154 protein-coding genes, 1 tRNA gene, 1 other RNA gene and 1 pseudogene (1 of these 157 only partly in view) are annotated in these 172,095 nt (G+C 70.7%); 59 read left to right on the plus strand and 98 right to left on the minus strand.

The features are described 5' to 3' along the window. Positions 1 to 420, plus strand: partial view of a hypothetical protein gene (locus tag IH26_RS0104935; protein ID WP_030434899.1) — the 3' portion only. 135 nt of this gene lie to the left of the window's left edge; only the last 420 of its 555 coding nucleotides appear in the window; its start codon lies beyond the left edge, outside the window; the stop codon is at positions 418 to 420. Here IH26_RS0104935 and IH26_RS0104940 read toward each other — a convergent pair. The 4 genes from IH26_RS0104940 to IH26_RS0104955 all read right to left on the minus strand — a co-directional run bounded on the left by IH26_RS0104940 (position 417) and on the right by IH26_RS0104955 (position 4,912). Next, positions 417 to 1,454, minus strand: a complete 1,038-nt coding sequence (locus tag IH26_RS0104940) for an LCP family protein (protein ID WP_245664917.1) — start codon at positions 1,452 to 1,454, stop codon at positions 417 to 419. The genes IH26_RS0104935 and IH26_RS0104940 overlap by 4 nt on opposite strands. Positions 1,455 to 1,497: 43 nt before the next feature. Then, the gene (locus IH26_RS0104945) at positions 1,498 to 2,676 is read right to left on the minus strand and encodes a glycosyltransferase 87 family protein (RefSeq protein ID WP_051807545.1); all 1,179 of its coding nucleotides are present in this window, start codon (positions 2,674 to 2,676) and stop codon (positions 1,498 to 1,500) included. Beyond that, positions 2,673 to 4,052 (minus strand): polyprenol phosphomannose-dependent alpha 1,6 mannosyltransferase MptB, encoded by a 1,380-nt coding sequence (mptB, locus tag IH26_RS0104950; RefSeq protein ID WP_030434902.1) that lies wholly within the window; start codon positions 4,050 to 4,052, stop codon positions 2,673 to 2,675. Before mptB ends, IH26_RS0104945 begins: the two co-directional genes overlap by 4 nt. A gap of 68 nt (positions 4,053 to 4,120) precedes the next feature. Beyond that, the gene (locus tag IH26_RS0104955) at positions 4,121 to 4,912 is read right to left on the minus strand and encodes an S-methyl-5'-thioadenosine phosphorylase (RefSeq protein WP_030434903.1); all 792 of its coding nucleotides are present in this window, start codon (positions 4,910 to 4,912) and stop codon (positions 4,121 to 4,123) included. A gap of 212 nt (positions 4,913 to 5,124) precedes the next feature. Here IH26_RS0104955 and IH26_RS0104960 point away from each other — a divergent pair, with 212 nt between their 5' ends. The 5 genes from IH26_RS0104960 (at position 5,125) to IH26_RS57595 (ending at position 9,340) form a co-directional block, all read left to right on the plus strand. Next, positions 5,125 to 5,682, plus strand: coding sequence for a YqgE/AlgH family protein (locus tag IH26_RS0104960; RefSeq protein WP_034213774.1), 558 nt, complete (start codon positions 5,125 to 5,127; stop codon positions 5,680 to 5,682). A 53-nt stretch (positions 5,683 to 5,735) separates the two neighbouring features. Continuing rightward, positions 5,736 to 5,808 (plus strand) — tRNA-Ala (locus tag IH26_RS0104965). A gap of 1,326 nt (positions 5,809 to 7,134) precedes the next feature. Then, positions 7,135 to 8,292 carry a hypothetical protein gene (locus tag IH26_RS57585; RefSeq protein WP_169789717.1) on the plus strand — a complete coding sequence of 386 codons (1,158 nt, stop codon included), beginning with the start codon at positions 7,135 to 7,137 and terminating at the stop codon, positions 8,290 to 8,292. Beyond that, positions 8,253 to 8,474: a hypothetical protein gene (locus IH26_RS64430; RefSeq protein ID WP_425394364.1), complete on the plus strand. Its 222-nt coding sequence runs from the start codon at positions 8,253 to 8,255 to the stop codon at positions 8,472 to 8,474. Before IH26_RS57585 ends, IH26_RS64430 begins: the two co-directional genes overlap by 40 nt. Beyond that, entirely contained in the window at positions 8,450 to 9,340 is an 891-nt protein-coding gene (locus IH26_RS57595) for a DNA primase family protein (protein WP_051807547.1), read from the plus strand. The genes IH26_RS64430 and IH26_RS57595 overlap by 25 nt, the downstream gene beginning before the upstream one ends. Positions 9,341 to 9,966: 626 nt before the next feature. On the opposite strand, the gene IH26_RS0104980 is transcribed toward IH26_RS57595, so the two are convergent. Further along, positions 9,967 to 11,598, minus strand: coding sequence for a glycoside hydrolase family 27 protein (locus IH26_RS0104980; RefSeq protein WP_030434905.1), 1,632 nt, complete (start codon positions 11,596 to 11,598; stop codon positions 9,967 to 9,969). 614 nt (positions 11,599 to 12,212) lie between these two features. On the opposite strand from IH26_RS0104980, the gene IH26_RS0104990 reads away from it, so the two are divergent. From IH26_RS0104990 to IH26_RS0105000, 3 genes are read left to right on the plus strand one after another with little or no spacing between them, the layout of a single operon-like run. Beyond that, complete coding sequence (locus IH26_RS0104990; RefSeq protein WP_030434906.1) at positions 12,213 to 13,040, plus strand: IS5 family transposase; 828 nt, start codon at positions 12,213 to 12,215, stop codon at positions 13,038 to 13,040. Next, the gene (locus tag IH26_RS0104995; protein WP_030434907.1) at positions 13,037 to 13,474 is read left to right on the plus strand and encodes a hypothetical protein; all 438 of its coding nucleotides are present in this window, start codon (positions 13,037 to 13,039) and stop codon (positions 13,472 to 13,474) included. Before IH26_RS0104990 ends, IH26_RS0104995 begins: the two co-directional genes overlap by 4 nt. Next, positions 13,458 to 13,817, plus strand: coding sequence for a hypothetical protein (locus IH26_RS0105000; protein ID WP_030434908.1), 360 nt, complete (start codon positions 13,458 to 13,460; stop codon positions 13,815 to 13,817). Before IH26_RS0104995 ends, IH26_RS0105000 begins: the two co-directional genes overlap by 17 nt. A 294-nt stretch (positions 13,818 to 14,111) precedes the next feature. Here IH26_RS0105000 and IH26_RS0105005 read toward each other — a convergent pair whose 3' ends face one another. The 4 genes from IH26_RS0105005 to IH26_RS0105020 all read right to left on the minus strand — a co-directional run bounded on the left by IH26_RS0105005 (position 14,112) and on the right by IH26_RS0105020 (position 16,998). Then, on the minus strand, positions 14,112 to 14,732 hold the full coding sequence (locus IH26_RS0105005; protein ID WP_030434909.1) for an NADPH-dependent F420 reductase: 621 nt from the start codon (positions 14,730 to 14,732) through the stop codon (positions 14,112 to 14,114). Positions 14,733 to 14,812: 80 nt separating this feature from the next. Further along, the gene (locus IH26_RS0105010) at positions 14,813 to 15,547 is read right to left on the minus strand and encodes an SDR family oxidoreductase (RefSeq protein ID WP_030434910.1); all 735 of its coding nucleotides are present in this window, start codon (positions 15,545 to 15,547) and stop codon (positions 14,813 to 14,815) included. A 219-nt stretch (positions 15,548 to 15,766) separates the two neighbouring features. After that, positions 15,767 to 16,348, minus strand: a complete 582-nt coding sequence (locus IH26_RS0105015; RefSeq protein ID WP_030434911.1) for a YceI family protein — start codon at positions 16,346 to 16,348, stop codon at positions 15,767 to 15,769. A gap of 35 nt (positions 16,349 to 16,383) precedes the next feature. Next, positions 16,384 to 16,998: an NADPH-dependent F420 reductase gene (locus tag IH26_RS0105020; RefSeq protein ID WP_030434912.1), complete on the minus strand. Its 615-nt coding sequence runs from the start codon at positions 16,996 to 16,998 to the stop codon at positions 16,384 to 16,386. Positions 16,999 to 17,078: 80 nt separating this feature from the next. On the opposite strand from IH26_RS0105020, the gene IH26_RS0105025 reads away from it, so the two are divergent. Next, positions 17,079 to 17,564, plus strand: coding sequence for a MarR family winged helix-turn-helix transcriptional regulator (locus IH26_RS0105025; protein WP_030434913.1), 486 nt, complete (start codon positions 17,079 to 17,081; stop codon positions 17,562 to 17,564). Positions 17,565 to 17,985: 421 nt separating this feature from the next. Here IH26_RS0105025 and IH26_RS0105030 read toward each other — a convergent pair whose 3' ends face one another. From IH26_RS0105030 to IH26_RS53170, 6 genes are all read right to left on the minus strand, one after another. Then, on the minus strand, positions 17,986 to 18,228 hold the full coding sequence (locus IH26_RS0105030) for a hypothetical protein (protein ID WP_051807548.1): 243 nt from the start codon (positions 18,226 to 18,228) through the stop codon (positions 17,986 to 17,988). Between the two features lie 149 nt (positions 18,229 to 18,377). Continuing rightward, positions 18,378 to 18,581, minus strand: coding sequence for a cold-shock protein (locus IH26_RS0105035; protein ID WP_030434915.1), 204 nt, complete (start codon positions 18,579 to 18,581; stop codon positions 18,378 to 18,380). A gap of 304 nt (positions 18,582 to 18,885) precedes the next feature. After that, the gene (locus tag IH26_RS0105040) at positions 18,886 to 19,269 is read right to left on the minus strand and encodes a hypothetical protein (RefSeq protein WP_030434916.1); all 384 of its coding nucleotides are present in this window, start codon (positions 19,267 to 19,269) and stop codon (positions 18,886 to 18,888) included. Between the two features lie 16 nt (positions 19,270 to 19,285). Then, entirely contained in the window at positions 19,286 to 20,101 is an 816-nt protein-coding gene (locus IH26_RS55520) for an FHA domain-containing protein (RefSeq protein ID WP_051807549.1), read from the minus strand. Positions 20,102 to 20,410: 309 nt separating this feature from the next. Further along, positions 20,411 to 20,776 carry a hypothetical protein gene (locus IH26_RS0105050; protein WP_030434918.1) on the minus strand — a complete coding sequence of 122 codons (366 nt, stop codon included), beginning with the start codon at positions 20,774 to 20,776 and terminating at the stop codon, positions 20,411 to 20,413. Between the two features lie 171 nt (positions 20,777 to 20,947). Continuing rightward, complete coding sequence (locus tag IH26_RS53170; RefSeq protein WP_034213781.1) at positions 20,948 to 24,718, minus strand: nSTAND1 domain-containing NTPase; 3,771 nt, start codon at positions 24,716 to 24,718, stop codon at positions 20,948 to 20,950. A 209-nt stretch (positions 24,719 to 24,927) separates the two neighbouring features. Between IH26_RS53170 and IH26_RS0105060 the strand changes: the two genes are divergently transcribed. Further along, positions 24,928 to 25,488 (plus strand): hypothetical protein, encoded by a 561-nt coding sequence (locus IH26_RS0105060; protein ID WP_051807559.1) that lies wholly within the window; start codon positions 24,928 to 24,930, stop codon positions 25,486 to 25,488. 319 nt (positions 25,489 to 25,807) lie between these two features. Here the strand turns inward: IH26_RS0105060 and IH26_RS0105065 are convergent, their stop codons facing one another. Next, positions 25,808 to 26,125, minus strand: coding sequence for a hypothetical protein (locus IH26_RS0105065; RefSeq protein WP_030434921.1), 318 nt, complete (start codon positions 26,123 to 26,125; stop codon positions 25,808 to 25,810). A gap of 1,002 nt (positions 26,126 to 27,127) precedes the next feature. Here IH26_RS0105065 and IH26_RS59540 point away from each other — a divergent pair. The 3 genes from IH26_RS59540 (at position 27,128) to IH26_RS0105090 (ending at position 28,975) form a co-directional block, all read left to right on the plus strand. After that, positions 27,128 to 27,775: a hypothetical protein gene (locus IH26_RS59540; protein ID WP_157437060.1), complete on the plus strand. Its 648-nt coding sequence runs from the start codon at positions 27,128 to 27,130 to the stop codon at positions 27,773 to 27,775. Between the two features lie 223 nt (positions 27,776 to 27,998). Next, a complete protein-coding gene (locus tag IH26_RS59545) occupies positions 27,999 to 28,175 on the plus strand; it encodes a hypothetical protein (RefSeq protein WP_157437061.1) in 177 nt (58 codons plus the stop codon). Between the two features lie 554 nt (positions 28,176 to 28,729). Then, complete coding sequence (locus IH26_RS0105090; protein ID WP_030434925.1) at positions 28,730 to 28,975, plus strand: response regulator transcription factor; 246 nt, start codon at positions 28,730 to 28,732, stop codon at positions 28,973 to 28,975. 9 nt (positions 28,976 to 28,984) lie between these two features. Here the strand turns inward: IH26_RS0105090 and IH26_RS0105095 are convergent, their stop codons facing one another. From IH26_RS0105095 to IH26_RS63810, 8 genes and pseudogenes are all read right to left on the minus strand, one after another. Continuing rightward, positions 28,985 to 29,974, minus strand: coding sequence for an ABC transporter substrate-binding protein (locus IH26_RS0105095; RefSeq protein ID WP_030434926.1), 990 nt, complete (start codon positions 29,972 to 29,974; stop codon positions 28,985 to 28,987). Beyond that, a complete protein-coding gene (locus IH26_RS0105100; protein ID WP_030434927.1) occupies positions 29,968 to 30,564 on the minus strand; it encodes a GTP-binding protein in 597 nt (198 codons plus the stop codon). Before IH26_RS0105100 ends, IH26_RS0105095 begins: the two co-directional genes overlap by 7 nt. Continuing rightward, positions 30,548 to 30,964 (minus strand): DUF742 domain-containing protein, encoded by a 417-nt coding sequence (locus IH26_RS0105105; protein ID WP_084598634.1) that lies wholly within the window; start codon positions 30,962 to 30,964, stop codon positions 30,548 to 30,550. The genes IH26_RS0105100 and IH26_RS0105105 overlap by 17 nt, the downstream gene beginning before the upstream one ends. Further along, the gene (locus IH26_RS0105110) at positions 30,961 to 31,386 is read right to left on the minus strand and encodes a roadblock/LC7 domain-containing protein (RefSeq protein WP_030434929.1); all 426 of its coding nucleotides are present in this window, start codon (positions 31,384 to 31,386) and stop codon (positions 30,961 to 30,963) included. The genes IH26_RS0105105 and IH26_RS0105110 overlap by 4 nt, the downstream gene beginning before the upstream one ends. A gap of 41 nt (positions 31,387 to 31,427) precedes the next feature. Next, positions 31,428 to 33,890 carry a sensor histidine kinase gene (locus tag IH26_RS0105115; protein ID WP_084598635.1) on the minus strand — a complete coding sequence of 821 codons (2,463 nt, stop codon included), beginning with the start codon at positions 33,888 to 33,890 and terminating at the stop codon, positions 31,428 to 31,430. A gap of 488 nt (positions 33,891 to 34,378) precedes the next feature. After that, positions 34,379 to 34,669, minus strand: coding sequence for an acetone carboxylase subunit gamma (locus IH26_RS63805; RefSeq protein WP_084598636.1), 291 nt, complete (start codon positions 34,667 to 34,669; stop codon positions 34,379 to 34,381). After that, complete coding sequence (locus tag IH26_RS0105125) at positions 34,659 to 36,386, minus strand: hydantoinase B/oxoprolinase family protein (RefSeq protein ID WP_030434931.1); 1,728 nt, start codon at positions 36,384 to 36,386, stop codon at positions 34,659 to 34,661. The genes IH26_RS63805 and IH26_RS0105125 overlap by 11 nt, the downstream gene beginning before the upstream one ends. 31 nt (positions 36,387 to 36,417) lie before the next feature. Beyond that, positions 36,418 to 36,708: pseudogene (locus IH26_RS63810) on the minus strand (hydantoinase B/oxoprolinase family protein); the annotation flags it as partial. A gap of 134 nt (positions 36,709 to 36,842) precedes the next feature. Between IH26_RS63810 and IH26_RS0105140 the strand changes: the two are divergent. Both IH26_RS0105140 and IH26_RS0105145 read left to right on the plus strand, forming a co-directional pair. Beyond that, positions 36,843 to 38,999: a hypothetical protein gene (locus tag IH26_RS0105140; RefSeq protein ID WP_030434932.1), complete on the plus strand. Its 2,157-nt coding sequence runs from the start codon at positions 36,843 to 36,845 to the stop codon at positions 38,997 to 38,999. 17 nt (positions 39,000 to 39,016) lie between these two features. After that, complete coding sequence (locus tag IH26_RS0105145; RefSeq protein ID WP_030434933.1) at positions 39,017 to 40,207, plus strand: S53 family peptidase; 1,191 nt, start codon at positions 39,017 to 39,019, stop codon at positions 40,205 to 40,207. Between the two features lie 120 nt (positions 40,208 to 40,327). On the opposite strand, the gene IH26_RS0105150 is transcribed toward IH26_RS0105145, so the two are convergent. Together IH26_RS0105150 and IH26_RS61170 are read right to left on the minus strand one after the other, a co-directional pair. Then, positions 40,328 to 45,208 (minus strand): diguanylate cyclase, encoded by a 4,881-nt coding sequence (locus IH26_RS0105150; protein WP_063763651.1) that lies wholly within the window; start codon positions 45,206 to 45,208, stop codon positions 40,328 to 40,330. Further along, the gene (locus tag IH26_RS61170) at positions 45,205 to 45,504 is read right to left on the minus strand and encodes a hypothetical protein (protein ID WP_030434935.1); all 300 of its coding nucleotides are present in this window, start codon (positions 45,502 to 45,504) and stop codon (positions 45,205 to 45,207) included. The genes IH26_RS0105150 and IH26_RS61170 overlap by 4 nt, the downstream gene beginning before the upstream one ends. Before the next feature lie 145 nt (positions 45,505 to 45,649). Between IH26_RS61170 and IH26_RS61175 the strand changes: the two genes are divergently transcribed. Both IH26_RS61175 and IH26_RS0105165 read left to right on the plus strand, forming a co-directional pair. Beyond that, complete coding sequence (locus tag IH26_RS61175) at positions 45,650 to 46,270, plus strand: helix-turn-helix transcriptional regulator (RefSeq protein WP_169789720.1); 621 nt, start codon at positions 45,650 to 45,652, stop codon at positions 46,268 to 46,270. Between the two features lie 58 nt (positions 46,271 to 46,328). Further along, positions 46,329 to 47,897 (plus strand): MFS transporter, encoded by a 1,569-nt coding sequence (locus IH26_RS0105165; RefSeq protein WP_169789721.1) that lies wholly within the window; start codon positions 46,329 to 46,331, stop codon positions 47,895 to 47,897. Between the two features lie 39 nt (positions 47,898 to 47,936). On the opposite strand, the gene IH26_RS0105170 is transcribed toward IH26_RS0105165, so the two are convergent. The 6 genes from IH26_RS0105170 to IH26_RS0105195 all read right to left on the minus strand — a co-directional run bounded on the left by IH26_RS0105170 (position 47,937) and on the right by IH26_RS0105195 (position 53,042). Next, positions 47,937 to 49,082: a ferritin-like domain-containing protein gene (locus IH26_RS0105170; protein WP_030434938.1), complete on the minus strand. Its 1,146-nt coding sequence runs from the start codon at positions 49,080 to 49,082 to the stop codon at positions 47,937 to 47,939. A 62-nt stretch (positions 49,083 to 49,144) separates the two neighbouring features. After that, the gene (locus tag IH26_RS55530; protein ID WP_030434939.1) at positions 49,145 to 49,921 is read right to left on the minus strand and encodes a VOC family protein; all 777 of its coding nucleotides are present in this window, start codon (positions 49,919 to 49,921) and stop codon (positions 49,145 to 49,147) included. Then, complete coding sequence (locus tag IH26_RS55535) at positions 49,918 to 50,652, minus strand: DJ-1/PfpI family protein (protein ID WP_030434940.1); 735 nt, start codon at positions 50,650 to 50,652, stop codon at positions 49,918 to 49,920. The genes IH26_RS55530 and IH26_RS55535 overlap by 4 nt, the downstream gene beginning before the upstream one ends. A gap of 114 nt (positions 50,653 to 50,766) precedes the next feature. After that, on the minus strand, positions 50,767 to 51,492 hold the full coding sequence (locus IH26_RS0105185; protein ID WP_084598639.1) for a TMEM175 family protein: 726 nt from the start codon (positions 51,490 to 51,492) through the stop codon (positions 50,767 to 50,769). Positions 51,493 to 51,494: 2 nt separating this feature from the next. Beyond that, positions 51,495 to 52,199: an SDR family oxidoreductase gene (locus IH26_RS0105190; RefSeq protein ID WP_030434942.1), complete on the minus strand. Its 705-nt coding sequence runs from the start codon at positions 52,197 to 52,199 to the stop codon at positions 51,495 to 51,497. A gap of 117 nt (positions 52,200 to 52,316) precedes the next feature. After that, positions 52,317 to 53,042, minus strand: a complete 726-nt coding sequence (locus tag IH26_RS0105195; RefSeq protein WP_157437063.1) for a type 1 glutamine amidotransferase domain-containing protein — start codon at positions 53,040 to 53,042, stop codon at positions 52,317 to 52,319. A 108-nt stretch (positions 53,043 to 53,150) separates the two neighbouring features. Here IH26_RS0105195 and IH26_RS0105200 point away from each other — a divergent pair, with 108 nt between their 5' ends. Continuing rightward, positions 53,151 to 54,077 (plus strand): LysR family transcriptional regulator, encoded by a 927-nt coding sequence (locus IH26_RS0105200; protein ID WP_030434944.1) that lies wholly within the window; start codon positions 53,151 to 53,153, stop codon positions 54,075 to 54,077. Between the two features lie 18 nt (positions 54,078 to 54,095). Here the strand turns inward: IH26_RS0105200 and IH26_RS0105205 are convergent, their stop codons facing one another. From IH26_RS0105205 to IH26_RS0105215, 3 genes are read right to left on the minus strand one after another with little or no spacing between them, the layout of a single operon-like run. Beyond that, positions 54,096 to 54,464 (minus strand): hypothetical protein, encoded by a 369-nt coding sequence (locus tag IH26_RS0105205; RefSeq protein WP_157437064.1) that lies wholly within the window; start codon positions 54,462 to 54,464, stop codon positions 54,096 to 54,098. A 46-nt stretch (positions 54,465 to 54,510) separates the two neighbouring features. Continuing rightward, positions 54,511 to 56,613 carry a glycogen debranching protein GlgX gene (glgX, locus tag IH26_RS0105210; RefSeq protein ID WP_030434946.1) on the minus strand — a complete coding sequence of 701 codons (2,103 nt, stop codon included), beginning with the start codon at positions 56,611 to 56,613 and terminating at the stop codon, positions 54,511 to 54,513. Further along, positions 56,610 to 58,763, minus strand: a complete 2,154-nt coding sequence (locus IH26_RS0105215) for an AGE family epimerase/isomerase (protein WP_063763652.1) — start codon at positions 58,761 to 58,763, stop codon at positions 56,610 to 56,612. Before IH26_RS0105215 ends, glgX begins: the two co-directional genes overlap by 4 nt. Positions 58,764 to 59,045: 282 nt before the next feature. Here IH26_RS0105215 and IH26_RS0105220 point away from each other — a divergent pair, with 282 nt between their 5' ends. Continuing rightward, the gene (locus IH26_RS0105220; protein WP_030434948.1) at positions 59,046 to 61,670 is read left to right on the plus strand and encodes an AAA family ATPase; all 2,625 of its coding nucleotides are present in this window, start codon (positions 59,046 to 59,048) and stop codon (positions 61,668 to 61,670) included. A gap of 101 nt (positions 61,671 to 61,771) precedes the next feature. Here IH26_RS0105220 and IH26_RS0105225 read toward each other — a convergent pair whose 3' ends face one another. Then, the gene (locus tag IH26_RS0105225; RefSeq protein ID WP_030434949.1) at positions 61,772 to 62,968 is read right to left on the minus strand and encodes a glucose-1-phosphate adenylyltransferase; all 1,197 of its coding nucleotides are present in this window, start codon (positions 62,966 to 62,968) and stop codon (positions 61,772 to 61,774) included. 162 nt (positions 62,969 to 63,130) lie between these two features. On the opposite strand from IH26_RS0105225, the gene IH26_RS0105230 reads away from it, so the two are divergent. Genes IH26_RS0105230 through IH26_RS0105250 form a run of 5 tightly spaced genes read left to right on the plus strand, consistent with a single transcriptional unit; the run spans position 63,131 to position 67,263 of the window. Continuing rightward, positions 63,131 to 64,636: a GMC family oxidoreductase gene (locus IH26_RS0105230; RefSeq protein WP_030434950.1), complete on the plus strand. Its 1,506-nt coding sequence runs from the start codon at positions 63,131 to 63,133 to the stop codon at positions 64,634 to 64,636. A 15-nt stretch (positions 64,637 to 64,651) separates the two neighbouring features. Then, entirely contained in the window at positions 64,652 to 65,068 is a 417-nt protein-coding gene (locus IH26_RS0105235; protein ID WP_030434951.1) for an ester cyclase, read from the plus strand. After that, entirely contained in the window at positions 65,065 to 65,664 is a 600-nt protein-coding gene (locus IH26_RS0105240) for a DJ-1/PfpI family protein (protein ID WP_030434952.1), read from the plus strand. Before IH26_RS0105235 ends, IH26_RS0105240 begins: the two co-directional genes overlap by 4 nt. A 14-nt stretch (positions 65,665 to 65,678) precedes the next feature. Next, complete coding sequence (locus IH26_RS0105245) at positions 65,679 to 66,059, plus strand: nuclear transport factor 2 family protein (protein WP_051807567.1); 381 nt, start codon at positions 65,679 to 65,681, stop codon at positions 66,057 to 66,059. 4 nt (positions 66,060 to 66,063) lie between these two features. Then, positions 66,064 to 67,263, plus strand: a complete 1,200-nt coding sequence (locus tag IH26_RS0105250; protein WP_063763653.1) for a low temperature requirement protein A — start codon at positions 66,064 to 66,066, stop codon at positions 67,261 to 67,263. On the opposite strand, the gene fdhA is transcribed toward IH26_RS0105250, so the two are convergent. After that, a complete protein-coding gene (gene fdhA, locus IH26_RS0105255; RefSeq protein WP_030434955.1) occupies positions 67,264 to 68,511 on the minus strand; it encodes a formaldehyde dehydrogenase, glutathione-independent in 1,248 nt (415 codons plus the stop codon). A gap of 193 nt (positions 68,512 to 68,704) precedes the next feature. Between fdhA and IH26_RS0105260 the strand changes: the two genes are divergently transcribed. Further along, on the plus strand, positions 68,705 to 69,634 hold the full coding sequence (locus IH26_RS0105260; RefSeq protein ID WP_030434956.1) for a daunorubicin resistance protein DrrA family ABC transporter ATP-binding protein: 930 nt from the start codon (positions 68,705 to 68,707) through the stop codon (positions 69,632 to 69,634). Further along, a complete protein-coding gene (locus tag IH26_RS0105265; RefSeq protein ID WP_030434957.1) occupies positions 69,631 to 70,389 on the plus strand; it encodes an ABC transporter permease in 759 nt (252 codons plus the stop codon). The genes IH26_RS0105260 and IH26_RS0105265 overlap by 4 nt, the downstream gene beginning before the upstream one ends. On the opposite strand, the gene IH26_RS0105270 is transcribed toward IH26_RS0105265, so the two are convergent. Beyond that, positions 70,344 to 73,340 (minus strand): ATP-binding protein, encoded by a 2,997-nt coding sequence (locus IH26_RS0105270; RefSeq protein WP_030434958.1) that lies wholly within the window; start codon positions 73,338 to 73,340, stop codon positions 70,344 to 70,346. The genes IH26_RS0105265 and IH26_RS0105270 overlap by 46 nt on opposite strands. A gap of 125 nt (positions 73,341 to 73,465) precedes the next feature. Further along, positions 73,466 to 73,933: a VOC family protein gene (locus IH26_RS0105275; RefSeq protein ID WP_030434959.1), complete on the minus strand. Its 468-nt coding sequence runs from the start codon at positions 73,931 to 73,933 to the stop codon at positions 73,466 to 73,468. An 89-nt stretch (positions 73,934 to 74,022) separates the two neighbouring features. Between IH26_RS0105275 and IH26_RS0105280 the strand changes: the two genes are divergently transcribed. Then, entirely contained in the window at positions 74,023 to 74,985 is a 963-nt protein-coding gene (locus tag IH26_RS0105280; RefSeq protein ID WP_030434960.1) for a helix-turn-helix transcriptional regulator, read from the plus strand. Between the two features lie 4 nt (positions 74,986 to 74,989). On the opposite strand, the gene IH26_RS0105285 is transcribed toward IH26_RS0105280, so the two are convergent. From IH26_RS0105285 to lspA, 5 genes are all read right to left on the minus strand, one after another. Further along, on the minus strand, positions 74,990 to 75,667 hold the full coding sequence (locus IH26_RS0105285; RefSeq protein ID WP_030434961.1) for an NADPH-dependent F420 reductase: 678 nt from the start codon (positions 75,665 to 75,667) through the stop codon (positions 74,990 to 74,992). Between the two features lie 77 nt (positions 75,668 to 75,744). Next, on the minus strand, positions 75,745 to 76,365 hold the full coding sequence (locus IH26_RS55540; RefSeq protein WP_051807570.1) for a LytR C-terminal domain-containing protein: 621 nt from the start codon (positions 76,363 to 76,365) through the stop codon (positions 75,745 to 75,747). After that, positions 76,346 to 76,858, minus strand: a complete 513-nt coding sequence (locus IH26_RS0105295; RefSeq protein ID WP_030434963.1) for an RNA polymerase sigma factor — start codon at positions 76,856 to 76,858, stop codon at positions 76,346 to 76,348. Before IH26_RS0105295 ends, IH26_RS55540 begins: the two co-directional genes overlap by 20 nt. 381 nt (positions 76,859 to 77,239) lie before the next feature. Beyond that, on the minus strand, positions 77,240 to 77,959 hold the full coding sequence (locus IH26_RS0105300) for a DinB family protein (RefSeq protein ID WP_051807588.1): 720 nt from the start codon (positions 77,957 to 77,959) through the stop codon (positions 77,240 to 77,242). A gap of 322 nt (positions 77,960 to 78,281) precedes the next feature. Continuing rightward, positions 78,282 to 78,857, minus strand: a complete 576-nt coding sequence (lspA, locus tag IH26_RS0105305; protein WP_051807589.1) for a signal peptidase II — start codon at positions 78,855 to 78,857, stop codon at positions 78,282 to 78,284. A 278-nt stretch (positions 78,858 to 79,135) separates the two neighbouring features. On the opposite strand from lspA, the gene IH26_RS0105310 reads away from it, so the two are divergent. Together IH26_RS0105310 and IH26_RS55545 are read left to right on the plus strand one after the other, a co-directional pair. Continuing rightward, positions 79,136 to 80,179, plus strand: coding sequence for a type IV toxin-antitoxin system AbiEi family antitoxin (locus tag IH26_RS0105310; RefSeq protein WP_245664921.1), 1,044 nt, complete (start codon positions 79,136 to 79,138; stop codon positions 80,177 to 80,179). Further along, positions 80,157 to 80,990 carry a hypothetical protein gene (locus IH26_RS55545; RefSeq protein WP_157437065.1) on the plus strand — a complete coding sequence of 278 codons (834 nt, stop codon included), beginning with the start codon at positions 80,157 to 80,159 and terminating at the stop codon, positions 80,988 to 80,990. Before IH26_RS0105310 ends, IH26_RS55545 begins: the two co-directional genes overlap by 23 nt. Positions 80,991 to 81,243: 253 nt before the next feature. On the opposite strand, the gene ssrA is transcribed toward IH26_RS55545, so the two are convergent. Continuing rightward, positions 81,244 to 81,619, minus strand: a transfer-messenger RNA (tmRNA) gene (gene ssrA / locus IH26_RS57020). 23 nt (positions 81,620 to 81,642) lie between these two features. After that, positions 81,643 to 81,936, minus strand: coding sequence for a cellulose binding domain-containing protein (locus IH26_RS61180; protein WP_169789722.1), 294 nt, complete (start codon positions 81,934 to 81,936; stop codon positions 81,643 to 81,645). Positions 81,937 to 81,943: 7 nt separating this feature from the next. Here IH26_RS61180 and IH26_RS61185 point away from each other — a divergent pair, with 7 nt between their 5' ends. Further along, complete coding sequence (locus IH26_RS61185; protein WP_030434969.1) at positions 81,944 to 82,303, plus strand: hypothetical protein; 360 nt, start codon at positions 81,944 to 81,946, stop codon at positions 82,301 to 82,303. 22 nt (positions 82,304 to 82,325) lie between these two features. Here the strand turns inward: IH26_RS61185 and smpB are convergent, their stop codons facing one another. The 7 genes from smpB to pruA all read right to left on the minus strand — a co-directional run bounded on the left by smpB (position 82,326) and on the right by pruA (position 89,534). Next, entirely contained in the window at positions 82,326 to 82,802 is a 477-nt protein-coding gene (smpB, locus tag IH26_RS0105330) for an SsrA-binding protein SmpB (RefSeq protein WP_030434970.1), read from the minus strand. A gap of 43 nt (positions 82,803 to 82,845) precedes the next feature. After that, on the minus strand, positions 82,846 to 84,021 hold the full coding sequence (locus tag IH26_RS0105335) for a peptidoglycan DD-metalloendopeptidase family protein (RefSeq protein ID WP_051807572.1): 1,176 nt from the start codon (positions 84,019 to 84,021) through the stop codon (positions 82,846 to 82,848). Between the two features lie 161 nt (positions 84,022 to 84,182). Then, positions 84,183 to 85,058, minus strand: coding sequence for a permease-like cell division protein FtsX (gene ftsX, locus IH26_RS0105340; protein ID WP_030434972.1), 876 nt, complete (start codon positions 85,056 to 85,058; stop codon positions 84,183 to 84,185). A gap of 78 nt (positions 85,059 to 85,136) precedes the next feature. Beyond that, entirely contained in the window at positions 85,137 to 85,817 is a 681-nt protein-coding gene (gene ftsE, locus IH26_RS0105345) for a cell division ATP-binding protein FtsE (protein ID WP_030434973.1), read from the minus strand. A gap of 142 nt (positions 85,818 to 85,959) precedes the next feature. After that, positions 85,960 to 87,072 carry a peptide chain release factor 2 gene (prfB, locus tag IH26_RS0105350; RefSeq protein WP_030434974.1) on the minus strand — a complete coding sequence of 371 codons (1,113 nt, stop codon included), beginning with the start codon at positions 87,070 to 87,072 and terminating at the stop codon, positions 85,960 to 85,962. Positions 87,073 to 87,129: 57 nt separating this feature from the next. Further along, positions 87,130 to 87,645, minus strand: a complete 516-nt coding sequence (locus IH26_RS0105355; protein WP_030434975.1) for a PadR family transcriptional regulator — start codon at positions 87,643 to 87,645, stop codon at positions 87,130 to 87,132. 257 nt (positions 87,646 to 87,902) lie between these two features. After that, positions 87,903 to 89,534, minus strand: a complete 1,632-nt coding sequence (pruA, locus tag IH26_RS0105360; RefSeq protein ID WP_030434976.1) for an L-glutamate gamma-semialdehyde dehydrogenase — start codon at positions 89,532 to 89,534, stop codon at positions 87,903 to 87,905. 120 nt (positions 89,535 to 89,654) lie between these two features. On the opposite strand from pruA, the gene IH26_RS0105365 reads away from it, so the two are divergent. Next, entirely contained in the window at positions 89,655 to 90,665 is a 1,011-nt protein-coding gene (locus tag IH26_RS0105365) for a hypothetical protein (protein ID WP_051807573.1), read from the plus strand. Between the two features lie 9 nt (positions 90,666 to 90,674). On the opposite strand, the gene IH26_RS0105370 is transcribed toward IH26_RS0105365, so the two are convergent. After that, the gene (locus IH26_RS0105370; RefSeq protein ID WP_030434978.1) at positions 90,675 to 91,184 is read right to left on the minus strand and encodes a DUF6912 family protein; all 510 of its coding nucleotides are present in this window, start codon (positions 91,182 to 91,184) and stop codon (positions 90,675 to 90,677) included. Positions 91,185 to 91,284: 100 nt separating this feature from the next. Continuing rightward, positions 91,285 to 91,740: a rhodanese-like domain-containing protein gene (locus tag IH26_RS0105375; protein ID WP_051807577.1), complete on the minus strand. Its 456-nt coding sequence runs from the start codon at positions 91,738 to 91,740 to the stop codon at positions 91,285 to 91,287. A gap of 93 nt (positions 91,741 to 91,833) precedes the next feature. Between IH26_RS0105375 and IH26_RS0105380 the strand changes: the two genes are divergently transcribed. Further along, on the plus strand, positions 91,834 to 92,301 hold the full coding sequence (locus tag IH26_RS0105380; RefSeq protein WP_030434980.1) for an Lrp/AsnC family transcriptional regulator: 468 nt from the start codon (positions 91,834 to 91,836) through the stop codon (positions 92,299 to 92,301). Between the two features lie 597 nt (positions 92,302 to 92,898). Here the strand turns inward: IH26_RS0105380 and IH26_RS0105385 are convergent. The 3 genes from IH26_RS0105385 to secA form a co-directional block, all read right to left on the minus strand. Then, on the minus strand, positions 92,899 to 93,486 hold the full coding sequence (locus tag IH26_RS0105385; protein WP_051807578.1) for an Rv3235 family protein: 588 nt from the start codon (positions 93,484 to 93,486) through the stop codon (positions 92,899 to 92,901). A gap of 147 nt (positions 93,487 to 93,633) precedes the next feature. Beyond that, positions 93,634 to 93,870 (minus strand): helix-turn-helix transcriptional regulator, encoded by a 237-nt coding sequence (locus IH26_RS0105390; protein WP_030434982.1) that lies wholly within the window; start codon positions 93,868 to 93,870, stop codon positions 93,634 to 93,636. Between the two features lie 133 nt (positions 93,871 to 94,003). After that, complete coding sequence (gene secA / locus IH26_RS0105395; RefSeq protein WP_030434983.1) at positions 94,004 to 96,916, minus strand: preprotein translocase subunit SecA; 2,913 nt, start codon at positions 96,914 to 96,916, stop codon at positions 94,004 to 94,006. Between the two features lie 174 nt (positions 96,917 to 97,090). On the opposite strand from secA, the gene IH26_RS0105400 reads away from it, so the two are divergent. Beyond that, positions 97,091 to 98,224: a GNAT family N-acetyltransferase gene (locus tag IH26_RS0105400; RefSeq protein ID WP_030434984.1), complete on the plus strand. Its 1,134-nt coding sequence runs from the start codon at positions 97,091 to 97,093 to the stop codon at positions 98,222 to 98,224. Between the two features lie 47 nt (positions 98,225 to 98,271). Here the strand turns inward: IH26_RS0105400 and hpf are convergent, their stop codons facing one another. The 15 genes from hpf to IH26_RS0105470 form a co-directional block, all read right to left on the minus strand. Continuing rightward, entirely contained in the window at positions 98,272 to 98,889 is a 618-nt protein-coding gene (hpf, locus tag IH26_RS0105405) for a ribosome hibernation-promoting factor, HPF/YfiA family (RefSeq protein WP_030434985.1), read from the minus strand. Between the two features lie 186 nt (positions 98,890 to 99,075). Then, positions 99,076 to 99,876, minus strand: coding sequence for a phosphoribosyltransferase family protein (locus IH26_RS64185; protein ID WP_084598645.1), 801 nt, complete (start codon positions 99,874 to 99,876; stop codon positions 99,076 to 99,078). Positions 99,877 to 99,890: 14 nt separating this feature from the next. Further along, entirely contained in the window at positions 99,891 to 101,711 is a 1,821-nt protein-coding gene (locus IH26_RS0105410; protein ID WP_030434986.1) for an LpqB family beta-propeller domain-containing protein, read from the minus strand. Continuing rightward, on the minus strand, positions 101,711 to 103,414 hold the full coding sequence (gene mtrB, locus IH26_RS0105415) for an MtrAB system histidine kinase MtrB (protein ID WP_245664922.1): 1,704 nt from the start codon (positions 103,412 to 103,414) through the stop codon (positions 101,711 to 101,713). Before mtrB ends, IH26_RS0105410 begins: the two co-directional genes overlap by 1 nt. A gap of 26 nt (positions 103,415 to 103,440) precedes the next feature. Beyond that, positions 103,441 to 104,130, minus strand: coding sequence for an MtrAB system response regulator MtrA (gene mtrA, locus IH26_RS0105420; protein WP_030434988.1), 690 nt, complete (start codon positions 104,128 to 104,130; stop codon positions 103,441 to 103,443). A 69-nt stretch (positions 104,131 to 104,199) separates the two neighbouring features. Then, the gene (gene efeB / locus IH26_RS0105425; RefSeq protein WP_030434989.1) at positions 104,200 to 105,474 is read right to left on the minus strand and encodes an iron uptake transporter deferrochelatase/peroxidase subunit; all 1,275 of its coding nucleotides are present in this window, start codon (positions 105,472 to 105,474) and stop codon (positions 104,200 to 104,202) included. Positions 105,475 to 105,476: 2 nt separating this feature from the next. Continuing rightward, a complete protein-coding gene (gene efeO, locus IH26_RS0105430; RefSeq protein WP_034213789.1) occupies positions 105,477 to 106,604 on the minus strand; it encodes an iron uptake system protein EfeO in 1,128 nt (375 codons plus the stop codon). A gap of 8 nt (positions 106,605 to 106,612) precedes the next feature. Further along, the gene (efeU, locus tag IH26_RS0105435; RefSeq protein ID WP_030434991.1) at positions 106,613 to 107,452 is read right to left on the minus strand and encodes an iron uptake transporter permease EfeU; all 840 of its coding nucleotides are present in this window, start codon (positions 107,450 to 107,452) and stop codon (positions 106,613 to 106,615) included. Positions 107,453 to 107,612: 160 nt separating this feature from the next. Further along, positions 107,613 to 107,816 (minus strand): DUF397 domain-containing protein, encoded by a 204-nt coding sequence (locus IH26_RS0105440; protein WP_030434992.1) that lies wholly within the window; start codon positions 107,814 to 107,816, stop codon positions 107,613 to 107,615. Positions 107,817 to 107,855: 39 nt separating this feature from the next. Next, the gene (locus IH26_RS0105445) at positions 107,856 to 108,716 is read right to left on the minus strand and encodes a helix-turn-helix domain-containing protein (RefSeq protein ID WP_030434993.1); all 861 of its coding nucleotides are present in this window, start codon (positions 108,714 to 108,716) and stop codon (positions 107,856 to 107,858) included. Between the two features lie 778 nt (positions 108,717 to 109,494). Beyond that, positions 109,495 to 110,670, minus strand: a complete 1,176-nt coding sequence (gene manA / locus IH26_RS0105450; protein ID WP_030434994.1) for a mannose-6-phosphate isomerase, class I — start codon at positions 110,668 to 110,670, stop codon at positions 109,495 to 109,497. Between the two features lie 23 nt (positions 110,671 to 110,693). Continuing rightward, positions 110,694 to 111,653, minus strand: a complete 960-nt coding sequence (locus tag IH26_RS0105455; RefSeq protein ID WP_030434995.1) for a cation diffusion facilitator family transporter — start codon at positions 111,651 to 111,653, stop codon at positions 110,694 to 110,696. Beyond that, positions 111,650 to 112,855 (minus strand): SIS domain-containing protein, encoded by a 1,206-nt coding sequence (locus IH26_RS0105460; RefSeq protein WP_030434996.1) that lies wholly within the window; start codon positions 112,853 to 112,855, stop codon positions 111,650 to 111,652. The genes IH26_RS0105455 and IH26_RS0105460 overlap by 4 nt, the downstream gene beginning before the upstream one ends. Then, a complete protein-coding gene (locus IH26_RS0105465; protein ID WP_030434997.1) occupies positions 112,855 to 113,034 on the minus strand; it encodes a Trm112 family protein in 180 nt (59 codons plus the stop codon). Before IH26_RS0105465 ends, IH26_RS0105460 begins: the two co-directional genes overlap by 1 nt. 43 nt (positions 113,035 to 113,077) lie before the next feature. After that, positions 113,078 to 114,457, minus strand: a complete 1,380-nt coding sequence (locus tag IH26_RS0105470) for a phosphomannomutase/phosphoglucomutase (protein WP_030434998.1) — start codon at positions 114,455 to 114,457, stop codon at positions 113,078 to 113,080. A gap of 143 nt (positions 114,458 to 114,600) precedes the next feature. Here IH26_RS0105470 and IH26_RS0105475 point away from each other — a divergent pair, with 143 nt between their 5' ends. From IH26_RS0105475 to IH26_RS0105490, 4 genes are all read left to right on the plus strand, one after another. Beyond that, positions 114,601 to 115,896: a GAF domain-containing protein gene (locus IH26_RS0105475; RefSeq protein WP_030434999.1), complete on the plus strand. Its 1,296-nt coding sequence runs from the start codon at positions 114,601 to 114,603 to the stop codon at positions 115,894 to 115,896. 149 nt (positions 115,897 to 116,045) lie between these two features. Next, complete coding sequence (gene adh, locus IH26_RS0105480) at positions 116,046 to 117,569, plus strand: aldehyde dehydrogenase (protein ID WP_030435000.1); 1,524 nt, start codon at positions 116,046 to 116,048, stop codon at positions 117,567 to 117,569. Between the two features lie 3 nt (positions 117,570 to 117,572). Then, entirely contained in the window at positions 117,573 to 117,950 is a 378-nt protein-coding gene (locus IH26_RS0105485) for a DUF779 domain-containing protein (RefSeq protein WP_030435001.1), read from the plus strand. 237 nt (positions 117,951 to 118,187) lie between these two features. Then, entirely contained in the window at positions 118,188 to 119,018 is an 831-nt protein-coding gene (locus IH26_RS0105490; protein WP_030435002.1) for a polysaccharide deacetylase family protein, read from the plus strand. A 6-nt stretch (positions 119,019 to 119,024) separates the two neighbouring features. Here the strand turns inward: IH26_RS0105490 and IH26_RS0105495 are convergent, their stop codons facing one another. Then, on the minus strand, positions 119,025 to 119,390 hold the full coding sequence (locus IH26_RS0105495) for a DUF3499 domain-containing protein (protein ID WP_030435003.1): 366 nt from the start codon (positions 119,388 to 119,390) through the stop codon (positions 119,025 to 119,027). A 207-nt stretch (positions 119,391 to 119,597) separates the two neighbouring features. On the opposite strand from IH26_RS0105495, the gene IH26_RS0105500 reads away from it, so the two are divergent. Next, the gene (locus IH26_RS0105500; protein WP_030435004.1) at positions 119,598 to 120,071 is read left to right on the plus strand and encodes a metallopeptidase family protein; all 474 of its coding nucleotides are present in this window, start codon (positions 119,598 to 119,600) and stop codon (positions 120,069 to 120,071) included. 13 nt (positions 120,072 to 120,084) lie between these two features. Here the strand turns inward: IH26_RS0105500 and IH26_RS0105505 are convergent, their stop codons facing one another. The 3 genes from IH26_RS0105505 to IH26_RS0105515 form a co-directional block, all read right to left on the minus strand. Then, entirely contained in the window at positions 120,085 to 120,342 is a 258-nt protein-coding gene (locus tag IH26_RS0105505) for a WhiB family transcriptional regulator (RefSeq protein ID WP_014688021.1), read from the minus strand. A 281-nt stretch (positions 120,343 to 120,623) separates the two neighbouring features. Continuing rightward, a complete protein-coding gene (locus tag IH26_RS0105510; RefSeq protein ID WP_030435005.1) occupies positions 120,624 to 123,125 on the minus strand; it encodes a bifunctional FO biosynthesis protein CofGH in 2,502 nt (833 codons plus the stop codon). A gap of 87 nt (positions 123,126 to 123,212) precedes the next feature. Next, the gene (locus IH26_RS0105515; RefSeq protein ID WP_051807580.1) at positions 123,213 to 124,130 is read right to left on the minus strand and encodes a hypothetical protein; all 918 of its coding nucleotides are present in this window, start codon (positions 124,128 to 124,130) and stop codon (positions 123,213 to 123,215) included. A 113-nt stretch (positions 124,131 to 124,243) separates the two neighbouring features. Here IH26_RS0105515 and cofD point away from each other — a divergent pair, with 113 nt between their 5' ends. The 3 genes from cofD to IH26_RS0105530 are packed head-to-tail and all read left to right on the plus strand — an operon-like array spanning position 124,244 to position 126,830. Further along, the gene (cofD, locus tag IH26_RS0105520; protein ID WP_030435007.1) at positions 124,244 to 125,200 is read left to right on the plus strand and encodes a 2-phospho-L-lactate transferase; all 957 of its coding nucleotides are present in this window, start codon (positions 124,244 to 124,246) and stop codon (positions 125,198 to 125,200) included. Then, on the plus strand, positions 125,197 to 126,273 hold the full coding sequence (locus IH26_RS0105525) for a coenzyme F420-0:L-glutamate ligase (RefSeq protein ID WP_034213803.1): 1,077 nt from the start codon (positions 125,197 to 125,199) through the stop codon (positions 126,271 to 126,273). The genes cofD and IH26_RS0105525 overlap by 4 nt, the downstream gene beginning before the upstream one ends. Next, positions 126,270 to 126,830, plus strand: a complete 561-nt coding sequence (locus IH26_RS0105530; RefSeq protein WP_030435009.1) for an NUDIX hydrolase — start codon at positions 126,270 to 126,272, stop codon at positions 126,828 to 126,830. The genes IH26_RS0105525 and IH26_RS0105530 overlap by 4 nt, the downstream gene beginning before the upstream one ends. Before the next feature lie 8 nt (positions 126,831 to 126,838). Here the strand turns inward: IH26_RS0105530 and IH26_RS0105535 are convergent, their stop codons facing one another. Further along, entirely contained in the window at positions 126,839 to 129,154 is a 2,316-nt protein-coding gene (locus IH26_RS0105535; RefSeq protein ID WP_030435010.1) for a hypothetical protein, read from the minus strand. Between the two features lie 230 nt (positions 129,155 to 129,384). Here IH26_RS0105535 and IH26_RS0105540 point away from each other — a divergent pair, with 230 nt between their 5' ends. Beyond that, on the plus strand, positions 129,385 to 131,322 hold the full coding sequence (locus tag IH26_RS0105540) for an acetoacetate--CoA ligase (protein ID WP_030435011.1): 1,938 nt from the start codon (positions 129,385 to 129,387) through the stop codon (positions 131,320 to 131,322). Here IH26_RS0105540 and IH26_RS0105545 read toward each other — a convergent pair. Beyond that, positions 131,300 to 132,028 carry a TIGR03089 family protein gene (locus IH26_RS0105545; protein WP_030435012.1) on the minus strand — a complete coding sequence of 243 codons (729 nt, stop codon included), beginning with the start codon at positions 132,026 to 132,028 and terminating at the stop codon, positions 131,300 to 131,302. The genes IH26_RS0105540 and IH26_RS0105545 overlap by 23 nt on opposite strands. Before the next feature lie 160 nt (positions 132,029 to 132,188). On the opposite strand from IH26_RS0105545, the gene IH26_RS0105550 reads away from it, so the two are divergent. Together IH26_RS0105550 and IH26_RS0105555 are read left to right on the plus strand one after the other, a co-directional pair. Next, entirely contained in the window at positions 132,189 to 133,337 is a 1,149-nt protein-coding gene (locus IH26_RS0105550) for a glycosyltransferase family 4 protein (protein ID WP_030435013.1), read from the plus strand. Between the two features lie 19 nt (positions 133,338 to 133,356). Next, the gene (locus IH26_RS0105555) at positions 133,357 to 134,472 is read left to right on the plus strand and encodes a mannose-1-phosphate guanylyltransferase (RefSeq protein WP_030435014.1); all 1,116 of its coding nucleotides are present in this window, start codon (positions 133,357 to 133,359) and stop codon (positions 134,470 to 134,472) included. Here IH26_RS0105555 and IH26_RS0105560 read toward each other — a convergent pair. Both IH26_RS0105560 and IH26_RS0105565 read right to left on the minus strand, forming a co-directional pair. After that, positions 134,441 to 134,653 (minus strand): hypothetical protein, encoded by a 213-nt coding sequence (locus IH26_RS0105560; RefSeq protein WP_030435015.1) that lies wholly within the window; start codon positions 134,651 to 134,653, stop codon positions 134,441 to 134,443. The two genes, IH26_RS0105555 and IH26_RS0105560, sit on opposite strands and share 32 nt — an antisense overlap. A 138-nt stretch (positions 134,654 to 134,791) precedes the next feature. Beyond that, positions 134,792 to 135,745 carry a sigma-70 family RNA polymerase sigma factor gene (locus IH26_RS0105565; protein WP_030435016.1) on the minus strand — a complete coding sequence of 318 codons (954 nt, stop codon included), beginning with the start codon at positions 135,743 to 135,745 and terminating at the stop codon, positions 134,792 to 134,794. Between the two features lie 81 nt (positions 135,746 to 135,826). Between IH26_RS0105565 and IH26_RS0105570 the strand changes: the two genes are divergently transcribed. After that, positions 135,827 to 137,248, plus strand: coding sequence for a DHA2 family efflux MFS transporter permease subunit (locus IH26_RS0105570; RefSeq protein WP_030435017.1), 1,422 nt, complete (start codon positions 135,827 to 135,829; stop codon positions 137,246 to 137,248). Between the two features lie 130 nt (positions 137,249 to 137,378). On the opposite strand, the gene IH26_RS62650 is transcribed toward IH26_RS0105570, so the two are convergent. From IH26_RS62650 to lexA, 3 genes are all read right to left on the minus strand, one after another. Next, positions 137,379 to 137,564, minus strand: coding sequence for a hypothetical protein (locus IH26_RS62650; protein ID WP_245664924.1), 186 nt, complete (start codon positions 137,562 to 137,564; stop codon positions 137,379 to 137,381). Between the two features lie 138 nt (positions 137,565 to 137,702). Then, positions 137,703 to 139,196 carry a PstS family phosphate ABC transporter substrate-binding protein gene (locus IH26_RS0105580; protein WP_030435018.1) on the minus strand — a complete coding sequence of 498 codons (1,494 nt, stop codon included), beginning with the start codon at positions 139,194 to 139,196 and terminating at the stop codon, positions 137,703 to 137,705. Between the two features lie 108 nt (positions 139,197 to 139,304). Continuing rightward, positions 139,305 to 139,928 carry a transcriptional repressor LexA gene (lexA, locus tag IH26_RS0105585; RefSeq protein ID WP_030435019.1) on the minus strand — a complete coding sequence of 208 codons (624 nt, stop codon included), beginning with the start codon at positions 139,926 to 139,928 and terminating at the stop codon, positions 139,305 to 139,307. 86 nt (positions 139,929 to 140,014) lie between these two features. Here lexA and IH26_RS0105590 point away from each other — a divergent pair, with 86 nt between their 5' ends. Then, complete coding sequence (locus IH26_RS0105590) at positions 140,015 to 140,674, plus strand: HAD family hydrolase (protein WP_030435020.1); 660 nt, start codon at positions 140,015 to 140,017, stop codon at positions 140,672 to 140,674. A 26-nt stretch (positions 140,675 to 140,700) separates the two neighbouring features. Here the strand turns inward: IH26_RS0105590 and IH26_RS0105595 are convergent, their stop codons facing one another. After that, on the minus strand, positions 140,701 to 141,240 hold the full coding sequence (locus IH26_RS0105595; protein ID WP_030435021.1) for a histidine phosphatase family protein: 540 nt from the start codon (positions 141,238 to 141,240) through the stop codon (positions 140,701 to 140,703). 73 nt (positions 141,241 to 141,313) lie between these two features. Between IH26_RS0105595 and IH26_RS0105600 the strand changes: the two genes are divergently transcribed. Continuing rightward, on the plus strand, positions 141,314 to 141,652 hold the full coding sequence (locus IH26_RS0105600) for an NUDIX hydrolase (protein WP_169789723.1): 339 nt from the start codon (positions 141,314 to 141,316) through the stop codon (positions 141,650 to 141,652). A 56-nt stretch (positions 141,653 to 141,708) separates the two neighbouring features. On the opposite strand, the gene IH26_RS0105605 is transcribed toward IH26_RS0105600, so the two are convergent. From IH26_RS0105605 to IH26_RS0105630, 6 genes are all read right to left on the minus strand, one after another. Continuing rightward, on the minus strand, positions 141,709 to 142,110 hold the full coding sequence (locus IH26_RS0105605; RefSeq protein WP_030435023.1) for a type II toxin-antitoxin system VapC family toxin: 402 nt from the start codon (positions 142,108 to 142,110) through the stop codon (positions 141,709 to 141,711). Continuing rightward, positions 142,107 to 142,379, minus strand: a complete 273-nt coding sequence (locus tag IH26_RS0105610; RefSeq protein WP_030435024.1) for a type II toxin-antitoxin system Phd/YefM family antitoxin — start codon at positions 142,377 to 142,379, stop codon at positions 142,107 to 142,109. Before IH26_RS0105610 ends, IH26_RS0105605 begins: the two co-directional genes overlap by 4 nt. A 247-nt stretch (positions 142,380 to 142,626) precedes the next feature. Next, positions 142,627 to 142,902: a hypothetical protein gene (locus IH26_RS0105615; protein WP_084598647.1), complete on the minus strand. Its 276-nt coding sequence runs from the start codon at positions 142,900 to 142,902 to the stop codon at positions 142,627 to 142,629. Beyond that, a complete protein-coding gene (locus IH26_RS57625) occupies positions 142,874 to 143,422 on the minus strand; it encodes an EAL domain-containing protein (RefSeq protein WP_084598648.1) in 549 nt (182 codons plus the stop codon). The genes IH26_RS0105615 and IH26_RS57625 overlap by 29 nt, the downstream gene beginning before the upstream one ends. Then, positions 143,423 to 144,121: a hypothetical protein gene (locus tag IH26_RS0105625; RefSeq protein ID WP_157437066.1), complete on the minus strand. Its 699-nt coding sequence runs from the start codon at positions 144,119 to 144,121 to the stop codon at positions 143,423 to 143,425. It lies immediately after the preceding gene. A 556-nt stretch (positions 144,122 to 144,677) separates the two neighbouring features. After that, positions 144,678 to 145,340 (minus strand): Bax inhibitor-1/YccA family protein, encoded by a 663-nt coding sequence (locus IH26_RS0105630; protein ID WP_030435028.1) that lies wholly within the window; start codon positions 145,338 to 145,340, stop codon positions 144,678 to 144,680. Between the two features lie 142 nt (positions 145,341 to 145,482). Here IH26_RS0105630 and IH26_RS0105635 point away from each other — a divergent pair, with 142 nt between their 5' ends. The 4 genes from IH26_RS0105635 (at position 145,483) to IH26_RS0105650 (ending at position 150,829) form a co-directional block, all read left to right on the plus strand. Next, positions 145,483 to 146,295 (plus strand): SAM-dependent methyltransferase, encoded by an 813-nt coding sequence (locus IH26_RS0105635; protein ID WP_051807582.1) that lies wholly within the window; start codon positions 145,483 to 145,485, stop codon positions 146,293 to 146,295. Between the two features lie 202 nt (positions 146,296 to 146,497). Beyond that, entirely contained in the window at positions 146,498 to 148,123 is a 1,626-nt protein-coding gene (locus IH26_RS0105640) for a putative bifunctional diguanylate cyclase/phosphodiesterase (RefSeq protein WP_030435030.1), read from the plus strand. 69 nt (positions 148,124 to 148,192) lie between these two features. Continuing rightward, positions 148,193 to 149,572, plus strand: coding sequence for a peroxidase family protein (locus IH26_RS0105645; RefSeq protein ID WP_030435031.1), 1,380 nt, complete (start codon positions 148,193 to 148,195; stop codon positions 149,570 to 149,572). Positions 149,573 to 149,581: 9 nt separating this feature from the next. Next, positions 149,582 to 150,829 (plus strand): hypothetical protein, encoded by a 1,248-nt coding sequence (locus IH26_RS0105650; RefSeq protein WP_030435032.1) that lies wholly within the window; start codon positions 149,582 to 149,584, stop codon positions 150,827 to 150,829. Here the strand turns inward: IH26_RS0105650 and IH26_RS0105655 are convergent. Both IH26_RS0105655 and IH26_RS0105660 read right to left on the minus strand, forming a co-directional pair. After that, the gene (locus IH26_RS0105655) at positions 150,826 to 151,614 is read right to left on the minus strand and encodes a maleylpyruvate isomerase N-terminal domain-containing protein (RefSeq protein ID WP_030435033.1); all 789 of its coding nucleotides are present in this window, start codon (positions 151,612 to 151,614) and stop codon (positions 150,826 to 150,828) included. The two genes, IH26_RS0105650 and IH26_RS0105655, sit on opposite strands and share 4 nt — an antisense overlap. Beyond that, positions 151,611 to 154,436 carry a tetratricopeptide repeat protein gene (locus tag IH26_RS0105660; protein WP_157437067.1) on the minus strand — a complete coding sequence of 942 codons (2,826 nt, stop codon included), beginning with the start codon at positions 154,434 to 154,436 and terminating at the stop codon, positions 151,611 to 151,613. Before IH26_RS0105660 ends, IH26_RS0105655 begins: the two co-directional genes overlap by 4 nt. Positions 154,437 to 154,541: 105 nt before the next feature. Between IH26_RS0105660 and IH26_RS0105665 the strand changes: the two genes are divergently transcribed. Further along, entirely contained in the window at positions 154,542 to 156,773 is a 2,232-nt protein-coding gene (locus IH26_RS0105665) for a molybdopterin oxidoreductase family protein (RefSeq protein ID WP_034213814.1), read from the plus strand. Here IH26_RS0105665 and IH26_RS0105670 read toward each other — a convergent pair whose 3' ends face one another. Both IH26_RS0105670 and IH26_RS0105675 read right to left on the minus strand, forming a co-directional pair. Continuing rightward, positions 156,774 to 157,601 (minus strand): hypothetical protein, encoded by an 828-nt coding sequence (locus IH26_RS0105670; protein WP_030435036.1) that lies wholly within the window; start codon positions 157,599 to 157,601, stop codon positions 156,774 to 156,776. After that, complete coding sequence (locus tag IH26_RS0105675) at positions 157,585 to 158,199, minus strand: SigE family RNA polymerase sigma factor (protein WP_084598653.1); 615 nt, start codon at positions 158,197 to 158,199, stop codon at positions 157,585 to 157,587. Before IH26_RS0105675 ends, IH26_RS0105670 begins: the two co-directional genes overlap by 17 nt. Positions 158,200 to 158,439: 240 nt before the next feature. Between IH26_RS0105675 and IH26_RS0105680 the strand changes: the two genes are divergently transcribed. Further along, the gene (locus IH26_RS0105680; RefSeq protein WP_051807583.1) at positions 158,440 to 158,841 is read left to right on the plus strand and encodes a hypothetical protein; all 402 of its coding nucleotides are present in this window, start codon (positions 158,440 to 158,442) and stop codon (positions 158,839 to 158,841) included. Between the two features lie 10 nt (positions 158,842 to 158,851). After that, positions 158,852 to 159,052, plus strand: coding sequence for a helix-turn-helix transcriptional regulator (locus IH26_RS0105685; RefSeq protein WP_030435039.1), 201 nt, complete (start codon positions 158,852 to 158,854; stop codon positions 159,050 to 159,052). 122 nt (positions 159,053 to 159,174) lie between these two features. On the opposite strand, the gene IH26_RS0105690 is transcribed toward IH26_RS0105685, so the two are convergent. After that, the gene (locus IH26_RS0105690; protein ID WP_245664928.1) at positions 159,175 to 159,969 is read right to left on the minus strand and encodes an SAM-dependent methyltransferase; all 795 of its coding nucleotides are present in this window, start codon (positions 159,967 to 159,969) and stop codon (positions 159,175 to 159,177) included. 239 nt (positions 159,970 to 160,208) lie between these two features. On the opposite strand from IH26_RS0105690, the gene IH26_RS55550 reads away from it, so the two are divergent. Both IH26_RS55550 and IH26_RS0105700 read left to right on the plus strand, forming a co-directional pair. Continuing rightward, the gene (locus tag IH26_RS55550) at positions 160,209 to 161,879 is read left to right on the plus strand and encodes a ricin-type beta-trefoil lectin domain protein (RefSeq protein ID WP_157437068.1); all 1,671 of its coding nucleotides are present in this window, start codon (positions 160,209 to 160,211) and stop codon (positions 161,877 to 161,879) included. Positions 161,880 to 162,000: 121 nt separating this feature from the next. Further along, positions 162,001 to 163,578, plus strand: a complete 1,578-nt coding sequence (locus tag IH26_RS0105700; protein ID WP_030435042.1) for a hypothetical protein — start codon at positions 162,001 to 162,003, stop codon at positions 163,576 to 163,578. 24 nt (positions 163,579 to 163,602) lie between these two features. On the opposite strand, the gene IH26_RS0105705 is transcribed toward IH26_RS0105700, so the two are convergent. Next, a complete protein-coding gene (locus IH26_RS0105705) occupies positions 163,603 to 164,757 on the minus strand; it encodes an acyl-CoA dehydrogenase family protein (protein ID WP_030435043.1) in 1,155 nt (384 codons plus the stop codon). Between the two features lie 96 nt (positions 164,758 to 164,853). On the opposite strand from IH26_RS0105705, the gene IH26_RS0105710 reads away from it, so the two are divergent. Then, complete coding sequence (locus tag IH26_RS0105710; protein WP_245664930.1) at positions 164,854 to 166,221, plus strand: UDP-glucose dehydrogenase family protein; 1,368 nt, start codon at positions 164,854 to 164,856, stop codon at positions 166,219 to 166,221. A 145-nt stretch (positions 166,222 to 166,366) separates the two neighbouring features. Beyond that, the gene (locus tag IH26_RS0105715) at positions 166,367 to 171,682 is read left to right on the plus strand and encodes an SCO7613 C-terminal domain-containing membrane protein (RefSeq protein WP_030435045.1); all 5,316 of its coding nucleotides are present in this window, start codon (positions 166,367 to 166,369) and stop codon (positions 171,680 to 171,682) included. A gap of 72 nt (positions 171,683 to 171,754) precedes the next feature. Here the strand turns inward: IH26_RS0105715 and IH26_RS61995 are convergent. After that, a partial coding sequence (locus tag IH26_RS61995) for a hypothetical protein (protein ID WP_211268588.1) occupies positions 171,755 to 172,095 on the minus strand: 341 nt, incomplete at its 5' end.

The raw sequence follows: 172,095 nt of genomic DNA on the forward strand, positions 1-172,095 counted from the left end.
ATGCCGTCCGGCCAGACCCCCGCCCCGGGGCCGAACGGGTTGCCCCCGCCGCCGCCCAACCTGCGTCCGCTGGCCGTCGTCTCGATCGTGACCGGCTTCTTCGTGCTGGCTTGGCTGGCCGTGCTCGTGGTGTTCGCCCGCGACCAGATCCTGCGTCAGCTGCGGCAGCAGGCCGGGCCGACGCCGACGGGCATCTCCGGCGACGACCTGAACGCGCTGCTCGGCGATCTCCGGGCGGAGATCGCCAGCGATCGCGAGCGCGACCTGCAGAACCTCGCCGAGAGCATGGCCGAGCTGACCGGCGAGTACGGCGAGAGACGCGAGACCGACGGCTACCTCAGCGGCATGCGGGCCGCGACCGGCGGCGAGCCCCCGCCCGACGCCAACGTCCGAGCCCTGCGCCGCTCGCCCAAACGCTAAGCGCCGGTGACCGCCCGGTAGCTCGGGTGGCCGCGGAAGTAGTCGGCCATCGTGTCGTCGCGCAGGGCCAGGAAGAGGGCGCGGCAGCCGGCCGTGTCCAGGCGGTTCGCGGTGCCGGCGGCGCTGTGCACGAAGCCGGTCGACGGGACGGTCGCAAAATCCAGGTCTTGCGTACGCAGGGCGGACAGCTCCCGCGCGGTCGCGGTGAGGTCCAGCCCCGCGTCCACGACCAGCGACTTCGCCACCGCGGTGAGCAGCGAGTTGAGCCGCAGCGGATTGGCCACCACGCCCATCGAGAGGATCTTGTCGCCGAGCGCGTGCAGGTACTGCTGCTGCCGCTTGACCCGGTCGAAGTCTCCCTCGGCGAGCCCGTACCGCTGGCGTACGTAGATCTCGGCGTGCTTGCCGTCGAGGTGGTTCACGCCGGCGTGGAAGCGGTACCCGGTGCGGCCGTCGGTGACCGCCTTGCGGATGGTGACGTCCACGCCGCCGACGATGTCGGTGATCCGCCGGACCGCGGCGAAGTCGACCCGCACCACGTGGTCGATGGTCAGACCGGTCAGGTGGCTCACCACCTGCACGACCAGCGGCGCTCCGCCCCAGGCGTACGCAGCATTGATCTTGGTTTTGCCGCCGGACCAGCGGCCGGGCACGAGCGGAACGTAGACGTAGGAATCCCGCGGGATCGAGACGACGCTGGCGTGGCCGTGGTTGGCGTCCACATGCACCAGCATGATCGTGTCGCTGCGCGAGGGCTGGCTCGGCGTCCAGGTCGCCCGGGTGTCGACGCCGAGGATCAGGAAGTTCTCGGCGCCGGCCGCGGCCGGTGGCGGCGTGGTCGCGCCGCCGTTGACGATCACGTACTCCGGCGCCTCGGTGATCTTCGGCAGCGCGGACGCCTGACCGAGGATGTCGTCGCGGCCCACCTCGCCCTCGACGTGGTGGGCGTACCGGACGGCCGCCCCGAAACCCGCCCCGGCCAGCCCGATCACGACGGCGAGGGTCACCAGGGCCACTTTCGCCCACCGCTTCACGGCGCCACCTTCGTCCCGGGCTCCGCCACCCGAGGCGGGGCTCTCAAGACCTATCGGCCTCCGCGCGGATCCCGTGAGCGAGGACCGGCGCCGGCAGCCAGGACTCCTGGGTGAGCGCCGCAAGAACGGCAAGACTGAGCCAGACGTACGCGTTGCTGCCCGGGAACGCCCCCCAGCCGATCGGATGCGCCCACCAGATCCAGACGAGGCTGCTGCTCATGATCACGAAGCCGCCGCCGAGCAGGGCCAGGCGACGCCGCCGCGGCTCGGCCCCGGGGATCCGCAACGCGCGATCGAGCAGCAGGAACACGCCCGGGATCAGCCACACCAGGTGATGTACCCAGGTGATCGGGCTGACCAGGCAGGCGATCACGCCGGTCACCGCGAAGCCGAGCACGCCGTCCGGTTTGCGGCTGCGAACCCACCAGCACCAGTACGTGACGACCAGGGCCACGCCGGCCAGCCACAGCGTGGGCGGCGCGTCCAGCCGGGCCACCACGCCGCGCAACGACTGGTTGGAGACCTGGTAGAGCTTCCCGATCCGGCCGGTGTCCCAGACCGCGTCGGTCCAGAACTCCGTCGACGCGTCCGGCGCGATCAGCAGCGCGAGCACCGTGGCCGTGGCCGCCGCGGCGACCGCCGTGGCGGCCTGACGGTACTGCCGGGACAGGATCAGGTAGCCGATGAACACCACCGGGGTCAGCTTGATCGCCGCGGCGAGGCCGATGCCCACCCCGGCGAACTTCTTGTTCCGCAGGTCGCTGCAGACCAGCACCAGCAGCAACAGGTTGACCTGGCCGTAGCTGAAGGTGTCCCGGGACGGCTCGAACACCAGGAAGCCCAGGAACATCAGCGCGCACGGCGTCCACAGCGGCCACCCGTGGCGGCGCAGGATCGGCACGAAGTACCAGCGGATCAGCACCGCCACCGCGGCCGCGTTCAGCAGCGCGGCAACCGCGACCGCCACCGGCCAGGAGGTGATCGCGAGCGGGCTCAGCATCAGCGCCGCGAACGGCGGATAGGTGAAGCCGTACTCGGTGTCCTGGTAGCGGTAGTCGTACAGCCCGTTCCCGTCGATCAGCCAGGAACGCACCGCGCCCCGGTAGACGCCCAGGTCGAAGAAGTGGCGGAAGGTCGGAATGGTGGCCAGGAAGACGGCGACCGCGACGGCGGTCATGGCGACCAGCGCGACCTGCGCCGGCGGTCGGCGGAGCGCCTTCATCGGCGGGCCAAGATCGGCCGCAGGATCGCGGGCGGCGCCACGACCATTCGGACGAGCAGGAACGCCGCGATCCCGATCAGCGCGCCGAGGACCGCCAGCAGCACCCGCTCCCCGTCGGCGGCGAACCCGTCCGGCAGCACCACCAGCACCAGCGCCGCGCAGAAGCCGGCCAGCAGGCCGCGCACCCGGCGGTGCACGGCCACGGCGGCGAGCGGGGCCAGCCCCCAGACCACGTACCAGGGGCGGATGGCCGGGCCGAAGACCACCACGGCGACCAGCACGATGCCCAGGCCGTAGACCGGGCCGAGCCGGGCGCGGTAGGTCCAGACCACCCCGGCGACGATCACCACGGCGAGCATCCCGAACCAGCGCCACACGTCGGCGGCGGCCGAGGTGCCCAGCAGGCCGGCCGTCCAGCGGCCGAGCAGCCCGGTCAGCGACCAGTTCTGCGTCGAGATCGGGGTGCCCAGGGCGCCGATCCAGCCGTACCCGGTCCCGGCGACCGCGGTGATCACCGCGGTGGCCGCGACCGCGGTCGCGCTCACCGCACCGGCCGCCCGCAGCCAGGGCCAGCGGCCGGGCAGCTGGGTGGCCCAGATCGCCGCCACCGCGATCAGCCCGAGCGCGGCCGGCACCTTCACCAGCGCGGCCGCCGCCACCAGCAGGGTCGCCACCACCGGGCGGTGCCGCACCGCGGCGGCCAGGCCGGCCGCGAGCAGGCCGACCATCAGGGCGTCGTTGTGGGCGCCGCCGACCAGGTGGATCAGCACCAGCGGGTTGAGCACGGCCAGCCAGGTCGCCGCCGCCGGATGCACGCCCGCCGACTGGGCCAGCACCCGCACCGCGCCGGCCAGCAGCGCCAGCCCGGCGAGCGCGACCAGGCGCATCGCCACGATCCCGAGCATCAGGTGGGCGTTGAGCAGGGCGGCGATCGTCTTGGCGACGATCAGGAAGACCGGGCCGTACGGGCTCGGCGTCTGCTGCCAGATGGCCGGCACCTGATCAGCGATCATGCCGCCGAGCAGCGCCGGGCCGTGCCGGTAGACATCCATCCCGGCGTGGATCATCAGACCCTGGGCGAGGTAGCTGTACACGTCCCGGCTGAACATCGGCGGGGCGAGCAGCAGCGGCGCCACCCACAGCGCCAGCGTCGTGCCCGTTTTGTCGGGCGCCCGCTTCACCAGCCGGCCGTACCACCACCAGGCGAGCAGCAGCAGCGCCAGTCCGCTGTAGACACAGACGAGGCCGAGCCGGGCATGGCTGCCGCCGAACATCGGATTGCCGATGGGTAAGGCGCCCGCCCCCAGCCCGCCCACGGCGATCAGGGCGGAGCCGGCAAAACCGACAGCGCGCGACCAGGCATGATCCTTGAGCACGGCTGCACCTTCTCAATAGACGGTGTCGCGCCGGAGGCCGGTCAGTGACCGCTCGATGTCTCCCGTTTTTACGGCAGGTCGAATGGCAGCTTGATGCCATCGAGAGCGGTCGCACAAACGCAGTCACGCACGGTGGGAAGTCTGGTCACCGCATCCATCAGGACGCCCCGCAGCCGGGCGGTGTTCGCCGCGAAGACGCGGAACACTTCCTCCTGCGTGACGCCATGATCACCGGCAACGCCGGCATCGAGATCGGTCACCAGCGCGATGGTCGAGTAACAGAGCGCGAGCTCCCGGGCGAGGACCGCTTCCGGGTGCCCAGTCATATTCACGACAGTGCCGCCGATCGAGGCGAACCAGCGCGACTCGGCCCGGGTCGAGAAGCGCGGCCCCTCGACGACCACCATCGTGCCGCCGTCGACCGGCTCCACCTCCGTCCGCAGCAGAACGGCCCGACCATTGGGGCAGTACGGGTCGGCGAACGAGAGGTGCACCGCGCCCGCGTCGTAGAAGGTGTGCACCCGGCCGCTCGTCCGGTCGATCAACTGATCCGGGACCACGAAAGTGCCCGGCCCCAGCTCCGGACGCAGGCCGCCGACCGCGCAGGGAGCGAGGATCTGCCGTACGCCCAAAGCGCGGAGCGCCCAGAGATTCGCCCGATAGGGGATCTTGTGCGGCGGGTACCGATGATCACGCCCGTGCCGCGGCAGGAACGCCACCCGCCGCCCTCCGACCTCGGCCACCGTGATCGGATCCGACGGCGCACCGTAGGGGGTGGACACGTCGAACTCCTCGGCATCCTCGAGGAGCGCGTACAGCCCCGACCCGCCGATCACACCGATCTCCGCCGCTGCGTTCATGCGCAGACCTTATCGAGGCCCGGAATCACGGGCTAATGTGCTGAGCATGGCGTTGGTGGAACACGACTCTCAGGCGCTTTGGGCAGCCCGCGCGGCTGAGGCGCTTTTGGCGGCCCGCGCGCTCGGGGCGGCCCGTGTCGCGCTCGGGGCGGCCCGTGTCGCGCTCGGGGCAGCCTGTGTATAGCGAGGGTCAGCGGATCGGAGGCCGGTCGATGGAATCGATGACCGGCCGGTTGCTGGTGGCAACCCCGACCCTCAAAGATCCGAACTTCGACCGTACGGTCGTGCTGCTCGTCGCCCACGAGGCGGGCGGCGCCCTGGGCGTGGTGCTCAACCGGGCGACCGAGGTGCCGGTCTCGGACGTCCTGGGCAGCTGGGGCGAGCTGGCCGGCGACCCGGCGGTCCTCTTCGAGGGCGGCCCGGTCCAGCCCGAGTCGGCGATCTGCCTGGCCCGCACCCGCCCCGACGTGAAAAAGCGGATCACCGGCTTCCACCAGGTCTCCGGCGCCCTGGGCACGGTCGACCTCTCGGCCGACCCCGACCGCATCCGGGACAGCGTGGCCGGCATCCGGGTCTTCGCGGGCTACTCCGGCTGGTCCGCCGGCCAGCTCGAGGAGGAGATAGCCGCCGGCTCCTGGTTCCTGCTGGACGCCCTCCCCGGCGACCCGTTCATCAACCGCCCCGACGACCTGTGGGCCATGGTCTTACGCCGCCAGGGCGACATCCTGGCGGCCGTGGCCCACTTCCCACCCGACCCCCTGCTGAACTGATCCCGTCCGGGTGTGTAGTATTTCCCCCGTGCCCGGGCGACCGGGGACGGTAAGGGGCTGTGGCGCAGCTGGTAGCGCACCACACTGGCAGTGTGGGGGTCAGGGGTTCGAGTCCCCTCAGCTCCACCCTTCTGAGCAGGCAAAACGCACCGTCTCTCTATCCATTGAGGACGGTGCGATTTTTTCCGCACACATGCGGACACATGACGATCTTGGCGAGGCTGCCGTAGAGGTCCTCGGCAACCGCTTTCCAGGCTCCCGATTTGCCGCCTGACCTGCGAAAACGCATCGTCGCGCCGACTTCGCGGCCGTTGCTGTCACCGGCCCTCACGGTGCCCAGGCAGTGGTATCTCGTGACCGAGATCACAACTCGGTCGTGTCGTGGGATGCGATGCCTAACCGCCCGAACCCTCCCGCCGCACCCCGGGGACTGGGAGGCGTCACCGGACGAAGACGGGCGGGCCCGCAGTCGCGTCTTGGTCGCCAGGCGGACAGGGGCGGACAGGATCAGCCAGGGGCTTCAGACCTCACGGAAACCGCTTCCTCGGACCAACCTGAACAGGGACAACGGGAAGCTGCATGACGGCTCCCTTTGACACCCGCCGACGCCTAGCAGGCAGCACGGTCTGTCCGGGGGCCTCTCGCTAGAGCATCGCCGGCGCAAATGATCGCAAATGATGGAGGGAGGTAGCTGATGCCAGCCAGGGTGCCCCGCGGCCGCGCACAACGGAAACCGCCGAGGAGGAGCTTTACTTCTCCGTGGAGCAGGTCGCGAAACGCTTGAAGGTCTCAGCGCTTTGGCTCGCCGATCAGTGCCGCGACGGCCGCGTTGAGCACGTCCATCTCGCGAGGAAGCGAAAGTTCACGCCGGAACAGGTTCAGAAGCTGCTCGATAGCCACACCGTTCAGCCGGCCAAGGTCGCGGAACGTGAACGTGGCTACGAACGTGCGTTACGACGCGTCCGACGCGAACGAGCCAGGAACGGCCGGTAACCCGCTCGGGTGCACTAAAAATCCGGGGAATTATGGTGCGTGACTCCCACAAGGATTTCTGTGGGGGTCACGTCCTTCCGTGCGCCATTCAGGGCGGGTCTGAGGCCCGAGGCGCTTAGGTCAGGGTATCTCGCAGGGACGACCGCCCGCCACCGTTCGCCGTGGCGGTGGATACTCATGGGGACTGAGTGGAATACATGCCTGACACGTTGGCGGCCGCATACGCCTGGCATGACGCCGGCTGTGCCGTCATTCCTATACGAGCAGACGGAAGCAAAGCACCATTGGTGGCCTGGAAGGCTTACCAGTCTTCGCGCCCAAGCCGAGCGCAGGTGGAGCTGGTTCACCGGTGGCCCGCCTGGGATCGGCGTGATTTGCGGTGCCGTATCTGCGAACCTCGAAATGCCGGAGCTTGACGGGCGCGCGGTTACAGAAGGGCTTGGGCAAACCCTCGTCGACTTGCTGGAGAAGGCCAGACTGTCTGACCTATGGAATCGGATCACGGCGACCGGCTATTGGGAACGGACACCGGCGCGCGGGGTACACATTCTTCACCGGGTCGACGGCACTCCGGTCGACCGCAATCTCAAACTTGCCCGCCGCCCCGCAACCGAGGAAGAACTGCTGCGGGACCCTGCCGACAAAGTCAAGACGCTGGCCGAGACGCGCGGCGAAGGCGGATACACCATCGTCGCGCCTTCGCACGGCACCGTACATGAAAGCCGACAGCCCTGGGTCGCGCTGAGCGACTCGACCCCAGCGCGGATCCCGACCATTTCCGCCGAAGAACGCGCCGCGCTTCTGGACGCTGTCCGAGCACTCGACCAGATGCCAGCGCCTTCACCGCCATCGACGCCTCGACGAATGGCCACGAAATCCGCGGGCCCAGGCGTGACGCCTGGCGATGACTTCGAGCGTCTTACCGACTGGAGTGAGATTCTTGTACCGGCTGGGTGGACTCTGGTGCACGCGTCCGGCCGCACCCGCTACTGGCGCCGGCCAGGAAAGACGTACGGGATTTCCGCGACGACGGGTCGAGCCGACGATCGAGACCGGCTCTTCGTCTTCAGCACCAGCACACTACTGGAATCCGAAACGCCACTCACCAAGTTTCACGTCTTCGCTGTACTGCACCACGGCGGCGACCATGGTGCCGCCGCCCGTGCCTTGCGGCAGGCCGGATATGGCACCGAAGTGCATCCGAACCCGGGCGACAACGAACGAAACGGCGTAACCGACGGCTCCCCCCAACATCAACCGGCAAAGGGACCGGTCACCGTGAGCATGCAGTCCTTGTCACCGCCTGCTGCGTGGGGCCCGACGGAGGATGGGCTCGCTCGCGCGCTGGTTGCCCACCACGGCCATGAACTTCGGTACTGCCCGCAGCGCGGACAGTGGCTGCTGTGGCAGGGCCACCGGTGGGTGTGGGATGACGCCGAGCGGCACCGTGAGTTCGTCCGTGCGCTGGCTCGGCAGTTGCCGACCGCGGGAGGGTGGCGACGGTTCCGGGCGCAGGCGCTGTCCGCCGGCGGTGTGTCGGGCGTCGTAGGCTGGCACGGTCGGACCCTGCTGTGGCTGTGCCGTTCGCGGCGCTGGACGCCCGGCCGTACGAGTTGAATACCCCGGCGGGCGTGGTGGATCTGCGTACCGGCGCCCTTCGCCCGGCGGACCCGGGTCTGCTGCATACCCGGTCCACGGCGGCGGCGCCGGACTTTGAACGCCGCTCCGAGGCTTTGATCAATTCCTGCGCGACACCTTCGGTTACGACACCGACTTGGCGGGTTACGTGCAGCGGCTGATCGGCGTGTCGGCGATCGGCAGCGTGCTGGAGCAGCTGCTGCCGTTCGCGGTGGGGCCGGGCGCGAACGGCAAGTCCACGCTGCTGGAGGCGGCGATGCATGCCCGTGGTCGGGGCGAGGACGGCTACGCGCGGGCCGGGTCATCGGAGATGCTCATGGTCCGCAAACATGCCGAGCACCCCGCCGAGTTAGCCCAGTTGTCCGGCGCGCGCCTGGTGGTATGCGCCGAGTTGGACGACGGCCAGCGGTTCGCGGAGGCCCGGGTGAAGCAGCTGACCGGCCGGGACTCGCTGTCGGCGCGGTTCATGCGCCGAGACTGGTTCACGTTCGAGCCCAGCCACACGCTCTGGCTGCTCGGCAATCACCTTCCCGTTGCCCGAGCTGGTGGGCCGGCGTTCTGGCGACGGCTGCGCGTGCTGCCGTTCAGCCGGATAGTGCCGCCCGAGCGGCAGGACAAGAAGCTTGGCGAACGCCTCGCGCAGGACGCGCCGGCCGTGCTGGCGTGGATCGTCGCCGGCGCGGCCGCCTATCACGAGGGCGGTCTTCGCGAGCCGGCATCGGTCACGGCGGCGACCGCGGCGTACGCCTGGGACCAGGACACCGTAGGGCGTTTCGTCGAGGAGCAATGCCGCCTTGACCCCGGCAATGCGTATGTCCGCACGGCGGTGGGCGTGCTGCGAGAGTCGTATGAGCCGTGGTGCGAGCAGGTTGGCGAGCGGCCGGTGTCGGCGAAGCGGCTGACGCAAGAGCTGCAGGGCCGCTTTGGGGTGGCAGACGCCCGCGGCAGCAAGGGGCAGCGGTTCTACACCGGTATCGCGCTCCTGGAGGGCCAGGACATGCAAGGCACTCTGCCGGTGGAGCCGTGATCACTTGCGCTCGACAGACGAGTGGCTGGGGTGACGGGTGACAGATGTTCCGGGTTTCTCCGGTTGACGGCTATACCCGCGCGGGCGCGTACACGTGGTGCGCGCGCGTGGTCAGTGAACTTCAGATTGAAGGACGAACTGTCACCTGTCACCCGGTGAACTGTCGCCGGTCGCGCGGTGAATTGGCGCGTATCCGACACAATAGGCTTGATGGCCCTCAAAGTAGGCGGTTTCACCTCCAGGATCTTGATCACGATGGTCGCCGTAGGGGCTTTCGCGTACGTCCGGGGTGACATGCGTTGGGATCCGACGATCGAGGGCTGATTGGCGACACGCAGTTCACCGTGGCGGTGACGCCCGAGTTAGTCGCCGGGATCGAGCAGCGGCAGCCCTTGCTTCGGATTGAGCCGGTTGTGACGACTCATGCCAACGGAGATCGCTGCTGGGCAATCAGCTACTGCCGACCGCGGAGATCATCGGTTCGGCAGAGAGTTGGCGCACGGCCGGCGTCTGTACCGAGATCGAGCTGTTGCATTGGCGCTCGGCGGGCTGTCGCTGTTCAGGTGGCGCGTGATCATCGAGCACCGAGTTAGTGGTTCGGCGGTGTGACATGGGTCGGGCGAGGGTCAGCCGATCGTCCACTGCTGGTTGGATCCGCCGTTGCAGGTCCACAGCTCGACCAGCGCACCGTCGGCCGTCGAGGCCCCGGCGACGTCCAGGCAAAGCCCGGACTGCGCGCCAGTCACGGTGCCGTTCGAGTTGAACAGCCACTGCTGGTTCGTCTGCCCGTTACAGGACCAGATGATCACCTTGGTCCCGGCGGTCGTGCCCTTTCCGTTGGCGTCCAGGCACATCTGGCTGCCGCCGGAGTAGACCGACAGCTGATTGCCGGTGGTGTGGGTGAAGGTCTGGTTCGCGGCGCCGGAGCAGGCGTGGATGTCCAGCTGCGTGCCGCCGGTGGTCGAGCTGTTCGGCACATCCAGACACTTGCCCGCGCCGACCGAATGCACGGCGCCGGTGGCGGAGCCGCCGCCTCCGGTGGTGCCGCCGGCGACCCGGAGCATGACTGTGCCGTGGCCGGGAACTGAGGCGCTGATGGTGTTCGTGGTGGTGGAGGTGGCGCCGGACCACAGGTCGGTCAGGGTGTAGCTGCTCGCGCCGGACTTGCCGATCGCGCCGACGGTGGTGGTGATGGTGGCGGTGCCGCTGTTCTCGTTGAACAGCGCGACCGAGACGTCGCCGTTGGCCAGGGGCTTGGCCAGCACGTCCAGGCCGCCGGAGGAGGAGACCTCGGTGCCCTGCTTGCCCAGGGAGTCCTGGTCGACCGCGATGACGTTCTTGTTGGTCAGGATGCTCAACGTGGTGCCGCTCGCGTTGGCGATGTTCGTTCCGGCGATCAGCGGGGCGGCCATCTCCGACCAGAGGGAGAACTCGCTCTGCTGCTCGGTGGTGGTCATACCGTTGCCGATCTCCAGCATGTCCGGGTCGTTCCAGGCGCCGGGGCCGGCGTAGGAGGCCAGGCCCACATTGGAATGGAAGATCGAGAGCATGCTGCCGAAGCTGGCGTTGATGTCGCCGGTGGTGCGCCAGGAGTTCCCGACGGCCGCGCCCCAGGTCCACGGGCTCTGGAAGCCCCAGTCGCACAGGCTGAACAGGATCGGCCGGCCGGTGGCGGCCAGTGCGTCGCGCATCGTGGTGTAGCGGCTCTGGGCGCTGGGGCCGCCGTTACTGGTCTGATTGACGCCGTCGGAGTAGCAGTTGTCGTACTTGAGGTAGTCCACGCCCCAGGAGGCGAAGGAGTTCGCGTCGGTGGTCTCATGCCCCAGGCTGCCGGGATAGCCGGCGCAGGTCATGGTGCCGGCATCCTCGTAGATTCCCAGCTTCAGGCCGAGGGAGTGCACGTAGGCGGCGGTGCCGGAGATCCCGTCGGGGAACTTGGCGGGATCCGGGACCAGGTGCCCGGAGGAGTCCCGGCTGTGGGTGAGCCAGCAGTCGTCGATGTTCACGTACTGGTACCCGGCGGCCTGCATCCCGTTGTTGTGCATCGCCAGCGCTGTGGCCTTGATCAACGACTCCGAGACATTGCAGCCGTACGCATTCCAGTCGTTGAAGCCCATCTGCGGGGTCAGGGCGAGTGAGTTGTTGAGCGCATGTGCAGGCTGCGCGAGTGCCAACGCGAACAGCGGCGCGCTGGCCACGCCGACGGCAAGGGCCAGCGCCGCGCGCCACGGGCGGACGAGGAGGTTTCCCCGGATCATGCAGGTCTCCGATGATCGACTCGGTAGCGGAAGAGCGGTGAGACGACACACTCCGCGCGGAGATCGGGCCGGGCATCGGTGTTCGTCGATGTAGGAAACTCCGTGTTGGAACGGCTGTCAAGAAGTGGTGGAAATTTTCGAAGCGTGATGGAAAATGTTCTGCTACGTCGGCGCGTCAGAGTCGCCGCCATCCTCGCCCGCATGCTTGGGATCCACATCAAGGTCGCCGTCGCCCGGCAGGAAGCATCCGCCGGAGACTGGATGACCTACGCCGCCGACGTCGCCCATCGAGGAACCACTCCGGAGCTCTGAGCCCTGCCCCAACAATCGCCCCACCGGCGAGCAGGCACGTACAGTGACTGCCGCGCTGGCCAGCGAGCGATGACAGCGGCAAATACGGATGTCGACCCATCGACTCCTTGACATGCGGCACGCCTTGCTCTTCGGCATGCTCTTACCATGCCGAGCGCTCAGAGGGTTATAAGCACGCCTATGACCGCTTCGGGGACTGAGTAGGTTATTGCGGTATTTCGGGGCAGTACGTCATCGCTCGATGTCGTGAACGTTGCGGACGGGGCTGATACGCGGGTCCGGGTGGTGCGTAGGGCCTGGTCATGGAGCGTAGGGCGTACTCGACTGATCTCACCGATCCGCAGTGGGCGTTGATCGATCCGGTCTTGCGGGCGTGGAAGGCGCGGCGTCCGTCCCCGTCGGGGCATGAGGGCCGGTACGAGATGCGGGAGATCGTCAACGCGCTGTTCTACCAGAACCGGACCGGTTGTCAGTGGCAGTTGCTGCCGCATGACCTGCCGCCGTGGTCGGCGGTCTGTTACTACTTCCGCCTGTGGCGCGACGACGGCACCGACCAGGTGATCCATGATCTGCTGCGGTGCCGGGTCCGGGAGAAGGCCGGCCGGGCCGAGGATCCGTCCGCGGTCGCGCTGGACACCCAGTCGGTCCGGGCGGCGAACCACGTCCCGGCCGCCACAACGGGAAAAGAAGCCGCGAAACGGGTGCCTGGGCGCAAGCGGGGCCTGGCGGTGGACGCGCTCGGGCTGATCATCGCGGTGGTGGTGATGGCTGCCTCGGCGACCGACAACCAGATCGGTGTCCGCCTGATCGACCGGGTCCTGGCGCACACCCCGACGGTGACCAAAGCCTGGGTGGATGCGGGGTTCAAGGACCACGTCGCGATCCACGGCGCGATCAACGGGATCGACGTCGAGCAGGTCCTGCGCTCCGAGGGCGCGGCGGGGTTCGTGCCGGTCGCGAAACGGTGGATCGTGGAGCAGGTCAACGGCACGCTGATGCTGCACCGCCGACTCGTGCGTGAGTACGAGATCCGCGAAACGTCCAGCGAGTCACGCACATGGTGGGCGGGCACCGCGAACCTGGTCCGCCGGCTGACCGGCACCACCACGCCGAGCTGGCGTTCGACGTGAACCCGGCACCGATCCTGGACGTGATCACCGCCCGCGAGGCCGTCGCGGGCGTCGCCGCCGACCAGCTCCGCGAGCAGATCAGCACACTCGCCGAGCAGTTGACCGCGCTGGAGACCGAACTGGCCGAGCTGGCGACCACCCGCACCACCCTGCTGCGGCTGACCGGTCACCCCGGCTGCGACGGTCCGAGCGCCGACACCACGCCGGGCAACCCCACCTACCAGCAGATCCTCGCCGTGTTCGCCGCCGGGCAGCCGCTGCGCTCCAAGGACATCTGCCGCGCTCTCGGCGTCGAGGTCACCGCCAACCACACCGAAAGCCTGCGCGCCAAGCTCAAGCGCCTGGTCAACCGCGGCGTGCTCACCGAGGACCAACCCGGCCTGTTCACGCTCGCCCCGAGCACAGCCGGCCCCGCCGATGCCGCCGTCGCGTAACGACATCCGTAACGACATCCCCGCGGCGCGGGCGGCGACCTGCCCCACCTGCCGGCAACCGTTCACCCCGATCCGCCGCCAGCGGTACTGCACTCCCGCCTGCCGGCAGGCCGCCTGGCGCGCCCGCCACCCGCCACCGGCGCCCGAGCCTGCCGTCGCTGCGCCGGTCACCAGCCGGCGGGCGATCACCGTCTACCAATGCCCGCACTGCGACACCCGCTACCTCGCCCAGCAGTGGTGCCACGACTGCACCACCCCGTGCACCCGCCTCGACCTCGGCGGCCTCTGCCCCCACTGCGACGAACCCGTCGCGATCAGCGACATCATCGGGCAACCTCGATAACTTCCCGCGGCACCGAAAGCCTCCGAAACTATCTCAATCTACGGAAAGGGCATAAGCGCACTTATAGCCCTCTCATTCAGTCGTGTGGCCAGCCACGACGAGATGGCGTCGCCGATCTGCTCGACGACGCCTTGGCCGATGCCGGAAGTGAGCAGTCCGTGGCAGTCGAAGTTGATTGCCTGCACGTCGGATGACGCGGGGGCTGCCCGGCATCTCGGGCAGGCGGGTCCGGCCTGCCCGAGATGGTCGCCGGTTGCCAGTGCGCGGCGCTGACGCTGCAAGCCGGGGGTGTTCTCAGCCCGAGACGTTGATGCCGATGCTGATGTTGAATCCTGCGCCATGGTTGGCCACGCCCATCAGCAGTGGACCTGCGGACTCCAGCCAGTGCGCCATCGCGAGGTCGCCGGCATCCAGCGGGCGTAGTCCGAGGCTCTCGATGAATGTCGATACGCTCGCCTTGGCGTTGGCGTCGTCGCCGGCGATGAACACGTCCAGCGGTCCGCCCTGGGCCAGGACGTGGCCGAAGACGGTGTTGAACGCCTTCACGACGTGCGCGCTTGCCGGAACGGCCTTGGCGATCTCCTGTGCCCCGGAGGTGCCTTCCGGGGTGATCAGCGCGGTGGCGTCGGCGTTGAAGGTGTTCGAGATGTCGATGACGACTTTACTGGCCAGGGCGTCCCCGTACTGGGTGACGACCTGCGTGGCACTGGCGTAAGGCACGGCGAGGATGACGAGGTCGCCGGCCGGGGCCGTTCCGAATGTCCCGGCCGTTGCGCCGCCGCCGAGCGCGGCGGCCAGGTCCTTGGCCTTGGCCGCGTCGCGGCCGATGACCTCGACGGCGTTGCCGCCCTCGACCGCGCGGGTGGCTATGGCGCGGGCCATGCCTCCGAGTCCGATCAAGCTGACGTTACTCATGGAAGTCCTCACTTTCGGTGGTCTGGGTTGAACCTTTCCGTTGTCGAGGCAGGCGGGGTCGATTGCCCAGCCGCTGAGCGTCAGATGTGACTGAATCCGCCGTCGACGACCAGGTTTGCGCCGGTGATGAAGCTGGCGTCCGGGGAGGCGAAGAACAGCGCGGCGGCCGCGATCTCCTCGCTGGTGCCCAGCCGTCCCAGGGGGATGAGGGAGGTGATCTGCTCCCGGAATTCGGGCGTGACGGTGCTGAAGAGCGCGGTGTCGATCGAGCCGGGGCTGATGACGTTCACCCGGATGCCGCGGTCCTTCAGCTCCGCCGTCCAGGTGCGCGCGAGTGAGCGAACGGCCGCCTTGCTGGCCGAGTACACCCCGGCGCCGGGGATGCCCTTGGTCGCGCTGGTCGTGCCGTTCAGGATGATCGACGCACCGTCGCTCATCAATGGCAGCAGGCCCTGAACAGTGAACACGGTGCCTCGAAAGTTGACTCCGACGATCGCGTCGAACGAATCCGGGGTGATGCTGCCCAGTGGGTCGGACACCGAGCCGAGGCCGGCACTGGCGAACAGAACGTCAACGCGTCCGCGCTGCTCCCGCACGGTCTCGGCTAGACGGGCGAGGTCGTCCAGATTTCCTGAGTCCGCCTGCACGCCCGTTACATCGTGGCCGATGGCGGCGACTGCCTCGTCCAGTTTTTCTTTGTGCCGTCCGGTGATGAACACATGGGCGCCTTCGGCCACGAACAGCTTGGCCGTTGCTAGCGCCATCCCGGACGTGGCTCCGGTGATCACTGCGATCTTGCCATCCAGTTTGGGCATGGTGATCTCGCCTTTTTGCCGGCCCCACGGCCGATCGGTATGCGGCTCCGTCCGTGAGAACACCTCAGGCCGAAGCAGATGACCCGCTCTCGACGAAGCGGACCTCCGGGGTATGCGCGGCCAGCGGGCAGCGCTGAACGGGGTCCTGAGTTGCCACGGGCGCCTGGTACGGCTTACCGCTGGATAGGAAACGTTCGCGCTGTTCAGGACGACGTCCGGTCATGGCTGGCGGATGGCTTCGCCCTCGATCTCGATCTTGATCTTCTTGCTGACTCCGAGGCCACCCGTCTCGAGGATCATGTTCCAGGTCAGGCCCCACTCTTCACGGTCGACCTCGGCGGTGGCGCTGAACCCGAACACGTCCTGGCCGTACGGGCTCACGGTGGCGCCCTCGAATTCGACCTTGAGCTCGACCGGCTTGGTGACGTCCTTGATGGTCAGCTCGCCGTCCAGGACGAACTCGCCGTTGTCCCACGACCTCAAGCTGGTGCTGCGGAAATTCATCTCGGGATACTTCTCGGACTCGAAGAAGTCACCGCTTCGCAGGTGATTGTCGCGGTCGGTGGAGCTGGTGTTGACGGTCGCGGTCTGGATCGACGCGGTGACCGACGACTGCAGGGGGTCCTCTCCAACTACGATCGTGGCCTCGGCGGTCTCGAAGTGCCCCCGCACCTTGGCGACCATCATGTGTCGCGCTACGAAGCCGACGCGCTTGTGGTGGGCGTCGAGTGTGTAGGTGCCGGCGGCCGGGATCTGCAGACCCTGGTACTCACGAGGCCCCAGGGCAACGGAATCGGTCATGAGGATTCTCCTAAGCAACTTGGATTTGAACGGGTTCAGGAGGCGAGTTTCACCAGGTGCTGGCCCACGAGGGGGCCACCGCCTACCTGCATGAGGCGCCCGGTGCGCAGATCGCCGATGTCGATGGGGGCGAAGCCCATCGACTCGACGAACGCGGAAACGGTCGCTTTGGCTTCGGCATCGTCGCCCGCGAGGACGACGACAAGGTTGCCGTCGGCCCGCCGGGGGTCCTGTACGACGATCCTGGAGAAGAGCGTGTTGAACGCCTTGACGACCCGCGCGCCGGGCATCAGGGCGGCGTTGCGTTCGCTGCCCGTCTGGTCACCCAGGTCGATGGCTACGCCCGGCGCCTTCCACTGGTTGGTCGCGTCGATGACGATCCGCCCATCCCATGCCGGAAAACCCCCTACGGCGTCGGGAACCTGGTGCCAACGCACTGCGAGGACGGCCAAGTCGGCTTGGGCCGCGTCGGCAACCGTGCCCGCCGAGGCCAGGGGTCCCAAGCGCTCGACCAGCAGGGCGAGAGATGCCGGACCGCGGCTGTTACTCAGGACAACGCGGTGCCCCGCCGCCGCGGCGCGCCGCGCGACCGCCTGAGCAACATTTCCAGCGCCGATCGTTCCCACAGTGAAACTGCTGCCTCGGGCCATGGTCTACGCTCCCCGCTAGATGTTGATGCATCAACCTAACCCGATTTGGGTGATGCGTCAACCTATGAGATGATGGCCACATGGCTGCCCAACCGCGATGGCTCGACGCCCGCGAGGACCGTGCCTGGCGGGTCTACAAGCACGCCCAGGAACAGCTCGATTCGCGCCTTCGCCGACAACTCCTGCAGGATTCCGGGCTGTCGGAGGCTGAGTTCAGAATTCTGGCGATGCTCTCGGAGCACCCGACCGGCCGGGTCCCCGCGGGGGAGTTGTGCAGTTCGATGGGGTGGGAGAAAAGCCGGCTCTCACATCTGACCCGGCGAATGCAGGAGCAGGGCCTCATCGCCCGCGAGCCCAACCCCACCGACGCCCGCAGCTCTCTCATCGTTCTCCTGGCCCTCGGCCGCAAGACCATCGAGGACGCTGCCCCGCAACACGTTCAGCAGGTCCGCCAAGACTTCATCGACGTGTTCACGCCCGGTGAGCTCGACCTCATCGGCGACCTGTTCGAGCGGCTGTTGCACCACTTCGCGGAAGAGCCCGACGGCGCGCTCGACGAAGCGTGAAGCTTCAAATCCCCGCTTCAACCCGGCAGCAGTGCGCCGAGCTCGTCTCGCTCCTGACCGACATGATCGTCAGCTGGCGCCAGGAGCAGTACCTCGAGCGGGTCCGCGCTGCGGCAGCGCGGGAAGACGCTAACCGACCAGAGGAACCACCAGGTCACGGCCTTGCGCCATGATCGAAGAGTTCGTATGCCGTAACCTCAGCTCCACGAGACGGTAGGCGGTCTGTGTTCGCGGAAAGCGCGGACCGGGCCGCCTCGTCATGTCTGCTCAGGGGGCCGAGCCCACTGAAACCCCACGGTACGGTGGTTGCGCTTGGTGCGGTGGGAGGCAGACATTCGCGCTGGCGTGCGATGTCGTCTGGGGCGTGCCACCCCACCCGTGGCGCGCCACGCCGCAGCTACGGTTGGGTCGAACGGGGCAGTCAGGTCCGGTCGAGTAGCTTGCGCATGCCGGTGACGGCGACCGTCCCCACCCGGTCGTAGGACAGTTCCAATTGAAGCCCCTCGACGGCGTTGCGCAGGTCCGTCGTGACCTCGTCCGGACGGAACGTGCCGCCCCAGCCGTTGAGTCCTCCGCGATGGGTGGTGCTGAGGGAGGCCATGCCGGATATGCACGCGCCGTCGACCAGGATCAGTCTCGCCGGGCCTGAATAGGTCGTCGTCATAGCCTGTCCTTCGGGGCGTAGCGCCGTGTACCCACGGTTCCGGCCTTGATACGAGTATGCGGACGATCTTCATGGTGCCGCGGTAGGGCCGTGAGACGCCGAACGGCGGCCCGCTGAACCAGTCGGGGCCGCCGTTCGCAGTGCGTGGGTCAGAGCGGACGAATGTTCTCCGCCTGCGGGCCCTTCTGGCCCTGAGCGACGTCGAACTCGACCTTCTGATTCTCCTCGAGGCTGCGGTAGCCGCTCGTCGAGATCTGGGAGAAGTGGGCGAAGACGTCGGCGCCGCCGCCGTCCGGGGTGATGAAGCCGAACCCCTTGTCGGCGTTGAACCACTTCACGACACCTGTGGTCATGTCTGCTCCTTCGCAGGTCTTCCGAGACCGCACCGCGCGGACCCAGACGCTGCCGCGTTGATCACCCGCGCCGAAAACGACACGAAAAACGAAAAGCGCCTGTACGGGTTCAGATAACCCATCAGGCGCCGGATAACGTCTACGGAAATCAAAACTGCAACCCGATCAAAGTAGCACACAGCCCGGCGCCGGCCCCACAAACGCGTCACCCGCCTGCCCGCCACGTTGCCTTCGATGACGCCAGCGACCCCCACCTTCGTGAAGTTGGGGGAATCCCGCCACCGGAGGGCGGGGCCACGGCGCGCTATCGCGGCAGCATCATGGAAACGTGCGCCGCGGCGGGGCCGAGCCAGGTCGCCAGCCAGCGCAGCGGGCCCACCAGCGACGCACCCGCCGCGGCCAGCGAACCCGCGCTGGCCAGCATGCGGGTCAGCCGCTCCAGCGCCCGCGCGCCGCGCGCTCGGTCCGGTTCCGGCCCGGCGCTCACGGCGGCCTCGATTTCGTCCACTGCGGCCCGCGCGGCGGTGGCTTGGGTCGGGGACAGCGGCTGCCGGGCCAGGGCGGCGCGCAGCTCGCTGAGGGCCTGGTCGGCGGGGCCAGTGTGCATCTGCTGGCCGCCGTAGATGTTCTGGTTGCCGGCGACGTTGTTGAAGATGCCGCCCGACTGGTTGCCGATGTTGAAGGTCATGGCCGTATCCAGATAACTAGTGGGGAAATGGCACGGGGTAGTCGCGGTCGACCCGCTTGCGCCGCGACGCCGCCACAATGTGCAGGACGATGCCGATCACGATCAGGAAGGAGCCGATGGCGGCGAGCGCCCAGCCGACCAAACCGGCGGGGAAGCCGCCGATGTCCCCGCCGAACGGTGAGACGGTGCTGGGCTCCGCGCCGGTCTGGACCGAGTCTGCGATCGCGGAGAGGAATCTCAGCACGCCGGAGGCGAACATCGCCCCGCCCGCCACGGTGAGCACGACGCCGAGCCAGATCAGCCAGCGTGCCTTCGTCCTGGTCGCGGCGACGTGGCGGAGGAAGCTCTCGCGCTGCTGAAGGATGTACTGGTCCCGGCCGACGTTGTGAAAGACGCCGTCGCGCTGGTAGCCGATGTCGAAGCTGACTGGCGACGGCGACGGTGGTGGTGGTGGTGGTGGCGTTGTGGAGCCGGGCCAGGCATCGGGCAAAGACTCGACCGCAGGACCGGACCGCGGCTCGACCGCGGCGAACCGCAACTCGACGTCGGCGAAGCGGACGATGTCGCCGTGCCGGAGTTCCGTCGGGCCGGCGGCGGCCACGCCGTTCACGAACGTCCCGCCCGACGAGCCCAGGTCCTGGACGTAGACGGCGTGGCCGTGCCGTTGCAGGCGGGCGTGGGTACGGCTCACGAACGGATCGTCGAACCGGATGTCGCAGCCGTCGCCTCGCCCGACGAGCAGGGTGTCCCGGCTGACCTCGATGCGGCGGCCACGCTCGGTGTCGGGCACGAGCACGACGAGCTGCGGGACGCCGCTGATCGTCGGATGCATGATCCCTCCCCACGGCGACCACACGTGATGTTCCTACTACCTAGCGTGTTAGCACCGCGGTGAGATCAAAGGGATCCAACGTCAGCCTTACGACTCGGCGGCCCGACCCTCTTGAAACGGCCGTCCTCCGCTCGACGGCGTCCATGTCCAGCTCTGGGCGCCCTGCACCACGTGTTGCCGGACTGCCAGAGGGCGGCCGCCCTGGGCGCGTGGCAAGGCTGGCTCGCGCGCGGCTGCCGAAAAGTACTCAGGGCGGCAATCAGCGCTGGCGCCCGGCGGTCGGCTGGGCGCCAGCGTTCTGGTTCTTGGTCAGTAGCTGCAGACGTCGACGCCGGGGATCCAGTCGGTGTAGCCGGTGTAGACGTAGTAGTCCGCGACGTAGCCCTCGCCGCCGCTGTAGGAGATGTAGTCCCAGACGGCGTCGCCGTAGATGTTTTGGCCGCTGTGCTGGCAGACGATGTGCACGGCGGTGCCGGCGGGGACGTACTTGATGAACGTGCAGCTCTGGCTGGGTTGTGCGGCCTTCGTCGGGTGGTAGCAGTCGCGCAGGCTGACGGCGCTGTTGCCGATGTTGGCGGACTGCCAGCTGGCCATGGCCGGCGCCGCGTTCATCACCAGAGCGGCGCTGATCCCTGCGGTGGTCAGTCCGACCGCTGCCGCTACGCGCTTGGTCACGCTGCGCGGCTTTGTCGGGGTTGGCTGAGTGTTCACGGGGGCTCCCTTGCTAGTCGGATCTGGCCCGTCCAGCACACGGTCTGGGCGCCTCCGGCGGGAAGACGCCGGGGCTGTTCCGGCCGGACTCCGGACGCGTCGCAGGGGGCGCCGGACGTTGTCCGGACATCGTGTTCAGGGGCAAGGCGGCTGGTAGTCCCGGCCAGGGACGTACTTGGCCCATTCGGCGCGGGTCATCGGCTCGCCGGAGGTGGTGCAGATGAGCGCGGCCGCCTGGGCGGGGTCGGTGTGCCAGAGCCATACCGTGTCGTTGGCGCCGCCGGCGGCGAGCATGTCGCTGCCGGGTCGGAATGCTGCCGTGTAGAGGCTGCCGGTGGGCAAGGTCAGTTCTGCGTCGAGAGTCGGGGTGTCGCGGTGGGCCGTGTTCCAGAGCCACATCGTGCCGTCGGTTGCGGCGGCGGCCAGCAGGGAGCCGTCGTCGTTGAAGGTGACCGCGTACACGTAGTCGGTGGGGCCGCTGAGGGGCGCCGCAACAGGCCGGGGTCGCGCCGGGTGACTGATGTCGTAGAGCCGTACGGTGCTGTCGGCCAGGCTGACAGCAAGGGTCCGGCCATCGGGACTGAACGCGACCGAGTACACATAGTGCTCTCCGGGCTTGAGCGGCGGCCCGGTCAAGCTTGGCTGGGCCGGGTCGGCGACGTTCCAGATGCGTACGGTCTCGTCGGAGCTGGCGGCAGCCAGGAGCTCGCCGCTCGGGCTGAACACGACCGAGAGAACATCGGCGGTGAATCCTGAGAGCGTTGCGGCGAGGTGCGGCGCGGACTGCTCGCGGACGTCCCAGAGGCGTACGGTGTGGTCGCGTGAGGCTGTGGCGAGGGTGCGTCCGTCGGGGCTGAACGTCAGGTACTCGATCTGTTGGCCGGGGTGGGCGGGGAGCGCTGGTCCGAGTGTTCGGGGATGGGCTGGGTCGGCGATGTTCCACAGCTGCAGCCCGCCCGATTTGCCGAAGGCGGACGCCATGGTGCGGTTGTCCGGAGTGAAGGCGACCGAGGAGGCGAAGCCGTCCTGGTTGGTCAGGGGCGGGCCGTATTGTTTTGGGCGTTCCGGGTCGACGAGGTTCCAGAGGCGTGCGTCGCCGCTACCCACGGCCAGGGTGCGGCCGGTGGGGTCGAAGACGGTGGAGCTGACCGTGTAGGGCAGCGCCAGTGTCGGACCTGGGAACGGCCAGAGTCGAGCCATGCCGTCGTTGGCACCGGTGACGACGGTCGTCTCGTCGGGCGTGAACCGGACGGACGTGACGGGCGCCGGATGCGGCAGGGTCGCCACGACGGTGCGGCTGGCGATGTCGATGACACGCACGCCCACGGCGGCGTCGGAGCTGGCGACGGCGAGGAAGACGCTGCTTGGGCTGAACGCGACCGCGTTGATCCAGCTGGTGGCGCCCGTGATCGGTGGTCCGGCGGGCTGTGGGTGACGTGGATCGGCGACGTTCCACAGGTACGCGGAGTAATCGGCGCTGCCGGCTGCCAACCATCGTCCGTCGGGACTGAAGGTCAGCTGCCCGATCGCTTTGGTCGGCCCGGTCGGGCTTGCGATCCGGGCAGGCCGCGCCGGGTCTCCGATGTCCCAGATACTGACTTTGCCGCGGGCGTCGCCGACCGCCAGGTATCGGTTGCCGTCGCGGATGCTCAGTGACTTCGCGGCTCCGCCATCCACGTGGATTGCTGCCCCGAAGGTAGTGAGGGCACCCCCGGGGGCGACACGCCACAGCCGGATGGTGCCGTCCGCGCAGGCTGTGCCCATCAGTCGGCCATCTGGGCTGAACACGACGGAGTAGACCGTGCCGCCCAGCCCGGTGAGCGCTGGCAAGGGCTTGGGCGTGGCCGCGACGTGGGTGTCCCAGAGCAGGACGGTGGCGTCGGCGGTGGAGGCAACCAGCAGATCGCCGCTGGGTCCGAAGGCAACCGCATAGACCTTGCCTGCCGCGCCTGCCGGCATCTGGGCGAGCAGGGTGGGGTGTCCTTGATTGCGGATGTCCCACAGCTTCACCGCGGTGTCCGCGCCCGCTGCCACGATGGTGCCGTTCGGGTGGACTGCTGTGGCGTAGAGGATTCCGGCACTGCCGCGGATCCGCGTGGCTGGGCGCATAGCCGACGCGTCGAGCAGGCTGGCGCGGGCCTCATCGGTCGGCGAGATCCGGTACGCCACCAGCGACAGTTGCCGGGCCAGAGAGACATCGCGGTCGCGCAGTCGGTCGGCCCGTACCGCGGTCTCCCGGGAGAGCGCCAGATCCCGTTCGGTCCGCGCGTCGTTGCGCTGGTGGTACGCGACAAAACCTAGTGTCACCGCGAGGACGAAGAGGGCGGCGAGGGCGGCCACGGCCTGATAGAGAATCCTTTGTCGGCCGCGCTCGTGGCGTCGGCCGGCGTCGAGGAAGTCATGGCTGACCGATGACACCTCGCCGCTGTGCAGGTCCGCCCAGTCTCGGGCGGCGGCGAGCAGGGTGCCACGGTACAGCCGGGCGTTGTCACGGCCGGCGTCATCCCAGGCGACCGCGGCCGCGTCGAGCTGCTGCCCGAGCAAGAGGGCGCCCCGGTCGGCATCGATCCACTTTCGCAGTCGAGGCCAAGCGCCGATCAGCGCCTCGTGAGTGATCTCAACCGTATCGACGTCGACGGTAACCAAACGCTGCGAGATGAACGCGCTCAGCACTTCCTCGAGTTCCGTGTCGGTGTCGAACAGTAGGTCTTGCAGCTTCACGCGGCGGCGAGTCTCGGGGGCTTCCGGATTGAGCTGTACAAGTCGCAGGAGCAGGCGCTGGGCCACACGCTGCCGGGCGGCATCGAGGCCGACGTAAATGGTTTCAGCACTGGCTGCGACTGCTCCTTCGATCCTCCCGACCTGCAGATAGTTGGCGGTGGTCAGTGCGGTCTGCCCCTTGGTCCAGGTCTCGTGCAGGGCGTGCGACAGCAGCGGAAGCACGCCGGCCTCGTGCACGGTCGTGCCTCTGCCGGGCGCGATCTCACGGATCAGAAGCTCCACCAGGCCGGGTTCTATCTCGATGCCGGCCTTTGCCGCGGGTTCGGTGATCACCTCCCGTAGTTCGCCGGCGGTCATCGGTTCGATCGTCACCTGGGACGGGCCTAGCGCCGCGCGGAGCGCATCGTGCCGCAGCGCGTGGCCGTAGAAGTCGGCTCGTAGGCTGAGGACTACCACCGCGCTGTTGCGCGCGGCCGCCGCCAGCGCTGCGACGAGTTCCTCTTGGTCGGCGCTGCCGGTGAACGTCTGCTCGAACTGGTCGAAGATCACCACGGGTGCGGCTGGCCGCATTCTGGCGTTGTCGAGAAAGCGCTCGACCTCGGCCGGTGAGTCGTCCGTCGGCGTGGTGATCAGGATTGGCCAGTCCGCGCTGCCGGATCGGTCGCCGCCGCGCAATGCTGGTACAACTCCGGCGAGCAGCAGCGATGATTTACCCGAGCCCGACGCTCCGACCACGACGAGCAGTCCGCCACGCTGATCGTGCAGGGTCTCGACTCGGTCGAGCAACTCTTTCACGACGGCCGCGCGGCCGAAGTACCAGTCGGCGTCGGCGGTCCCGAAGCTGAAGAGCCCTCGGTACGGCTGGATGTCGCTGGGCCGGTTCTCGTCAGCGTTCACCTTGATCCGACAGCGGGCTGTCCACCAACGCCGGATGTCCGTCTCGCCGAGGCCGAACTCCTTGAGCATCTGTTCAAAGGCCGCTCTCAGCAAACTGGACGGCAGCGTTCCCTTGAACCAATCACCCAGCGTGCTCTTGCCGATGTCGTACGTCTTGAGCAGACCGACGAGATCTCTGACCGAGAGGCCGGCCGCCTTACGTAAGGTGCTCAGCGCGGCGCCGAACTCCGCTCGGTTACGCAGGCGATCAGGATCGGGACGATTCCCGGCTTGCGGCGATTCGGTCACGCGACGGCTCCAATCGAGGGAGTAGCCGGTTCTACCAAGCAGTCCGATCCTCACATCGTCCGGTGTCCGGCACCTGTCCGGAAACCGTCCGGAGCTGGCACCGCCGCTTCCGGCACAGGATCTGATCAGGCAATGCTTATGTTGGCGAGATCATCCGACGCCGAACTCACCGATCGATTCAGCAAAGAACCGATGGGAGAAACGAGACAATGCTGCTGCGACGAGGCGCTCTCCGGGCCGCCACACTCTGCCTCGCCACCGGCCTGGCTGCGGTCGCCGGCACGGCCGCGGCACCCGGCGCCGCACACGCCGATCCGATCTACTGCGGCCCGAGCAAGTTCATCGACAAGATCGAGGTAGCTGACTGGGGCAACGGCAGATTTCAGATCGTCGTCACACCGAACGGCGAGGCCCGCAATTACGCAGCGTGGGCGCTGGACCAACGCGCGGCGGTGGTCGACGAGTGGCACGCCATCCAAGCCTGCGTACGTGGTCTTTACGGCGGGCTCGCCGACAGCATCTGGCAGCAACTTGATTGCCACCAGCGGATGTCCTGGGCCTGGGACCCGCGCCGCCGAGACTGGTTGACCGGGCCGACCTACGACCTGGAGAGTTGGCGACCGCCGCTGTCGGGGGCGAACCTGGTCAGCGAACTGCGCACGGACTGCCTCAACAAACTCGGCGTCGACGAGAACTCGCGGGTCGTGGACCCGCACCGCCCCGACGACGGGGAGACCGACCTACAGAACGCCTGGGCTGACATCGCCTGAGGGCTTTCCTCCAGTGATGCCCGGCGAGTGGCGGCTCGCCGGGCATCACCTCGTGCTGACGGCACGCCGAGCCTTCGGGGCTTCGCCGCCGGAGAACGCCCGTTCGAACTCTCATGCCTAGGTTCTCTCTGCCGGGTCCGTAGGGGTGTAGTCGTGCCGGAAGACGTCGCTTGGTACGGGCAACAGCGGCTCGATCATCAACCAGAAATGATCAACTGATCGGCAGGACCCGGCCTGGTCCATTCGACGTCGAACGCCTCCCCGAGAGCAACTTGTCCCGAGGAGGCGTCGACCGATACTGGATGGAGTTCGTGTTCGTCTAGAAGAAGACCACTCTCTCTCTGGCACCGGTCTCGGGGTCCTCCACGAAGAACAGCATTCCTTCCTCAGCTTTCTTGACGAGGTAGGCGTAAAACTGCACTGCGCGGTTGAGGACGTCGGTACGGGAGTCTCCGGTGACCTCGCTGGCCACCTCCATGGCAACGACTGCGCGGCGTTGAAAGTTGGCGCTCACCTTCGTCAGCTCCGGCGAGCGATGCCTCGACCCGGCGCCCGCGCCGGTGCCGGTGCCGGGCTTCGTGTCTTCCGTCGGTGATTTGAGATCAGTGTCGGTGGCGTTTCGCGGCTCTGGCGACATGTCGGACTCCTCAAGCGAGATGCGCCGCGCAAGGCACATCCCGCCCTTCTCTTGGCAGGGCAGCAGAGGGAAGGTCGGGCAACGGATGATCCCCGGCCCGGCGCGGGACGAGCGCAAAGACGGACCGGCGGCATTGCCGGGGACGGCCTGGTGGCAGACAGGCCGGACACGGGTTGACGACCCGGAACCCGGACCAGGTCGTAGGGGTGACTCATGGACCGGGCGTGGTCCGAGTCTTTGAAGTTGTCAGGGTCAGAGGGCTAAGGGAAAGGGCATCCTCGATGAGTTGGCGCTCACCAAGGTCACCCGTCTGAGTGAAACCGTTTCATACTCCATCTGTATTATCCAGATGGCCAAGATCTTTGCTGTGACATGAGTCACACTCTCTTCCGCGTTCTTGGAAAGTCTTCCGGATGTATTCCAATCGTACGTCCAATGCCCTCCCACAAACGCCCCGGAGGGTCGTCTGCAACCGGCCAGCACCCGATTTGCCCCTATCGGGGCATGGAATGTAACCGTTTGAGTCGCGATCGGTCACCCTTAGTGGCACTCTACTACTCAGCGCTATACCTGTGGAAGAAAAGCCGGGAATGACGGTTTTGACGCAATGGACAGCGCGGATGCGTCAAGCAGCGTCAAATTGTGACCCCATGGTCATCCCAAGAGGGTCCGGACGGATGACGCGAGGGTACGATGTTCGCCGAGTACTTCCCTCCGGTACACATGGGCGACGCGATTCAAGATCCAACCAGAGGGATTCGCCCCCGGGTCAAAAGCCCAGGGCGTTCGGCTAGGAGGACAGTGTGCCGGCCCCCTCTGACCACCACGCGCTCCATCGCGCCGCGACCAACGGGAACACGAAGCAGGTCCAGGTCGAAATCCTGGACCTCTCGCACGAGATCCCTACCGAGCGGGCAGACCCAGTAACCTGCGACGGCTACCTGGTGGATCCCCTGATCCAGGACTTGCACGAGTCGCGTACGACCACACCCGGGAGTCACGATGGCTACGCCCCAAGAACCTGACCAGCCCCGTCAGGAACCCCGCCGTCTCCACAAGCAACAGCCGTATGCGCACAGAGTTGACTGGCAGAAAGCCGGCGAGTGGTCCTCAGATCACTCGGATACCGGAAACCCGCAGATCAACGAGTATCTCGACGCCGAGAGCGCCAAGCGCGACGAGATCCTTAACACCGAGCTGCGCGTCGACCGCGACGAACAGGGCAAGAGGCGGTTCATCCACAAGCTGGTACTCAGCGGTGACTTCAACCCCATGAAGATCGCCGCGGTGGCCATCGGCGTGACCGCCTCCTTCGTCCTCGTCGCGGTCGTTCTCGCCGTAGCCGGCCATCCCGGGGGAGCCATCGGCGCTCTCGCTCTCGCACTTGTGCCTCTGCTCGCCGCCATCGGTCTCGCCCTCTACGAGAGCCAGACCCGCCGGATAGAAGCCGAGGCCGACGCCGAAATCGCCAAGACCAAGAACACCGCCGTGGTGATCGTGCCGCAGACGCCGGCCGGAATCGAAGCCAAAGCAGCCGAGATCGAGGTCAAGGCGGCCGAGATCGACATCAAACCGGAGACTCTGCTGCGCCAGCCCTTCGAAGAGCCGCCTGCCCCTCGCGCACTCGACGGAGGAGAGCCCAGCGCGTAGCCGGCGGGCCAACCTCAGCGGCCGTGCGAGCCCTCGCCCCATCCCGTTGCGAGGGCTCGCACGGTCGCTGAGGCCTGCTGCCTGACCGCCGCCGTCCTCGGCACATCGCGGCGTCCGCCTCGGTCGACCCGGCCTGGCCCTACCCGCTGGGCTCGGTCGGCCTCAACCGGGAGGGCTTCAGCTGGAACGCCGCGGTGGCGGCCCTGGTCGTCGGGGGTGCCCGATGACCGCCCGCCGGCGGCTTCTGGTGGTCCTGACCGCCCTGGCGTTGGTCACGCTGCCGCTCCCGCGGGCTGATCCTGGACATCTGGCAGTCCGCACGGACGTCGGCGTGGGGCTCCAGCAGCGCGCCGACAGCGGGGCGGCGAGCCAGCAGTGGTCGCTGGCGCCGGTCGGATAGCAGTGGGGTGGACGCCGCGGGCGCCCACCCCTAGCGGCGTCACTCTTTGACTAGTCTGCCCGTGTGATCAAGCAGGTTCTATCCATGGCCGCCGTTGTCGCGTGCCTGTCGGGATGCGCCGCGTCCGCGGCTCCCGCGAGCATCTGGTCGACGCGTGCGCGGCGCTGGTGGAGCGGCTCCTGCGCGCGACGTCGGGGGTGCGGTTCCTGGTCTGGTCACCGGGCGGCAGGCGCTCCCGGTTGCCGGCGAGCGGGTGTACGGGCTGGAACCGCTGCCGACGCCGGCCGGCGACGAGCCGTCGCGAGAGACGGATCCGGACCGCTGGCACGTCGTCCAGTTGTTCACCGACCGGGCGGCGGCGACGGCGCACGGCTTCCGGGTCACGCCGGACAACCGCCGGTACGTGGTGGAGATCTGCCGCCGGCTGGAAGGGGTTCCGCTGGCGATCGAGCTCGCCGCGACGCTGCCCCCCGTGCTGAGCGTGGAGCAGATAGCGGTGCCGCACGGCCCTGGGCGAGACGCGGTACGCGTACGCCTTCGCCCGCGGCAACGCCATGACCACGGACCAGATCGTGGCGCACGCGCTCGACGAGGGGCGGCCCGCCACGGCCCGGGCCGCCGGGTCGTTGACCCCACGCGAGCGCCAGGTCGTCGCGCTCGTCGCGCGGGGACTGACCAACCGGGAGATCGCCACCGAGCTCGTCGTCTCCCGGCGCACCGTGGAAACCCACGTCCAGAACAGCCTGCGAAAGCTGGCCCTGACGTCCCGCGCCGAGATCGCGGCCTGGGTCAACGGCTGATTCCGGGGCTCACCGGGTCGGCAGCCACTTCTGCCAGGTGTCGGGGTGCGCGTCGACCCAGCGCTTGGCGGCCGCGTCCGCCAACAGCTTCTGCTCGGTCATGTCCCGGGCCACCGAGTTCTGGTCGGCGGTGGTCCACTGGAAGTTCCGGACCAGGGTGGCGGCCGGGTTGCCGGAGTTCACGAACGCACTGCGCCCGATCTTGTCGAGGTCGTACGGCTGGTAGTCGCAGGCGACCTTGTCGGCGTCGGCGTCGCAGCCCGGCTTGTACAGCGGCAGCGGGATGTGCACCAGCTTGATCTCGGAGAGCAGCCACTGCGGCTCGTAGAAGTAGCCGATCATCGCGGTACGGTTCGCCTCGGCCTGGCGGAAGGCGGCGATCAGCTTGTCCTCGCTGCCCGCGTACACCACCGTGTAGTCGAGGTCGAGGTTCTTGATCAGCGTGGCGTCGTTGGTGACGAACGACGGGTCGCCGTCCATGAACTGACCCTTGTCGCCGGACTTGGCGGTGCGGAACAGGTCGGCGTACTTGTTGAGGTTCTTCCAGTTCGTGATGTCCGGGTATTTCTTGGCCATCCACGGCGGCACGTACCAGCCGATGATGCCCTTGTTGCCGGTGAGGCCGAGCTCGACGGCCAGTTTCTGGTCGTCGATGTACTTCTTCTTGAGGTCGTCGTGGCCCCAGTTCTCGAGAATCACGTCGACACTGCCGTCGGCGATGCCCGACCAGGAGTCGGTCTCGGTGAGGTTCTTGACCACCACCTGGCAGCCGAGCTTCTGCTTCAGCAGATAGGCCACCACCGCCGTGTTGGCCGCGTAACCGGCCCACGGGTTGTTCGCGATGGTCACCGTTCCGCACGGGACGCCGCTGGGCACCCCCGGCGGCGCGACGATCGCCGCGGTGCTGCCGCAGCCGGCCAGCGCGGCCAGCCCCAGCACGGCGGCGGCCGCCCGGACCCGCCGGGCCAGCCGCCCGCCGCCGAAGTCGAAGGTCACCATGTCGCCGCCCGCTCCCTGGTCAGTCGCTTGGTCAGGACCTCCTCGGTGAGCGCGACCAGCACGCTCTTGACCGACTCGCGGTCGCGCGCGTCGCACTCCATCAGCGGGGTGGCGTCCGAGATGCCGAGGGCGTCCTGGACCTCGTCCATGGCGAACCGGCGGGAGTAGTCGAAACGGTTGACACCGATGATGAACGGGATCTCGTGCTCCTCGAAGTAGTCGATCGCCGGGAACGAGTCCTCGATCCGCTGCGTGTCCACCAGCACGATCGCGCCGAGCGCACCGTCCACCAGGTCGTCCCAGAGGAAGGCGAACCGGTCCTGGCCGGGGGTGCCGAACAGGTAGAGCAGGAGCGCGTCGTCCAGCGTGATCCGGCCGAAGTCGAGCGCGACGGTCGTGGTGGTCTTGCCGGCCACCGCCGACGTGTCGTCGATGCCGATCGACTTCTCGGTCATCTCGGCCTCGGTCACCAGCGGCTCGATCTCGGAGATCGCACCGACGAAGGTGGTCTTGCCGACGCCGAAGCCGCCGCTGACGACGACCTTGACGGCCACCGGCGAGGGCTTCGAATCCCTATAGGGCCCGGACACGATCCCTGATCCTTTCGATCAACGCGGTGGAGATTTCGCCCGGCTGCTCCTCGACCTTCAGGTAGCCGTCGGCGATCAGGTCGGCGACGATCACCCGGGTGACGCCGAGGGGGGCGCGCAGGCCCACCGCGACGTCCGCCACCGACATCGGCTGCTGGCACAGCTCGACGACGCGCCGGGACTCGAACCGGAGCGGGGCCGAGAGAGCGGCCGGGGCCGCCCGCAGCAACGTCTCGATCCGCAGCCCGTCGTGCAGCGGCGTGGTGCGGCCGCCGGTCAGCATGAAGGGGCGCACGACCGGATCCTCGTCCGACACGTAGGCCGGCTCGTCAGCCGGTCGCGCGGGCGTGGGCGCTCCCGCGTACGGGATCATGTTCGAATCCCACGGCATCTGGCTCATCGCGGCAGGTGTTGCCGGGACTCTGCGATCAGCGCCGGCGTGAGCAGGCCACCGAACCGGTCGGCCAGCAGCGAGATCTCGTAGCCGACGAGACCCAGGTCGCTGTCGCCGCCGGCGACCACGCCGAGGCAGCTGCCGCCGGCGATCACGGAGACCAGCAGGAAGCCGCGCCGCATCTCGATCATGATGAGCTTCAGCCCGTCGAAGTCGTAGCGCCGCGACGCGCTGCGGGCCAGGCTGGCGAGGCTCGACACGATGGCGGCCAGCTGGTCCGCCTCGGCCCGGCCCAGGCCGTCCGAGCTGGCGATCAGCAGGCCGTCCGACGACACCGCCACGGCGTCGCGTACCCCGTCGGTCTGGTGCACGAAGTTGCCGAGCAGCCAGTTGAACTGGTGCCGGTCGGCCGAGGTGTCAACGCTCATGGGTCATCCTTCGCAGAGGCGGACGTGGGGGACGTGAACGGTCACAGTTGGCCGGCTGTCTCGGCGCTGCCCCGCTGCACGCCGTCGCGGAACGCGGTCAGCCGGGACCGCACCGCCTCCGGCGTGTCGTTGACCGGGGCCGGTTGCTCGGCCGTGGCGGACGGCGCCGCCGCGGTCGTGCGGGCCTCGCCGCGCCGCGCCTTCGGGGTGCGTTTGCGCAATCCGTTGGGCGTACGCGCGGCCTCGTCGTCGACCGCCGGCGGTGGCGGTTCGAAGGAGTGCAGACTCATGACCTCGCCCCCCGCGGGCGGCGACCCGCCGTCCAGTACCACGTACTCGATCGTGCTCGGCTGCAGCCGCCGGTCCGCGGTGATCCGCGAGCCGACCGGAGCGGGGCTGTTGCCCGGCGGCAGCCGGAGGGCCATCTCGGCGGGCGTCCGGTCCGGGGTGGCCGGACGGGCCGGCCACGCCTGCGCCCGGGCGGTGACCGGGCCGGGGCCGGCGCCCTGGGCCGGGCCGGGTGCGGCGGCCGCTTCGGGCGGTGACACCAGCTCGGCGGGCAGCCCGATCCGGGCCGTCACGCCGGTCACCGGCGACGGCGTCAGCTGGACCTCGACGCCCATCTCGACGGCGAGCCGGCCGACCACGTAGTGGCCGAGGAAGCGGGCCGGTGCCGTGATGAAGTCGCCCTCGCCGCGCAGGCGCTGGTTGGCCCGCTCCAGCTCGGCCGGGCTCAACCCGACGCCCTGGTCGCTGACGGCGATCAGGTAACTGCCGTTGATCAGCCGCCCGTGGATCTCCACGTCCACGTCCGGCGGGGAGAACGCGAGGCCGTTCTCGATCAGCTCGGCGAGCATGTGCGCGATGCCGCTCGCCATCGCGCCGGCGATCATGGCCTCGTCCACCCGGCGCAGGGTGACCCGGCGGTACTCCTCGACCTCGGAGACGGCGGCCCGGATGACGTCGGTGACCGGCAGCGGCCGCGACCACTGCCGCGGGCTGGCGGCGCCGACGAGCACGAGCAGGCTCTCCGCGTTCCGCCGCATGCGGGTGGCCAGGTGGTCGAGCTCGAACAGGTTCGCCAGGCCGGCGGGGCTGGCCTCCTCCCGCTCGAGGCGGGTGATGAAGCCGAGCTGGCGGCGCAGCAGGTTCTGGTTGCGCCGGCCGAGGTTGGCCAGCGACTCGGCGGTCGAGTGCCGCAGCTGCGCCTGCTCGGTCGCCAGGGCGTACGCGGTGGCCTGCACCCGGTCGAACGCGTCGGCCACGAGCCGGACCTCGTCGCTGGCGCCGCGGGACACCCGCACGGGCGTCGGCGGGGAGCCCTCGTCGCCGGCGACCGCGCGGCGTACCGCCTCGGGCAGTTGCTCGCCGGCGAGCCGGTTCGCCTCGCCGGCCAGCGAGGCCAGCGGCCCCGCCACCGAGCGGGAGGCGACCGTGGCCAGGTAGACCGAGCCGGCGACGCAGATCAGCACGGCGGCGAGCAGCACGCCCATCCGGATGGTCGCCTGGTCCTGCAGGGTCGCGGCGCGGGCCTTCATGACCGAGCCGACGTGCCGCTCGAGGGTCAGCATGTCGTCCAGCACCGTGGTCAGCGCCGACCACCAGGACTGCGGGTTGACCTGCAGGTAGCGGCCATCGCCGGAGGCGAGCGCCACCTGCTCGAAGTAGGCGGACTCGCGGGCGGCGCCGGTGTCGAACACGTAGTCGCGGCCGGACTTCTCCGACGCGTTCGCGTACCGGTCGAAGGCGGCGAGCGCCGCGTCCTTGTTCGCGGTCATCGTCACGAACTGCAGGAACTCGCCGGTCTTGAAGCCGCTGGCCGAGAAGACACCGTTGAGGAACGCCCGCTCCTGCGCGGTCGCCTCCTTGACGTCGCCGAGCGCCCGCAGGGCGGAGGCCCCGCGCCGCAGCTCGGTGTCGGTCGAGCTGTCCAGGCCGAAGTCGACGTTGCTGAGCTCGGCGATCCGCTGGGTGTAGAACGCGAACATGGCGGCCCGCCCGGCGGCGCCGGAGTCGGTGCCGGCCCGGATGGCGGAGAGGCCGTCGAGCTGGCGGACCGCGGAGGCGACCCGGTCCTCGACCGTGCCGCCGTCGGCGATCAGCTTCTCGACCGCGGCCCGCTGCGCGTCGACCCGTTGCCGCTCCGGGGCCATCTCGCTCTTGAAGCCGCCGTTGCCGCCGAGCAGGCCGGCGGTCAGGCCACGCTCGGTCTGCAGCTCCTGGATCAGATCCTGGACCGCGAGGTCGAGGGTCACGGCGCGGGCCGTGGCGGCGGCGCCGCGATAGTTGTCGACCTCGCCGACCGCGATGACGGCCAGCAGGACGAGGGCGGCCGCAACCGGCAGGGCGAGGGTTCGCACGATCCGCCGGTGGATCGTCCGGGTCCGGGCCCGCGGCCGGGGCCCGAGGTCGTCCGGCGGCGGTACGACATCGCCCGGGGTCGGCGGGATGGGGGCGGTGATCTCGGACGGGCCGGCGATGAGCGCCGCTGGGCCGCCGCTCATCCCGCGACCCCCGCGGGTGAGTGGCGGACGGCGGCGATCGGGCCGGCGTCCGAGTGTCCTCGGGAGGACAAGCGATCAGCTCCTCTGTCGACTGGCGGCTTGGCGGCCCCCCGCAGCCCCATCCGGCGTGGGGCTGGCACGCAAGTCGAAGTGCTACGAGTGGTGGGACAAAATGCGGCAGTGACGTTACGACGTGGCGGTTGTCTGCACTGTTCCTCGGCTCCCACGGGCACACGGTTATCGCGGCGCGGCCATTCGCTTTCATTGTCGAGAGTGGAACGGCCCGAGCCGACGCCGGGATATAATCGACGCTCGGCCGGGCCTGGTCAACACTATGATCGAATATTTTTACTGATCTGCGATCTCGACCATGGTCCCGGGGCTCGGTGAGCAGGTCAGCACGTCCGGGCCGGCCCCGACCGTATTCGTGATTGCCGATCATTTCCGTCACGTAACGCTCCCGGTCGCTCGGAAACCGTTGTTCACAATTACGTCGACCGGCGGAGAGGGCGGCGGGTGCAGAGGGCGACGGGCAGGTCCCGGCGGAGCCACTCGCCGTAGAACGCCGCCAGGTCGGGCGTGAAGTCGACCTCGACCGGGAAGGTCGGCGGTACGCAGTCCACGTCGAGGACCGTCCCGGATACCGGACAGAGGAACTCGCGATCGTCTCGTCGAAGCGGGCCGGGTCCTTGGGGGCCCGCATCAGGCCGAGAAGTTCCTCCCAGGACAGCTTGCGTTGCACCAGGGCGGCGGTGAGCGAGGTGTCGGTCACGAGAGATTCTCCTTGGTTGGGCGGCTGGACGAGCGCGGGTAGTAGAAGCCGACCGGGGCCGGGGCCGAGAAGTCCGGCTCGCCGGTCTCGGTGTAGGGGAACTCGTCGATCTGCCAGAACGCCTGGTACTGCTTCACCAGGGCGTCGGACAGCTTCGCCGAGCGGGCGAAGGCGTGGTGCACCAGTTCGGAAACGTCGCCGGCGGCGGCCCGGGCCCGTTCGGCGGTCCACCATTCCGACGCGGGCACCGACCGGGCCAGCCGGGCCCGGCGGCGCGCGTCGCGCTCGGCCGACGTGGCGCCGGCGTCGCCGCTGTAGGCGTACGCGGCTCGTGCTCCTTCGACCGTCATCAGGCCGTTGGCCAGGTCCTTCTCGATCGCGGCGGGGTCTCGCTCGAGCGGGTCGCCGTAGCCGGCGCCGCCGTAGTAGAGGACCCCGAACAGGTCGCCGTCGCGCAGGTTGGGCGACCACTGGTTGTCCGGGCCGGCGTACCACTGTTCGGCGGTGATCGTGCCGTCCCTCAGCATCCGCTCGGCCTCGTCGATGCTCGCCGGCAGCTTCTCGCCGCGGGCGATCAGGTCCTTGACGTTGGTTCCGGTGGCCCACAGGCACTTCCAGCCGGCCGGCGGGTAGCCGCCGAACAGGCCCTTGTGGAACACGCCGCCGTTCATGCAGCCGGAGGCGGAGATGGTGACGTTGACGAGTTCGGAGTTGCGGACCATCCACAGCGACTGCCAGGCGGAGCCGCCGCGGAACCGGCCGTAGCCCTGGTGATCAGGGACAAAACCGCGTCCCAGGTACGCGTTGGGCCCGGTCAGCTCCCAGACCTCGGCGTCGCCCTGAATGCCCTCCGAGTTCCAGATCGGGCTGCCGCAGTCCAGGCCGTCGGCCACGCCGCGGGCGCCGAAGCTCTCCCCGGCCATCTCGAAGTCGTTGTAGCCGGTGGGGCTGCTGAACTGGTCGAACCCGGTGACGCCCACCATGCACGTCGGGGTGGACATCAGGATCTCCTCGGTGAAGCCCCGCGCGTACGAGCTGATCCCGATCAGCCGCCAGATGTTCGCGAAGATCGGGATGAGGGCCCACCAGGCCAGCGAGGTCGCGACACCCTGGCAGCTGGCGTTCACGATGGAGCCCTCCGGCAGGTACTGCTTCACCGCCAGGTAGGCGCCGTCGTTCACCCGGCCGTCGTAGTCGAGTAGCTGGGTGAGGGTGATCCAGAAGCCGCCGTTCATCGGGCCGGGCGCGCAGTTGAACGGGTGGAAGCTCCAGCCGGTCGACCCCTCGTAGTCCAGCTCGATCCGCCCGTCGGCCGTGATCGTCATCTCCTGGCGTACGAGGTCGATGAAGTCGTTCTTGGCCAGCGGATGGACGGAGGGCACGTGGCTGCGCTTGTGCACGGGCATGGTCAGGCCGCGGTAGGTGCCCGGGACCATGGTGGTGCGGACCCGCTTGATGAACTCGCGCCGGCCCTCCTCGATGAGCTCCTGGGTGGCCTGCTTGTAGTAGTCGATGCCGAACTCATCGATGATCTTGCCGAGCGCCTCGCGGACCATCAGGCAGCCGGAGAGCTTGGCCTTGTCGTCGAGGATCCACCAGTTCGCGTTGCGCAGGCCCATCCGCAGCCGCAGCAGGTAGTCGGCGCGGAAGTGGTCGTTCTCGCCGACCTTCTCGGCGCTGATGTGCAGGCCCTCGCCGTACCGGTCGGGGGTCGGCACCGACATCCCGGGGCCCCTCGTAGGTGCCCGCCTCCAGTTCGTGGGCCACCGCGCCGACCCAGGCGATCAGCTCGTCGCCGTCGAACACCGGGATCAGCGTCATCACGTCGGGCGTGTGCACGCCGCCGGCCCACACCTCGTTGTTCTCGAAGATGTCGCCGGGGCGGATCTTCGGGTCGTTCTCGTAGCCGTTGCGGATGACGAACTTGATGAACTCGGAGAGGGTGTGTACGTGCACCATGATGCCGGTGGAGAGCGCGATCGCGTCGCCCTCGGGGGTGTAGAGGCCGATCACGAATTCCTCGAACCGGGTCTTCAAGAAACACACCGGCGTGCCGCCCGGCTACTACCGCAAACACCGCTGACCGAGCGAGAACGGCGGGTGATCTGGGAGCGCTCCCATTGACTTTGGTCGATTGATGGCCGATGGTGGTGTGCCCAGGCTGCCACCGGGAGGACGTCGTGGGTCGCGGATGGATCAGTACCGCCGCCGTTCTCGTGGTCGTCGGTGCGCTGACCGCGGCGCCGATCGCCGGCCATGCCGAGGAGACGCCGGCGCCCGACCGGGTGGTGACCCTGCCGACCGGCGAGCGCGTCGTCCTGGCCCCGGGCCCGGGCGGGCGGGCCGTGCGGAGCGTGCAGCCGGCGCCCGGCACCGTGCTCGGCCCGGCGAGCGAGCCGGCCCGGGTGCGCACGATGGCGGTCGGCAGCCACTTCTACGTCGTGCCCGACGAGGCCTTGCCGTACGTCGGGCGGCAGCTCGACCTGGCGCTGTTCGACGTGTCGGCGCCGGTCGCCGGGCTGCAGGTGCAGTGGGCGCCGGGGGCGAGCGTCCACGCCGTACCCGGACTCGAGCTGAAGCCGGCCGTCGCCGGCCGGTCGGCCGCCCGCATCGGCGATCCCGCCGCCTTCGGGGTCGCGCTGGCCAGGGCCGCGCGCGCCGCTCGGGCCGCGCGGTCCGCGGTGTCGGCGGCCACCGGGCCGCTGGCCGGGATCCAGGCGCTGCACGCCGTGGCATCCCCGCCGCCCACCGCTTCCCCGCAGTTCCCGCTGGCCACGCTGACCGTGCGGGGCCTGGACACGCGGGGCGCCCCGGCGTTCTCCGGCAGCGTCACGGTGACCAACGCCGAGGACGTCCAGCGGTTCAGCAGCCTGCAGTCCTTCGTGGACGGCCAGTTGTCGTTCAGCGTTCCGGTGGGGCACTACTCGATCGAGGTGTCGATCACCACGTACGACGCCGGCAACAGGTACCTCGGCGACGCGCTGCTGTTCTTCCCGCAGATAGACATCACCGAGAACGGCACCGTGGTGACCGCGGACGCGAGCACGGCCCGGACCGTCGTTCCGATCCCCGCCACGCCCGACCCCTCGACGCTGGAGCAGCTGCAGGCGACCTACTCCCGGGTCTCCGCGGCCGGCTACGACTCGACCACCGCGTTCATGCTGATCGGCGGCTCGCCGGAGCTGTCGGTCACGCCGACCGCGCCGGTGTCCATCGGCGAGGTGCACTGGTACACGTACTTCCGGCTCAACTCGCCGGCCGGCGCGGCCACACCGTACCTCTACGACCTGGTCTTCCCGTCGGACACCGGCGTGCCGGCGCAGTTCCCGGGCGCGGTGCCGGCGCGCGACCTGGCGGTGGTCGACGCGAGCTACGCGGCCGAGGCCGGGCCGGCGACGATCAACACGTCCCGCGCGTCGTTCCAGTACTGGGAGAAGTTCCCGATCCGGTTCGCCAGCACGGCGGTCGCACCGCTGCGGCGCACGGAGTACGTCGCCGCGGTGCCGGACGTCGGCTGGATCGGCACGGCCCTGGCCAGCCCGCAGGACGGCAACGGCCTGGCGCAGACCCCGATGACCGCGTACGCCGCGGGTGCGCACGCCGTCGACGACTACCTGATGGCTCCCGCGGTACCCGGCGTGGACCGCGGCACCGTACGGCCGGTGCCCTGCCCGATCTGCCGCCAGGGCGACCAGCTGCTGCTGAACCTGCAGCCCTGGACCGACGCCGGCGGGCACGCGGTGCAGTTCGCGACCACCGACACCACGACCGCCACCGTCCACGGCCGGGTCTACGCGGACGGCGCCCCGATCGCCGACGGCACCGGCCCGACCGGCGCGGTCACCATTCCGGCGAGCGCCAAGCAACTGCGGCTGGAGCTGGACACGGCCGTCTCCGCGCCCTGGCGGACCACGGCCGGCCGGGTCGCCACCGCCTGGACCTGGAACACCGCCGCGCCGAGCGGGCCGCTGCCGGACGGGCGGACCTGCGCCCGGCCGGACCAGCCGTGCGCGTTCCAGCCGCTGCTGTTCGCCGAGTACGCCGCCGCGGTGGACACCACCGACGCCGTGCCCGCCGGGGTCGCCACGCCGCTGACCGTGGTGGTGCGCCACCAGGCGTACGACCCGGCACCGGCCGCCGACCACCTCACGCTGGAGGTCTCCGGCGACGACGGCGCCACCTGGACGGCGGTGACCGCGGGCGCGACCGGCGAGGGGCGGTTCACCGCGACCGTGACACCGGCCGCCGGATTCCTGTCGCTGCGGATCCACGCGACCGATCCCCTCGGCGGAACCCTCGACCAGACCGTCCTCCGAGCGCTCCGCGTCGCCGGCTGAACACGGAAGGAAGGCCCATGCGAGTCCGTACCGTCGCGCTGGCGCTCGGCGCCGCGTCCACCGTGGCCGCGCTCACCCTGGCCGGCATCGAGAACGCGGCGGCCGACACCGCGCCCCGGATCAGGAACGCCTGCCCGAGCGTCGCCCCGCCGAAGGCCATGTGCTTCGCCCAGGTGGTGGTCGGCGGCGGACCGCTGGCCGCGCCCGCCGGGTTCGGCCCGGCCGACCTGACCTCGGCATACCAGATCCCGGCCGGCGGGAGTGGCCAGGTGGCCGGCGTCGTCGACGCGTACGGCGACCCGAACCTCGAGGCCGACCTCGCCACCTATCGCAGCACATACGGGCTGCCGGCGTGCACCACGGCGGACGGGTGCCTGCGCATCGTCAACCAGGCCGGCGACGCGTCGCCGCTGCCCGCGCCGGACACCGGCTGGGCACTGGAGACGTCGCTGGACGTGGACATGGTCTCGGCGGTCTGCCCGGCCTGCCGCATCCTCGTGGTCCAGGCCGACTCCAACGGCCTCGACCAGTTGGGCAGCGCGGTCGACACTGCGGTGCGGCTGGGCGCGACCGTGGTGTCCAACAGCTACGGCACCGGGGTCGAGTTCGCCGGCGAGACCGACCTCGAGTCGCATTACGTCCACCCCGGACATCCGATCGTGGTCAGCGCCGGGGACATCGGCTACTCGGCCTCCTTCCCCGCCGCGTCCCCGCACGTGACCGCGGTCGGCGGCACCACGCTGACCCGGTCGGCCGGCGGCTGGTCGGAGACGGTCTGGCCGGGGACCGGCTCGGGCTGCTCGGCGTACCTGCCGAAGCCGGCCTGGCAGACCGATCCGCACTGCCCGATGCGGATGCTCAACGACGTGGCCGCGGTGGCCGACCCGGCGACCGGGGTGTCGGTCCAGGACAGCTATCAGTCCACCGGCTGGCAGGTCGTCGGCGGCACCAGCGCCTCGGCCCCGATCATCGCGGCCATGTACGCGCTGACCGGCGCGGCGAGCCGGATCAACGACGGGTCGGTGCCGTGGCTGCGGCACAGCGCTGCCGCGTTCCGGGACGTGACCAGCGGGTCCAATGTGCCCGGTCCGTACTCGGCCACCTGCGGCGGCGACTACCTGTGTACCGGGACGGCCGGATACGACGGCCCGACCGGCTGGGGCACGCCGACCGGTGTCGGCGGGCTGACGCCGGCGTCCGTAGGCTGACGCAGGCGTCCGCGGGCTGACGCAGGCGGCGGGCTGACGCAGGCGACGGCGGGCTGACGCAGGCGACGGCGGGCTGACGCAGGCGACGGCGGGCTGACGCGGGCGTCAGCGGCCGGCTGATCAGCCGACCGCGACCCGGTTGCGGCCGCCGCGTTTGGCCTCGTAGAGGGCCTCGTCGGCGATCTTGATGAGGCTGTCGGGCTGGACACCGGCGACCGGCGCCCCGGCGGTGACGCCGACGCTGATCGTGACGATGCCGCCGTCGACCAGGGCGTGCGGCGCCCGCAGGTCGGCCACCGCCCGCCGGGCCCGCTCGGCGACCTGCGCCGCGCTGGCGGCGTCCGCGCCCGGCATGATGATCGAGAACTCCTCGCCGCCGTAGCGGGCGACCAGGTCGGTGGTCCGGACGCTCGCGGCGGCCGCCCGCGCGACCAGCCGGAGGCACTCGTCGCCGCCCTGGTGGCCGTAGTGGTCGTTGTACTTCTTGAAGTTGTCGATGTCGATCATGGCCAGCCCGATCGACTCCCCCGAGCGCAGCGCGCGCAGCCACTCGTGCTCCAGGACGTCGGTGAGGCGGCGCCGGTTGGCCAGCCCGGTGAGCGGGTCGGTGATGGTCAGCAGCTCCAGTTGCCGGTTGGCCTCGGCCAGCGCCTCGGTGCGTTCGGCGACCTTGCGTTCGAGGGAGGCGTAGACGAGGGCGTTCTCCAGCGACACCGTGAGCTGGCCGGCGATCATCTGGACGGCGTCGAGCCGCTTCATCGTGAACGCGCGCCGGGTGAGCCGGTTCTCCAGGACGAGCATGGCCTTCGGGGCGCCCTGGCTGAGCACCGGGACGACCAGCAGCGAGCAGTGCTCCAGGCCGGACAGGTACGGATCGCGGGCGACCCGGTCGTCGCGGGAGGTGTCGTCGACCAGCATCGGCTCGCGGGTCCGTTCGGCGTAGCGCAGCGCGGTCAGCGGCAGCAGGCGCTGCTCGGCCGCCTCGGCCAGGCTCAGCGCGGGCCGGCCGGCGACCAGGTCGGCGGGCAGCAGCCACCCGCCGGTGGCGTCGTCCCACAGCACGACCCGCACCTGGGTGGCGCCGGTCATGGCGCTGAGTACCTGCTCCACCCGCAGCCGCAGCCGCTCGAGGTCGGTCTCCGAGCTGAGCGCCCGGGCCGCCTCCAGGACCGCGAGCAGGTCGATCACTTCGGTGGAGACGTTGACGCTGCTGGTGGTGCCCAGCGCGCTCCCCCGGGCCCCGTTCCGGGAGGGCGCGGCGGCGACGAACGGGTGGTCGTGTTCCAGCTGGCGGGCCTTGGCGTGGGCGCCCCAGGCGGCGTACGCGTGGAAGGCCTCAGTGAGCAGGTGCTGTCCAGCGTGTTCCATCCCGTACCGCAGGAAGAAGTTTCCGGCCCGCTCGTGGATCAACGCGGTGTGCCAGAGCCGGCCCGACCCGGTCGCGTCGCCGCAGGCCGCGTCGTAGGCCTTCGCCGCGGCGGCGAGGTCGCCGGCGAGCACGGCGGTCTCCGCGTCGGCGAGCCACTGCAGGTGGCGGAAGTTGCCGGGCTGGTCGGCGGCCCGGGCCGCCAGGAAGTCCCGGCTGGTCCTCAGGTCGGCGAGGGCCGCCTCCCGGTCGGCGCCGGTGGCCGTGCCGGCGCGGGCGGCGGCGCCCAGCACGTTCAGCAGGTGCCCGAAGAGCGTGCCGTAGGTGGCGGTGATGAACGGCAGCAACGCCATGGCGGCCGTGCTGTGCCGCGCCACGGCCGGCTCGTCGCCGAAGGCGGCCGCGACCATCCCCCGGCACAGGTGGAAGTTGACCACCGCCGTCGGGTTGTCCGCCACCGCCGCCAGGTGGGCGTCCTCGTCGAAGGAGTCGTCGGTGAACATGCCCGGCGCCGCCGTCTCGCCGCGCAGGGCCCGCCGGAGCTGCCGGTAGGAGACCATCACCTTGGCGGTGTGGTCGTAGCCGATCCGCTCGAACAGCGACAGGGCCGACTCAACCTCGGCGCCGAACCCGTCCAGGTCGGCGCAGTCGAGCGACTGGGTGATCGAGCCGTAGTAGGTGTTGGCGGCGTTCTGCAGGTCGCCGCCGCGCAGCAGGCCGTCGCGGGCCTCGCGGCACAGCCGCACCCCGTTCTCCACCGGCTCGAACCAGGCGATCGTGCCGAGCCCGTGCAGGAACTTGGCCTGGGACGTGTCCGGCTCGTAGCCGCGGGCCTCGCCGACCGCGATGACCCGGCGCACCGCCTGGTAGCCGGCCCGGTAGTCGCCGCGTACTGGGATCGTCACGAAACCGGCGTGGCTGAACGGCCCGATCAACGCGGCGGCCGGACCGTGCCGGGTCCACACCTCGCCCGCCTCCATCACCAGCCACGCGAAGGTCACGTGGTCGGAGAAGAACGCCGGCGGGATCATCCGGTTGATCACCCGGGCGATCGCGACCAGCCGCGGATCGGCCAGCTCGGGCCGGTGCAGGTCGTCGTCGGGGTCGCGGGCGAGCCAGCCGTACACGGTCTCCAGGCCGGCGCCGATCGCCGGGCCCATCTCGTCGGTGGCCGGCACCGCCACGCCGAGCCGCCGGAGCTGGGCGAGCCCGAGCCCGAGGGCCTCGCCGAACATGCCCCGGTTGGTCCAGCCGACGATCTGCTCACTGACCGGGCCGGTGTGCGGCACCGGTTCGGGGCCGGCCGCCTCGAGCGCCTCGAAGACCGCGTCGGCCTCGGCGAACTTGCCGAGGCTGCACAGCGACGCGTGCCACTCGCCCTGCACCGCCCGGTAGCTGTCGTCGGCCGGGTCGAGCAGGGTCAGCGCCGCGGAGAGGAAGGACTCGGCGGCGCCGTGGTTGGTGACCATGCGGGCCGCGGTGGCGGCGTGACGCAACAGGGCGGCCGCCGACTGCCGCTCGGCCGGCTCGGTGACCTCGTCGAGAGCGGGCAGATACTGCTGGGCCGCGGCGAGGGCGTACGCCGGGTCGTCGGCGAGCCGGCGGGCGATGGCCAGGCCCAGCCGGGTCCGGAAGTTCACCTCCATTTTCCCGTACGCGGCCTGCTGCACCCGGTCGTGCCGGAAGCTCGCCACCGGCGTGCCCTCCCGGCTCACCACGATCAGGCCGTCCTCGGCGGCGGGCAGCAGCGCGAGCCCGATCTGGTCGGCCGGCTGGCCGGACGCCACCCGCAGCAGCGTGAGGTCGACCTCGCCGCCGAGGCAGGCCATGACCTCGAGCAGTTCCCGCGTGCTGGCCGGCAGCGCCTCGATCCGGGCGCCGAGCAGGTCGACCACGTCGCCGCGGCCGACGAACCGGCGCAGCGTGGCCGCGTCCCAGCGCCAGCCGGTCCCCTCGGGCACCAGCGCACCCTCCCGGCGCAGCGCGTTGACCAGCTCGACGGTGTCGAACGGGTTCCCGCCGGTGCGGCCGGCCAGCGCCTCGGCCAGCGGCGCCGCCTCGGGCACCGGCAGCCGCAGCATCTCGGCCAGCAGCGTGCCGAGGTCGCCCGGGGGCAGGTTGTCCAGGCGCATCTCGCCGCCGGTGCGGCGCAGCCGGGCCAGGATCGCGGTGAGCGGGTGCGCCTCGTCGACCTCGGCCTCCCGGAACGCGCCGAGCACCAGCACGCCGGGCAGGTCGGATTCGTCGAGCACCGAGTCGAGGAAACCGAACGCGGCCGGCCCGGCCCACTGCAGGTCGTCGATGAAGAAGACCACCGGGTGGGCGCTGGAGGCGATGCACCGCAGCAGCGCGATGCCCACCTGCCGGATCCGGGCCAGGGCGGTGCGCGGGTCGTCGACGGTCTCCTCGGGGGCGACGCCGAGCAGCGCCGCGAACGACGGCAGCACCGCGGCGGCCAGGCCGGCGTTGCCGCCGAGCGCGTCGAGCAGCCGTACCCGCAGGGCCGCGACCTCCTCGTCCGGCTCGGCCAGCAGTTGCGCGCCGAGGGCGGTGAAGGCCTGCCCGACGGCGTCGGCGCCGAGGTCGCGGCGGTACTGGTCGAACTTGCCGGTGACGAACCGGCCGCCGGCGGTGGCGACGGCCGGGCGGAGCCGGTCGATGAGCGCGGTCTTGCCGACGCCGGGCGGGCCGGTGACCAGGGCGATGCCGCGGTTGCCGGTGACCGCCTCGGCGAACAGGCCGCGCAGGGTGGCGAGCGGCGCCTCCCGGCCGACGAGCCGGGCGGGCGGGGCCAGGCGCAGCGGGAAGTCGCGCTCGGCGAGGGGGAAGGCCGCGTCGCCGGCGCGGAGCCGGTCGAGATCGTAGGCGAGCCCCTCGCCGGACTGGTAGCGCTGTTCCGGCTCCTTGGCGAGGAGCCGCATGACGATGTCCGACAGGATATCCGGGAGGTCCGGGTTCAGCTGGGTCGGCGGGACCGGGATCCGGGCCAGGTGATCATGTACGAGCGTGAGCGGGTCGGCATCGCGCCCGAACGGCGGCGTCCCGGTCGCCAGCTCGTACAGCGTGGCGCCGAGCGCGTAGAGATCCGCACGATGGTCGACCGGCCGCCCGGTCCGCCCGGTCTGCTCGGGCGCGAGATAGGGCAGCGTGCCGGCGAGACCGTCCTGCCGTACGGGCGCGAACCGGTCCTCGGCCATCGACGTCGCCAGCTCGAAGTCGATCAGGGTGGGCGGCCGGTCCGGCGCCGGCTCCCCGTCGACCAGCGGCACCAGGATGTTGCCGGGGCTGATGTCGCGGTGCACCACGCCGTGCCGGTGGATCGCCGCCAGGACGCCGGCCAGCCCACGGGCCAGTGCGATCAGTGGTTCGGCGGCCCACGGCGCCGGCAGCGCCGCGAGCGGGCGGGACGGCGTGTCGACCAGGAGCAGGGCGTCGCCGTCGCCCTCCCCGACCGACCGGGGGATACCCTCGACGCCGTCGAGCCGGCGCAGCACGTCGCGCTCGTTGCGGAGGCGATCGGCGGCCGTGGGTCCGAGCGGCTGCTTCCGGATGAGCGGAGGCGAGCCGTCGGCCGGGTAGACCCGGACAACCCGAGTGCGGTCGCTGTCATGGAGGACTTCGTCGCGGGACCTCACAAGCCCCTCATCGGCCGGATGGGCAGTTTCGCTGAGGGTACGGGATTTCCCGGGCCGGCCGTGGTGAAGCGGGGCAGCGCGGCGACCGCCACCGAGAGCAGGGCGACGATGGCGATCTGGACGACCTCGACGCCGAGGGTGGCGACGCCGCGCCAGGCCTGCTCGCCGCCGTCGAGGCCGGGGTCGTCCGGGCCCGATCGTCGGTTTGCTGACTTTTTGGTGGGGTTTATTATTGGGTGCCGGCAGATAACCGACGAGTAGCTGACCGGAATCTGATAGCGAGCGATGGTCCGCAATTTTTCCGATGCCGGGTGGTCGATTTTCCGATTGGTCCGCGCTTGCCCGCGGATGGTAGTTTCGCGAATGTCGCGGCGGGTTGCCGACCGTTTCGGCGAGCCGCAAAGCGGGGCGAGAGCGGGGCGACATGCGTGCGGTGTGCCGATGAATCGACAGGGCGAGGTCGTGCTCGTCGCGGGCTGCTGGTCCGCGTTGCCCGACGGTGCCGCGTCGGTGCGGGCCGGCGATCATCTGGTGGTCCGGGTCGACGCCCGGGTGCGCGCCTGCCAGGCCGCCATCGTCCGGTACTCGGCGACCTGGCTGATCCTGGCCGGCGGCATCGACGACGTGCAGCGTGACTCGCTCGTGCAGGCGGCCCGGCACGCCTCGGCCGAGGTGCACGTGGCGGTGCTCGGCGGCCCCGGCGACAACAGCCACTCCGAGCGCTGGCTGCGCCGCGGCTGCGCGGCCTACCTGGAGCTGACCGACCCGGTCGAGCGGGTGCTGCGGGTGCTCAATTTCGTTCGCGAGACCGGCCTGATCGCCGTCGACAAGCGTTTCCACGTCGCCTCCGCGCCGGGCGAGGTGATTGCGATCTCCGATCTGACCCGGCGCGAACGAGAGGTTCTGCATTGGCTGCGGCAGGGCCGGCGGAACCACGAGATCGCCGCCGCGTTGAGCGTTTCCGGCAGCACGGTCGGATTCCACGTACGCAATGTTCTGGAAAAGCTCGGCGCGCGGAATCGCGTCGAAGCAATTCGACGGGCCGACCTTTTGGGCCTGTGAGTAGCCCGATTCATCCCTACTCACGATGACCGCCCGGTTCGTCGATAACGTCCGCCGGGTGACCACAGCAGAAATCGCCCCCGAGCACGCGACCGACCGCCGGCGGTGGGCCGTGCTGGCCGTCGCGCTGACCGGCGCCTTCCTGGTGATCGGCGGGGTCTCCATCGTCAACCTGGCCATGCCGTCCATGCAGAGCACGCTGCACACGAGCGCGAACACGGTGGCGCTGGTGATCGCCTCGTACAGCCTGGTCTATGCGATCTTCCTGATCGCCGGCGGACGCCTCGGCGACCTGGCCGGGCGCAAGACCGCGCTGATGGCCGGCCTGGCGCTGTTCACCGTCGCGGTGGCGGCGTGCGGCCTGGCCCCGACCGCCGGCTCGCTGATCGCCGCCCGGGTGCTGCAGGGACTGGGCGCCGCGCTGATCTACCCGCAGATTCTGTCGATCATCGAGGAGACCTTCGACGGGCCGGAGCGCAACTTCGCGCTCGGCCTGTTCGGCGCCACGATCGGTGGCGCCGTGGTGGCCGGGCAGCTGATCGGCGGCGCCCTCATCCAGCTCGACCTGGGCGGCCTGTCCTGGCGGCCGGCCTTCCTGGTGCTGGTGCCGGTCGGCGTGGTGGCGCTGGTCGGGGGCCACGTCTCGATGACGAACACGACCTCGCGGACCCGGCACAGTCATCTCGACCTCGGCGGCATCCTGATCCTCGGCGGCGCGCTGACCATGCTGATCCTCCCGCTGCTCGAGGGGCGCGCCGCGGGCTGGCCCTGGTGGCTGGTGGCCGTGCTGGCGGCGGCGCTGCCGGCGTTGGCGGGCTTCTTCGCGTACGAGAGAAGGCTTTTGCGCAGTGGCCGGGTCCCGCTGCTCGACCCGGCCCTGTTCCGGCAGCGCTCGTTCTCGGTCGGCAGCGCGATGGGCATCGTCTTCTTCATGGGCTCGCTCGGCTTCGCGGTCTACACCTCGCTGGTGCTGCAGACCGGCGCCGGCTTCAGCACGATGCGGGCCGGCCTGGCGTTCGCGCCCACCGGCCTCGCGCTGCTGGCGGCCTCGCTGACCGCGCCCCGGCTGATTCCCCGGCTCGGCCGGCACGTACTGAGCATCGGGTACGCGGTCCTGGCCGCCGGGCTGGTGGCGACGTTCGTGACGGTGGAGCTGGCCGGCCCGCACCTGTCCGTATGGACGCTGGCGCCCGCCCTGATCGCGGTCGGCGCCGGCCAGGGCTTCGGGATGTCGCCGCTGGTCGGCACCGTGCTGTCCGGCGTACGGAAAACCGATGCCGGCGCGGCCTCCGGCGCCCTGACCACGTCCTTCCAGGTCGGCCAGACGCTGGGGATCGCGCTGGTCGGCACGGTCTTCTTCACGCTGGTCGGCGCGGGCGAGGGCAGCCAGTCCGAGCGCTACCTGTTCGCGTACCGGGGATTGACGCTGTTTCTGGCGGCGCTGGCCGCCGTGCTGTTCCTGCTGGTCTTCTTGCTGCCGCAACCCAAGGCTCGGGCCGACGTCTTCCTCGATCGGCACCCGCACGGGCTGGCCGGCCTGGTGCACGCGGCCTACCTCGCGACCGGCGGGCGAGCGGGCGAGCGACTCGTGCACAAGATACTCGCCCACCATCAAAACGAGGACTGAAAAGGCCGCCCGGTCCGGGCGGCCTTTCCGTACGCGAGGTCAGCCCAACCGGAACCGCGGCCCGTAGAAGACCGGCGCCGACAGGTCGGTGTAGCGGACCAGGAAGCCGAACTCCTCGGGGTAGAGCTCCGGCAGCCGGTCGATCAGCGGGCGCGGGATCTCCCGGCGCATGAAGGTGAACGACGAGAACACCCGCAGCTTGGTCATCGCCTCGACGGCCTGGCCGAAGGTGGGCCAGATCTGGTCCACCGGCCCGACCCACATCTTCTGCAGTGCGTCGAGCATGCCCCGGTAGATCTCGTCGAACGCGGCCAGCTCGCCGGCCACCGCGTCCGCGTCCGGGTCGAGCCGGACGATCCGCTCGTAGCCGTCGGACGGCACCGCCAGCGTGTTGATCACCTCGGGCCAGGGAATCTCCGCGCCGGCGAAGAACAGCGGCTCGGTCTCCCGGGTCAGCGCGGTGCCGCCCGGGTCGTGGTACGTCGCGCCGTAGTACAGCTCGGCGAACCGCCCGTAGTGCGACTCCTCGTTCTGGAACTCCGGACCGGCGGTCAGCCGGCCGGCCGGCGAGCCCTCGCCCTGCTCGAGGATCTCGTCGATGCCCCGGTTGAGCTGCTCGATCGGGTCCATCGGCAGGTCCGGCGAGAACGTGTTGAAGCCGATGTTGTCGCCGACCTGGTTGGCCGGCCCACCGCCGGCGAAGGCGGCCCGCACCTCGTCGGCGTTCCCGTTGATCGCGTCCTTGATCGCCAGGTAGAGACGCCCGATGGTCGGGTAGCTCTCGGCCGTGTGCTCGGGCGCGAGCAGGAAGAACGGCGCCTCCAGCCGCATGAAGTTGGCGAGCTGCCGCTTGGACAGCTTGGCCAGCCCCACCTGCAGGTCCGGCTCGACCCCGCCGGGCAGGCCGAAGCGCGGGTAGCCGGGGTCGAGGTCACGGATGCGCGGCGTGCCGCCGAGCGCGGAGAGCATGTTGGCGGCGATGGCCATGTGCACCATCTCCTCCATCAGCACGCTGCGGATGACGTTGTACGTGGTGTAGTTCTGCACTTCCAGGGACAGCATCGCGGCCGTGTAGAGCGGCAGCGTCGAGTGCTCCAGGGCGATCGCGGACTGCAGCGCCTCGCGCAGCCAGGCGACATCGCGATGCGCCGGCGCGGTGGCGATCTGCTCGACGGCGGTGGTCATGGTCCTCCTCCTCGGGATACGCAAAGAGGCGGGGGCAGCGACCGCTGCCCCCGCCGGAAAACTCAGCCGCCGATGCCGCCCGGGAATTTGCCGGTACGCACCCACTCGGTGAGGGGCTCGCGGTCGCTGATGTCGACGTACTCGATCCGGCCGCCGAACAGGTCCGGTCCCGTGATCATGGCGAACGGCGGGCTGTCGCCGTCCATCCGGAACAGCGCGTCGATCGCCACGTCCTGGGCCCGCAACTGCTCGAGCCGGCCGGCCATGTCCGACTCGTAGAGGCCGTAGTAGAGGATGCCGCCGCACTGGGCCGCCGACACGATGCCGTCGCCCTCGGCCTGGATCAGCTCGTAGTAGGGCGGCTCGGTCATCGACATGACGGCGGTCAGCTTGAACTCGTGCGGCTCCGGGTCCTCGAGCCGGGGCACGTCGAAGACGGCCGGCTCGGTGAACTTGACCCCCAGCACCTCGGAGTACCGCGCGACCGCCTTCTCCAGATCCGGCACCACGATGCCGGTGTGGAAGAACGCGGTCGGCGGCGGCGGAGCCACCAGGTCGCGGTGCACCTGTACGGCCGGCGCCTCGAGCAGGCACTCCATCAGCTCCGGGATGAAGTCCCGCAGGTAGGGCGTCGACTGATGCAGGCGCAGCGCCTCGTCGTCGCGATATTTCTCGATCACCGTACGGGTGCGGCCGTCACCTTCGACCGGCGTCACGTACTCGAAGGCGACGCAGCCCTGCTCGGCGCCGAGCACCTGCCCGGTCAGCTTGGCCATCAGCCGGTCGAGCGCGGCCTCCTTGCCGGGCCTGACCTTCTGGACCGCGGTTACCGTGATCACTTGGCCTGCTCGGGCAGCAGCATCGGCTGGAAGAAGTCCTGGAACAGCGGCTCCAGGTCGGGGTGGTAGTAGAACTCCGGCCCGGCCTCGTTGAAGATCTGCTCGCCGATGCCGCCGAGGGTGTCGAACATCATCGCGACGATGGTGCCGACCTCCCGTCCCCAGTAGTGCGCGACCAGCGCGACCGTGCTGCCGTTGACGCCGTACGAGCCGGTCGTGGTCCACAGTTTCTGGTCGGGCAGGCCCAGCCACATCTTGCGCGGCTGCGGGACGGTCGTGCCCTCCTCCCGCATGCCCCGGGTCACCGCGGCCACGCAGGTGACCGGGTTGCTGCCGAGGATGCCGGCGCGGTGCAGGATGCCGACGCCCGAGCAGTTCGCCGCGATGATCTTGCCGGCCTCGTGGTGACGGCGGATCGTGCCGAGCATCCGGTCGTCGAGCGTCATCTTGCCCGAGCCCACGCCGCCCGGGATGTAGAGCAGGTCGAACAGGTCGTTCTCGGTGAGGACGGCGTCCGCCACGACCTGGGTGCCCATCTGCATCTTGACGATGCCCGGGTCGAGCGAGACGAACTTGACGTCGATGTTCCTCGCCGGCTCGGACCGCGGCCAGGGCGAGATCTGGCCGGCGAGCACCATCTGCGCGCCCTTGAAGATCTCCAGCGGGGTGATCGTGTCCTGCTCGCTGCAGCTCTCGTAACCCACGACGGCGACGCTCTGGATTTCGGTCATTGCGTACTCCCCTTGGACTCGTGCGGTGAGGAGGCCGACGCTAGGGGCGCGCGGATCGACCGTCCTGAGTACGCATGGCGGAGGATTACTCACCCCGGCCGGGACGACTACCCGTCAGAACTTGTCGAGCGGGTGGATCTTCGGGGCGATCGCGGAGTTGAGCTGCAGAAGAACGATGAAACCGATGCCCACGTACGTGTTCCACACGCCCAGCAGCACACCGGCGAAGTAGAGGCTCTGCGCGATCACGATCCGCCGCTCGGCGCTGCGCCGCATCTCCGGGTCCCGGTCCTCGCGCAGCAGCCCGGCCCGCTCGGCGTAGCGCAGCGCGGCCAGCAACAGCAGGCCTAGCAGCAGCAGGTTGAGCCAGTAGACGACCAGCGCCAGCCGGAACGTCATGTACTCGGCCAGCAGCGCCGTCGAGAACGGCATGAACGAGACACCGAGCAGGAACGCCAGATGCAGCCAGGTCAGCTCCCGGTTGCTGCGGACACAGTGGTTGAGCTGGGTCTGCTGGCCGACCCAGAACATGCCCAGGGTGAGGAAGCTCAGCGCGAACGCCAGCGCGCTCGGGCCCACCTTCAGCAGCGCGTGCCACAGGGCGCTCTCGGCGTTCAGGGCGCCGGCGTGCCACATCGGGACCTGCCGGTGCACCTCGTCGAGCACCGGCACCTTCAGGTCGAGCACGAGCAGGGTCAGGGTGACGGCGAAGATGCCGTCGCTGATCGCCGCGAGCCGTTCCACGCTGCCGCCCGCGATCCGGTGGTACAGCGTGTGGTGCCGCCGGTGGTGCCGGTCGTCCCCGGGTTCGTCGAGATCGTCCAGGCCGGGCGAGTCCATCGTCACCCGGCCTGCCCGACCGGACGCACCACGACGGTGTTCACGTCGACGCCGGCCGGCTGGGTGAGCGCCCAGGCGACGGTGGCCGCGATGTCGTCGGCGGAGAGCACCACCCGCGGGGCCTCCGTCCAGAACGGCGTGTCCACCGGGCCGGGCGCGATCAGCGTGACGCCGATGCCCGCCCCGGTCACCATGAGGCGCACGTTTTCCGCCATGCCGGTGATCGCCCACTTGGTCACCGAATACATGTTGCCGGGGGTGTGCTCGAGGCCGGCCACGCTGCCCATCAGCACGATGCGGCCGCGGCTCGCGGTGAGCGCCGGCAGCGCGGCCCGCACCAGCAGGGCCGGGCCGAGCACGTTGGTCAGCATCATCTCGCGCCACCGCGCCGGGTCGCCCTCGGCGATCGTGTCGTGGGTGGACAGCCCGGCGTTGGCGACCACGTGGTCGAGCCGGCCGAACCGCTCGACCGTCGCGGCGACCGCGGCCTCGACCGGCCCCGGCTCCGCGGCGTCGGCGACGACGGTCAGCAGCCGGTCGGCGGCGGCCGCCTCGGCGGCGAATTTCTCCAGCCGGGCCGCCTCCCGGCCGGTGATCGCGACCCGGCCGCCGGCGGCGAGCAGGCGCCGGGTGGTGGCGGCGCCTATACCGCTACCGCCGCCGGTAATCAAGGTAACCGGCGCGTCGCTGACCGTGACGATACTCATGCCGACTCTCCCGTGCGATGTGGACGGATAGGTCCGGGCGCGCCAGGTTTCTGCGGAAGCTCCGCGCCCAACCGTCTCATTACGATGACCCTGTGATCAATACGGCTGATAACGTGATCAAAGGTTCGGGGTGCTCTCCGCCGGGCCGAGAACCTCGGCCACCGCGCGCCCGGCCGCGGCCGCCGAGGCGGGGTTCTGCCCGGTCACCAGTCGGCCGTCGACCACCACGTGCTCGGTGAACTCGGGGGCCGGCTCATGCTTCGCCCCCCGCTCGGTCAGCGCGTCCGCCAGCAGGAAGGGCACCACGTCGGTGAGGCCGGCGGCCCGCTCCTCGGCGTTGGTGAAGGCGGCGACCCGCTTGCCCGCGACCAGCGGGCTGCCGTCGGCGAGCGTCACGTCCACCAGGCCGGCCGGCCCGTGGCAGACCGCGCCGACGACGCCACCGGCCTCGTAGATGTCGCCCGCGAGCCCGGCAAGCGTCGCGTTGCCGCGGAAATCCCACATCGTGCCGTGGCCGCCGGCGAAGAAGATCGCGTCGTAGGCCGCCGCGTCGACCGCCTCGGGCCGGCGGGTGTCGGCGAGCTGCTCGCTCATCGCCGGGTCGTCGAGGAAGGCCCGCTGCACCGGGTCGTCGAGATCGGCGCCGTCGATCGGCGGCCGGCCGCCGGCCGGCGAGATCAGATCGACCGAGTAACCGGCGGCCGTCAACTCGTGCCACGGGTGGGCCGCCTCGGGCAGATAAAAACCGGTGCTGCGACCGGTGTCGCCGAGCCGGTCATGACTGGTCAGAACGAGCAGGATTTTGCCGGTGTGCGTCACCGTGACCCCCGCAATTTTGAACATTATTTCATTGATCGGCGTATACAAACCGGACACGCCACATTTAGACCCTAGGGCACCGGGCAAGAAAGGTCCAGGAACAGAAAATGAATGGGCGTCATAGGATTTTTGATGGATGATTCGACGAATCCCGGCGGCGGCGTGGACCTGTCTTTGGTGAGTACGTTTCTGGCGGTCTACCGGGCCGGTTCGCTCACCGGGGCGGCGCCGCAGCTCGGCCTTTCCCAGCCCACCGTCACCGCGCAGATCAAGACGCTCGAGGCTCAGCTCGGGCAGCAGCTCTTCGAGCGCGGGCCGCGCGGCGTGGCGCCGACCATGGCCGCCGATGAGCTCGCCGGCCAGGTGGCGCTGCACATCGACGCGCTGACCGCGGCGACGCAGCGCAGCATCGCCGGCGACTCGCCGTTCAAGTCCTCGGTGCACCTGGGCGGGCCGGCCGAGATGACCGCGATGCGCGCCCTGCCGTCGCTGGCTCCCCTGGTCAACCAGGGCCTGCGGCTGCGGGTCACGCTGGGGCTCGCCGAGGACCTGTTGGCCGGCCTGCCGACCGGGCGCTACGACATCGTGGTCTCGACGATCCGGCCGCGCGGCGCGTCGCTGGTCGGCGAGCCGCTCTTCGAGGAGGAGTTCGTGCTGGTCGCGGCGCCGTCGACGGCCACGCGGATCGACCAGCGGCGGCTCGCCGACGACCCGGCCTGCGCGCTGAGCGGGCTGCCATTGATCGCGTATGCGGAGCATCTGCCGATCATCCGGCGGTACTGGCGGCAGGTCTTCGGGCAGCGGCCCGCGCAGAACATCGCGGTCGTCGTGCCCGACCTGCGCGCCGTGCTGGCCATAGTGGCGGCCGGGGCGGGCGCCAGCGTGCTGCCGCACTACCTCTGCGCCCCGGAGCTGAAGAACGGCGACCTCGTCTCGTTGATCACCCCGGAGGCGGCGCCGACCAACACGGTCTTCCTCGTGACCCGGTCCGGCGCCACCGCGTTCCCGCACATCGCGGCGGTGCGGGAGCGGCTGCTCGACGAGGCCCGCACCTGGTGACCAGCGGGCCCGGCGAGATCAGCGGTAGCCGATCACCGCGGCACACTCGCCGGGCAGCTCCACCGCGTCGGCGTTGAGCGTGACGCCGAGCCGCGAGGCGATCAGCACGCCCCGCGGCCACGGCGGCACGGCGATCCGGCGCCGCCCGGCGGCGAGGTTGGCGATCACCAAGAAGTCGTCCGGGCACAGCTCGGGATGCCGCGCGCGCAGGGCCAGCAGCCGCCGGTGGTAGTCGAGCAGCTCGCGGTCGGCCGGCTGCCGGACCGCCGACGGGAACGGCCCGGCCAGCAGCAGGGTGGCGCGCAGGCGGGCCAGCCGCAGCAGTCGTGCCCGCCCGGCATCGGCGGCGGCCCCGCTCGACGTGCCCGCCCCCAAGCGGGCGGGCACGTCGGATTCATGACGGACGCGACCCGGGTGGCCGTCGTGCAGCACCTCAGGCTTTCCCGGACCGGTCGGCCGAGACCAGCACCACCACGCTGCGCCCCTCGACCCGGTACGACGTCGCGGAGGAGAGCTCCTCCTCCTCGCCCGGCTCGGTGATGTCGTGCGGCGCCGCCAGGGCGGTGTCCACCGACCGGTACCAGCGGCGCCCGGCCACCGGCGGGATCTCGAACTCCAGCGGGTGGTCCTCCATGTTCATCATCACGTGCAGGTCGGCACCGTCGCCCGAGCTGCCCAGGGTGAACGCGAGGACGCCCGAGTTCGGGTCGTTGAAGCCGGGCTTGCCCAGCTCGCAGCCGTGCCACGACATGTCGGCCAGGCCCCGGTCGTTCACCTCGCCGGTGAAATAGCGGGCCCGGTGCAGCTCGGCATGGTCGCGCCGCTTGGCGATCAGCCGCGAGTAGAACCGGCCCAGACCGGCGTTGGTCGCGGTGAGCCGCCAGTCGAACCAGGTCAGCTCGTCGTCGTGGCAGTACGCGTTGTTGTTGCCCTGCTGCGTACGCCGGACCTCGTCGCCCGCCACGATCATCGGCACGCCCTGGGAGAGCATCAGGATGGTGGCGAAGTTGCGGACCTGCCGCTCGCGCAGCGCCTCGACCGCCGGGTCGCCGGTCGGCCCCTCGACCCCGCAGTTCCAGCTCAGGTTGTTGTCGACGCCGTCCCGGTTGTCCTCGCCGTTCGCGTCGTTGTGCTTCCCGTTGTACGACACCAGGTCGTTCAGCGTGAACCCGTCGTGCGCGGTGACGAAGTTGATGCCGTTGATCGGCGCCCGGCCGCCCGGCTGGTAGATGTCCGAGCTGCCGGCCATCCGGGTGGCGACCGCCCCGGTCAGCCCCCGGTCACCGCGGACGAACCGCCGGATGTCGTCGCGGAACCGGTCGTTCCACTGCGCCCAGCGCATCCCCGGGAAGTAGCCGACCTGGTAGAGGCCGGCCGCGTCCCACGGCTCCGCGATGATCTTCGTATCGGCCAGCGCCTCGGTCAGCTCGATGTGCCAGGGCACCGGCGCGTACGGCATCGGCGAACCGTCCGGGCCACGGGAGAGGATCGACCCCTCGTCGAACCGGAAGCCGTCGACGTGCATCTCCCGGACCCAGTACTCCAGGCATTCGACGATCATCTTCTCGGCGATCGGGTGGTTGCAGTTGAGCGTGTTCCCGCAGCCCGAGTAGTCCATGTAGTACTGCCGGTCGGCCGGGAACAGGTGGTAGTAGACGTCGTTGGCCAGGCCCTTGTAGCTGATCGTCGGGCCCTGGTGGTTGCCCTCGCCGGTGTGGTTGAAGACCACGTCGAGGATCACCTCGATGCCGGCCGCGTGCAGCGCCTTGACCATGTCGCGGAACTCGCGCACCGGGTCGCCCTCGGCGGGGCTGACGCAGTAGCCGTCGTGCGGCGCGAAGAACGCCATCGGGCTGTAGCCCCAGTAGTTGGTCAGCCGGCTGCCGTCCGGCAGCGTCCGCTCCCCCTCGGTCTCGTCGAAGAGGAAGACCGGCATCAGCTCGACCGCGGTGATGCCCAGCTCCCGCAGGTACGGGATCTTGTCGATCACGCCGCGGAAGGTGCCCGGGTGGGCCACGCCGGAGGTCTTCGACCGGGTGAACCCGCCCACGTGCATCTCGTAGATGACCGACTCGTGCATCGGCCGGTTGAGCGGCCGGTCGCCGGCCCAGTCGTAGTCCGAGGTGTCGATCACCGTGGACCGCATCGAGGTGGCCAGGTTGTCGCCGTCGCCGCAGGCGTCGCCGCGCCGCCAGAGCGCCTTGGTCACCCCCCGGGCGTACGGGTCGAGCAGCACCTTGTCCGGGTTGAAGCGATAGCCGTGTTCCGGCGTGCCGGCCGGACCGTCGACCCGGTACGCGTAGTGGGCCCCCGGGCGCAGTCCCCGCACGTACACATGCCAGAAGTTGAAGGTTCGGTTTTCGTCGGACTGCAAGGGGATGGCCTGCACCGGCTCCACGTCGTCGTGCGCCGAGAAGAGCAGCAGCGTGACCGCGCTGGACCCCTCCGAGTAGACCGAGAAATTCACGCCGGCCGGGTCGACCGTCGCGCCCAGCGGGTGAGCCTGCCCCTGCTCGACCTTGTAGAGACTGGTCATCGGGTCACCTCCGGCTCGGCGATCGGCTCGATGGCGGAGGCGTCGTCGACCACCGTGGCCTGCTCGAGGAAGCCGACGTCGCCGAACACGGCGCGCGCGTCGTCCGGCACGCCGACCAGGTAGATGTCGGTGTCCAGGGTCAGGCTCTGGCAGGCGAAGACGAGCGCCCGGGCATTGGTGCGGGTGATCGAGGCGAGCGCCTCGGCCCGGAGCACGAGCTGCTTGGGCCGGGCCGCGACGACCCGGCTCAGGTGGTTGCGCAGCGCCTCCTCGGCCTCGTCGTCGAGGTCGCCGTCGAGCACCAGCACGGCGGCGCCCGGGTCGAGGTCGAGCCGCAGCCCGTGACCCACGGTCGAGGGCACCAGGCAGACCCGCACCTTGATGTCCGACTCCCGGTTCTTCGGCAGGTTCACGGCCAGCGCGTCGGCGTCGAAGTCGGTCCACCGCTCGCCGTCGATCCACACCGCCTGCAGGCGGACGCTGCCCGGCGGCAGCAGATCGGGGGCGACCCGCAGCACGCCGTCCGGGAAGCCGTTGGGCTGCGGCTTGAAGTACAGGTCCATCGGCTGCTTGCGGACCAGCAGGTTGGTGTACGTGGCGGCCAGGTAGCACAGCTCGAAGCTGTGGTAGCCGGACATCGAGTGGCTGCCCTTGAGCCGCTCGGTGCCCAGCAAGTAGGGCAGGCCGTCGGCGAGCACGTTGAAGTAGACGGCCCCGGAGTCGTGGTCCGGGAACCAGGCGTTGTAGAACGAGATCGACTCCCGGGCGTACTTCTGGAAGTCGGCGCCGCCCAGCGTGCCGTTGAGGATCAGGTACGCCAGGATCGCCTGCTCCTGCTGCCACCAGGCCTTGCGGTCGTGCCAGACCAGCCGGTGGAAGCTCTGGCCGGGGGCGAGCGTGCGCTCGACGACGTCGTACCAGCCGCCGCGCTGGCGGTCCATGCCGACCTGCGGCATCAGCTTGGCGATCTTGCTGGCCAGCTCGGGATACGCCTCGTTCGGCCGCAGCTGGTGGATCCGCATCAGGTTCCAGGCGATCTTCAGGTTGTGCCCGACCACGGCCCGGTCCTGCTGCCAGCCCCAGCCGCGGTCCGGCGACCAGTCCTCGTGGAAGCGCTCCTGCACGAACGGGCTGTTGTCGTAGTCCGGGAACCGCTCGGTGATGATGTCCCCGACCGAGGAGAGGAACTGGGCGTACCGGTCCGCGCCGGTGGCCAGCCAGAGATTGATCAGGTACGCCGGGGCGTGGTCGCCGATCGAGTTCCAGTTCTTGCGGGCCCGGTCGACGGTCAGCGACGGCGACCGCGGGTCGAAGGTGACCGGGTCGACGTGCGAGAAGTAGCCGCCCTTGTCCCGGTCGAGGAAGAACCGGTCGAACAGGTTGATGGTCATCTCGGCGTCCCGCAGGATCCGCGGGTCGCCGGTGATCCGCAGCGTCTGCACCGGGCCGGCCAGGGCGTAGATCTGCTCGTACGCCGGAATCGCGTCGTAGTCATCGCCGAACTGCGAGGCCAGGATCTTGCGCTCGCGGCCCTCCCGGACGTCGATGCCGTGGTACCAGTAGACGACGCCCTCCTGCTCGTCGACCGCCCGCATGTGGTCGCGCAGGTACTCGGTGCCGCGCTCGGCCGCCTCGAGATACCGGTCGTTGCCGGTAAGCAGGAACGCGGTGGCGAAACCGTAGATCAGGCGGGAGATCGTGTCGGTCTCCTGCCGGGTGCCGGGCACCTTCTGGCCCTCGACGGTGAGGTGGGTGCGGTAGCCGCGGTAGTCGATGACGCCGTCCGGGAACTGCGCCCGCAGGTAGAACTTGCCGAGCGCGTCGACCTGCTTGATCCACCAGTCCGGCTCCTCGAACCGGAACTCGCCGACGCCCTGGCCGACCAGCACGATCCGCTTGGCCTCGTAGTCGCCGTCCGGGTAGAAGATGCCGTGCGCGAACAGGTACCGGCCAACGCCGAGCGCCTGCTCGATGCCGCCGTCGGGCGCGGTGAACGGCTCGTCGAGGTTCCGCATGACCTCGGCGTACGTGGCATCGGTCAGCCGTACGGTGAACCGGCGGTCGTCGGTGGTGGCGAGTTCGAACGTACGGTCGTCCGCGTCGAACCGGGTGACGTATCCGGCGATGGTGTCGGAGAAAGTGAAGTCCATGCCAACCTCATCCATTCGCGAGTCCGCTTCCTGGGGCGAACGGTAGAGATCAAGCGATTGACGGTCGTGAGTAGCTGCCGCGAGCCTCACTCATGGCAGAAAATGATCTACTCACCGCCCCCGCCGGGTAATTGTGAAATCCACGTTAAACATTCCCTTTCCTGTTCGTTCTGTCAGTTGCGGAGGCAGCGATACCGCGTGACATCATCGGCCGTGACGTTCGGTCCACGCCACGTGACGAATTGTGTCGCGGCCAGGTCCCACATCTCAGGGGGAGGACATGTGCGGGCGCCATCGATCTTGACGGTCACGGACGAACGAAGGGCGCCGGAGGAGTGGCCGTTCGTCGGCCGCGAGGCCGAGCTGACCCGCATCCACCGGGCCCTGAACGGCCGGACCGCCGGCGTGGTGCTCTCCGGCCCGCCCGGCGTCGGCAAGACCCGGCTCGTCGCCGAGGCCCTGCGCCGGGCCGAGCGGCGCGGCCAGCCGTCCCACCTGCTGCGGGTCGACCACGCCTGGTCCGGGGTGCGGCTGGGCGCCTTCGCCCACGTGCTGCCCGTGACCAAGGCCGGCAGCCATCCGCTCGACCTGCTCGCCCGGGCGTCCCGCGCGCTCGGGCTGACCCACCAGGGCCGGCGCCTGGTCCTCGGGGTCGACGACGTGCACCTGATCGACGAGGCGTCCGCGGCGCTGGTGCATCAGCTCGCCGGCACCGGGCGGGTGGCGCTGCTGGTGACGATGCGTACCGACCAGCCGGCGCCGGAACCGATCACCGCACTGTGGAAGGAGGGCCTGGCCGACCGGGTCGAGGTGGCCCCGCTCGGCCGCGACCACGTCGAGGAGCTGATGCAGTCCGCGCTCGGCCGGCCGGTCAGCCCGTCGGCCGTGCACTTCATCCACCGGGCCGCCCAGGGCAACGCGCTCTTCCTGCGCGAGGTGGTGATGGCCGGGCTGGAGAGCCGGGCGCTCGCCGACGACGGCTGCGCCTGGAACTGGCGCGGCCCGCTGCGGATCAGCCCGCGCCTGCTGGACGTCGTCGAGTCGAGCATGGGCGCCCTCGACGAGGAGGAACTCGCCGTGCTGGAGGCGGTGGCGCAGAGCGAGCCGCTGGAGGCCCGCTTCCTGGAGCGGTGGTATCCGGGCGCCGCGCTGCACTCGGTGGAGCGGCGCGGGCTGATCGCGACCGAGCACGACGGCCGCCGCCTGTCGGTGCGGCTGACCAACCCGCTGCACGGGCACCTGCTGCGCGAGCGGACGCCGGAGCTGCGGGCCCGGGCGCTGCGCCGGCAACTCGCCGACGAGCTGGTGCGGATCGGCGCCCGCCGCAAGCGGGACCCGCTGCGGATCGCGATCAGCCGGCTCGACGCGGGCGGCTGCGAGGAACCGGAGCTGATGCTCACCGCCAGCCGTACCGCCCTCGAGGAGCACGACCACCCGCTCGCCGAGCGGCTGGCCCGGGCGGCGATCGACGCGGACGCCGGCGCGGCCGCCGAGCTCGCGCTCTCCTGCGCGCTGCACGCCCAGGGCCGGCACGAGGAGGCCATGAAGGTCATCGAGTGCCTCGAGCCCGAGACGCTGGACGAGGCCGAGCGGGCCCAGGCCGCCGCGCTGCGGGCACAGACCCTCTCCTCGATCGACGGCGAGATCGCGGCCGCGCTGCACGCCACCCACACGCCGACCGGCAGCGCCGCGTGGCGGCTCATGCTGGCCGTGCTGCAGGCGGCCATCCTGCTGGTGGCCGGCGAGATCGGCTCGGCGCTGCAGATCGCCACCGACGCGCTGGACTGGGCGACCGCCGAGGAGTTCATCCTGCTGCCGGCCGCGCTGACCGCCGGCATCGCGCTGGCCGCCCACGGGCGCTCGCCGCTGTCCGTACCGCCCGGCGACATCGAGACCGGCCAGCCGATCCGGTTCGCCGAGCTGGTGCCGGCGCAACACCTGGTGGTGCAGGTGACCGGCGGCCTCGACGAGGCGGCCAGCCGGCAGGAGCGCCGCTACCGCAGCTGTTTGGAGGGCAACGACCACAGCGTCGCGCGGGCCTGGTCGGCGCTGCTCGGGCGCACCGAGCTCGACCGCGGCCGGGTGCCGCAGGCGCGGCACCGGCTCAACGAGGCCGCGCACGGCGACCCGGCACGCGCCGGGCAGGCCCCGATGGCCTGGCTGGCCGAGGCGTGCGCGGTGCTCGGGGACGTCGAACGGGCCGAGTCCGCGCTGGCCGTCGCGGAGTCGGCACGGACCCCGGCCACCGCGCTCTTCGACCCCGACCTGGAGCTGGCCCGGGCCTGGCTGATGGCCGCCCGCGGCGACCTGACCCGGGCGGCGGGGCACGCCGAGCGGGCGGCCGAGGTGGCCCGCCGCGCCGGAAACCTGCCGATGGCCCTGGTCGCCCTGCACACGGTGGTGCGGCTGGGCGGCGCCGGCCGGGTGGCGCCGGCGATCGACGAGCTGGCCGGGCAGGTCGACGGGCCGCTCTCCCGGGCGTACGCGGCCCACGCGGCGGCACTGGCCGACGGCAGCGGCCCGGCGCTCGACCGGGTGGCCGAGGCGTTCCGCGCGGAGGGCGCGCTGCTGCTGGCCGCCGAGGCGTCGGCCGAGGCGGTCACGGCGTACTACGCGATGGGCCGCCGGGGCCGGTCGCAGGCGGCCGGCGCGACCGCCCACGCCCTGCTGCAACAGTGCGGCGGGGTGCGCACCCCGGCGCTGATCGGCCTCAAGGCGCCGGCTCTGACCCAGCGCGAACGCGAGGTGGCGATGCTCGCCGCGCAGGGCCAGTCGAGTCGCGGCATCGCGGCGCAGCTCGGCCTCTCCGTCCGCACCGTCGACAACCACCTGCAGATGGCGTACGGAAAACTGGGCATCAACGGCCGCCGGGCACTGGCCGAAGCGCTCGACGCCACCACCGGGTAGGCCCGTCCGGCGAGATCGCCGTCCAGGGCGTTGTCGCTGCGTGATTTCGAAGACGTCGTCCTCGGCGTCGCGTCGATGTGAACCTTGGCGGGCGTAGACCCTCAGACGCTTTCGAGGTCGGTGCCCTTGCCGACGGCCACGATTCCGGCGGGGCTGCGGCGGTAAAGTTCCGCGTCGGCGGCCGCGTCGACCCCCAGTTCGACCCCGTCGCCGACCCGTACCGCCGAGTCCACAATGGCCCGCCGGACCACCGCGCCCTTGCCCACGTGCACGCCCGGCAGCAGCACGCTGTCCCGCACCACCGCGCCGCGCTCGACCACCGCCCCGGCGCCCAGCACCGACCCGCTGACCGACCCGCGCACCGATACGCCCGGCGCGAGCAGCGACCCGTCCGCCCGGCCGCCGCCGATCACCCGCGCCGGTGCCCCCGCCACCCCGGGCAGGATCGGCCAGCGCGGGTTGTGCAGCTCGAACGCCGGCTCGTCGGTGAGGAGGTCGCGGTGTGCGTCGTAGTACGCGTCCAGCGTGCCCACGTCCCGCCAATACCCCCGCTCCCGCTCCGGCTGCCCGGCCACCTCGTTGTCCGCGAAGTCGTGCAGATAGGCCCGGCCACCGGCGACCAGTCGCGGGATCAGGTCGCCGCCGACGTCGTGCCCGGAGGCCGGGTCGGCGGCGTCGGCGCGCAACGCCGCCAGCAGTGCGGCCGTACGGAAGACGTAGTTGCCCATCGACACCAACGGGCGGGCCGGCGGGTTCACCGGCTTCTCGACGAACGCGTGGATCCGGCCGTCCGCGCCGGCGTCCAGGCAGCCGAAGGCGCTCGCCGACGACCGCGGCACCCGCAGGCCGGCCACCGTCACGTCGGCGCCCGCCGCCACGTGCTGGGCGATCATCTGGGCCGGGTCCATCCGGTAGATGTGGTCGGCGCCGAAGACGGCCACGTGGTCCGGCTCGTCGTCGTGGATCAGGTGCAGCGACTGGAAGAGCGCGTCGGCGCTGCCCGCGTACCAGCGGGCGCCGAGCCGCTGCTGGGCCGGCACGCCGACGACGAACTGCCCGGTGCTCGGCGGCGCGGCCCAGGCGGTGGCCAGGTGCCGGTCGAGCGAGTGCGACTTGTACTGGGTCAGCACGTACAGCCGCCGGAGGCCGCCGTTGACCAGGTTGGACAGCACGAAGTCGATCAGCCGGGCGCCGCCGCCGAACGGCACGGCGGGCTTGGCCCGCTCCGCGGTGAGCGGGCGCAGGCGCCGGCCTTCGCCGCCGGCCAGGACGATGCCGAGGATCCGCTGGGTACGCACAGCCGCAGCCAACCCGAATCGCCGCGCCCGGTCCTGAGTAATCGCCGGCCCCGGCCGCTCAGGCCGGTGGGTAGGCCCAGCCCATCTACTCACGACAGTCGATCGCAGCGCTCCTAACTTGGCTCCCATCGTCCGGAAGAACTCCGACCAGGGGAGTGCCTCATGAAGTACGACCACATCATCGTCGGCGCCGGCTCCGCGGGCGCCGTGCTCGCGGCCCGGCTGAGCGAGAACCCCGACTGCTCGGTGCTCCTGCTCGAGGCCGGGCCGGACTGGGCCGAGCGGTCGCAGATCCCCGAGGACATCGCCAACGCGCGCACCGTCTCGGTCGAGAAGCACGACTGGGGCTTCACCGCCGAGGCGGTGCCAGGCCGCACCATGGAGTACGCCCGGGGCAAGGTGGCCGGCGGCTGCTCGGCGGTGAACGGCGCGATCGCGCTGCGCGGCATCCCGGACGACTTCACCGGCTGGGCCAAGCTGGGCAACGACGAGTGGGCCTGGGAGTCCGTCCTCCCGCACTTCGTCGCCCTGGAGAACGACCGCGACGTGGACGCCCCGTACCACGGCAAGAACGGCCCGACGCCGATCGTCCGGGCCAAGCACGACGAGCTGGTGCCGCTGCAGAAGGCGTACCTCGAGGCGTGCCTCGGACAGGGCTTCGGCTACGTCGCCGACCACAACGACCCGCAGTCCACCGGCGTCGGCCCGATCCCGATGAACCGCGAGGGCGACCTGCGGTTCTCCACCGCGATCGCGTATCTGGAGCCGGCCCGCGGCCGGGTGAACCTGACCATCCGCCCGTACACGCGGGCGAACCGGGTGGTCTTCGACGGCGGCCGGGCGATCGGCGTCGAGGTGGAGAGCGGCGGCCGGACGCAGACCGTCTACGCCGACCACATCACGCTCTCGGCCGGCGCCGTGAACACCCCGGCCATCCTGCTGCGCTCCGGCGTCGGCCCCCAGGCGCAGCTCGAGGAGCTGGGCATCAAGGTCGTGCTGGACCAGCCGAACGTCGGCGCCAACCTGATCGAGCACCAGCAGATCACCGTCGGCATCCTGCCCAAGGACGGCGTCACCCAGCTGACCGACCCGGACGTGCAGATCATCGCCCGGTACACCAACCCCGGCAGCGACCAGTTCAACAACATGCAGATGTACTTCGTCAGCCGGTACGTCCCGATCACGCACCGCCCGATCAGCGTGATGAGCGTGCTGCAGAAGCCGAAGTGCCGCGGCGAGATCACGATCACCTCGACCGACCCGGCCCTCCAGCCGAAGATCTTCCTCAACTCGTACGGCGAGCCCGAGGACCAGAAGATCGCGCTGGACGGCGTCCGGCTCTGCTGGGCGATCGCCAACTCGGACCCGATCAAGGAGCTCTCCATCGGGCTCGCCGACACGCTGACCCAGCGGCAGGTCGACGACGACCAGGCGCTGCTGCGCTACATCCGGCAGCATTCGGCGACGCTGTGGCACCCGGTCGGCACCGCCCGGATGGGCACCTCCGGCGACGACGCCGTGGTCGACCAGCGGCTGCACGTACACGGCCTGGAGAACTTGAGCGTCGCGGACGCTTCGGTGATGCCCGACCACGTGAGCGGCAACCCCAACCTCACCACGTACGTGATCGGCGAGCGCGCCGCCCAGTGGCGCCAGCAGGGTCTCTGACACCAGGGAGGCACGATGCCCAGCACCGGCACCGATTTGGTCCACCTCTATTACGAGCAGTTCCTCACCGCCCCCGGCGACCTGACCGTCGCCGACAAGATCATGACGGACGACGTGGTGTTCCGGAATCCGATCTCGCCGGACGGCATTCACGGCATCGCCGAGTACAAGGCGTTCGCCCGCCGCTGGTACGTCGGCTTCCCGGACCGCGTCTTCACCGTCGACGACACCGTCGAGTACGGCGACAAGGTGGCGGCCGCGTTCACCATCACCGGCACGCACCTCGGCGAGTTCCAGGGCGCGAAGCCGACCGGCAACCCGATCGTCGTCAACGGGATGAACCTGTTCCGCATCCGGGACGGGCGCATCCAGGACGTGCAGGCGTTCTTCGACTCGGTCCAGCTGCACCGGCCGCTCGGGATCACCGGATGAGCGCCAGGGGCGTGATCGGCGTCCTGATCGAGGACCACTTCGACCAGACCGAGTACCGCCTGTTCAACGAGTTCTTCCCGGCTCGGGGGTACGAGGTCCGCTATCTGTCGCACCTGTGGGGCAACCCGTCGCTGACCTTCGGCGGCAACCCCGACAACGGCACGGTCGAGGAGCACGTCACGGTCACCGCCGAGGTCGAGGACGCGGACCCGGCGCAGTTCGCGGCGATCATCCTGATCGGCGCGTACGCGATGGACCGCCTGCGCTATCAGGTCACCGTGGCCAAGGGCCGGCCGAACGCCGCGCCGGCCGTGGAGTTCATGCGCAAGGTGCTGCGCCGCCCGGGGCTCAAGGTCGGCACGATCTGCCACTCGCTGTGGCTGCTCTGCGCCGACCCGGCGCTGCTGCGCGGCCGCCGGGTGACCTGCGCGCACAACATTCTGTGCGACGTGGAGAACGCCGGCGGCGAGGTGGTCTACGCCGGCGAGTCGGTCGCCGACCTGGTGATCGACGGGGACCTGATCTCGGCCCGGCACCCCGAGGTCACCACCGAGTTCCTGCAGGCGCTCGTCAAGGAAATCGAGAATCCCAGCTGAGGCGGAGGTGCGGCATGCCCGCGGCAGACCAGATCAGAGCCACCGTGCTGCGGTACGTGGACAGCTTCAATCGTCAGGACCGGGCCCAGTTCCTGTCCCTGTTCGCCGACGACGTCGTGCAGATCGACCCGGTCGGCTCGGCACCCCGCACCGGGATCGCCGCGCTCGCGGCGTTCTGGGACGGGCTCTACGCGAGCTGCGACGGTGTCGACTTCCGGGTCACCGACCTGGTCGTCTCCGGCGACGAGGCGGCCCTCGTCTTCCACCTCACCCAGACCCTGTCGAGCGGCTTCGTCGACATCGACGGCGTGGACGTCTTCGCGATCGGCGACGACGGCCGGATCGCGTCGGTCAAGGGCTACTCGGACGCCGACCACGTGAAGCAGCGCGGGTGAGTAGATGGCCTCGCCCGGTATAGCGGCGAAGGGCGTTCCGCCGCGTCGCCGGCCCCCGCGGTTGCGGACGGCCGGCGACGCGGTGGCCGAACGGCACGCCACCAACCTGGAGCTCTTCTTCGACCTGGTCTTCATGGTCGCGGTCGCGGAGCTGGCCGAGCTGCTCATCGACGATCCGACGCCGGCCGGTTTCCTGCGCTACGGCCTGCTCTTCGTGCCGGTCTGCTGGGCCTGGGTGGGCTACACGTTCCTCGCCGACCGGTTCGACAACGACGACGTCCCGCACCGGGTTGTCATGATCAGCGCGATGCTCGCCGTCGGCGGTCTCGCGCTCGCCCTCCCACACGCCTTCGGCGGCGGTTCGGGCCCGATCCGGTTCGCCGCCGGCTACGTCGTGGTCCGGGTGCTACTGATCTTGCTGTACGCGCGGGCCCACCTGCACGTCGAGACCGCCCGCCCGCTGACCGCCCGCTACCTGACCGGTTTCGTGCTCGGGGCGGCGGTCTGGTTGCTCTCGATCTTCGTGCCGGCCGGCGCCGTCCGATATGGACTCTGGTGCCTGGGCCTGGCGGTCGAGATGCTCACCCCGCTGCTGTCGGCGAAGGCGATCGCCCGGGTGCCGTTCCACGTCTCGCACATCCCCGAGCGGTTCGGCCTGTTCGTGCTGATCGTGCTCGGCGAGACGGTCGCGCTGGACGCCATCGGCATCACCGAGGGCGGCGCCGACCCGGTGGCGATGGCCGCGGCCGCGAGCGGCTTCCTGATCACCGCGGCGCTCTGGTGGCTCTACTTCGACTGCGTGGATCCGTCTCCGCTGCGCCGCTGGCTGTGGACCGGCGCCGCGTACGTCTACGGCCACCTGGTCATCTTCGCCGGGGTCACGCTGACCGGCGTGGGCACGCTGCTCTCCGCCCTGTCCGTGAGCCGCCCCGACCTGACCGGCACGGCCCGCTGGGCCCTGTGCGGCGGCACCGGCGGATTCCTGCTGGCGATCGGCCTCATCCACTGGGTCGACAAGGCACCGCGCGGCGACCTGCGCGCCTGGACCCGGGTCTCGCTCGGCGCGATCTGCCTGGTCGTGGGCGCCCTGGGTACGGGCCTTCCGCCGATGGCGGTCGAGGGCATCCTGGCGATCGGCCTGGCCGGCCAGGTCTTCCTCGAACTCCACCGCATCTGCCCGCCCCTGGGCACCCACCGTCAGTGATCAGGCGGCCCGGGAGCCGAGCATGCCGTGCGGGTCCAGCACGTACTTACGCGCCGCGCCCTGGTCGAATTCCTGGTAGCCCCGCGGCGCCTGGTCCAGCGTGATCGCGGTGGCGTTGACGTTCTTCGCGATCTGCACCTTGTCGTGCAGGATCGCCATCATCAGGTTGCGGTTGTACTTCATGACCGGGCACTGGCCGGTCACGAAGGAGTGCGACTTCGCCCAGCCGAGCCCCAGGCGCAGCGAGAGCGAACCGACCTTCGCCGACTCGTCGACGCCGCCCGGGTCGCCCGTCACGTACAGGCCGGGGACGCCGATCGCGCCGCCCGCCCGGGTCATCGTCATGAGCGAGTTCAGCACGGTCGCCGGCATCTCGGTCCGGGCGTCCTGGCCGTGGCCGCGGGCCTCGAAGCCGACCGCGTCGACCGCCGCGTCCACCAGCGGCTCGCCGATCGCCGGCGCGTCGTGCCCGAGGATCTGCTGCACCTGCTCGGCCGGGTCGCCCTCGGCGACGTTCACCGTCTCGCAGCCGAAGCTGCGGGCCTGCGCGAGCCGCTCCTCGTTCAGGTCACCCACGATCACCACGGCCGCGCCCAGCAGGAACGCCGAGGTGGCCGCCGCGAGGCCGACCGGGCCCGCGCCCGCCACGTACACCGTGGAACCGGAGGTGACGCCGGCGCTGACGCAGCCGTGGTAGCCGGTCGGGAAGATGTCGGCGAGCATGGCCAGGTCGAGCATCTTCGCCATCGCCTGGTCGCGGTCCGGGAATTTCAGCAGGTTCCAGTCCGCGTACGGGACCAGCACGTACTCGGCCTGCCCGCCGATCCAGCCGCCCATGTCGACGTAGCCGTACGCCGAGCCCGGCCGGTCCGGGTTCACGTTCAGGCAGACCCCGGTCTTGCCCTCCTTGCAGTTGCGGCACCGGCCACAGGCGATGTTGAACGGCACCGAGCACACGTCGCCGGGCTTGATGAACTCGACGTCCGGCCCGACCTCGACCACCTCACCGGTGATCTCGTGGCCGAGCACCAGGCCCTCGGGGGCGGTGGTCCGCCCACGCACCATGTGCTGATCGCTGCCGCAGATGTTGGTGGCGACCGCCTTGAGGATCGCCCCGTGCCGGACCTTCCGGCCGATGTTGGCCTTGTTGACGCCCGGCCCGTCCTTCAGTTCGTACGTCGGGTAGTCGATGTCGTGGACCTCAACGCGTCCGGGTCCCTCGTACACCACTGCTCGGTTTCCTGGCATCTCCTGCCTCCTCTCACACCGCCAGTCTTCACCCCCACAACGTGATCAAAACGGAGCGATTGTCGCAGATCAAGCCGATAGTGGCATTGGTTACATATGGCAACTGAATCCGCCATGAATCCGCCGTGAAAGCGGGCGCGCGCAGGCTTCCCCAGGTCGCGGCGACGAGCGCCGCGCTGACGGAGGGAGCGGCATGCCCAGCGCGATCGCGGTCTCGGGCCTGCGCAAATCGTTCGGCGACAAGGTCGTGCTGGACGGCATCGACCTCGAGGTGCCGGCGGGTACGACGTTCGCCCTGCTCGGCCCGAACGGCTCGGGCAAGACCACCACGGTGCAGATCCTGTCCACCTTGATCGGCGCGAGCGGCGGCACGGCGAGCATCGCCGGCCACGATCTCGCCACCGAGCCCCAGGCGGTACGCGGAGCGATCGGCGTGACCGGCCAGTTCTCGGCGGTCGACAACCTGCTGACCGGCGAGGAGAACCTGATCCTGATGGCCGCCCTGCACCATCTGGACCGGGCCGAGGGCCGGCGCCGGACGGCCGAGTTGCTCGACCGGTTCGATCTCGTGGATGCGGCGAAGCGGCTCGCGTCGACCTACTCCGGGGGCATGCGCCGCCGGCTCGACCTGGCGATGACGCTGATCGGCCGGCCCCGCGTGATCTTCCTGGACGAGCCGACCACCGGGCTCGATCCGCGCAGCCGGCGGCTGATGTGGCAGATCGTGCGGGAGCTGGTGGCCGGCGGCGTGACCATCTTCCTGACCACGCAGCAGTTGGAGGAGGCCGACGAGCTGGCCGACCGGATCGCGGTGCTCGACGGCGGCAAGGTGGTCGCGGCCGGGACTCCCGACGAGCTCAAACGCGGGCTCCCGGGTGGGCACGTACGGCTGATGTTTCAGGAAAAATCGGACCTGGATGCTGCGGTGCGGGCCGTCGAGCACGGCTCGCCCGACGATGAGGCGCTCACCCTCGACGTGCCCAGCGACGACGGAGTACGAGCCCTGCGGGATCTTCTGGACCGGCTGGACAAGGCGGGCATCGAGGTGGCGGGCCTGGACGTGCGCACCCCCGATCTCGAGGACGTCTTCTACAAGCTGACGGAGAAGGAGGCGGCGCGATGACCGACGCGATGACGATGGTGCGGCGCAACTTCGCGCACACCCGGCGCAACCCCGGCGCGATCATCATGACGATCGCGCTCCCGGTCGTACTCCTGCTGCTGTTCGTCGGTGTTTTCGGCGGCGCGCTGCGGGCCGGCTTCGGATCGAGCGAGGACTACATCGACTACGTCGTGGCCGGGGTGCTGATCATGGCGGTCGGCTACGGCAGCACGACCACCGCGCTCGCGGTCAACCGGGACATCACCGAGGGCGTGATCGCCCGCTTCCGCACCATGGCGATCTCCCGCGCCTCGGTGCTGACCGGACACGTCGTCGGCTCCACGGTGCGCACGCTGGCCGGTGCCGTGCTGGTGGTCCTGGTCGCGCTCGCCCTCGGCCTGCGGTTGCACGGCGGACCGCTCGGCTGGCTCGCGGCGGCCGGCCTGCTGGCGCTGCTCACGATCGCGATGACCTGGCTGGGCGTGGCGGCCGGCCTGGCCGCGAAGACCGCCGAGGGGGTTGCCCCGTTCACCCTGATCGTGCAGCTGCTGCCGTTCCTGAGCAGCGCGTTCGTGCCGCCGGGGTCGATGACCGGCGCGCTCCGCTGGTTCGCCGCGCACGAGCCGTTCACGCCGATCATCGACACCTTGCGCGCGCTGCTGCTGGGCACCGCGATCGGCGACCGCTGGATCCTCGCGGTCGGCTGGTGCCTCGCGCTGGCCCTGGCCGGCTATCTGTGGGCGCGGGCGCTGTTCGCGCGGGACCCCAACAGATAGGCCGACGCCGCGGTCCGCAATTCTTCAAGACCCATTCCGGCGTACGCGGAGACCGCCTCCGCGTACGCCGAGGGGTGCGCCTCTTCGGCGATCTTCCGGGCCCACGCCGGCGACATGGTCGGCTGGAACTCCAGCCGCAGGCCGAACCGGTCGGCCAGCGCGATCATCCGGGCCTTCGCCGCCGCGTCCGCAGTGGACAGGGCGATGGCCAGCAGGAGCGTGCCGCAGCTCGGCAACTCCACCGCCGACGCGGCGGGCAGCCGCGCCGCCAGCACCGAGGGCAGCGCGCCGGCGTGCTCGGCGATCAGGTCGAGCCGGCCGTGCCGGGCGTGCGCGATCACCGCGACCGCCGACACGTCCCGGGCCCAATGGGCGTCCTCGGCGCCCTGCACGTTGTCGGCCGCCCACCGCCACAGGCTCAGCCCGGCGTCGATGTCGCCCCGCCCGAGCAGGATCTCGGCGCGCGCACACGTGTCGAACGTCGGCCGCCAGGCCTCCTCCAGCGTGTTCCCGCCGGCCAGCCGGTCCAGCCCCTGCTCCGCCTCCTCGAACGCGCCGCGTTGCAGGTTCGCCACCACGATCGCCCAGCGGGCGCGCGCCGCGCTGGGCCATGCCCCGAGCTGCTCCATGATCGACAAGGCCGCGGTCAGGTGCAGGTACGCCTCCCGCCCCGGATCCGCCTGCAGGCACAGCTCGCCGATCCGGGCGTGCGCGAGCGCCCGCAGCCACAACGTGCCGCCATCCTCGAGCCGGGCCAGCATCCGCCGTGCCGCCGTCATCGCGCCGGGCAGATCATTCAGGATCTCCAGCAGATGGCTGTGCGCGAAGCCGGCGACGCCGGCGACCAGGGGCCATTCGCTGTCGCACAGCTCGCTCAGCGCGGCCACGTCCGGCGCACACAACGCGATCTGCACCGCCCCGACCATCGTCGACGGCTCGGGTGGCGGGAGCCGGCGCAGGGTGGCCAGGGCGCGCAGCGGTTGCGGCTCGCGCATCAGATAGGCAATCACCGCCGACCACACCGCCGCCGTCCGCACCGCCTCGGTGAGATCGCGATCGCCGGCCGGCCGCACCCGGGACAGCGCCTCGGGCACCTCCCGGGCCAGCGCGGCGAGCCGGACGAGGTTCGAGTCGGTGATCCACAGTGTGCCGAGCAGGGCGGACGCCGCCGCGACCGTGGGGTGGTCGGCCCGGTCGAGGGCGGAGCGGAGTGCCTGCGCGAAGTTGTCCTGCTCGGCCCGGATGGTGTTCACCACCCGTACGAAATCAAGGTCTTGATCTGCCTCGGGCAATCGGGCCCAGAAGTCGCGCACCCAGGCGAGGAACCGATCGTCGGTCTCGCCCGCGTCGGCCCGGCGCGCCCGGCCGAACTCGCGCACCGTCTCCAACATCCGGAACCGGGTGCCGGCCACGCCCTCGACCACCTCGACCAGCGACTGGTCGACAAGTTGCTCGACCACGGCGTCGTCCCCGGTCAGGAAGGTTGCCGCGGCGATCGTGAAACCCCCGGAGAACACCGATAGCGTACGCATCGCCGCCTGTGCCCGCGGCTCCAGCAGATGCCAGCTCCAGTCGATCACCGCGTGCAGCGTGCGATGCCGTTCCGGCGCGTCCCGCCCACCGCCCCGCAGCAGCGCGAACCGGTCGTCGAGCCGCCTGGTGATCTCGTCGACGGACAGCACGCGGACCCGCGCCGCGGCCAACTCCGCGGCCAGCGGAAGGCCCTCCAGCGACGCGCACAGCTCGCGCACGCTCTGCTCCGGCAGGCCGGCCGACGGCCGCGCGGCCCGCGCGCGCTGCTCGAAGAGCGCCACCATGGTCGCGAGATCCAGGCGCGGAAGCGGATGGACCGCCTCCGAGGACAAGCCGAGCGGCGACCGGCTCGTGATCAACAAACGCACTTTCCCGGTACGCGCGACCACCTCCCGAACCAGCGCGGCGACCTGGTCGACGACGTGTTCGCAGTTGTCCAGCACGACCAGCGCCGCCCCCTGGTCCAGGGTGGCCAATATCCCGGCCGGCCCCGGCGCGTCCGCGACGCCCACCGCCGACGCGACCTCGCCCAGCACGTCGCCACCCGCCGGGACGCCGGCGAGCTCGACGAAATGCACCACCCGCTGCGGCGCCTCCCGGCCCACCGCATGCGCGAGCCGGGTCTTGCCGAGCCCACCGGTCCCGACCACCGAGACCACCCGGTGCGCCCGGAGAAGTTCCAGCACGGCGGCCACGTCCCCGGCCCGCCCGAGCAGCTCGTTGGGCTCGTGCCGGAGCCCGTTCCGCACCACCGGCGCGTCCCCCGCCAGCAGCTCCCGCTGCACCTCTTGAAGCCCAGGTCCCGGGTCACTGCCCAGTTCGCGTCGCAGCCCGCGCCGGTACCCCTCGTACCGCTCGAGCGCCGCCGCCGTCCCCGCCACGACAGCCTCGCTGCGCAGCAGTTCCGCCAGCAGTTCCTCGTCGCGCCCGTTGTACAGTTCGGTCAGCGGCCCGATCGCCTCCGCCGCCAGCCCCAGGCGCGACAAGGCCAGCGCCCTCCCCCGCCGCAGCTCGTCCTTGGCCGCCGCCTCGTGCGTCCCGATCAGCGACAGCCCCGCCTCCGCCTGCGCCAGCGCCTCGGCGTGCTCCCCCGCCCGCGCGGCCCGCCGGCAGGCCTCGGCGCGACGCCGCACGGCCAGGAGGTCGACCTGTTCGTCGTCGAGCGCCAGTCGATAACCGGTCGCCGTGCTCACGATGATGTCCCCGCCGAGCTGCGCCCTCGCCCGCGAGACGACGGTCTGCAACGCCTTGGCCGGGTGCTCGGGCGGCTCGTCACCCCAGAGCGCCTCGACCAGCCGCGCGGCGCTGCGGCCGCCGTGCAGCTCCTCGGCCAGCGCCGCCAACAGCGCGCCGACGCGTCCCCCGCGGACCTCGACCCCGTCCCAGGAGACCGCCCCCACCAGCCGCAGCCGCACCACGCTGACACGCTATCGCGCGTGCCGCTTTCAGGATGCTGTCAACCTCCCGCCGGCGGGTCATCGCCCGCTCGCCATCGCCGCGCCGGAGTTCCGGGGCCTCGGCACGGCCCCCAGAACTCCACGGCTCATGCGGCCGCGTACGGAGCGGCGACGTCGAGAATCCAGGTCACGCCGAAGCGGTCGGTCAGCATCCCGAACGCCGGCGCCCACTGCGCCGGCCCGTACTCCTCGACGACGGTGGCCCCGTCGGCCAGCTTGGTCCACAGCGCGCCGACCTCCTCGGCGGTCTCGCCGCGCACGGACATGAAGAACGGGCGGCCGGTCAGCGTCATGCCGTTCTCGCGCCGGGTGGCGGCCGGCGCTTCGACCGGCGCTTCGGCGTGGCCGGGCACGTCGTACGCCATGATTCGGAAGCCGTTCCCGGCCGCGACCTGGCCCCAGACCACCTTGCCGGAGTCGGGCAGCTCCTCGGGCATCCCGAAGTCGCCGTAGGTGACGAGGGTGAGGTGGCCGCCGAAGACCGACCGGTAGAACTCCAGTGCCTCCCGGGCGTCGCCGCGGAAGTTGAGGTGGGTGGTGGTGGTGATGCTCATGATGACTCCCTGTTTCCGTTTCTGGCCCGCCCACACTGGCAGCCATAGGTGCCAGGTTGTGTCACCCGCGTACGGCAGGATCTGGATTTGTGCCCACCACCTCAGCCCGCCTGCTCGTGCTCCTGTCGTTGCTGCAGACCCGCCGGGACTGGTCCGGCTCCGCGTTGGCCGAGCGCCTCGCCGTCAGCCTGCGCACCGTGCGCCGCGACGTGGACCGCCTTCGCGAGCTCGGCTATCCCATCGCCGCCGGCAAGGGCCCCGACGGCGGCTACCGGCTCGGCGCGGGCAGCGATCTACCGCCGCTGCTGTTCGACGACGAGCAGGCCATCGCGCTCACCGTCGCCCTGCAGATCGCGGCCACCACCGAGGGCAACGGCCTCGCGGAGCCGGCCGCCCGGGCCCTGCACACGATTCGGCAGGTCATGCCCGCCCGCCTCCGCAACCGCATCAACGCCGTCGAGGTCACCGCCGTCAGCCGCCCCACGTCCCAGCCGGGCGCCCCGGTCGCCGGCGACCTGCTGCACGCGCTCGGCGCCGCCGTCCAGGCACGCGAGACACTACGTTTCGACTACGGCGCCCAGCCCTCGCGCCGGGTGGAGCCGCACCATGTGATCACCTGGGCCGGCCGCTGGTACCTGGTCGCCTACGACCTGGACCGCGACGACTGGCGCACCTTCCGCGCCGACCGGATCGCGTTGCGCACCCCCAACGGCCCTCGGTTCACCCGGCGAGAGCTGCCGGGAGGCGACGTGACCACCTTCGTCACCAGTCGTTTCCGCGGCGCCACCGACGCCTCCGGCGACTGGCCCTGCCGGGGAACGGTCATCCTCCCGTTGCCCGCCACCACCGTCGCCCTCTACACCCGCGACGGCATCGTCGAGGAACTCGGCCGGGACCGCTGCCGGCTGACCCTTGGCTCTTGGTCGTGGGTCAGCCTGGCCGCCGCCATTGCCCGCTTCGATGCGGACATCGAGGTCGTCCGCCCGGCCGAGCTGGCCACCGCCTTCCAGCGCCTGGCCACCCGATTCGGCGCGGTGACCTGGACCTCCTGAGGCCTCAGGCCCCGATGGGCTTCGCCGCGGCGACCGCGTCCCGGACAACGTGCGCGCTCGCCGGCGTGCCAGGAATTACCCCATAGGGACCGTACGGAGTCACGTAGACCGGGGTGTCCCGCTGGGTCCGCCAGTTCTCGGCGAGCGGGCCGACGTCCACCGTGTCGAAGCCGAGGCTGTCGAAAAGCTCGGTGACCGCCTTCTTCGCGGCCTCGTCGTCACCGGCGATCGGTAGCGCCGACCGGTCCGGGCTGCCCGCCGGCCGAGCGAGGGACCGCAGATGCTCAAACCAGATGTTGTTGAACCCCTTCACCACGTGGGCCTCCGGGAGATGCTTCTGCAGCAGCTCACCGGTGGTGCTGGAGCCGTCCTCCAACGCCTCGAAGACGCCGTCGCGCTCCGGGTAGTAGTTGTTGGTGTCGATGACCACCTTGCCCGCCAGCGGCTCCACCGGAACGTCCCGGTACGCCCACAGCGGCACGGTCACCACCACGACGTCGCCGGCCGCGGCCGCCTCGGCCGGGGTCGCGGCGCGCGCCTTCGGCCCCAGCTCGGCGACCAGGTCCCGCAGGGTCTGCGGGCCACGCGAGTTGCTCAGCACCACGTCATGCCCGGCGGCGACCGCCAGCCGCGCCACGGTGCCGCCGATGTTGCCACTACCGATAAGTCCGATCGTCGTCATGCCACCGCCAACCTCGGCGCTCCCCCCACCGATTCCGCCCGGAGCACCACCGTGACGGGCGGCACACCGGCCGCCGGTCACCGCCGTCGGACCGAAGTGCACTGCGGCGGCGCGGTGGGCTCGCCCTGCTGAACCAGGAACTGATTGACCTCGGTGGTCGTGTGGAACGAGGTGAACCCCGGCCCCACCGTCAGGTCGATGACGTCGTCACGGCGTGACGGATCGAAGATCGCCACAACATAGCCCGGCAGGTACGCCCGCAGCAGCGCCGCGTCGCCGATCGCCGCGGGCCCGTACCGCACGACGACGCCGCGTTTGAGATCGCCGGCCGGCTGCTCGGAAGGGCGGGCCGTCGCCGTGAACCGGCGATTGCGGAGCCCGGTGAGCGCCTTCTCCGCCGTCCCCGCGCCCGCCCCGCCGTCGATCACCCGGACCTTCACCTCGGCCGGCTCGTCCGGCAGCGAAAGCGTGCAGGTCAGCCCGTTGGACGCGGCCGAAACAGCCGGCTGCTGTGTCCCGGCGTGCGTGGCGCCGAACCCGCCCCCCGCCACCACGACGGCGACCGCCGCGACCACCGACGTCCGCTGCCGCCACGCCCGGCGACGCCCCCGCGCCCGCACGGCGGCGGCCGGCAGCACCTGCACCTGCCGGGCCTCGGCTTCGAGCTCCCGAAGCCGGTCACGAAGCGGAGTTGACACTGTTGACCTCCTTCTCCCCGAGCAGCCCGGCGAGCGTGCTCCGCCCACGGGAAAGCTGTGCCTTGACCGTCCCCACCGGCGAGCCCACGCTCGCGGCGATGTCACCGACCGACATGTCGAACAGGTAATACAGCGCGAGAACCTGCCGCTGCGCCCGCGGCAACCGCTGCAACGCCCCGACCACCGCCACCCGATCGGGCGACGGGCTCGCGCTCGCCTCCGGGGGCGGCCCGAGCCGCGCCAGCGCCGCCAGCCGCCGCCGCAACCCCCGCCACCGGTTCACCGTCAGCCGCCAGGCCACCATCCGCACCCAGGCCTCGGGGTCGTCATACCCGCTCACCCGCGCCCAGTGCTGCCAGGCCCGCGCAAAGGCCTCCTGCGCAATGTCCTGCGCCTCGGCCCGGTCCCCGCACGCGGCATACACGTAGAGCACGACCCGATGAACCGCCGCGGCATAGAGGTCGTCGAAGTCGTCACTCCCGCTGCCCGTCATGTCCCCGCTTCCGTTCGCTCCCCCACATCCGGAAACACCCCGCTGCACCCACTCAGGTTGCATCGACTGCGGCGGGCGATCTCTCTCACCGGCGACGGTGGACCTTGCCCGCCCGCGGATGTGGAAGCATCCCTACAGTGAAATGGGGACGCGCTCGCCGTTCGCAGGCGGCTCTGCTGGAGGAACAGTCGCTCGCCCTGTTCCGGCAGGGCCGGGTTGCCGAGGCCGTGCCGTTGCAGGAACAGGCCGTAGAGCTGGTCAATGCGGGTCATCGCCGCGCAGGGCGAGAGCACCGTCGACGACCTGGCGATGCTCGGCGCGCTGAAGAGGTCGCCGGCCTTCCTCTCACGCTCGCCGAGGTCAGGGCATCGTGGCCGGCCCCTACCCGGCGTCCGGAGCCTCGATCAGGTCGAGGTCGCGGACGCAGAAGCCGTGGTGTTCGAAGGTCTCGTTGAGCACCGTGCCGAGGCACTGCCGCACCGAGCGGCCCCGGGCGTACGGCGGCCAGACATCGTCGTCGGGCACCGGCGCTCGCGCCGCGAGCTGCCCAGCGGTGACCTTGTCGAGCCAGGCATCGAGCTCGGCGGCCTGGGCGTCACGCACGCTCACGATCTCGTCGAGGTCCGGGTCGAGCGAGAGGTCAAGGCCGTGCGCCTCGCGGTAGGGCTCGACGGTCGTCCCGATGCCCATCGGCGTGAACAGCTCCGTCGAGCCCAGGCAGCAGCGGCGGAACCACGAGTCGTGGACGAAGACCAGATGGCGCATCGTCTGCACCGCCGACCACTCGTCGTTCACACTGCGGCGCTCGATGCCGGGCGTACGACGGATTCGTTCAATCGTGGCGGCCCAGCCGGCATGAAGCTGACGCGATGCCTCGCGCAGATCGGCTGGGTCCTCGGAGCGAATCAGCACCCGCACCGGATGACGCCGGTCGAGCTCTGCCTCGACGTACTGCGCGACCTCGACACCGTTCACCACGAGGTTGGTGATGAGCCCGTCGATCACGGCATCCTGCATGACGACGCCGATCAGGCGTGCCCCGGTCAGATCGCACTCGCGGAACTCCGCACCGCGCAGATCCTCGTCGGCATATCGCGTCATGCTCCGCATACTAGGTCGGAGCAGCGGCAAGCCAGCCCCCGGCCGCCGCCGCGTACGGCAGAGGCGGAAGTAAGCGAAAGTTGCACCCACCACAACAAAATGCCATCGCGGTGGTTTCAGCGGGCTCGGCCCCTGAGCCAATACGGCACGCACGCAGCTCTCGAGATTCCGGTGCAAGACGGGCCCACGACATCTTTGCGATCTCTGGCGTTACGGTTCCGCTATCCTCTGGCGCACATTCCGTGAATGATCTCCGCAGGCCTGATCGAGCGCCCGACGCCACAAAGCACGCCGACCACATCGGCCGGATACGCGCCGGACGTCACCTGGTCGACTGGGTGCGTGAGCCGTCACGTGCTCGCCCTGTCAGCTCGAGCACGACCGCCAGCACAACACCGACGGTGAGGCACATGTCGGCGACGTTGAAGACCGGGAAATACTGGGCGTCCGGCCCGAAGAGGCTGATCATGTCGACCACGTGCCCGCGCAGCACGCCCGGATCGCGGAACAGGCGGTCGCCGAGATTACCCAGGGTCCCGCCGAGCACGAGACCAAGCGCGAATGCCCACGGCTTCGAGCGAAGGCGCACCGCCACCCAGCCGATCCACCCGGTGACCGCGATGGCCACCAGCGGAAACACCCACGTGTGACCGCTTCCGACGCTCCACGCCGCACCGCTGTTGCGCCACAGGCACAGATAGACCAAGCCGCCGAGGATGCGGACCGGCTCGTTCTCGGTCAGCCCGTTGGTCGACAGCTCCTTGACGAGCTGATCCAGCGCGACCGCCAGCACTGCCACGACGCCGAGCACCGTGACGGCCTTGGTCGAGACCCCGGTTGCAGTCTGCTCGGCCCCCCGTAGATGCGAACTCAGGCCGGGCCGGCCGGTATTCGACATCGTCATTCCTTCCCTGCGGGCGGCACGGCGGAACGCGAGCCGTAGAGGCCAATAGTTACCACACGGTGATCCGGAACGGCCCCCGGCTCGCGCTTCCGCGAGCAGGGGGCCGCCATGCCGTGGAGGCGCTGGCCGCTTACTTGAACCCTGCGGCGCACGTACAGCACCTGCGCACCATCCTGCACCCGCCCAGCCTGGGCGCCGACCAAGCTCGAGGTCGTTCAGCTTTAGGTGATGTTCAGTTATGATGAACGAAAACTTGGAATGAACGGAGTCGTGTGTTGGTCGTCGTGAACGGTCTCTTGGATGCCGCACGAGAGCGCCTGCGTGAGTTGGGCGTCACTTTTGAGGTGGAGCACCGGGACCCCGATGCGGGCATCGACGCGATCATCACTCTGTCGCGCGACAGCCAGCGGCAGCGGTACGCCGCGGAGGCGAAAGCACCGATGACTCTCAGCTCCGTGATCCGTGGCAAACAGGAAGAATTCGCCAGATCACCCGATCCGCAACTGATCATCGGTAATCGCATCAGCCGGCGCAGCGCCGACGCCTTCCGCGCCGCCGGCATTCAGTTCGTCGATGCCTCGGGCAACGCCTACATCACCTTCGGCAACGTGCTCATCGACGTGCGCGGCCGTACCGAATCAACCGCCATCTCTTCCGGCACCCACCGTCCGTCCGACCGGCCGACGCGTCCTACGAATATCTTCAGCTCTCGGCGTTCACAAGTCATCTTCGCGCTACTCAGCTGGCCGGACCTTTCGCACGCGACAGTCCGGGAGATAGCGGCCGCCGCTGGCGTCTCCACGGGACAGGCACACGACACCTTCCTGCGACTCCAGCAGGCCGGCTTCCTGACGACGGATTCAAGGAGACTGGAGCGGATCGATGAGCTCCTCGACCTCTGGACCGCCGCGTATTCGACGGGACTTGGCCCGCGACTTGAACTCGCCAGATATCACGGTGACCCGTCTCGGCCTCTCAGCGGGGTGACTCCCGAGCGGCGCGCCTATCGCAGCGGCGAGTCGGCCATGGGCATCGGAGTCGTACGTCCAGCAACGCTGACGGTCTATATCGACCATCCTGATCCGAAGTTTCCAGTCTTGAACCGGTGGGATGCGGGCTGGGACCGTGAGCCAAACATCTTCCTTCGACAGAAGTTCTGGGCATCGCCGCGTGCTGATGAGGAAGAGTTCTCGGCGAACGGGCAGAACGCTCCGTGGCTGCTGATATACGCCGACCTCGTAGCCACACGGGACGCACGCCTCCGTGAAGTCGCACAGAGCTGGAGGGCCCGCTTTGCTCGATCTGACGAAGTGTGATCCCGCGCTGTTGCAGCTACCGGACGCGGTGGTTACCGCGCTCCTGGCTCAATCGACAGAGCTTCGCGCCGAAAATGTGATGATCGTGGGCGCACATTGCCGCGACATCTTGCGCAACGCCACGGGCGAGGACTCCGGGCTCCGAACCACCGAGGACATCGACTTCGGTCTGGCCTTGGCCGACTGGGCTTCGTATGACGGACTGACGAAGAGGCTGGAGCCGGTCGGGGACACCCGCATTCGATACAAGGTGGCCGACGTGCCCACCGACCTCATTCCCTTCGGCAACCTGGAACGGCCGCCGGGCACGGTGCAGCCCCCAGCTCGCGAAGAGTCGATGGGCGTACTCGGCTTCACGGAGGTCTTCAAAGCTTCCCGTCCGCTTGCTCTGCCCAACGCCGGAACGATCCGCATTCCCACCATCGCCGGCTATGCCGCACTCAAGCTGGCCGCATGGCTCGACCGCAGCGCCTACAACAAGTACAAGGACGCCTCCGACATCGCCTCGGTTCTGCATTGGTACTCGGAGTTGCCCGAGGTCCATGCGTTCCTCTACGAAACGGAAGAGGGCGTGGACATTCTGGTCGAGGAGGGCGCGGACTACTCAGTGGCCGCGGCTCGGATCCTCGGACGGGATATCGCCGCAGTTCTCGGCCGCCGCACGTCCGAGCTCACTCGAAGCTGGCCGGGCCCGAGGGCGGAGTCGCTCTACGGCGAAATGGCCGTAACGAACGCTCCCACGTGGCCCCGCTCCCTGGAGCGCCGCAAGGAACTGATCCACGGCATGGAGCGAGGGCTCGGGCTTGGTTGACTGAACCAGACCGCCATCCGGGAAGCCGTGTTCAGGAATGATGAACACCGCCGAAAACTGAACGCGCCGGCGATCGGGCCACAGCACCACACCGAGCGCATGCCGCACAGCGATCGAGACCGCGGTCGCACCTGACGCGCAATCACCCGCCCAGCGCAACCACCCGCACCGCGGGGCGTCCGGGGGTTCGGCCCCGGAGCGGAATACCGGAACGGCCCCGGCTCGCGCTTTCCGCGAGCAGGGGGCCGCCAAGCCGTGGAGGTGCCGGGAATCGAACCCGGGTCCTTCGTTGCTTCGTCAGGGCTTCTCCGAGCGCAGCTCACTATGCCTCTACTCGCCCCTACCGATCACGTGAGCAAGTCGGTATGACGGGGCCAGTCGCTGATTGATCTCGCCGTGCGGTCCCCGCGACCGGGGCCGGTTGGCCAACCTCCTAGCTGATGCCGGAAATCTGGGACGGAGGTGCTCCCAGCCCGACAGACTTGCTACTCGCCTCAGGCGGCGAGAGCGAAGTCGCGCTGATTGTTATCGGCGCTTATTGGTTTCCGACGACCGATTCTCGAGACGACGTCGGCTTCCTCGGCTCGCTTCCCCTGTCTCCACGTACGAAGTCGAAACCAGTCACCCCCTGGATCAGAACAACCTGGCAATCTTAGCTCACCCCGCACCTGCCGCCCACGACGGAGCAGCCGGACGGGCGGGTGTTGCCGCGGCCGGTGGCGCTGACCTGGTAGCCGAAGCCGGTCGAGGCGCCGGCGGCGAGCGGGGCGCCGGTGAAGACCACATTCTCGCCGTTCTGCGTGCCTCGGGCGGTGCCCCAGACGCCGAGCAGCCGCAGGTTCCGCAGGTCGGCGTGGCTGACGGTCACCGTCCACGAGCCGGTGGCCTTGCCGGTGTTCTGGACGCGTACCGACGCCACGTAGCCCTGGTCCCAGCTGGAAGTCACGCTCACGGTGGCGGAGAAACCCGCCGGGACGGTCCGGGTGGGCGTCGGCCTCGACGTCGTTGAAGACGGCTTCGGCGAGCGGCTGGTCGCCGTCGGCCGGGCGGAGGACCGCGAGGGCACGGCCGACGGCGAAGGGGACGGAGACGGCGAAGGAGGCAGAACGGACGCGAATGGGGAAGGTGAAGGCGAGGTGGGAAGCACGACCGTCGGCTGCTGGGCGGCCTCGACCGGGCCGACGGCGCGCACGGCGATCCAGACGACCAGCATGACGAGGACGGCCGCGGCGGCGCTCAGGAAGATCCGGGCCGGACCGAGCGGACGGGCGGTGTGCTTTGCGGGCAAGCGGGGCCACCCTTCAAGGATCTAGGGCCGCCCGGCAATGTACCCGATCAGGAGATGCCTTTGCTGCGTCGTCCCAGGGCCCGCGTGATCTCCCGCTGAGCGTCCCGCGTGGCCAGGTCCTGCCGCTTGTCGTAGCTCTTCTTACCGCGGGCGAGCGCGAGCTCCACCTTGGCGTACCCATTCTCGAAGTAGACCTGCAGCGGCACCAGCGTGATGCCCTCGTCGCGCAGCTTGCCCTGGATCTTCCGGATCTCGTCGCGGTGCAGCAGCAGCTTGCGGGTGCGCCGCGGCTCGTGGTTGGTCCAGGTGCCCTGGGTGTACTCGGGGATGTGCAGGTGGTGCAGGAAGATCTCGCCGTCGGTCTCCTGGCCGAACGCGTCGGTCAGCGACGCGCGCCCGGCCCGCAGCGACTTCACCTCGGTGCCGGTGAGGGCCATGCCGGCCTCGTACGTGTCGAGGATCGCGTAGTCGTGCCGGGCCTTGCGGTTGGAGGCGACGACCTTGCGCCCCTGTTCGCGTGGCATGCCGGCGACCCCCTGAAGATTGAGCGGAACGAACCCGCCAAAGTTAACAAAGGCAGTTCGGCAGATATTGCAGGGGATTCCTCGGTACGCCGTTGAAGCGGGTCTCGAAGTGCAAGTGGTTGCCGGTGGACGCGCCGGTGGTGCCGACCCGGCCGATCACCTCGCCCCGCTGCACGTACTCCCCCACGCTGACCAGGATCGCCGACTGATGCCCGTAGCAGGTCTCGAAGGCGTCCCCGTCGACGCGCCCGTGGTCGATGCAGGTGTAGTTGCCGTACCCGTCGCTCCAGCCGGCCCGGATCACGTGCCCGGCGGCCGCGGCTCGGATCGGGGTGCCCCGGGGCGCCGCGAAGTCGGTGCCGGCGTGCAACTGCCAGACTCGGTAGTACGGGTCGTAGCGCTCGCCGAAATCGCTGGACTTCCAGCCGTGTACGGGCATGAGCAGCTGGCCCCCGTCGTACCGGCCGTCGCCCGACTTGACCGCCCAGCCGCGCAGCGCCGCCCGGATCCGCTGCTCCTCGGCGACCGCCTGCCGGTAGCGGGCCAGCACGGCGGCCCGCTGGGCGTTGGCCAGCCGCAACGCCGCCTGCCGGGTGGCCACCAGCTGTGCCAGCGCCGCCTTGGCGCTCACCGCCGCGGTCTGCGCGTCCTTGGCCGCCAGCAGCTTGCCCTGGGCCAGCGCCTCGGCGTCCTCGGCCTGCCGCTTGGCCAGCCCGGCCTGGTCCTGGGCGCTGCGCGCGACCCGGCGGGTGTCGATCAGCCGGTCGACCTCCCGCTGCTGGGCGTGCATGAGCTGGTCGATCAGGCTGAGCCGGTCCATCAGGTCGGCCGGGCCGGTGGCGTCGACCAGCACGTTGATCCGGGAGAACGTGCTGCCCATGTAGCTGGCCTGGGCGATCTGGTCGACCCGGCCGCGGGCGTCCTCGAACTGGTCCTGCGCCCGCTGGTAGTCGCCGGCGACCTTGGCGTAGGCGATGCGGGCCGCGTTGGCCTGGCGGCCGGCGGTGTTGGCCGCGGTGATCGCGGCGGCGAGGGTGCCCCGGGAGGTGGCCACCCGCAGTTCGGCGGCGGGCATCGCGTTCGTGGCGGCCTCCAGGCGGAGTGCCGCGACGCGCGCTTGTTCGGTGGCGTTTTCCAGTACGGCTGAAGCGCGGTCCACGGCCTTTGCGGCGCTTGCGGCGTCCCCCGGGTCGGCGAAGGCGGGCGTGGGTGCGACCATCGCGCTCCCCAAGCACGCACATATCACCACAAGGAGCCTATGTCGGCATTTGGACCACACGGAGACTCACCGTACCCCCGTTGTCCGTCGAAGTTGCCGAAAACGCCCAACGGCCGCGTTCCAGCAGGAACGCGGCCGTTGTTGTGATCAGCGCACGAGTGTCAGACCTTGAGGTAGAAGCGCAGCGTGATCCACGCCGTCACCGCGCTCACCACCGCGCCCACCCCGGCCAGCAGGGGCAACATGAGCCACACGTTGCCGTTGTGCACCGGTGTGAGAATTGTCGCGAGCGCCTGCAGCTTGTGGTCGAGCAGCACCACCTTGCCGACGAAGAGCACCACGAAGCCGATGACCGAGCCGATGACGCCGGCCACCACCGCCTCGAGCACGAACGGCGCCTGGATGAACCAGTTGGACGCGCCGACCAGTTTCATGACCGCGACTTCTCGCCGTTTGCTGTACGCCGCCACCTGGATCGTGTTACCGACCAGGAGCAGCGCCGCGACAGCCATGAAGGCCGCCACCCCCAGCGCGCCGAATTGGAAGCCGTTGAAGATGTTGAACACCTTGTCGAGCAGGGTGCGCTGGTCGATGACGTCGAGGATGCCCTGCTGGCCCTGGATCTGCGCGGAGAAGTCCTTGTACTTCTGCGGGTCCTTGAGCTTGACCCGGAACGACTCGGGCAGGCTGTTCGCGCCCACCGACTTGACGAAGTCGGGCTGGTCGGACCAGAGCTGCTGGAAGCGGTCGTACGCCTCCTTCTGCGTCTCGTAGGTCTTCCCGGCGACCAGCGGGTTGCTGCTGATCGCCTGGTCGATCGCCTGACGCTGCGCGTCGGTCACATCGGGGCGCAGGAAGACCGACACCTCGATCTTGCCGTAGTAGTAGTTCTTCATCTGGTCGACCTGCATGTACAGCAGCACGCTGGCGCCCAGCATGAAGAGGGAGATCGACATGGTGATGATCATGGCGATCGTCATCGTGACGTTCCGCCACAGGCCCACCAGGACCTCGTTCAGAACGTATTTCAAGCGCAGCATCGGGGGGTTCCTTCCGGGACTCCGCGTCCCGCGATTTCGGGGGTCGGGGATTCGGCAGCGGAGCCGCGGGCGAGCTCAGCCGTAGACGCCACGGGCCTGGTCGCGGACGATGCGCCCGCTTTCGATCTCGATGACGCGACGGCGCATCTGGTTGACGATGTTGGAGTCGTGGGTGACCATCACGACCGTCGTGCCGGTCCGGTTGATCCGGTCCAGCAGCCGCATGATCTCGATCGAGGTGTCCGGGTCGAGGTTTCCGGTGGGCTCGTCGGCCAGCAGGATCAGCGGACGGTTCACGAACGCCCGGGCCACGGCGACCCGCTGCTGCTCACCGCCGGAGAGCTCGTGCGGGTAGCGGTGCTCCTTGCCGCCCAGGCCGACGAGTTCGAGCACCTCAGGGACGACCCGGCGGGCGACCGCCTTGGTCTTGCCGATGACCTCGAGCGCGAAGGCCACGTTCTCGTACGCGGTGCGGTTGGGGAGCAGGCGGAAGTCCTGGAACACGCACCCGATCGAGCGGCGGAAGTGCGGAACCTTCCACGACCGCATGGTGGTCACGTCCTTGGCGTTCACCACGACCTTGCCGCGGGTCGGCGCGACCTCGTGCAGCAGGAGCTTGATGATTGTCGACTTGCCGGAACCGGAGGGGCCGATGAAGAAGACAAACTCACCCTTCTCGATGCCCACGCTCACGTCGTCCAGCGACGGGCGAGACGCCTTGGGGTACGTCTTCGTCACGTTCTCGAGCTGAATCACGGGAAGGCAGTCTACGCGGTGTAACGAAATCGCCAACCCCGGCGGTACGTCAAAGTGCACCGGCACTACCGGAACAGGCGTTTCGGGGGCCGGCGCCTGACCGAACGTTCAGGCGCCGTTGCCGTCCGTGGTGGATCTTAGCTCAGCTCGCGGCCTGCGAGGTCTTCCGCCAACGGATCCCGGCCTCGATGAACTCGTCCAATTCACCGTCGAACACCGCAGACGGGTTGCCCGTCTCCTGCTCGGTACGCAGATCCTTCACCATTTGATAAGGGTGCAGGACGTACGAGCGCATCTGGTCGCCCCAGGAGCCGGTGGTGTCGTGCTTGAGGCCGGCCAGCTTGGCCTCCTCCTCCTGGCGCTTGCGCTCGAGGAGCCGGGCCTGCAGAACTCGCATAGCGGACGCTTTGTTCTGCAACTGGGACTTCTCGTTCTGACAGGTCACCACGATGCCGGTCGGGATGTGCGTGAGCCGGACGGCGCTGTCGGTCGTGTTGACGCTCTGGCCGCCGGGGCCGGACGACCGGTAGACGTCGACCCGGACCTCGTTCTCCGGGATCTCGATGTGGTCGGTCTGCGCGACCACCGGCATCACCTCGACGCCGGCAAAGCTGGTCTGGCGGCGGCCCTGGTTGTCGAACGGGCTGATCCGGACCAGCCGGTGCGTGCCCGACTCGACACTGAGCGTGCCGTACGCATACGGCACCTTCACCGCGAAGGTGGCCGACTTGAGGCCCGCCTCCTCCGCGTACGAGGTGTCGTAGACCTCGGTCGGGTAGCCGTGCCGCTCGGCCCAGCGCAGATACATCCGCATCAGCATCTCGGCGAAGTCGGCCGCGTCCACCCCGCCGGCGCCGGCCCGGATGGCCACCACCGCCTCCCGCGAGTCGTACTCGCCGGAGAGCAGGGTGCGGACCTCCATCTCCTCGATCGCCTTACCGAGCGCGACGATCTCGTCACCCACCTCGGTGATCGAGCCCTCGTCGGCCTCGGCCTGGGCCATCTCGAGCAGAAGCTCGGCGTCGTCCAGCCGGGAGCGCAGGCGCTCCAGCTTGCTGAGCTCGCCGGAGACGTACGACAGCCGGCTGTTGACCTCCTGCGCGCGCGCCTGGTCGTCCCACAGGTCGGGGGCGGACGCCTGCTCCTCGAGCTCGGCCTTGTCGCGGCGCAGCTTGTCCACGTCGAGGACCGTCTCGATGTTGCGCAGGGTGGCGTCCAACGCCTTCAGTTGCTCAGGAAAGTCGGCAGCTGTCACGACACTCAAGACTACGCCGCCCGGCCGGCTTCGCGGCCGGGCGGTCCGGTGCGGTCGTCAATTGGCCGGAGCGGTCTTCAGCCAGCTCAGGGCGGCCTTGTGGTAGGCGACGGCGAATTCGAGGGCGGCCGACCCGTACGCGTCGCCGTTCTTCTTCGCCTCCTTCGCCTGCTCCTTGGCCATGGCGAGAGCCTCCGAGTGATACTCGCTGGCGTCGTTGTAGAGCGACTGGAGTTGTCCGCCGGAGTGCTGCTCCCCGAAGGCGACCCGGAGCGCTACGGGGTTGCGCAGGGCGTCGCGGCCGGGAGCCTCGGCGAGCCACCGGCTGAAGGCACGCTTGCCGGAGGCGGTGATGGCATAGGGCTGGCTGGAACGGGGGCCGGGCTTGCCGAGCCGGACGAAACCCATGTCGGCAAGAACCGGCAATTCGCGGTAGACCTGGCTCCGCGTCATCGACCAGTAGGGCCCGAGGCGGCGTTCGGCAGCCGCCATGAGCTGTCCGCCGGTCATCGGCCCCTCGTGAAGCAGGCCGAGCAGAGCGGCAGCCGTGGGATTGATTTGAGTGTCGGGCATGCCTTCTAAGCTGCCACTTTGTTGCGTCCACGTCCAGGATTTCGCCCGATCCGTCCAGTTTGCGTCTCCACAAACGACTGTCCCGCACAGACAGTCCGACCACGAGGGTCGAGACGGCGCGTTTAGCCCACGATTCGGCGTCTGACCAGGTAAAATGGTCCTAGCAAACCGGTCAGACGGCGATGCCGGGCAGCAACCGCCCGAAAAGGGACGAGCCGCCGCACGCAAAGCGCGCGACGGCTCCTAAATGCACATGATTACCCCATGTGGGGGTAGCGCCAGGCGACCGGCGGCTCGAAGGTCTCCTTGAGAGTGCGCGGCGAGACCCACCGCATGAGGTTCAGCACCGAGCCGGCCTTGTCGTTGGTGCCGCTGCCACGGGCCCCGCCGAAGGGCTGCTGCCCCACCACGGCCCCGGTCGGCTTGTCGTTGATGTAGAAGTTGCCGGCCGCGAAGCGCAGCGCCGCCTGGGCCCGGTCGATGGCCGCCCGGTCGGTCGCGAAGATCGAACCGGTGAGCGCGTAATCGGCGATCGACTCCGCCTGCGCCATCGTCGACTCGAACTCGTCGTCCGGGTAGACGTGCACGGCCAGGATCGGTCCGAAGAACTCGGTGCGGAACACCTCGTGGCTCGGGTCGGTGCCCTCGACCAGCGTCGGCGCCACGAACCAGCCCTCGGCGTCGTCCGCCGTGCCGCCGGCCAGCACCGTGCACGAAGCACTGTTCTTGATCCGGTCCAGGGCGCCGGCCAGCTTCGCGAACGAGCGGCCGTCGATCACCGCGCCGCCGAACACGGAAAGGTCGGTCACATCCCCGTACGCCAGCGAATTGACCGAAGCCGCCAGCCGGTCGCGCAGGCCGCCGCCCTCCCAGAGACTCCGCGGGACGTAGGCCCGCGAGGCCGCGCTGCACTTCTGGCCCTGGTACTCGAACGCGCCGCGGATCAGCGCGGCGTGCAGCGCCTCGAGGTCGGCGCTCGGATGCGCGAAGACGAAGTCCTTGCCGCCGGTCTCGCCGACCAGCCGCGGGTACGTCCGGTACCGGTCGATATTCGCACCCACCTCGCGCCACAGGTGCCGGAAGGTGGCCGTCGAGCCGGTGAAGTGGATGCCGGCCAGGTCCCGGTCGGCCAGCGCCACCTCGGAGACCGCCAGCCCGTCCCCGGTCACCATGTTGATCACCCCGGGCGGCAGGCCGGCCGCCTCGAACAGGCGCATCGTGAAGTGCGCCGCGAACTGCTGGGTCGGCGACGGCTTCCAGACCACGGTGTTGCCCATCAGCGCCGGGGCAGAGGGCAGGTTGCCGGCGATCGCGGTGAAGTTGAACGGGGTGATCGCGAGGACGAAGCCCTCCAGCGGACGGTGGTCGAACCGGTTCCACACGCCCGGCGACGACTGCGGCTGCTCGGCCAGCAGCCGCTCGCCGAAGGCCACGTTGAACCGCAGGAAGTCGATCAGCTCGCAGGCGGCGTCGATCTCCGCCTGGTAGCAGGACTTCGACTGGCCGAGCACGGTCGCCGCGTTCAGCGTGTCCCGCCAGCCGCCGGCCAGCAGCTCGGCGGCGCGCAGGAAGACCGCGGCGCGCTCGGCGTACGGCAGCGCCCGCCAGGCCGGCGCGGCCCGCTTGGCCGCCTCGACCGCCCGATGGGCGTCGGCTTGCGTGGCGTTGCCCATGGCGCCGAGCGTCGCGTGCCGGCGATGCGGCTGGACGACCTCGATCGCCGGGCCCTCGGCCATGCGTTGCGCGCCGCCGATCGTCATGGTCAGGTCGGGGCGGGCGTCGCGCAGGTCGGCGATCTTGGCCGCGAGCGACGCGCGTTCCGGCGTACCGGGGCGATAGTCGCGAACCGGCTCGTTGCGCGGGACGGGCACGGCAAGCTGGGCGTCCATGTGGCACTCCTCGACGTGGTGGTCAGCTGAGTAGATCCGGGCGCCGGGGTGGCCGGGGCCGGATTCCCCATCCTCGCACCGGGTCGGGCCGCCGCGGTCCCGCCGCGTACCCTGAGCCCCATGAGTGCCCAGGACAAGACACCGGACGCCGAGCGGTCCTCGTCGAACGGTTTCCTCCTCGCGCTCGCCGCGCTGATCTGGATGGCCGCCATGCTCTGGTCGGCGCGCGCCACCATCACCGGCGGCGGCGACGCCGAGATGGAGGTGACCTCGACCGCGTACGCGTTGCCCGGCGCGGTCACCGGGGCACTGGTCGGCGGGGCCGCGGTCGCCCTCGCGCTGATCACCCGGCTCACCCGGCGGCGCGAGCTCGGCCCGACCGTCCGCTTCGCCGCCGCGACCGGCGCCGGCCTCGCGCTCGGTGCCCTCGGCGCGGTCGCCATCATCACGATCAACACCGAGGGCTGGATCTACGCGGTGGTCGGCGGCACCGTCGCCGCGGCGGCCACGATCGGCGGCGCGCTGGCCGGCTTCCGGCAGCCGCGGGTGCTCGCCGCGGTCTGCTGGGCGGCGATCGCGGTGTTCCTGGTCGGCTTCGTGCTCAACGTCTTCCAGGACCCGGTGCTCAAGGCGCTCGGCTCCGGCTCGACCGAGGCGTCCCAGAGCAGCGCGGCCAACTGGTTCACCTTCCTCCAGTCGTTCCTGTCCGGCCTGGCGGCGGGCCTGATCGCGTACGGGGTGCTGCGCCGTTTCCGCCGTCGCGCGGCCGGCGAGGACGTGGCCTGGCCGCTGTACGCGCTGGCCGGCGCGGGCCCCGGCCTGCTGCTGGTGGTCGGCGAGGCGCTGACCCGCACCGCCGGGTCGCGGGTGCTCGAGCTGGCCGGCAAGGTCAGCGAGCTGGAACTGGTGGTGCAGCGGATGCTGAGCGGCGCCCGGTTCAACAGCGCGCTGATCGTCCTCTTCGTCGGCGCGATCAGCGCCACCATCGCGGTCGGCCGCACGATCAAGTCCCCGGAGGCGGCCGATTCAAAGCCCGCCGTGTCGAAGCCCGCGGCCTCTGCGAAAAGGGCGGCGCCGAAGAAGAGCGCGCCGGCTGAAAAGGCCGCGGCCGAAACGGCCTCCGCCGAGTAGGAGCCGGCGTCAGAGCAGGTCGTCGAGTTCGGAGACCGCGTACCACTCCAGCTCGTGGTCCTCGGCGCCGTCGACGGTGAACTGCGCATCCGGGTCGCCGGCCAGCGCCTCCTCCACCACGTCGGCCGCGTCGGCCACCTGCTCGGCCGCGTCGGCGCCGTCCACGTGGATCGACGCCACCTCGGTGAGCGAGATCGGCTGCGGCAGCAGCACCGTGCTCGAGCCGAGCTCGACATCCTCGTGGACCAGCGCGCCGGCCGGCACGTCCGCCGAGACCACGACGCGCCGCCGGGGCGCCGCCGGATCGTGCCGGAGCAGTTGGAGGGCGGCCTGCGCGGCACGGGTGAACGCCACATACTCCAACTCCTCCTCGTCACCCTCCGCATACCACTCGCGCAGCGCCGGCGTGACCGCGTGCGCGGTCATCCCGCCGGCGCCCAGCTTTCCGGAGGCGCGCAGGGCCGCGAGCAGCGGCACGGTGGCCGGCACGTAGACCCGGACCAGCTCGGTGATCGGCACGTCTCCTCCTGGGTTGGGACCGTCCCCGTAGTACACCGCCACGGCGGCGCTCGGAAGGCCCATTCCACCAGTCGTGTCCGGATCGTGCCGCGCCGGGGTTTCAGCAGCCGCAGGCGGGTCCGGCAGACCCCGCGACGGGCGCGGTGAGGGGGTCGGCGGCGGCTGCGATGTCGCCTTCCCGCGTACGCAACGGGAAGCCCTCGCGGACCCAGTACTCGACGCCGCCGATCATCTCCTTCACGGTGTACCCGGCGAGCGCCAGCGCGAGCGCCGCCCGGGTCGCGCCGTTGCAGCCGGGACCCCAGCAGTAGGTGACCACGGGCACGGCCGGGTCGAGCAGCTCGGCGGCCCTTGCCCCGATCTCGGCGGTCGGCAGGTGCACGGCGCCCGGGATGTGCCCCTGATCCCAGGCGGCCCGGCTCCGCGAGTCGATCAGCACGAAGCCCGGGGTCGGCGCCAGCAGGCCCGCGCGAACGTCCGAGACGTCGGTCTGGAAGTCGAGCCGGGCCGCGAAGAAGGCGACGTTTACGCTGCTCAAAGTGGGTGTGATCGGCATGGGGGAAACGCTACGATCCCCGCGCCGTGCAGAACATGCGCATTCGACGGCACCCGGGGTGGATCACCGAGGAATGCCCGGTAGATTGCCGCCATGACCGTGGACTTGGCCCTCGACCGTACGGATTGGCGGCTGCTGGCCGAGCTGCAGCGCGACGGCCGCGCCTCCTACGCCGAGCTGGCCCGGGCCGTCGCCATGTCCGCGAGCGCCGTCGCCGAGCGGATCCGCCGCCTCGAGGAGGCCGGGGTGATCGCCGGTTACCAGGCCACCGTCAACCCGGAGCGGGTCGGGCTCACGGTGATGGCCTTCGTCCGGGTCCGCTACCCGACCGGGAACTACCGCCCGTTCCACGCGATGCTCGAGTCGACCCCCGAGATCGTCGAGGCGCACCACGTCACCGGCGAGGACTGCTTCATCCTCAAGGTGCTGGCCCGCTCGATGCGCCACCTCGAGGAGGTGACCGGCCGCATCGCCGGCCTCGGCCCGGTGACCACGAGCGTCGTCTACTCCAGCCCGCTCGCCGCCCGCTCGATCGCCGCCCCCACCCCCGCCCACCCGTAGCGAGACCCCCAGCCGGCGCCAGGCCCGCCCACCAGCCGGGGCACCGCCCACCAGCCGGCGTGCCGCCGACCAGCCGGCGTGCGGGCCGCCCAGCGGGCGTGCGAGCCGCCCAGCCGGCGTGCGGGCCGCCCAGCCGGCGTGCGAGCCGCCCAGCCGGCGTGCGAGCCGCCCAGCCGGCGTGCGAGCCGCCCAGCGGGCGTGCGAGCCGCCCAGCCGGCGTGCGAGCCGCCCAGCCGGCGTGCGAGCCGCCCAGCCGGCGTGAGAGAGCCGCCTGGCCAGCGTAAGAGCGGCCCAGCGCGGGGAGCGCGGGCTTCGTCACCGGGCCGGCAGCACGTCTTCCACGACGCTCAGACGGCCGGCTTTGACGGGGTGCGGACCTGGCGCGAGGGCCGCCCAGCGCCCGGCGCGAGGCCCGGCCAACGCCCACGCGAGCACGCGCACACGCACGCTCGACAGCGGCGCGAGCCCGACAGCGGCGCCAGCACACGCACACGCCTGCTCACCGGCCGCGCGCTCGCCGGCCGCGTCGGCAGCAGGCCCGAGACGCCCGCCGCCTCTACCGCACGGTGGGCGCCTCGGGGGTCTGGGGCCGCCGGGTTAGATCAGGCGCAGGATCGTCGCCGACCATGCATCATGGTGCAGCTCCAGCCTGAGCGCCATAGCCCACGTCCGCTCCCCCATCACCAGCGCCGCCGCCGCCTCCACCGCCCCCGGGCGGGGCTCGCAGAGCCGCAGCTGGATGACCGCCACCGGCGGCGGGCGCCTCGGCGGCCGCCGGCCGCGCGGCGCGGCAGCCGCCCGGCGCAGGTCGGCCACCCGGCGCGCGCCGGTCGCCGCCTGGGCGACCACCTTGGCCGCGTCGACCGGCACCGAGAGCTGTCGCAGCTGAGCCGGTGGCCGGTGGCCGTTGAGCACCTCGACACACATCCGCACGAACCGGTGCACGGCGAGCTTGGCATCGTGCGACGCCCCGGCCACCACCGCCGGGCGGGCCACGACGGCGGTCTCGTCGGGCATCGGCGGGGGTGCCAGCCGCGCGAGGCCGGCCGGTGACCAGTCGAGCGCGAGCTGATGGGCGGACGCCCAGACGGCCGGCTCGAGCTCGTCGTCGAAGGGCGGCTCGCACGGCGGCGCCGGGCGAAGACTGATCGAGGGCCGCGGGCCCCTGGGAGCGACCTCCACCATCCGCCTCATCGCCAACCCCCGCTCGCCAATCATTGCGTTTGCCTTCGTTTGCCTTCGACAGCGATTCTTCCGAATGACGCGACGGGGCGTCCAGCGGCGGCCCAAGACCACCACCGATCCGAGAAGAGGCGCAAACCGGGCGCTAGGTCAGCCGGGCTGGTCGGGTTCCTTGTCGGTCAGCGGGTTCGCCAGCACCCACTTCGCGGTCTCCGCGTACTTCTGCTGGATGTACTCCTCCAGCTTCACTCGCTCCACCCGCCACTGGCCGCGGCCACCGACCTTGATCGCGGGCAACTCGCCGCTGCGGACCATGTGGTAGACCTGCGAATCGGTCACGTTCAGCTCGGCCGCCACGTCCGACAGCAGGAGAAACCTGGGTTCCACGGCGAGCACCTCCCCGATCCGACCGGCTAAGTTTGCCACCGTTTGCCTTCGGTTGCCTTCCTCCCGTACGGGGAAAGGTGGCGCAACCAAAAAACGGCCCGCCGGAAAGCCGGCGGGCCGTTCTCGGCGTGGATCAGGCGGCTCCGGGAGCGCCGTGGCAGCGCTTGTACTTCTTGCCCGACCCGCAGTAGCAGGGCGCGTTGCGGGACGGGCCGCTCGACTCGGACTGCCCGGCGCTACGGTTGCCGCGCCCGGACGCCTGGGTGTGCGCCGGGGAGGCCGGCACCGGCGAACCGCCCGCGCCGATGCCCAGGGCCGGCGCCTGCGGCTGCTGGATGACCGGCGCGCCGTCGCCCGCCTCGCCGTCGATCGCCGGGGCGGTGTACTGCAGGTTCTGCGGGCGGCGGCCGCCGCCGAGGCCCTTGGCGCGCACCCCGACCCGGTCGGAGTCGGCGAGGTTCTCCTCCTCCGCGACCGGGCCGACCGCGGAGAGCGGCACTGCCTGGCTCGGGTCGACGGTGACCGTCGGCGCCTCCTCGACCTGGACCTCCAGGTTGAAGACGAAGCCGACCGCCTCCTCCTTGATGCCCTCCATCATCTGGTTGAACATGTCGAAGCCCTCGCGCTGGTACTCGATCACCGGGTCGCGCTGGGCGTACGCCCGCAGGTTGATGCCCTCCTGCAGGTAGTCCATCTCGTAGAGGTGCTCGCGCCACTTGCGGTCGATCACCGCGAGCAGCACCTGCCGCTCGAGCTCGCGCAGCGCCTCGGCGCCCAGCTCCTCCTCGCGGTTGGTGTACGCGGCGGCCGCGTCGTCCTTCATCTGCTGGACGAGGAACTCCTGGTCGACCGCGCTGCGCTCGCCGCCGGACTCCTCGATGATGTCGTCGATCGTGATGGCGACCGGGTAGAGGCGGCGCAGGTTGGTCCAGAGCTGCTCGAGATCCCAGTCCTCGGCGTAGCCGTTCGAGGTGGCGGCCAGCACGTAGTCGCCGACCACGTCGTCGATCATGTTGCGGACCTGGTCGTGCATGTCCTCGCCGTCGAGCACGCGCTTGCGCTCGGCGTAGATGACCTGGCGCTGCTTGTTGAGCACCTCGTCGTACTTGAGGACGTTCTTGCGGATCTCGGCGTTCTGGCCCTCGATCTGGGTCTGCGCGCCGCGGATCTGCCGGGTCACCATCTTGGACTCGATCGGCACGTCCTCCGGGATGTTGAAGCGGTCCATGACCGCCTCGACCGCGCCGGCCCGGAACCGCTTCATCAGGTCGTCCTGCAGGGACAGGTAGAACCGGGACTCGCCCGGGTCACCCTGCCGGCCGGAGCGGCCGCGGAGCTGGTTGTCGATGCGGCGGGAGTCGTGCCGCTCGGTGCCCAGGACGTACAGGCCGCCGGCGGAGGTGACCTCCTCGGCCTCCGCGTCGCAGGCCTCCTTCCAGGCGGGGAGGACCTCCTCGAGCGCCTTCGCGTACTCGTCGGGGCTCTCCACCGGGTCGAGCCCGCGCTGGTGCAGCTCGGCCGAGGCGAGGAACTCGGGGTTGCCGCCGAGCAGGATGTCGGTGCCGCGGCCGGCCATGTTGGTGGCCACGGTGACCGCGCCCTTGCGGCCGGCCTGCGCGATGATCGTGGCTTCCTGGGCGTGGAACTTCGCGTTCAGCACGCTGTGCGGGATGCCGCGGCGGCGCAGCAGCTGCGAGAGGATCTCGGAGTTTTCCACCGAGACCGTGCCGACCAGGACCGGCTGACCGGTGGCGTGCCGCTCGGCGATGTCCTCGATGACGGCGTTGAACTTCGCCTTCTCGGTCTTGTAGATGACGTCCGGGTGGTCGATCCGGATCATCGGCCGGTGGGTCGGGATGGTCACGACGCCGACCTTGTAGACCTTGTTGAACTCGCCGGCCTCGGTCTGCGCCGTACCGGTCATGCCGCCGAGCTTCTCGTACAGCCGGAAGTAGTTCTGCAGGGTGATGGTCGCGAGGGTCTGGTTCTCCTGCTTGACCTCGACGCCCTCCTTGGCCTCGATGGCCTGGTGCATGCCCTCGTTGTAGCGGCGGCCGTGCAGGATGCGGCCGGTGAACTCGTCGACGATGAGGACCTCGCCGCTCTCGTTGACGATGTAGTCCTTGTCCCGCCGGTACAGCTCCTTCGCCTTGATGGCGTTGTTCAGGTAGCCGACCAGCGGCGTGTTCACCGACTCGTAGAGGTTGTCGATGCCGAGGCGGTCCTCGACCCGGGCGACGCCGCGCTCGGTCACCGCGATGGTGCGCTTGGACTCGTCGACCTCGTAGTCGCCCTCGCCGTCCTTGCCCCTCTGCAGGCGGTTGACGATGCTCGCGAACTCCGCGTACCAGCGGGCCGAGTGCTCGGCCGGGCCGGAGATGATCAGCGGGGTACGGGCCTCGTCGATGAGGATCGAGTCGACCTCGTCGACGATCGCGAAGTGGTGGCCCCGCTGGACCAGCTCCTCCCTCGACCACGCCATGTTGTCGCGCAGGTAGTCGAAGCCGAACTCGTTGTTCGTCCCGTACGTGATGTCGCACTGGTACGCCGCGCGGTGCTCGGCGGCCGGCCGGTTGGGCAGGATCACGCCCACGGTCAGCCCGAGGAAGACATGCACCCGGCCGACCCACTCGGCGTCGCGCTGGGCGAGGTAGTCGTTCACCGTGATGATGTGCACGCCCTTGCCGCTCAACGCGTTGAGATAAGCCGGGAACACGCCGGTCAGGGTCTTGCCCTCACCGGTCTTCATCTCCGGGATGTTGCCGAAGTGCAGGGCGGCGCCACCCATCAGCTGGACGTCGTACGCCCGCTGGCCGAGGACCCGCTTGGCGCCCTCCCGGGCCACCGCGAACGCCTCGGGCAGCAGCGAGTCGAGCGACTCGCCGTCGGCGTAGCGTTCCTGGAACTGCTGGGTCCACTCCCGCAACTCGTCGTCGGTGAGGTCGACATAGTCTTCCTCGATCGAGTTGACCGCATCAGCGATCGCCTTGAGCCGGCGTAGCATGCGACCTTCGCCGGCGCGTAGGACTTTTTCCAATATCGACACGGGTCAGCGCTCCCCTAGACAGTCTGCCGAACCATCGTAGGCACCCTCCCGCGGAACCTGTGACCCGAGCCTCCGGTTAACCGCACAAAAAGGCCGAAAGGCGGCATCGCGTTCGCTCATGGCGCAGCGATTCCGGCAGGATTACCCGAAGTGGCACCATCAACAGGAGGATTCTTGAGCTCCGCGGAGATCAACGGTACCGGGGTGCGTCTTAGGGCATATCGCCCGGACGACGCCGAGGCGGTCGCCGCCGGATACGACGACCCGCTCAGCCACCGCTTCCTGCCCGCGCTGCCGTCGCCGTTCACGGTCGCGCACGCCGAGCGCTTCCTCAGCGAGGGGATCGCCTCGATCGTCGCGGAGGGCGGCGTGGTCTACGCGATCGCCGACCCGGAGACCGACGACCTGCTCGGCGGGATCAGCTTCGACAAGGTCGTGCCCGGCCGCGGCCAGGCCGAGATCGGCTACTGGGTGGGCCCGTGGGCCCGCGGGCGCGGGGTGGCCACCGCCGCGGTGCGCGCGCTGAGCCGGCACGCCCTGCACGCCGGCCTGCACCGGCTGGAACTCCTCACGCACTGGGACAATCCGCTGAGCATGCGGGTCGCGCTGGCGTGCGGCTACCGCCGCGAGGGGGTACGCCGCGCGGCGCTCCCGGACGGCCACGGCGGCCGCGACGACCTGGTGGTCTTCTCCCGGCTGGCCACCGACGACGGCGCCCCGATCGTGCGCGCCCTGCCCGACCTGCCCGGCGGCGAACTCACCGACGGCGTCGTCCGGCTGCGCCCGCTCGGGCCGGCCGACGCCGGCTTCCTCGCCGTGCTGCGCCGCCTGCCCGAGGTGTGGCAGACCAGCGTGCCGGCGGTGCCGCCGACCGACGAGGAGCTGCGGCGGCGCTGCACCCGGGCGGCCGCGCACTGGCTGGAGGGCAGCCGGGTAGACCTGGTCATCGAGGACGCCGCCACCGGCGAGCCGGCCGGCGAGATCGGCCTGTTCTACCAGGAGCCGGCGACCGGCCAGGGCATGATCGGCTACAGCATGCTGCCGGCGTTCCGCGGGCGCGGCTGGGCGACCCGGGCCGCCCAGCTGCTGACGCTGTGGGCGTTCGCCGAGACCACCATCGCCCGCCTCATCGCGGGCGCGCTGCCGACGAACGTCGGCTCGCAGCGGGTGCTGGAGAAGGCGGGATTCCACCGGGAGGCGTACCTGAGGTCACGCCTGCCCGGCCCGGACGGCACCCGCACGGACGACGTCCAGTTCGTGCTCCTCGCCGAGGACCTCCTTTCCGAAGGCCCTCGGCTGGACGGCTGACCCAACGGTTTTTCCTCTGGGGTTTTCCGCCGCGGGTCGGCTCAGTATCAGGCGGTTCCCTCCAGCGAGAGAATTCCGTAGTCGTAGCCACGCCGCCGGTAGACGACGCTGGGCCGGCCGCTCTCCTTGTCGAGGAAGAGGTAGAAGTCGTGGCCGACGAGTTCCATCTGGAAGAGGGCGTCGTCGACGGTCATCGGGTCGGCGGGGTGTTCCTTCTCCCGCACGATGCGCCACGGCTGGTCCCCGTCGTGTTCGGCGAGCGCGGTGGCGACCGGTGACTCCTCGGCCGGCTGGGCGAGGCTGAGGTCGGTGGGCAGGCCCGCGGTAGCGGCCGCCACCGAGACGGGCGCGTGCCGCCCGCGGTGGACCCGGCGGCGGTCGGCCGAGCGGCGCAACCGTCCGTCGAGCTTGGTGATGGCGAGGTCCAGGGCAGCGTAGAAATCCTTGGCGCAGGCCTCGGCACGAACGACCGGGCCTCTCGTCATGACGGTGATCTCGACTCGCTGGCAGGTGTCGGACTGGCGTGGATTGCGTTCGTGGAACAGCTCCACGTCGGCCCGGATCAGTTTCTGGTCGTAACGCTCGACCTTGCTCAGCTTGTCGGCGACATGCTCCCGGTAATGATCGGGAACCTCTACGTTGCGGCCCTTGACGACAATGTCCACTCGTGACCTCCCCCAACGTTTGTACTGCGACGCGGTGTGCTGCTGTTGGTTGGTTACGGCGACGCGGGTGCCATGTGCACCATGCGTGACCGATCGCGAATGAGACGACTCCTTTCCGGTGGCGGTAGCTCTGCACGCGGCCGGTGAGGCGGGTGAGCGATGACGCTTACCCTCGTCACCAAGACGCTAACGTGCCGATGCTCCCGCGTCACCCCTCGTTTCGGATAGCTGATCGCCGGGCTTCCGCCTTTTAGGTACCCGAGGGCGGTAATCATCCGAAACCGCTCGGCGCAGTCGGGTGGCAGCCAGCACGGCAGCCCCTGCGACCTGCATCTCCGCCTCCTCGAGACGACGGGTGACCGTGGCCAGCGTCGACCCGGTCGTGGCGATGTCATCAACCACCACCAGCGTGCCTTCGATCGGGGTCGCGTGTCGGGAAAACCCGATTCGCCGGGAGCGAATTCGCAGCGAACTCTCAGCCGCCGCACGGCGTTGAGCCACCGTAAGTGACGCTGAGTCAGGACGCGGCAACGCCACGAGAGGGCGGCTCACCCGAGCATCCCAACCGGCGGCCCGCAGGCGCCGTACCGCCTGTGCGGCGAGCCGGGCCATGTGGTCGCCGTGCCGCTCCCGGGCCGCCGCCGCGGTCGAGGGCACCGGGACGAGCGTGACCGGGCGGCGGGCCGGGGCGAACGCCGACACCGCGGTGGCGAGCAGCGTGCCCAGCGGCGGGGCGAGCCGGTGCCGGGCGCGTTCCTTGTACGCCAGTAGAACACCCCGTAAAGGCCCCTCATAGGCCCCTACGGCGACGCAGGGCGGAAATCCGGGCGGCGGTGGGGCCGGGGCCGTCCGGAACGGCCGGAGCGCCTCCAGGTCGGATGCGCAGGGTCCGCACACGCCGTACCGCAGCGGCACCCGCTCGACCCCGCACCCGGCGCAGGCGGCGGGCAGCACGAGGTCGGCGAGATCGCCGAGCAGGCCGAGCATTCAGTGGCCGCGCATCAGAAGAGGAAGAACGGGGCTGTCGGGGTCTGCCCGGGCGGCGGGTTGGCCGGGACGCCGACCAGGTCGCTCGCGGGGATCTTGGCGGGCACGCTGGTCACGTACCACGCCGCGCCGGCCGTCTCGTACGACTCGGCGTCCGCGTTCTCGCGGTGGCTGGTCGGGTTGGCCGGGTAGGCCGTGAGATAGGTGACCGCCTCCCCGCCGACGTCGGCGAGCCGGACGTACGACAGCGCGCCGTCGACCGACACGTCCACCACCGCGTACCGCTGGCCGTCCGCGCTGGCGCCGGCCACGGCCAGGTAGGTCTCGCTGCTCCAGGCCACCGCCGTCACCTGGCTGAAGAGCGGCGGGAACAACCGCTCCGGTGTACTCAGCGCGACCGTGTCGCCGCTGGTGTCGAGCGTCGCGCGGTAGAGCCGGCCGCCGGCCACGACCGCCATCCGGCACCCGTCCGGCGCCACCGACACGGCCGTGATCGCGCCGGGCTCGCCCTGCCAATCGACCTGCACCGCCGCGGAGCCGTCCGGCGCGAAGCTGTACAGCTTGCCGTTCACCGTGATCAAGCCGACCGCACCCTGCGGGCCCCCATCGGCGGCAATCGCCCAGACCGGCCGGCCGAGTGTGCCGGAAAGGCCGACGTCGTGCAGCGTGGCCTGCGCCCCGGCGGCCGCCGAGCCGACCCGCAGCTTGCCGTTCTTGCCCGCGGTCACCACGGCGACGAACGTGTGCGTGGCGGAGGTGCTCAGCGCGGCCGAGGCGATGTTCTTGTTGTCCTCCGGGCGCAACGCCGGGACGGGGTCGCCGGCCTGCGGCGACTTCACGCGGTGGACCACCCCGTTGAAGATCGCAAACCGCTGCGGCGTTTCGACCAGGCGGTCCGCCGGGTTGCTGACGAGGTAGTCCTGACCGGAGTACCGCACCGGGTCCTGGCCCTTGATCTTGAGCTCGAGCGTCTGCGGCCCCTGGTCGGGCCGCAACAGTGACCACTGCAACTGCCGCCGCAGCCGGTCGAGAGCCTTGGTGTCGCCGGCGGGGGCCGCCTGGGGGGTCAATGTCACGCTGAGCGTGTCGTTGGTGACGGCCGGCACGTTCTCCGGCGCCTGGGTGTTGTTCGGCAAGGGCTTCGCGACGTCGCCGAGCCAGCTGGCCGGGCCGGTCACCAGCCAGTTCAGGATCGTGGTGGGCTGCTGCGCGCTGGGGATGCTGCCGGGCATGTAGCGCAGGTCGGGGATCAGCGCGGTGTTCTCGTTGTTCCAGAAGTAGATCGTGCGGCGCTGGTAGAAGTCGTTCAGCGCGGTGTCGCTGAGCAGCAGAACCCGGTGCGGGGGCGGGCGAAGGACGAAGTAGCCGCTCTGCCCGGCGACCGGGCCGACCTCCACGCTGTACTGGGCGGAGCCGTTCGGGTCGGCGGCGGCCGGCTCCAGCGAGCCGTTGGACTTCAGCGTGCCGACGGTCTGCGCGTAGAAGGTGAACTGCTGGTTGCTCGGGCGGTAGACCGGATCGCCCTTGAGCCGGATCACCCGGATCTCGGGGCCGGCCGCCTCGAAGCCCGCTCTGGCGCTCGGCGCGAGGAAGGCCTTGACCCGCTCCGCCGCGTGGTCCGGATCGCCGGCCGCCGCCTCGAGGAAATACGTCAGCAACTGTCTCGGGTCGCTGGCGGCCTCGCGGGGGTTCGGCACCGACTGGATCTGATCCTCGCGGGGACCGGCGCCGCCGGACGGCCCGGCGCCGACGACGGTCACCCTCGTGTCGTCGGGGATGCCGCAGCCGCTCAGCAGCAGCGCGGCCAGGGCGGCGACGGCCAGCAGGCGACGCATCACACCACCTCGGCGGTCTCGTCGGCGGCGGGCGCCGCGGCGCCCGCCTCGATCGTGGGCACGCGGTCGCGCGGGATCAGCGGCAGCGGCGCGCTCAGCAGCCGGTCGCCGGCGCGCACCGGCAGGGTCAGCCGGAACTGGGCGCCCTCGCCGGGCGCGCCCCACGCCTCCAGCCAGCCGCCGTGCAGCCGGGCGTCCTCGGCGCTGATCGACAGGCCGAGGCCGGTGCCGCCGGTCTGCCGGGCACGGGACGGGTCGGCCCGCCAGAACCGGTTGAAGACCAGCCGCTCCTCCCCCGGCTTGAGGCCGATCCCGTGGTCGCGCACGGTGATCGCGACGGCCGCCTCGTCACACGCCAGGGTGACCTGCACCGGCCTTCCCTCGCCGTGCTCGACCGCGTTGCCGACCAGGTTGCGCAGCACCCGCTCGACCCGGCGTGGGTCGACCTCGGCGATCACCGGCGTCTCCGGCAGGCGCAGCTCGATCGCCACCCCGACCCGCTCGGCCAGGCCGGCCAGCCGGTCGGCGACCCGCTCCACGATCGGGACCAGGTCGGTGTGCTCGGCATCGAGCGCGGCGAAGCCGGCGTCGAAGCGGCTGATCTCCAGCAGGTCGGTGAGCAGGCCCTCGAACCGGTCCAGCTCGGCCTGCAGCAGCTCGGCGCTGCGCGCCACGGCCGGCTCGAACTCGTCGCGCTCCGAGAAGATCAGGTCGGCCGCCATCCGTACCGTGGTGAGCGGGGTGCGCAGCTCGTGCGACACGTCCGAGGTGAAGCGGCGCTGGAGGCGGGACATCTCCTCGAGGCGGACGATCTGTCGCTGGAGGTTGGCCGCCATCTGGTTGAACGACGCCGCCAGCAGGGCCAGGTCGTCCTCGCCGTCCACCTTCATCCGCTGGTCGAGCAGGCCGGCCGAGAGCCGCTGGGCGGTGCGCGCGGCGCCCCGCACCGGCAGCACGACCAGGCGCGTGACCAGGCCGGCCACCACGCCGAGCAGGAGCACCAGGGCCAGGCCGGTGACCAGGACCGTGGTGCGGATCTGGTTGGCGGCGCTGTCCTCGGTGGTCAGCGGCACCAGGTAGTAGAGCTCGACGTGGCCGAAGCTGGTGGGCACGGGCGACCCGTACACCAGATATTTGGTCTTCTTGCCGTCGATGGTGGCGGTGCGGACCTGCCGAGCGATCTTGGAATCCTGCGCGACCGATTTGACCAGATCGCCGGTGATCAGCTCGTCGGTGCTCACCTTCGTCGAGGTGACCTGCTTGAGCTCGGGGTACTGCCCGGCGCGCATCGCGACGATCGAGCCGCCGGACTCGGCCCGGTCGTTGTCGGCCAGCGCGGTGACCGTCTGAGTCATGGCTTCCGGCAGCTTCGGGTCGGGCACCCCGGGTCCCAGCGGGTAATACACGCTGAGCTGGGAGGCCGCCCACTTCGTCTTGCTCTGCAGCGAGGACTGCACCTCGTCCTGCGCGCGGTTGAGCAGGATGCGGGCGCTGTTCTGCGCGACGAAGAAGCCGAACGCGCCGACCAGCACGCTGGACGCGGCCAGGGTCATCGCGACGATGCGCAGCTGCAGCGAGCGCCGCCACTGCCGGCGCGCCGGGGCCGACCAGTTCTCGAACCGGCGCGCGAGCACGCGGAAATACCGCCGCAGCACCCGCAGGGCGCGGCGGACGGGCATCGGGAGCCAGGCCGGAGCACGCATCTCGCGGCAAGGTTAGCCCCTTACGATCAGGCGGTGCCCGCCTTGTAGCCGACCCCTCGCACGGTCAGGATGATCTCGGGGCGTTCCGGGTCGGGCTCGATCTTCGCTCGGAGCCGCTGCACGTGGACGTTCACCAGCCGGGTGTCGGCCGCGTGCCGGTAACCCCAGACCTGCTCGAGCAGCACCTCGCGGGTGAAGACCTGGCGCGGCTTGCGGGCCAGCGCGACCAGCAGGTCGAACTCCAGCGGGGTGAGCTTGACCTCGTCGTCGTCCCGGCTCACCGTGTGCGCCGGGACGTCGATGGTGATCTGGTTGCCGGGCGGGCCGATGGTGAGCAGCTCCGGCGCGGCGTCCTCACCGCGGCGCAGCCGGGCGCGCATCCGCGCCACCAGCTCCTTCGGCTTGAACGGCTTCACCACGTAGTCGTCGGCGCCGGACTCCAGGCCCAGCACCACGTCCACGGTGTCGCTCTTCGCGGTGAGCATCACGATCGGAATGCCCGACTCGGCGCGGATCGCACGCGCCACGTCGATGCCGCTCATCCCGGGCAGCATCAGGTCGAGCAGCACGATGTCCGGCCGGTTTTCCCGGAAAGCGGCCAGGGCGCGCTCGCCGTCGGCGACGAACGAGGGCAGGAAGCCCTCGCTACGCAGGACGATGCCGAGCATCTCGGCCAACGCTGGATCGTCATCGACGACGAGTACCCGGGCTCTCATGCGGTCCAATATTGCACTGTCCTCCCGAACCACGTGTACCCCGGTACCGATCTCTGTCCGACCGGCAGCCTACGCGAACAGCGCACGTCCCCAGAAGTCGTCGGGTCCGGAGACCCCGGGCGGGCAGGCCCACAGTCCGCTGGAGACGTGCCGGGTGTACTCGTTCATGGCGTCGTGGCGGGCGAGGTTGGTCTGGATCGGGACGAAGTGGGTACGCGGGTCGCGCTGGTACGCGATGAAGAACAGCCCGGCGTTGAGCCGGCCGAGCCCGTCCGAGCCGTCCACGAAGTTGTAGCCGCGGCGGAGCAGGTGGGCACCGGAGTTGGTGTCCGGATGGGCGAGCCGCACGTGCGCGTCCACCGGGATCAGCGGGTCACCCGCGCCGTTCAGACCCTTCAGGTCGATCTCGTCGAACTCCTTGGCCTGCCCGAGCGCCGCGCCCTCGCCCTTGGTCCGCCCGATGATGGTCTCCTGCTCGCCCATCGAGGTGCGGTCCCAGGTCTCGATCATCATGCGGATCTTTCGGGTGACCGCGTACGAGCCGCCGGTCATCCAGTCCGGCCCGTCCCCCGGCTGCACCCAGAGGTGCTGCTTGAGCAGGTCGGTTTCCTCGGCCTTCAGGTTGGCGGTGCCGTCCTTGAAGCCGAACAGGTTGCGCGGGGTCGCCTGCGTGGTGGACGTCGACGACGTACGCCCGAAGCCCAGCTGCGACCACCGCACGCTGACCGCGCCCATCCCGATCCGGGCCAGGTTGCGGATCGCGTGCACCGCCACCTGCGGGTCGTTCGCGCAGGCCTGCACGCAGATGTCGCCGGCCGAGATGGCCGGGTCGATGGTGTCGCCCGGGAAGTGCGGCAGGTCGGCGAGCGCGGCCGGCTTGCGCGCGGCCAGCCCGAAACGGTCCTTGCCGGACGCGTCCCGGAACAGGCTGGGCCCGAAGCCGATGGTCAGGGTGAGGCCGGACGGGGGCAGCCCGATCGCCTCGCCGGTGTCGTCCGGCGGGGCCTCGAGGATGCCCGCGGTGGCGCCGATCGGGCCGGCGTCCTGGCCGGCTGTCATCCGGGCGGCCGCCGCGGTCCAGTCCTTGAGCATCTGGACCAGCTCGGCGCGGTCCTTGGTGAGCACGTCGAAGGCCACGAAGTGCAGCCGGTCCTGGGCCGGCGTGACGATGCCGGCCTGGGTCGCACCGTGGAAGGCCACCGCGTCCGAAATGGCTGGCTCAGCCGATTTTTCTGATTTATCGGTAAAAAGCGACACGCCGACCGCTGACGCCCCCACGACGCCCGCCACCCCCGCGCCAGCGAGGCCGATCGCTCGCCGGCGAGAAACCGCATTCTCCGACATGGTCACTTCTCCGCGATCACGCCGGCGATCTTGCTGATCGGCTCGGCAAGCGCGTTGATCACGTCGGACAGGCCCTTCAGCTGCTCCTGCGTGAGCTGGTTCTGCAGCTTCCACCCGTCGCCGTCGCGGTACTTCGCGAGCTCGGAGTCGACGCTGGTGAACGCCGTGTCGATCTGCTTGACCAGCTCGGGCTTGCGCTGCTCGAGCGCCGGGCGCAGGGCCGCGACCGCCGCCTGCGAGCCGTCCACGTTGGCCGCGAAGTCCCACAGGTCGGTGTGCGAGTAGCGCTCCTCCTCCCCGGTGATCTTGCTGGTGGCGACCTCGTCGAGCAGCTCCTTGGCGCCGTTGGCCAGCTGCAGCGGGGTGAGCTTCTCGGTCTTGGCCTTGGCGACCAGGTCCTTGACGTCGGCCTGCAGTTGGTCGGCGATCGCGCCGTCCTTGCTCACGTCCTTGGTCACCCACAGGTCCTTCTCCAGCTTGTGGAAGCCGGTGAAGGGCAACTCGGCGGTGGCGTCGTCCTCACGGCCGTCGATCTTCGGGTCCAGGTCACCGAAGCTCTCGGCCACCGGCTCGATCCGCTCGTAGTAGGTGCGCGCCACCGGGTAGAGCTGCTTGGCCTTGGCCAGGTCGCCGGCCTTCACCGCGGACACGAAGTCGCCGGTCCTCTGCTCCAGGGCCTCGCTCTGCGAGACGACGTACGACGTGTAGCTCGTCACCGCCTGGGCCAGCGCCGCGTCCTGGGAGAGCGGCGCGGCCGAGCCGGCCACGGTCAGCGTGTTCCGGATGCCGTTGCCGACCATGCCCGGCTTGCACGCGGTCTGATAGGTGCCGGCCGGCAGTTCGACGCGCAGCTCGCGGGAGAGGCCCGGGGTGATGTTCTCGACCTCGCCCATCACCCGGTCGCCCTCGGCGTAGACGTAGAACTCGGTGACCTTGCTGCCCTTGTTGGCGATCGTGAAGACGTGGGTGCCGGCGTCGAGCTGGCTCCTGGCCACCTCGCACGCGGTGTCGGAAGCCTTTACGGTGATCGGGCCGGCCGAGCCGGCGGCGGTCGACTTGTCCGACTTGCTGCCGCAGGCGGCGACGGCGCTGATCGCGACCAGCGAAAGGATCAGAGGGGTACGGCGCACGAATTCTCCTAGACCTGCGGTGCGGGGGTGGGCGCCGGGGCGGGTTTGCGCGCCGGCCAGAGGAACAGAACGAGGACGGGCACGGCGTACAGCACCCAGGCGAGCACCTCGAGGACCGTCGGCTCGGCGGTGACGTTGAACATGCCGGCGAGCAGGGTGGCGTACCAGGTGGACGGGTCGAGGACGCCGGCCGCGTGGTAGGCGATGTCGTTCACGCCGGGCAGCACGGTGGCCTCCTGGAGGGAGTGCACGCCGTACTTGAAGATGCCGGCGGCGACCAGGATCAGCAGCACGCCGGTCCACCTGAAGAACACGGTCAGGTTGATCCGGACCGCGGTCGCGTACATCAGGTAGCCGATCGCGACGGCGGTGAGGATGCCGCCGATCAGCGCGAACAGCGGGCCACCGTCGAGGTTGGCGCCCTGTACCGCGGCGTAGAAGATCAGCGAGGTCTCCAGGCCCTCGCGGACCACGGCGAGGAAGGCCATGAAGCCGACCGCGAGCGAGCCGACCGCCAGCGCGTCCTGCAGCTTGTTGCGCAGCTCGCCGGCGATGCCCCGGGCGGCCCGGCGCATCCAGAAGATCATCCAGGTGACGAAGCAGATCGCCGCGATCGAGGTGACCGCCTCGAAGAGCTCCTGCTGCCGGTAGTCCTGCAGCAGCGTCGTCTCGGTGTAGCTGAGCAGCCAGCCGAAGATCACGGAGACCGCCACCGCGGCGGCCACGCCGATCCAGACCAGCTTGAGCTTGTCCTTGCGTTCCGACTTGACCAGGAAGGCGATGAGGATGCTGACCACCAGGGTGGCCTCCAACCCCTCGCGCAATCCGATGAGGTAGGTGGCAAGCATGGCTCTCCGCTTCTCGACGCGCCGCTGTAGGCTAGGTCACTATTAGCTAAGGCGACCCTAACTTAGGTCTGCCATACCTTAGCAAGTCCCTCGACTTATCTGTAGGCAGCAAGAAGCGGGCGGCCCCGATGGGACCGCCCGCTTCCTTCGGGTGAGAGCCTCAGGCCCCGGGGCGATCGAACTCCCCGGCCCGGATCCCGGCGATGAACCCCGACCACTCAGAGGTGGCGAAGGTGAGGACGGGACTGTTCGCGTCCTTCGAGTCGCGCACCAGCACGGCCGCCGTAACGTTCGCTACCTCGACGCAGTGGCCGGCTGCCGCGCTTCGAGTGCTCTTACGCCAGGTGAGATTGGCGTACCGCATGACTGTCCCCTTCCAGGATGGATGCGCCTCCATTTCAGCTCACCAGGCCGTCGCGGACCGGAGCGCTTCCTCCCTTTCAGCGATGACCGTTCGGCTGTCTTCTGCCGGCAAAGAGCGTTCCCGCAGGTCAGCGAGGGCGTCCCGGTAGATCTCCACCTCGACCTCGGTCACTCGGAAGAGACCGCCCATCAGTCCCTCGCAGTGCACGATCGGGTTACGTGTACCGGCCGGGAACTCGAGCACCAGGAACGACTCCCCCTGGCCGGCGTGCGCGCCCGCGGAGAACGGCAGGATCCGGAGCTCCACGCCCGGGCGGCGGCTGTCCTCGGCGAGTTTCGCCACCTGACGGCGCAGCACCTCGACGCCGCCCACCTCCCGGTAGAGCACCGCCTCATCCAGCACCATCAGCAGATACGGCGGCGGTTCCCGGGTGAGCACCGCCTGCCGGGCCATCCGCAGCGCGAGCCGGCGCTGGGCCACGGCCGGATCGCCCACGTCGGCGCCCGCCTCGATCACCGCGCGGGCGTACTCGTCGGTCTGCAGCAGACCGGGGACGACCTGGCTCTCCCACTCACTGATGAAGGTGGCCTCGGCCTCGAGCGCGACGAACTCGTCATACGGATCGGGGACCGACGACCGATACGGCGTCCACCAGGCCCGCGCCCGGCCGCGGCGGCCCAGGTCGTGCAGGCGGTCACGCTCCTCGGCGCCGACGCCGTAGGCCGCGAGGAGCCGCTCGAGATCTTCCTCGCTGATCGCGGTGTGCGCCGTCTCGATCCGGCTCAGCTTCGACTCGGACCAGCCGAGCGCCGCGGCGACCGCGGCCGCACGCCGGCCACCGCGGAGCCGGCGCAACTCGACGCCCAGCTCGCGCCGCGCAGTGGAGGTCGGCCTCGCCACGCCAGACACCTTAACCGCGCGGCGGTGGCTCTCTGCAACTTGCACCGCACAGTATGCACTTGCACGCACGTCAGGGCGCATGAGGAAATGAACCTGAGAGGCGGGGTCCCCGGTGGCGGCAACCACCGAACCCCGGGGAAATCGAGCCCCCGTCCAGCGGGCGCGGACGGGGGCTCGATGCCGCTCCTCGATGGCGGTAGCGATCGGCCTCGGATGGGCCGCCGGCAACCGTCATGAAACTCACTTCAGGACTTTGCTCGAGCGAATTCAGCGGATACGGGATGACGGCCCGGCCACAACCGCAAGAGCGGGAACCCGGCGGGCCGCGCGAGCTGGGTGCCATGCCGGCGTCTGCCGCGACCGCCGGGCTGACCTGCCCACTTGCGCTCGCGGCCGTCCCCCGGCCGGCAATAGCGAACGGGACGACAGGCAAAGCCCGCCGCCCCGTTCATCCCCCCGGTTTGGTACCGCGCGCGTCCGTGGGACCCCCCGATCACCAATGACGCTGCGTGGTTATAGATTCACACTACGCAGTCACCCTTGTCAAGCAAATCCGGAAATTTCGGTTTTTATTGTTCGGGCGCCCACACGGAGAGTGCCCCACCAAACCCATGCAGCTCAGCCCGGCGGTCGCGGCGCGGGCTGAAGTTGCACTCAGATCGCGGTGCACAGCGGGTCGGGTGGAATTGCGGTTGGGAACGGGCTCGCCTCGTACCGGCTACGGAAAACGACCAGAGTGAGACGCGGCCCGGAGCGGAGGCAACTCGAAGGTCGCGAGTCAGACCGGGACCGCAGCCACGAACGCCACGCCCTGGCCGGCGAGCTTGATTTTGCCGACGTCGGCGGGGGCGAAAGCCGCGTCGCCCCGGGCCAGCTCGATGGGGGTGCCGTCCACCGACTCGCCGGCGAAGAGGTCGCCTGATGTGGTGACGATGACGCGCGGGCCCTCGGCCGGGACTTCTGTCGGGGGACGGGTGCCGTCGAGTTCCAGGCGGTAGAGGGCGAAATCCGGGACGGGGACGGGCCAGGTCAGGACGCCGGGGGACAGCTCCGTCGGCTTGACGATGGGGTCGTCGAGGACCTCGAAGCGGAGGACCCTGAGCAGCTCGGGGACGTCGACGCGTTTCGGGGTCAGGCCGCCGCGCAGGACGTTGTCGCTGGCGGCCATCAGCTCTATGCCGGTGCCGCGGAGGTAGGCGTGCAGGTTGCCGGCGGGCATCCAGATGGCCTCGCCGGGCTGCAGGTGGACGTGGTTGAGCAGGAGCGCCACCAGCACGCCGGGGTCGCCGGGGTAGTAGCCGGCCAGGTGGATCGCCAGGGCGTGGGCCTCGTCGCCGGGGTGGGACTTCGCGGCGGTGACCACCGAGTCGATCAGGGGGGCGCGGTCGTCCTGCGGCCAGGAGAGCAGGGTCTCGACGGCGCCGCGCAGGTCGCCGGCGCGGAGGGACTTGACCACCGGGTCGAGCGCGGGGACGGCCAGTGCCTCGATGGTGTCGGCGGCGGCGGTGGGGGCGCGGAAGCCGCACAGGGCCTCGAACCGGGTCAGCGCGACCAGCATCTCGGGCTTGTGGTTGGCGTCGGTGTAGTTCCTGGGCAGGGTCGGGTCGGCCTGCTGGCGGGCGAAGGCCTGCTTCGCGTACTCGAGGTCGGGGTGGGCCTGCAGCGAGAGCGGGGCCTCGGCGGCCAGGACCTTCAGCAGGTACGGCAGGCGGGGGCCGAACTCGCCGAGCACCCGCTCGCCGAGCTGGGCCTGCGGGTTGCCGCCGATGAAGGACGCCAGGCTGACGTCGCCCGCGGGGCCGCCGACGACGGACGGGTCGTCGGGGTGGGCGCCGAGCCAGAGCTCCGCCTCGGGGGCCTCGGTGGGGGCCGGGCGGCCCTGCAGCTCGGCGAGCGCGGTGTGCGAGCCCCACGCGTAGGGACGGATGACACCGGACAGTGGATACACGGTCATCAGCTTTTACCCCGCATCAGCTTTTACCCCGCCGCCGCCGAGGCGCCCTCGGTCACCGTCGGCGCCTTGCGCTCGCGATAGATGTCGGGCTCGATGTAGATCACCCGGGCGATCGGCACGGCCTCCCGGATGCGGAGCTCGGTCTCGTCGATGTGCTGGGCCAGGTCGTCGGCGCGCTCGGCGCGCGGCACCGCGATCTTGACGGCGACCAGCAGCTCTTCCGGGCCCAGGTGCAGCGTCTTCATGTGGATGATCCGCTCGATGCCGGCGCCGGCCAGGATCGCCTTTTCAATCTTGCGGACTTCCTCGGGGTTGGCGCCCTCGCCGATCAGCAGGCTCTTCGTCTCGATCGCCAGGATCACCGCGATCGCCACCAGCAGCACGCCGATCGCGGCGGTGCCGACGCCGTCCCACACGCCGTCGCCGGTGATCAGGGTGAGCGCCACGCCGAACAGGGCGAGCACCAGGCCGATCAGGGCGCCGGTGTCCTCGAGCAGCACGACCGGGAGCTCCGGCGCCTTGGCCCGGCGCACGAAGTTGACCCAGGTGACCTTGCCGCGGGTGTGGTTGGACTCCTTGATCGCGGTCAGGAACGAATAGCCCTCGAGCGCGATCGCGATGACCAGCACCACCACCGGGACCCACTTCCAGGAGTGGATCGGCTCGGGGTGCTGGATCTTGTGGTACGCCTCGTAGAGCGCGAACAGCCCGCCGACGCTGAACAGCACGATCGACACGATGAACGCGTAGACGTAGCGCTCGCGGCCGTAGCCGAACGGGTGCTCGGGGGTCGCCTGCCGCCGCGAGCGCCGGCCGCCGAGCAGCAGGAGCAGCTGGTTGCCCGAGTCGGCCACCGAGTGGATCGCCTCGGCCAGCATCGACGACGAGCCGGTCAGGCCCCAGGCGACGAACTTGGTGACCGCGATGCCGAGGTTGGCCGAGAGCGCGGCGATGATCGCGCGGGTGCCGCCCTCCGCGCTCACTGAATCCCCTCCGGCATCGGGTTGGACAGCTCTTTCATCTCGCTGATCGCCGGCACGGCCATCGGGTCCAGCCCGTGCGCCAGCGCCAGGTAGAGCGACGCGAAGTCGGGCACCGCGGTGAGCGAGGCGAGCCGCTCGACCGCCGAGCCGCCCTCGGCGGTGAGCACGTCGCAGCGGACGCCCCGGCGCTCGGCGAGGGTCTGCACCGCGTCGGCGCGACGCTCCTCGACGGCGACCGGCTCGTCGGCGTCCTCCTCGGGGTTGAGCCCGCCGTCCCGGAGAAGCACGAGGCGCAGCCGGGTGCCGGCGTCGCCCTCCTCGTCGTCGGGGTCGGCGAAGATGTCGCGGGAGAACTCGGCCAGCCCGCCGAAGACGCCGTCGAGCAGGCCCACCCGGCCGCGGCCGGCCTCGCCGAGGGCGCCGGCCATCACCGGGTAGCGCGCGTTCGCGGCGAGCGTGTCGGCGAAGCGGCGGGCCGCGACGGTGGCCAGCGGGGACGAGCCCCAGACGATCGGGATCGAGCCGGCCAGGCCGAGCGCGAGCGACTTGGCCGGGTTGACGAACGAGTCGGCGCCGGGGCGGCAACGCTCGGCGTCGGCGTCCAGCCGGGTCGCGGTCTCGGCCAGGTCGGCCTCGTTGACCTTGACGAGCCCGATCGCGCGGGCGGCGAGCAGCACCGGCACGGCCAGGCCCCAGAGGCTGGCCCGGGCCGGCGCGCGGCGCGGCACCGGGATGAACGGCGAGCGGGCCCGCTCGGCCATCGCCTGCAACTCGGTGTCGGGGTTGCCGATCGCCACCAGGCGGGCGCCGCGGCGGACCGCGGCCTCGGCGGCGGCCAGCGCCTCGGGGCTGCGGCCGGAGGCGGAGACGGCGAAGACCACGTCGGCGGCGCCGACCCAGCCGGGGATGCCGGCGCTGCGGTGCCCGATGATCGGCACCGGGCAGCGGTGGCCGGCCACGGTGGCCAGGATGTTGCCGGTCAGGCCGGCGGTGCCGATGCCGGCGACGACGACCGCCCGGGGGCGGCCCTCGTCGGCCAGCAGGCTCAGGTCGGCCTCGGCGGCCAGCGCGGCCGATTCCCGGACCTGGGCGCCGGCCGACGCGGTGGCGCGCAGCATGCCGCCCGGGTCGTTGGCCAGCATCGACTTCTCGTCGTCGAGCAGCGACTCGTTCGCGACGCGGTGCCCGTTGACCTCCGCCATCAGTTACCCCCCGCCGGACGGGCCTCATCCAGCAGCAGGATCGGGATGTCGTCGCGGATCTCGAAGATCCGTCCGCACTCCGTGCAGGTCAGCGTCTGCGCGTCGCGGTCGTAGGTCAGCGGCGCGTGATGCTTGTCCGGGCAGGCCAGGATGTCCAGCAACTGCGGATCGAGGGCCACCGAACGACTCCTTACGGTGTTGCGGACTGATAGCCCTTTGATCCTACCGGCGCACTATCGCGAGCACTTCGTCCCGTAGCGATGCCATCCGGTCCGGCTTCGGAGCCTCCACGTTCAGCCGCAGCAACGGCTCGGTGTTGGACGCCCGCAGGTTGAACCAGGCGCCGTCCGGCAGCCTCGCGGTCATCCCGTCCAGATCGTCCACGGTCGCCTCCGGGAAGTGCTCGCGCACCTCGGCGACCTTGGCCCTGGCGTCGGCGACCGTGGAATTGATCTCGCCGGAGGCGCTGTACCGCTCGTACTCGGCGGCCAACTCGGAGAGCGGCCGCTCCTGCTCGCCGAGCGCGGCCAGCACGTGCATCGCGGCCAGCATGCCGGTGTCGGCGAACCAGAAGTCGCGGAAGTAGTAGTGCGCCGAGTGCTCGCCGCCGAAGACCGCGTTCGTCCGGGCCATCTCGGCCTTGATGAACGAGTGGCCGACCCGGCTGCGCACCGGGGTGCCGCCGTTCTCCGCGATGATCTCGGGGACCGCGGCCGAGGTGATCAGGTTGTGGATGACCGTGCTGCCCGGGAACTTGGTCAGCTCGCGCACGGCGACCAGCCCGGTGATCGCGGACGGCGAGACCGGCTCGCCCCGCTCGTCGACGATGAAGCACCGGTCGGCGTCGCCGTCGAACGCGATGCCCAGGTCGGCGCCCTGCTCGCGGATCGCCTCCTGCAGGTCGACCAGGTTGGCCGGGTCGAGCGGGTTGGCCTCGTGGTTGGGGAACGAACCGTCCAGCTCGAAGTACATCGGGACGATCGTCAGCGGCAGCGCCGGCAGCACCTGGTCACCGAGCACGGCCGGCACGGTGAAGCCGCCCATCCCGTTGCCGGCATCCACGATGACCTTGAGCGGCCGGATGCCGCTGAGGTCGACCAGCGAGCGCAGGTGCGCCGCATAGTCGCCGAGCAGGTCGCGGGTCACCACCCGGGACGGGCCGTCGGCCTCCGCGTTCAGGTCGTTCAGCAACTCCTCGGCGCGGCGGCGGACGACCGCGAGGCCGCTGTCCTGACCGACCGGCTTGGCGCCGGAGCGGCACAGCTTGATGCCGTTGTACTGAGCGGGGTTGTGGCTCGCGGTGAACATCGCGCCGGGCAGGCCGAGCGCGCCGGAGGCGTAGTAGAGCTCGTCGGTCGAGGCCAGGCCGATGCTGATGACGCTCGCGCCGGCCGCGTTGGCGCCGCGGCCGAACGCCGCGGACAGAGCCGGACCGGACTCGCGCATGTCGTGAGCGATCACTATCCGATCCGCGTCGTCGCCGGACTCGCGCAACATCTCGACGAAGGCCGTGCCGAGCGCCCGGGCCACCGACTCGTTGAACTGGTCGGGCACCGTCCCACGCACGTCGTAGGCCTTAACGATCTTGGACAGATCGGACAACTCTCCCCCTCAGCCTGGGTGAACTCCGCTGAGAGTAACGGAGCAGGCGCAACGAACGGGTGGCAATCGGGCACCGCGACCGTTACGAGCGGGTTGTCGCGGCTGGTCATGCCGGTCACGATGGGAGGCCTGGAGGTGCCCCCTTGGCCAACCCGTGGCTCGCTCTCGATCACGGCGCCGATCCGGCCGAGCGGATCCGGCAGATCGGGCATGCCCATGAGCGGTTCCTGGCCGGCGACGGCGCGGTGCCGCAGATCCGCTCGGTGGTCGCCGAGTCGTGGAAGCGCTCGGCCGACACGCTCCGCAGCCCGGACGGCACCGCCCCGATCGACCTGGGCGACCGCGAGCTGAAGGAGTACCGGGCGGCCCATCCGCTGGCCCGGGTGCTGCCGATCTTTCGCGACCTGCTCGGCGGGCTGGCCGAGGACGGCGATCACCTGATGGCGGTCTGCGACGCGTACGGGCGGCTGCTGTGGGTCGAGGGCGGCCGGTCGATGCTGCGCGGGGCGGAGCGGATGAACTTCGTGCCCGGCGCCCGCTGGGACGAGGAGCACGCCGGCACCAACGCGCCGGGCACCGCGATCGCCGTCGACCACTCGCTGCAGATCTTCGCGACCGAGCATTTCAGCCGGTCGGTGCAGCGGTGGACGTGCTCGGCGGCGCCGATCCACGACCCGGCGTCCGGGCGGCTGCTCGGGGCGATCGACGTGACCGGCGGCGACGTCGTGGCCAATCCGCACAGCCTGGCGCTGGTCCGGGCGACGGCGCTGGCGGCCGAGGCGTACCTGGCCAGCCACCTGCCGCCGCCGGCCAGCGCCGGGCGGGTGCTTGCGCTGGGCCGCAACGAGGCGTCGCTGACCTTCGGCGGCGTCCGGCGGCGGCTCGGCAGGCGACACTCGGAACTGCTCGTCCTGCTCCTGGCGCACCCGGAAGGGCGTACCGGCGAGGAACTTGGTGTTGATCTTTACGGCGACAACGTCAGCCCGGTGACGGTGCGCGCCGAGCTGTCCCGGCTGCGCCGCACGCTCGGGCCGGAGCTGCTCGAGTCGCGGCCCTACCGGCTGCGCGCCGAGCTGGACGCCGATTTCCGCACGGTGACACGCCTGCTGGAGCGCGGCCGGGTGGCCGAGGCCCTCGACGCGTACGCGGGGCCGCTGCTGCCGCTCTCCGACGCGCCCGGCGTCACCCGCCTGCGCCGGCGGGTGGACGGGCAGGTGCGCGCCGCGGTGCTGGCCGCCCGCGACCCGGCGCTGCTGCGGGCCTGGCTGCACGCGCCCTGGGGCGCCGACGACCTGCAGCTGTGGGAGGAGTACGCGAGGCTGCTCCCGCCGGGCTCCCCCGACCGCCCCCTGGCCGCCGGCCGGATCCGCGAGCTGGCCGTTGAATTCGGGCTGCGCCCGCCGATGTCGGGGGCTCCGAAAATGGCCAAGCGAAGCTGAAGGCATTTTCGGCGCCCCCGACATCGGCCCCGAAGGGTGCAGCCCCTGCGAGCCGGAGGCGACGCCGGCCGGCTCAGCCTTGCAACGTCGTTGCAACGTGGTCGTAACTAGCGTCCTGCGCACCTAACCCTGAAGGTGCGGAGGCCGCCATGACCACCTACTCCCCGCCCGGTTCCGACGGATCGATCGTCAGCTACCAGAGTCGGTACGACAACTACATCGGCGGCGAGTACGTGCCGCCGGCCAAGGGGCAGTACTTCGAGAACCCCACGCCGGTGACCGGCGAGACCTTCACCGAGATCGCCCGCGGTACCGCCGACGACGTGGAGCGGGCCCTGGACGCCGCGCACGGCGCGGCCGACGCGTGGGGCCGCACCTCGGTCGCCGAGCGGGCCACCATCCTGAACAAGATCGCCGACCGGATGGAGGCGAACCTCGAAAAGCTCGCGGTCGCCGAGGCCTGGGAGAACGGCAAGCCGGTACGCGAGACCCTGGCCGCCGACATCCCGCTGGCGATCGACCACTTCCGCTACTTCGCCGGCGCGATCCGGGCCCAGGAGGGCACGCTCGGCCAGATCGACGACGACACCGTCGCGTACCACTTCCACGAGCCGCTCGGCGTGGTCGGCCAGATCATTCCGTGGAACTTCCCGATCCTGATGGCGGTCTGGAAGCTGGCGCCCGCGCTGGCCGCCGGCAACGCGGTCGTCCTCAAGCCGGCCGAGCAGACCCCCGCCTCGATCCACTACCTGATGTCGCTGATCGGCGACCTGCTGCCGCCGGGCGTCGTGAACATCGTCAACGGCTTCGGCGTCGAGGCCGGCAAGCCGCTGGCCTCGTCGAAGCGGGTAGCCAAGGTGGCGTTCACCGGCGAGACCACGACCGGCCGACTGATCATGCAGTACGCGTCCGAGAACCTCATCCCGGTCACCCTCGAGCTCGGCGGCAAGAGCGCCAACATCTTCTTCGCCGACGTTTCCTCCTCCGACGACGACTTCTTCGACAAGGCGCTCGAAGGCTTCGCGATGTTCGCGCTCAACCAGGGCGAGGTCTGCACCTGCCCGTCCCGGGCGCTCGTGCAGCAGAGCATCTATCAGGACTTCATGGCCGCCGGCGTCAAGCGGGTGGAGAACCTCAAACAGGGCAACCCGCTCGACACCGAGACCCAGGTCGGCGCGCAGGCCTCGAACGACCAGCTCGAGAAGATCCTGTCGTACCTCGACATCGGCCGGCAGGAGGGCGCCAAGGTGCTGACCGGCGGCGCGCGGGCGGAGCTGGGCGGCAACCTGTCCGGCGGCTTCTACGTGCAGCCGACGATCTTCGAGGGCAACAACTCGATGCGGATCTTCCAGGAGGAGATCTTCGGACCCGTGGTCGCGGTGGCTCCGTTCGCCGACCCCGACGACGCCGTCAAGATCGCCAATGACTCGCTGTACGGGCTCGGCGCCGGCGTGTGGACCCGGGACATCAACCAGGCGTACCGGGCCGGCCGGGGGATCAAGGCCGGCCGGGTGTGGACGAACTGCTACCACCTCTACCCGGCGCACGCCGCGTTCGGCGGGTACAAGCAGTCCGGCATCGGCCGGGAGAACCACCTGATGATGCTGGACCACTACCAGCAGACGAAGAACCTGCTGGTGTCGTACAGCCCGAAGGCGATGGGCTTCTTCTAGGCCATGGCCCGGGCAGCTCGCGTAGACGTGACTCCCGCGGCCGCCGAGATGATGCGGCGGCTGCGGGGGCAGCACGGTCCGTTGATGTTCCACCAGTCCGGCGGGTGCTGCGACGGCAGCTCGCCGATGTGCTACCTGGAGGGTGAGTTCCGCACCGGCCAGTCCGATGTGCTGCTCGAATCCCTCAGGATCGAAGGGGTGGACGAGCCGATCACGTTCTGGATGTCGTCCGCACAGTTCGAGCTTTGGAAGCACACCCACCTGACCGTGGACGTGGTCCCCGGGCGCGGCGCCGGCTTCTCGCTGGAGGCGCCGGAGGGCGTACGGTTCCTGATCCGTTCCCGCCTGCTCACCGAGGAGGAGCTGGCCGAACTCTCCTGAGGTTGCCGAGACTTCATCCGAGACCGGCCGGGCCACGTACTCACCATCGTGGACTGGCCGTTCTCCCGATTAACCGGAAAAATGCGAAAAATCGGAATTGTTCTTCTCCGATCGCGTGACGCAGATCCCGAAAACGTGCCGATGCAGCGGGGGCCGCTGGCATTGGAGCGCTTCCACCAGGCAGTGTCGTGGTTCGAGTCGCCAGTAATGACACTTGAACCGCCTGGGGAGGGTTTGATGCGGTTGTCGCGATCCAAGAAGCTGGTCCTGTTCGGGATAGCCCTGCTGATGGTGGGGCTGGCCGGGCGCGCCGCCGCGGACGAGACATCTTCGGCACGTACGCAAGCAAAACCCGCGGCCTCGGCACCCAGCCCGGCCAAGCAGCAACAGACCAGGAAGCCGCCGGCGAAGGCCACCGAGTCGGCCAAGCAGAAGATCGTCACGGTCTCGGCGCGGCAGGGCTCCGGGCCCGGCGGCAGCCGGATGGTCACCGGCGGCAAGGCCGTCGCGCTCACCTTCGACGACGGCCCCGACCCGGCGGAGACGCCGCAGATCCTGCGGTTGCTGGCCCAGCAGCACGTGCACGCGACGTTCTGCCTGGTCGGCAAGAACGTGGCGAAATTCCCCGCGCTGGTACGGCAGATCGTGGCCGGCGGGAACACGGTGTGCAACCACACCTGGAGCCACGACCTCAAGCTCGGCAAGAAGACGCCCGACCAGATCAGGGCGGACATGGCCCGGACCAACGCGGCGATCCTGAAGGCCGCGCCGAACGCGAAGGTCAAGTTTTTCCGGGCGCCGGGCGGCAACTTCACGCCGCAGATCGTGGCCATCGCCAAGCAGTTGGGGATGGGCTCGCTCTACTGGAAGGTCGACCCGCGCGACTGGGACCACCCGAAGGGCGAGACGCACGCCCAGCACCGGGCCCGAGTGATCGCGAAGGTGGAGCACAACACGCACGCCGGGGCGATCGTGCTGTCGCACGACTACGCGCAGCCGGACACCATCGCCGCGTACCACACGCTGGTGCCGTGGCTGAAGAAGCGCTTCCAGCTGATCGGCATGTAACGCCGGTCAGTGGGCCGGTGGGATCACCCTCAGGTGACCCCGCCGGCCCGTCTGGTGTCCGGGGAGATCCTGCTCGTCGGAGCGCGGGGGCGGCGCGGGCGGGCGGGCCGCCTCGCGCACGGCGTCGGCGAGGGCGACCAGGTCGTCGGTGGTGGGGGGCGGGGGCGCGAAATCGCCGTCGTGCCGGACGAGCTCCCAGCCTCGGGGGGCGGTGAGGCTGCGCGCGTGCGGCTCGCAGAGGTCGTACGTGTGGGGTTCGGCGAACGCCGCCAGGGGGCCGACGACGGCGGTCGAATCGCTGTAGACGTAGGTCAGTGTGGCGACCGCCTGTCGGGGACAGCCGTTCCGGGAGCAGCGCCGTGGGGACCTCACGGCGGCACGTTATCGCCCCGCGGGCTCGCGTGGGGGGCGATAACGTGCGACACGCCGACCCGCCGCGCATCACGATTCGGTCGACACGCCGCCCCTAAGGAGCGAATTGCATTTCCGCCCGTTTTCGGGACGCCGCTCCGCTCTTTCGGGACACGCGGCGGAACACGGCTGCGCCTTGCGCGGCCGTCGTAGGACTAGGCTGGATGGGTGACCACGAGCCCCGAGCGCCGCCGCAGTGACCGGGCGGCGCGCACCACCGGCCCGGGACACCCGGCCCGGCGCGACCGGCACGGTCGCGGTCTCCGCGGCCGCCTGGTCCCGGCCACCGTCCCGCTGGCCCGCACCAAGGCCGAAATCTTCGACGACCTGGTGCTCGACACCGTCGAGAGCCTCGAGCGGCGCTACGCCAAGGAGCTGGCCGGCGTCGAGTTCGCGGTGGAGGATGTGCCTCCCGACCTGAATGTCTACGACTCCGACGTGCTCGAGGACGGCGAGGTGCCGCTGGCCCGGCTGCTGCCCGGGCGGCCCGGCCGGCAGGAGCTTCCCCCTCGGATAGTGCTCTACCGGCGGCCGCTGGAGTTCCGGGCGATGGACCGCGAGGACCTCGCCGACCTCGTCCACGATGTGATCATCGAGCAGGTAGCCAACCTGCTCGGGGTGGATCCCGACGAGCTCTCTTAAGCGCTGAGCTCGCTCAAGCAACCCGTCGCTTCAGCTTGCGGCGCTCGCGCTCGGAGAGCCCGCCCCAGATGCCGAAGCGTTCGTCGTGGCCCAGCGCGTACTCCAGGCACTCGGCCTTGACCTCGCAGCGGCCGCAGATCCGCTTCGCCTCGCGGGTCGATCCGCCCTTCTCCGGAAAGAAGGCCTCCGGATCGGTCTGCGAACACAGCGCCCGCTCCTGCCACTCGGGCGCGTCCCCGAGCAGGTCTACCCCTTCAACCTGCGCTTCCATCGGCGTGCCTCCCAATTCCGCGCCGGCATCGCTGCCGGCGCTGACCCCCCACGCACGCGGCGTGTTTTCTGCGAGCCGGTACCCCTCCCGCTCGCAACCCCACCGAAATTACACGCGTGTAAGACGTGCGTCGTCAAGCCGAACCTGATAAATAGGCCCGTTTCCCCGGCGCGCCTTCGGCGCGTCGTGGTCCCGTTCCTGCCCTATCTCTCAGGAGCCGCACAGGGTTACGCCGCCGCGGCGCGTCATGCCCAATTTAACCCGATTTGTGACCTTGGTGATCAGCGCCGTCCGTAGACTGTGGTGCGCTCCACTGCCGGACGCCCCACCGCCGCCGCGAGCTCCTTGAGCTCGGCGACCGTGCGGGCCGAGCCGTGCTCCGAGCCGGCCATCCGGGAAATCGTCTCCTCCATCAGCGTGCCGCCAAGATCGTTGCAACCGCCGTTGAGCATTACCCGGGTTCCGTCGTCGCCAAGCTTCACCCAGGAACATTGGATGTTGTCGATCCGGCCGTGCAGCAGGATGCGGGCCATCGCGTGCACCACCCTGTTCTCCCGCCAGCTGGCGCCGGCCCGGGCGATCCCGGCCAGGTAGATCGGGGCGTTGGTGTGGATGAACGGCAGCGCCACGAACTCGGTGAAGCCGCCGGTCTCGTCCTGCACCCCGGCCAGCACCCGGAAGTGGCCCAGCCACTGCCGCGGGTGGTCGACGTGGCCGTACATCATGGTCGAACTGGATCGGATGCCCAGCTGGTGCGCGGTGGTGACGACCTCGATCCAGGTGCTGGCCGGGAGCTTGCCCTTGGTCAGCACCCAGCGCACGTCGTCGTCGAGGATCTCGGCGGCGGTGCCCGGGATGGTGTCCAGCCCCGCCTCGCGCAGTTCGGTCAGCCACTCCCGGATCGACACGCCGGCCTTCGAGGCGCCGGTGACGATCTCCATCGGGGAGTACGCGTGGACGTGCATGCCGGGCACCCGCCGCTTGACGGCGCGGACGAGATCGGCGTACGCGGTCACCGGCATCTTCGGATCGATACCGCCCTGCATGCAGACCTCGGAGGCGCCGTCCTGCCAGGCCTGCTCGGCCCGGTCGGCGACCTGCTCGACGGAGAGCCGGTAGGCGTCGGCGTCCTGCTCGCGCTGGGCGAAGGCGCAGAAGCGGCAGCCCACGTAGCAGACGTTGGTGAAGTTGATGTTCCGGTTCACGACGTACGTGATGTCCTCGCCGTTGACCTCCTTGCGCAGGTCGTCGGCGATGCGGGCCAGTTCGTCGAGGGCCGAGCCGTCGGCGTTGAACAGCGCCATCGCCTTATCCTCGTGCTTCGGGAGGAGGAGGGCGGCGGGGTCTTCGGCGGCCAGCTTCAGTCCGGCCAGGACGTCGGTGGGGGTCGACTGCTCGGTGCCGGTCTTGATGTGGGCGGCTACTTCCTTCCAGTCGCCGTAGACGTCGTCAAAATCTCCACGGCGATCGCTCGTACGCCCCGTCGTGTCGATCGTTGCGAAGAGGTCAATTCGCCCATTTCCCGAAATATCGTCGGGCTCTTGCCATGGGCGGCCGATCACCGGCGCGTCTTCCCTGGCCAGCCCGTTTTCATCGACCAGCGCCGCCACGTGGGCGGTCAAGCGGGGATCCAACCAGCCCTCCCGCTTGACGTACTCCGGGTAGATCGTCAGGCGCTCTCGCAGGACAAATCCGGCTTCGGCCGATTTTTCGCGCAATAGCTCGATCTGCGGCCACGGGCGCTCGGGGTTGACGTGGTCGGGGGTCACCGGCGAGACGCCGCCCCAGTCGTCGATGCCGGCCCGCAGCAGCAGGTCGAATTCCGCGTCGATCAGGTTGGGCGGCGCCTGGATGCGCGCCCGCGGGCCCAGGATGACCCGGGCCACCGCCACCGTCGCGGCCAGCTCGCGCAGCTCGGCGTCGGGCATGCCACGCATCGCCGTGTCCGGCTTCGCGCGGAAGTTCTGGATGATGACCTCTTGGATGTGCCCGAACTCGCGGGCCGTCCGGCGCATCGCGAAGATGGCGTCGACCCGCTCGGCCCGGGTCTCGCCGATCCCGATCAGGATGCCGGTGGTGAACGGGACGCCCACCCGGCCGGCGTCGTCGAGGACCCGCAGCCGTACGGCCGGCTCCTTGTCCGGCGAACCGTAGTGCGGACCGCCCGGCTCCGACCACAGCCGGGTCGCCGTGGTCTCCAGCATCATCCCCATGCTCGGCGCCACCGGCTTGAGCCGCTGCAGGTCGGCCCAGCTCAGCACGCCCGGGTTCAGGTGCGGCAGCAGGCCGGTCTCCTCCAGCACCGCGATCGCGCAGGCCCGCACGTAGTCGAGGGTGGAGTCGTAACCGCGCTCGTCCAGCCACTGCCGGGCGGCCGGCCAGCGCTCCTCGGGGCGGTCGCCCAGCGTGAACAGCGCCTCCTTGCAGCCCTGCGCGGCGCCCTGGCGGGCGATCTCCAGGACCTCCTCGCGCTCCAGGAAGGCGGCCGGCAGGCGGTGCGGCACGGTGGCGAACGTGCAGTAGTGACAGCGATCGCGGCAGAGCCGGGTCAGCGGGATGAAGACCTTTTTCGAGTACGTGACGACGCCCGCCCGGCCGGCCTCGCGCAGGCCCGCGTCCCGGATACCGCCGGCGATCGCGAGCAGGTCGTCGAGGCGTTCCCCGGCGGCGGCCAGCAGGGCCGTCGCCTCCTCGGCGTTGATCGCTTTGCCGTCGGCGGCGCGGCGCAGGGCGCGGCGGATGCTCGCCTCGGTGGGAACCGGTTCCTCAATGACCTCTACCACCAGAGCAGCCTAGGCCGGATTGTGCCCGGTTGTGCAGGTGGTGCCCGGGTGCGCGCAGTGGCATAGGACACGGCAGCGTTCGGGAATTCACTGCCGGGGCGGATCCTCCCCGGCCGGGCCGAAACCGGGGCGCTCGTCGCCGAGCTTCTGGGTGCGGTCGTCGGGCTGCTCCGGCGGGACCACCTGGGTCGGGTCGGCGGGCGCCGGGTGGGTGGCGGGCGCCGGGTACGTCGTGCCGGCGGGGGCGGCCGAGGCGGGCGCCGGGTAGCTGGTACCGGCCGGGGCGGCCGAGGTGGGGGCGTTCGGGCTGGGGATCTGGGCGGCCGGCTGGTTCCACGCGGGGGCGGGCTGGCCGTACGTGGCCGGGGCGAAGCCCTGCTGACCCGGGGCCGGCGGGTAGCCCGGGGCGGGCGGCGGCGGGTAGCCCGGGCCCGGCTGGCCGGGCGGCGGGCCGTAGCCGGGCTGGGCCGGGTAGGTGCCCGGCTGGTTGTACTGCGGCTGGCCGTACATGCCGGGCTGCGGCTTCGGGCGCGGGGTGAAGAACATGTTGCGCCAGATCTGGAAGACCGCGAAGGCTGCGACCCCGAAGACGGCGAGCCAGGCGACCCGGCTGAGCAGCCCCTCCAGCGCGCTGCGGGCGCCGTTGTGGTCGGCCTCGTTGATCAGGCCGAACAGCACGCCGAAGAAGACGCCGAACAGCGCCATCACCGCGTACTCCACCGCGGCGGCCACCACGATCAGCTGCGCCTTCGGATGCCGGGGCTGCACCAGCAGGGACAGCAGCACGGCGGCGAGCGGGAAGCCGATCGTCACGAGGTTGATGAAATTGCCGAAGCTGCCCTGGGTGCGGTAGCCGAAACCGTCGCCGATCAGGTCGACCACCGCCAGGAACAAGAAGACGGCAGTGGCTCCGACCAAGACGTACGCCGCGAGGTCGCGGAGCGGGCGAAGGTACTGGCCGGCCGATTTGACCTCGCCCGGCACGGGCTGCGGTTGGCTGGTCACTGGTTCTCCCTGACGGACGATGGGTGGGGTCGGCCCAGCGTAGACCGCCCGCGCATGGGCCACCTGATACCCGGCGGGCGGATTTGTCATACCCGTGCGGAAGGATGAACCCCATGCGGATCGTGGTTCTCTCCGGTGGCATCGGCGGCGCGAAGTTCCTCGTCGGTGTGCGCGCCCATGCCCGGGCCATCGGCGCCGACGTGACGGCGGTGGTCAACGTCGGCGACGACGTTCGGCTGCACGGCCTGCAGATCTGCCCCGATCTCGACAGCGTGATGTATACGTTGGGCGGCGCGCACGACCCCGAGCGGGGCTGGGGCCGCGTCGGCGAGACCTGGGTGGTGAAACAGGAGCTCGCGGCGTATGGCGTCGAGCCGTCGTGGTTCGGCCTGGGCGACAAGGACATCGCCACCCATCTCGTACGAACTCAGATGCTCGCCGCCGGTTTTCCGCTGTCCCAGGTGACCGCGGCGTTGTGCGAGCGCTGGAAACCTGGCCTGACCATGCTCCCGGCCACCGACGACCGGCTCGAGACGCATGTGGTGGTCGATGTCGACGGCGAGCGCAAGGCGATTCACTTCCAGGAGTGGTGGGTCCGCTATCGGGGTGACGTGCCCACTCACCGGTTCGTGTTCGTCGGCGCCGACGCGGCGAAACCGGCCCCCGGCGTGGTCGACGCGATCACCACGGCGGATGTGGTGCTGATCGCCCCGAGCAACCCGGTGGTCAGCATCGCCCCGATCCTCGCCGTCGACCCGATCCGCGACGCGGTGGCGAGCGGCCCGGCGCCCGTCGTCGGCGTCTCCCCGATCATCGGCGACTCCCCGATCCGCGGCATGGCCGACAAGTGCCTGGCCACCCTGGGCGTCGAGGTCTCGGCCGCCGGCGTCGGCGCGCTGTACGGTCCCCGCGGCGACAACGGCCTGCTGGACGGCTGGCTGGTCGACACCGCCGACGCGGCCGCCGCGGTGCCCGGCGTGCCGACCCGGGCGGTGCCGCTCTGGATGACTTCCGAGGAGGCGACGGCCCAGATGGTCGCCGACGCGCTGTCCCTGGCCGGTGTCGCGTGACGCCCGACGCTCTGGAGATCCGGCCGGTCCGCGGCATCGGCGACGTCACCCCCGGCGACGACCTGGTCGAGCTGATCGCCACCGCCGCACCTTGGCTGGCCGACGGCGACGTCCTGGTGGTCACCAGCAAGATCATCTCGAAATCCGAGGGCCAGTTGGTCGAGGTCCCGGCCGACGGCCCGGAGCGCGACGAGGCCCGGGCGGCCGCGCTGGCCGCCGAGACGAGGCGGGTGGTGGCCCGGCGCGGTCCGACCACGATCGTGCAGACCCACCATGGCTTCGTGATGGCGGCGGCCGGCATCGACGCGTCCAACGTCGACAAGACCCACCTGGTCCTGCTCCCCACCGACCCGGATGCGTCGGCCCGCCGCCTGCGGGACGGCTTTCGCGCCCGGGGCCTGTCGGTGGCGGTCGTGGTCTCCGACACGATGGGTCGCACCTGGCGAAACGGCCTGACGGATGTGGCGCTGGGCGCGGCCGGCATAGCCCCGTTCCGCGATCACCGCGGCGAGACCGACCCGTACGGCAATGAACTGCAGATCACCCAGATGGCCGTGATCGACGAACTGGCCGCGGCCGGCGAGCTGGTGAAGGGCAAGTGCGACCAGGTACCGGTGGCGGTCGTGCGAGGCTTCTTCGCCACGGCCGACTCGGGCGCGACGGCGGATGCGGGCGCGACAGCCCTGCTTCGCGATGCGGCCGGCGACATGTTCAGCCTGGGGACGGCCGAGGCGCGCGCGGCGGGCCTGCTCGACGCCGCCCGGCTGCCGGAGGAGGCGCATCTGGCCGGCGTCCCGGTCGACCCGGCGGCGATCGAGCGCGCGCTCGCCGCGGTCTCGGGCGCCCTGGGCCACACGACGACCGTGACCGCAGGCGAGGTCCTGCCGCACAACGGCGCGACGGCGGCTCTGCACCTTACGACGCTCGACACCAGCCCGGCGGGTCTGATGCGGCTGGGCGCCGACGCCCACCGGCTGCGGACCGCCCTCGCCGCCGAGTCGATCGTTTCGGTCCCTCTCCCCCACGAGGACGGCATCCGGCTCGGACTCTCCGCCCAGGAAGCAGCCGCATGAACGACGAGCTTTATGCCGACGCGGTACGGGTGCTGGGTGAGTGGGTGGCCACCTCCGAGGAGGGTGACCTGGCTCGGAAGCGGACGCTGGAACTCCTCGCCGACGGGCCGGAGGCGATGACTCGGGCGCATCGGGCCGGGCACGTGACGGCCAGCGCGCTGGTCGTGGACGGCGACGGGCGGGTGCTGCTCTGCCTGCACGGGCGGCTCGGCAAGTGGATGCAGCTCGGCGGGCACTGCGAGCCGGGCGACGCCACCCTGGCCGCGGCGGCGCTGCGGGAGGCCACCGAGGAGTCCGGGATCGACGGCCTGGTCCTCGACCCGGTGCCGATCGACGTGGACGTGCACGAGGTCCGCTGCGGCGCCGGCGACGGGACGCCCGCGACCGCGTCCGCCCACTATGACGTGCGGTTCCTGGTGCGCTGCCCGGCCGGCGCCACCGAACAGATCAGCGAGGAGTCGTCGGCACTCGGGTGGTTCCACCCGGACGCGCTGCCCACTCCGCTCGCCTCGGCGACCACGCGGCAGATCCCGCCGGCCCTCGCCCGCCTAACCTGACCAGGGCGCTACTCGTCGGTGCCGGGGCGGCGCTGGGTGGGGATCTCGAGACGGGTGGTCTCCTCGTCGGGGTCGTCCGGGGGGCGTTCCATCTTCATCACGGTCATCGAACGCCCGCGGGCCTCGCCGGCCTCGTCGCCGTTTCGGGAGGACAGCGTGATCGGGCTGGTCGGGTCCTCGGCGAAGTTCGGGGCCTCGGCGTCGGCGATCGACGCAGGCGCCTTGACATTCGCGAGCGACACGGGCGCCACGTTGCCAGCGGGCGAGGTGGGCGCCGGGCTGCCGGCGGGCGACGTGGGTGCTGCGCTGCCGGCGGGCGACGTGGGTGCTGCGCTGCCGGCGGGCGACGTGGGCGCCATGCTGTCGGTGGGCGGCGGGGGTGTCGCGTCGCGGAGTTTGGGGGCGCGGAACGCCAGCACCTCGCTCCGCTCGTCCGCGTGGGTGACCAGGGCCGGGCGGATGACCTGGGTCTTCTCGTCGTCGACCTGCTTGCCGGCCAGGCGGATCACCTGGGTCTCGTCGCCGCCGACGTCGCCGGTGGCGCGGTTGGAGAGGTCGCGGGTTCGCTGGCCGGGCTCCGCGCCGGGCGAACGCACCGGGAACTGCAACACCTGCGGCAGGCGGATGACCTGGGTCTTCTCCTCCGGGTCCACCGCCGGGAACGGCACCACCTCGGCCACCGGGAGGCGCACGACCTGGGTGCGCTCGCCGTTGTCGGCCACCGGGAGCCGGACCACCTGCGTCTTCTCACCGTTGTCGGCCACCGGCAGCCGAATGACCTCGGTCCGCTCCACCCCCGCCGCCGGAAGGGCCACGGTCGCCTCGTCCTCGCCCGACTCCTCATCCGCCACCGCATCGGCCACGGTCGTCTCGTCGTCAGCGCCCTCCAGCGCCGCTTCCGGCTCCGCGGCGTCGTCGTCCGGCGCCGCGGATTCCTCGGGCTTGCTGTCGGCCGTCGCGGTGGGCTCGGTGAGATCGTCGTCCGCCGGCGGGGCCTCCACCACTTCGTCCTCGGCTTCGATGACGACCGAGGTTGGCGCCTCATCGCCCGCAACCTCGGACGGGACGGCATCGTCCGCAACCTCGGTTGGCTCGGCGGTCCCGGATTCGGCCACGACCTGGGTCGGCTCCTCGTCCGCGACGACTTCGGTCGGCTCCCCGGCGGCAACGGCGTCGATCACGTCGTCGGCCTCGACCACCTCCGCCACCTCCGCCACCTCCGCGTCGACGACCGCTTCCGTCGGCTCCCCGGCGGCAACGGCGTCGATCACGTCGTCGGCCTCGACCACCTCCGCCACCTCCGCGTCGACGACCGCTTCCGTCGGCTCCTCGGCGGCAACGATCTCCGTGGGCTCGGCAACGGACTCTGTCGGCTCGTTGTCGGCCACGGCCTCCACAGCGACCAACTGCGTCGGCTCCTCGGCGGGGCCATGCGCCGGCGGGACGATTTCCGTGGGATCGCCGGCCGACACGTCTATGACGGTGACTGCCTCATCGGCCGGGTGGGCCACCGCGGCCGTGTCCTCGTCCGCGACGACGAGCGCGGCCAAGGCCTTCGGCACCGACCACGCAATGGTCGGGTCTTCATCCAGCACCGCGGCCGGCACGACGACGGCTTTCGAATCGGCCGAGGCCAAGGCGGCCGGAACCACCGCGGTCGTCGAGTCGACCGAGGCCAGCGCCGCCGGAACCACCGCGGTCGTGGAGTCGGCCGAGGCCGAGGCCGGGGCGGGGGCCGAGGACGCCGGAACCACCGCCGTCGTCGAGTCGGCCGAGGACAGGCGTAGCACCGTTGTCGGCTCGGGGTCGGTCGTGGAGAGGCCCGTGCCGATCACCGTCGTCTGGGCGATCGACAGGGGCGTGCCGTGCGCGGGCGCCGCCCCGCGGGCCCGGCCGATCTGGCCGATCAGCGGCAGGACGGGCGGCTCGTACTTCGCCCAGCGGCGCGCGCTCAACGCCGTACAGATCAATGGCACCGCAAGGATGGTCGCCAGGCCGTAACCCGGACGCGAAAGATCGAATCCGTTCTTGGCCACCGCCGCCGGCCAGACGTCGGCATAGGCGGCCGGCGCCGTCAGCGCCCACGCCGAGATCGCCAGGTAGACCACGCCGGCCAGCAGCGGGCCGGCCGGGGAGAACGGGCCCAGCACGAGGATGCCGTACGCGGCGCCGGCCAGCAGCAACAGCAGCAGGCCGGTGAAGTTTTCCACGGCGAAGCCGTCGCGGCCGCGCGCGGTCAGGTCGCCGGTCAGCCCGACGGCGGTGAGCACCCAGGCGGCCGGCGCCAGGACGAGCGAATACAGGATCGACCTGATGTGGCGCAACGTTGTCTCCCCGGGTGGTTCTGTCTTCAGGACGCTACCCGCGCCGGGCAAGTAGCCGTCTGACCGACTGCACCAGCAGAAAGCGGCGGTTCGGCTCCGCCGCGCGGCCACGATTGACGGCCGATCAGCCCACATATCCGAGGGCCCGGTGTGTCGATCGGCTACCTGGACTCCGGGCAGCGCGTTCGAGAGGCTCAGAGATCAGGTTGAACAATAGTTAAGGTGTGTGCATGACGGGCACAGTGCTGTGGGAACCGCCGGCCGACGTTCGCGAGACCACCCGCATCGGGGACTATTTGCGCTGGCTGGAGGCGCGCGGTCGGCGCTTCGCGGGCTATCCCGAGCTGTGGGAGTGGTCGGTGAACGACCTGCCCGGGTTCTGGCAGTCGATCTGGGACTACTTCGAGGTCGTCAGCCACGATCCGCCCACCGCGGTACTGGCCGACGCCACCATGCCGGGGGCTCGCTGGTTCCCGGGCGCGACCTTGAACTACGCCGAGCACGTGTTGCGGATGCCGGGCCGCGGCGATGACGATCCGGTGGTCCTCGCGTACTCGCAAAGTCGTGAGCCGATCGAGCTGAGTGCGCGGCAGCTCCGCGACCAGGTACGCAGCGTGCGTGCCGGGCTGAAGGCCCGCGGGGTCGGCAAGGGCGACCGGGTTGCGGCCTATGCGCCGAACATCCCGGAGACGTACGTCCTGATGCTCGCCACCACGAGTCTCGGCGCGATCTTCTCCTCCTGCGCGCCGGAGTTCGGCAGCCGCAGCGTGATCGACCGGTGGAGCCAGATCGAGCCGAAGGTGCTGGTCGCGGTCGACGGCTACCGGTACGGCGACAAGCCGATCTCGCGGACGGCCGAGGTCGACGCGATCACCACGGCGATCCCGTCGATCGAGCACGTCATCACGATCGGTTACCTCGACTCGCTGAACGGCAACTGGGCTCAGCTGCACGGGGACGAGCCGATGGCGTTCGAGCCGGTGCCCTTCGATCACCCGCTGTACGTGCTGTACAGCTCGGGGACGACCGGGCTGCCCAAGCCGATCGTGCACGGGCACGGCGGCATCCTGCTGGAGCACCTCAAGATCCTGGCGCTGCACCACGACCTCGGGCCGGCCGACCGGTTCTTCTGGTTCACCACGACCGGCTGGATGATGTGGAATTTCCTGGTCAGCGCGCCGGCGGTGGGCGCCTCGATCGTCCTCTTCGACGGCAACCCCGGCTTTCCCGACATGTCGGCTCTGTGGAACTTGGTGGATGCGGCCGACATTTCGTACTTCGGGACCAGCGCGCCCTTCCTGATGGCCTGCCGCAAGGCCGGGCTACGCCCGGAAAAATCCGGACTGAAGGCGGTTGGTTCCACGGGTGCGCCACTTCCGCCCGAGGGCTTCGATTGGGTGTACGAGGCGGTCGGCACCCACCTGCAGCTGCAGTCCCTCTCCGGCGGCACCGACGTGTGCACCGGTTTCGTGGGTTCCACCCCGCTGCACCCGGTGACCGAGGGCGTGATCGCCTGCCGCTGCCTGGGCGCCAAGGTCGAGGCGTACGACCCCGAGGGCAACCCGGTGATCGACCAACTCGGCGAGCTCGTGATCACGGCGCCGATGCCGAGCATGCCGGTCGGCTTCTGGAACGACCCGGACGGCAAGCGCTACCGGGAGGCGTACTTCGACGTCTACCCCGGGGTGTGGCGGCACGGAGACTGGATCACGATCGGCGCCGACGGCAGCTGCGTGATCACCGGCCGCTCGGACGCGACCCTCAACCGCGGCGGCGTGCGCCTGGGCACCGCCGAGTTCTACTCGGTCGTCGAGGGCCTGGACGAAATCGTCGACTCGGTCGTCGTACACCTCGAGCAGAATGACAACCCGAACGGCGAGCTGCTGCTGTTCGTGGTCCTCGCCGAGGGCCGCGAGCTGGACGACGAGCTGACCGGCCGGATCCGCCGGGAACTGCGCACCGCCCTGTCCCCCCGGCACATCCCGGACGAGATCTACCAGGTACGGGCGGTCCCCCGAACCCTGTCGGCGAAGAAGCTGGAGGTGCCGGTGAAGCGCATCCTGACCGGCACCCCGGTCGAGTCGGCGGCGGCCAAGGGCGCCCTGGCCAACCCGGAGTCACTGAGCGCCTTCGAGGAGCTCGCCGTCAAGCGGTCAGCACGACGGTGACCTTCTCGGCGGTGGTGCGGGCCTCCAGCTTGGCCGGGTGCAGGTTGGCGCAGAGCACCACCGATGCGCCCACCGCCAGCGGGGCGAAGAGCCAGTCGGCCGGGTCCGGGTAGGCGCGGGTGTCGATCAGCACCCGGTCGCCGGTGGTGATGCCCAGCTCGGCTGCCCGCTCGGTGGCGGTGCGCAGGACGGCTAGGTGGCTCAGCTCGACCGGGGCGGCCAGCGCCCGGGTGTCCGGGGCGACCGGGGCGCCGCCGAAGTGGTCGCCGTAGTTGCGTACGTCTGTCACATAGTCGACAAAACCCGGGGGCACCTCGCGGAGCGGCATGGCGAGCGGCAGGAGCCCGGTCGCGTACCGGTCGACGGCCGCCCAGGCCGCCGCCTCGGCGGCCCGCTCCGGGGTCGTGAACAGGGCATCCACCGGCTGCGGGCGGCCCGGGAGGGCGACCGCGAGGCCGGCCGACGACACGCCGAGAACGATCGCCGCGGCCTGCCAGTGCGGCGGGAGCAGCACCGCGACCGCCTCGCCGCCGGTCAGGCCGAGGCCGTCGATCAGCAGGTTCGCGGTCTTGGCGACCCAGTTGTCCAGGGTCGCTCCGGACAGCTCGGTGCGGTCGCCGGTGGCGTCGTCGTACCAGGTCAGCAGGGGCGTCGTGGGGTCGCGCCGGACCGCTGAGGCGAGAGCCTGCGGGATCGTGGTGTACACCCGATCAACGATAGTGGCGTCACCGTACGTAACCGATCCTGAACGGGCGATGAGGTTACGGAAACGCTTCGAATCAGGCGGTGTCGCGGTCACGTCCGCGATGCATTCCGGGCGTAGGCTTGCCACTGGTCTGAACTACCACCTCTTTGGGAGTTGCCTCGTGACCGCCGGTCGCCCCCCACGAGTGCTCGTCGACGCCACCAGCGTCCCCGCTGACCGAGGAGGAGTCGGCAGATATGTCGACGGCCTTCTCGGCGCCCTCGGCCGGATGGATCCGGAGAGGGTGGATCTCGCCGTAGTGGCGCAGCGGTCGGATGCGGAGCGTTACAGTCGCATGCTCGGCGACGCCGAGGTCATCGCCGGCCCGGCCGCGGTCGCCCACCGGCCCGCCCGGCTCGCCTGGGAGCAGACCGGGCTGCCGCTGCTAGCCCAGCAGGTCGGCGCCAGGGTGCTGCACTCGCCGTTCTACACCTGCCCGCTGCGGGCCGGCTGCCCGGTGACGGTGACCGTGCACGACGCCACGTTCTTCACCGAGCCGGAGCATTACGACAACACCAAGCGGACCTTCTTCCGCAGCGCGATCAAGACGTCGCTGCGCCGGGCCGCCCGGGTCATCGTGCCGAGCAAGGCGACCCGGGACGAGTTGATCCGCCTGCTCGACGCCGACCCGACCCGCATCGACGTGGCCTACCACGGGGTCGACCCGGCCGCCTTCCACGCCGCGTCCGACGAGGAGAAGGCGCGCGTCCGCGCCCGCCTCGGCCTGGGCGACTCCGGCTACGTCGCGTTCCTCGGCGCCAAGGAGCCGCGGAAGAACGTGCCCAACCTGATCCGCGGCTGGGCCCGCGCGGTGGCCGACTGGCCGCACCCGCCGGCCCTGGTGCTGGCCGGCGGTCAGGGCCACGACGACGAGATCGACCGGGCGGTCGCCGAGGTCCCGTCGCACCTGCGGCTGCTGCGCCCGGGCTATCTGCGCTACGCCGACCTGCCCGGCTTCCTCGGCGGCGCGCTGGTGGCCTGCTATCCGTCCTTCGGCGAGGGCTTCGGGCTGCCGATCCTCGAGGCGATGGCGTGCGCGACACCGGTGCTCACCACCCCGCGGCTGTCGCTGCCCGAGGTCGGCGGCGACGCGGTGGCGTACACGACGGAGGACCCCGACCGGATCGCCTCCGACCTGGCCGACCTGCTGCACGACGAGCAGCGCCGGTTGACCCTGGCGAAGGCCGGGTTCGACCGCGCCAAGGAGTTCACCTGGGCGTCCAGCGCGGAAGTGCATGTCACGACGTGGAAACGAGTTGCTGACGCGTGAGCCACTACACTCTGTGCCCATGACAGAGGAACAGGGTGCGCTGTACGGCGTTGTGCTCGCCGGCGGCACCGGAACACGTCTCTGGCCGCTCTCCCGGGCCGGCCACCCGAAGTTCCTGCACCCGCTGACCGGCACGGACGCTTCGCTGCTGCAAGCCACCGTCGACCGCCTCGACCTGCTCGCCACGTACGATCGGATCTTCGTGGTGACCGGCATCGCGCACGCCGCCGCGGTCTCCCGCCAGCTGACCTCCGTCCCGGATGAGAACGTGCTGGTCGAGCCGTCCCCCCGGGACTCCTGCGCGGCGATCGCGCTGGCCGCCGCGGTGATCGCCCGCCGCGACCCGGAGGCGATCATGGGCTCGTTCGCCTCCGACCACCTGATCGCCGACAAGGTCGCGTTCACCGAGGTGATCAAGCAGGCGATGGCCGGCGCGCGGCAGGGCCTGCTGATGACCCTGGGCATCACCCCGACCCGGCCGGAGACGGGCTACGGCTATCTCGAGTGCGGCTCGCCGATCGGCGACGGCCCGGTGATGGCGGTCGAGGAGTTCAAGGAGAAGCCCTCGTACGACGTGGCCGAGAGTTACGTGAAGTCCGGCAACTATCTGTGGAACGCCGGCATGTTCGTCTGGCGGGCCGACGTCTTCCTCGCCGAACTGTCCCGCCAGCAGCCGCAGCTCGCGGCCGGCATCTCCCGGATCGCCCAGGCGTGGGACTCGCCGTCGCGCGAGGAGGTGCTCGGCGACGTGTGGCCGACGCTGCCGCGCATCTCGGTCGACTACGCGGTGATGGAGGGCGCGGCCACCGTCGGCCGGGTCGGCACCGTTCCCGGCGACTTCGGCTGGAACGACGTCGGCGACTTCCACACGCTCGGCGAGGTGCTCGCCTCCGACCAGGCCGGCAACGTGGTGGTCGGCCGCAACGACGACTCGAAGCCGGGCGTGCTGCTGCACGAGACCGAGGGGCTCGTGGTGGTGCCGACGACCGGCCGGCTGGTGGCCGCGCTGGGCGTCCGTGACCTGGTCATCGTGGACACCCCCGACGCGGTGCTGGTCTGCCCCCGCGACCGGGCGCAGGAGGTCAAGCAGCTGGTCGATCGGCTCAAGGAGTCGGGCGAGCTGAGCTACATCTGACGGCCGCCAGCTCGGCCAGCAGGACAGCGCCGGTCACCACCGCGCGGTCGTCGAAGACGGCCTGGGCCGAGTGGTTCGGCGCGGCCGACTCCGGGTCGACGCCCGGCAGCACGGCGCTGAGCCCGAGGTAGGCCCCCGGCACCTGGTCGAGCACGAAGGCGAAGTCCTCCGAGGCGGCCATCGGGCGGGGCGCGGTGATCGCCAGCTGCGGCCCGACCAGCCCGCCGGCGACGCGCAGCGCGAACGCGGCCCCGGCGGCGTCGTTGACCGGCCGTCATCGATGGGGAACATGTCCGGCATGTTCCCAGGGGAGCGGCGCTCAGGGCAGCTTCTCCGGCAGTCCGAAGTAGGGCATCGCGCTCTGGTCGAACCGGGTGATGGCGCTGATCCGGTCGCCGTCGAGGGTGAGCACCAGGACGCCGCGCGCGCGGCCGACCGACTCGCCGTCGTCGTACCCGTACGCGCCGAAGGCCGGCTGGCCGTTCGCGGCCGTCGCGATGAGCCGGTAGCGGCGGGCGCCGCCGCGGAACACCACCACCCGCATGAACTGCCCGATGACCTCGGGGCCCTGGTACTGCTGCGGCGCCGGCGGCATGGTCAGCCACGCGTCGTCGCTGAGCAGGGCGATCATCCCGGGCACGTCGCCGCGCTCCATGGCGTCGGCGAAGGCCTCGGCCAGCGCCCGCTCCTCGGCACCGCGTACCCGCGCCGGGCGTTCGTGCGGCATCGCGGCCCGGGCCCGCTTGAGCGCGCTGGTCACCGACTCCTGCGTGGTGTCCAGCATCTGCGCCACCTCGGCCGCGCGGTAGCCCAGCACGTCGCGCAGCAGCAGTACCGCGCGCTGCCGGGGCGGCAGCGACTGCATCGCGGTCACGAAGGCCAGCGAGATCGCCTCCCGGCGCTCCACCCGTGCCTCCGGTCCGGGTGCCGCGTCCGGCACGCCGTCGAGCAGCGAGTCGGGGTACGGCTGCAGCCAGGTCGGTTCGGCCAGCCGGGTCGGTGGCGGCGGCACGGTCCCGAACCGGTCGCCGGTGCGCGGTCGGCGGGCGCCGTCCCGGAGCGCGTTCAGGCATCGGTTGGTGGCGATCCGGTAGAGCCAGGACCGGATCGAGGCGCGACCCTCGTACGCCTCAAACCCGCGCCAGGCGGCCATCAGCGTCTCCTGCACCATGTCCTCGGCGTCCTGGATCGAACCGAGCATCCGGTAGCAGTGCACGTGCAACTCCCGCCGGTACGGCTCGACCAGCGCCCGGAACGACTCCCCGGTCACCATCGCATCCTCGCATCGCCTCCTCCTCACCCCGGATAGACACCGGACCGCCCAGTTTCTGGGCGCCGCGGTGTCAACCCGGGCATGACTACGACAACGATCACGAGAACGCAGCGCTGGGTCCTGGGGCTGAGCTCCCTGGCCTCGTTCATGGTGGTGCTGGACCTGCTGGTGGTGGCCACCGCGCTGCCGTCGATCCGTCGCGACCTCGGCGCGTCCCTCGAGGACCTGGAGTGGACCGTCAACGCCTACACGCTCAGCTTCGCCGTCCTGATCATGACCGGCGCCGCGCTGGGCGACCGGTTGGGCCGTAGCCGGATGTTCGCCGCCGGGCTGGTCCTGTTCGCGGCCGCCTCCGCGGCGTGCGCCCTGGCGCCGTCGGTGGCCGCGCTGGTGGTGGCCCGCACCGCGCAGGGTGCCGGCGCCGCCATGATCATGCCGCTCGCGCTGGCGCTGCTCAACGCCGCCTTCCCGCCCGAGCGGCGGGGCTGGGCGACCGGCGTCTACGGCAGCGTGACCTCGCTCGCGGTGGTGCTGGGCCCGGTCCTCGGCGGTGCGGTCACCCAGGGTCTCGCCTGGCCCTGGATCTTCTGGATCAACGTGCCGATCGCCCTGCTCGCCGCGCCGCTGGTGATCGCTCGGGTACCGGAGAGCCGGCGCGCCGCCGCCCGCGTCGATCTGCCCGGCCTGCTGCTCGGCGGGCTCGCGGCCACCGGCCTGGTCTGGGCGCTGGTCCGCGGCAACAGCGCGGGCTGGGGCAGCACGGAGACGATCGGCGCCGCCGTGCTGGGCGTCGCCGCGTTCAGCGCCTTCGTCGGCTGGGAGCGCCGGGCGCCCGCGCCGATGCTGCCGCTGCGGCTGTTCGGGTCCCGGTCGTTCTCGGCCGGCAACGCGGCGATGTTCTTCGTGAGCGCGGCGACGACCGCCGCCGTCTTCTTCACCGCCCAGTTGTTCCAGGTCGGTCAGGGCCTCGGGCCGCTGTCCGCCGGCCTGCGGCTGTTGCCGTGGGGCGTGCTGCCGATGGTGCTGGCGCCGTACGCGGGCGCGCTGTCCGACCGGATGGGCGCGCGGAACCTGATCGTGGCCGGCACCGCGGCGTTCGCGGCGGGGATGGCCGCGCTGGCGCTGGCGACCGCACCGACCGCGGCCTACCTCGTCCTGGTCGGACCGATCCTGCTCAGCGGGGCCGGCCTCGGCATCGCCATCCCGGCGGTCACCCGCTCGGCGGTCAGCCTGGTCGCGCCGCCGGACCTGGCCAAGGCGTCGGGCGTCTTCAGCACCCTGCGCCAGCTGGGCGGGGCCTTCGGCGTCGCGATCGGCGGTGCGGTCTTCGCGGCGACGGGCGGCTACGGGACGGCGGCCCGATTCGTCGACGGCTACCGGCCGGCGGTGCTGATCGCGGCGGCGCTGGCCCTGGGCGCGACCGCCGCCGGCCTGACCCTGCCGCGGCTCGCGCCTGCGGCCACGACGGCGCCGCAGGCACAGCCCATGCCGGCGAAGCTGTAACTGCTGTGACGTGGCTGGATGCTCCCGGCCTAGCAGAGGTTGTGGTCGGCCGGCTTGGTCTGCAGCAGCCAGGCGAGGGGCATCTTGGTCGCCACCTCGTACGTGTGGTCGGGGCGCAAGACGAGGAGCGTCACGGTCTGCGCGGCATCCCGCTCGACCACCCAGTATCGAGGAATACCAGCGGCGGTGTATTCCTGAACCTTGGTGCGGGGCTCAACTCGTAGCGATGGCCGAACCGGTCAGCGGCATTCATCGCCGCAAGGTCGTCGAGCGTGATGATGGCAGGAAGATGACTGCCAAAGGTCTCAGCGCTCATGCCGTCATTCTAGGTTTGGCAGTCGCCGGAACCCACCGGGACAGCCCGGCGGCCGGGCGCGGAGGGTGACCATGCAGTCGGCCGTCCGCTGCACCGGGGACTTGGCTGAAGCGTACGGTATGGGGATTTTGATTGGTTTTAGGATGGGCGGCAGAGTTGGGGGTTGGCCAGTTCGGCGCAAGGGCGGTCGCCGTGTGCGCGGATGATGTCCGCGCCGACCTGGTTGGTCAGGTAGCGCAGGAAGCTTGCGGCCAGGGAGCTTGCGGGTGGCTCGCCGACGGTGTAGCCGAATTCGGTTTCCCAGAACGGGTAGGCGTTGTGGTCGGCCTCGGCGACGGTGGCCGGGTGGCCGCCGATCCGGACCACGGTGAGGTCCTTACGGCCGGTGGCGGCGCCGAGTTCGCTGTAACCCATTGCGCCGGGGATTGCCGCGACGGTGCGTAGTACGGCGTCGGTGGAGTCGCGGGCGCAGCGGACCACGCCGGCCAGCGAGCCGGGGTCGCGGTTCTGGCAGTCGTCGGAGTTGGTGCCCGGCTCGCGTTCGCCGCCGAGGACCCGGCGCTGGAAGGCGTTGCGGGTGCCGGAGCCCGGGTTGCGGCTGACCAGGCGGATCGGGAGGTTGTTGCCGCCGATCTGCCGCCAGTTGCCGATCCTGCCCTGGTAGATCTGCTGGATCTGCGCGACGGTCAGGTCGTCGACCCCGGTGTCGCCGTTGACCACCAGCGTGAACAGGACGAACGCGATCGGGCGGGGGATCAGCGCGGGCATCCCGTCGGGCTTCTCGCCGTCCGAGAGGGTGAGCTGGCCGGACGCCTTGCCGTCCCGGCCGGCCTGGTCGAGGAACTGCAGGCCCTCGCCGCTGCCGCGCATGTCGAAGGAGAAGCTCGTGCCCGGGCAGAGGTTCTGATAGGACTTCGCGGCCTCCTGCACGATCGGCGCGAACGCCGTCGAGCCGGTGACGTTGACGTGACCACGCGCGCAGTCGAGCGGGGCGCCGTTGTGGCTCTGCGTGAAGACGGCCAGTTGCGCGATGACGATGGCGACCAGGAAGCCGATCAGGGCGATCACACGCTTCGGGGTGCCGGTCCGGCTGCGCGTCTCCTGGATCTTGCCGCCGCTGACGCCGCCCTTGATCGTGCAGGCCACCTTCGGCGCCGGGTAGCGGATCATCTTGTTGCCGCCCTCGGTGTCGAGCGCGGCCAGCACCTTGTAGTGGGCGCCGCGGTTCATCGGCACCTTCGGCAGCAGGATCCGGTTGGCCTTGACCGCGAGACCGGCGCCCTCCTCGAAGCTCGAGCGCATGCCGTCGTCGCTGAGTTCGGTCACCACCATGCCGACGACCTTGCGGTCCGGGAAGGTGACCGTGACGCCGGCCTTCTTGTCGTGCAGGACCGCGTAGTCGTCCTCGTCGATGTGCGTCTGGCCGTTGTTCTCGATCCGCAGCAGCACCAGCGTGGGGTCGACGAGCGGCTCGCGCAGTTGGTCGAAGACGCCCGGGTCGTCCGTCTCGACCACGTTGGTGGCCGTCGTGTCCATTTGCACCCGATAGCCCAGGCGCTTGCGGCCCTTGACGACGAACTCGTAGATCGCCGCGATCCCGGGCACCACCACGCCGAGGGTCGCGAGCGCCACGCTCCACCAGAACTCGATGACCGCCTCCGCACCCGCTACAGGCGATCATTGTCGATCCGCTACGCGGAGTGGTCGATCGGTCGCATCGAGGATTCAGGCAACGTTCACTCAGATGCGGCGGAGGACGGTCACCACCTTGCCCAGGATGGTCGCCTCGTTGCCCGGGATCACGTCGTACGACGGGTTGCGGGGGACCAGATCGACCCGGCGGCCATCGGTGCGCAGGACCTTGACGGTGGCCTCCTCACCGATCAGGGCGGCGACGATGTCACCGTTTTCCGCGGTCGGCTGCTGGCGGACGATGACCAGGTCGCCGTCGCAGATGGCGGCGTCGATCATCGAGTCGCCCCGGACCTTGAGGGCGAAGAGCGTGCCATGCCCGACCAGGCTCTGCGAGAGGGTCACCTCGTCCTCGACGTGCTGCTCGGCGAGGATCGGGACGCCGGCCGCGATGGCGCCGAGCACGGGGACGCGGACCTCGTCGCCGTCGGCGTAGATCACCGGCTTGTCCTGGGTCAGCGCGACGGCCCGGGAGCCGCGGGCATCGCGCTTGAGGTGACCGCCCTTTTCCAGGACGGCGAGTTGGTGGGCGACCGACGACGGCGAGGCCAGCCCGACCGCGCGCGCGATCTCGCGCATGGTCGGCGGGTAACCGTGGCGGTCGACCCACTCGCGGATCATCGACAGGATCTGTTGCTGGCGTGGCGTGAGCTGCGGCGCAGGGGAAGCCATGCGGTGACGATACTACATTTCTCGATCATTTGTGCTAATCGACCGCGATCGGGTGAACGCCGACGGGCCTGTGCCACGATCTCGACATGCAGCGGCTGGCATTCTTCGATCTCGACAACACACTCGTCAACCGCAGCGCGGCCTTCCACGCATGGGCCCACGAATTCGTCAGCACCCACCGCCTCGACGACGCCGCGTTGACCTGGCTCCTGGAAACCGACGCCAACACCTCCGGCGCCAAGGGCCCCTTCTTCCACGCCGTCCGCGACGCCTTCCACCTCGACGAGGCCGCGGACGACCTCTGGCAGCAATACCGCCGGCGCATGCCCGAACTGGTCAGTTGCCGGCCGCAAGACCTCGAGGCGCTGCGCCTGCTGCGCCACGCCGGATGGCGGATCGGCATCGTCACCAACGGCATGACCGACAACCAACACGGCAAGATCCACCGCGCCGGCCTGCACACGCTGGTCGACGGCTGGTGCATCTCCGACGAAGTCGGCATCCGCAAACCCGACCCGGCGATCTTCGGCATCACCGCGCAGCGCTGCGGGACATCGATCATGCACGGCGGCTGGATGATCGGCGACGATCCGATCCTCGACGTCGCCGGCGGACGCCACGCCGGCCTGCACACCATCTGGCTGCCGACCGGCTCGACGTCCTGGCCCGAAGACCAACCAGAACCCGACAACACCGTCGCCACCGTCGCGGACGCCGTCGAAGTCCTCCGCAAAGCATCGGAATGACACGATGCCGGCCGCGATTCTCCGGATCAGTCGAGTCGAAACTCCCAGCCTTCCGGACGCCATGCGAAGTCCGTTTCCAGCAGTTCCCGCACGGTGAACCCGTTGATCGCATGCTCCAGACCCCGGTACGTCGCGAGGTGCCCGATCAGCATGACCCGGCGTCCCGCCCAGCGGGTCGGCAGATCGGCGAGGAACCTCGCCACCCGCTCGATCGCCTGACAATGGCTTTCACCACCCGGATACGGCTGATCGCAGAAGTCCAGGCGATCACGCTTGACGTCGGCTCCGGGTGAGCCGTTGCGCACTCCGAAATCACACTCACGCAGCCGCCAATCATGCAGGATCGGCATGTCCGTGCCGCCGAACGCGATCTCCACGGTTTCCACCGCGCGGCGCAGATCCGAAGTGAACACCGCCGCGATGCCGTCATCACGGCGCCGCCGGCCCATCTCGGCGGCATTGCCGCGGCCGCGCTCGCTGAGCCGACCGGGCAGCCAACCGGTCGCGACGCCCCGCTCGTTGTCCTCGGTCAAGGCATGGGTCTCGAACACGATCTCGATCGACATCGCACGAGGTTACTGAGCCGCTTGAACGATGTCGTGAAACGATGCGGGTCGACGCCGGTATCACGCGTACGCGCTGCGCCGTGAGCTGCGAGAGGAGACCGGCTTGGTCACCGCCGTCGATCCGCCGCACGTGTGGCATCGAGTGGTCCTCGCCGCAGATCATGCGCCCGGCTTCGACGGAATTGTCAACGACTACTTCCTTGTCCGCGTCACCCGCTTCGAGCCCCGGGGCGAGTTCACCGACGACCAACTCGCCGTTGACGAGCACCTCGCCGGCTTTCGCTGGTGGCAGCTCTCTGAGATCAGCGAATACACCGGACCCGACTTGTTTTCGCCCCGTGACCTCGCCACTCTGCTGACCGACCTGCTCACGTGCGGGATACCCGCCGAGCCGCTCGCACTCGGCTTATGAAGATCAGTGGCCCCGCCGACCCAGGTGATCACTGAAACCGGACGGGACAATGGCGATCAGCTCGGCGCGACGACGTCGAGGCCGGCCCGCTCGGCCGCCTCCGCCAAACGCTTGTCGTAGGTGACAAACGCGCTGATCGGCTGGCCGCTGGCGACGAGGAACTCCGCGGTGGCCAGATGGATGGCATCCAGCGAACGGAGTCCAGGCTCGGGATAGGCGCCGGCGGTTGCGCGGACAGCGGCATTGATATCGACGCGGTAGAGGCGCGCGAGCACTGCGGCGACACCGCCGAGCACTCCGGGCGCACTCCGGCGCAGGGCGCGAGGTAGCTCGACCTCGACCAGCGCCGACGCCACGACTCGCTCCGCGGGCTGCGATCCCAGCCAGTCGACGAGGGCCTGCGACTCGACCTCGGGCCGGACGAGCTTGACCAGCGCCGCCGTGTCGAGATAGATCACCAGCGCTCCTCGTCGCGCAGACCCGAGATCAACTCGCCGGCGTCCTGGCCGGCCACCGGCACTCCGCTCGGCATCGTGAAGGGAAGCGAGATGGTCGGCGGCGTTACGGCACCGGCATTGATCAGTTCGTCGAGTGGATCGACGCCGACCGGAACGATCCTCGCGACCAGGCGGCCACGGTTCGTGATCTCCACGGTCTCGCCCCGCTCGACCCGCGCGAGCACGCCGGCGGTGTCCTGGTTGAGGCTGCGGATCGGGATGCGGTCCATGACCAGAGTGTAGTACGAAATGTAGTACCGCGTGCGGAGCCCACTGCTGACATCGGGCCGCTACCGCCCGGTCGGGCCGCCGAGGCACCACCAGCCGACGAACACCACGACGAGCACGCCGCCCGCGGCGGTGCGGTCGGTGTACCGCTATGGTCGTCGGCGGAGATCGGACCAGGTCCCGATCCGGCTACCTACCGGTCGCCGCATTCACCGAACAAATTACCGCCCCGCCCATACCCGTCTGGTGCTACTCCTTCTCCAGCAGCGGCGTGAGTTGTTCAAGCAGACGTTGTGTACTGATGTTCGGCGGCAGATCGACCGTCAGGTCGATTCCGCCTCCCTTCACCGTGAGCGTGATCGAGTCCTTGTCCTGGTGCAGACGCCACCGGCGATTGGCCGCCGCCAACCGGGGCGCGTACTGCTTGATCGCCGCCAGCGTCACGATGCTGGCGGTGAAGTTGATGCCATCGATGGCGAGCGTGATGCCGCTCGCGTCACGCACCCCGTCGTAGGGGAAGCTCACCTCCTGCAGGATCTCGTCCGGCAACGCCAGCTGGACGCTCGTCATTGTCACCTCTCACTCGGGCCGCGATGTCCTGCCGAACCTCGATGGGCAGGGCCTTCAGCTCGGGACTGGCTGGTGCACGGGTGATGTGGCCCTGCACATACTTGACCTGCTGGTTGAAGATCTCCTTGAGCGCAAGCGGCGACTGCTCGTCGACCCCTTCGACAATCACGGCACGTCCGATGTAGGTGGTGCCACGGTCAAGCAGGTCACGAGCCACCTTCACGACCAGGGCAAGTTCATCGATTGCCCGGGAGTGGTGGAGCACCGCACGGTCGATCTTTATCTGCGTCAGAGGTAGTTCGGCGACCCGGGACACCGTGGCGTGGCCGGCACCGAAGTCGTCGACGGCGAAGTTCACTCCGATCCTGCGGGTCAGACAAGCGAGTCGCTCGTGGAAGTACACATGGGGCTCCGCTAGCCATCGTTCGCCACGTCGTTCTTCGATCGGGTCCTGCTCGGAGATTTCCAGAGTCACCTAGGCAGCGTTGAGGCCGGAACGTGCCACTGCATCTTCGACGGCCGCGACGTAGTTGTCGTCAAGCAGGGAGCGGACGGACACGTTGACCGACACGGGCTTCGGCAGATCACCAGACCACGGCCCGGCCGCGTGGGCCTCTGCGTACTCGGTGAGCGCCTTACGCACGATGATGCTGTCGCGTACGACCTTGAAGCTGTCCCCCCAGTCCTGAGCGATCTGGAGCATGGCGATCGGGCCCATGGCGATGAGCTCGGGCGGCATGTCGACAAACGCGAGCAGAACAATCTTGTCCTCGACGACGTCGACCGGCATGCAGAAGACGCTGAAGCCCTCCGCGGCGGCGACGTGCCCGAACCACAGGCGCCTGGCTGACGGGATGTCCATGAGCAGCGGCCGGACGTCGTCAAGATCAAAGCGGAGCGTTCGATCGATCGGGGTGAAGCCGTCCGGTCCCCGTTGGAGAAGCGCCACGGCCTTGGCGCCGGTGGCCGCCTTGAGGCGATCCACCATCGTGACGCGCGCATCCTTGGCGGCATGAGCGCGCCGACGCACCAATCGACCGACGACGTCGGAAACCAACTCTACGTATCGATCGAGAGGGCCCTCCAGCGGGGTGATCTGTACCTCGACCTGCGCCGGCGCCGCATGCCGTGCGGTCGTGGGAGAGGATCGGAAACCGGGCGTGGTCAGATGCATCGTTACGCCGCAAGCCTGCATGGTGACGCGCGGCCGAGGTTCCAGCCTCTGGTCGAGGATGTGCTTGGTAACGGCAGGCTGGGCAGCTGGACGTGCCCCCCGGCGTCATCGACCCCGATGATCACCGCGTAGCGCTTCTCTGTCACCGACTGTCCCCGAGATCGAGCGGTCCGGACGGAGCGCTGTCTTGTGCGGTGACGCGATGACAGCGAATTCGAACCGCTACTCAAAGTCGAACGAGGGCCAGTCGCGTCCCATGTCGAGTATGGGCGAACTCGACGTATGCGCTGGTCATGCCGCAGGAAAATGGGCGGCCCAGGGACAACGGGCGCCATCGTATACATAGGACAACTCCGGGCGGCGAATTGACATCGCTGTCAGGAAGTCGGCCCTAACTTCGCCGTCACGTCCCGTTACCGAGAGTAGGGACTTCGTTCTTCTTGGTCGCGAGATTTCGCTTCCCAGGCAGCCGGCACCCGGATCGGGGTGCTCGGGTCGCCCGGCGGGTGCCGATGCGTCAAGCGGCCATTCCGCAGTGGCCTTCGGCGGCAGGCGGTTACCGGTCGTCGCCGCGGGTGAAGATCTGCAGGAAGAACAAGAAGACGTTCAGGATGTCCAGGAAGATCGAGGCGGCCATCAGTGGTGCCGACTGGATGTCGCGGGAGCGGCGTAGGCGCTGGAAGTCGATCATGGTGATGGCGGCGAAGATGACCAGGCCGAGGATCGAGTAGATCAGGGCGCCGTTCGGGATGCGTACGAAGATCAGCACGATGCCGAAGCCGATCAGCGCGATCAGGGCCCAGAAGGCGAAGCGGGCGAGCACCGACAGGTCGCGGCGGGTGGCGTAGCCGGCGGCGCCGAAGCCGACGATGAACAGGGCCGTCGCGCCGCCCGCCTGCCACAGCGCCTGGGGGTTCTGGTTGGCGTAGTAGGACATGGTCGGCGCCACGCCCAGGCCGATGAACAGGCCGAACAGGGCGAGCAGACCGATGGTCAGCTCCCGGGACCGGCGGGCCGCGAACTGCATGCCGAACAGCGCGGCGAACGACAGCAGGTAGAAGAGGATGGCGGCGCCGCCACCGAGGTCGCGGCCCAGATAGGCGCCGGCCGCGAAGAGCGCCGCAGTGAGCGCGACGAAGCCCATGGTCTGGGCGAACAGCGTGTGACTCTGGTCCCGGGTCATGACCGGGGAGGCCGGGTACGGGTACGGCTCGTTCATACCTTTCACTCTCTCGCGCCGGGGCTCGGTTGACGCCAGGGTGCGTCCCTGGTCACTCCCGGGGACACCCCGGCCGACTGGCGGCCAACGGATTCAGAGACTTGAATGATCGAGGGTCGAGGAACCGAAACGGGGAGGGCTCGTGGCCGAGAAGTACGGATGGGTGCCCGAGGGAGTCGACATCACGGTGCCGGACGCCTCGCGGGTGTACGACTACGCGCTGGGCGGCGTACACAATTTTGCGGTTGATCGGGATTTTTGGCATCGGGCCGAGGCTGCCTTTCCCGGTGCCGGGCTGGCCGCGCGGACCAATCGGGCGTTCCTCGGGCGGGCGGTGCGCTGGCTGGCCGAGCGGGGCGTACGGCAGTTCCTCGACATCGGCTCGGGCATCCCGACGCTGGGCAACGTGCACGAGGCGGCGCAGGACGCCAACCCGGACGCCCGGGTGATGTATGTGGACATCGACCCGATCGCGGTGCAGCAGAGCCGCAGCCTGCTCGCCGGGAACCCGTACGCGCAGGTGATCGAGGGCGACCTGCGCGACCCGGAGAGCATCCTCTACCACCCGGACGTGCTGGGGTTGCTGGACTTCTCCGAGCCGGTCGCGGTGCTGACGGTCGCGGTCCTGCACTTCATCCCGGACTCGGCCGACCCGGCGGGCATCCTCAAGCGACTCGGCGACGCCCTGGTCTCCGGCAGCTACCTGGTGATGTCGCACGCCGGCCCGGAGGTGACGCCGGAGGCGCGGGCGAATCAGGAGCGGGTACGCAAGCTGTACGAGCGCACGCCGACGCCGGTGATCATCCGGGACCCGGCCGAGCTCACGGCGCTGATCGGTGACTTCGAGATCGTCGAGCCCGGCGTGGTGAGCGCAACCTACTGGCACCCGGACCCGGACGAGGAGGAGGCCACGCCGGTGCCGGCCGCGCTGGTGGCGGTGGCCCGCAAACGCTGAGCGGAATGCCGTTTCTCTCACTTGACGCACACGGTGACCCTCGGTGAGGTGGTCGGCGCTTACCAGGCGACCAAGCGTAGTGATCTCGATAGTTAGCCCGGATCGGTCGGCAAGGTAGGAATAGCCCGCGACGGACGTGAATGGGCATAATCCGTCGGCCACACACGACAGCCGCTCATGAGGGACGTGCGGAAGGATGCGGATGGATCTCACCCGGGAATGGCTGCGCGGTGTCACCCGCGTCGGCTTCGTCCCCGGGGTGCGCGCCCGCGCCCGCGCCGCCCTCCAGGAACTGCTGGACGAACTGATCGCCGCGGTCCGGGCCGAGCCGTTCGATCCGGCCGCCGGCGACCGGATCGGCGCCGAGCTGGTCGACCTGCGGATGTCCGCTCCCCCGGTGATCGGGATGACCGTACGGCTGCTCACCGACGGGCTGCCGCCGCTGGTCGAGGGCGACCCGGCCGAGGTACGCCGCCGCGTCACCCTGCTGCTCGAACACGTCACCACCGGCTTCGTTGCGGCCCAGCGCGACGCCGCCGTCCAGGCCGCCGAGCAGATGAACCGCTCCGAGAAGATCCACTGGCGCCGGGTGCAGACCGAGCTGCAGCGGCGCCTGATCGAGGACCCGGTCACCGGCCTGCCCAACCAGCAGCAGCTGCGCCAGCTCCTCGCCGCGCCGACCGGCGGCCGGCGCGGGCTGTGCCTGCTCGGCATCGACCGGTACCCGGAGCTCGCCGACAGCCTCGGCCAGGACAACGCCGACCAGCTGCTCACCGCCGTCGCGGCCCGGTTGCGGCAGCTCACCGGCGTCTTCCTGGCCCATCTCGGCGACGACGAGTTCGGCCTGCTGCTCGACGACACCACCGGCACCGACGACGTGGTCAAGGTCGCCGACCAGGCCCGCCGGGCGCTGGCCGCGCCGTTCCCGCTCGGCGACCACTCGCTGCGCCTGGAGGTCACCGCGGGCGTCGTCGAGGGCCGGAACCCGGGCGAGCACTGGCTGCGCGACGCCCGCCTCGCCCTCGGCTGGGCCCGGCAGGGCCGGCACGAGCACGCCGTCTACGAGCCGGCCCGGGCCGAGGCCGACCGGCGCCGGCACCGGCTGGCCGCGGCGCTGCCGTCCGCCGTGGACAGTGGCGAGTTCGTCGCGTACTACCAGCCGCTCTACCGCCTCACCGACCGCGCGGTGACCGGCGTCGAGGCGCTGGCCCGCTGGCAGCGCCCGGGCGGCGGCCCGCCGCTCGGGCCGCCCGACTTCATCACGCTCGCCGAGCGCACCGGCCTGATCCGCCCGCTCGGCCGGTTCATTCTCGAGCGGGCCTGCCGGCAGGGCGCCGCCTGGCTGCGGGCCGGCCGCGACCTGACGATCAGCGTGAACCTGTCGCCGCTGCAGCTCAGCGAGCCGACGCTGCCGGCCGACGTGGCCGACATCCTGCACCGGGCCGGCCTGCCGGCCGGCCGCCTGCAACTCGAGATCACCGAGAGCGCCGCGCTCGATCAGGGGTACGCCACCCTCCAGCAGCTGGCCGAGCTCGGCGTGCGGCTGGCCCTCGACGACTTCGGCACCGGCTACTCCAGCCTGGCCACGCTCTCCTGGCTGCCGGTCTCGAACGTCAAGCTGGCCGCCGAGTTCCTGGCCGGCGCGGGCGCCCCGGCCGCCACCGAGATGCTGCGGCACACGATCGCCCTGTGCCACGCGCTGAACCTGACCGTGACCGCCGAGGGCATCGAGACGGCCGGCCAGGAGGAGCTGCTCCGCGACCTGGGCTGCGACTACGGTCAGGGGTACCACTTCGCCCGCCCGGCCGCAGCGCCCTTCGCGAGCTGACCGTCGGTCACAGACGACGGCGGTGCCCGGTCTTTGTCGAGCAGGGGAACCGGATACCGCGGAGGAACGATGACGATCTCAATCGGTGACAGCGAGACGCACGGCAGCTATCTGGCCGCCCGCGATCACTGCCTCAGCCTGGTGCGGTCGGTGGACCGGCCGACCGGGGCCGCGCGCTACGGGCGGATGTTTCCCGGGTTGGAGCCGCTCGGCACCGATCCGCATCTGCTGATGCGGGCCGGGAGCAGCGGCGGGGTCTGCGACGCCGCGCCGGTGCTGGACTCGCTGGCGCCCGGTGGCGACGACGCGACCGAGGCGGCCGGCTGGCCGTTCTTCGGGCAGATCGTCGCGCACGACATCACCGCCGACCGGTCGGCGATCGGCGGCGCCACCGACCCCGGGGCGCTGCGCAACGCCCGCGCCCCGAAGCTCAACCTGGAGATGCTCTACGCGGACGGGCCGGTCGGCTCGCCGTTCCTGTTCGACCTGGCCGACCCGGCGAAGTTCCTGCTCGGGCCGGACGGCGGGGACGTGCCGCGCAACCAGCAGGGGGTGGCCCTGATCGGCGACCCGCGCAACGACGTGCACCTGTTCGTGGTGAGCCTGCACGTGGCGCTGTTGCGGGCGCACAACCACATCGTCGACTGGCTGCGGGCCAACGGCGTACCGGCGAATGAGGTTTTTGATCGTGCTCGGATCACGCTGACCTGGCATTACCAGTGGATCACCGTGCATGACTTCCTGCCCCGGCTGGTCGGGCCCGATCTGGTCAAGGAGGTGCTGTCGGAGGGCGGGCGGTGGTTCGCGCCGGAGCCGGGCGAGGGGTACATCCCGCTCGAGTTCGCCGATGCCGCCTACCGGTACGGGCACGGGCAGATCCGGCACGCCTACCGGCTCACCGCCCAGGGGCCGGCCCTGCCGCTCTTCCCCGATCTGGTCGGCTTCGGGCCGCTGCCGGCCGATCGGCGCCTCGACCTCGCCCAGATCTTCGACCTGCCCGGACACCCGCCGGCGCAGCGGGCCAAGCGGCTCGACGGGCGGCTCGCGGGCAGCCTGATCGGCCTGCCCGAGCAGGTGACCGGCGTGGTCGACACCGAGGCCTACCGGTCCTTGGCGGTACGCGACCTGCTACGCGGCGAGACCACCCAGCTGCCCAGCGGCGAGGCGGTCGCCGAGCTGATGGGGGTGCCGGCGCTGAGCGCCGAGCAGCTGGGGCACGCCTGGCCGGGGGGCACGCCGCTGTGGTTCTACATCCTCAAGGAGGCCGAGCACCTGGGCGCGGGCGGCGACCGGCTCGGCCCGGTCGGCGGCCGGATCGTCGCGGAGGTCCTGATCGGACTGTTGCGCGCCGACGAGGCGAGCTACCTCGCGCTCGAACCGGACTGGCAGCCGACCCTGCCGACGGCCGCACCGCCGTTCACCATGGCCGACCTGTTAGCACTGGGCTAACGTGCGTGCGTGGCTGTTGACAAAGGCGGGATAGCGTTCGCGGCGGCCGTCGGGGCGCTGGCCGGCGCGGCGATCGCCGGTCGCCGCGGTGTACTGCCCGGCGCGGCGGCGCTGGCCGCGACCGAGGCGGTGGCGCGGGCGCGGCAGCGGCCCGGCGAGATCCCGGCGTGGTGGTCCCGGGTGGCGATGAGCGGCGCGCTCGCGGCGCCGGCCGGCTGGCTGGGTGCGCGGCTGACCAAGGCCGGGCCGGTGCCGGTGGGGCTGGCGGCCGGGGCGTTCGCCGGTGCGCTCGGGCTGCGGCCGCAGAAGGTGGCGCTCGGCCCGGTGGCCGGGGCCGCGGTCGGCGCGGCCTGGCGTCTGGCCGCCGGGGCCGAGGCGCCGCCGGCCGCGGTGGCGGCGAGCGCGGTGGTCGGGTTCCGGGCGCTGTCGGCGGCGGTGTTCCGCGATCCGCAGGTGAGCCTGCTGGCCGAGCGGGTGCCGGCCGCGGAGCTGCCGTTCGTGGTGCCGCTGGAGGCGCGGACCGGGTACGTGGGCACCGACTACGTCCGGCAACTCGCCGAGGTGCTCGGCGGGAAGTACGAGGCGGACGCCGCCGACGTCGGCATCGTCGGCTCGCTGGACGACCTGGCCGGGCCCCAGTTCGAGCCGGCCGAGGTCGATCCGCTGGTACGGGAGTTCTACGAGCACACCACCCGGTTCAAGCTCGACATCCGGCCGGAGTGGCGGCCGTGGGTGCGGCCCGGCTACCTGATCTACCGGACCCTGGTGGCCCGGCCGCTGGGCCAGGCCAACGTGCCGATGAACCAGCGCGAGACGGTGCGTGGCGTCCGCAGCCGGATCGACACCATCACTCCGGACGGGTCGGAGCTGATCGGCGTACGCGGATGGATCAGGTCTTTCGCCGACACCGACGAGCCCATCTACGTCGGGATCTACACGACGTACCGGCACGACGGGCGCGGCTACGTCAGCGTCGGCTTCCCGGTGCCGCAGGCCAACTTCACGGCGACCCTGCTGCCGCTGCCCCGGCCCGGGGGTGGGCTGGTGCTCAGCAGCCGGAGTGGGTTGCCCCACCCCGGGCACTATCTGAGCTACATCGACGCGGAGTCACGCGAGCTGACGACGCTCGCGGTGCACGGCTTCGCCGAGCGGCTCGACGTCTTCACCGAGGCCGGCGAGCTGCGGGCGGAGCATGCGTTCTCGCTGTACGGGCTGCCCTTCCTGGTCCTGCACTACACGATCACGCGAAAGCCCTAGAACCCCGGGAAAACCTCGCGCAGGCCGTCCAGGGTGACGTTGCCGTTCACCTCGACGCCGGCCGGGGTGTGCGCCGGGGCCAGCCGGCCGACGATGAGCCGCAGTGCGGACTCGAGCGGGCCGACGAAGGTCGCGGTGACGGTGGCGGCGTCGGTGGTGAAGTGGGCCCGGTCGTCGAGCACGATGCGGTACGGCGTGCCGTCGATCCCGATCACGGCCGGCTCCGCGATCGCCTCGCGCTTGGCGATGAAGCTCAGGAAGAAGCTCAGGCCGCCGCTGAGGTGCTCGGCCAGGAGGGCTGCCGTGCCGTCGGACAGCGCGGCCGCCGGGTCGTCGCCGACCCGGATGTCCCAGCCGTGGTGGGCCACCTCGCTCAGCCGCAGGCCGGCGAAGGTCGCGAGCGGGACCGGCTGCGGCAGGAAGCCCGGGTTGATCGCGAGCGACTCGTGCTGCTCGGGCGTCAGCGCCTCGAGGGCGGCGACCAGCGCGGCGTTCGACTCGACCGCGCCGGCGGCCTGCGCCTCGGGGCTCATCGCGTTCCACCGGTCCCACACGCGCTGGTTGAAATCCGGCCCCGGCGCCTCGGCCTCGCCGGTGCCGGCGCGGAAGGCGGCCAGCGTGATCTCCGCGCCGCTGCCCAGGTGCGAGAAGACCTGCGCCACGGTCCAGTCCGAGGCGCCGGACGGGCCCTTGAGCTGGGCGGGAGAGATGGTGGAGCCCACCGAGGCGAGGCTGTCGTGCTCGGCGCGCAGGGCGGCGATCGTACGCGCGGCAAAAGTTGTCATGACACAGAGCCTAGATCCTCCGGGACCGCCAGCCGCCAGATCAGCTCCCAGGTGCGTACCTTCGCGTCCCGGCCGGCGGCGGCGACGAACCGGCCGTCCGGGCTCAGGCACACCGCGGAGATCTCTTCCGGGCGCTCCGGGAGGTCGTACGCCGGGTCGCCGGTCGCCAGGTCGTACAGCCGCAGCAGCCGGTTGCCCGCGGCCAGTGCGTACCGGCCGTCGTCGCTGAGCCGCACGTCGGCGAGCCCCGGCCACTTCGGCTCGAAGGTCCGCAGGCAGGCGCCGGAGGCGAGGTCCCACAGCCGCGCCGGCCCGTCCCAGCCGGCGGCGAGCGCCCGGCCGCCGGCGGCGCTCAGCCGGACGACGTCGACCGCGGCCCTCCGGTGGGGGTCGGCGAGCACCCGTACGCACTCCCCGGTGTCCAGGTCCCACACCCGGGCCGTGCCGTCGTGGCTGCCGGAGACGGCCCGCCGTCCGTCGGCGGTCATCGCCACCGTGGGCACGCCGCCGGTGTGACCGTCGAGGCGGCGGATCCGCTCGCCGCTTTCCAGGTCCCAGACCAGCAGCCGGTCGCCGTCCCGGGCGCTGGACACCGCGCGGCGGCCGTCGGCGCTGACCGCGACGGCGTACACCACGCTGTCGTGCCCGGCGAGGGTGTGCACGCTCCGCCCGGAGTCCAGATCCCAGACGCGGACCGTCTTGTCCCGGCCGGCCGACAGCACGGTACGGCCGTCGCCGGACATCGCCACCGACCGCACCGGCCCGGTGTGGCCGGTGAGGATCTGCCGGCAGGCGCCGCTCTCCAGATCCCACACCCGCAGCGTGCCGTCGCGGCCGCCGGAGATCGCGGTGCGGCCGTCCGGGCCGGCGCAGATCGATTCGGCCCGGTCGGTGTGGCCGTCGAGGACCCGGGTGGTGCGGACCTCCTCGACGGCGACGCGGTCGACCCGCGCGCTCAGCCGGTGCCAGGCGCGGAGCGCGCGCGGGGTCCGATCCTGGCGCCGATCGGCTCGCAACTGCAGCAACAGGGCGTGTGCCGTGCCGAAATGCTCCTCGGCGGTGGCCCGCTCCGCCCGGTCGAGGACCGCGCTCGCGACGGATTCGAGCGCTTCGATCTCGGCGTACGAGCGGGGACGGCACGGTCGGGCGGGCGCGACGTAGTCGGTGGGCGCCGGGAGGTCCCACAGCCGCACCGCACCGTCCAAACCGCCCGCAGCCGCGAGCCGGCCGTCCGCGCTCAGCGCCGCCGAATCGTCGTAGTAGCTGGGGAACGTGCGCAGGCAACGACCAAGATCAAGGTCCCACAGCCGTACGGTGCGGTCCGTCCCGCCCGCGGAGAGCGCGTACCGGCCATCGGCGCTGACGTCCAGCCCGCGTGCCTCGCGGACGTGCCCGTCGAGCAGGTGCCGGCACCGGCCACCGTCCACGTCCCAGACCCGCAGGACCGGGTCGTACTCCCCCGCGGAGACCGCGACCCGGCCGTCGGCGCTGAGCCGCAGCGCGCGTACCCCGGTCGGATGGCCGTCGAGGCGGAACAGGCACTCCCCGGTCCGCAGGTCCCACAGCCGTACGGCGTGGTCGAAGCCGGCCGAGACGGCGCGCCGGCCGTCGGCGGACACCGCGGCCGCCGACATCGGCCCGTCGTGCTCGATGACCCGCAGCAGCCGGCCGTCCCGCAGGTCCCACAGCTCGAACTGACCGCGGACCGAGATCACGGCGGCACTCAGGTCCTCGGCCCAGACGTCGACGACCAGCCCGCCGGCCCGGAGTCTCCGCAGCCGCTTGCCGTCCCGGAGATCACGCACCTTCACGAGGTTGCCGCCGCCGGACACCGCGTACCGCCCGTCGGCGGTGACGTGCAGCGCGTCGGCCTTGATCGAGTGCTCCTGCGCCTCGACCCGGCACCGGCCGGACCCGGTTTCCCAGGCCTGCAGCGTCTCGTTCCCGGCGGTCACCAGGATCCGGCCGTCGGCGCTCAGCCGTACGTGATCGACCTGCCGGCCCGGTCCCGCGTGCAGGGAGTCCGACCGGATCCCCGGCCGGACGCGGACCTTACGCGGCGGCACCTCGGCGGGGCCGCCCCGCTCGAGCTCGACCAAGCCCCGCAGGTCGTCGCGCCCGATCGCGTCCAGGGTCGCGAGCAGCCGGTCGTCGGTCAGTTCGCCGGCCCGCCAGCGCAGCAGCCCATAGTTGTAGGTCGCCTCCGGGTGCCCCGGGTGGGCGGCCAGGGCCTGCTCGAAGACCGGCCGCGCGGCCTCGACGCGGCCGACGGCGGCCAGCGCGAGAGCCTGGTTCGTGAGCTCGTCGGACGTCCGGGCGACCGGCCTCGGCGCCGGGCGCGGGTACGGCCGGCCGCACTCGCGCCGGTAGATCTCCACCAGCTCGGCCGCGGCCTCCACCAGGCGCAGCTCGTCCCGTACGCAACGATCGAGCAGGTCCGCGACCGGTGCGGGCAGCGCGGACCCGCCGAGTTGCCGCACAAATGCCGCGAAGCCGGCCGCGTCGGCCGTTCCGTCCAGGCCGAAATCGGTGACCTTGACGGAGCCGTCCGCGGCGACCAGCACAGTGCCGGGCGCGACGCTCCCGTGGGCGACGCCGTGCCGGTGCGCATGGCCGATCGCCCAGGCGGTCTGGATCGCGATGTCGAGCACCCGGTCGAGCGCCGGGGAGCCGACCGGGCCGCTCTCGACCTGCTCGGCGAGGATGCGCGGGCTGCCGTCGACGACCTCGACGGAGTGGCACGCGCGGACGTTCGGGTGCGCGCCGAGCGCCATCCAGCGTTCGGCCGCCCGGACGGCTCGTTCGGTGTCTGCTGTCCCCATGAGCAACCATGATCGCGTGGACGTGCCAGCGGGTCGCCGCGCGTGGGAGGATACCGACGAGTAACGGCCATGGGTCGCCGCGGCGGCCCGGGAAGGCGGTTCACCATGGGCGACGACCCGACCCGTACGGCCTATCGGACCTGCCCGTTGTGCGAGGCCGCCTGCGGCCTGGAACTCACCGTGAGCGGCGACCGGATCAGCTCCGCGCGCGGCGACCGGGAGCACGTCTTCAGTCACGGCTTCGTCTGCCCCAAGGGGGCGACCTTCGGCGAGCTCGCCGCCGACCCGGACCGGTTGCGCCGCCCGCTGGTCCGGCGCGGCGCCGGCCACGAGGAGGTGAGCTGGGACGAGGCGTTCCGCGCGGTCGAGGCGGGCCTGCGCCCGATCGTCGAGCGGTACGGCCCGCAGGCGGTCGCCCTCTACCTGGGCAACCCGAACGTGCACACGATGGCCGGCGGCCTCTACCTGAGGCCGCTGCTGCGCGCGGTCGGCACCCGCAACATCTTCTCGGCCAGCACGGTCGACCAGATGCCCAAGCACGTGTCCTGCGGCTACCTGTACGGCAACCCGCTCGCCATCCCGGTGCCCGACGTGGACCGCACCGACCTGCTGCTGATCCTCGGCGCGAACCCCTGGGAGTCCAACGGGAGCCTGGCCACCGCGGCCGACCTGCCCGGCCGGCTCCGGGCGATCCAGGCCCGCGGCGGCCGGTTCGTGGTGGTCGACCCGCGGCGCACCCGCACCGCCCAGCACGCCGACGAGCACCTGTTCATCCGCCCCGGCACGGATGCGTTCCTGCTGTTCGGCATCGTGCACACGCTGTTCGCCGAGGGCCTGACCGACCTGGGCGGGCTGGCCGGCCACGTGACCGGCGTCGAGCAGGTCGAGGAGTTGGCGCGCGACTTCACCCCCGAGCGGGTCAGCGCCGCGTGCGACGTGCCCGTCGAACGCATCCGCGGCCTCGCCCGGGAGCTGTCCGCCGCGCCCACCGCCGCGGTGTACGGGCGGATCGGCACCTGTACGGTCGAGTTCGGCACGCTGACCAGCTGGCTGGTGGACGTCGTCAACGTGCTCACCGGCAACCTCGACCGGCCCGGCGGGGTGATGTTCCCGCTCGCCGCGCACCTGCGCCCGCAGGCCCGCCCCGGCGGCAAGGGCTTCCGGACCGGGCGCTGGCACAGCCGGGTGCGCGGGCTGCCCGAGGTCATGGGCGAGTTGCCGGTCGCCACCCTGGCCGACGAGATCGAGACGCCGGGCGACGAGCAGGTGCGTGCCTTCGTCACGGTGGCGGGCAACCCGGTGCTGTCCACGCCGAACAGCGAGCGGCTGGCCCGGGCGCTGGACGGCCTCGAGTTCATGGTCAGCGTCGATCCGTACCTGAACGAGACCACCCGGCACGCCGACGTGGTGCTGCCGCCGACCGATCCGACCCGCAAGGGCCACTACGACTTCTCGTTCCTCGGGCTGGCGGTGCGCAACTTCGCCGCGTACTCCCCGCCGGTTTTCCCGCCGGAGCCCGACAGCATGGACGAGTGCGACATCCTCGCCCGGCTCACGCTGATCGCCAAGGGTGCCGGCGCCGGGGCATCACCGGCGATCCTGCACGACGGCCTGCTCGACGAGGCGCTGGCGAAGGTGGCCGCCGCGGCCGACTGCTCCGCCGACGACCTGCGCGCGCAAGTCAGCGGCGACCACCCGGCCGAGCGCCTGCTCGACGTCGCGCTACGGACCGGCGCGTACGGCGACGGGTTCGGCCTCCGCCCCGGCGGCCTGTCCCTGGCCCGCCTGCTGGACGCCCCGCACGGCATCGATCTGGGACCGCTGCGGCCCCGGATCCCCGAGGTGCTCCGCACGACGAGCGCCACGGTGGAGCTGTGCGCGCCGCCGATCGTGGCCGACGTCGACCGGCTGCGCTCCGCCCTCGACCGGCGGCACGACGACGACCTGGTCCTCATCGGACGCCGCCACCTGCGCTCCAACAACAGCTGGATGCACAACGTGCCGGCCCTGGTGAAGGGCCGCGACCGGTGCACGCTGCAGGTGCACCCCACCGACGCGGCCCGGCTCGCCCTGGCCGACGGCGACCGGGCCGAGGTGACCTCCCGGGCCGGCGCGGTGAACGCGCGGGTCGAGGTCACCGACGCGGTGATGCCCGGGGTGGTGAGCCTGCCGCACGGGTGGGGCCACGGCGTGCCCGGCACCCGGCTGGCCGTCGCGGCCGAGCACCCGGGGGTGAACAGCAACGTGCTCACCGACGAGCTGGCGATCGACCGCCTCTCCGGGAACAGCGTGCTGAACGGCATCCCGGTGGCCGTGAAGGCCGCCGGGAAGAACTGATCAGAAACCGCCGGTGACGGTGGCGTGGTCCGAGTCGGAGGCGATCGTGGTCACCGTGTACGTGTCGCCGGCGAGGGGCCGGGCGCCCTCGGCGTGACTGAACTGCGCCGCGAAGGTGTAGGTGCCGGGCGCGAGGGTGTTGCCCGGCTTGACGGTGAAGCGGTAGATCAGCGTCGCGTCCGACGTGTCCACCTCGCTGGTCGTCTGGTCGTCGGAGATCGAGCTCCAGTGCCCGGTCTTGGCCACCCCGTCGGTCCGCGCGATGTGGATCTCCACGACCAGGGCGGTGATCGGCTTGTTCGTGGTGACCAGGACGTCGCTCTGCGACCAAGTGCCGATCGAGCCGGCGTCGAGCGCCGCCGTGGCGCTCAGGTAGCCGTCGCGGACCACCACGGGCGTGGCGGAGGTGCTCGGCTTGACGGTGGGCCGGGTCGTCGACTCGGCGGGCGCGGTGCTCGTGACCGAGCGCGGCGGGGCGCCGTGGCCGCCGGAGCCGTCCACGCCGGAGCGGGCCGAGGGCGACGCGGGCGGCGTGGGCGGGGCGGACGTCTCGGCCGAGGACTCGGCGGCCGGCGCGGCCGGCCCGCTCGGGCGGCCGGCGACGCGGATGCCGGTCACCCCGGCCACCAGGATGGCAACCACGCCGGCCGCCGCGGCGATCGGCCGCAGGAAACCCACGGGACGGAACCAGGCGGCCAGGCGGGCGGCCGTCGACGACCGGGCGCGCCCGCGCTCGATCCGCTCGAGCATGGCGGCCCGGTCGGGCCGATGTCGCTGGGCCTCGGCCTTCAGCGCGCCGCGGAGGTCGCGCTCATCCTGCGGTAGCACGTCGTCCTCCTCCTGTCGCCACCGTGAGATCTTCGAGATAGGTGCTCAGCTGCGCCGCCCCGCGCGAGGTCATGCTCTTCACCGCGCCGACCGAGATGCCGAGGATCTCGGCGACCTCCCGCTCCGGCACGTCGAACCCGTACCGCAGCACGACGCACTCGCGCCGTCGTTGCGGCAGCCGGCGCAGCGCGGCCCGCACGTCGAGGACCGCGAGGGTGTCCGGCTCGGTGGTGTCGCGCCGCAACAGTCCGAGGCCGAGCACACCGGCGCGGTCCCGCGCCTGCTTCTTGATCCATTGCCGGGCGAGGTTGGCGACGATGCCGCGGGCGTACGCGACCGGACTGTCCGCCGCCTGCACCCGCGGCCAGTGCCGCCACACCTCCACGAAGGCGTCGGCGGCCAGGTCGTCGGCCGCTCCCGACTCGCCGGTGAGCAGGAACGCGAGGCGCGACAGGTCGGCATGGTGCTCCTCGAAGAATCGCCCGAAGGCGCTCCCGGGGTCGGTCAAGCCGAGTGCCTTCCTGGGGATGTGGGCCGGTACGGACGGGAAGCGCCCGGCCGGCCGGATGGTGGGGGCCGTCCGGCCGGGCGAGCTCATGACGTGCTCCATCCGCTTAGTGATCCGGCGGGCCGGAAAGGTTGCCCGCCGTCGAAACTTTTTCGCCGGACCCTCAGCGAACGAACCTGGCCTGCGGATAGCGAGGTGCGGGGCGCCGGGGCAGGCGGTCGTCCTGGTGGCGGAGGTGAAGGTCGAAGAACTCTCGTAGGTATGTAAGGTATGCTTTCCATAGTGTCAAGGACACTTGACAGTATGGAACGTGCGCCTTACCTTCGGATCATGGCGAAACAGGAAGATCTGGCGACTCGCGCGGCCCGCCGCGCGGTCCTCATCGACGGCCTTCCGGTGTCCACTCTGGGCATCGTGGCCCTGGCACTGGGCAGCAATCCGCACCCGAGCGCCGGCCAGAGGGCGTTGTGGATCGCGGTCACGGCGGCGTTCTCGCTCGCCGTGGCCTGGGTCCTGGTGCGGGCGTTCCGGCGCGCCGACGAATACCTGCGCAAGATCCAGCTGGAGAGCATGGCCATCGCCTTCGCGGCGGTCCTGGTGGCGCTGCAGGTGGCCACCGTGCTCGACGCCGCCGGCATCATCCAGCTCCACCAGCTGGCGCAGCTGATCCTTCTCGGCGGGATGGCGATCTGGTTCGGGCTCGCCGACCTGCGTACCCGCCTGCACCGATGAGGGCGCGCCGATGAGAAACCGGCTGCGCGAACTGCGGGCCGCCCGCCGCTGGAGTCAGGCCGAGCTGGCCGACCGCTGCCAGGTCTCCCGGCAGGCGATCAACGCCATCGAGACCGAGCGGTACGACCCGAGCCTGCCCCTGGCGTTCACCATCGCCGGCGTCTTCGGCCTGACGATCGAGGAGATCTTCCTGCCCGACCGGCCTTCCTGAAGCAGGCCGCCGCCGATGCCGCGACCTACTCGGCCGACGCCAAGAGCTGGCCGGCCTCGGCGCCTGCAAGACCTGGTTCGGCGCGGTCACCACGGCCCGGTTCGACCACGTCGTCTCGGCCTTCACGGAATCCGGGCGACCGCCCCGTAGTAGGCCACCTGATCCGCGGGCGGACGCGGCTCCTCGCGGTCGCCGTCGCGCCAGGCGGCGACCGGGACGATGCCCGGCTCCACCAGGTCCAGGCCGTCGAAGAAGCGGCCCACCTCCCGGGTGTCCCGCGGCTGGAACGGCACCGGGCTGGCGGCGTTGAGCGCCTTGAACCGCCCGGCCTGCGCCGGTTCGAGCGTCTCGTACGTGCCGTGCGAGATGACCAGGAAGCTGCCGGGGGCCAGGGCGGACACCAGCCGGGCCACCTTCGCGTACGGGTCGTCCGCGTCGGTGAGGAAGTGCAGCAGCGACACCAGCATCAGTACGACGGGCCGGCCGAAATCCAAGGTCCGGGACGCCTCGGCGAGGATCCGCTCCGGGTCGCGGGCGTCCGCGTCGAGGTAGTCCGTCGCCCCTTCGGGCCGGCTGACCAGCAGCGCGCGGGCGTGCGCCAGCACGAGCGGGTCATTGTCCACATAGACCACGCGGGACCGCGGGGCGATGCCCTGCGCGATCTCGTGCACGTTCGGCGACGTCGGGATGCCGGTGCCGATGTCGAGGAACTGACGGAGGCCGATGTCGCTGGTCAGCCAGTCGACGACCCGGCGCATGAACGCCCTGTTCTCCAGCGCCGCCGTCCGGCCGTGCGGGTAGAGCGACAGGTACTGATCGGCCAGTTCCCGGTCGGCGCCGAAGTTGTCCTTACCGCCCAGCAGATAGTCGTACATCCGGGCCGAGTGAGCGGTGCCGGTGTCGAGGCGCTTCGTCACGGCGGGGATCCTTTCGAAGGGCTGCGGTCAGGCTATCCCGATCCGCCGGCCCATCGAAGATCGGTCCACGTGAGCCAAGACCTGTCTCCTGACCGGGCGTTACAAGAATGTGATCGATCGGCTGGCAACCTTTTCGCGCGTTGACGCCCGATTCGACATTCGGTACGGTCCGGGTCTGCCATTCATTCGCATTTACACACGCCATTGTTTAAACGTTCCTTAGGAATGAGAAGGACACCGTGGATTCTCGCCATCGGGCCCGGCCGGTGTTGCTCGGCACCGCCGCCCTGAGCTCCGCGCTCATCGCCCTCTACGCGTGCGGCACCAGCACGGACTCCCGGAGCGAGCACCGGACCGCCCTCGCCGGCGCCGCCGTGGTGAGCAGCCCGGCAGCGGCCGCGACGACGCACGCCGCGAGCTCGTCGAAAATGTTCGGTGCGGACGCCGAACCGCTGCCCAGGATGCCCAAGGACAATCCCCGCAAAGGTCTCGTCTATCGCGGCCTGACGGTAGCGAAGACCGGACTGTGCGTAGGCGGCTATGAATTGGCCGCAAAGGGCACCAGGACGCGCTGCACGCACGGCCCGGACGAGCCGCCGGCCGACGTCTCGGTGAAGCTGGCCGCCTCGCCCGCCAGTACCACCACGCTGGCCGCGGCCGCCACCACCGGCCTGCCGGTCTGCGAGGGCGACGGCACCACCGGAAAGCGGGTGGAGGTCCTCTACGTCCACGGCGCCACCAGCCAGTACGACAAGTTCCACGACACCTTCCGGCTGCGGGCCGAGCAGGTCGACGACATCTACTACCAGAGCGCCCAGGAGACCGGCGGCGTACGGCACGTCCGATTCGTGACGGAACAGGTCGACGGCGTCTGCCGGGCGGTCGTGCGGGACGTGCAGATCGCCGACTCGGCGCTGAGCGACTTCGACACGACCAAGGACGCCGTGATCAAGGCCGGCTACCCCGAACGGGACGACCGCAAGTACCTGATGTTCGTGGACACCAACGTCTACTGCGGCATCGGCGAGTTCCTCGGCGACACGACGAAGTCGGACTCCAACCGGTCCAACGGCGGCGGCTACGCGCGGGTCGACAACGGCTGCTGGCAGTACCCGGACGTGGCGTCCCACGAGCTGGGGCACAACCTGGGCGCGGTCAACGACGACGCCCCGAACGCCTCGCACCACGCGCACTGCACCGACGAGTACGACGTCATGTGCTACCAGGACGAGGACGACACGGTCATGCACACCGCATGCCCGGACCAGTCGCACGACATGCGGCTGGACTGCAACCACGACGACTACTACAACACCAACCCGTCGCCCGGCACGTACCTGGCGAAGGAGTACAACGTCGCGGACAACCTCTTCCTGATCAAGGGAACCCCGGCGGCCGACCCGACCCCGTCCGCGAGCGCCACCCCGTCGCCCAGCACCATCCCCTCGGCCAGCCCCTCGGCCAGCCCCTCGGCCAGCCCCAGCCCGTCGACCAGCACCAGCACGGGCACCGGAACGGCCACGGCGACCCTGCTGGTCGGCAAGCAGTCCAGCCGCTGCGTCGACACGACCGGCAGCAGCCTCGTGAACGCCACCCAGACGGTGCTCGCCGACTGCACCGGCAGCGCGACCCAGAAGTGGACCAACACGTCGATCGGCGAGCTGCGGCTCGCGGCCGGCAAGTGCCTTGACGCGTACGGGAAGAGCACCGTCGCCGGCACGAAGGTGATCGTCTACACCTGCAACAACCAGGACAACCAGCAGTGGACCTTCCAGCCCGACGGCACCCTGGTCGGCGTCCAGTCCGGCCTGTGCGTGGACGCGGCCGGCGAGGGCACGGCGAGCGGCACGATGCTGCTGCTGTGGACCTGCAACGGCCAGGACAACCAGCAGTGGACCAAGAAGTCGTAACGACCGCGTGACCAGGTGGGCCGGGTGCACTCGCACCCGGCCCATGCCCGCGTTTGAGCCCGAGCTCTACCCTGCGAATAGGCAGCTATTCGAGAGACGGATGTCGAAATAGGAGAGTCCCTTGCCGGAGCCGGGCGTTCTCGCGATGGTGCGATACGCGCAAACCAACTCGGTGCTGATGGACAACATGACGCTCCAGGGCGCCTTGCGGATCCTGAGCCTCCCGGCGAGAGACGCCAAATTCACGACGTATCCGAGAACTGACGACGAACTTCACTCCCTGAAATGGGACTACGACCTCAACGACGGATTCCGGGTCGCCACCGACCTTGCCTGCCTCGGCCAGCTGGTGCAGTGCCTCATCCTCCATGACAAGATCTTCGTCGACGGCTCCGGGACGAGCACCTGGGCCGACCAGAGAATCATGCTGTCCGGCGGCCCCCAGAGGAAGCGGCCCACCGACGACTACATCCTTCCGCTACGGCCGACGAGCTCGGAGGCCCGGACAGCTTTTGAAAACGCGCTCTCGAACGTCAACTCATGGTCGGACTCCACCGAATTCGCCGACTATCTGGGGCTGCTTGCCACCTGCCGGATCGAGGCGGCAGTCTTCGAGATAAGCAACGGATACTTCCAGACCGGGTTCTCCGATCCCGTACTGTTCGCCGGCGAGCAGCGACACAGTCGGATAAATATGCGGATATCCGACGGATCCGACGGTTCGCAGTTGTTGCCGCTCTTCCTCGACGAGATGCCGTACCGGCTTCTCGACGATGTGCTGGCGTCACTTTTCGACAAGCACTCCAAGGCCTTCCGCCGGAATGCCGGCGAACGCCGCCGGCGGGTGGCCCGCGGCCGGCACCCCTGGGCCAAGGCCGGCCTGGGCCCCGGCGATGTCGACGAAAAGCTCCGTGCCTACGAGAGCCTGATTCGGCACGCCGTGGCCACCTGCTACTACGGCGAACTGTCCGACCGAACGGGAATACCCTATCTACCGCATCCCTTGCGGTCGCGCATCGCGGAATTCGAGGCAGCCACTCGTCGAGGAGGAGCGCGAAGCCTGGCCGCCGAGATCACCAAGGCCTTGGAGCTCGCGCGCGCCGAGCGGTCCCATCTCGCCAATATCCGGCTGGGTTCCCATGCGGTCCAAGTACACCTTCCCATGTTTCTCTCCCGAGCCATCAAGGACGCCGGCCGGCCGGAAGACATCCTGGACGCCGCAGTGGAGATCAGGCAGTCGAACGAAGGGAGAAGGTTCCGCGAGTGGATGCATGAACTGCAGGACGGCCTGCTGCGGGGCAACCCGTCGCTGGCTCAGATCGAGGGCAAGCTCGACCGCGTGGAACGAGACCTGCGGAAATGGGCGGGAAAGTCCCCCCGAACAGAGGGCGATGAGATCGGTATCGAGCTCAATTTCGGCCTGGTAACGCTCACGAAGAACTCCGCCATACCGTTCTTCGGGCGTTCGTTGCGGACCCGCCGGCACCTGAAGATCTTCCATTCGACCGCCCGGCTGTACGACGAGGTCCTCCGGCTGGAGCCACACATCAAACGCGTCTTCGGCGAGGCGATAGCAACCTCCTACGAAGACTTCCAGGACCTACTCGCCCATCTCGAGGCGACCGCCGCCGCTCCCCTCGAACACCGCGGGCGGCTGCTTCGCCGGGAACGGCCGGGACGACCGTCCCCAACCGCATAGTCCCGGCACAAGCAGCCCAGCACGTCAGCCCTTGAGGAGCTGGCGGGCCATCACGATGCGCTGCACCTGGTTCGTGCCCTCGTAGATCTGGGTGATCTTCGCGTCGCGCATCATTCGCTCGACCGGGTAGTCGCGGGTGTACCCGTACCCGCCGAGCAGCTGGACCGCGTCCGTGGTGATCTCCATTGCGGCGTCCGAGGCGAAGCACTTCGCCGCGGCGCCGAAGTAGGTCAGGTCGGCGTCGCCGCGCTCGCTCTTCGCCGCCGCCGCGTAGGTCAGCTGGCGGGCCGCCTCCAGCTTCATGCCCATGTCGGCGAGCATGAACTGGATGCCCTGGAAGTCGGCGATCGGCTTGCCGAACTGCTTGCGCTCCTGGACGTACCCCTTGGCGAAGTCGAGCGCGCCCTGGGCGATGCCGACGGCCTGGGCCGCGATGGTCACCCGGGTGTGGTCGAGCGTCCGCATGGCGGTGGCGAAGCCGGTGCCCTCGTCACCGATCATGCGGGAGGCGGGGATGCGTACGTTGTCGAAGTAGACCTCGCGGGTCGGCGAGCCCTTGATCCCCAGCTTCTTCTCCGGCGCCCCGAACGAGACGCCCTCGTCCGACTTCTCCACGACGAACGCCGAGATGCCCCGGGAGCGGGCCGACGGGTCTGTCACGGCGAAAACGGTGTAGAACTCGGACACCCCGGCGTTGGTGATCCAGCGCTTGACGCCGTTGAGCACCCAGTGGTCGCCGTCCCGGACCGCCCGGGTGGTCATCGAGGCGGCGTCCGAGCCGGCCTCCGGCTCGGAGAGGCAGTACGAGAACATCGCCTCGCCGGAGGCGACCTTGGAGAGATAGTGCTCCTTCAGGGCCTCCGACGCGGACAGGATCAGCGGGAGCGTTCCGAGCTTGTTCACGGCCGGGATCAGCGAGGACGACGCGCAGGCCCGGGCCACCTCCTCGATCACGATCGCGGTGGCGAGCGCGTCGGCGCCGGCTCCCCCGTACTCCTCGGGGATGTGCGGGGCGTGGAAATCGGCGGCGCGCAGCGCGTCGTACGACGCCTTGGGGAATTCCCCGGTCTCGTCCGCCTCGGCGGCGTGCGGCGCCACCCGGGCGTCGCAGACCTCGCGCACCGCGGCACGGATGGTCTCGTGGTCCTCCGGCAGCCGGTATACGTCGAACTCAGACATGACAACGCCCTTCCAGCAGGAACCACGACGAGGAGCACGTTCGATGTTACTGGTAAGTAGCGGACGCCCACCAGGGGTTCGATCGTTATGCCGGACGTGACACATCCCCGCCTGTCGTTCCTGGGCACCGGCTATCTGGGCGCCACCTACGCCATCTGTTTCGCCGAGCTCGGTTACGAGGTCATCGGCGTCGACGTGGACGAGACCAAGATCGAGTCGCTGCGGCAGGGCCGGGTGCCGTTCCACGAGCCGGGGCTGGACGATCTGCTCCGGCGCAACCTCGCGAAGGGACGGCTGCGGTTCAGCACCTCGTACGCGGACGCCGCGAACCACGCCGAGGTGCACTTCATCTGCGTGGGTACGCCGCAGCGGGCGGACGGGATGAGCGCCGATCTCACGTACGTCGAACGCGCCGTCACCAACCTCGCACCGCTCCTGCGCCGCCGCTCCCTGATCGTCGGCAAGTCCACCGTGCCGGTCGGCACGGCCGCCTGGGTCGAGCAGCTGGTCGCCAAGCTCGCCGACCCCACGCTGGGCGTCGAGGTGGCCTGGTCGCCGGAGTTCCTGCAGGAGGGCTACGCGGTCGAGGACGTGCTGCGGCCCAACCGGATCGTCGCCGGCGTGCGCTCGGAGTGGGCGAACGAGGTGCTGGCCGCCGCGCACAAGGGCGTCTTCGACCTGGCCGCCACCGAGGACCGCGAGGTGCCGCTGGTGGTGACCGACTTCGCCACCGCCGAGCTGGTCAAGGTGGCCGCGAACGCGTTCCTGGCCACGAAGATCAGCTTCATCAACGCGATGGCCGAGGTGTGCGAGGTGGCCGGCGCCGACGTCACCCCGCTGGCCCGGGCGATCGGCTACGACCCGCGGATCGGCAACCGGTTCCTGCAGGCCGGGCTCGGCTTCGGCGGGGGCTGCCTGCCCAAGGACATCCGCGCGTTCCAGGCCCGGGCGCAGGAGCTGGGCGCGGGCGAGGCGCTGCGCTTCCTGCACGAGGTCGATCTGATCAACACGCGGCGGCGGGGGCGGGTGCTCAACCTGGCGGCCGAGCTGCTGGACCGTCCGGTCGGCCCGGCCGGCCCGGACCTCGCCGGGACGCGCGTGGCGGTGCTGGGGGCGGCCTTCAAACCCAATTCCGATGACGTACGCGACGCGCCGAGTCTCGCCGCCGCCGCCGCGCTGGCCGCCGCCGGGGCGCACGTGCACGTCTACGACCCGCAGGCGATGGAGAACGCCCGCCGCGCCCAGCCCGCCCTCGACTACGCGCCGACCATGGCCGCCGCGGTGAACGGCGTCAGCCTGGTGGTGGTCGCCACCGAGTGGGCCGAGTTCCGCAACGCCGACCCGGCGCTGCTCGGTGAGCTGGTCCGCGAGCGCCGCGTCATCGACGCCCGGAACTGCCTGGACCCAGCTCAGTGGGGCCGCGCCGGGTGGACCTACCGGGGGATGGGTCGCCCGCCCGCGTGACGAGGTCTGCGGCGTTTCGCGCCCGTTTCCATAGATCTCCGCCCGCGTGAGCCTGTTCTAATGAGGTGTCGTACCGGCATGCTCTAGTTGTGCCCGGATGGTGTCCCGGGCCGGCCGGGCAGCCGGCGGGGGTCGAGGAGGTGCCGTGGCGCAGGCTGGACAGTCCGACAGCTACGAGGAGGAGCTGGCCCGGATCGATGCCTCGATCGCGGAACTGAAGATCCGCGACATGAACGCGGCCTCGGAGCGCTCGCAGATCGCCGCCAAGATCCAGGCGGCCCAGTTCCAGCGCGACATCCTCTCGCACGCGAACAACCAGGCAAAAGCGAAAAAAGCCAAAGCTCGGCGCGTACGCCGGAGGCCCGGCCAGGACTTCCCGCCCCCGCCCCCGCCCGGCGGCCACCAGGGCGACGAGCCCCCACCGCCGCCCGGCGCCCGCCCGGCCGGCGCGCCGCCGCCCCCGGCCGGTTCCGCCCCGCCGCGCGACACGCCGCCGCCTCCGCCCGGCGCCCGTCCCGCCGACGTGCCGCCCCCGCGGGTGACCCGGCCGGCCGCCTCGGCTCGCGCGGGCGCCCCCCGCGGCGCCGCCACCGGCCCCCGCCCCGATTGGGCGCCGCCCGGCTCGGCGCACACGGGTCCGCCCGGGGTCGCCACCGACGGCGTGACCGCGCTGGTCGACGAGCCGCCGCCGACCGAGCGGATGGGCCCGTCCCGCGAGCGTTCCGGCCCGCCGCCGCGCCGGGTCGGGTTCACCGGCGGCGAGCACCACCCGCCCGAGGCGTCCACCCAGTCGGTGCAGAACATCCTGCTGGCCCTCGGCGCGCTGCTGATCGGCGTGGCCGCGGTGGTCTTCTCCGGCGTCGCGGTCAGCAACCCGCTGGCCCGGGCCGTCATCCTGGCCATCTTCACCTCGATCGCGCTGGTCTCCGCGCCCGGCATAGCGAAGCGCGGGCTGAGCTCGACCGCCGAGACGGTCGCCGCGGTCGGCCTGGCCCTGCTGCCGATGACCTTGTACGTGCTGCACGGCACGTCGCTGACCGGCGGCGACCGGGTGGCGCTGCAGCTCTACCTCGGCGTCACCTTCGCGATCACCTCGGTCGCCTCGTTCCTGTACGCCACGGCCGTACGCCTGAGCGCGCCCCGGTACGCCACCGTGGTCGCCCTGCAGCCGGTGCCGCTGCTGCTCGCGTACCCGTCGATCGAGAGCCCGGCCGGCTGGGGCATGGCCCTGGCCGTGGTGGCCCTGCTCGACCTGTTCCTGCTCACCACCGTGATCCGCAACGGCCGGCTGGTGCCGCAGTGGCCGATCGGCCGCCCGGTCGGCGCCGACCGGGAGACGCTGGCCGCCGCCGACGCGGGCGCGGCCGACTACCTGCGCCGCGGCGACCCCGCCGACCCGGGCAGCTACGCTCCGGGCAGCCCGCCGCGCCCCGAGTCGCGGCCCGAGGAGCCCGATCTGATCATCGGGGCGCTGACCGGGCAGCGCGGCCGCTGGCTGCGTACCCGGATCTTCCCCGGTCCCCGCCCGGCCGGCGCGCCCCCCGCCGGCTCGGTCCCGCTGGCGCCGCCGGCCACCCCGCCGTCCGCCGACTGGCTGCGCGAGCTCACCTTCGCGCTGCTCTGCGTGGCCAGCGCGGGCGCATTGCTCTACTCCTCGGTGGCGCTGCTGCAGGCCCGGCTGGTGCCGGATGCGATGCGTTCCGCCTTCGTCCTGCTGCTCGCCGCGGTGGTCGCGGTCGCCGCCGCCGGCCTGCTGCGCAACCTGCTGGCCCGCAACATCACCGGCGGCGTGCTCACGCTCGCCGCGATCGGCTCGGCGGCCCGGATAGCCGACGTGATCGACCCGCGCTGGACGCTGGTGGTGGCGGCCGCCTCGATCGCGATCACCGGTGCCGTGGTCGGCCTGCTGCCGACCGCGGTCCGCTCCGGCCCGGAGATCGCCTCGGCCGCCGCGCTGGTGATCATCGGGGTCTTCCTGACCGTCGACGGGGTCCGGGCCGCGCTCGCCCCCCTGCAGGCCGCCCGCCCGGTCTGGCACGCCGACACGGCCGCGTACGCGCAGAAGATCGCCGAGGCCGCCGGCCCGTCCGGCTGGCTGCTCGCCCTGGCCGCGCTGCTGGTCACCGTCGCGGCCGCGCTCGCCCTGCCGCGCGGCTGGCGGCACGAGGGCGCGGTGATCGGCGCCGCGCTGACCGCGCTGGCCGTGCCCGCCTCGCTCGGCCTGCGCTGGTCCGAGGCGCCCTGGCCGCTGGTGCTCGCCTCGATCGCGATCGGCGCGGCCGGCCTGGCCGCGAGCACCCGCCGGATAGCCATCACACACGTCGCCGCGGCCGGCACGGTCGGCCTGTTCGGCGCGGGCGCGGCGCTCAGCGCGTCCTGGCTGACCGCGGCGGTGCTCACCGCGCTGGCCGGCGCCGGCGTGATGATCGCGGTGGCGGCCCGGCAGATCCCGATCCGGCTGTACGCGTGGCTGGTCGGCGACTGGGCCTCCGGCGCCGCCGCGCTCGCCCTGCCCGGCGCGGTGGTCACCGGCGCGCTCGCGGTCGCCGACAAGGGCCAGGGCCCGCCGCCCACCTCCGCGGTCACCGTGCCGGCCCTGGCCGTCGGCTTCCTGGCCGTCGCCGCCACGCTCAGCTACTCCGCCGTCTTCCAGGTGGCCCGCCGCGAGATCAGCGCGCCGCTCACCGCCGGCACCGGCCTCGGCGCGGTGTCGCTGGCCCTGGCCGCGCTGCTCGCCCCGGGCGCGACCCCGCCCGACGTCTGGGTGGGCGCGCTGCTGTTGGTCGCGGCCGGCCTGCTGTTCTTCGCCAAGTCGATCGACAATGGCCGGCGCAGCGACCGGGTGCTCGACGGCCCGGATATCGCCGCGGCCGCCGCCACGGTGGCCATCTGCGGCGCGCTCTCCCGGGTGTTCGCGCTGGCCTTCCCGAGAGCGCCGCTCGCGGTCGCCGGCATCGTGGTGCTGATCGTCTCGCTCGGCGTGGCCGCGCTGCCCGACGAGTGGCGCCGCGGCCCGGTCCGCGGGCTCGCCGCCGCCGGCGTCGTGGTCGGCTCGATCGCCGGCTGGCAGGCGCTGGCCGGCGGCGTACGGATCATCGCGTTGCACGGCTCGGTCTGGAGTGCCGACCTGACGCAGTATCCGACCACCGCCCCGGCGGGCGCCTGGCAGGCCCCGTTCACCCTGCTCGTGGTGGCCGTCGCGGCCGGCTTCGCGGCGCCCCGCCCCTGGTCGTACGCGATCTCGGCCACCGCCGGCGCGCTCGCCACGATCGGGCTGCCGTTCGCGATCGGCCTGCCCTGGTGGTCGCCGCTGCTGGTCGGCGGGGCGGTGGCGATCGGGTACGCGATGGCCTCGATCGCCGCCGCCGACCCCCGCGCCGCCCTCTGCCGGGCCGGGGCCGCGGCCGCGGTGCTGCTGCACGCGGCCGGCGCCGGGCTCGCCCGCCCGTGGTCCACCTGCGTCGCCTTGCTGCTGGTCACCGGGATAGGCGCGCTCACCGCCGCGATGGCCCGCACCCCGGTGCCGTTCACGATCGCCCCCGAGGCCGCCCCGCCCCCGGAGACCGGCCGTTTCTGGTCCCCGGTCATCACCGAGGCCGACCTGGCCCGCGACGACACCGGCATGCCCCGGCACCGCGCCCAGGTCGGCGGCGCGGCCACCGGCGCGGTGCTGCTGGCGCTGCCCGGCGTCTTCGCCGCGCTCGCCGCCGACCAGGGCCAGAACGCCCAGGTGGTGCTCACCGCCGCGCTCGCCGCCTCGAGCCTCGGCCTGGCCGTGCTGGCGGTGATCGGCCGCTGGATCCCGCAGTACCTGCCCTGGGCCACGGTCGGCCTGGTGCTGGGCGCGACGATCACGGCATTCGCGTCGATCCCCGGGTCGTACCCGACCGCGCTCTACGCCGCGGCCGCGGCCCTGCTCGGCGTGCTGGCCGAGCTGCTGCGCGGCGCCACGCCCGCGCCCGGCCTCACCGTCGCCCGCACCCGCTCGTGGGCCGACGGCCGGTACCAGTCGGCCCGCTGGACCAGCCTGCGCCCGAGCGGCCTGAGCGGTCGCTGGCTGGTCGACCCGGCCACCAGCGCGGTCATGCTCGCGCTGATCCCGACGGCGCTGGCCCTGTTCTCGATCGCGCCCGCCCTCAAGGCCGCGCTGATCGACCCGCTGCAGCAGATGCGGCACATCTGGGACGGCCCGATCCCGGCCCTCGCCCAGCCCTCGGCCTCCGGCCACGTGGACGCCAGCAGCGTGCTGGCCATCGTCCTGCTCACCGGCGCCGCGGCGCTGGCCGCGATCGGCTTCGGCGGCAAGACCTCCGAGGCCGTCCCGGTGATCCTCCCCGGCATCGCGATCACCATCCTGATCGCCCCGATCGCGCTGGACCTCCCGTTCCCGGCCGCGACCAGCGCCGGCCTGGTGGTCTTCACGATCGTCATGCTCGGCCTGGCCCTCACCCCGCCGCCGGCCGCCACCCACGCGCCGATGCTGCGCGCGGTCCGCCGGATCGTCTTCGTGGTCGGCCTGGCCGCCGGCAACGCGGGCCTGGCCGGCAGCCTGGCCCAGCAGAACCTCACCCTGTTCACGCTCGGCTCCGCGGTCGGCGTCGGCCTGGTCGCCGCGCTGGCCGGCCGCAGCCAGCTGGCCCGCGTCCTGGGCTGGCTGTTCACCGCCGCGATGGCCCAGCTGTTCGTGCTGGCCGCGTGCATCGCCGGCGGCGTCGAACGCCAGTGGGCCGCCTTCGGCGTACTGGCGGTCGGCGCGGCCCTGCTCATCATCGAGGCCACCGTCCCCCGGCTGGGCCTGCCGCAGTACCGCCGCGAGGCCACCACCGTCGAGTGGGCCGGCTACACCTCCGCGGTACTGGCCGGCGCGCTCGCCTACGACGCGCCCGCCCACCTGGCCGCGCTGCTGGCCGCGTGGGGCGCGGTGCTCGGCCTGGCGGCGTCCCGGACGGGCCGCTCCCCCAACCAGCGCCGGCTGCTGTTCTGGCTGGCGGTCGGCTTCGAGATCGTCGGCTGGTGGCTGTTCATCGCCCTGGCGGACGTGGCACTGCCCGAGGCGTACACGCTGCCGTTCGCGGCGATGGCGCTGGCCGTGGGCATCGTCGAGTCCCGCACCCGCGCCGACCTGAGCAGCTGGGCGGCGTACGGGCCGGCCCTGCTGGCAGCCTTCGTCCCGACGATCGGCATCGTTCTGGCCGGCAACGGCGGCGAACTGCGCGAGGTCCTTCTCCTGCTGGGCGCCGTGGGCACCCTGATCATCGGCTCCACCTACCGCCAGCAGGCCCCGGTCGTGGTCGGCGCGGTCGCCACCGTCTTCGCCGCAATCCACTTCGCGGTGACACTGGTCGGCCCGTGGCTGGTGCTGTTGCCGCTCGGCGTGATCCTGCTCGTCTTCGGCGCCACCAACGAGAACCGCCGCCGCACCCGAGAAGGACTCCGCAGCCGGCTGGTCAACCTACGCTGACCCGCCGCTGCCGGCGCGCAATCAGATCAGTAACCCATGGCTGGGAACGGCTACCATCGGTCGAGGGGCGTATCAAATGTGATCGATCGGAGTCGGCCCGTGGGCGACGTCAGAGACTTGGTCATCAACCTCCTCGCCGCGATGATCGCATTTGTGTCCGGCATTCTCGCCCGCGAACTCTATAGCATGGCCCGGTCCCGGCACGGTCGCGCATTCTGGGGAAGGCGAATGCTTCGCTCCCGAACCGTCCTCTTCGTCGGCGAATTCCCCCGGTTCAATCACCTCGAGCCGTCCGGACTGGTCGGCCTCGGCGACCACGGGCACGGCAAAGTCGGCCGGGTTTGCGTTTAGGCTGGTAGGAGCTGTAGGAGTTTGAGGATCCGGCGGTTTTTGCGGGCGTTGTAACGCATCGC

This window comes from Actinoplanes subtropicus, from assembly GCF_000721705.1.
GTDB classification, from domain to species: domain Bacteria; phylum Actinomycetota; class Actinomycetes; order Mycobacteriales; family Micromonosporaceae; genus Actinoplanes; species Actinoplanes subtropicus.

Coding starts and splice junctions, on each gene's coding strand:
- IH26_RS0104945 (WP_051807545.1), bottom strand. CDS start 2,676: ATGAAGGCGCTCCGCCGACCGCCGGCGCAGGTCGCGCTGGTCGCCATG.
- IH26_RS0104955 (WP_030434903.1), bottom strand. CDS start 4,912: ATGAACGCAGCGGCGGAGATCGGTGTGATCGGCGGGTCGGGGCTGTAC.
- IH26_RS0104960 (WP_034213774.1), top strand. CDS start 5,125: ATGGAATCGATGACCGGCCGGTTGCTGGTGGCAACCCCGACCCTCAAA.
- IH26_RS0104980 (WP_030434905.1), bottom strand. CDS start 11,598: ATGATCCGGGGAAACCTCCTCGTCCGCCCGTGGCGCGCGGCGCTGGCC.
- IH26_RS0104990 (WP_030434906.1), top strand. CDS start 12,213: ATGGAGCGTAGGGCGTACTCGACTGATCTCACCGATCCGCAGTGGGCG.
- IH26_RS0105000 (WP_030434908.1), top strand. CDS start 13,458: ATGCCGCCGTCGCGTAACGACATCCGTAACGACATCCCCGCGGCGCGG.
- IH26_RS0105005 (WP_030434909.1), bottom strand. CDS start 14,732: ATGAGTAACGTCAGCTTGATCGGACTCGGAGGCATGGCCCGCGCCATA.
- IH26_RS0105010 (WP_030434910.1), bottom strand. CDS start 15,547: ATGCCCAAACTGGATGGCAAGATCGCAGTGATCACCGGAGCCACGTCC.
- IH26_RS0105015 (WP_030434911.1), bottom strand. CDS start 16,348: ATGACCGATTCCGTTGCCCTGGGGCCTCGTGAGTACCAGGGTCTGCAG.
- IH26_RS0105020 (WP_030434912.1), bottom strand. CDS start 16,998: ATGGCCCGAGGCAGCAGTTTCACTGTGGGAACGATCGGCGCTGGAAAT.
- IH26_RS0105025 (WP_030434913.1), top strand. CDS start 17,079: ATGGCTGCCCAACCGCGATGGCTCGACGCCCGCGAGGACCGTGCCTGG.
- IH26_RS0105030 (WP_051807548.1), bottom strand. CDS start 18,228: ATGACGACGACCTATTCAGGCCCGGCGAGACTGATCCTGGTCGACGGC.
- IH26_RS0105035 (WP_030434915.1), bottom strand. CDS start 18,581: ATGACCACAGGTGTCGTGAAGTGGTTCAACGCCGACAAGGGGTTCGGC.
- IH26_RS0105040 (WP_030434916.1), bottom strand. CDS start 19,269: ATGACCTTCAACATCGGCAACCAGTCGGGCGGCATCTTCAACAACGTC.
- IH26_RS55520 (WP_051807549.1), bottom strand. CDS start 20,101: ATGCATCCGACGATCAGCGGCGTCCCGCAGCTCGTCGTGCTCGTGCCC.
- IH26_RS0105060 (WP_051807559.1), top strand. CDS start 24,928: ATGCTGCTGCGACGAGGCGCTCTCCGGGCCGCCACACTCTGCCTCGCC.
- IH26_RS0105065 (WP_030434921.1), bottom strand. CDS start 26,125: ATGTCGCCAGAGCCGCGAAACGCCACCGACACTGATCTCAAATCACCG.
- IH26_RS59540 (WP_157437060.1), top strand. CDS start 27,128: ATGGCTACGCCCCAAGAACCTGACCAGCCCCGTCAGGAACCCCGCCGT.
- IH26_RS59545 (WP_157437061.1), top strand. CDS start 27,999: ATGACCGCCCGCCGGCGGCTTCTGGTGGTCCTGACCGCCCTGGCGTTG.
- IH26_RS0105090 (WP_030434925.1), top strand. CDS start 28,730: ATGACCACGGACCAGATCGTGGCGCACGCGCTCGACGAGGGGCGGCCC.
- IH26_RS0105095 (WP_030434926.1), bottom strand. CDS start 29,974: ATGGTGACCTTCGACTTCGGCGGCGGGCGGCTGGCCCGGCGGGTCCGG.
- IH26_RS0105105 (WP_084598634.1), bottom strand. CDS start 30,964: ATGAGCCAGATGCCGTGGGATTCGAACATGATCCCGTACGCGGGAGCG.
- IH26_RS0105110 (WP_030434929.1), bottom strand. CDS start 31,386: ATGAGCGTTGACACCTCGGCCGACCGGCACCAGTTCAACTGGCTGCTC.
- IH26_RS0105115 (WP_084598635.1), bottom strand. CDS start 33,890: ATGAGCGGCGGCCCAGCGGCGCTCATCGCCGGCCCGTCCGAGATCACC.
- IH26_RS0105125 (WP_030434931.1), bottom strand. CDS start 36,386: ATGTCGGTGCCGACCCCCGACCGGTACGGCGAGGGCCTGCACATCAGC.
- IH26_RS0105145 (WP_030434933.1), top strand. CDS start 39,017: ATGCGAGTCCGTACCGTCGCGCTGGCGCTCGGCGCCGCGTCCACCGTG.
- IH26_RS61175 (WP_169789720.1), top strand. CDS start 45,650: ATGAATCGACAGGGCGAGGTCGTGCTCGTCGCGGGCTGCTGGTCCGCG.
- IH26_RS0105170 (WP_030434938.1), bottom strand. CDS start 49,082: ATGACCACCGCCGTCGAGCAGATCGCCACCGCGCCGGCGCATCGCGAT.
- IH26_RS55535 (WP_030434940.1), bottom strand. CDS start 50,652: ATGACCGAAATCCAGAGCGTCGCCGTCGTGGGTTACGAGAGCTGCAGC.
- IH26_RS0105185 (WP_084598639.1), bottom strand. CDS start 51,492: ATGGACTCGCCCGGCCTGGACGATCTCGACGAACCCGGGGACGACCGG.
- IH26_RS0105190 (WP_030434942.1), bottom strand. CDS start 52,199: ATGAGTATCGTCACGGTCAGCGACGCGCCGGTTACCTTGATTACCGGC.
- IH26_RS0105195 (WP_157437063.1), bottom strand. CDS start 53,042: ATGTTCAAAATTGCGGGGGTCACGGTGACGCACACCGGCAAAATCCTG.
- IH26_RS0105200 (WP_030434944.1), top strand. CDS start 53,151: ATGGATGATTCGACGAATCCCGGCGGCGGCGTGGACCTGTCTTTGGTG.
- glgX (WP_030434946.1), bottom strand. CDS start 56,613: ATGACCAGTCTCTACAAGGTCGAGCAGGGGCAGGCTCACCCGCTGGGC.
- IH26_RS0105215 (WP_063763652.1), bottom strand. CDS start 58,763: ATGGACTTCACTTTCTCCGACACCATCGCCGGATACGTCACCCGGTTC.
- IH26_RS0105230 (WP_030434950.1), top strand. CDS start 63,131: ATGAAGTACGACCACATCATCGTCGGCGCCGGCTCCGCGGGCGCCGTG.
- IH26_RS0105235 (WP_030434951.1), top strand. CDS start 64,652: ATGCCCAGCACCGGCACCGATTTGGTCCACCTCTATTACGAGCAGTTC.
- IH26_RS0105240 (WP_030434952.1), top strand. CDS start 65,065: ATGAGCGCCAGGGGCGTGATCGGCGTCCTGATCGAGGACCACTTCGAC.
- IH26_RS0105245 (WP_051807567.1), top strand. CDS start 65,679: ATGCCCGCGGCAGACCAGATCAGAGCCACCGTGCTGCGGTACGTGGAC.
- IH26_RS0105250 (WP_063763653.1), top strand. CDS start 66,064: ATGGCCTCGCCCGGTATAGCGGCGAAGGGCGTTCCGCCGCGTCGCCGG.
- fdhA (WP_030434955.1), bottom strand. CDS start 68,511: ATGCCAGGAAACCGAGCAGTGGTGTACGAGGGACCCGGACGCGTTGAG.
- IH26_RS0105260 (WP_030434956.1), top strand. CDS start 68,705: ATGCCCAGCGCGATCGCGGTCTCGGGCCTGCGCAAATCGTTCGGCGAC.
- IH26_RS0105265 (WP_030434957.1), top strand. CDS start 69,631: ATGACCGACGCGATGACGATGGTGCGGCGCAACTTCGCGCACACCCGG.
- IH26_RS0105275 (WP_030434959.1), bottom strand. CDS start 73,933: ATGAGCATCACCACCACCACCCACCTCAACTTCCGCGGCGACGCCCGG.
- IH26_RS0105285 (WP_030434961.1), bottom strand. CDS start 75,667: ATGACGACGATCGGACTTATCGGTAGTGGCAACATCGGCGGCACCGTG.
- IH26_RS0105295 (WP_030434963.1), bottom strand. CDS start 76,858: ATGACGGGCAGCGGGAGTGACGACTTCGACGACCTCTATGCCGCGGCG.
- IH26_RS0105300 (WP_051807588.1), bottom strand. CDS start 77,959: ATGACGCGATATGCCGACGAGGATCTGCGCGGTGCGGAGTTCCGCGAG.
- lspA (WP_051807589.1), bottom strand. CDS start 78,857: ATGTCGAATACCGGCCGGCCCGGCCTGAGTTCGCATCTACGGGGGGCC.
- smpB (WP_030434970.1), bottom strand. CDS start 82,802: ATGCCACGCGAACAGGGGCGCAAGGTCGTCGCCTCCAACCGCAAGGCC.
- IH26_RS0105335 (WP_051807572.1), bottom strand. CDS start 84,021: ATGGTCGCACCCACGCCCGCCTTCGCCGACCCGGGGGACGCCGCAAGC.
- IH26_RS0105355 (WP_030434975.1), bottom strand. CDS start 87,645: ATGCCCGACACTCAAATCAATCCCACGGCTGCCGCTCTGCTCGGCCTG.
- pruA (WP_030434976.1), bottom strand. CDS start 89,534: ATGGACGCCCAGCTTGCCGTGCCCGTCCCGCGCAACGAGCCGGTTCGC.
- IH26_RS0105365 (WP_051807573.1), top strand. CDS start 89,655: ATGAGTGCCCAGGACAAGACACCGGACGCCGAGCGGTCCTCGTCGAAC.
- IH26_RS0105375 (WP_051807577.1), bottom strand. CDS start 91,740: ATGCCGATCACACCCACTTTGAGCAGCGTAAACGTCGCCTTCTTCGCG.
- IH26_RS0105380 (WP_030434980.1), top strand. CDS start 91,834: ATGACCGTGGACTTGGCCCTCGACCGTACGGATTGGCGGCTGCTGGCC.
- IH26_RS0105385 (WP_051807578.1), bottom strand. CDS start 93,486: ATGGTGGAGGTCGCTCCCAGGGGCCCGCGGCCCTCGATCAGTCTTCGC.
- IH26_RS64185 (WP_084598645.1), bottom strand. CDS start 99,876: ATGCTCGGCCTGCTCGGCGATCTCGCCGACCTCGTGCTGCCCGCCGCC.
- IH26_RS0105410 (WP_030434986.1), bottom strand. CDS start 101,711: ATGCGTCGCCTGCTGGCCGTCGCCGCCCTGGCCGCGCTGCTGCTGAGC.
- mtrB (WP_245664922.1), bottom strand. CDS start 103,414: ATGCGTGCTCCGGCCTGGCTCCCGATGCCCGTCCGCCGCGCCCTGCGG.
- mtrA (WP_030434988.1), bottom strand. CDS start 104,130: ATGAGAGCCCGGGTACTCGTCGTCGATGACGATCCAGCGTTGGCCGAG.
- efeB (WP_030434989.1), bottom strand. CDS start 105,474: ATGTCGGAGAATGCGGTTTCTCGCCGGCGAGCGATCGGCCTCGCTGGC.
- efeU (WP_030434991.1), bottom strand. CDS start 107,452: ATGCTTGCCACCTACCTCATCGGATTGCGCGAGGGGTTGGAGGCCACC.
- IH26_RS0105440 (WP_030434992.1), bottom strand. CDS start 107,816: ATGCGGTACGCCAATCTCACCTGGCGTAAGAGCACTCGAAGCGCGGCA.
- manA (WP_030434994.1), bottom strand. CDS start 110,670: ATGACCGTGTATCCACTGTCCGGTGTCATCCGTCCCTACGCGTGGGGC.
- IH26_RS0105460 (WP_030434996.1), bottom strand. CDS start 112,855: ATGGCGGAGGTCAACGGGCACCGCGTCGCGAACGAGTCGCTGCTCGAC.
- adh (WP_030435000.1), top strand. CDS start 116,046: ATGACCACCTACTCCCCGCCCGGTTCCGACGGATCGATCGTCAGCTAC.
- IH26_RS0105485 (WP_030435001.1), top strand. CDS start 117,573: ATGGCCCGGGCAGCTCGCGTAGACGTGACTCCCGCGGCCGCCGAGATG.
- IH26_RS0105490 (WP_030435002.1), top strand. CDS start 118,188: ATGCGGTTGTCGCGATCCAAGAAGCTGGTCCTGTTCGGGATAGCCCTG.
- IH26_RS0105505 (WP_014688021.1), bottom strand. CDS start 120,342: ATGGAAGCGCAGGTTGAAGGGGTAGACCTGCTCGGGGACGCGCCCGAG.
- cofD (WP_030435007.1), top strand. CDS start 124,244: ATGCGGATCGTGGTTCTCTCCGGTGGCATCGGCGGCGCGAAGTTCCTC.
- IH26_RS0105530 (WP_030435009.1), top strand. CDS start 126,270: ATGAACGACGAGCTTTATGCCGACGCGGTACGGGTGCTGGGTGAGTGG.
- IH26_RS0105540 (WP_030435011.1), top strand. CDS start 129,385: ATGACGGGCACAGTGCTGTGGGAACCGCCGGCCGACGTTCGCGAGACC.
- IH26_RS0105555 (WP_030435014.1), top strand. CDS start 133,357: ATGACAGAGGAACAGGGTGCGCTGTACGGCGTTGTGCTCGCCGGCGGC.
- IH26_RS0105560 (WP_030435015.1), bottom strand. CDS start 134,653: ATGGCCGCCTCGGAGGACTTCGCCTTCGTGCTCGACCAGGTGCCGGGG.
- IH26_RS0105565 (WP_030435016.1), bottom strand. CDS start 135,745: ATGGTGACCGGGGAGTCGTTCCGGGCGCTGGTCGAGCCGTACCGGCGG.
- IH26_RS0105570 (WP_030435017.1), top strand. CDS start 135,827: ATGACTACGACAACGATCACGAGAACGCAGCGCTGGGTCCTGGGGCTG.
- IH26_RS62650 (WP_245664924.1), bottom strand. CDS start 137,564: ATGAGCGCTGAGACCTTTGGCAGTCATCTTCCTGCCATCATCACGCTC.
- lexA (WP_030435019.1), bottom strand. CDS start 139,928: ATGGCTTCCCCTGCGCCGCAGCTCACGCCACGCCAGCAACAGATCCTG.
- IH26_RS0105590 (WP_030435020.1), top strand. CDS start 140,015: ATGCAGCGGCTGGCATTCTTCGATCTCGACAACACACTCGTCAACCGC.
- IH26_RS0105595 (WP_030435021.1), bottom strand. CDS start 141,240: ATGTCGATCGAGATCGTGTTCGAGACCCATGCCTTGACCGAGGACAAC.
- IH26_RS0105610 (WP_030435024.1), bottom strand. CDS start 142,379: ATGGACCGCATCCCGATCCGCAGCCTCAACCAGGACACCGCCGGCGTG.
- IH26_RS0105625 (WP_157437066.1), bottom strand. CDS start 144,121: ATGCATCTGACCACGCCCGGTTTCCGATCCTCTCCCACGACCGCACGG.
- IH26_RS0105630 (WP_030435028.1), bottom strand. CDS start 145,340: ATGAACGAGCCGTACCCGTACCCGGCCTCCCCGGTCATGACCCGGGAC.
- IH26_RS0105640 (WP_030435030.1), top strand. CDS start 146,498: ATGGATCTCACCCGGGAATGGCTGCGCGGTGTCACCCGCGTCGGCTTC.
- IH26_RS0105645 (WP_030435031.1), top strand. CDS start 148,193: ATGACGATCTCAATCGGTGACAGCGAGACGCACGGCAGCTATCTGGCC.
- IH26_RS0105655 (WP_030435033.1), bottom strand. CDS start 151,614: ATGACAACTTTTGCCGCGCGTACGATCGCCGCCCTGCGCGCCGAGCAC.
- IH26_RS0105660 (WP_157437067.1), bottom strand. CDS start 154,436: ATGGGGACAGCAGACACCGAACGAGCCGTCCGGGCGGCCGAACGCTGG.
- IH26_RS0105665 (WP_034213814.1), top strand. CDS start 154,542: ATGGGCGACGACCCGACCCGTACGGCCTATCGGACCTGCCCGTTGTGC.
- IH26_RS0105675 (WP_084598653.1), bottom strand. CDS start 158,199: ATGAGCTCGCCCGGCCGGACGGCCCCCACCATCCGGCCGGCCGGGCGC.
- IH26_RS0105680 (WP_051807583.1), top strand. CDS start 158,440: ATGGCGAAACAGGAAGATCTGGCGACTCGCGCGGCCCGCCGCGCGGTC.
- IH26_RS0105685 (WP_030435039.1), top strand. CDS start 158,852: ATGAGAAACCGGCTGCGCGAACTGCGGGCCGCCCGCCGCTGGAGTCAG.
- IH26_RS0105705 (WP_030435043.1), bottom strand. CDS start 164,757: ATGTCTGAGTTCGACGTATACCGGCTGCCGGAGGACCACGAGACCATC.